This window comes from Cycloclasticus zancles 78-ME (assembly GCF_000442595.1).
Lineage (GTDB): Bacteria > Pseudomonadota > Gammaproteobacteria > Methylococcales > Cycloclasticaceae > Cycloclasticus > Cycloclasticus pugetii.
In genome coordinates this window covers 173,015-403,700 of the sequence record NC_021917.1, presented here as the reverse complement: position 1 = coordinate 403,700, position 230,686 = coordinate 173,015, and the positions used below count along the sequence as shown (strand labels likewise).

Below are 230,686 nucleotides of genomic sequence, written 5' to 3'. Positions count from 1 at the left end.
CGGTGAAAAAACAGTCTCCTTAAACGCATTGGATAAAACCTATACTGGCTCCGCTTTTTTTGTTCAAGTAGAACACAGCTTTGATAGTAGAACAGCCAACTCAGTTATTCCTAAAGCAAAACATTGGTTTTGGGATGTTATCTTTAAGTCTTGGCCAATTTATAGTGAGGCGCTAGCCGCTTCGTTACTCATCAACTTATTCGCCCTAGCCTCTCCACTGTTCATTATGAACGTATACGACCGTGTCGTACCTAATCATGCACTTGAAACATTATGGGTACTTGCAATTGGGGTTATTATTGTTTTTACCTTTGACTTTATCATGAAAGCGCTTCGAGGCTATTTCATTGACGTTGCAGGCAAACGATCAGACATTATTCTTTCAGCGACCATCTTCGAAAAGGTTATGGGCATTAAAATGGAAAACCGTCCTAAGTCTGTCGGTGCTTTTGCCAATAACCTTAGTGAATTCGAATCATTCAGAGATTTTTTAACTTCTGCCACATTGACCACTTTAATTGACCTCCCTTTTTTATTTATTTTTATTGCGGTTATTTATATGATCGGTGGTCACTTAGCGTTTGTGCCTCTAACTATTTTGCCACTGGCTATTTTGGGTGGTATAGCCGTGCAAAAACCACTTAAGAACACTATCAACGAGCTGTTTAAGCTCTCTGCTCAAAAAGGCGCCACATTGATCGAGTCGCTTAACAATCTAGACTCGATCAAAAGCTCTGGTGCTGAAGGTCAAATGCAAAGCAAATGGGAACAAAATATTGGGCAGATTTCTCGCCTAGGCCTTAAATCACGCTTTTATTCCTCAATTGCCGTTAACTTGACGACATTTTTAACCCAGATCGCCTCTGTATCGGTAGTTATATTTGGCGTGTATAAAATATCTGAAGGTGTGCTTACAACCGGTGGGTTAATTGCCTGCACCATCTTAACAGGCCGTGCACTGGCACCTATTGGGCAGGTTGCCTCGTTACTAACCCGTTACCACCAAGCTCGTACATCACTGGATACACTGACTAATATGATGTCGTTGCCGGTTGAGCGCGAACCGGGTAAAAAATACTTACACCGCCCAACGTTTAAGGGCGACATTGAGTTTAAAAACATCTCCTTTAGCTACCCCGAACAGCCGATTAAAGCACTGGATAATATTTCATTCAAAATTAAAGCTGGTGAACGAATCGCCTTTATCGGCCGTATTGGTTCTGGCAAAAGTACTATCGAAAAACTAATGCTCGGCATGTATGAACCTCAAGAAGGTTCTATTTTGATAGATGGAACAGATATTCGGCAAATTGACCCGTCTGACCTTCGTCGCCAAATTGGTTATGTGCCGCAAGATATCTCGTTGATGTTTGGTAGTGTTAAAGACAATATTACAATGGGTTCACGCTACGCTGACGACACTTCTATTTTACATGCTGCTGAAATCTCCGGTGTTACCCAGTTTGTCAATCGTCACCCAGAGGGGTTTGATATGCCCGTTGGCGAACGAGGCGCTTCTTTATCTGGCGGACAACGTCAAAGTGTAGCCGTGGCTCGGTCTTTGTTACTATCGCCACCTATTTTCATTATGGATGAACCCAGTAATTCTATGGATAATAGCACTGAGGCGCGCTTCAAAGAGAAACTATCAGAGCAATTAAGCAACCAAACCCTTATTTTAGTGACCCACCGAGCCTCTCTATTATCGCTGGCAGACAGACTTATCGTCTTAGATGGCGCTAAAATTATGGCCGATGGCCCTAAAGACCAAGTGCTAGAAGCATTGAAAAAAGGACAAATCAAGGTTTCAAACTAGTGATGTTCAATAAAGCCTCAGACATTAAAAAGAAATATAAACAACACGCCGAAAACCAGGCCTATGTAACCGACGTGAATGCAGCCAGCTTATATGGTGCATCCATTCAAAGTCACTTAATTTTATGGGTCAGTTTTAGTTTCATCATCATTGCTCTTATTTGGGCCAACTTTGCCGAATTGGATGAAGTAACACGTGGCTTGGGCAAAACAACCCCCTCAAGCCAGATTCAAATTATTCAAAACTTAGAAGGCGGCATTCTAGCTGAGATCCTTGTGCGTGAAGGTGAAACTGTCGAAAAAGGCCAAGCACTGTTACAACTCGATGCTGTTAGGTTTGCATCCTCCTTAAATGAAACGAAACTCAAATATCATGAATTATTGGCGGCAACAGCTCGACTAACTGCTGAAGTCAACAATACAGATCTGATTATTCCTGCCGATGTGTTAGAAAACGCACCTGATATTGCTAAAAATGCTGTGCAACTCTTTAAGTCTCGTCGTAATGAGTTAAACGCTACAACCCAAACAATTAAAGAACAAATAAACCAATATTCCCGAGGCTATGCTTTACTACAAGAAGAATTAGAAATGTCTGCTCCATTAGTTAATGAGGGTGCAATGTCCAAAGTAGAACTTTTACAAATCAAACGAGAGGCCAACAATATACGGGGCCAATTAACAGAAGCCAAAAACAAACTACATGAAACTAAGGTACGCTTCCAAACCAAAGCTCTTGAAGAGTTAAACCAGACTAAAGCTGAGCTAGATAGAACCAGTGAGTCGACATTTGCGCTAGAAGACCGGGTAACACGAACGCGTGTTGTTTCACCAGTTAACGGTGTTATTAAGCAATTAAAAGTGACCACAATTGGTGGTGTCATTCAACCCGGAATGGACTTAGTTGAAATTGTCCCACTTGATGACCAGCTATTAATTGAAGCGCAAATTAGGCCTGCCGACATTGCTTTTCTTCATCCTGGACAAAAAGCTATGGTGAAGCTAACTGCATATGATTTTTCTATTTATGGCGGACTTGAAGCAGAGCTCGAGCATATTAGCGCCGACAGCATTACCAATGAAGAAGATGGCGAAAATTACTACATCATTCGATTACGTACGAAAAAGAACTACCTTGAAAAAAATGGTGTAAAACTAAGCATTATTGCAGGCATGACAGCAGATGTTGACATTTTGACTGGCAAAAAAACAGTGCTGGATTACTTGCTCAAGCCTATTCTAAAAGCGAAAGAGCGTGCGCTCAAGGAGCGCTAACATGTGGTTTCCAGACAATCATATTGACTTCAAGCGACTACCTCAGGCTGTCAATTATATAGAGGCGAACCAATGAACCGTATCGCTATTTATTCAGACGACCCAGTTATCGTTAAACACTTATCGGACGTTTTATCCAATCATTTCGACATATTCACAGTCACCAATACACAGGAATTAAGCAACATTTCATTTGCGCTTGTTGACTCACAAAAAGTCGATACTGACATTGATTTAATCACAACCATAGAGTCATCTTCAGCGCGCCTACTAATTGTTGGTGGGGACTGGTCAGAAAACCAACAAGTAAATGCCTTCGTCCATGGTGTAGCTGGTTATTGCTGCCAGTCTGACTCTCCTAAACTTATAGTCCACGCAGTAACCTGCCTATTACAAGGTGATACATGGATACAGCGCCACCTTGTACCACTTATTATCGAGGCCTTGATAAAAAAGAATTCTAAAAGCGAGAACAACCCTATTAATATAGAGCAGGTTAAATCGTCACCTTTACTGGCCACATTGTCTTCTAGAGAAAAAGAAGTTGCCAAGATGGTCAGTGAGGGCGAAAGCAATAAATTAATCGCAAACAACCTAAATATTTCCGAAAGAACTGTTAAAGCTCATTTGACGTCAATTTTTAAAAAACTACAAATTCCAGATAGGCTACACTTAGCCTTATTGATTAAAGAATTATGATTGACCTTATTCTGCTCGATACATTAGATTTCAATCATAGACGGTTAATTAACCGCGTTTTAAATACATAAAATTTCAAAGAGAAAAAAAATGAACGTAAAATTAAAAATCGCCATCAGTAGCATTCTCGCCTTAAGTTATAGTTCCGTATACTCAGAGACATTACAAAACGCAGTTCAACATACCATCAATGAAAACCCGCAAATTCAATCCGCCAAATCTGAGCGTTTAGCCGTTGAGCAAGAAATTAGCCAGGCAAAAGCTGGCTACTTTCCTACTGTGGATATTACCGTTGGTGCTGGTTGGGAACGCTCTTTTAACTCTTCAACAAAGGCAGATGGCTCTGAGTCCAAATCTCTTGGTAGAGATGAAGCCTCTATCCAAGTCAGACAGATGATCTACGACGGGTTTGCGACGGCTAGTGAGGTTAACCGCCAAACGGCTAGAACAAACTCTCGTGCTTATACAGTTTTTGGCCAAGCAGAAATTACTGCCCTCAACGCTATTGAAGCCTATATTAATGTTTTACGTCGCGAAGAACTATTGGCATTAGCTGAAGAAAACTTAGCGGTTCACCAAAGCACCAACGAGCAAATTTCCTCTCGGAGCAGTCGTGGCGTTGGTCGTAGGGCAGATGTGGAACAATCAACAGGCCGCTTATCGCTAGCGCAAAAAAATGTTTTATCCGAAGTAGGTAATTTAAAAGACGCCCAAACCGCTTATCTAAGGGTAGTAGGCCGCTTACCTTCCGAACTAGAACCCATCAATCCGCCTGAAAACGCCTTACCAGCCACCTTCGACCAAGCGGTTGATAGTGCCATTGCTAACCACCCAATTCTAAAATCAGCAAATTCGGATATTAAATCCGCTATTGCACAGCACGCAACAGCAAAAACGGCCTTTTTACCACGTATTGACCTTGAGCTCAGCGCCACTCACGACAAAAATATTGATGGTATTGAAGAGGTCAATGAAGATGCCGCTGCAATGCTACGTTTACGCTACAACCTTTTCAACGGTGGTAAAGATGCTGCTCGTCGTAAAGAAACCGCTCAACTGATCAACCAGGCAAAAAGCATCAGAGATAACACGTACCGTCAAGCCGTAGAAAGCATGCGATTATCATGGATTGCCCATCAAACGGTAAAAAACCAAATGGCATTTTTTGAAAGCCACCGTGACTCAAGCATTAAAAGCAGCGAAGCCTACCAAAAACAATTTAATATTGGCCGTCGTTCACTATTAGATTTATTAGACTCTGCTAACGAAATGTTTGTTGCTAAAAGCGCTTACACTAATGCTAAATACGACGAGCTATTCTCACAATTCAGAATCCTTGCCAGCGCAGGCGCACTGAATAATTACCTCAATATTGCATTACCCGAAGAGACTACCGTCTTACCCGAGGTTCAACCTTGGATTGGCGCCTCACAAAGAGGAAAAGTAACACCTACTTATTCAGCAACCCCTGAGTAGTTACTAACGTAAACAAACTAAAAAGCCATTAACTTTTGTTGATGGCTTTTTTTTGACTTACTTTTAAAACATATAATCCAAATTCCTATTAGAGAACTAGAATTTATTAACTCTCATTCTGCTTTTCAAACCTCCCCATTTATTTAAACGATCCGAACCTCCCAATTTCTTTCCGGTCCCTCGCGACTTTGCCAACCATAGACCCGAACCGTTAAAGCTATAGACAGGTAATAGGTCTCGCCGCATAGATGCCGGAGAAATAGCTGGTTTTAAATTATCTAACACCGCTGGAATACTGCCTGGTTTTTCAAAGTACGTCAGCACCATATGTGCTTGATCCAACTCAATGGCCTTCACATAGGTGATTCGCATCTTGCTGTCTGGGACACCCAACTCAATAAGCGTAAAATACTTAGCAATTGAGTAATCCTCACAATCCCCCGCCCCTTTAGATAAGGCTTCTAATGGTGTTGCCCAATAATCAACTAATCCCCATAACTCATCATCATCCACAAACTCAAGCTGTTGATTAAAGAAGTCATTAACCCGTTCCAGTTTTTCTTTTTCAGGTAGATTTTTTGCCGACTGAATCAGTCCTTGCCAGGCTAACACCCTGTTTGACGCATGCTTACCATATTTCATTTCCACCTTGGCGATAAGCTCTGAACTAAAATCTAGTCCCGCTGGAGAGACCACAACAACCACCAAGCAAAACAAAAAAACGATAAGCTGTAACCAAGCGCTGCACGGACGCTTAGAACCCCTGTTGGCAAACGCTTGTTGGCAGATCGTGTCCATATAGCAGATCAATCGTTTTATACGACTAACGACTAGCGCCTAAAACACCCATTTTTGTTAAACAGGCAATGTCTTCATCGGCCTGAATATTCTCTGCTAACACCTGAATATCTAATAACTCTCCTATTTCAAGCATTGTTTTTATAAACTCACGTTTCTCAACATCCTGCGCAATACCGTTACCAAGGTCTCGGGCCAGACGAATATAGTCAGGTTTTAACTCTTTAACTGCCTGGGGCAACATTGACTGCGTCTCGAATCGCTTAATAAGAACCTTGGCATTATGTTTACGTATAAAGTGAATAAATTCTTTATACACACCGATCTCTTTATTAACGGCATACGCCGACAAGCTAAAAACTAACTGACCTGCAACCGCCTGGTTTTGATTTAACAAAACTGTCAACCAGCCCCTAAAATCACTACTCTTTACCGTTCTGCTGGATAAGTTAATGGCTATTTGATTGGCAATATTATTCTCTTTGATATGATCAATGACTCGAGACACCACCCCTTTATCGAGGTCTACAATCTTTACAAACTTTTCGGCTATCGAAACAAAGGTGCCAATTGAAAGCACATCACCATTCTTATCAAGTGCTTCAGAAAAGGCATCTTGCATCAACACATCCGCCGTCTGGAGGTTCTCCGTTGTGCTGACATAGGAGACTTTAAAGTCATCATTATCAACAATATCAAACACCAACTCCTTCCATTCAGCCATATCCTTCGCTCGATCTTTACCTTTTCGAAGGTAGTAGCTATTAGCACCAATAAGCTGCGCTTGTTCATACGCTTCATTAGCAGCCAACAAAATATTGTTTTTCGGACTAAATGGGTCAAAGGCCGCAACGCCTATATGTGCGATATCTTTTTTATTATATTGCTCGCCCAATTCAGTAAATGAAGTGCTTAATGATCGAGCTAATCTTTCTGACTGATCAACTGTTGCACCGCGCATTAACAACACAAACTCTGAACCAAAAAAACGATATGCGTCGATATCCACCGAAGAGTCAACGCTCGTTTTTGATTTTAATATTTCAGCAAAATCCTTAATAAATTGATCTATCGTATCAGGGCCTAACTCTTTGACTAAACTTGTTAAAGCATCTATTTTTATCATAAAAACAAAAGCCTCTTCATGTGAGCTTTGCACTTCTTTCAGCCTCAGTTCAAAACTGCTTTTTTTACTTAACCCAGTCAACTCATCCAGTTGAAGTTTCTTACCAATGTTCTCCAGTTTTTTGTTCAGGTTTTGAATGACACGTTCTAACTTTTTAGACATTACATTCATCGACAAAGCCACCTTTCGAACCTCAGTTGTCCAAGGTAAGCGCTTAATCATATCGAAATGCCCTGTCGATATCGTTTCTGCCATGACGCCAATTCTTTTCAGCGAAGACAAGGTTATTTGCAACACCAACAACAACAAAACAATCGATGCAGCAAAAACCATAAGCGAGTAATAGAAACTCGTTTTCACTTGCTCATAAAGTTTAAAATACGCATAGCCAGGATTAATTGTTACCGAAATAGTGCCACTGATACTCCAACCAGAACTAATTTCACTGTCGGCACGAGCTGTTTGCATGGGCACAAAATCAATAAACCACTGAGGAACTGAAGCAAATGTTTTATCATTCCTCAGTGTTACCAAACTCTGCCCTGTCACATCAACCAGCTTAATTTCCTTGTAATAACCACGATCAAATATTGCTTTCATCATTGTTTCAAGTACGGGGTCTTGAGTGTCCACCATATAGGGGCTAAGTGATAAGCCCAATGAGGTCGCCGTATCTTGCGCATGAATTTGTGACTCCCCTTCCAAATAGCTTCTTATATTGTTTACACTCAATACAAAATTCACACTGAAAATAATCAGAAATAGCGCAGAGATAAGAATCAGTAATTGTTTAGATAACGACATGCTTATACACCTTCTCAAGTAGGTTTTTGATCGGCAATGACTCAATCGTTAACGCAAGTCAACGCATCACCGCCAGACGTTCTTAACTATAGCGCAAATCTGGCATTATTCCTTAAACGTTAAGCGCCAATTGTTTCTGTTATTCTAAACAAAAGTTCAGGCTAACCCGCATTACATAGCTTATTAATCACCACTGTTTTTCAAATATGCTGACGATATGATCATTCAGCATTTATAATGCGCCCTCTACAAATTATCTGGTGATATATGACCACTAAAAATGCTTTTTACGCTCAATCTGGCGGTGTCACCGCTGTTATCAATGCAAGCGCCTGCGGGCTCATTGAAACTGCACGTCAACATGGCGATAAAATAGGCAAGGTATACGCAGGCCGTAATGGCATTATTGGCGCCTTGACCGAAGACCTTATAGACACATCGTTAGAGTCTGATGAAGATATTGCCGCCTTACGTTATACCCCTTCAGGTGCATTTGGTTCATGTCGTTATAAATTAAAAAGCTTTGAAGAAAACCGCGCTGAATACGAACGTCTTATTGCTGTTTTCAAAGCTCATAATATTGGTTATTTCTTTTACAATGGCGGCGGTGATTCACAAGACACCACGCATAAACTCTCCCAATTAAGTCAATCATTAGGACATGACTTGCGTTGTATCGGCATTCCAAAAACTGTCGACAACGATTTACCGCTTACTGATAACTGCCCAGGATTTGGCTCCGTTGCCAAATATGTGGCAGTTTCAATACGTGAGGCTGGCTTTGACGTTGCCTCAATGGCACGCACATCAACCAAGGTATTTGTACTTGAAGTAATGGGCCGGCATGCGGGTTGGATTGCCGCAGCTGGTGGGTTGGCAGCTGAAAGAGAAGGTGAGTCACCACATATTATTTTGTTTCCTGAGATTACGTTTGACCAAGAAAAATTTCTAGCCAAAGTTGAGAGCACTGTTAAAAAACATGGCTTCTGCTGCATCGTTGTTTCTGAAGGAGTTAGGAATCCTGACGGAACGTTTTTAGCGGAGGCTGGCACCCGTGATGCCTTTGGTCATGCCCAACTAGGTGGTGTCGCTCCGGTAGTTGCTGACATGATTAAAACTGCCCATGGCTACAAATACCATTGGGCTGTGGCAGATTATTTACAACGTGCCGCACGCCATATCGCCTCTAAAACCGATGTAGACCAAGCCTATGCGATGGGCAAAGCCGCGGTTGAGCTTGCGCTTAACGGAAAAACCGCTGTCATGCCAACCATTGTTCGCACCAGCAATAATCCATACCAATGGGAAATAGGTGTTGGCGAATTAAAAGATGTTGCTAATGTTGAGCAAATGCTTCCTGCGCATTACATCAGTGAAGATGGTTTTGGCATTACCCCTGAATGTGAAGAATACTTGCGACCTTTAATTATGGGTGAAGACTCTCCTCCTTACGTTAATGGCCTCCCTCAATACGTTCGCTTGAAAAACTTACCGGTTGAAAAAATACTTAACGAGCCGTTTGACCTGTAACTAACGCTACAATACTTACCTTCTATTAGACGATGACGTTACCTGCCTATTTAAGCAAACTAATTATTTCTTATTAGGCAGAAAATCACTTAGTCCTCGATTCCCTGTGAGCACTATAAGCGCTTACAGCTAGCGACTGGCCGCTCATTAACCATGCGTAATCTTGGTTACAGGATGGCGAACCAGCCCGTCAATTGATGAAGGAGGCAGCTAAATTAAGCGATAGCCCTTTAATGCCCTTATCAACCGCCTTACTCTCTATTGCATAAACCACAGTCCACATACAAAATACTATCGAACCCACACTGCTATTGCCGCGTTTAATCCATAAATAGCTGTGTTATTTGCTGCTAAACACTTATCCTTAAGCCCATGAAACTACTTAACCTCATTTCTCGCGGCATGGCGCCATTAACGCTCATATGCGCTGTGATCGCATTTTATCAACCCGCTATTTTTTTAATTTTTAAAGATTATTTTCTCTGGTTTTTTGCCGCCTCTATGTTTGCCTTGGGCGTAGTGTTAAAACCTGATGAATTAAAAACAACAATAAAAACTCCCAAACCGATCTTAATTGGTATCTTAAGCCAATACAGTATTATGCCCCTACTCGGCGCGACCGCCGCTTGGTTGGCCGGTTTACCAGCAGAAATAGCTTTAGGCGTTATTATTGTCGGTTGCGCACCCGGCGCAATGGCCAGTAATGTTATCGTATTCTTGGCCGGCGGAGCCGTCGCTTTCTCTGTCACGCTCACCACCATAGCAACATTCTTATCGCCTGCCTTAACTCCATTATTAGTTGAATGGTTAGGCGGCACTTACCTGCCAATTCCCTTTTGGCCGATGATGAGAACCATCTTACTAACGGTTTTACTGCCACTCACCTTTGGCATGCTGATTAGAAAAACCCTAGGTCAACATGCAAGGCCGCTCATTGAGTTCGCCCCTTCTATGGCTTCACTGGCCATTATTATTATCTGCGCTTATGCAGTTGCTGCTAACCACGACCGTTTAAATAGCATTACCCCTCAGTTGTTTTTAGTTATTATTTCCGTCAATGCACTGGGTTATTTACTCGGTTGGAGCATTGCAAAGTTTTCTCACTTTAGCGCCCCTTATCGCTTAACACTCGCGATAGAAATCGGCATGCAGAATGCGGGCTTAGGCGTGGCACTTGCCCTTAAACACTTTTCCCCCGAAACAGCCTTACCCGGTGCGTTGTTTGCTGTTTGGTGCATCCTAACCGGTGCGGGTGCTAGCGCTTGGCTACGCCACAAACAACGGTTAAACGCGTTAACAGACGAGGCAGAAAGAACTTAGTTTATCAATGGGTCTATTTTACTGACCGAAATAAATTAAGGACTACCCATGATTAAATGTATTAACAAACTTCAATCTGTCTTAAATAGTACTCGCTCAGTGGATTTTTTGGCACCGTTGGCATTAAGGCTCTATCTTGCACCCATTTTTTGGCTCGCTGGCACCCAAAAATTAGCGGCTTTTGATAGCACTGTCGACTGGTTTGGCAATGCTGATTATGGCTTGGGCTTACCTTTCCCCTATTTTATGGCTGCTGCTGCAACTTGGGGAGAAATTATTGGCGCCGTTCTTTTACTTATTGGCTTTGCTGTTAGGTGGGTTTCTATTCCGTTAATGATCACCATGGCTGTTGCTGCTGTGACCGTGCATTTACCCAATGGTTGGTTAGCCATTGCTGAAGGCAGCGGCTTGTTTGCCAATGAGCGAACTCGTGGCGCTGTTGAACGTCTCAACGTTGCAAAAGAGATTCTTCATGAACACGGGAATTACAACTGGCTCACCGAGAATGGTAGTGTCGTTATCTTGAATAATGGTATTGAATTTGCGAGCACTTATTTCATCATGTTACTTGTACTATTTTTTATGGGTGCGGGAAAATACCTTAGTTTAGATTTTTGGATTGCTAAAAAATTTAAGGGATAATTAAATTATGGATAGTCTATTTTCAATGAATGTTGCACTTTATTTATCAAGATCCATTGAGTTCTTAAGTGCTGCCTTTGTCTTTGCGTTGACCGCATTCCTCATACTTTCGGTTATTCTTTACGTCAAAGACCGCACGCAAAAAAAATCAACTATTTTAAGAAACTACCCGCTTATAGGCCGCTTTAGGTTCTTGTTTGAAAAGGGAGGCGAGTTTTTTCGACAATATTTCTTTGCCATGGATCGTGAAGAACTGCCTTTTAACCGCGCTCAACGAAGTTGGGTTTATCGGGCTGCAAAAAATTTAGATGCCACTGTAGCTTTTGGTTCAACCAAAGACCTACGACAGCCCGGTGCTATTATTTTCGTTAATTGCCCCTTTCCAAAACTGGAACATGAAAACGCTGCCTTAGGCCCAATCATGATAGGCCCCTATTGCAACAAACCATATTCAACGTCATCGGTTTTTAATATTTCGGGAATGAGTTTTGGCGCTATTTCCAAGCCTGCAGTACAGGCGCTTTCACACGGCGCTAAAAAAGCCGGCTGTTGGTATAACACCGGCGAAGGTGGCCTGTCCCCTTACCATTTGGAAGGTGATTGTGACCTGGTTTTTCAAATTGGTACCGCTAAATATGGCGTTCGCGATCAGCACGGACAATTAAGTGATGAGAAACTCGAATCGATTGCCCGACACCATCAAGTTAAAATGTTTGAAATTAAGCTCAGCCAAGGGGCTAAACCAGGAAAGGGAGGCATTTTACCCGGTTTAAAAGTCAGCCAAGAAATTGCCGATATTCGTGGCATACCCGCCGGTATGGATTCAATCAGCCCAAACCGTCACGTTGATGTTAATTCAACCACTGAGCTTTTGGATTTAATTGAACATGTCCGCCATGTAACCGGCAAACCGGTTGGCTTTAAAACCGTTGTCAGTTCGTGGCAATGGCTTGAGGAGCTGTGTGAATTAATCTGTTCTCGTGGCGAAGAATCCGCTCCCGACTTTATTACTATTGATGGTGGCGATGGCGGAACCGGTGCAGCGCCTATGTCATTAATTGATAATGTCGGACTAACGCTTACTGAGTCATTACCAGCGGTTGAGAATACCCTTCTTAAATATGGCCTTCGTAAACGTATTCGTATTATCGCTTCCGGCAAACGTATTAACCCTGCTGAGGTCGCTTGGGCTTTGTGCGCAGGCGCCGACTTTATCACCTCAGCACGTGGTTTCATGTTTGCTCTCGGCTGCATACAAGCCCTGCAATGCAATAAAAACACCTGTCCAACGGGCATCACTACACACAACCGTGACCTACAACGTGGTCTCGATCCAGCGAATAAAGCAAATCGCGTTGCTAATTATCAAAAGAACTTAGTTAAAGAGGTGTCTACTATTGCTCATTCGTGCGGTGTTTCAGGGCCAAGACGCTTACACCGGCACCACGCTCGTATCGTCATGCCAGATGGCATGTCCGTTCCATTAAACGAGTTACAGCCTTACCCTGACACCGCTATTAAATTACATTAATTGGCGTAAGTAGCTTGCAACGACTTCACTTGCAGGGCCATAGATTTTTTCTTTAAACTCTGACTCAACTTGAGAGGGCTCAAGGTTAAGCTCTACTGTATGGGCTCCGGCTTGATTAGCCATTTCTACAAAACCTGCAGCAGGGTATACATTGCCCGATGTCCCTATTGACAGAAACAAGTCACATTCGATAATCGCTCTGTAAATCTCATCCATTTGATAGGGCATTTCGCCAAACCAAACGATATCTGGTCGCAGGGTCTTTTGTTGTCCGCAGCACTCACACACCGAGTCTTCATTTAAATTTTCATAAACTGTAAATCGTTTTTCGCTCTGCTTACAAAAACACTTCAATAACTCGCCGTGCATATGGATAATATTTTTTGTGCCTGCTCGCTCATGTAAATTATCTATATTCTGCGTTACCACTAATACAGACAGTTCATTGTTTTTTTCTAGCTCAGCGATTGCAAGATGCGCCTCATTTGGTTTCACCTCGCCACTTAATAACTGCTGCCGACGCATATTATAAAAACGGTGAACCAATGCCGGGTTTCTTGCAAAGCCTTCAGGCGTAGCCACCTCTTCTATTCTATGTTCTTCCCAAAGCCCATCACTAGCTCTAAAGGTTTTAATGCCTGACTCTGCCGATACCCCTGCACCGGTTAATATAACGATTGATTTAGCGTTCTTCATTCATTAAAGCCTCATACCCTTGTTTATAAGTCGCATACCTAAACTGGTAACCGGCCTCGGCTAATTGCCGACTATCTATTCGCTTATTATGACTAGCCGTTTTATCTAATATCTTTGCACTACAAGAGGCTAACCCTCGTTTTTTTGTGATATAGCTTGCCACATTCCATTTTTCGGCAGGATCTAGGTCAGAGGCCAAATAAATACGCTCTAAGCCTTCATCATTCAACTGTTTAGTTAGCAAAAATTCAAGTACGCCGATACAGTCTTCTCGATGAATTCGGTTTGTATAATATGGAGGGACTTTTTGAATCTCTATGCCTCTTTTAAGCTGATTTATAAAGTAGTTTGAACGCCCATAAATTCCAGAAAACCTAATCACTGTTGCATGCTCATTAAACGCTAAAAACTGATCTTCAGCTTGCAACAAAAGCCGCCCTCTTTCGTCCATTGTCTCTGTTACTGACTGTTCATTCACCCACTCCCCTTGTTGCTGAGCATATACCCTTGTGGATGATATAAAAAATATCGGTAGCGTCGGGTTTTGCTGTTTTAATGCACTTAGCACCTGCTCTACCCCTATTTTAAACACATCTTTGTATGCAGAAATGTCTCGCCCTGTAGGAGACAATATATAAACAAGGCCATCAACATTAAAGTCTAACGCACCCACCTGTTCAGCATTCGTCACATCTGCCTGAATAAAATGAATATCTGAGGACTGAGTCTGCAAGGTTCTTCTCACCCCAGTAACTTCATGCCCTGTCGCCGCCAGCCTTTCAGCTAACCCCATGCCTACATCACCACACCCCATCACCATGATTTTCGCCATAATTATTCTTTTCTTTTATTTTTTTCTTCTATCCAAAGAGACATGTATTTTGTGCTTTTCATTAAATGATGTTTCAGCATAGCACCTTGAAAGTTATGCTGACGATGGGCGGCTAACTGATCTTTCACCGATATAATCCTTTCTATTAGCGGCTGCATAAACCGTGTTGATGAATAACACTGTTGCAATATATCCATACCTTGCGATTGGCATGTTTGCCACATCGACTTATTTGCATACAACTTCACTGCTAAGTCTGCAAACGCCTGCGGCTCATCTTCAACAAAACCGTTCCATGGCAAATCTCCATGCATAGCCTCTGCCCCTACTGATGAGGTAACGCTCGGCGTACCGTTCTCCATCGCATCTAATAATTTGCCTTTCAAGCCCGCTCCAAAACGCAACGGCGCTAAACATACTCGCGCACGTTGCATCACGGTTTCCACATTATCTGCCCGTCCTTTTATATAGAAACCATCTTTTTCTTTATTCAGCTGAAACGCTTTGGGGGGTGGATAGGCACCATAAATGAATAACTCTGCTGCCGATAACTGCTGCCTAATACGCGGCCATATTTCTTGCTTTAAATACTGCACAGAGTCCCAATTTGGCGCGTGCTTAAAATTACCAATACAGATAAAGCCGTTTCGCTCTTCATAGCTAGGCCAATTGTTAGCCTTATTCTGGGCATCTTTAGTATCTACCATAAAGGGGTGGTAATGAATCAAGGACTCATCCACTTTAAATACCGAGCTCAATAACGTCATCTCATAGCTTGAGATAATTAATGTTAGGTCTGTACGCAAAATACTCGCAATCTCTCGATAAGCGACATCGTTCATTAAATCAGCCTGCTTAAACTCCCTAGCTTTTTTTACTGCTATCTCACGTGCACTGCGTAAACAGTGTAGGTCTGATGTTTCCAGCATCGACATCGCTGTTGGGCAATGCTTTTCTACCCGCCAAGAGAATTGTTCTTCCACCATAAAGCGGTCATACAGAACGATATCTGGCGATAAATTGCTGATAAATACATCAAATGTAGCATCATTAACCGCAATACTTTGTCGTTTAATATTGAGCGACTCAAGCGGGTAACAATGCTCAGACGCCATTGCTGTGCAAGCATAGGTGATGGACCAGCCTTGCGCGTGAAACTGCTTTAATAAATCCATCATTCGCCGGCCCGCTGCAGACGATGTAGGCTCTGGCCAAAGAGCGGCGACAATTAATACCTTCATACGTTTATTTTATAGTGTTGCATAAAAAAGGGCCGGTAAAAACCAGCCCTTTTATTATTTACCGCGTACTAACTTATTTATTAGCTTCACGCTCTTTGGCTTCTTTAATCACTTCTTCAGCCACGTTTTTAGGACAAGGCATATAGTGAACAAACTCCATAGAGAACTGACCACGGCCTGATGTCATCGTACGTAAGTCACCAATGTAACCAAACATTTCGCTAAGTGGTACTTCAGCCTTAATACGTACACCTGTTGCGCCCGCATCTTGAGACTTGATCATGCCACGGCGACGGTTAAGGTCACCAATAACGTCACCGACGTGATCGTCTGGTGTGAACACGTCCACTTTCATGATCGGCTCCATTAGCTGCGCGCCTGCTTTAGGCATAGATTGACGGTACGCACCATTCGCTGCTAATTCAAACGCAACGGCTGATGAATCCACTGCATGGAAACCACCATCCATCAAGGTTACTTTAACGTCTACACAAGGGTAGCCCGCTAACACACCTTTTGCCATTTGCTTTTCGAAGCCTTTTTCAACCGCAGGCCAGTATTCACGAGGAACATTACCACCGGTTACTTTTGATTCAAAACTAAAGCCTTCACCGGTTTCAGCTGGTTCTAGAACATAATCAATTTTACCAAATTGGCCTGAACCACCTGATTGTTTCTTATGTGTGTAGCTATCTTCTAAGCGCTTAGTAATGGTTTCACGGTATGCCACTTGTGGTTTACCCACGCTCACATCAACACCATGGGTACGCTTAAGAATATCGATTTTAATATCTAAGTGAAGTTCACCCATTCCTTTAAGAATAGTTTCACCACTGTCTTCGTCTGTTTCAACGCGGAAGGATGGGTCTTCTTTGATCATTTTACCGATCGCAATACCCATTTTTTCTGAGCCGCCTTTATCTTTAGGTGACACAGCAATAGAGATCACTGGATCAGGGAATACCATTGGTTCTAAGGTTGCTGGGTTTTTAGGGTCACATAATGTATGACCTGTTTGTACATCTTTCATGCCTACAACAGCCACAATATCACCAGCCACAGCGCCGTCTAGCTCAATACGCTCATCGGCGTGCATCTCAACTAGACGACCAATTCGTTCCGTTTTGCCCGTGAAGGTATTTAAAACAGTATCCCCTTTATTCATTACCCCTGAGTAGATACGGATAAATGTTAAGGCACCAAAACGGTCATCCATGATTTTAAATGCTAACGCACGTAATGGACCTTTTTCGTCAACGATCGCAAAATTACCTGTTTCTTTACCTTCGTCATCTGTTTCTGGTTGAGGTTTCACTTCTGTTGGATTCGGTAAGAAGTCTACAACTGCATCCAATACTAATTGAATACCTTTGTTTTTAAAGGCAGAACCACAATATGTTGGGAAGAAGTCAAGTGCGATTGTTCCTTTACGGATACAACGTTTGATGTCGTCCATAGAAGGTTCTTCACCTTCAAGGTATGCTTCCATCAAGTCATCGTCTTGCTCAACCGCCATTTCAATAAGCTTTTCACGGTACTCTTCAACCTTATCAGCCATGTCAGCTGGAGGCTCACTCACTGTGTAGTTTTCAGGCTGACCAGAATCATCCCAAACGTATGCTTTACGTGTTAACAAATCAACAACACCTGTGAAGTCATCTTCAATACCAATTGGTAACACCATGACTAATGGATTAGCATCCAGCACATTCTCAACTTGATCAACCACACGGTAGAAATCAGCACCCATACGATCTAGCTTATTCACAAAAATAACACGAGCTACTTCAGATTCATTCGCATAACGCCAGTTTGTTTCTGACTGAGGCTCAACACCACCAGAACCACAGAAAACACCCACACCACCATCAAGCACTTTTAAAGAACGATACACTTCGATTGTGAAATCAACGTGTCCCGGTGTGTCGATAATGTTCATGCGGTGACCGTTCCACTCACAAGATGTTGCTGCAGATTGAATCGTAATTCCACGCTCAGCTTCTTGCTCCATAAAATCAGTTGTCGCTTCACCATCGTGAACCTCACCCGTTTTATGAATTTTGCCGGTTAATTTTAAGATACGTTCTGTCGTGGTGGTTTTACCCGCATCCACGTGGGCGAAAATACCAATATTTCTGTATTTGGATAAGTCAGTCATAAGTCTACGAAGGTTAAGTTAATAAAATGTTATCCAAACATCGCTTCCACGCTTACACCGAAAGTTAAGTAGTTTGAATGAACTCACTATTGTAGCACCTAAGTTAAGTCTATGAATAGACCAGAATTTATTATTAATTCGCCGCCGTCTCTCTATCCACGACTCTACCGAGTGATGGCCTTGCGCTAATTCGGTCACGGTAAGCGTCTAACTCTTTAGAGCCGGTGGGCATATCAAACGCCTTTGCCCAAAGAAGCGTCTGCGCCACTAGAATATCAATTGCAGAAAACGACTCACCTAAGGCAAACGTTTTATTCTCTAAACGCTGCGCCAATACCTTACAAGCTTTTAAAAACTCCCAACGCGCAATCTCAAGAATTTCTGGTACACGCTTCTCTTCAGGAAAAACAAACGTATGCTTTCCAGTCGTCCATAATGGCTGCTCTAACTCTGTGAGCACAAAGAAACACCATTCGTCATATTTTGCCCTTTGCTTGCTATTTGGCATTGGCACTAAATTTGACGCAGGATACTTATCTCCCAAGTACGTCATAATAGCCGCTGATTCTGTTAGTACAAAACCGTCGTCATCAATCGCTGGCACCTTGCCATCTGCGTGAACCTTTAGATAATCCTCCGCCTGCCCAGCTCCTTTTAACAACTCTATTTTGATGTACTCATAATCGACACCTAACTCTTCCAGCATCCAAACTACACGCGTGCTTCTCGACCTTGGGTAACCATATAATTTAATCATCGTGCTCTCCTAATTTTTCTTATAGCGTGTCCAGACCTCGCATAAAAAACCCGGCTAAGCCGGGCTTTTTATCTCGCTTATTTTGTTTACAGGTTGTAACCCGTTTCCTCATGCGAAACAACATCCAGTCCTTGCTGCTCCGCTTCTTCATCCACTCGCAGACCGCCGGTTAAAGCACCAACAAGTTTCAAAATAATGTAGGTGGAGACAGCTGTAAACACGATGGTTGTTACTACACCAATTGCTTGAACAGATAACTGGCCTGCTATTGTTGTAATACCATCGGCAAAACCATAACCGCTAAAAACACCTAACTGGGTGGATGCAAACACAGCAACTACTAAGGACCCTAAAATCCCCCCAACACCATGCACGGGAAAAACGTCTAATGAATCATCAATCTTCAACACACGCTTAATGTACTGTGTGGCGCCAAAACAAACCATTCCCGCCAACAAACCAATGATAAGCGCACCACCTGGGCCCACAAAACCTGACGCAGGTGTAATCGTACCTAAACCTGCAACCATCCCGGTAACGGCACCCAAAGCACTGGGTTTGCCAAATCTTTTCCACTCAATAGCCATCCAGGTAAAGGCCCCCATAGAGGCGGAAATATGCGTCACAATGATGGCCATTGCTGCATCACCATTGGCAGCCAAGGCGCTACCACCATTAAAGCCAAACCAACCCACCCAGAGCATACCTGCACCAGCAATCGTCATTGTTAAATTATGAGGAGGCATTGCTGTTGCTGGGAAGCCTTTCCTAGGGCCAATAACAAGTGCTGCCACTAAGGCCGCAACACCGGCTGTGATATGCACAACAATACCACCGGCAAAGTCATAAACACCCAATGCGCTTAACCAACCACCACCCCAAACCCAATGGGTAACGGGCACATAGACAACCAACAGCCAGATAGCACTGAATAACAGCATCGCAGAAAATTTCATTCTTTCTGCGAAGGCGCCTAGGATCAATGCAGGAGTAATAACCGCAAAGGTCATCTGGAACATTGCAAATAATGCTTCTGGAATATCGCCCGACAACGTTTCACGGCTAATACCAGAAAACATCACCCTTGATAAATCACCAATCCACGCATTACCTTCGCCAAACGCAAGACTATAACCGACAATTAACCATAATACAGACGAGACACAGGTAATCATAAAGCACTGCATAAACACAGACAGTACATTCTTAGTACGTACCAGTCCCGCATAAAACATTGATAGGCCGGGGATGGTCATAAAAAGCACAAGTGCTGTAGACGTTAAAATCCATGCAGTATTGGCACCGTTTAATTCCTCAGCACTGGCTAAAGTCGGCAAAAACAACAGACTTAAAAAGAGACGGCTATCAATTCCCCTGATCTTCATTTACAAAGCCTCAACGCCTGTTTCTCCGGTACGAATTCGAATTGCTCTTTCTAGATTCGTTACAAAAATTTTGCCGTCGCCAATTTTCCCAGTATTCGCCGCATTAATAATTGCATCAATCGCGCTATCTAACTGCTCTGTCGAAACCGCAATCTCTAACTTTACCTTTGGCAAAAAATCAACGACGTATTCAGCCCCACGATATAATTCTGTATGACCGCGTTGACGGCCAAAACCCTTAACTTCTGTCACAGTAATTCCTTCAAAGCCCGCAGCAGATAGAGCCTCTCGCACATCTTCTAATTTAAACGGCTTGATAATGGCTGTTATTAATTTCATACAAAACCTTTTATTATTAATTTAATTTTTCGATTCTGCATCAAAGCCGAGCATTCATCAACCTATTTTGGTGCAAACTGTTGATAGCCGCCTCTTAGCAAAAGCGGCTATCAATTAAAAAGCGGCAACAAGGGTTGATTAAAAGTGGCGTGCAAACTCCAGTTGAATAACATCGTCCTGGCGAAAAGGTGCAAGTGCATCATTGCTAGCAGCGGATATGAATCGCGCCTCTACACTTAATACCCAACTAACACCAATACGCCGGCTTCCCTCAAGGCTATAGAACTGAGTATTTTGGTCAACATCAGCAATAACGCCAAATAATAGCTCGCTTGACGCCGCGTCATTCATTGCTAAACGAGCACCCACAAATATATCATTATCAAAAGCAACGTCTGCACCGCGATCATCGTACAAATATTCCGCTATCAGACCAACATCAGCAGCAGATTCCATAACACCCACGAAAGTATATTCAAAACCACCTGTAAACGCGTTAAATGTTTCACCCTGCCCACTACGGTGTATCAATTCAACCTTCCAAAGCCACTCATCGAGCGTTGCTTGTACGTCTAGGCCAGTTTGATTAATAAGGTCGTAAAAAGGAACCAACGCGATACCACCCGCGGTCGCTGTAGGAATAATTCTTGGCTCACGGCTCGTGCCATAAAAGTGGGAGACCCCAACATCCCAATCATCAAACGTTTGATTCCAGCGCACAGCATAATCCACATGCTTATCCTTAGAATCAGATTGATAAGCGGTATGATCGTCTATCGCCGGTGTTGGGCGAAAACGCCCCTCTTTGCCTGAAAAAGTTCGCTCTCTAAAACCCGGCAGTACAAACAAATCAACTGTTCCCCAGTCTTTAATAAGCGACAAGTTAAGCATGGTTTGTCCAAGCTTATCTTCACCATCAAAGTTTTCAACCATATCGGACTGATTAATAATATCCACTAAGTGCTGTGATTCGGTCACCCCCCAAAACACTTTGCCAACGCCTAAGCGCACCTCCCAGTCTCGCTCGGCATGAATCCACATCAGCTCACGCAAATCTATATGTGTGCGTTGAGGATCTTGCTCATCCCAACGAAAAAATGAGCTAAAGATAAAAGCATCATCGCCATCATTCCAACTGTGATAAAACTCCGGCGCGGCTGAAAACGATACGCTTGCGTCATTAAACTGCTGCTGATCTAGAGCTGACTGCGTGAAATAGCGATACTCCCCCGCTACATACCCAGACCACTCGCTTGCGAAACCGGACGATAAGAAGGCGACCCCGCCTACCAACAGGCCGCCTACCATTGCTTTTTTAAAGCTCATTGACTTGTACTCAGTTATTAGCGCGCTCGTTTTAAGCTGCTTTTATTAAAGTCACGATCAGACAAACCTTTTTGAAACTCGTAGTTTGAAAAATCCAAGCGCGTCTCTTTTTTTGTTTGATGGTTCACCGTGTTTAATGAATCAGGGCGCCAATATTTACCCATGTACTGCTGGTAGCCGGTTGCTGTCGTCGTTTTTAACAAGGTATTTTTACGGTCATAATATTCAATTTTTAACGGTTGATACTTTTCTTTACTAATCCAAGCAATTAAACGCGTATATCCTGAATACTTATAGTTAGGCTTAGATTCAACAACAAACACCTCTTCACCATTAATGACTTCATCGCGTAAGTACAAATAGCTGAACTTTGCCACCTCACGGGATGATAAATCCTCAAAGGCAAACTCACTGCCCATAAAAGGGCCTGATTTATTTTTAGATGAAATACGCTTTACTCGTTTTAAAGCGGGCAGATATAACCATTGATCATCTGCCTCTAAAATATGCGTGAAGGATAAAAAAGCCGTGCCTTTAATATCAGCTGGCTCATCAAAAATAGTTAAGCCCTTATCGCCGTCGCCTTCTACCTCAAGGTTTTTAGATCGCATTTTTCTAATACTGACATCACCATTTGCATTCTTAAGTGTCATCACCATATCTGACGTCATATCGCCAAAACCGGCATCCCTCTTATCACCTTCTACCGCTATTTCCATGCCTTTTTCTTCCGGCGTTTGCGCGCTGGCCATTAACGGCAACAAAAGCACCAATAAACTGACTAATTTTTTCATGTTTTTTCCTTATCTAGTTTGAGTAATAAAATAGGTAACAGTAATAAATCCACCACCAAAGCGATCATAATAATCCACGTAGTTAGGGTGGCCATGTCTGAATTAAGCGCAAAAGGTGACAACATTAAAACACCAAATCCTGCACTGAGGATCAGTGTACTTATGGTTAACGCTTTGCCAACGTGGGTAAACGCATAAGTAATCGACTCTTCAGTGCTATAACCCTTTTCACGCTTAGCACGTAAATACTTACTTAAAAAGTGCACAGTATCATCTACCACAATGCCCAAGGTCATGCTCACCACAGCGGCTAAAGCCATATTCACCTCAACATAAAATAGACCCCAAAGACCAAAACCAATAATCACTGGGACTAAATTCGGCACCAAACTTAAAACGCCGACCTTAATGGAACGAAGTGCAAAAACTAGAATCATCGAAATAAGCACCAACGCCAATATAGAACCGCTAAGCATACCTTTGATATTTTTGTCTGTCAGATGAGCAAATATTAAAATCGATCCTGAGCCTTTTGCTTGCATACTCGCTGGCAAATGATCCTGCATCCATTGTTGCACACGCTGTTCAAAATCTAACAGCTCAACATTACTCATTTCTTCAACACCCACCACCAAAAGAGTGGCTGATTTATCAATGTTCACCTGGTTATTTAAATCCAAGCCATAGGGCAATGACATTTCATATAGCAGCAGATATTGCGCAGCCATTTCTCTACTTTCTGGCAACTTATACCAAGCGGGGTCATCTCCATGCATATTTTTATTCAACCGCCTTAAGGTATCGCTTAAAACATACGTATTAATAATTTCTGGTTGTTCTTTAAGCCACTGGGCAAACAGCGCTAAATGCTCTAGATATTGCGGATCACTGATGCCGCCCTTACCTTCAGCTGGTAAAGAGAACGATATTTGAAATAGGCCACCAACGGATTGATTAGCAAAATCAGAATCACCTCTAAACTCTACAGACTCATCAAAATATTTAAGAAATTGCTCTTCTGGTTTATTTAACGTAGCTGCATAAGCTGCAATGAACACAACCACTGCTGACACTAACAAGATAATATTTTGATACCGAATAACAAATTTAGACAAAGATGCTAAACGTTCTACAGCAATATCTTCCCCCGCTTTCACACGGACTGGCAGATAACTCATCATCGCTGGTAAAAACGTTAGCGACAGGCAGAAGGACACAAACACACCTGCTGCCACTAAGTTACCTAGATCATTAAAAGGTGGAGATTCACTAAAGTTCAAGCATAAAAAGCCAATCATCGTGGTGGCGCTTGTTAAAAATATAGGTTGTAAATTAATCCGTATACTCTCAAGCAAAGCCTCTTGTTTTGGAACTTTATGCTGCAAGCCATACATAAAAGTAACTAATAAGTGAACACTATTGGCGACTGCTAATACCATAATCATTTGCGCCGATGAAATAGACGCAGGTGTTAATTTTACTCCTGCATAACCGCCCAAACCTAAGGCAATAACATCGGAAAAAATAACGATCAATGTAATGCCGAATACTGCACTAATGCTGCGCAATAAAACAAACATGATGATAACCATCAATAACAAACTTACCGGCACTAACAAGGATAAATCATTCTCCCCCGCTTCAACAAAGGCATTATTTAAAAACGCTATGCCGGTAATATAAAAATTAACATTAGGGTAAGCCTTCTCAAACTTAGCCACCATGTCACGTGTGCTAGACACAACATCTTTTAGCTCTTTATCCGCGTCAACTTTTGGGTATTCAATGGTAATATTCAGTGCCGTAACACGGCCATCGGCAGAGACTAGCCTCTTCAATAGTAACGGGTCTGACAAACCGACTTGCTTAACTGTTTCGATATCCGCAGCCAGTAAATCTTCAGCTTCCTCATACAAGCTCTCAACAACTAAATCATCGTCTTCTGCATAGGTATTTTGGAAGTTTTGCAGCGAATCCACACGCCTAGAATGTGGAGTTTGCCAAGCGGATGTTGTCAGCTCTTCGAGAAGCTTGAGCACCTCTGGCTGAAAAACATCGCCTGTTTTTGGCTCAATTAAAATGAAGACGTTATCTGACTTTGTATAGGTATTTTCAACCTTATCGTAAGCCAATAATTCAGGGTTATCATCGGTAAAAAAAGCACGGTAATCATTATCAAACCCTAAATATTGCAACCCATTGCCAGCCGCTAGCAACACTAACAGGCTAACAGCAATAATCCATCCACGGTACTTAATAACCCACTGACTAAAATAGCCTTCTAAACGTTCCATCTAACGGTTTCTCTCTAACATCTTTATTAACAAATCAAACACCCTCATTAGCGTCTTGCTGCAACACCTTCGCTTTGTTGTTATCAAACTTTAACAATAGACCCGGCAAGAATAAGAAGTTTGCGGCTAGGGCAGCGACAATAATCCATACCGTTAACAGCGCCATATCGGTGGTCATCGCAAAGTGCGATGCCATCAGCACACCAAAACCAGCTATTAAAACGAGCGTACTAATGCCTAATGCTTTGCCTACATGAGTAAAGGCGTATGTAATGGACTCTTCTGTCGAATAGCCTTTTTCGCGTTTGGCACGCAAATATTTACTTAAGAAATGCACCGAGTCATCCACCACAATGCCTAACGTCATACTGACCACTACCGATAAGCCCATATGAACTTCACCGCTGAGCACGCCCCAAAGCCCAAAACCAACCCCTGCGGGTAATATATTGGTCACCAAGCTTAACAGGCCCATTTTAACCGAGCGCAAGGCCACCATTAAAATACCTGAAATAAGAATCAGTGCCAGCACCGACCCAACGATCATGCTGGTGGTATTAGTATCAGCCAAATGCGAGAACATCATCAAGGTGCCGGTACCAATGGTCGTCATTGTGCTGGGAACATTTGCTTTTAGCCAAGCCTGTGCTCTTTCCTCAAGCGCCATCAGTTCGTTATTGGTCATATCCCTGACGGTCGCGACCATCCGCGTTGCTGACTTGTCCACATTAACCTGATTATTCAAATCCAAACCATAAGGTAATGACATCTCATACAGCAGCGTATACTGCGCAGCCAAATCACGACTTTCTGGTAATTTTTGCCAAGCAGGGTCATCCCCATGCATATTTTTATTCAACCGCAGCATGGTATCGGTAAAAACAAAGACATTGATCGTCTCTGGCTGTTCTCGATACCAATCTGCAAATGCTTTTAAATTCTTAAGATATTCTGGTTCACTCACTCCGCCCTTTTCGTTGGCGGGAAGGGAGTATGTCAGCTGAAACGTGCCCCCCATAATATCCAGAGTTGCATCCGAATCAACGCGAAACTGTACGCTATGGTCAAAATACGTAGTGAAATGCTCTTCCGATGTATTCAGCGGTATCGCTGCGGCTGACAAAATGGCCACCACACACATTAACAGTAATAATGGACGATGAAATTTAATAGAAAATCTTGAGAATTTCTCTAAATAGGGGACTGCCGCATCCTCCCCGGGCTTAATTCGTACGGGCAAAAAACTCATGATGGCTGGTAAAAAAGTCAGCGAAAAAACCATCGATGCAAAAACACCAACCGCTACCAAATTCCCTAAATCTCTATACGGTGCTGATTCATTAAAATTCATCCCCAAAAAGCCAATCATCGTGGTCACACTGGTCAAGAAAATGGGTACTAAATTAATCCGTAAGCTTTCTTTTAACGCCTCTGTTTTCGCCACATTATGTTGCAAATCAAAAATGAAGGTGACCAGCATATGCACACTATTAGCTACCGCCAACACCATAATCATTTGCCCAGACGCCACTGATGCGGGTGCCAACAGAACCCCAGCATAACCACCCAACCCAAAGGCTACGACGGTTGACATAAAAATAACCAAGGTCACCCCGAACACTGCACTAACACTGCGTAATAATATGGTTAGAAATAAAACCATCACCACAAAACTGATCGGGAAAAGTGTTTCCCCATCCCCTTGACCAGACTCAACGAAGGCATTATTCATAAATGCCATCCCTGTTATATAAAACTTTACTGTGGGGTATTTTTCTTGGTATTTTTTTACCAATTCACGTGCATGAGCCACTACTTCACGTAACTCTTCTTCAGGCTCAATATCGGGGAATTCAATCGTTACATTAACAGCTGTTGCACCACCATCTTTTGAGATAATCCGCTTATAAAGAAGTGGGTCACTTAGCGCCACCGATTTAACCCGCTGAATATCGTCCTGTTCTAATGAGCTGGCCTCTGCATACAAATCCTCTACAATAAGGTCATCATCTTCTGCATACGTATTTTGAAAATTCTGAATTGAATCAACCCTTAAAGAATAAGGTATTTGCCATGCCTCTTCCGTCAGGTTCTCAACGAGGGTTAATATTTCCTTTTCAAAAACATCGCCTGTTTCAGGCGCAATAAGAATAAACACATTATCCGATTTAGAATAGGTTGCTTCATTCTGATTAAACGCCATCAAATGTGGGCTATCGTCTCTAAAATAAACTCTATAATCCGGCGTAAACCCAAGGTATTGAACACCAAGCCCAGAGACAATGACGACTAACACGCTTAACACTATAATCGCTACACGGTAACGTATAACCCATTCACTAAAATTTGTTTCTAAACGATGCATGATTAGTCTCTTACTTTTAAACCTATAATAATTAAATTGAGCACACTGCTCAGGCGTTCTTCTAGCTGCTCTAATGTTTGATGATGCATAAAGGTGAGTGCACAAAAATTACCCAAGAAGCCGTAGTCACCAAGCCGCTTTCTATAAATTATCTATAGAGCAGCCATGCTGCTGTTAGTTTTTTAACAAAAAAAATGTGCAAATAGATAGTTCATCTTCCTTTTTATTAACAATTTCCATATTTTTCTCGCCTTAGGCCATAACCAAGGTATTAATAGCAAGGTGAGTCCCTAGCTGGTCAACTGTTAAAAGCAACAACTTCAATAATATTTGACGTACTTGAGACATAACCATATAAATTGGAAGCATACACCCCAAAGTCTTCCGTCATCCTCCCCGTTTTTTTAAACCCTAACATTAAAAAAAACGGAAAACCTAAAACTTACAAAGGGGCGAGCCCATTCCCACTGTATAGCTCTATCCCTCTAATCTATACCCAACCAGCTTTAATATTGGCTTCCTCAGCCAACTTTTTCTCAGCTTCATTAGCCATTTTTTCATCCCAAATAGCTAATTGAGGCTTAACTATTTTAGCTTCCCAAATAGGCGGCACAAATGCGCAAATAAAGCATAGCGCTATACTCGGTAGCTGTGGTGCTTCTGGGTATGGCTGCAAGTCCGTATAAAAACGCGTAGGTTTTAAGTGGTGCTCAGAGTGATTAGATATTTCGAATGAAAGCGCTCGGCTTAATGGCTTTAGTTGATTCCATGAATGTCGCGTTTCAATAGGCTCACCAATAACTCGGATCAGGCCATAATGCTGAGTATAGTTAAAGCCACCTAGCACTAGATAAAAAATAATCATAGTTAATATATACAATGGCAAGGCTTGAATACCTGCAATCGAAAACCAAATAATCAACCAAGTCGACATTAATATAACCGATTGAAAGAAACGGCTTTGAGGCGACCAAAAAGAAGTTTTAGTTTTTTTCAGACGGCCTTTTTCAATCTCAATCGAGTCTTTCATTTGTCCCCATAAAGACCTAAAGGCAAACGTATAAACCGACTCACCTCTGCGAGGTGTATCACTGTCTTCAGAAGTAGCGACCTTCAAATGGTGACCTTTAACATGCCCGAGATCATTCATCGGGAGTAAGAACACTGTGAGATACAAAGTACAGTAAAAGCGATCCAATGTACCATGACGATGCATCAGCTCATGAGCTGGAGGCAAACCACCCAGCGCAGTTAAAAAGGACAGTGAAAAAATACCACCCATAATCTCCAGCACACTACCACTCGACGTGCTCAACATATCGGCAAACATTAACCAGAGCATGACAATTAATGGTAACTGGCAATAAAGGACGAAATGCTGCAAGCCTGTCGCCCGAACATCATGCAACTGCTCATCACGAGGCAAACTTACATCCAACACAACAAGACAAATAAACGCCGCTGTGCCTAACCAAACCCAAAGGCCACCAAGATAAAACCCTAACACGCCCAACATTAACATTAACGACCCTGAAAAATAGCGTGGGGCAACCACTTTATTTTTTGTTTTTTCCATTTTCAGCTCTCCAACATCTAATGACTTATTAAAAATAGTATTTATATCATTTTTTTCTAATATATGCTCGTAACTAATACTATTGTTTACAAATATCTACTGTCTGGGGGCTCTATGCCGCAACAAGTTAAAGTCTATATAGATAACGAAGGTTTATTGGGGATGGGAGGCACCCTATAACACTAACTAAGTAGTATTTAGCCCCCTATTATGAGCGGATTATTTGACGAATTCTTATACAGGGTTAACCTAAGGCGCTGTGTTTCCAATCACTTTTTACGCCAGCTCTAACTGATTATTCAATCTTTTTTTAACTCAGCCTCTTCTTCAACGGGTTCATCCGAATCTTCCGTTGTATCAGGGCTACGCAACACCTCAACATGTCCGTCAAGCTGACCTATTTCAAGCTCTTCTTCAGCCTCTGGCTCAATGGTTGGTGTCGCCGTATTAACACTCTTTACATCTGACTCTGACTGTTCACCAGCATCATCGTCAGCACTATCTGAGTCTGCTAGCGCATCGAGATCAAGCGAGACTTCAATATCATCATTTACTTGAACCGATTCTTGTTCGCTACCAACTGTTGTCTGCACAGGTTGAACTGGCTGTACCACTGGAGCAACTGGAACTTGTGTTGATGAAAGAATCTCAGCATTTAATAACCCCACATCCAAGTGCTCTGCTGATAAGCCATAAACGGCTTCGGAAAAGGAAGCAATATCCTTCGAGTCTAAACTAAGTTGCGCTACCGCAAACTTTTTAACACAATTGGCTTCCGCACCCACCAAGCGGTCGGCGTTTTGCCCTGCTTGATCAGCTGCAATTCCCTGTGCTTTGAACGTGTTTTCTAGTGTTTCTTTTCTGCCTTGCGCTTCTTTATCGACCTTTTTAACCAGCCCTGTGATCTGACTCTGTAGGGCTTCCTTTTTCTTATAGACTTTAAACAAAAGCAAGCCAACAATCGCTGTTAAAACAAATACCAACTCAATTAATAAAATTAAAAACGACTCACTCATTTAAATACTCCGTTTATTCATCGCGTTAATATTACTCGCCGCCTGGTTTGTCACAAGCCGCCTTAAACCCCTAACGTTTTGCTCAACTGCTCATCCTTAACGGTCATTTTCTTCTTAAATAACTTAAAGCCAAAAAAACCAGCCACAGCTAACACTATATTAACAAGCAATACGACCCCGCTGGTTAAGGCCCAATTTGATGCTTCCTCTACTGACTCAACAACAGGTTCAAGCTCACCCTCTTCGCCCGCTACAATACTGGACAAATCTGGACATTGAAAAATCTGCTGCTCTGTGAGCCCCTCTTCAGGCAGCACAATACCGGCTTGCTCAAGTACTTTATCGAACACCGGGTTGATTTCCACATAATTAACTTTAGGCTTTTGTTTGACATAAAAAGACAGCGTTTCTATCCGCTCAAAGGTATTTCCAACAGCCCTAACTATTAGCTCATAAGGGCCGACCTTAAGGTTTTTTCCAATATCAACAAAAAAATACCCGCCGTTGATCATATCTAACTGCATTGGAAGCACTTCTTTGTCCCCTCGTTGATTTATAATCTCGACCGTCGCATCGATAACATCTAACAGATTGCTATTTTTCAGAAGCTTACCTTTGTCTGTCATGAGCATTCTAATGCGTGTATCGGAACCCGAAAAAATCTCTTTTGGCATGTTTTCAACAGCCATTTGCAAATTCGTGGTGATGAAGATTTCATTGTCTGGGTCAGCCGCTGCAATCAACCTCCACTCACCAGCCATTGGCTTAGTGACTGTCACAATGTCATATTTCTTTTCACGGTGCCAACTAACACCGCTTCTATTACTGCTACGTCCAAAATCCATACCCTCCGGGTCATCCAACTGGGTAGTACCAAAGCCTTTTTTTCTAAAAACAACTGCGGTGAATTGTCTTACGGTTTCATCAACTGTAAATGTATTCGCAATTAATGGGATACTATTTCTCTCAACCAAGCGTTTACTAACCCTCAGCAATGCTCGTTCTAGTTGTGCAGCTGTTTTGGCCACATCAAACCAACCGAGTGTTTCATTAGCCACTGTTTCTAAAAAATCAAGATCCGCATCATCAGAAAATCCAACCGTATGAACACTAACATCAACTTCCTTTAAACGCGCTACCTGGTAATTGAGTATTCGTTCTTTAGACGCCACATTATCTTTCATGAGTTTTCCTGACGTTACTTTTCCGTCGCTTAAAAGAACAATGTGCCGACGTGCATTCTTGTCTTTTTCTACCCAATCCAGCGAAGCCACCGCAAGCGCTTTTTCAATATCCCCTGTTTTATTAGATGATTGAATTTTTTCTACATTCTTAAGAGCCTGCGTTTTCCACGAAATACCGGATTTACCCGCTTTCATGATCTCTGTTGGCATCTCATCAAACATCCAAATACCAACGTTTGCATTATTCGGCAAGAGATTGATGAACAGTTTGAGCGCCGATATTCTATGGTTTTCTGGGTCACTTATTTTCATCCTCTCGGACACATCGACCAAGACGCGAACTTCGATGGCATTATTTTTATTAAAATCTACGGCCTGAACAGATGTGACCATCAAGGCAAAAAGTAATAAACACGTTAGGGAAAAATGCGTAATCTTTTTCATAAATTCAGTTAAGCGCTATTTAAGCAGCCGTGAAATTGGTTATGTAGGTAAAGTGTATATCGGCAAGCGTTCAAATAACTTAAATATAAACCGTGCAGCAAGAAATAGGCGCTCGCTAATGGCACCAAAATATAACAAGATTTTCTGAAATAACGTTGTTAAAGGCGCAACAACGCGCCAACAGCTCTGGTTTTAGGCGCTACGTTCAGCTAAAACTGATACCGCAGGCAAGGCCTTACCCTCTAAAAATTCCAAGAAAGCACCACCACCTGTTGATATATAAGAAACCTGATCGGCAATGTCGTACTTATCCACTGCCGCTAACGTGTCGCCGCCACCTGCAATTGAAAAACCATCACTGTCTGCAATTGCCTGTGATAATACCTTTGTTCCACCTGCAAATTGGTCAAACTCGAACACGCCCAAAGGTCCATTCCAAACAATTGTTCCGGCCGCTTTAACGATACCCGCATATTGGGCAGCTGTTTGAGGGCCAACATCTAGGATTAAGTCATCCTCTTCAACATCTTTGACTGATTTGACTGTCGCTTGTGCTGCTTCTGAAAATGTTTTACCGCAAACCACATCAACCGGAACCGGGATGCTCGCACCATTCTGCTCTGCTTTTAACATTAACGCTTTCGCCTCATCAATCAAGTCTGGCTCATACAACGACTTGCCAACCGAATAACCTTGAGCGGCAATAAAAGTATTCGCTATACCACCGCCAACAATTAGTTGATCAACCTTGTCTAACATCGAGTCCAGCACCGTCAATTTAGTCGACACTTTTGCACCACCTACTATCGCCAGCATCGGCTGAGCCGGTTCAAATAGTGCCTGACCTAAAGCATCTAATTCAGCTGATAATAACGGACCTGCGCATGCAATCGGTGCAAATTTGGCAACGCCATGTGTTGAGGCTTGTGCGCGGTGAGCCGTGCCGAACGCATCCATCACAAACACATCACATAGAGCGGCCATTTTTTTCGACAACACTTCGTCATCTGCTTTTTCACCAACATTGAAACGTACATTTTCACAAAGAATAATATCACCCGGCTGACCACTGACCCCATCCAACCAATCTTTTTCTAAGCGCACTGGTTTTCCCAACAAGGTAGACAAATGCTCTGCCACTGGTTTCAAACTAAAGGTCTCATCATACTGTCCTTCAATTGGGCGCCCGATATGTGACATTAACATCACCACCGCACCTGCATTGTGCGCCTGTTGGATGGTTGGCAGACTAGCCCTAATACGCGCATCACTGGTTACTTTCCCTGCCTTAATAGGCACATTCAAATCTTCTCTGATCAGTACGCGTTTGCCAGATAAATTTATATCTTGCATCTTTATAATCGTCATCTGAGTTCCTTTATGTTTCTTAATTCGTCATCATCGCTTGCGCGGTGTCCAGCATTCGATTTGAAAAGCCCCACTCATTATCAAACCAGCCAACGACCTTAACGAGCCGACCTGATGTCACCTTAGTTTGCGTAGCATCAAAAACACACGAAGCAGGATGAGCGCTAAAGTCTGTTGACACTGCATTTTCCTCACTATAACCAAGCGCCCCTTGCAGACTAGCACTGGCTGCCTGCCGCATTCGCTCATTAACCTCAGCGACTGTTGTCTGATTTTTACTGCTAAAGGTCACATCCAGCATCGCTACACTGATAGTAGATAAGCGAATAGAAAGCCCATCTATTTTTCCTTTCATGTGCGGCAACACTAGGCCAATAGAGTTTGGTGAATTTGTTTTAGTTGGAATCATGGGTATTTGCTCAACCATTGACTCATGCCTATCATCGTAAGCATGTAAAGTTGTGCTTAAACCGTACTCAACGCCCATCGCAGCATCTAAAACACTTACCATGTGGGCTAAACAATTTAATGTGCAAGAGCCATTTGAAACGACTTTATGTTCTGCTTTTAGATCTGCCTGGTTTACACCGTACACTATCGTGGCATCAACCTTATCATCTGATAGGGCAGAAATAAGGACTTTTTTAGCCCCTGCCAAAATATGCATATGGGCGGATTCTGCTTGAGTAAATTGCCCTGTACACTCAAGCACTACATCAATATTCAGCGATTTCCAAGGCAGTTTCACAGGGTTTGCCTGTGACGAATAATGCACATCCCTACCTGCCATCAGCAGGGTGTTCTTATCAGTAGACAGCTTTATGTTCAGCCCAGATAAATCATTTTTTACATGCTCGGCTACGGTGCTAAATGACTCAATGTCATTAATGGCTACCACCTGAATCTGCTCTTGACGGTTAGACGCATACAGTGCCTTGAGTACACTGCGCCCAATTCGACCAAACCCATTAATGGCTATACGAATACCCATGAGTTTAGAAACTTATATTAAGTTCTTTGCTGCTTCGACTAACTTTTCCGCTGTGATGCCAAAGTATTCAAACAATTCTTTAGCCGGAGCCGATTCACCAAAACGGTCTAAGCCAATCACCGCACCTTGCAAGCCCACGTATTTATACCAAAGGCTTGTTGATCCTGCTTCTATCGCTACCCTTGCTGTTACTGAGGCAGGCAATATAGATTCTTTATACGCCATATCTTGTCTATCAAAAAGGTCTGTACACGGCATAGATAGTACGCGAACCTTAACGCCTTCTGCTGCTAATACGTCAGCAGCGGTTGTCGCTAATTCAACTTCAGACCCCGTAGCCATTAAAATAACCTGCGGCTCACCTTCACAATCTTTAAGGATATAACCCCCTTTTGAAATAGCCGCCACTTGGTCAGCTGTGCGTGGCTGGTGCTGTACGTTTTGACGAGTAAAAATTAGCGCTGACGGCGTGCTTTCATTTTCAACCGCATACTTCCATGCAACAGCAGATTCAACCGCATCACACGGACGCCATACATCTAAGTTTGGAATTAACCGTAAACTTGAGACATGCTCAACCGATTGGTGTGTTGGTCCGTCTTCACCCAACCCTATCGAGTCATGCGTGAAAACAAAAATATTTCGTAATTTCATCAATGCAGCCATACGCACAGCATTACGAGCATAATCAGAAAATGTTAAAAACGTTGCACCATAAGGAATAAAGCCGCCATGTAATGCAATGCCATTTTGAATTGCGCTCATGCCAAATTCACGCACGCCGTAATGAAGATAGTTGCCGTTGGCATTCGTCCCATCAACATCTGTACACCCTGACCATTTAGTTAAATTAGAGCCAGTTAAATCAGCTGATCCCCCTAAAAGCTCGGGCAATAAAGGACCGTAACCATTAAGTGTGTTTAATGATGCTTTACGTGAGGCAATGGTTTCACCTGCCTGCTGCGCTGCCTGCACAAATGCCTCTGATTTTTCTGCCCAATCAGCACTTAACTCACCCGATAAACGACGCAATAGTTCATCAGCTAGGTCTGGGTATTCAGCCACATAAGCTTCTAATAACTCTTCCCATTGAGCTTCTGCTTGTTCACCTTTATCGTTTGCATCCCACGCATTCTTTACCTCAGCTGGAATTTCAAAGGCAGGCGCTGTCCAACCTAATGCTTTTCTGGTAGCGGCTATTTCTTCGGCACCCAATGGAGCGCCATGTACATGATGCGTCCCTTCTTTATTAGGCGCACCAGAGCCAATCACTGTTTTACAGCAAATTAACGTGGGTTTATTCGTTTCTTTTTGTGCTTGCTCAATCGCCTGCTTGATGTCATTAGCATTATGCCCATCTACATCACGAACTACTTGCCAACCATAGGCTTCAAAACGTGCTGGCGTATCATCGGTAAACCAACCCTCTACATCGCCATCAATCGAGATACCGTTATCATCCCAAAACGCTATTAATTTGCCTAAGCCAAGCGTACCCGCATAAGAACATGCTTCATGCGAAATGCCCTCCATCAAGCAACCATCCCCCATAAAGGTATACGTGTAATGATCAACCACCTTGAAGTTAGGTTGATTAAATTGTGCAGCTAATACCTTTTCAGCTAAAGCCATACCCACCGCGTTGCTAATACCTTGACCTAAAGGACCTGTCGTTGTTTCTACCCCTGGCGCATATCCGTATTCTGGGTGACCCGGTGTTTTAGAGTGCAGCTGACGAAAATTACGAATGTCTTCAATATCTAAATCGTAACCCGACAAATGCAATAACGAATATAACAACATCGAGCCATGACCGTTCGATAATACGAAGCGATCTCTATTCACCCAGTGTGGATTGGCTGGGTTATGCGACAAAAAGTCATTCCATAGTACTTCTGCAATATCTGCCATCCCCATCGGTGCACCGGGGTGTCCTGAGTTGGCTTGTTGGACAGCATCCATACTAAGGACACGAATAGCATTCGCTAGTGTTTGACGAGAAGGTCTTGGGCTCATGATCTTTGCTTATTGTTAATCGATTGATAATCAGCGCGTAACGCACTAATTTTGAAATGGTGAATTTTACACTGAAGCGTTAAGAAGATATAGCGTTAGTCAGTCTGTCTTATCTAACGTATTATCAAGTTTTTCCTTAACTTGCTGCTCATTCCATAGATCCAGTTGATTAAAGTAGTCCTCCCAAACGCACGGGCAACAGCTCCCTCCACCACAACAATCATCATTTTCTGGGCGTTTGGGTTTTAGTATTTTTTTTGGTATCACAGTCATCACCTTAATATTATGGCAGCTTAAATTAAGTTATCGATTACTCTTTTTAGAAAAAATGCCTTGGATCAATCTTTTTGCCCAACCTCATCGCTTTTACCAACCAAGCGTTAGACAAGCATTGAACGATAAATATATACTAGATGGATAGTTATTAATCATCCTTCTCAAATTCAACACATAAGGGGAACATTATGGGTAAAGTGGACGTTAGCCAACTGGTCGACAATACAACTGGTCGACAAAGTAGATCTATTTTTCATGAACAAGACATCTATGAGCAAGAACAAGAAAGAATCTTTGGCAAATGCTGGTTATTTTTAGCGCACGAAAGCCAAATTCCTGATCCAGGTGACTATTTTAGGACCTTTATGGGTGAAGATGAGGTCCTCGTTATTCGTCAAAAAGACCAATCGGTCAAAGCCTTCCTTAACACCTGCACCCATCGCGGCAACCGTGTTTGTAAGGCAGATAAAGGCAATGCCAAGCAGTTTACTTGTAGCTACCATGGGTGGAGCTTTGCCGCAGATGGCACGCTTCAATCTGTCCCGCTGGAAGAGGATGCTTATTACAATGAACTCGATAAATCCAAATTTGGCTTACACCCTGTTTGCAAGGTAGATAGCTATAAAGGGTTAATTTTTGGTAACTTTGATCCAGAATCACCGACTTTAGATGATTATTTGGGTGATATGAAATGGTACTTAGATGTTTGGCTCGACGCCATGCCAGAAGGCACCGAGTTAATCGGCTCAACGCAAAAAGTTGAATACCCTGTCAACTGGAAACTACCTGTCGAAAACGCCTGCGGCGATGGCTATCATATTGGCTGGGCTCATGCAGGTGTTATGACTGTTGCTACCTCAATGGACATTGAAAGCCTTTCTCTAGGCAATACTAAAGTAGATAGCTCAACTGCTATGGCTGGTGGTGGCATGAATGGTCACTCGATTATTTCATCTCTTGATGGGCAATCAGGTTATGCGTTCTACCCTGATCCAAGCCTACCTGTTAGCTACCTTGAAGAAAACCGAGAGACTGTTATTTCACGCCTTGGCGAAACGCGTGGTAAGCAATTTTGGGGCTCGCAAATCAACATGACTATTTTCCCCAATGTGCAAATGTTACCGGGGCTTAATTGGTTCCGTGTTTATCATCCAAAAGGTCCAGGAAAAATGGAAATGTGGACGTGGGCGATGGTTGATAAAGAGATGTCAGACGAGTTAAAACAAACTGTGCTCGACAATGTTTGCCGAACATTTGGCGCCGCCGGCATGTTTGATAACGATGATGGTGAAAACTTTGCCGCCTGTACTTCACAAAACAGAGGCCTACAAACCCGCCAAAAAGATGTATACACCAATATGGGCTTAGGCAAAGAGTACTCACACCCTGAAATGCCTGGCGTCGTTAGTGACGGCCTTGTTGGTGAACAAAACCAACGATATTTCTACCGTCGCTGGCAAGAAATGATGGCAGCAAAAGATTGGAGCGCCGTTCCAAACTACAACAGCCTAGAAGAAGCAAATGCAACAAGAGGACAAAACTAATGAGTCAACCATCTCCTTTTAAAAATGCTGTTGATGCGGACACCTACCAAACCTTCCAAACACTTCTGTATAAAGAAGCGCGTCTACTTGACCATGAAGAGTATGACCAATGGCTAGCGATGCTAACGGACGATATTTATTACTATATGCCCGTACCCGCTCGCTATTTACGTGAAGAAAAAAAGCAGGCCATCAAACCTCTCGACGCAAATATTTTTAATGACTATAAAAAACAATTAGAGCTACGTATTGCTCGCTTTGCGACAAATCTCGTTTGGTCTGAGAACCCTCAAAACATGATAAACCACGCAGTGTCTAATATAGAGGTGTTCCCTACAGAGGTTGAGGGTGAATGGAACGTTCTCTCTGTTGTTACCGTTCTTAGAAGCCGACTCGATGGCGTAGAAAAGCGCATGGTGGTATCGCGCGATGATATTTGGCGCCTTGAAGACAATAGCCTCAAACTGGCTAAAAGAAGCATGTTGTTTAATCACACTGTCGTCCCAGATAGTAACCTTAACTTCTTCTTCTAATTCACCTAAATAAAAAAACGCCTATTGTTATTTTAAAACAATAGGCGTTTCTTAGACCAGCTCATTAAGCACTGCAACCGAGCTATCTCCATTACATCATATGTGAACTCTTACTCTTTAATCCCAAGGGCCTTTCGAGTCTTTTGGAATAAAGCCCAATGCTTTAAGAAAAGGCACAAAATCGACTGCATCCCACTCTTCAATATTCAACCCATCTTTTATTCGCATAATATGAATAGCGTCTAGGTCAACATATTCATTCGTCGGTGCAACACCATTAAACTCGCCAACATGTTTCATGCGTAGTTTCATTCTGCTAACCACCTTGTCACCTTCAGCAATTTGATCATAAAAGTGTCGATCAAAATCTGTCATTAACTCTTGCAGCTTCATATTCATAATCATATGTGCATCTTTATCCAACGGTTCTTTTGCCATCGGCAAGTGGAACAAATGATCTGGGTGCAGTAAATCTCTCATATCATCAAAGCGTTTGCTGTCCATCGCTGCAAAAAACTCCCTAACAATTTTTTTATTAACCTCAGACATTCTCTCTCCTTATTTTCTTATTATTGATTCATTAGCATAAAGTAATAATAGCGTTGGGAGGGGTTATTTATTTAATAAGTCTGCCAGCCCTGCAAAGGGGTGTTGCCTTAACTCTTCTTTAGTTTTATCTTCAGTTAATGAGCCATATTGATGATCAAGTTGCCTTGAATGCTCATTGTCATGGCAGTAAACGCATAACAACTCCCAATTACTCCCGTCCTCAGGGTTATTATCATGATCGTGATCTCGATGGTGTACCGTCAACTCATGCAGCGTCTGTTGAGAAAACTCTCTTGCGCAACGACCACAAATCCAAGGGTACATTTTTAACGCTTTCGCACGGTAACCAGTATCTCGTTGCTCACGATCTTTTCGAGCATTACTAACAACCTGATCCACTGTTTTACTCAACTTATCTGTTGGCATTTATGCCTCCTCAAAAGTTCTCAACAACCGATACCAACACTGTCTTATTGAAAATACTGTTATCACTTTAATTGGTGCTTGAGTATCAGCAAACTCACCGAGGCATTCTCGCCCAAATCCAGCCTTCTTTTTCTGCTAATGCTCGTTCCTGCTTGGTTCGCGGCCCCTCACTTTCAGCACGAATAAAGTGATAACCTGCTAGCACACAAACCACTGCATCCAAAATATCATCATCGACGATAACTAATTCTTTATCCATTTCTGATACGTTCATTAACTGACTAAGACCATCAAAAATCCAGCTTCGTTCTTTGCTGATTTCTTTCTTATAACTTGTTGCCGGAAGAAGCTGGCAAGATTTCAGAGTTACCGCAGGGTAAACCTCTATCGCACTAATAGGGTCAACTAGTTCAGCGGACCAAGCCAAAGGGATTGTCGTCCCTAACTGATCCGTTAACTCATCTATTAACATCAAGGCAGCATGCGCTGTTCTAGCAATACGGTCAGCACCCACATCTAAAGATTGCTTCCCTGCTTTTTCTTTTATAAAAAAGTCTGTTCTGCGGCGAAACATCTGGTGGGCATCGGTACTCAGCGAAGCCCCCGCCATATGGCCGATTAACTCTTCGCCCAGTTTTACTGGCCAGCCTAAGGGGGAATCAAGTGCTATTAAGGTCTTAACATTGCCTTGTTCTTTTATCCAATTGGACACGACATTAGCAGCAGATTCGTTTTTAGCTACCTTTCTAGCCTTCTCTATGCTTAATATGCCGTTCGAAACAGAGCCTAACGCAAGACCCACTTTATTTGATTGCGTCGCGCAATCTATACCAATGATTGATACAGAATTATTAGTAGCCGCTAAATGCTCAGAACCTCTCGTCACTAAAACCTCTTTTCGCCAACTTAAGCGCCTTGAGTGAAAATAACGTGAAAGTTTAGTCTAATGCGTTAAACAGTAATATTCCACCCAGCACACCCAAAACCCAAGTAGTTAACGGCGCATCACCCAGCATTAACGGCGAAAAACCATCTAAGCCTAAAATAACCGCAGCTGAAATCAGTAAACTCCCACCACAAATTGCCATAATACTCTTACGGTGATTTTTAGCCATTTGCTGCTTTATTTCTTCTAGTTGCGCTGATCTCCACTTAACCTCAAGCTCACCTTTTGAAGCATCACTGAGTACTTGGTACATCATCTCTGGCAACTCTGGTAATTTTTCCCCCATCATCGGCAGGTGTTCTTTTAACTTATTGAAGGTCGCTTTTGGCCCTACTTTGTTTTTATACCATTCCTCTAAATACGGTTTAGCGGTTTGCCATAAATCCAAATCTGGATAAAGTTGTCGACCTAAGCCTTCAATATTCAATAAAGTTTTTTGTAACAAGACTAGTTGTGGCTGCACTTCCATATCGAAACGACGCGCCGTTTGAAAAAGGCGTAAGAGCAAATGACCGTACGAAATTTCTTTTAACGGCTTTTCGAATATCGGCTCACACACTGCACGAATCGCGCTTTCAAACTCATCAACACGGGTTTCTTTAGGCACCCAGCCCGATTCAATATGCAATTGCGCCACACGGAGGTAGTCACGCTGAAAAAAGGCCAGAAAATTTTCTGCTAAATAGCGCTGGTCTTCAAGCGTCACGCTTCCCATAATACCGAAATCCACCGCAAGGTATTTTGCATCATCAGAGGCGAAAATATTACCCGGATGCATATCGGCATGAAAAAAATTATCCCGAAATACTTGTGCGAAAAATATTTCCACGCCCCGTTCGGCAAGTAACTTTAAGTCAACACCTTTTTCACGCAATTGATCTATTTTGCCTATTGGTGTGCCATAGATTCGCTCCATCACCATCACATTTTGGCGCGTATAATCCCAGTACACATCGGGCACATAAAGGTGCTCTGAATGCTCAAAGTTTCGTCGTAACTGCGAGGCATTCGCGGCTTCTCGAACAAGATCCAACTCATCATGAATGGTATGGTCAAACTCTTTAACCACATCTAAGGGTTTTAACCGTTTGGCCTCACCCCAGTATTTATTAGCAAGTTCCGCCAGGGTATATAACAGACCCACATCTGAATTAATAATTTTTTCAATTCCCGGACGAAGCACTTTGACAACAACATCTTCGCCCGTATGCAATGTTGCTGTATGCACTTGCGCCACAGAGGCTGATGCCAAGGGACTAGGTGAGAAAGTCGAAAACACCTCTTCTATCGGAACCTCTAACGAGCTTTCGATAATCTGGCGCGCTAAATCATCAGCAAAGGGTGGAACATTATCTTGTAAGCGCGACAGCTCTTCGCCAATATCAGGCGGCAATAAGTCTTGCCGTGTTGATAAAATTTGGCCAAACTTCACAAAAATAGGCCCCAAATCTTCTAGTGCCTTACGAAGACGTTCACCACGCGAACCCTTTCGTTTACCTAAAAAATAGCTAGGGGATAAATAGGTTAAATAACGTAACGGCCTAAATAAATGTAAATTAAATACAAACTCATCGAGACCATAACGCAACAACACACGCTGAATTCGAATGAGCCGAAAGGCCGTTGTTGGGTTTATCACGTTACTTCCTTTTTGAGTCGTTTTCTAGGTTAAGCTTCGCCGCCATCAAGCGTTGGACTTTTGCCTCTAGCCGCTCAACAGATAATCTTAAGTCATCCACACCCGCTTTAAATTTATTCACTTCAAATTTAGAGGGCAATATATTTTGTTCTTCTCGAACATACTCTGATGCATTAATGGCGGTTGTCTTCGTTGTTTCTCGAACCCAACCCGATACATCACGAACGAGGTTTCCAAATTGATGAGCCAATACATCACCTGTTATCTTCGATAATGGCTCTTCCCAGTCAACCTCTATCGCCTTAAGAAATGTTTGGAATTGAGCAGCCAACTCAGTATCGCCCTCTATCACCACATCGCCCGACAATAAGCTAGAGGTTGATGACTGTATATTCATCATCGCCAATGCTAATGGTGTGCCTGAAATAGTGGCATCAGCTTTGCCCTCAAATACCTCTCGAATATCAAGCCCATCTGCGCTGATAATCATATAAAGGCTTAACTCTAGTTGCTGAAAATGTAATTCAATAACTCGACCTTCCATCCTAGCTAGCTGCTTAGGAACCTCTGGGTCGTAATCCAAATAACGGTTCACCGCTATTTGCAATGGTTTCAAAAAAGGGCTGACCAATGACACAACAGCTACAGCTTATATCCCGTATGAACTGCCACAATACCACCCGTTAAGTTGTTCACTTGGCAACGCTCAAAGCCGGCTTCTTCCATCATACCTTTCAACGTGGATTGATCTGGGTGCATACGAATTGATTCAGCGAGGTACTGGTAGCTATCACCATCTTTCGCAACTAATTCACCAATTTTAGGCAATAATTTGAATGAATACGCGTCGTAAATCTTGTCTAAAAGTGGGTTGGTTGGTTTTGAAAACTCTAAAATCAATAAGCGACCACCCGGTTTAAGTACATCAAACATCGAACGCAATGCGGCCTCTTTATCTGTAACATTTCTTAGTCCAAAACCGATACAAACCCGATCAAACTGATTAGAGGCATAGGGCAAACACTCAGCATTTGCCAAATTGTAGGTAATGTTTGAAATATGACCTTTATCGATCATTCGATCACGGCCTACCCGTAGCATTGCTTCATTTATATCTGCTAAAACAACTTTGCCGGTTTTTCCAACTCGTTTAGCAAACAGTGCTGACAGGTCTCCTGTTCCTCCGGCCAGATCAAGCACCACATGCCCCGGCTTTACGTTCGCGATCTCTACGGTGAAGCGTTTCCACAACCGGTGAACACCCATCGACATTAAATCATTCATAATGTCGTACGACGGTGCAACCGAGTCAAAAACTTCTCGAACCTTAGTTACTTTTTCTGCAACGGGAACATCTTTAAAACCAAAATGAGTTGTCGTTTTATCTACCATAGTAAAACCCTTATAACCGCGCTGATTTATGATGTCTGACGTTGATGGCCGGCTGCTTCAAGCCTGTTCAAATAATCCTGCCAGTTTTCTTCTTTATTCTCTGCCAATTCAATAAGAAATGGCCATGAATACAAGCCTGTATCATGCTCATCACTGAACACAAGGCGAACGGCATAATTACCCACTGGTTCTATCGCAACAATATTGACCGATTCTTTGCCAACTTGTAACACTTCTTGCCCAGGGCCATGCCCACGTACTTCTGCTGAGGGTGAAAATACGCGTAAGTATTCGCAACTCAATTTTATTGTTCTACCATCATCAAAACTCAATGACAGTTCCCTGTTTTTTTGGTCTAGCACCAAATCTGTTATCGCTACCATGTTTTACCTACAAAATATAACGCGAAAGATCTTCATCTGAAGCAAGCTCACCTAAGTGCTCGTCCACATACGCCGCGTCGATCACTTCATCTATCGGTGAGCCTGCCGGTGCGCGGAATGAAATCTCATCCAATAAACGCTCCAAAATTGTATGCAGACGACGAGCACCGATATTTTCAGTGCCTTCATTCACTTGCCAGGCCATTTCTGCAATCCGTGCCACCCCATCTTCTGTGAACTGCAAATTAACTTCTTCAGTTGCCAATAGGGCTGAATATTGCTCTGTTAACGAAGCATTTGGTTCTGTCAAAATACGCACAAAATCCGCTGCTACCAACGCATCTAGCTCAACTCGAATAGGGAATCGGCCTTGTAACTCGGGAATAAGATCTGAAGGCTTCGACACGTGAAACGCACCTGAGGCAATAAATAAAATGTGGTCTGTTTTAACAGGGCCATACTTAGTCGTAACGGTACTCCCTTCAACTAAGGGTAACAAATCACGCTGAACGCCATCACGAGAAACATCGGCACCGCCACTATCACCTCGTTTACACACTTTATCCAGCTCATCTAAAAATACAATCCCCGTTTGCTCTAGGTTTTCTATTGCCTTGTGCTTTAGCTCATCGTCATTAACCAGTTTTGCCGCTTCTTCCTCGACCATCGCCACCAAAGCATGCTTAATGGACATTTTACGTTTCTTCTTTTTATCACCCGACATGTTTTGAAACATCCCTTGCAACTGGTTGGTCATTTCTTCCATACCAGGAGGTGCCATAATTTCCACACCCACGCTAGGCGCACTTATCTCGACTTCAATTTCCTTATCGTCTAATTCACCTTCACGCAGCTTTTTACGAAATTTTTGTCGTGTTGCATCACCCGTTGTATCGCTTGTATCTGCGCTTTCAGCACGCGGCAATAAAAGGTCTAGCACTCTGTCCTCGGCTGCATCTTCCGCTCTACGTTTGACTTTTCCCATCTCGACTTCACGGGTCATTTTAACGGCAATGTCAGCAAGATCACGTATAATAGAATCAACATCTCTACCGACATAACCCACCTCGGTAAATTTAGTTGCTTCAATTTTTATAAATGGCGCTTTGGCTAAGGTTGCTAAACGCCGCGCTATTTCTGTTTTACCAACGCCTGTTGGGCCAATCATTAAAATGTTCTTGGGCGTAATTTCACTGCGTAGATTCTCGGGTACTTGTGAGCGTCTCCACCGGTTTCTTAAGGCAATAGCTACGGCTCGTTTTGCCGCATTCTGCCCTACAATATGCTTATCAAGTTCATGCACAATTTCTTTTGGTGTCATTTGGCTCATATTACTTCTTTCCCTCGGACGTTAATTCTTCTATCGTTTGGTTATGATTAGTATAAATGCAGATATCGCCGGCAATATTGAGTGATTTTTCTACAATCTCACGGGCACTCAGTTCTGTATTTTCTAATAACGCTTTGGCTGCTGATTGTGCAAAGGGGCCACCTGAACCGATGGCAATAAGATCTTGCTCCGGTTGAATCACATCACCATTACCCGAAATAATCAGCGAGTCTTTACTGTCTGCAATTGCCAGTAGCGCTTCCAACTTACGCAGCATCCGGTCTGTTCGCCAATCTTTAGCCATTTCAACCGCCGCGCGGGTTAAATTACCATGATGCTTTTCAAGCATGCCTTCAAAACGCTCAAACAAGGTGAATGCATCGGCTGTTGCACCCGCGAAGCCAGCAATAACATCCCCACTTGCAAGTTTACGAACTTTTCGAGCATTTCCTTTCATAATCGTATTGCCCAAGGTGACTTGCCCATCACCACCTATTACGACACTATCACCTCGTCGCACAGAGACGATTGTTGTTCCTCTAAAATCCACGATAATCTCTCATTTAAACTATTGACCCTTTATTTTACACAATAATCATGCCTTAGCGTGCATCCCTATTTGTTTAGCTAGTATTCATAGTTCTTATGATATTCTTACCCAATGTGTAAAACAGGGAGTGATTATTGTGGATGAATTAAACCAAATTTCTCAAACACTGGCCTTGAGCATGGGCGCAGCGTGGGGGAGCGGTATCAATTTATACGCTACACTCTTAACCCTTGGTTACTTAGCGCATACTGGTCATATTGATTTGCCGCCTGATTTATTGATTGTAGCGGACCCGCTAGTAATGACCGCTGCTGGATTAATGTATGCAGTTGAGTTTTTTGCCGATAAGGTGCCCGGCGTAGATACCGGCTGGGATACCATCCATACTTTCGTGAGAATTCCTGCTGGCGCTCTGCTAGCTGCTGGTGCTATTGGTGACATTGGCCCTGCCGCTGAAATTGCAGCAGCCATCGTTGGTGGAAGCTTAGCTGGTGCGACGCATGCTACAAAAACAGGTAGCCGTGCGTTAATAAACACATCACCCGAACCGTTCACCAACTGGACCGCCTCTATTATGGAAGATATCGCCGTTTTTGCAGGTGTTTGGGCATCCATCCAACATCCGACCTTTTTTATGGTCGGTTTAGTTTTATTTATCCTCTTGATGATTTGGGCACTACCAAAATTATGGCGCGCAATAAAACGCGTATTTACATTTTTAGGCAAGCTATTTGGCCCCTCTAACAATGATATCTTAGAGACACCCTCGGATGGTAAATTGCCAAAGCCAGACTAAACCAAAACTTATTTCTTTTTCGGCTTAGCTCTTGGGTGCGCTTTATCGTAAACCGACGCTAGGTGTTGAAAATCTAAGTGGGTGTATACTTGCGTGGTACTAATATTACTGTGACCTAATAATTCTTGCACCGCTCGAAGGTCTTGGCTTGACTCCAACATATGACTCGCAAATGAGTGTCGTAACATATGTGGGTGCAAGCGCCCTTGCAAGCCTTGGCGTTTTCGCCATCGCTCTAAACGCGACTGAATACTTCTTGTGGTTAAGCGTAAACCTGTCTTTCCGACAAACAACGCCATTTCACCCGTTTTAACCTTATCCATCCGCACTGCTAACCATTTACGAATAGCGTTGACAGCCTTCCGGCCCAACGGTAATAAGCGGGACTTACCTCCTTTTCCGTTGACAACATGAACCGTTCGGCTACTTAAGTCCAAGTCCATTAAATCTATATTCGCTAATTCACTGACCCGTAGACCCGACGAGTAAAGCAGTTCCCACATCGCTACATCACGAATTTCCAGGTCATCATTGGGGACCGCCTCTAACAGACTATTAATCTGGTCGACATCCAACACCTTAGGTAAGGTTTTCGCTGATTTCGGCGCTCGAATACCAGACGCAGGGTTATTCAACAGTACATTGGTTTTAATGAGATAACTAAAAAAGCTCCGACAGGCCGATAATTCGCGCTGCAAACTTCGAGCACTCAAGCCTTTTCGGTGTCGCTGTGCGACAAAACGCCGAACATGGTGTGGATCAAGTTGCGACCATGAAACGAGCTCATTCTCATCACAATAATTAACTAATTGAGATAAGTCACGCGCGTAGGCTTGTAACGTATTTAAAGAGAATCTACGCTCAACGTTTAATGCATCTAAAAACTGCTGACGTGCCTCAACAGCCGCTGGTTCCATCGTTACTCTTTTATCTCTTGCAGTGAGTTAAGCCGTTTGGCAACCAGCTCCCCAAGGTGCTCTAAAAACAAGGTACCCATGGTTGTGTGAAAACGGTCTGAATCCTTACTGCCTATGGCCAATATGCCATCTTGTTGGGCGACCTTGAGTGGAATCAGCGCAGCAGACTTAACCTCATCCGCTTGTTGATTAAATAATGCCTTCGCCTGTGCGTGTGTCGGCAAGCCACACTTAATCTTCTGTGACTCAAGCAAGCGTTTAAAATGCTCTAACTGAGGATTATCTTTTTGCCAGAGAACATCACTGATGGGGAAGACACTGTCGCTATTTTCGTCTACTAAGCGAATAGCAAAAAACTCTGCACCGAAACATTCTCGCAGGGTGTCATCAAGTGTTGCGAATACATCTTCCACACAACGAGCATCAATTAATGTGGTTGTTAACTGCTGCATTCGCCCGAATAAGGCATCATTTTCACGCGCAATCGCTAATAGGCCTTCAAGTTGCTTTTGAGACTTTTCGTTTTTATCTCGTAAAATTGCTAGTTGACGCATCGTAAGAGAAACCACGCCACCGTGCTGCTCTACCACTTGAATATCGTCGAGTAACTCTGGATATTGATTAAAAAAATCTGGTGTGGCTAACAAGTATTCACGTACTTGTTCAGCCGTTAACCCTTCTGTTGTTGCAGTTGCTTGTGTACTCATATATCAATCATACCATCAAAAACAAATGTCGCCGGCCCGCTCATCATTACCGGAGCCCCTTCACCTTGCCAATCAATCGTTAATTCGCCACCGGTTAGGGCAACCGTTGTTGGCGTGGTTACTTTACCCAATCGAACTGCGGCAACAACCGCCGCACAAGCACCGCTTCCACAAGCCAAGGTTTCACCGGCGCCGCGCTCATAAACACGTAATGCGAGGCTATCCGGCCCCGTTATTTCACTAAAACCAATATTCGCCCGCTCTGGGAAAAGGCTATGACTTTCCAGCGCGGCACCCACTGCCTCGACCTCTGCTGTCGCGACATTTTCAACTTGAAGTACTGCATGAGGATTACCCATTGATAACGCTGAAAACGCTACGGTCCTATCCAATACATCAACGCTGTATTGTAATTGTTGTTGCTTCGCTATTAATGGAACATTTGCCGGATCGAGTTTTGGAACCCCCATATCAACCGTTACCAACTGTTCCTCATTAACCGTTAAAACCAACTCACCGGCGTCTGTTTCCACTCGAATTGAGCGTTTATTGGTTAAGCCTTTTTGTGTCACGAATAGCGCAAAACAACGTGCGCCATTACCACACTGAGAAACCTCACTACCATCTGCGTTATAAATAACATAACGAAAGTCCGCACCCATTCTTGCCGGTTCCACTAAGAGTAGTTGGTCAAAGCCAATACCGTAGTGGCGATCGGCTAAGGCTTTAATTTGCTCGGCCGTTAGCTGAACCGTTTGGTTTATGGCATCAATAACAACAAAGTCATTACCTAAGCCATGCATTTTACTAAAGTTAATTAACAACCTGCGTCCTCAGTTTCATTCGGTAATAGTGCTTCGTTTTGCCATAAGCTTTCTAACCGTTGTCGTGCGCCAATTAAGTGGATCTGCTCTCCATCCACCATAACCTCAGCAGCACTTGGTCTTGAATTGTAATTCGAGCTCATTGTGAACCCATAAGCGCCCGCAGAACGGACCGCTAATAAATCGCCTTCTTCAATAGCCAGCTCACGGTCTTTTCCTAAAAAATCACCTGTTTCACAAACTGGACCAACAATATCATAACAAGCTGTTTTAGCTGTTGACGTTAAATTAACAGGCACAATATTTTGCCACGCTTGATATAGTGCAGGGCGCATCAAGTCATTCATCGCTGCATCTACAATAGCAAACCGCTTACCTTCTACCGGTTTAATATATTCAACCTTAGTCACTAAAATACCTGCATTTCCGGCAATTGCACGGCCTGGTTCTAATAATATTTCATAGGGCAGATCGCCTAGCTTTTGGTACAAGGCTTTTACATAGTCGGCAGGCAATGGTGGTTGCTCGTCTCGATAACAAATACCAAGACCTCCACCTAAATCCAAATGATCAATACGAATACCCACACCTTGTAACCGATCCAATAAACTTAATACCCGATCCAGCGCATCCACAAACGGCGCAACATCCGTTAACTGCGAGCCTATATGGCAATCTAAGCCCGTAATATTCAAATGCGGCAACGCATTCGCGCGTTGATACTCCATAAAGGCTGTTTCAATATCTAAGCCAAATTTATTTTCTTTTAACCCCGTAGAAATATAAGGGTGCGTTTGCGCATCTACATCGGGGTTAACGCGAATAGAAATATTCGCAATATGACCTAACTCACCCGCAATTTCATTGATACGGTCTAACTCTGCAGAGACTTCCACATTAAAACAACGAATACCAACGTCTAACGCCCTGCGTATTTCATCATGCCGTTTACCAACCCCTGAGAAAACAATTTTTTCAGGCTGCCCACCCGCTGTTAACACACGTTCTAACTCACCGATAGACACAATATCAAACCCTGAACCTAAGCGTGCTAGTACATTTAGCACCGCAATGTTCGAGTTCGCTTTAACCGCATAACATATTAAGTGCGGACGTCCTTCAAAGGCTTGATCAAATGCCTTCCAGTGGCGTTCCAATGTCGCCCGGGAATAAATATAGGTGGGGCTAGAGAATTGCTCTACGATTGATTGAACCGAAACATTTTCCGCAAAAAGTTGCTTATCTTGGTACTGAAAATAATCCATTACAAACCTAATTCTTGTGCGATTTGATTACTCGGCATATACAGCGGCCCTTTCTGTCCACAAGCAGCTAGCATGGCCAGTAACCCACAAATTAGCATCATTTTTAATAAACGCGACATTTTGTACCCTTTAATTATTTCAGTAATCGACAGTATAAACGTTTGGCATTTTTTGGCATACTCTAACCCTTTCTAGAAACCAATTGAACCTATCGCCATGCTAGCTACCCGACTTCCTGCCATTATCTCAAACCCAAACACACCTATTCGTTGTTCCGTTATTTGGCTACATGGCCTAGGCGCTAATGGCAATGATTTTGCACCCATCGTATCTGAGCTAGGTATTCAAGATGAACTAGGCATACGATTCGTCTTTCCTCATGCCCCTTCCATCGCGGTAACTATCAACGGCGGCGCTGTCATGCCCGCTTGGTATGACATTACCGAAATGGACTTAATGGAACGTGCCGACAATGCTGGCATTGTATCGTCAAGCAAAACCATTACTGACATGATCAATGACGAAATCGCGACAGGCATTGAGCCTTCAAAAATTGTTATTGCTGGCTTTTCTCAAGGTGGGGTCATCGCTTTTGACGCAGGCCTACGCTTTCCTGAAACGCTTGCAGGCATTATGGCTCTTTCAACCTATATTCCTATGCAAGATACATTGCCAACCGCTGAACAAAGCGGTCACGCTAAGATTCCAATTTTCTATGGGCACGGTGACTTTGATCCTGTGATACCAATTGAACAAGCAGACTCATCACGCCGCTTTCTTGAAGCGTCAGGCTATTGTGTTGACTGGCATGCTTACCCGATGGAACACTCCGTTTGCCCACAAGAAATTCATCACATTAAAGATTGGTTAACAACCGTGCTGTCTTGACAAGCACTGACTTTTTATCAAAAAAAAATTTCCTTCGATAACAGCACAAGCCCAATAAAGACGGAGACCCTCATTCACCCATTTCATTTGGACATCGCCACACTTTCAAACAAAACCCTAATATGATTTCCCCGTTTAAGGCTTCCTTAATATTACGTCACTACAATGCAAACCATGCATCTACTGATATAGGAACCTTATGTCATCAAACTTTAGTTGGAAATCGTTAGGCAAGCTTTACCTGTATTTTTTTTATTTCTCTGGGTTAAGCCAAATCTTAATTTATGCTGCAGGCATGTCAAATACAGTTGGCATACGGCAAGCTTTATTTATATCGACTATTTGGCTGGTTCCCAATTTAATTTGGCCTCAATATACGCGCAAAATTTCAGCCTTTATTGGCCTATTAATTTGGCCTGCCTCTCTAGTTAGCCTCAGTTATTTTTACATCTACGGGCAAGATTTTTCTCAAAGCGTACTTTTCATCATTTTTGAATCAAATGTCTCAGAAAGTAAGGAATTTATAGAATCATACCTTGATTATAAAATCATTCTCTTGGCTATCACTCATGCTCTCACGGGTATCTACTTATGGCGCCAAATAACGCCCGTTTATCTACCTAGATTAAATAAGCTCATTACTATTTGTATTGTTTCACTGATCTTTGGAGGTGGTTTTTTAAAACCCCTCATCGTTTATGGCAAAAGCTGGGATTATTCTATTAAATCATTTCAAGATAAAATTGAGCCTGCGGCACCTTGGAATATGATTGCTGGTTATTTTAAATACACAAAAGTGTTAGACGCAATGAATGAACAGTTGGCGGAAAGCACTCAAATACCGCCTCTAAGTAACCTTGTTTATTCAAATAATAAGCAAACCATGGTGCTTGTCATAGGAGAGTCAACTAACTCACAAAGAATGAGTTTATATGGGTACTCTCGCCACACAACTCCTCTGTTAGATAATATGCAGCACGAATTACTGACATATACCGATGTGATTAGCCCAAGACCTTCTACAATTGAAGCTTTACAACAAGTGCTAACGTTCGCCGACCAGAAAAATCCTGATGTTTACTTAACCAAGCCAACTCTAATAAATATGATGCGTCAAGCTGGTTATAAATCGCTTTGGATTACAAACCAACAAACACAAACAAAGCGCAACACCTTATTACTCACCTTCTCCCAGCAAGCAGATGAGCAAGTATATTTAAACAACAACCGTGTTCAAAATTCTAGCCAGCTTGATGATGGCGTCCTAGAGCCTTTCAAAAAAGCCTTAAGCAATAGTGATGGCCCAACATTTATTGTCATACATTTACTTGGGACGCACCGTAAATACAATTATCGTTACCCAGAAAGTTTCAAACAATATACTGGTCGCGCTGGTATGCCAGAGTGGGTGCCAGATGAACACGCTGAGGAATACAATGATTATGATAACGCTATCTTATTCAATGACTACGTTGTCTCAAGCTTAATTAACATTCTAAAAGACACCTCAACAAACAGCTCTTTAGTGTATTTCTCAGATCATGGAGAAGAAGTTTTCGACACAAAAGGTGATTTATTTTGTGGCAGGAATGAAGGCAAACCAACACCCGCAATGTATACCGTCCCTTTTATTGCCTGGCTATCTCCTGAATGGAAAAAAATGCATCCAACCTCTTCAATTCAAAAAACCCTAAACCACCCTTATCAAACGTCTGACTTTATTTATAGTTGGGCTGACTTGGCAGGCATAGATTTCATAGGTAATGACCCGACTAGAAGTATCTTTAATAAACATTTTATTGCTAGGAAACGTATGATTGGTTCACCATTCACCCCAAAGAAAATGATTGATTTTGTTTCTATCTCTCACAAACAAGAACTTACGCTAAATTAACCGTCAAATACTAACTTTTCTTAGGAAACCACCTTGGCCGGACAAAACTTAAAGGGTATACAACGGCTAAAAGCAGCTTGGAGCAACTCGCTGGCAGGAGTAAAGGCATGTTGGGCACATGAAGAAGCCTTTAGACAGGAGGTAGTACTGACTGGACTAGCCACCCCCTTAGCCTTTTATATCACCGAGATACCTACTGAAAGAGCCCTGCTTATCGGTAGTTTGCTACTTCTCCTTATAATAGAATTAATAAATTCTGCAGTCGAAGCAACGGTAGATAGAATCGGGCTCGAGTACCACGAGTTATCTGGAAAAGCTAAAGATATAGCTTCAGCTGCCGTATTATTCGGCAGCTTATTAGTTGCTTTAACCTGGCTTTTAATTCTACTTTAAATACAATAATCTATTGTTAACTCTCTTCTTTCACTAAACATACAAACCATGAACCTTCGGGATTTAAAATACATTGTTGCTGTCGCAGAAACAAAAAGCTTTGTTAAGGCCGCCGAACAATGCTTTGTTAGCCAACCCACGTTGAGCATGCAAATTAAAAAGCTCGAAAATTCATTAAATATTAAAATTTTTGAACGTAACAACAAACATGTTTTAGTCACCGAGATAGGCAAGCAGGTTATTGAAACGGCAAAGCGTATCTTGCAAGATGCTGAACACATCAGCATTTTAGCAAAACATGAACAAGACCCTTTCGCCGGTGATTTTACATTAGGCGCATTTCCTACCATCGCCCCTTATATTCTTCCCAAACTAATTCCACTTATTAAAAAAAAGCTTCCTAACCTGCGTTTAATCTTAGTAGAAGAAAAAACTGACATCTTGCTCCATAAACTAAAAACGGGGCTCATCGATGCAGCACTACTAGCCGGCCCTATCCATGATGAAAGCTTGATCGCAGAAAAATTATTTGATGACGAATTTAAACTCGCTGTGGCAACACACCATCCGTTAGCCGAACAAACCATCATTAATCCAGATGAATTAACCAATCAACCCTTGCTCTTATTAGACGAAGGGCACTGTCTAAGAGATCAGGCCTTACAGTTTTGCCAGCTCAGCGGTATAGATGAAGAACAAAATGTAAGGGCCACCAGCCTTGAAACATTGAGACAAATGGTCATTGCTGACACAGGCATTACGTTTATGCCTACGATTGCGATTCAAAACAATGATGACAATATTCGCTACATACCTTTTGAAGAACCTAAACCGAAACGCACTATTTATTTAGTCAGCCGACAAACAAACCCACGCACTGAGCTTATAAAACAGCTCAAAAACCTTTGTGTTAACAACAATCAACTATAGATAATACCTATTAAATTAATAATAACAATTGATTTTACCTTATCAAGCATCAAGACTAAACTATCACTTGTAGCGATAAACCAACCATTTAAACCAATAGGAGATATCTATGACACAGTTAGTACCTCAGTGCACGTTCAAAACACGCGTAAGAGATACCAGCATTGAAGGTGACAACCCTTATCGCTGGCAAGACCTCACAACAGATGACATCTTTGCTGGTAAAAAAATTGTTCTTTTTGCATTACCCGGTGCCTTTACACCCACTTGTTCAAGTACCCACCTACCGGGCTTTGAAGCCAAGTATGCAGAGTTAAAAGCAAAAGGTGTTGACGAAGTTTACTGCTTAAGCGTGAATGACGCCTTTACCATGTACCAATGGAGTAAAAACCTTGGTATTAAAAACGTGAAAATGCTACCCGATGGTAATGGTGAGTTCACACGTTTAATGAACATGCTGGTTAAAAAAGAGAACTTGGGCTTCGGTGAGCGTTCTTGGCGCTACGCTATGATCGTTGATGATGGAAAGATCACTGCTTTATTCAGTGAACCAGGAAAAGAAGACAACTGCGCAGATGACCCTTTTACCTGCAGTGATGTTGATACTGTTCTTAAGCAACTTTAAATTAAGCCTTACAAACCCCCAGCCTTTTTAAAGGCTGGGGACTCATTTCTTTAGTCGTCGTTAATACCTTAAAGCCTTAAACGTTTAGCTTTTTCTCTATGCGTTGCTTGTAATTTAGATAATGAACCATTTGCAGCGCATCATCACTGCTTGCCCCGAGTTCATAATACGGAACATCGATATCAGTAATATATATTGGGTACTTTTCTGCAGATTTTCGTGCCTGCACGATAAACCGCGATACACTGCTATACAGTTGATCACCCTGCTCAAGGCTTGAGAACACCTGATCGTTGCAATAAATATATGTCCCTTTGGTCTGTTCATCATAAACCACCCGAACATTTATCATATCCGGTTCTATCTTATCGGACACGAACACTTGCTTATGCCCCCAATGTTGGCCAATTTTCTCCAGTTTATAACACATTATTTCCGCATCAAAAGCGGTACTACTTAATTGCTCAGCACCCAGTCCTCGGCGATGAAAAACACTATCAATTAATACCCGATACGATTGCAATAATGACGTTTCGTACACAAATGTCTGCTCGTCAAAAAACATCGAACCGTTCTCATCTAAAATATAAACTTGCGCCTTATTATCACCGAGTTGACTGTAATAAAGGTTTGTATGACCTGCCTTATGATGTCTATAAATAACAGGCAGTAAGCCTTTTGGGTCAATTTTATTATCAAAATATACTGGACTAAAAACTGGCTGAGGCCTTGCTAGCTCTTCAAACAAATGATTTTCCGCTACGCCGGTGGCTGTCATTTTGCCATCGTTAACCTGCATAATATAGAACGAGCGAGCCAGCTGAATAACAAAACGTGGTGACACACCATGCGCATATTGTCTAAAAACAATCGCCACTTCTTTAAACAACGCTTGTATTCGCTTAGCGACACTCATCGCTCTGGGCGAGTTATAACTAGCACTGACCAAACGTGGAAGCACTTGTGCAGGACCGAGTGTTTTATGGTCAAAAATATCACAAAAACAATTCATTAGACCGGTTGCTGACTCGTATTTACCAATAATAACTTCGTTCCAGGAATTGCGTAGCAGCATGTCTACCGTATACACCAAGTTCCGCCGCTGAGAGCCAAAACTTAAGGCATCTGACCGCTCACTGGTTAGGTTCACCCCTTTTTCAGTGAAACTACTCATTGAATCTAAACCTGAATTAATCACTAACAGGACATCTGTCACCACTGACTCATGACAATACGCCTTCAAGTGAACCGGTTTTTTTGGCAGCGCATCAAAAAACGACTGGATCGAATGCAGTGTCTGCGCGACTTCGCGTGAACTTATCTGGCTTGCCCCCGGGTTTAAGGCAACCTTTGTTCTGCTACCGACTACGCCATTATCAACACTCCACGCTAACAAGCCAATTAAGCTAGGGGCCTGTCGTATAAATTGCTCATCGCGCCCCTCTCCCAGCCTATTTAATAGCCAGCTTGTTTGCGTATTTTTCACTACCTGCGTTAATACAACTTTAGTTTCAGGCTGTAACAAGGTGTGTTTGATCGTAGAGCGCTCTAATTTACTAGGACGTTTTTCAAACGTCGCGTTAAGCTTTCTTCCTAATAGCAGGAATTCCTCATTATCACGCCTTGATTTTTCGACTCTCTGTTTTGCAAACTTCACCAACAAGCGATAACTGTATGTCAGCTCATGAGTTAAACGCTGTTTTTCTTGTTGTGCTTGGGAAATATTCCAGCCCTTATTGTCCAACGAATGTTTAATGTAATCAGGCAACGGCTGGCATTTAGCCAGCATGTCACTAAAAACACGTTGTCGCCAATCGGGCGTAGCCGCTATACGCGCATGCTCATTAAGCTTGCTGAAAAAACAATACCGCATTAAGTTCAAACGCTCAGGCTCGTCCCTTCCAATGAAGTACGCTTCAAGCACATCATACAAAATAAGGTAAGCATCGAGTTTATTAGCGTCTGACTCACCTGCATACACTCGTTCCTTCATTAATAATGCAGCCCAATGAGAACTGGGGTACTGGTCAACATACGATTCCATTAACATCAGCTTTAATAGCGACTTATAAGGCGAGTCGATCGCCTTGTATAAGTGCCAAAATGACGCCCCTAAAAACTCTTCGGCAGGAACCTTTTCAAGCCCTCCAAAATCAATGACATCATGCTGATCAATAAAGCGCTGCTTTAATAAATTATCAACAAACACTTGATAATTGTTTTCTTCTGTTGGTGGTACCAGCCACCACACTGGGTAACGACCAGCAACATACAAGGCAGTACGGTAAAACTCTTCTAATAATAAATGATGCTGCGTACTACCACTGCTTTCTGAGGACAATGGCGTTGCTTCACCTTGTTTAAATTTTTCCGCATTCATCAAAAAGAAATGCACTTCAAGGCCTAGCGTTGTTGCCCACTTTTCAATACTACTGGCTTTTTCTTGCAACAGCGCCAAGGCGCTCGTTGATAAAGTTGGCGCATAGCACAGCCATAAATCCATATCACTGTCTTTAACATATGCAATACTGCCAACACTCCCCATCAAAAAAATGGACTCAATGCCGAAAGCACGTTTGGCTCGTTTGCTATAAACAAAGCCTTTACCCAACTTTTTAGCTTTATCAATGGAAAGCTTATCTGGCGAATAATCAGCAATACCGGCAGGCGTTTCGCTGGACACATAACCGGGCAACACAGGGTGATTAACGTGAAATAACAACGGTAATAATTCTAAGAATATTTTCTGCCGATGGGTAACAGCATCTATAGCCCGTTGCATTTTTAACTTATGAAGGTTTAAAAATCGCTGCTTGACTACTTTTAAATCTTTCTTACTAATATCACCATTCGGGCCGACAAGGCTGATGCATTTTAAATGACGCCCCTGAACAGTTTTTTTTACTGAACCAACCATCCGCTACATGACTGCCGTCAGATCGATATCATCTCGTAGTGCTTGTAACATTGCTTGAGTCGTATCCCCTTTTGACCATTCGGTTAGCCCAACCGAAAAAGAAACTGGGCGGCCATCACCTTTGACAAACAAGGACAAATGCGGCTCTTCATTAAATTTTTTTAACAATGAAGCAGCAGATTGATAATTGGTCTCGGGCAGTATCACCAGAAAGGTATGAGGATCCAGCATGCCAATTTGATCGGCCCAGCGCAGCTGGTCTTTAAGAAAATAAGCAATGCGTTTGACGCAACGCGAGAATAGTTGGCTATCCATTTGATCTGGAAAAAAATAACTGATTCTTAATAACGATAACGGGTTATCGTAACGACGACTACGACTAATATGCCCATCCAGCATTTCAACAATCACATCATTACTCATCATCCCAGTTGTTGGGTCTTTTAAGTTTAAGCCTGACAAATCATCCTGTAGTCGTCTGCACTCATTACCAATAATGACTAAGTCCGTACAATCATGAAAAAAGTAGATATCGTACTCAGGCGTCTTGATATGTTCGCGTCTGAGCCACCGTTGCTGAGTTTGCTGCGGCGGCACAGGAAAGGGGTTACCGGCGCTCAGTAACAAAGAAGTCAACTCACTACTTTTGAACGTCGTACTATCTTGTATTTCTTCTTGTTGAAGCAAAGATAACAGGTAAGGGTTAAGCCATTGAACGCCCTGCTCATTCATTACCAACACACCAAAATCTGCAACGTCTAGTGCTTGCTGTCCCCACCCTCCTGACAATGAATCAAACATCTTTTAGCTAAAAGTTACTGTTATTAGTCGTACCCTAAGTATTGCTGATTTTTTCAAAAATACTGTTTTTTCTTAGCTTTTCTTCATTCTGCTAACAACGTCTTTGCATCCATTATTGCTTGGCGTACTTGATTTGGCGCTGTTCCACCCAAGTGGTTTCGCGCACACACAGAGCCCTCTAGGGTCAACACCTGAAAGACATCATCGCCGATGTCTTGTGAAAAGCCCTGCAACTCGTCAAGCGACAACTCCGATAAATCACGGCCCGTTTCAGTACCTAAGCGCACTGCCAACCCTACAATTTCGTGTGCATCTCTAAATGCAATGCCTTTACCTACCAAGTAATCTGCCAAATCTGTTGCTGTGGAAAAGCCTTGTTTAGCGGCCTTCAGCATCGATGCTTTTACTGGCTTAATATTCGGCACCATATCGGCAAACGCACGCAAAGACCCTAAAACCGTATCGACGGTATCAAACAACGGCTCTTTATCTTCTTGGTTATCTTTGTTGTAGGCTAAGGGTTGGGACTTCATCAGCGTTAACAACGACACCAAGTGACCGTTTACGCGCCCTGTTTTACCGCGCACCAATTCAGGCACATCGGGGTTTTTCTTTTGCGGCATGATCGATGAACCGGTACAAAACGCGTCTGGCAAATCAACAAAATTAAATTGCGCGCTCGTCCATAAAACAATTTCTTCTGAAAAGCGAGATAAGTGCGTCATCAACAAGGCAGAGGCCGCACAAAATTCTATTGCAAAATCACGGTCACTAACACCATCTAAAGAATTGGCTGACGGGCGAGAAAAACCCAACAATTCTGCCGTCATAAAGCGGTCAATCGGGTAACTCGTTCCGGCTAACGCGGCTGATCCCAGCGGCATAACATTAACCCGTTTTGCACAATCTGCAAACCGTTCGGCATCACGCTTTAGCATTTCAAACCACGCCATTAAGTGATGCCCAAAGGTGACCGGTTGCGCCACTTGTAGGTGTGTAAAGCCAGGCATAATCGTATCAGTATGCTGTTCGGCCAAACTGACCAGACCTTGTTGTAAACGCTTCAACTCTGATTGAATCATCCCTAGCTGGTCACGCAAAAACAAACGAATATCTGTCGCCACCTGATCATTACGTGAACGCCCTGTATGCAGCTTTTTACCTGCCATGCCGATACGTTCGGTTAACGCCGCCTCAATGTTCATGTGCACATCTTCCAATGCAACAGACCATTCAAACTCACCCGCTTGAATACAGCTTAAGATATCCGCTAAGCCTTCCTCTATCTGCTGACATTCTTGCTCAGTTAGAATCCCCACCTTGGTCAACATTTTGGCGTGAGCGACTGAGCCTTGAATATCATACGGTGCTAGACGTTGATCAAAATCAACGGAGGCTGTAAATGCCTGAACAAAGGCGTCGGTGCTTTCAGTGAAGCGGCCGCCCCACAATTTATTTTGTTTATCTAGTGACATGTCTTTAGCTATAAAAGTGAATTTTCACCTAGTATATCACTTAAGAATCGCTTACTTTAGAACGAATAGAACATAGGCTAGCACTTCCAGCATGGACAAAAGTTCTCTCACACAACAAGCTTATTTTTTGCCGGACATGTGTCTTGCTAAGAATGTCCTGTATCTCACGCTTATTTCTCAATTACTGGCCATTATTCTTGCCTTAAATACCAGCTTTATAAGTGGTGACTTTTGGGTAGCGCTTAGTTTAAATGCCTTGTTTATTTTATGGGTTGCCTTTACATGCGCTGCTATTTTTTGCGCTTTGAAAGAAAAAATAAACCGTTGTTCTTCAACCCAGATATGTCTTCTGATGTTTTTAACCATCAACCTTACAACCTTGTTCATTACCTGGGTCATCTCTTTTTTATTACCCCAGCTAGACCTATTTGCAAGTTCCCCAAATAGCTACCTTAGTATCTATTTAAGAAATACGGGTATCAGTATTATCTTTAGCCTTATTTTATTACGCTTTCTATACATTCAATTTCAATGGCGCAGACAAATAAAGGCAGAAGCCGATGCACAACTTGATGCATTACAGGCCCGTATTCGACCACATTTTTTATTTAATAGCCTAAATACCATTGCCAGCCTAACGCGAATAGACCCACCCTTGGCTGAGTCGCTGACAGAAGACTTAGCTGAATTATTTCGAGCTAATATGCAAACATCTAAACGACTGATTCCTTTTAGCCAAGAACTTGCTTTCATTCAACAATATTTAAATATCGAGCAAACCCGTTTAGGTGATCGGTTAACCATACGGTTAGATATTTCAAACATCCCAAGCGATGCCCTCATCCCGCCGTTAAGCATTCAACCTATCATTGAAAATGCCGTTTACCATGGTATTGAAACGGTCGGTGACGGCGGCGAGCTGAATATTTCTGGCAGTATGGAAAAAAGTATTATTCGTTTACTCGTCAAAAACCCTATTGGCAATGAACACGCATCAAAGGAACGTGGCGGAAACAAGATGGCCTTGCATAATATCCGCCTTCGAATGGAGCAATGCTTCCCAGGGCAAAGCCAGTTACTGGTCAGCTCAAGCGATTTAGAATTCCAGACCCAACTTAAATTTCCATACCAAAAGTCCCTCTTATGAAAATCTTAATTGCAGATGATGAACCACTGGCAAGGCAACGTTTAAAAAGACTAGTCGATGCAATTAGCAGCCACCACACTGTCTATGCCGATGCCAGTAATGGGGTTGACGCATTAAAGCAATGCATTGATATTCAACCTGAGCTGGCTTTACTGGATATTCGCATGCCAAAAATGGATGGTTTGCAAACCGCTACTGAAATAGCAAACGCTCAATTAAAAACACGGGTAGTCTTTGTCACCGCCTACGACGAATACGCTATTGAGGCTTTTGATAAAAATGCCATTGATTATTTGCTTAAGCCGGTTAAACAAGCTCGATTAGATCAAGCCATTGATAAAGCAGCGCAATACATGGCGCAGCCCATCGATATCAAACAAGCCGCGCCATTATTATCACGACCACGCCAACACCTTTGCGCTCATACACATCATGGCCTTAAAGTCCTAAACGTCAACGATATCTTATTCTTCAAAGCTGACCATAAATACGTTCTCGCGGCGACTGCAACAGAGTCGATATTAATCGAAGACTCGCTGAAATTACTGGAGGAAGAATTCGGCACACAATTCTTTCGCATTCATCGTAATGCCCTGGTTAATACAACTGCTATACACGCTATTACAAAATCTGCCTCGGGCCAATTCGAGCTGCAGCTTAAAGGCTATAAAGAAACCTTGAGCATCAGTCGACGACACCAAGCCGAATTAAACCGTTTTCTGCGACAGAAAGACTGAGTCTCCTTAAACATGTCGCCCCCGGCTGATATAATCCGCCTATCTCACAATCCTTTGTTACCGTCATGTCTCTGATTAAAATCGCAACTCGCAAAAGCCCATTAGCCCTTTGGCAAGCTGAACACGTCGCTAAATTGCTAAAAGCATCACACCCTTCACTTGAAATTGAGTTGGTTAAAATGGTCACACAAGGTGACAAAATTCTTGACACCCCCTTAGCAAAAATTGGTGGTAAAGGCCTTTTTATTAAAGAGCTTGAGCAGGGAATGCTAAATGGTGATGCAGACCTCGCCGTTCACTCGATGAAAGATGTACCCGCTCAAGTACCAGAGGGCTTTGAAATTGGCGCTATTTTGTCACGTGAAGACCCTCGGGATGCCTTTGTTTCCAACGCCTACTCAAGCATTAACGATTTACCCCTAGGCGCTGTTGTTGGCACCTCAAGTCTTAGGCGTCAGAGCCAGCTACTTAAAATGCGCCCTGACTTACACATCAAATCACTTCGAGGAAACGTAAATAGTCGCCTGCAAAAGCTAGATAACGGCGATTATGATGCCATTATTCTTGCTGCAGCGGGTCTGATTCGCCTTGGTTTTGAGAACAGAATAAAAATGGCCCTTCCGGTTAACACATTGTTGGCGGCTATTGGCCAAGGCGCTATCGGCATAGAATGTAGGCAGGGCGACACGGCAACACTAGCGCTCATTGAATGCTTACATGACAAGCCTACAGCTATTCGTGTGCAGGCCGAACGCGCCATGAATTTCACACTGGAAGGTGGGTGCCAAGCCCCCATCGCGGGGCACGCAAGAATTAAAGGTGATATTTTACGCCTACATGGTTTGGTCGCAGAACCTGATGGCAGTGTAATGATCACTGAACAACTAGAAGGCCCCCTTGAGGATGCAGAAAAGATTGGCGTTACCGTTGCTAACCGTCTCTTAGCTGCCGGTGCTAAAGAGATTCTAGACAAACTGTACGATCATGCAGAGTAATGAAAAAACTGTCTTAGTCACGCGGCCAGCCCATCAATCAGATCACCTATGTGGCCTGTTAACGGCAGCAGGCTTTACACCAATTCGCTACCCAACCATAGCGATTCAAGCTGTTGAAAATACAGCGCATATTAGCAACACTTTATACCAGCATAGTAACTACGATTACCTGATTTTTATCAGTGCAAATGCAGTTATACAGGCCGATCGCCTAATAGATCATCAATGGCAAAAAACACCTTCTGGCATGATTGCCATTGGGCCTAAAACAGCCGACACGCTGGACCAACTCGGTTTAAAACCTGCCATTACTGCCGCTAAACCCTTTAATTCTGAGCGCCTACTTACACAGCTTCCAAGCGACCTTAAGCAAAAAAAAGGGCTCATCATTAAAGGCAAAGGAGGCCGTACTTTATTGGCTGAACAACTACAAAAACGCGGCATGACCGTTGATACTCTTGACGTATACCAACGCACATTACCTAATAATTACAAGACAAGCCGCATCAAGAAACCCGCCTACATCACCATCACTAGTCAACTGGCCTTAGACAACCTATTTCTAATCCCGCCAAGGCCTATTGGTGAGCTTAAACAACAGTGTACTTTCGTGGTCTTTAGCGAACGACTTGCCCGCTACGCCAGCAGTCTTGACTGCCAACATCTGCTCATTAGTCATGGGGCTAGCGATAAAGGCTTAGTCTCTGCCATCAGCCAAGACAAAAAACGCTAACACATTTTTCAAGCATCGTAGCTGTTTCGGCGCTATACTGAAAAGGACCATAACTGACTTTACAACCATTAGGCTCTATGTATTGAAATGACCTAATCTTTATCACTCACGGATATCTGTCATGAATGACTCATCAAAACAGGAAGCGCACACTGAAGACAAACCTAACCCTAAGGCAAGCAGTAAGCAGCCTGAAAAGGTAGTGACAAAGACATCATCTACTAATCAGCCCAAACAAAAATCAAGAAGCGCGATTGCTTGGCTGGCCATTTTTTTAGTTATTCTGGCCACCATGGCTGGGTACCTCGCCTTTAAGCAACTCACTCAACACATTAGTCAGCTGTCGAGCAGCATCGACGCACTTAAAAACGACACGTCCGGAGCTTCAAACGAACTCCAATCTAAAACCCGTCAAGTTAGCAATCAGTTATCAGACCTTAACTCACACGTTGAGCAGCTCGAGCAGTCGGCAGATGAAAGGATCACTTTATTACAACAACAAGTCGGCAAAAATAGGCGTCAATGGCTTATTGCTGAAGCTGAGTATTTAGTGAGTGTGGCCAATACCCGCTTACAATTAGCCGGAGACGTTGATACCGCCATTGTTGCTCTACAGACCGCTGATCAACGACTTAAAGAAAATGGCGACCCCCTAACATTTGCCATTCGTCAACAAATAGCAAAAGAAATAAACCTTCTCAACAGTACCGTCTTACCAGATACGGTAGGTCTTTCGTCGCAACTTTTGGCCCTAGAAGACGCCGTTTCTAGCATGGGTATTAAAGCGCCTCATGCCGGTACCGCTCAAGCACCTGAAATTGGTAAAGGTGATGCCTCCCCTATTCCAGAAAATATTCAAGACACCCTTAACGATGCTTGGGAGAGCTTCAGTAAATTAATCGTCGTTCGGCGCAGCGATAAACCTTTAGCCGCGTTGATGACACCAGAGCGCATTGAACTGATTAGAAAAAATTTAGCCTTAAAGCTTGAATCAGCCAGGCTAGCCTTAATTAACCAGCAACAAGCCCTTTACACTGCGAACATCGCCATTGCTAAAACTTGGCTAGGTGATTACTTTGATAATAACAACCCTGCTGTAAAAACGGCCCTTAAGCAACTTGATAAGCTTGAAAATACAGTCATCAAAGCTGAGCTTCCCTCTATTGCCTTATCGTTAAAGATGCTGCGCGATTTGCCCCTATTAAGCATGTCAGCCGAAGACAGTACCGCCCCTTCAATCACTATTGCTACCCCTGCTTCCATAGAAAAAAAGGATCTCAGCTCACAGCCACCAGCTGAAGAACCAGCCCCCCTCGCAATAGACAATAACATGCCAACTTCGGCAGCTCCGGAACCTACTAAAGCAGAGCAATAGAGGCAAGCACTATGAAACTAATACTTCTTCTCATACTCGCTCTAGTCATCGCTAGTGGACTTGCTTATCAGGTACATCTGGAACCTGGATACGCCCTTTTAACTTATGGGCACGTATCCATTGAGACGTCTCTGGCAGTCCTGTTGTTTGTTACATTGATTATTTTCATTGGTTTTTATTTCTCTTTAAGAGCCCTGCTCACTCTTAAACGTAGTCCCAAAAGCATCAGCAGATGGAACCAAAAACGTAAAACGACCCGCTCACAAAAAGAAATTAATAAAGGCCTGATTAATTCTGCCGAAGGCAATTGGCAGCGCTCTGAAAAACTCTTAGTCAAGCATGCTGAACAAAGTGACACCCCTTTATTGAACTACCTTAGCGCCGCCCATGCCGCCCAGTCTCAAGGCGCTTATAATCGCCGAGATGAATATTTATTTAAGGCAGGCAAGACGTTGCCCGACCAAATACATGCCATTCAACTAACACGTGCTAAGTTACAACTCGCCGCTGGTCAATTTGAACAGGCGCTTGCCACACTGCAACAGCTAAGAACAGCAACACCTAACCACCCTATTGTTTTAACGTTGTTAATGAAAACACACCTACAGTTAAACGAGTGGGAAGCTCTTTATCATTTACTACCATCCATAAAAAACAACCGAAAAATTGCTTCACAAGAGTGGCTGCCGGTTGAAGAAAAAGTGTTAACACAGTTATTTTCAAACAACCTTGAGTCTGGCCAATTAACGCTTAGTATGATTTGGAAGGCACTCGACAAAAAACAGAAGCTAAACCCTCGTTACCTGATCGCTTACACTTCTCAACTGATTCGCACAGGCGATAATGCCAGCGCTGAAGAGCTATTGATTAAGGGCCTAAATGCACAAGCAAACCCTGACTTACTGGCTCGGTATATGCAATTAACTATTCCAGCAGAAAAAAAACAGCAGCAGCTAGAAAAATGGTTACGAAAACATGGGGCCAGCAGCGAATTTTTTAATGCACTGGCGCAACTTTGCATAGAGCAAGAGCATTGGAGCAAAGCTAAATCATACCTAGACGACAGCATTTCACTGCAACCGTCTAGCTTAGCCTATCTGCTATTAGGCCAAGTGCAAGAACAGTTAGGTGACCCTAATAACGAGGCAAGCGCCCACTATAAAACGGGGCTTGAGCTGAGCATAAACGCAAACAAACTAAACCTGGCTCCATCAACAAGCCAATCCAGCTAATCTAGCCCTAAGGTTGACCATAGTTCGTCAATCTTAAGCTTAACCGGTACGCTCATTTCAATCGGCTTACCCCATTCTCGCGTGGTTTCCCCTGGCCATTTGTTTGTCGCATCCAAACCCATTTTTGAACCTAAGCCAGAAACTGGCGACGCAAAATCTAAATAATCAATCGGCGTGTTTTCAATCAACGTCGTATCTCTGGATGGATCAACACGTGTGGTCATGGCCCAAATAACTGATTCCCAATCACGAATATCCACATCATCATCCGTCACAATAACAAACTTGGTATACATAAATTGCCGTAAAAATGACCAAATACCAAACATGATTCGTTTTGCATGCCCTGGGTATTGCTTTTTAATGCTGACTATCGCCATTCGATAAGAACAGCCTTCTGGTGGTAAGTAAAAGTCTTGAATTTCAGGAAATTGTTTTTTTAAAATCGGCACAAATACTTCATTCAACGAAACACCCAAAATAGCAGGCTCATCAGGTGGCTTGCCCGTATAGGTTGAATGATAGATAGGGTTTTTACGATGCGTTATTTTTTCAATCGTAAAAACAGGAAAACGTTCAACTTCATTGTAGTAGCCTGTATGGTCACCAAACGGCCCTTCATCTGCCATTTCATCAGGGTATAAATAGCCTTCCAGAACAATCTCAGCACTAGAAGGAACTTGTAGATCATGCGTTAAGCAATCTGCAATTTCTGTTTTAGAACCACGTAATAACCCTGCAAATGCATATTCTGATAACGCATCCGGCACAGGCGTTACCGCCGCCAAAATGGTGGCAGGGTCAGCGCCCAACACAACGGCTATTGGAAAGGGCTCCCCTGGGTGTTCTGCTTGCCATGCTTTAAAATCTAGCGCTCCGCCTCTATGCGCTAACCACCGCATAATGACTTTATTGCGCCCAATCACCTGTTGACGATAAATACCTAGGTTTTGCCGTTTTGCTAATGGCCCCTTAGTGATGACTAATGGCCACGTAATCAGTGGCCCCGCATCATCAGGCCAACATGTTTGAATCGGAAAATCAGCCAAATTAACAGCCTCTCCTTCAATAACAACCTGCTGGCACACGGGTTTTTTAACCACCTTTGGCGCCATATTAAGTACTTGCTTATAAACCGGTAATTTTGCCCAAGCATCCTTTACACCTTCTGGTGGCTCAGGTTCTTTAAGTGCTGCCAGCACTTCACCGACATCCCTTAATGCACTAACAGTATCTTGCCCCATCCCTAAAGCAACCCGTTTCGGCGTTCCGAATAAATTAGCTAAAACCGGTATCGAATAACCTTTAGGGTTTTCAAATAGTATTGCTGGTCCTTCCTGTTTCAACACCCGGTCACATATCTCTGTCATCTCAAGATGAGGGTCAACCTCTTGATTGACTCGCTTTAACTCACCTAACTGTTCAAGTTTTGAGATAAAATCACGTAAATCCTTATAATCCATACTTACTTTAGACTGTTCATTATGATGAGATTATAAAGTAACACCAATATAAAAACTAAGATATGAAATACGATATAACACTGGATGCGAAAGGCTTAAACTGCCCGCTACCGTTATTAAGACTCAAGCAACAGCTTCAAAAATCTAGCCCGGGCGACATTATTAAAATGTTAGCAACCGACCCTGCCTCTCATCTTGATGTTGGCGTGTTTATTGATAAATCAAACCATCAAATGTTAAGGCATGAACGCGATGATGATATTCAATGCTTTTACATTAAAGTGGCCGATTAATAGAACTACTGCTTACATCACCAAAATGCAACAAAGGCGCTAATCAAAGCGCCTTTGTTGTTGGAAATGCTTAAATTCTAAACCCACCATGCCGTTTCAGCTGACGGGCATCTTGAAATTTTATACCCAGATACACACCAATAAGCATACTAAGAACCAATAACAACAGACTTAGTCCTGTAAAAGAAAAGCTGACGGGCTCATTATCTGTTGGCGGCGGCACCGTTTTTGTCACATTGGCTACCAACGGGTGTTGCTCATTCTCTTGCTGTAGCTGTTGAATGGTCTTTTCCGCCTTAGCCAACGCCTCTTGTAGTTCTTCAGTGATACGTTGATCGTTCTTTTGCTCATTCGGCACAACCTCTTCAGTCGGCTGATTTAATTTCGTTAATGTCGCTTCTGCACGATCTAGCTTTTCTTGAAGCTGCCTGTATTTACTTTGAAGTGAAAGCAGCCTAACCTTTGCCGGCTTTTCTTCTGATAAAAACCGTTTTTCAACCCACCCCGTTTCACCACCCACCAACTGCACTTTTACAAAGCCCTTAGCCTCACCTATTAATTCAACAGGTGTGCCACTTGGGAGTAACTGTGTAGGTTGTTCACTATTATTAGGTTCAGCATACATGCCAGCTAATAATTTATCAGTTATATGTGCTGCATTCGCCATGGCTGGCAAAAACAACAGCAAAAAGAAAACGTGCTTTAACATCTTATGCTGCAATGCCTGAATGCTTCAAGAGAGCATCTATTGTTGGCTTTCTTCCTCTAAACGCTGTAAATAATTCAAGCGCATCATCGCTCCCTCCCTTTTCTAAAATGTTGTGTAAAAAAGAACGCCCTGTTTGCTCATCAAAGATTCCTTTTTCTTCAAACAACGAAAAAGCATCGCTAGATAGAACCTCCGCCCACTTATAACTGTAATAGCCTGCCGCATAACCTCCTGCAAAAATATGTGAAAAGCTATTCGGAAAACGATTAAATTCTGGTGTTTTAACAACACTAACATCCGCTCTAACTTGTTCCAACACATCATAAATTTGCGAATCGTTTGTTGCGTCATATTCCAAATGAATTCGAAAATCAAATATTGAAAATTCAATCTGCCTCACCATCTGCATACCCGACTGAAAGTTCTTCGCTGCCAACATTTTTTCAAATATTTCCTGTGGCAGTACCTCACCCGTTTTATAGTGACCAGAAATTAACGGCATTACCTCTGCTTGCCAGCACCAGTTTTCCATAAACTGGCTAGGTAACTCAACGGCATCCCATTCCACACCATGTATGCCGGACACACTTAAGTAATCAACTTGTGTCAGCATATGGTGCAAGCCATGTCCAAACTCATGAAAGAGCGTTTCTACTTCGCCATGAGTTAGCAACGATGGGTCTTCACCGATAGGTGGGGTGAAATTACACGTTAGATACGCAACCGGCGTTTGCACCCCGTCTTTCTTTTTAAAACGGGTCACGCACTCATCCATCCAAGCCCCTCCTCGCTTATGCGGACGAGCAAAAAGATCAATAAAGAACCGACCTCGGTGAACACCTTTTTCATCCGTAATGGAAAAAAGCTGCACATCTTTATGCCAGGTATTAACGTCTTTTACTTCTGAAATATTAAGCCCATACAGTTTCTCAACCACCTTAAACATCCCTGTTAATACACGATTTGCAGGAAAATATGGCTTCACTTCTTCTTGAGAAAACTGATACCTCTCTTGACGTAGCTTTTCTGAATAATAAGCGACATCCCACGATTCAACAGCACCTTTATGTCCTTGCTTAGCAGCGAAGTCACATAAGGTCGCATAATCTTTTTTAGCCATTGGCAAAGAGCTATCGGCCAATTGATTTAAAAATGTCAGTACATCCTCAGGCTTATCGGCCATTTTGGTGGCCAACGATAAATGAGCATAACTTTTGTAACCTAACAATTGTGCCTTTTCATGTCGCAAGCCCACGATGTCTTTCATCAACTGTGAATTATCCCAGCTTTCTTTGCCAGTTCCTCGATCAGATGCCCTTGTTACAAAAGCATGATGTATGGCATAGCGTAACTCACGGTTATCTGCATACGTCATAATTGCCATATAGCACGGGAACTCTAACGTCAGCATCCAACCGTCTTGGTCCTTTTGCTGCGCTGTTTGACGGAGTAGATCCATCGCCGATGCGGGCAAGCCTTGCAAATCAGCCTCATCTGTCACCAATTGACTCCAATCATTGGTGGCATCCATTAAATTTTCTTCAAATTGGTTCGTTAATGTCGACAATTGCTGCGATATATCCATATAACGTTGTTTTTTATCACTCGGCAAAGCCACCCCCGACAACTCAAAGTCGCGCAACGCATTATCAATAATCTTTTTTTGTGCCGTGCTCAATACCTTATACTCAGCCCCTTTTTTAATCGAAAGATAAGCAAGGTAGAGCTCTTTATTTTGGCCAATTTCTGTTGAGTATTCGCTGAGCTTAGGTAAACAATTAGAATACGCTTCACGCCACTCGTCATTGTTCATCACCGAGTTTAAGTGACTGACTGGCGACCACACTCGGTTTAAATAATCATCCATCAATTCAATCGGGTGCACCAGGTTTTCCCAGCTGTATTCTTTGCCCCCCTCAAGCAAAGAAGCTATTTCTCTTTTGTTTTTTGCTAGCACCTCATTAATAGCTGGCTCAATATCGGCTGCTGTTATTTCACTAAAGTGCGGAAGCTCAAATTCTTCTAATAAAGGGTTTGTCATATTTTTATACAGTTGAAAAATAAAGTATTTTCGCATGCTTCAGTGCAGCTTCCAAGCCTCAACACTTTGCATAACGAATACTTAAACTAAGAAGCCTAGCTGACTGCCAAAGAAAACCGACACTGGTCTTTAGAAAACTAGCCCATACGCACATTCATCATCCACAGCGCCACCCCACTTATGGCAAAAAACAAACACAGCGACACCCAAGATTTATATTGAAACCTCGCGGTAAGCACTGCCTCATTTTTTGTTGAAATTAAAAATGGTTTGCGGCTACTCATTGGTCTTTCAATTATATGCTCAACAGGTCCACGGTGCTGACGGGCTAACTCCTCTGCCAACTGGTGTTTTGCAATAAGAACAGCCTTTTCCCACTCCGCTGAATCAATGTGCCCATCGCGGTCTTCATCAAAACGGTTTAATAGCATCCGCGGGTTGCTTTTCCATTGCCTTAATATCGCCGCTAAAGACTCATCCTTTGTTGGCAACGCCAGTTCCTTAAACGACTTAAAGTCACCAAGAACATACAATTGATCACCTTCATGAATGCGTTTTTCGCTATAACGGTATCGCTTAGCAAGAGCAAACGCACTTGAACTAAAGCCTTTTGGACCTGCGGTTGGAAAAGGTGAACTGCCATACCAAGTATCAGAAACCGAATGGATTACTTCAGCATCATCTGGGTTAACAATTGCCCGCCCCGTTTTACCATGCAGAGAAAACATGCCGTCACTAATACCAGTTTCAAAAAGGCTCCAACTGGTACGGCTACGCCCCCGCACATAATGCGACTGTTTCTCTTCTACTTTATACCAATACCAAACACAGCTTTGCTTCGTTAAGGGCGCAATAATAGGCTCGCCAGGTAATAATCTAGCGATGCCAGCAAACTCGTTATAACCTTGTGATGCCGACCTGATCAGTGCCGTCGGCGTGTCCTGCATAATGCGATAACGCCACAAATAACGAAAATAAAAATATAGGCAGGCCAAGGAAATTAGGCATGTAGCAATAAAATATACCCAAAACTCATCAGCCGACAAGCGTTCAATGGCCTCTGCCCACTCATTCATTATTCAAATAATTTTTTAACATTAACATCGGCCGTTTGTGACGCTTCAAACTCTAATAAATCAAAATCATTAAAGTTAAAGAATTTTGCTATCAATACATCTGGAAATTGCTCAATACGGACATTATTTAAATTCACGCTTTCATTATAAAATTCACGTCGGTCCGCGATGTTATTCTCTAGCTGACTTATTCTATTTTGCAGCTCTTTAAACGACTCATTTGCTTTTAGTTCAGGGTAGGCTTCGGCAACGGCAAATAGGTTCATGAGACCTTGCCGCATCTGTGTTTCCGCCTTCCCTAATGCCGCCACATCTGACTCGCCTAGGGCATTTGAAACGCCCGAGCGCGCCAACATAACTTTTTCCAAGGTGTCTTGCTCATGTTTCATGTATTGCCGACACGTTTCAACCAATTTTGGTAACTCATCATGTCGCTGCTTAAGCAACACATCAATGTTTGACCACGCTTTTGATACGCTATGTTTCAAGCTCACTAAGCTGTTATACAACGCTATTCCATAGCCCACTAAGACAACAATAACGGCCAATGCCATAAATCCTGATACACTCATGTCTTTCTCCCTTTAACAAATACTCACTAAAGTATAGAACAGGAAATCGCACATGCACGTTAAATCTTTTGACTCTAAAACACCGCGAATTGAAGACTCTACCTTTATCCACGATACCGCCGTTGTTATTGGAGACGTTGAACTTGCTGCCGATGTGTCTATTTGGCCATTAGCCGTTGTTCGTGGCGACATTCATAGTATTAAAATTGGTCGTCGTTCTAATATTCAAGATGGTAGCGTTATACACGTTACCCATGCCAGTGACTTTAACCCGGGGGGCTACCCTGTTGTGATTGGAGAAGACGTAACCGTTGGGCATAAGGTGACACTGCATGGCTGCACCATTGGTAATCGTTGCCTGATTGGAATGGGCGCTATTGTGATGGATGGCGCTATCGTCAATGACCAAGTGATGATTGGTGCTGGGAGTCTTGTCCCTCCGGGAAAGGTATTAGAAAGTGGCTATTTATATATTGGCTCTCCAGTCAAAAAAGCTCGGCCCATTAATGAAAAAGAAGCCCAGTTTTTAACCTATTCACCGCAGAACTATGTTCGATTGAAAAATAAATACCTTAACGAGGCAACCTAATGCGTTTCTTCAACTAAACTGAAAGGTATCATTCATTAATTATCCTAAGGGCTACTGTCATGCGTCATTTCTCGTTTGCTCGACAACCCATACTAAACCGCTCCTTAGAACTTCACGCCTATGAATTTTTGTATCGCCCGATTGAAGATGAAAAGCAACAAGCACATTCTCTTACTGCTGAGGTTATCGCTTCTTCTGCCTTAGACTTAGGGTTACAAAAAGCAGCAAACAACCACTTTGTTTTTATCAATATATCGTATGAAGATTTATTTAGCCCTCTGATTGAAGCTCTGCCTTCTGAGCAAGTTATCTTAGAGTTATTAGAAGACATTCAACCTGACGCTAGTCTTATCGAAAGAGCTCAAGAGCTTTCAGAAAAGGGGTTTACTTTCGCTCTTGATGACTTCGTGTACAGCCCAAAATGGGACCCTTTAATCGAATTAGCCTCTATTATTAAGTTTGATTTAACCCTCACCTCCATCGAGGTCAACAAAGCCTTAATTGAAAAACTCCAACCCTGTGCTATACAATTTTTAGCTGAAAAAATAGAGACCTTCGACGACTTCAATGCCTATAAGCAAATAGGCTGCGAGCTATTTCAGGGATATTTTTTTTCAAGACCAGAGTTAATAAAAGGGCGTACTGTTAGCGCTAGCACGTTTGCTATCATCCAACTTCTAGCCCATGTTAACCAGGTGGACATTTCAATGTCTGAACTCGAAAGCACCATTGAAAAGGACCCTAATCTTACCCATATGCTTTTAAAGTATTTAAACTCTGCCAGCTTCTCGTTCAAAAACCCCATTGAACGAATTAAACAAGCCATTGTTATCTTAGGTATTGATGAAACAAAGAAGTGGGCGACATTAATTAGCTTGCGCAGCATCCCTTCTAAACCCTTAGAGCTTATAAAGCATGCCTTAGTACGTGCTAAATTGGCAGAAAACATTGCCGTAAAGAACGACAAAGCACACCCAAACAGCTATTTTCTAATGGGGCTGCTGTCTACATTGGATGCCTTATTAGACATGACAATGAAGGAGGCCGTTAAACCCCTACCCTTGAAAAGTGAGATTATAGACGCCTTAGTTGAACAAAAAGGTGAGATGGGTGAGGTCTTAAAAATAATCATTAAACATGAGCAGCAACTTAATTGGCCCATAGGTGATAACTATTCAAACGACTATTTAAAAGCATGCCAATGGGCTGATGATGCTAGCTCATCCATTTAACTTTATAAGCTCAACAGCATTTCAATGCGCTTTACTTTAGCCCCTTTAAGACGGCTGAAGTCTCAGGCATAACTCCACGCCAAAGATGAAACGCATGCGCTGCTTGCTCGACTAACATACCCCGACCATCCACTGATAAGCGGGCGCCTTCTTGCATACCCCAACACACAAATGCTGTCGGCTGCTCACTATACGCCAAATCATAGCAAACCCCGTTCGGCGACAATAAACCATTTGCTATCTCAGGCAAAGAACCACTTAAACTGGCCGATGTCGCATTAATGATCAAATCAAATTGCTTTCCTGCTAAGTCTTCATAACTTGAAGACTGAATTCGGCCCAATGAAGAAAATAAAACTTCCATTGCTTTTGCTTTTGAGACAGTTCTATTAGCCAAATAAAGTTGCCTAGGCTTTGCCTCGAGCAACGGCCCTAGTATTCCACGAGATGCTCCGCCAGCACCCAACACAAGGACTCGCTGATCATCTATCTCCACCCCTAAATTTGTGCAAAGGTCAGTTAACAGCCCTATACCATCGGTATTATCACCTAATAAAGAACCATCGTCTAAACGCTTAATCGTATTAACCGCCCCACTAAATTTAGCGCGCTGTGTTAATTGGTCTACTGCTTCATATGCGAGCTCTTTCAAAGGTACGGTGCAATTAACACCTTTTCCACCAGCCTTAAAAAAATCAGCAAGCGCTTCATTAAACACGTCGGGCTTCACTTCCTGCGCCTCATAGCTTAATTGCTGCCCAGTCTGATCAGCAAACTGTCGGTGAATAATAGGCGATAAGCTGTGCCCAATGGGAAACCCAAATACTGCGTAGCGATCCGTCATTATTTTTCTTCCGTTAGCCAGCGTGCCACATCTTTTGCAAAGTAAGTTAAAACACCCTGCGCACCTGCCCGTTTAAATGCCAGTAAAGACTCTAAAACAACAGCTCGCTCCCCAAGCCAAGCATTTTGTACCGCTGCCTTTATCATTGCGTACTCCCCACTCACCTGATAAGCAAATACGGGGGTGTCAAACGATTCAGCCACCCGACGAACAATATCTAGGTAGGGCATGCCTGGCTTGACCATTACCATGTCAGCACCTTCTTCAATATCTAAGCCGACTTCAATCAATGCCTCATCGGTATTTGCACAGTCCATTTGATAACTGTACTTATTGCCTGCTCCTAACTGAGCCGCTGAACCCACTGCATCCCTAAACGGGCCATAAAAACTGGATGCATATTTCGCCGAATAGGCCAAAATTTTAGTATTCGTATAGCCCTCTACCTCCAGTGCTTCGCGGATTGCACCCACACGGCCATCCATCATATCAGAGGGTGCCACCACATCAGCCCCCGCTTCTGCATGGGACAAGGCTTGTTTTACCAACACCTCCACCGTGTCATCGTTTAACACATAACCAGTATCGTCAATCAACCCATCCTGACCATGAGTTGTAAAAGGGTCTAAGGCGACATCGGTAATAACACCTAGCTCCGGCAATGCAGCCTTTAACGCCCGAACTGCTCTTTGCGCCAAACCTTGCGGGTTCCACGCTTCCTCTGCTGAACTTGTTTTAACACTCGCGGGCGTCACAGGAAATAAGGCAATCGCAGGCACCCCTAGTGTCACGAGTTCACGCGCTTCGTCCACCAACAAATCAATACTAAGTCGCTCAACACCCGGCATAGAATCGATTGTTTGACGTTGGCTCTCGCCCTCAATCACAAATACGGGGTAAATCAGATCATCCGTTGTTAACACTGTTTCACGCATTAAACGGCGACTAAACTGGCTTGATCGCATACGTCGTTGCCTTCTGACTAGAATCGAGTTTGTTTTATTGATCTTCATTTTACCCACCATTTCAAGCTATAATCATTTTTGACATTTTAACGACTTAGTCGACAAAACACTGTAGAAAAATTAAACTGATCGACTATACTTTTTACAAACACAGATCAAAGGCCGCTTAATTAAACACCTAATAAACTTTAATTAAGTATTGTATCTTGCCCGACAATGCCTACACTAGCGTCTTTTTACAACCCCTGCCACCAGAGAGGGGCAATGACGATAAATGAAGCTGCAATAGGACAAGAAAATAATCTATTCCAGGGGATAACCCGGCACTACAAAATAAGAACAGGATATAGACAATGAACAAACTAAAAGGTTTTTTAACCGTCGGGCTCTTCGCCTTTGCATTAACAATTAGCTCATTTGCAAGCGCTGAAGACTTAAACCCTCCTCAACAAGTCATCCAAGAAACATCTGACCTGTTACACGACATCCTTCAAAAGGATAAAAGCAAACTCGATGACCTTGATTATGTTTTTCAGTTGGTCAACGAAGTACTTGAACCTCGTGTTGATTTAAATAAAATTTCTAGACTTGTTTTAGGTAAACACTGGCGTAAAGCAAGCGAAGAGCAAAAAACCTCATTCCAAAAAGAGTTCAAGGGCTTATTGGTAAATACTTACGCAACTGCCTTTAAAGAATTTGATGAATGGACCATACATTTCATACCAATGACCTTCGACCCAACAGACACAAGGCTAATGGTTAAAACTGAAATTATTCAACCTTCTCGTCCACCCGTTGCTGTTAATTACCGAATGGCCCTTAACAAAGCTGGCGAATGGAAAGCGTATGATGTGATCATCGAAGGGATTAGCATGGTAACTAATTACAAAGCGAGCTTTTCTAAAACCATCAAAAGCGCCGGTGGACTCGATCAGGTTATTCAACAATTAGCCGAAAAAAACAAGTTATCAGAAACAGACAGCCAACTTGTTCGAGAAGAAACGAGCAACAAGTCTTAATAACAGCTCTGTTTAAGCAAGCCAATCTTTAGGCTGTAAAAAAACATCATACAGTTCGCTTTCAGCTGTCCCTGCTTCTGGGTGCCAGTTATAACGCCAGCTAACCTGTGGTGGCAATGACATTAAAATGGATTCCGTACGGCCACCTGTTTGCAACCCAAACAGGGTCCCTCTGTCATACACCAAGTTAAACTCTACATAGCGGCCTCTCCTATAGAGCTGAAAATCTCGTTCCTTGTCAGTATACGGCAAGCTTTTACGTCGCTCGACAATAGGCTGGTAGGCAGAAATATAGTGGTCACCCACGCTCTTCATCAGCTTGAAACAACGTTCGAACCCCCCTTCATTTAAATCATCAAAGAAAAGCCCTCCGATACCGCGCGGTTCATTACGATGTTTTAAAAAGAAATATTCATCACACCATTTTTTATAATCGTTATAAACATTATCACCAAAAGGTTCGCACGCTTTTTTTGCCTGCCGATGCCAATGCTTTGCATCATCTTCAAAGCCATAATAAGGCGTTAAATCAAAGCCGCCTCCAAACCACCAAATTGGTGCTTCACCGTCTTTTTCTGCGATAAAAAATCGCACATTAGCATGTGATGTCGGTACATAAGGATTACGAGGGTGTATCACCAATGAAACGCCCATTGCTTCAAAGTTTCGCCCTGCCAACTTGGGACGATTCTGTGTTGCTGATCCGGGTAAGGCGTCACCTCTTACATGCGAAAAATTAACCCCCGCCTGCTCAAACACCTTGCCATTCTCTATCAGCCTCGTACGCCCTCCGCCTGTATCGCCCCCTCTATCCCATAGGTCTTCTTTAAAACCACCCTCTTCCTCAAGGCCTTCAATACTGCTACAAATGTTGTTTTGCAAAGCCAACAGGTAGTCTTTAACACGCTGGGGATTGGGTGCAGACATCAATAAAATCTCTTAGGTTAACGTAATTGCTTATTTAAAAAGGGGTCGATGATTCGGCTGGGATTCAAAAAGCCACCTACTTGGCCACTTATTGTATAAACATTTTTCGACAAAAACTTTAGACGCGCTTGATACGCCGTTCTTACTGCCTCACAACCCGACATGTTAGCACTAGTAGACACAATCGCTGTACCAGCTAACTGGCACAGCTCTTTAGCTAGGCCATGCTGTGTCAAACGAACCGCTATATTACTCCGCCCACCTGTCAACCATGCTGGCACCGATGTTTTTGCAGGCAGTAACCAAGTTGTTGGCTCCGATACCTGGTCCTTTATTTTTGACATAAGGTCATCAGATAAAGGCTGCACATAAGGTTCAAGTTGACAAAAATCAGATGCGATAAGAATCAAGCCTTTACTAACCGATCGCCCTTTTAAATCTAACAGTCGATAAACTGCCCCTTCGTTCAATGGGTCGCAGCCTAACCCAAACACGGCCTCTGTTGGGTAGGCTACAAGACCACCGGCTTGAAGTTGAGCAACAAACCGTTTTTTTTGCCAAACCGATGGCACAACCGGATTACCCTTGTTGAAGCTTTTCTTGCAGGGCTTGGTTTTTCTTAATAACAGCTTCGCCTGACGCTTTTCTATCTGCACGTACTCGTTGTGCAACGCCCTCATCAAACAAGCCGATAATTTGAGCGGCAAGATAAGCCGCATTTTTTGCACCCGGCTTACCAATCGCTACACTAGCAACAGGGATACCTGCTGGCATTTGTACGGTCGACAATAATGCATCTTGCCCTTGTAAAGAACCCGCATCAAGCGGCACACCAATAACAGGCTTAACGGTATTAGCCGCCACTGCTCCTGCTAAATGAGCAGCCAGACCTGCTGCTGCAATAAAGACCGCGCAACCTCTCTTATCGGCATCGGTAACGTAGGCATGTGTTTCTACCGGCGTTCTATGTGCTGAGGTCACTCTCACCTCATACGGAATGTCTAATCCTTTTAATACATCCAGTGTTGCCTGCATAACAGGAAAGTCAGAGTCAGAGCCCATTAAAACGGCTACAAATGTTTTATTATCTTGCATCATTTACCTTTTAATTTATTAAGTTTTAGCCATTTCTTCGCATGGCGTTACGTATGAACATTCTTGTTGTGGACAGACTTTTTCAGTGCCACGTCTTTTAGTTGTTTTTAATGTCAAAATAGGCCAATTACAATTTGGGCATGGCTCATTAATCGGCTCATTCCATAATGCATATTTACACTTAGGATAATTAGAGCACGAGTAGAATATTTTACCCTTTCGAGATTTACGTTCAAGTATTGTTCCCTTTTTACAATCAGGACAAACAACATTCGTGTCTTTTGGTTTCTCCAAAGGTTCCATATGCTTACAATCTGGATAAGCACTACAACCTATAAATTTGCCATATCGACCGGTGCGAATAATTAAATTAGATTCACACTTTGGGCATTTTCTCCCTTCAACAACTTCAGGCTCTGCAGAAGCGGCATCATCATTCAAGTTACGCGTATAACTGCATTCGGGGTAATCCGTACAGCCAATAAACCGTCCATTTCTACCCAAGCGAATCGATAGCTGTTTACCGCACTCTGGACACTTTTCCTCCAACGCCTCTTGCGTAACATCGCTACGTTGAACACTGACTTCCTTATCATCAATCAGTGTTTTAAATGGCTGCCAAAACGTCTTCATTAATGGCAACCACTGCATTTCACCTCTTGAAACGGCATCCAGGCCATCTTCTAATTTAGCGGTGAAGTCATAATCCACATAATTCGTAAAATGCTGCGTTAAAAATTTATTTACAATTCGCCCAACATCAGTCGGATAAAAGCGTTTCGTTTCTAGCTCTACATAGTCGCGATTTTGTAATGTTGAAATAATCGATGCATAGGTCGATGGCCGGCCAATTCCATGCTCTTCAAGCGCTTTAACTAGGCTTGCCTCACCATAACGAGGGGGCGGTTCAGTAAAATGTTGGTTCGCTATCACCTCTTGCAAATCAACTAGCGCACCTTCTTCCAGAGGTGGCAACATTTTTTCCTTATTGTCATCATCCTCTTTACTGTCATCTTTACCTTCAAGATACACTGACATGAAACCGGGTTTATTTACCGTTGAACCTGTGGCCCGAAAAACATAGCCCTTGCCGCAGGTTAGGTCTGCACTCACCCCATCAATCAACGCATGAACCATTTGGCTGGCCACCACGCGCTTCCAGATCAATAAATAGAGTTTATATTGGTCATTCGACAACGACCCTCTAATTTCATCAGGAATCCTTGCTGCTGAGCTTGGACGAATAGCCTCATGGGCTTCTTGAGCATTTTTTGATTTGGTTTTGTAAACCGGCGCTTGTTTAGGTAGATTCTCTTTACCATAACGCGATTCAATCAATTGACGAATTTCATCAACCGCTTCAGCCGCTAAGTTCACCGAATCTGTTCGCATATACGTTATCAGACCAATTGATTCTGAACCGATGGTTACCCCTTCATAAAGCTGCTGAGCAATCTGCATGGTCTTTTTAGTTGTAAAACCTAACTTTCTAGATGCTTCTTGCTGAAGTGTGGAGGTTGTAAAGGGGGCGGCTGGGTTACGTTTACGCTGTTTTTTTTGTAGCTTTTTAACCAATAATTTATTGGCGGCAACAGCCACAATATCGTCTTTTATTTTATTCGCATCCGCCGCGTTTTCGACACTAAACTGGGTCAGCTTTTCGCCATCCACATGTGTTAGCTTGGCTTTAAAAGATTGGTTAGCCGCCTTAGTTGCCGCTTCAATACTCCAATATTCACGACTATTGAAAGCTTCTATTTCTAATTCACGTTCAACAATTAATCTTAACGCTGGGCTTTGAACCCGTCCAGCAGATAAGCCGCGTCTGATTTTTTTCCATAACAACGGCGACAAATTAAAACCAACCAAATAATCGAGTGCGCGTCTAGCTTGCTGCGCATCAACCATATCCATTGATAATTCACGCGGCTCCTGTATCGCTTTTTGAATTGATTTTTTAGTAATCTCATGAAAAACCACTCGATGTACCGGCTTATCTTTGAGCAGTTTTTTTTCCTTCAATAACTCAGAAACATGCCATGAAATGGCCTCACCCTCTCTATCCGGGTCGGTTGCAAGATAAAGCTCATCGGCTTTTTTCATCGCCTTTGTAATCGCCTGCACATGACGCTGATTCCTTTCGACCAAAGAATACTTCATCGCAAAATCATGGTCCGGGTCTACCGCGCCCTCCTTCGGAACCAAGTCCCTCACGTGGCCATATGACGCTAGAACAGTAAATCCTTTGCCTAAGTATTTTTCAATGGTTTTTGCTTTTGCTGGCGATTCAACAATGACAAGAGCTGACATAATAAGACCTAATGAAGTTCGAATGGAGTATCGCCGTAAACCAGCTCCTCCATTTGTGAATAATGACCTTCCATGCCAGATTGACTAAACAGCACCATTAACGCGACCCACTTCACATGATCTACAGAAAGAAGCGCATCACCCAAGGCCATCGCTCTATCAATGATCAGCTCACGGCGTGTTAAGTCGATAATCCCTGTCTGCTCTAAAAACAACAAGAAGCCTTGCGCATCAACATCAAAACGTAATCGTTCTTCGGCTGAATAAACCCGGATCGCACTTTGACCAACATAGTTTTCTATCACCTGCGATGGTTGAGTCGTTAACTCACCCATCCAATCAAAGGCTCGATCAACATAGTTTTCTGTAAATCCTGCTTCCAGCAATTCAGTTTTTAACTTGCCTTGCTCAAGGGCCTTTTCATCGCCCGCATCAATATAATGCTCGAACAAATACACAAGTACTTCAAAAATAGTTTCTTTCATTTATTTTAATTTTATCTCTATTTATTCGGCTGAACACCGATAGAAAAGGCCTCCAGGCGCAGATGACACTAAACCTTGAAGCTCCAATACCAGTAACATAGACGAAATCTCTTCGGCTGTAAAATTAGTTTCTGTTATTAGTTCATCTACGGAGGTGGGGTCAAACGCAATTTTTTCAAGTAAAACAGCATAATCACCCGTTATTGATGTCTTATTCAACCTAAGCTCTTCGTTCTGCCCATCATCTTCACTGAGAGCCGCCAACGATAAGTTACCTAACTCTTCAAGTACATCTTCAGCCGTTTCAACTAATTTAGCCCCTTGTCGGATCAAATGATGGCAGCCTTTTGCAAGCGGATTGTGAATCGACCCGGGGATTGCAAACACTTCCCGGCCTTGTTCCATTGCATGTTTTGCTGTTATCAAGGTTCCACTCTTTATCGCCGCCTCAACCACCAAAACACCCAAGCTTAAGCCGCTAATAATTCTATTCCTTCTCGGAAAATAGCCCGGTTTTGGTTGTGTGCCAATTGGAAATTCCGACACCAACGCACCAGATTTAATAATTTCTTCAGCCAACGGCTTGTGACCAGCGGGGTAAACCCTATCGAGCCCTGTAGCAGCGACAGCGATTGTTTTTCCGCCGGCCTCTAAAACACCTTCATGCGCCGCTTGATCAACGCCTAATGCTAAACCACTCGTTACTGTTAAGCCAAAGGTGGCAAAGCTTTTTGAAAATGCATGCGCTGTTTTCATGGCCATTGGTGAAGGGTTTCTTGTTCCTACCATGGCTATTTGCAAAGATCCTAACAAGCTACGATTACCACGAATAAATAAAATAGGCGGCGGGTCTGGAATTTCTTTAAGCAAAAGCGGGTAATCTTCATCGTACCAACACATAAGGTGACAATCTTCACGTTTGAGCCAGTTTAAATCTGGCTCAATTTCACGCTCATCCAGGTTTTTTATTTGCTGAATAACCGCTGAAGAAAGCCCAGCCTGCTTGAGCGATGCTGCGGAGGCGCCAAGAACATTTTCCGGCGTACCAAAGACCTCCAATAACGATAAATATGTTTTAGCACCAACGCCAGTAATTCGCCATAAAGCTAACCAAGGACGATAATCAGAAGCAAGAATGCTCGTTGAAGAAACTCGCCCGTCTTCCCCGTTGGAGCTATCCAATACTACGGGGTATGAACAACATCGTGGCGGTGTATCACGCGAGAGCTTTCCATCACGAGACCATAGCTGACTCGGTCAAACACCCTAAATACCATTAACACGCCGGCCTTTTCATCCGGTAACGTCACTTCTGCGCCACCACCAGCAATGATGTCTCTAACCGTTTCGCCTGCTCGATCAATTTGTAACACATGACCCACTTCAACGCCGTCTTGTTCGCCACGGTCAATCACCACCACATCATATTTTGCTACTTTCGACACACCATCAACGATTCCAACAATTTGCCCTCTAATATTGCTCTTTGGCGCATGAGGGAAGTAGTTTTGAACAATCGGTCCTTCGATAGCCGGTAACAAACGATCACCTTTTCGTACTTCACGCGTTGATTTAGACAACATCACAGTCGCTGGGTCTCCTTTCAGCTCTACCGTCGACTCTGCGATATAGACCGCCTCGAAACCCAATGACTCCCCAGTTTCTCCATCCAAATATTCTTCGCCCTGTCGCACAATAATGTAGCCATCGGCTATGCCGTCTTGAAATGAACGGACATACGCTTTGTAGCCCGGACTTCCGAGAATATGCTCATCATCAAATGCCACTACATAAGGCGCAGACTCATACTCCTCTTCCGTCATCACTCTTGGACTATTTAAAAAGGGTGCAATGGCATCAATCGGTATTGCAGGAATGGCATCCGCTAAACTAGAACGCCGAATTGAGGGCGATAATTTTCCATCACCTCTTTTTAAAGTCAACCTTGGCACGCCATCTACAAAAGACAACTCAATAATATCGCCGGGGTAAATTAAGTGTGGGTTCGCAATTTGATCATTCGCTTGCCATATATCTGGCCAACGCCATGGCGTTTGTAGAAAACGTGCAGAAATATCCCAAAGTGTATCTCCTTTTACAACCACGTAGCGATCCGGGTGTGATGGGTTCAGCTTAATATCGTTTGCCAGTACACTCCAACTCAACAACACTCCAACCACTAACACTAATAATTTTTTCATGGCCACGATCTTCCTTTTATTGGCGATTTAATAACACTCTAAGTCTAGCTTAAAATATTGACTATTCAAAGTTTAACCTAAATTCGTTAGAATTCACTCTAAACAATTGGCCACCGTCGCATATTTCACCCCCTTCCAATATGACAAAATTAAATATTCTGCATTTTCCTGACAAACGGCTACGAACAAAAGCCACCGATATCACCGTCTTTGATGACGAATTAAGGCAATTTATTCGCGATATGTTTGAAACCATGTACGCAGCGCCCGGTATTGGACTTGCCGCAACGCAGGTGAATTACCATAAACGCCTCATTGTCATTGACGTCTCTGAAGATAAAAACGAACAGCTTTGCCTCATTAACCCAGTTATCACTCATAAAGAAGGCATTGAAGTAATGCAAGAAGGCTGTCTATCGGTCCCTGGATTTTATGAAGACGTAGAAAGAGCAGAGTCAGTAACGATTAGCGCTCAAGATGAACATGGCAAGCCTTTCGAGCTAACAGCTGACGATTTATTGGCCGTATGCATTCAACATGAAATAGATCATTTAGACGGAAAATTATTTGTCGATTACCTATCTCCTTTAAAACGCAATCGCATTCGAAAGAAGCTAGTGCGAATGGATAAAGAACGAGCCGAACAAACAACTCAATCCAACTCGCTATAGCTGGCCTTTAAACATGAACATTATATTTGCAGGCACGCCTGATTTTTCAGTGCCAACGCTTCAAGCGCTTATGGCTAGTCAGCATCATGTCTGCGCTGTTTATACACAACCAGACCGACCGGCCGGCCGGGGACGAAAAGTTCAACTTAGCCCCGTCAAACAATGCGCATTGGACGCTAATATACCCATTGAACAGCCCGTTAACTTCAAATCAGCAGCATCGATAACAACGCTAGAACAGTATCAGGCAGACCTTATGATTGTTGTCGCCTACGGTATTATTTTGCCAGACCTTGTCTTGAATACACCCAAATTTGGCTGCATTAACATCCATGCCTCCTTATTGCCTCGCTGGCGCGGCGCCGCACCTATTCAACGTGCTATTTTATCGGGCGATAAAGAAACTGGCATTACCCTAATGCAAATGGATACCGGCCTCGACACCGGAGATATGTTGTCAAAAACTGTTCTCCCTATTCAGCCCGAGGACACTTCCAGCAGCCTCCACAATAAATTATCGACCTTAGGCGCCAACGCCTTAATAGATTTACTGCCCCTCGTTGACGCACAACAACTTAGCCCGAGCCGCCAAAACAACAATGAAGCGACCTATGCTCACAAACTCAGTAAGCAAGAAGCCCTGATAGATTGGAGCAAACCAGCTGCTGACGTTCAACGCAGTATTCAAGGTTACAACCCATGGCCGGTAGCCCACACGCTTCTCAACAACAAACCCTTACGCATTTGGCAGGCAACCGTCACCCAACTTCCCACTTCCGGGCAGCCAGGAGAGGTTAACACTGAGAAAAATAAATTATTTGTTGCCTGTGGCGATTACTTCATTGAAGTTAACGAGCTTCAACCTGCTAATAAACGGCGCATGTCCGCGTCCGATTATCTATCTGCACATCACATCAACGCATTAACATTAGGCTAAGATGAACGCAAAGAAAAACACTAGCCACTCTGCCCGGGAAACGGCTGTTCTTGTTATATGCGCCGTTATCCAACACGGCAAATCACTCACCGATGCCTTAAGTTTAAGTGAAAATTTAGAGCCTCGTGAAAAGGCATTCTGTCGAGAACTTTGCTACGGCACTCTTCGCTGGCACAGTCGTCTCGATGCCATTCTCCACCTTTTATTGAAGAAACCCTTTAAAGCTAAAGACTTGGATATTACTGTACTGGCCTTAATCGGCTTGTACCAAATCATTTATCTCAGCACACCTGACCACGCCGCCGTATCAGAGACTGTAAGCCAATGTAAACGTGGAAAAAAAAGCTGGGCGAACGGTGTGCTTAATGGCGTTTTACGCAACTTTTTACGCAACAGAGAATCACTTGAAAAAACCGTTGACGAACAACCTAACCAACGCTTCTCTCATCCAGATTGGCTCGTCAAAGAAATATCAAAAAGTTGGGGACAGCAAACTAAAAAAATTCTTGCCGCAAACAACCAGTACCCGCCCATGTCCATTCGGGTTAATCAAAAAATAGTCACGCGAGACCACTATCTACAGCAATTAAGCGACAACGCTATTCACGCAACAAAAAACCCTTTCAACACAGTAGGTTTAACACTGGAAAAACCGGTCAATGTTGATCAACTGCCTGACTTCTGGCAGGGTGCCTCTTCAGTACAAGACGGCGCAGCTCAACTGGCGGCTAAACTGTTAGACATTAAAGGCGGACAACGCATATTAGACGTCTGCGCAGCGCCAGGCGGTAAAGCAGCCCATATTTTAGAACAGGCCGCCGGCACCGTTTCTCTGCTAGCGCTTGATATTGATGAAAAGCGCAATCAACGTGTTCTAGAAAACCTTCAACGATTAAAGCTCAACGCTGAGGTCATGACCGTTGATGCACTAGAAGCCGACGAATGGTCTGATGAAAAACCTTTTCAACGCATTCTACTAGATGCACCCTGCTCCGCTACAGGCGTAATCAGACGCCACCCCGACATTAAAATATTACGTCAACCATCCGACATTCCTACTCTTATCGAACTACAAAGCAAGCTATTAAAAACCATCTGGCCCTTGCTCGATAAAAAGGGTGTGCTTTTATATGCAACCTGCTCTATATTATCAGCTGAAAACAGCCAACAAATATCTACTTTTCTGGCCGAACACCCTGATGCAAAAGAAATTAAAATAAATGCTGAATGGGGTCACACTTGTGAACATGGCCAGCAAATTTTACCGGGTGATAACAATATGGATGGTTTTTATTACGCATGTTTAACAAAAATCTAATGCCGGCGATTCGCTTTTATTGTCGGCTCTCCTTCTTCATGCTTTTTTTTGCTTGCCTGCTATTACCAGTAAACCTACTGGCCGATGAAAAACCCAATATCACCATAAAAACAGCCACACTAACGCAGCAAGACAGCACTTTTTTGCTCGACAGTCTTATAGTCTATAACCTCAGCGATGAAGCCATCGAAGCTTTGCACAACGGAGTCACTCTTACCTTCAACATTGACCTTTCAATCACTGAACCTAGAAAATGGCTTTGGAACAAACACCATACAAACCTCACCCTACCCTATCAACTGAGATACCATACTTTAGCTAAAATCTATCAAGTCTCTGATACCACCAATAATATACGACTTAACTTTTCCAGTCTTTCGGCAGCGCTTCACTCATTAGGCACACTGACTGACATCCCTATATACACATTAACAAACAGCCCTCACATTAATGCCAATGCTTCTTTAAACGCCTACCTAAATATTGAAGCATTACCACTTCCAATGCGCCCTTTAGCTTATATAACCCCTGGCTGGTACTTACGTAGCAATACCTTTCAATGGCCACTAGCCCAGTAAAAAAGAGAGCCTATTTTATTCCCGCAGGTGTGTTACTCAGCCTGCTATTTAGCCTGTACTTGATGAGCCATGCAACAGAGTCTAACTCTCAATTCAATGGCTTGTTTTCTGCACTTATTCTGATCAATATCGCAGGCACTATTTTCTTATTCGGACTGCTATTCTCAAACATTCGCTGGCTTTGGCAACAGTTTTCAACTCAAGCCGTTGGTTCACGTATTACGGTACACATTGTGCTGCTTTTTTTTGCCATTTCTGTGATCCCAACTGGCATTGTTTTTTACTTTTCTAGTCAGCTCCTACACCAAAGTATTGACAGTTGGTTTGATGCAAAAATAGACACCGCGATGGAAAGCTCATTAACACTGAGCCGCCGATCCCTAGATAACCGTACTCTTTCCTTAATGAAGGAGACTCGTCAATTAGCTAGTCAGCTAGAAAGCGAACCAGATATCTTTTTATCGCTAACCTTAGCCGGCCTACGCGCACAAACCAATGCCAATGAACTCACCGCCTTTTCAAGACAAGGGCAGATTATTGCCACAACTAACATTGATCCCAGCGTACTCATTCCCAATACGCCTGACAGTTCAACGCTTCTGCTCGCCAAACAAAACCGAGAATTTATTGGCTTCGAACCTAGCTCCGATAAAGGCTTAATTGTCCGCAGCATCGTGGAAATTAAAAACACCAATCCAAGGCGCTACCTACAAGCCATCTATGAGATACCCGAAGATATTAGTCAATTAGCCGACTCGGTAGAAGATGCTTATACGACCTATCAAGAATTCAGTTATTTACGAGACTCTTTAAAGTTTAGTTTCACCCTGACACTCTCTCTTGCTCTACTATTTAGCATTTTAGCTGCTAGCTGGGCAGCCTTTGTGTTTGCAAGAGAACTAGTCGCACCGATTCGCCAATTAGTTAAAGGCACTCAAGCTATTGCCGAAGGGAATTACGAAAAGAAACTAAAAACCAATCGAAAAGACGAACTTGGCTTCCTCATTAATTCTTTTAATGCCATGACATTGCGAATATCTAGCTCTCGACAAGCAGCCTATAACGCCCAACGAGACGCGGAGAACCAACATGCTCATTTAGAAACCATATTAAGCCACCTTTCTAATGGTGTTTTAGGCTTTGACCTTACGTTACGACTTAAAACAACCAATTATGGTGCCAACCAGATTCTCGAACACCCCTTATCGGCCTGTATTGAATACTCACTTGCCGACATTGCCGCTAAATTCCCAGAATTAGAAGCCTTTACCAGTTTACTGATTGATAATTTTTCCGCTAAAGAAAAAGAATGGCAACGAGAATTCATCTTCTATATTAACCATCAAAAGAAAACTCTACGTCTAAAAGGTACTCCCTTGTATGCCGCCGATAAAACATTATCTGGTTACGTGTTAATTTTTGATGATGTTACCCCCATTATCCAGTCACAAAGAAACGCGGCGTGGAGCGAAGTCGCTCAACGTCTAGCACATGAAATTAAAAACCCTTTAACCCCGATTCAATTATCTGCTGAACGGCTACAAAGAAAACTTCACTCACAGCTCAATGATGATGCCAATAAAGTACTGAAAAAATCGACAGAGACCATCGTACAACAGGTCAGCGCCTTAAAAAGCATGGTCAATGACTTTTCGAATTTCGCACGCCCACCACAGTCCAAACCCCAAGTGATATCAATAAGCCAGCTTATCGATGACATCGCTTCTTTGTATCAAGGCCAAGTTCAACACCTTATAGTAACTATTGATAACGATTTACCCAACGCCTATGCAGACCCAGTTCGATTACGACAAGTTTTCATTAACCTGATAAAAAATGCGCAAGAAGCCATTGCTGACGACGAATTTGGAGAAATCAACATATCGGCCAACTACAATAAAGCCAATGATTCAATCGAGATTTGTATTGCTGATAATGGCCCAGGCGTAGATAATTCCGATATTGAACGCATTTTCGAACCCTATGCGACGACCAAAGAGAAAGGTACTGGGCTTGGACTGGCTATTGTTAAAAAAATCATCGAGGAACATGGCGGCACGATCATTACCAAGCCGGTTACTCCACACGGGGCTAATTTCATTATTCAACTCCCTATTACGACTCCCTAAAAAAACCTAATCATTACGGATACACTTTATGAACAAACCTCATATTCTTGTTATTGACGACGAACCCGATATTCGCAGCCTAATTAGGGATATTCTCGAAGATGAAGACTATGAAGTATCTACTGCTGATAGCGCTGTAACCGCTCAGCAAGCACGTCATGAGTGTCGCCATGACTTAATTTTACTGGATATTTGGATGCCGAATACCGACGGCGTCACCTTATTAAAAGACTGGTCTACATCGGGAGATTTATCTTGCCCGGTCATTATGATGTCTGGGCACGGCACCGTTGAAACCGCTGTGGAAGCCACGCGTTTAGGCGCTTATGACTTTCTAGAAAAGCCATTATCCATTGCCAAACTATTACTGACCATTGAACGCGCACTGGAAGCTGAAAAACTTAAACAAGAGAATATCGACCTTAAACAATATTCAAATACCATTCAGGAGCCTCTTGGCAGCAGCCCACAAATTCAACAACTTCTTGAGCAGGCACGCCGACTCGGACAGCATGACACTCGCATATTATTAACGGGCGAACCTGGTAGCGGTAAAGAAACACTCGCACGATATATTCACGAACATAGCACCAGAAAACAAGGGCCTTTTATAGAGTTGAATACAGGCATTATCACTTCCCATAATGCCTTAGAAGAATTTTTTGGTCGTGAAGACGGCGACTCTATTCACTACGGTTTATTGGAAAAAGCAAACCACGGTACCTTGTTCATCGATGAAATTGGTGACATGGACAGTGAAACCCAACACCGCTTACTGAGTGCATTAGAATCTAAATCATTTCAACGCATTGGCGGCCACGAAGAGGTTAAAGCTGATGTAAGAGTTATCGCCTCGACCCGACGAGACCTGGAAGAAGCCATTCAAAATGGTCAATTTAGAAAAGACTTATACTATTTACTGAATGTCGCCTGCCTTCATTTGCCCTCGTTAAAAGATAGAAAAGAGGATATCCCTTTACTATTAGATTTCTATCTCCAGCACTACATAAAGCGAGAAAACTTACCAAAACGTAAATTCACCATTGCGGCGCAACAATTTTTAAGCGATTATACGTGGTTAGGGAATATACGCGAACTAAGGAATGTGGTTCAACGCCTCTTAATACTAGGCATTGGGGACGAGATCGGTCTAACTGAAGTCAAAACAACGCTCGGTGAATCTGCAAGATCCGTCATAACATCAAACGACATACCAATCTTTTATGATTTACCCCTTAAAGATGCTAGAGCACAATTTGAAAAAGCCTACCTTGATTACCACCTTGATCAGCACAAAGGCAGCGTTACTAAACTGGCTGAAACAACTGGCATGGAAAGAACTCACCTTTACCGCAAACTTCATGCCTTGGGCATTGAGTTTAAAGGAAAACGCTAACTCGCGCTATCGCTGTATCCTATGAGAATTATTATTTTAGGGGCCGGTCGAGTAGGCTCTACTGTTGCCAGCAACTTGTCTAGCGAAAATATCGATATCACACTGATTGATAAAGATCAAAAAGTAATAGACGCTGTCTGTGAAAGGCTTGATGTTTCAGCCATCTGCGGCAATGTCTCTCATCCAGATGTCTTAGAAAGCGCCGGCACCAAGTATGCCGATATCATCATCGCCGCAACAGACAGCGATGAAACAAATATGACCGCTTGCCAAGTCGCTCACTACTTATTTAAGGTCCCGAAAAAAATCGCGCGCGTAAGAGCAAGAACCTTCATTGACGTTCAAGAACAACTTTTTAACCCTAACGCCATCCCAATTGACGTTATTATCAACCCCGAAAATGAGATCGTACAATTTATAAAAAACCTCATTTTGCATCCCGGCTCACAGCAAGTTTTATCCTTCGCTAACGGCGTCCTCAGCCTTGTAGAAACAAAATGCAACCGAGATTGCGCATTAGTCGGAAAATCACTTGATGATTTGACCCGTTTATTACGTGGCGTTTACGCCAGAATAGCGCTCATTTATAGAGATAGCGAAATCATCATTCCCAACTATCACACCATTATTGAAGAACACGATCGCGTTTTCTTTATTGCGCCATCTAAGGATATTCAGCAAGTACTGAGCGTACTCTTCAATCAAGATAAAGCCTATAAACGATTAATTATTGCAGGTGGTGGCCGTATTGGTCTTGGTTTAGCTAAAGAGCTTGAGAACACCTTACAAGTTAAAATCATCACTAAAAGCAGCGAAAAAGCCTACGAGCTATCAGAACAGTTAGACCATAGTATCGTACTGTCCGGCGACACTACAGACGAAGCCTTTTTGCTGGATGAAAACATTGACAGAACCGATGTCTTTTGCACGCTGACAAGCGACGATGAAACGAATATTCTATGTTCCATGTTGGCCAAAAGCCTTGGCGCAAAGGTTGTCATGAGCTTAGTCGATAGAAATGCCTATATGAGCATGGTAGATAACGGGGCCATTGATAATGTCATTTACCCTCAGCACACCACCATTGGAAAAATATTATCGCATATCAGACAAGGCGCTATTGCGAGTGTCCATTCTTTATTGCGGGGCAAAGCCGAAGCATTTGAAGCGATTGTCTCAAGTAGGGGACAAAAGAATAACCTCGATGGTCAAGCCATACGGGATGTTAAGCTACCTAACGGCAGCATGATTATTGGTTTAGTAAGAGAGAATATTTCCATTCCAGCAAGACAGGATGTCATTATTAAAAGTGGTGACCACCTGATTATTTTTGTTGCAGATAAGTCTTTAATTCACCAGGTAGAGGCGCTTTTTCAGCCGCCAAAATCCTTCCTTCGCCGATTTATTAATTAAACATGCATTACAACGTTATTAGACGCGTATCAGGTCTATTATTAGGCCTATTTAGCATCACCATGCTACCACCCATTGCCGTGTCTTTTATTTACGACGAACAAAACCACCAACCGTTTTTGATCGGTTTTTTTACTATTTTCCTAACCGGCTTTGTGCTCTGGTTAAGCGCCAAAAATGCTAAAGGAGATTTAAGAACACGAGATGGCTTCGTTATTGCTACTCTTTTCTGGGTTAGCCTTGGACTGTCCGGAGCCATCCCACTATATTTCTCTAGTCTGCCTTCCTTGTCATTAACCGATTCTATATTTGAATCCATTTCAGGCTTAACCACTACTGGGGCAACAGTTATTACAGGGCTCGATACGCTGCCAAAGTCTATTCTTTTTTACCGTCAACAACTCCAGTGGTTTGGTGGCATGGGTATTGTCGTACTTGCCGTTGCCGTCTTACCTATGCTGGGCATCGGTGGAATGCAGCTTTATAAAACTGAGATGCCTGGGCCCGTTAAAGATGCAAAATTGACACCCCGTATCACCGAAACAGCCAAAGCACTATGGGAGATCTATCTTGGCTTAACCATCGCATGCACACTGGCCTATTGGATCGGCGGCATGACATTTTTTGACGCACTAACACATAGTTTTAGTACCGTTTCTATTGGAGGCTTTTCAACCCATGACCTGAGCTTTGCTTTTTTTGACAGTACCGCCTTAAATTATATTTGCATTGTATTTATGCTTGTTGCGGGTATAAATTTCGCACTTCACTTTAGAGCAGCCAAATCACTCAGCCTTAAAGTTTATACTCATAATAATGAGTTTCAAACCTATCTCAGCATTCTCGTTGTACACACTCTGTTGATATCGGGAGTCCTACTTTTTTTAGGTCATGTTGATATTATTGAACAAACCCTATTTCAAGTCGTCTCATTCGCCACAACGACAGGGTTTACTTCCTCCAACCACGCCAACTGGCCTTTATTCATCCCGGTGTTACTTCTTTTTATGAGTTTCTATGGTGGTTGCGGCGGATCTACAGCAGGCGGGATTAAGGTTATCCGCATTTTAATTTTGCTCAAACAGCTTGGCAAAGAGATAACACATTTGATCCATCCACATGCCGACATGCCAATAAAACTTGATCAACGTGTCGTTTCAAGGCCGGTTATCAATGCAGTTTGGAGTTTCTTTTCTGCCTATATTTTATCTTTTGGTCTGTTAATGATTTTAATGATGATGACAGGACTAGACCAAATCACCGCTTTTTCAGCCGTTGCAGCAACCCTTAACAATCTCGGACCGGGGCTAGGCGATATTAGTAGTAGCTACGCAACCCTTCCAGACACAAGCAAGTGGATTGCCTGCTTTTCCATGCTGCTTGGCCGACTAGAAATTTTCACCTTGCTGGTCTTATTTAGCCCTGTTTTTTGGCGCGATTAGTGTCGGATTTACAACACAAGTGGGACCGTATCTATAGTCAGCGAGAAGCAGCTGATCCTAAACCGGCTGCTATGTTATCTCAATATTCACACCTATTGCCCAAGCAAGGACGTGCCCTCGATCTAGCTTGTGGCGTGGGCGGCAATACGTTCTTTTTAGCTCAACGAGGACTAACTGTCGATGCTTGGGATATTTCACCGGTTGCTATCAGTCAGATCGATCAGCGCAAAGGGCCTGCAGACAATATACGCACCTCGGTTGTTAATATTAACGATGGTGTGTTTGCAAAAAATTACTACGATATTGTTACGGTCTCATACTTTCTAGACCGACAACACATTGACGACATCATCACCACACTAAAGCCACAAGGGCTGCTTTTTTATCAAACATTTACGCGTGAAAAAGCGCAACCGGGCGGGCCAAGCAACCCTGATTTTTTGCTGAAAAAAGGAGAGTTATTATCCCTTTTTTCTCAACTAACACCTATTATTTATCATGAGGAGGGCCTTATTGGCGACGCTAGTAAAGGCCTTCGAAATGAAGCCATTCTCATTGCTCAAAAGCCCGCAATGCTGAAACCCCCACTCAACTAGAAATATCATTGTATAATAAGCGGCTAACGTTAATTTAGGTCAATCCATGACTAGCATCAAAAGCACCTCGCCTACCCAGGCTTACGAAATTCTTAACAACGACTCTCATGCCGTATTGATCGACACCCGTACATTTATTGAATTTTCTTTTGTAGGCCACCCCATTGGCGCTATCCACGTACCGCTTAAAAGACCACCTAACTGGAAACCTTTACCCGATTTTGTTGAACAGGTTGAAAAGCACGTCCCTTCAAAGTCAACAACCATTGTTTTAATGTGCCGCAGTGGCGCACGCTCAATGGAAGCGGCTAAATTATTAGAAGAGGCTGGCTACCAGTCCTTATACAACATGAATGAAGGCTTTGAAGGCGATAAAGATAAAAACAACCATCGAGGCAAGCTAGGGGGCTGGCGCTATCATCAACTCCCTTGGGAACAAAGCTAACGTCGCTCTATACATAACTCATATTCATATCAACCGATACTCACCCAATCAAAGGAACCTAATTTCGTGAAACAGAACCTCCGTAATATCGCCATTATCGCCCACGTTGACCATGGCAAAACCACCCTCGTTGACAAATTACTAGAACAATCCGGCACATTAGACCGTAAAAACTCTGGTACAGAAAGAATCATGGATTCTAACGACCAAGAAAAAGAGCGCGGCATCACCATCCTCGCAAAAAACACAGCGATTGAGTGGCAAGGTCTTCATATTAATATTGTGGACACCCCGGGCCATGCCGATTTTGGTGGCGAAGTCGAGCGAGTTCTTTCAATGGTTGATTGTGTCCTATTATTGGTTGATGCAGTTGATGGCCCAATGCCACAAACACGCTTTGTAACCTCTAAAGCTTTTGAACAAGGCTTAAAGCCCATTGTTGTTATCAACAAAGTTGACAGGCCAGGCGCACGCCCTGACTGGGTTATTGACCAGGTTTTTGACCTGTTCGACAAACTTGGCGCCACCGATGAACAGCTCGATTTCCCTGTTATTTATGCCTCTGCCATTAATGGTATTGCTGGCCCAGAAGCAGATGAGCTAGCCGATGATATGACCCCATTATTTGAAATTATTAGAGACAACGTTCCCACGCCTGTTGTTGATGTAAACGCCCCATTCCAAATGCAAATTTCATCACTGGCCTACGATAGCTATGTGGGTGTTATTGGTGTTGGTCGCATTACTCGTGGCAGCTTAAAACCAGGGCAAACCGTTACTATTATTGATAGCAATGACAAACAGCGTAAAGGCAAAGTACTAAACGTAAAAGGTCATTTAGGCCTTGAACGTATAGACGTTGACGAAGCATTCGCTGGCGACATCGTTTGCATTAACGGCATCGACGGTCTTGGAATTTCTGACACACTCTGCGATCCTGATCATGTTGAAGCCATGCCTGCGCTGTCTGTAGACGAACCAACCGTTAGCATGACCTTTTCTGTTAACAACTCACCTTTTGCTGGACAAGATGGCAAGTTTGTCACTTCGCGCAATATTAAAGACCGTCTTAACCAAGAACTTATCCATAACGTTGCTCTGCGTGTTGAGCCCGGCGACTCACCTGACAAATTCATCGTATCTGGTCGAGGCGAATTGCACTTATCTGTGCTGATAGAAACCATGCGACGTGAAGGCTTTGAACTAGGTGTTGCTCGCCCTGAAGTCATCCAAAAAGAAATTGATGGCAAAATGCAGGAACCGTTCGAAATGGTTGTAATTGACATTGAAGAACAGCACCAAGGACCCATTATGGAAGAAATGGGTTTACGTAAAGCCGAGCTAACCAATATGGAGCCTGACGGTAAAGGACGCATACGACTTGAATTTATGAGCCCCTCGCGTGGTTTAATCGGCTTCCGCGGTCACTTCCTAACGCTGACGTCTGGCTCGGGTATCATGACCAGTGTCTTTGATCATTATGGTCAAGTGAAAGACGGCGAAATCACCTCTCGACAAAACGGCGTTTTAGTTTCTATGGTCAAAGGCAAAACATTGGCTTTCGGCTTATTCAACCTGCAAGAAAGAGGTAAATTATTCTTAGGTCATGCCGAAGAAGTCTACGAAGGACAAATCGTGGGGCTTCATTCACGCGGTAATGATTTAGTCGTCAACCCGACCAAAGGCAAACAGCTTACTAACGTGCGTGCATCGGGCACAGATGAAGCCTTAACACTCGTTCCTCCCGTCGTCATGACGCTAGAACAAGCGCTTGAGTTTATTGAAGATGACGAGTTAGTTGAAGTCACACCTCACCATATTCGTCTAAGAAAAAAATTACTAACCGAAAACGAACGTAAACGTGCCTCACGCGCACCAAAGTCTTAATATCAGGCACAAAAAAACCGGCGGAGTAAACTCCGCCGGTTAAGTGGTCGCATTGCTTGGTTGGCAAAAAATTTGATCCTTACCAGCATCCATACTGATTGTGTAATCCTTTACACTTCCCTAGCAAACAATCCTTGTTTGGTGAGATCCTTCTCATAAATTTTCTAGCGACGTTAAAAGTATAGACCTGACATCCCTAGTAAATAATCATCTACAACCTCAATCAGGGTAAGCATATCCTTACACCCTACAACGTTTATTTCATCAAAACATATTGTCTTTCATCCACATCAGACTTACTATACTAAACCAATTCTAATATATTCAGGGTGTAGATCATGAGCTGGACTAAAAAAGTATTACGCATAAATCTAACAAACAGGACATCTTCTGAAGAACCTCTCAATATGGAGTGGGCAGAACTTTATCTAGGCCAGAGAGGGCTAGCGACAAAGTACCTTACAGAAGAAGTGGACCCAACCGTCGAGCCTCTAGCGCCAGAAAACAAGCTGTATATGGTAACAGGCCCACTAACAGGCACCATGGCTTCAACGGGTGGTCGTTACTCTTGTGTCACTAAAAGCCCCTTAACCAATGCTCTGGCTTGCTCAAATTCAGGTGGTTTTTTTGGCAACGAAATGAAATGTGCTGGCTGGGATATGATTATCCTAGAAGGCAAAGCAAGCTCCCCAGTTTATATCAGCATCGTTGATGAAAAATGCGAGATCCTGCCGGCGGATGAAATTTGGGGCAAATCTGTTTGGGAAGCCGATGAATGGCTTCATAATAAACACCAAGACCCTCAACTAAGAATCGCTGCTATTGGCCTACCTGGTGAAAAGGGCAACCTATATTCTGCTATCGTTAATGACTTACATCGTGCTGCTGGGCGTTCCGGCGTAGGCGCTGTTATGGGTTCAAAAAATGTCAAAGCGGTGACCCTTAGAGGCAGCAAAGGTGTTGGCAATATAAAAGATCCAAAACGTTTCTTCGAAGCCACCAACAAAGCTAAAAAAATTATCGCTGACAGTGAAATGACTCAAGGTCTCAGCGCCTTAGGTACCAATGTCATGATGAACCATATGAACGAAGTGGGTGCTTTACCGGCTAGAAACTGGCAAGACAGCACCTTTGACAATGCACCTAAACTGTCAAGTGAAGCGATGGCTGTGCCAAGAGAAAGTGACGGCAAGCCAAATTTAACACGAAATGCCGGCTGCTTTGCCTGCACTATATCTTGCGGACGCATCTCAACAATCGACCCAGAGCATTTCAGCATTAAAAACCGTGATGACATCCACAAGCACTTTAAAGGCAACTCTGGTGGTAACGAATATGAAGCAGCATGGGCATTGGGTTGCGATACCGGCGTTGATGATTTAGACGCCGTGACCTATGCTAACTTTGTCTGTAATGAGCAAGCTCTTGACCCCATCTCAGCAGGCGCCACTATTGCTGCAGCCATGGAATTATATGAGCTAGGCATACTCACAAAAGAAGATACCGGCGGCATTGAAATGAACTTTGGCAATGCTGAAGCGATGGTGGAATGTATTGAACTGATTGCAAAACATGAAGGCTTTGGACAAGAACTCGCTCAAAGCTCACTTCGTTTTTGTGAAAAATACGGCCGTCCAGACCTCGCTATTGTTGTTAAAGGGCAAGAGTTTCCAGCCTATGATGCTCGCGCCGTAAAAGGCATGGGCCTTGGATATGCCACATCAAACCGCGGCGCCTGTCACGTACGTGGTTACACTAACGGCTCAGAAACAGCTGGGATACCTTTCAAAACAGATCCATTAGCCTATGAAGGAAAAGCAGAACTACTGATGGCATTCCAAGATACAACCAGTGTGTTTGATTCTGCCGGCATCTGCACCTTCTCATCCTTCGCACAAGGCATTGAAGAAGTGGCAGAACAAATTGATGCTGCCTGCGAAGGCGACTGGACAGCTGAAAGACTCGGCCAATTAGGCGAGCGCGTTTGGAACCTTGAGCGTGAGTTCAACAACAATGCTGGTTTCACAGCTGCCGATGACACGCTTCCACCTCGCTTATTAAGTGAGCCTGTCAAAGCAGGCCCTGCAAAAGGTGAAGTTTGTGAGCTAGATAGAATGTTGCCCGAATACTACGAAGTTCGTGGTTGGAATCAAGACGGCACACTTAAAGAAGCAACAAAACAACGCCTAAGTTTGTAAATTATCACTTTGTATCCGACAGAGCAGTCGTTGTGACTGCTCTGTCTTTACCATATAGAACATGCCTACAATCACCCTCAAACTTTTCGCCTCTTTAGCTAAAATAGCACCTGAAAATATAGGCGGAGAAATTAGAACGGTTCCTATTCAAGCAGGTGATACCATCACCAGCATTGCCGATCGTGAAAATTTATCGCATAAGACTCTCCATTTAGTTATTTTAAATGGCACTTATATCGACAAAGACAAACGTGACTCCACACTGCTTAAAGATGGCGACACGTTAAGTCTCTGGCCTCCGGTTGTTGGCGGCTAACAGATAAACGCCTATTTCCTGCTTGCTATCCTTTCTCGTTATTGGGAAAATGCCAGCTTACTCGCAACATAGCATATACTTTAAAAATGGATAGCAGAACAGCAACTGTTAATCGCGACACCCTAGAAACCCAAATCTCAGTTTCTATTAACTTAGACGGTAACGGTATAACAAACTTTTCTACGGGAATCCCCTTTCTCGAACATATGCTTGACCAGATTGCTCGTCACGGCATGATAGATTTGGACATTAATGCCAAGGGCGATTTGCATATCGACGCTCATCACACCGTTGAGGACCTAGGCATTACATTGGGCAAAGCTGTTACTGACGCGCTGGGCGACCGCAAAGGCATTTATCGTTATGGTCATGCCTACGTACCACTAGACGAAGCTTTATCTCGGGTTGTAATCGATTTTTCTGGCCGCCCGGGACTTGTTTACGATGTCGAATTCCCTCGCGCAAGAATTGGAGATTTTGACGTTGATTTATTTCGTGAATTTTTCCAAGGTTTCGTAAACCATGCCAACATCTCTTTACATATAGATAATTTAAAAGGCCTTAATGCACACCACGTTGCTGAAACTATCTTTAAAGCGTTTGGCCGGGCTCTTCGTTTTTCATTAGAAAGAGACCCCCGTATGGAAGGCATCGTCCCTTCAACAAAAGGTTGCTTGTAACACTAAACGAGATCTAAATTATGGCCACCGTTGCCGTTATTGACTATGGGATGGGGAACTTACACTCCATCGAAAAAGCACTAAAAACCGCTTCCCCAAACGCTACTGTTATTGTAACGGCCGATAAAAATATTATTTTATCTGCTGATCACGTTGTTTTCCCTGGCGTAGGCGCTATTCGTGACTGTATGGCTGCACTACAAAAAACAGGTTTAGATGACATCATTAAACAAGTCGCACAGAACAAACCTTTACTCGGTATTTGTCTTGGTATGCAAGCGTTATTGCAACATAGCGATGAGAACAATGGGGTTACATGCTTAGGCATTATCCCTGGAAATGTTATAAAGTTTCCATCAGGAACATATGATGAACAGGGAAATGCTATTAAAATTCCACACATGGGGTGGAATGAAGTTAATTACACAAATAAAAACCCACTTTTTAATAATATAGCTCAAAACGAACGATTTTATTTTGTTCATGGCTATCATGCTAGCGAAGTGGGCGAAGAACACACCTCTGCTACCACAAACTACCCAGACCCCTTTCCCTGTGCGCTTATGTGGAAAAATATAGTCGCTGTACAATTCCACCCTGAAAAAAGCCAACATGCAGGATTGCAGTTACTTAGAAACTTCTTAAAATGGGATGGTACAGCTGAATCAAATGGACATGCTTAACTATTTTTCCAATCAAACAGATACCCTTTAAACGCAACCCTTAACACCACCAGGAACAACTAACATGATTCTTATTCCCGCCATTGATCTTAAAGAAGGTAAGTGCGTTCGCTTACGCCAAGGCCGCATGGATGATGAAACTATTTTTTCAGACAACCCTGTAGAGGTTGCTTCACGCTGGGTAAATGAAGGCGCTAAGCGGCTACACCTCGTTGACTTGGACGGTGCTTTTGCTGGCAAGCCTGTAAACGCAGGTGTTGTTCACGATATTGCGCAGGCTCACCCCGATTTAATCATCCAAGTTGGCGGCGGTATCCGCGACGAAGATACTATTCAGACCTACCTTAATGCTGGCGTACAATACGTCATTATCGGCACAAAGGCAGTCAGCGCCCCCCACTTTGTTGGTGATGTCTGTGCAGAGTTCCCTGGCCATATTATCGTTGGCCTAGATGCAAAAGATGGCAAAGTCGCTATTGATGGTTGGTCAAAACTATCTAATCACGATGTTATCGACCTAGCACAGCATTTTGAAAATGACGGTGTTGAGTCTATTATTTATACAGATATCGGTCGAGATGGCATGATGAAAGGCGTCAATGTTGAAGCCACCGCCAAACTCGCCCGCTCTATTCGTATTCCAGTTATTGCCTCTGGCGGTATTACCAATATGGATGACATTTATGCCCTAGGTAAGGTGGCCGATGATGGCATCATGGGCGCCATAACCGGTAGGGCTATTTACGAAGGCACGCTTGATTTTGCTGAAGGTGAAAAACTAGCCGAGACGTTTGCTTAATATGGCACTGGCCAAACGTATTATTCCTTGCCTAGATGTAGACAATGGCCGTGTTGTTAAGGGCGTCAAATTCGTTGATATTCGAGATGCTGGCGACCCCGTTGAAGTTGCCAGACGTTATGACCAAGAAGGAGCGGATGAAATCACCTTTCTTGATATTACCGCCACCTCGGATAACCGCGAAACCATTGTGCACGTTATAGAACAAGTTGCCGATGAAGTCTTTATTCCCCTAACTGTCGGTGGAGGTATTCGCGAATTAGCCGATATTAGCCGCATGCTAAAAGCAGGGGCAGACAAAGTTGGCATTAATAGCGCAGCTATTTTTAACCCTAACTTTGTTAAGGAAGCCGCCGAGCGATTTGGTTCACAATGCATTGTTGTCGCTATTGACGCTAAATGCGTTAGCGCCAACGGCGAACCCAAACGCTGGGAAATATTCACCCATGGTGGCCGAAAAGAAACCGGTATCGATGCCATCGAATGGGCAAAAAAAATGGTTGCCTTAGGCGCCGGTGAAATTTTACTCACCAGTATGGACCGTGATGGTACTAAAATTGGGTTTGATCTTGAACTCACCCGCGCCATCAGCGAAGCGGTTGAAGTACCCGTTATTGCCTCTGGCGGTGTTGGCACCTTAGACCATTTAGTCGATGGCGTCACTAAAGGTAAAGCCGATGCAGTCCTTGCTGCTAGCATATTTCACTTTGCAGAGTTTAGTATTGGTGAAGCAAAACAGCACATGCAAGATAATGGTATAGAGGTTCGATTATGAGCACCTGGCTTGACGAAATAAAATGGGATGAAAAAGGCCTTCTCCCTGCTATAGCCCAAGACCACAAAACAGGCAAAATACTTATGTTTGCTTGGATGAACCAACAAGCTTTACAGCTTACCGTTGAACAAGGGCACGCTGTTTATTGGTCGCGTTCTCGCAATAAACTTTGGCATAAAGGTGAAGAATCTGGTCACCAACAAATCATCAACGATATTCGCTTAGACTGCGATGGAGATGTTATCCTACTGTCTGTTGAACAAAAAGGCGGTATTGCTTGTCATACTGGCCGGGAACGTTGCTTTTATCGGCAATTAGTCGATGAACAATGGCAAGACACAGACCCTGTTTTAAAAGACCTCAAAAATATTTATTCAAAATGAGTAACATACTGAAGCGACTTGAAACCATCTTGCAGCAGCGCAAGCAAGATGACCCCGCAGCATCCTATGTTGCCAGTTTATATGATAAAGGGCTTGATACCATTCTTAAGAAAATTGGCGAAGAGGCAACAGAAACGGTCATTGCCGCCAAGTCTGGCGATAAAACACAAATTATTTACGAAACGGCAGATCTGTGGTTTCATTCACTGGTCTTATTAGCACAACAAGACTTAAGTGCTGACGATGTGCTGAAGGAACTTGAGCGCCGCTTTGGGCTATCTGGGCTAGATGAAAAAGCCAATAGAACCAAGTAGAATGATTCTTACTACAACTTTCAATTAGAGGTTACCATGGGTGGCATCGGCATTTGGCAATTAATTATTATTCTCGTTATTGTGCTTTTATTATTTGGCACAAAACGCTTACGTAACCTTGGTGGCGACTTAGGTGGCGCAATCAAAGGCTTCAAAGGCGCGATGAAGGAAGGCGAAAAAGAAAAAGACACTGATCATCAAAAATCAGTTGCTAACGACGATACTAAAAAAGACGACTCGACGCAGTAATTAACGCTTTATTGGCGTTCATTGCTGATAACGTTTTACCTTATGTCAGACATTGACCCTAACGACCAAGAAACCAGCTTCGTTTCGCACTTAGTTGAATTGCGAACGCGTCTTATTCACGCGATCATTGGTCTGCTCGTCGTTTTTTTGCCACTGGCTCCTTTCGCGAATGACATCTACTCACTGGTCGCTCAACCGCTGCTAACCCATATGCCAGAAGGCACTAGCATGGTCGCAATTGAAGTGATTTCACCCTTCCTAACACCGTTAAAGCTGACCCTAATGTTGTCCGTTTTTATTAGCATTCCATGGGTTTTCTACCAAGTCTGGCTGTTTGTGTCTCCGGGTCTTTATCAACATGAACAGCGCATCGCCTTACCGTTAATTAGCGCTGCTACTTTCCTGTTTTATGGTGGTATGCTGTTCGCTTATTTTGTCGTCATGCCGCTGATCTTCAAGTTTCTGACAGCAACCGCGCCCGAAGGCGTTGCCGTGATGACTGATATCAGCAAATATTTAGATTTCATCCTAACGCTATTTTTTGCTTTCGGCATGGCATTTCAAGTGCCTATTGCAACGTTTTTGTTGGTTAAAACTGGCGTATCAACACCACAAAGCTTGGCTGAAAAGCGCCCTTATATCATCGTTGGCGCCTTTGTTATTGGCATGTTATTAACACCACCTGATATTATCTCTCAAACCTTATTAGCTTTACCCATGTGGTTACTTTTTGAAATAGGCCTTTTAATGTCAAAAAGGTTTGCTCGACCAACCGAACACCAAACAGCCCAATGAAAACACTATTTTTACTCCTAATTATTACTATGTGCTCACCAGCATACGCAAACATGCCTTCTTTAAAACCTTGCCCAGATAAACCCAATTGCGTCTCCAGTAAAGCAGATGACGAACATGCTATTGCACCCTTTAAATTAAAACAAAATCAGCCAGTTGATCAACAGCGATTGCTAGAGGTGCTTAACCAGCTCGACAACAATATCGCTGTTATCCATGATGAGAACCATATTCATGCAGAAATCACCAGTCGTGTTTTTGGTTTTGTTGATGATCTCGATTTAATCATAAATATAGAGCAACAAATTATTCATGTACGCTCGGCCTCCCGTACGGGTTATTACGATTTTGGTGTTAACCGACGTCGCGTTGAAAGACTTCGTTCATTATTAAAACAACATGGCATTATTCTGTGATCCCTACGGCTGAACCTTTATCCTCATACCCAAAATATTGGGCGGAGTGCTATGGCGTAGCACCCTTCTTACCGACAAGCCGCGCAGAAATGGATGCGCTAGGTTGGGATAGTTGCGATATTATCGTCGTCACCGGCGATGCCTATGTAGACCACCCAAGCTTTGGCATGGCCGTTATTGGCCGACTACTGGAAAAACAAGGCTTTCGTGTTGGCATTATCGACCAACCTGACTGGCAAAGTACCAAAGATTTTTCGGCACTAGGAAAACCAAACTTATTCTTTGGTATTGCTGCCGGCAATATGGACTCAATGATTAACCGCTATACTGCGGATAAACGCGCCCGCTCAGACGATGCATATACACCTGGTGATCAGGCAGGTCGTCGTCCAGATCGCGCCGTTATTGTGTATACACAGCGATGTAAAGAGGCCTTCCCTGATGTCCCCACAGTGCTCGGAAGCATTGAAGCGAGCCTACGAAGGATAGCCCACTACGATTACTGGGATGATGCTGTTAGGCGCTCCATTTTAATTGACTCTCAAGCCGATATTTTACTCTATGGTAATGCGGAGAGAGCTATTGCGGAGTTAGCACACCGACTATCCCAAAATGAAGCCATCGCCAATATTAAGGATATTCGCGGCACGGCGTTCGTCCGCGATACATTACCGGATGGTTGGACACTCATTGACTCCACTCGCATTGACCGGCCAGGTAAAATTGACCCACACAACAACCCTTATCAGTCAGATGAAGAATTAGCCGCAGCAACCGGCGGAAAATGTCAGGTCAACAATACAAATGATTCCGACGATGGCAGCCAAGTCGTCACACTCAGCTTTTTACCTAAACACAGCAAAACTGATCGCGCTAAAACGGTTATACGTTTACCTTCATACAAAAAGGTAAAAAGCGACCCTGTTTTATACGCCCATGCTTCACGGGTTTTACACTTAGAAACCAACCCCGGCAATGCGCGTGCATTAGTACAAAACCACGATGGCAAAGACGTTTGGTTAAATCCACCACCGATTCCTTTATCCACCGAAGAAATGGACGAGGTATTTGGCTTGCCCTTTCAACGCGTCCCTCACCCAAAATATGATGGGCAGCGTATTCCCGCTTATGAAATGATCCGTTTCTCCATCAACATCATGCGCGGTTGTTTTGGTGGCTGTACTTTTTGCTCCATTACCGAACACGAAGGGCGTATCATCCAAAATCGTTCAGAACAATCCATCTTGAACGAGATTGAAGATATTCGCGACAAAACACCAGGGTTTACCGGCACAATCTCTGATCTTGGCGGCCCAACAGCCAATATGTATCGTCTTGCTTGTAAAGACCCCAAGATTGAAGCTGCCTGTAGGCGACCTTCTTGCGTGTACCCTGGCATTTGCGACAACTTAAATACAGACCACGACCCGTTAATTAAGTTATATAAAAAAGCGCGAAAAATTAAAGGTGTGAAACGGATTTTAATCGCTTCCGGCCTGCGGTATGACCTTGCAGTAGAATCACCTGAATACGTTGAAGAACTGGTAACTCATCATGTCGGAGGTTATTTGAAAATTGCCCCCGAACATACTGAACAAGCGCCTTTATCGAAAATGATGAAACCAGGTATTGGCACTTACGATCGCTTTAAAACCATGTTCGAGAAATTCACCAAAAAAGCCGGGAAAAAACAGTATCTCATTCCGTACTTTATTGCCGCTCATCCGGGCACCGAAGACGAAGACATGGTCAACCTAGCTTTATGGCTGAAAAAAAATAAATTTCAAGCCGACCAAGTGCAAACCTTCTATCCATCTCCGATGGCCACCGCAACGGCGATGTATCACACTGGGAGAAATCCGCTTAAAGGCCTCAGCTATAAAAGCGAAAAAGTGAACACCGTCAGAAAGATTGAGCAGCGTCGTTTACACAAAGCATTGCTTCGTTATCATGACCCTGCTAACTGGAAGGTCATCAAAGATTTACTGTTAAAATCTGGCAAAAAACACCTCATTGGCGAAGCCCCCAACTGCTTAATACCTAGCAAACCTGTTGGCACAAAGAACTTTAAAAAGAAAGGTGTGCAGAAGTTTGTTACTAAGCACACTAAACAAGGTTACAAACCATTGACTACTAAAAAAGGAAAAAATAAGCTTTAACCCCTTTCCTTTGGCCAAGCATTGCCAAATCTATAAAACGTACTACACTGAAAACTAATACTTTCAAGAACCGTGTTCATGGAAAGAGTACGTTTTATTATATTTTGCCTTATTTGCCAACTATCGCCCCTTTCTCAGGCGGTTGAACTTATTGCGCACCCTAGCGTACCTGTTGATACGCTATCCGCTACAGCAGCCCGTAACATCTTTACCATGCGCACCCTATATTGGCCCAGCGGCCGCCCCATAAAAGTTTTTGTGTTGAGCGATGAAAACGCTCTTCATCAACAATTTTCAAAAACAAGCCTACATGTTTTCCCTTATAAACTTAGGCGCATATGGGATAGAAACATTTATTCAGGCACAGGGGAGGCCCCCATCACCGTCGACAGTGAAGAAGAAATGCTGAAAGCCATTTCTTCTTCTCCCGGTGCCATTGGCTACGCTAACAAAGGAAATGATAATGTGCGTATTATTAAAATCGATTAAACATCGTTGCTGGGCTTTACTGGTTATTAGTAGCCAACTGCTAACCGGTTTCAGCCCCGCTCATTCTTTTGAGCCGTTAGACGACTTTCAAATACATGGCTTTGCGAGTCAAGGTTATTTTTTAACTACTGCAAATAATATATATGGTCAAAGTAGTAAACACCTTGGAACCTTAGGCCTTACAGAAACTGGCATTAATGTTTCCTTTCGCCCCCTAGATAACATACGAGTAGCTGCACAAGGGATATATCGACATGCTGGTGATGTAAGCGAAGAAGCGGGGATCGATTTTGCCTTGATCGACTGGACGATTATAGATAATTACAGTCTGCGCATGGGTCTTCGCTTAGGGCGCATCAAAAACCCTTTTGGCTTTTATAATGAAACGCGTGACGTAGCCTTTACACGACCTTCAATAACCTTACCCGGCATAAACTACGAACGCTCTCGTAACCTACTTCTAAGCACCGATGGTGCTCAAATTTATGTCGATAAAACTCTAGATATTGGTTACTTTTCGTTTCAACTTAATGCTGGAGAATTAGGTGATGATTTAGACGAGCTTGAAATCGCTATTTTGACATTCGATGCCCCCGGCCACTTAGAAAATATGCCTAGCTACATCACTAAAATTGGCTATGAAAGTATCAGTGGCGCAACACGTTTAGCATTTAGTTATGCGAATGCTGATATGGAGTACAAACCCAGCGGGCTAGGCGACTTTTTTGACAATGGTGATTTAGATTTTGAACAGTTTATCTTGTCTGCCCAACAACGTTTTGGCGATATTACCTTAACTGGGGAATACCTTAGACAAGAAAATACTTTTAAAAACTTTGGCCCTTTCTACCCTGATGCATCGCCAGTAACTGAAAGTTACTACCTTCAAGGGGATTATTATTTCACCAACCGTGTGAAAGGCTATGCGCGTTATGATGCTTTATTCTTAGACAAAGATAACCGAAACGGTAGAACCAGCGTACCTAATTCACTTCGCAGTGCTGCTTTTACTAAAGATTATATGCTCGGCCTAGAGTGGAGCCCCTCAAGCCAATGGATGATTCAAGCAGAGTATCATCGCCTCAATGGCACCGCCATTTTGTCGTTTGCCGACAACCCAGACCGACTAGCCACAAAAAAGCATTGGAGCCTGTTTGCGCTGCAAGTCTCGTATCGCTTCTAATTTAATTAGCAAAACAGCCAAAATCTTATGCGTCGAAAAAATAACTTATTTTTTAGCATCAAATGGAAAGCTCTATTACTTTTCGGCCTGTTGCTTAGCATTACCCATGCCATCCAATATGGCACCAGTTATAAGCAAATTACTGAGCAGTTTGAACGCCAGCATCATCAGGAACAACAATACCAATTATCTATCGTTAAAGCACTCATCGGCCAATCTGCAAGGCTTATCGAACAAATAGCAGAATTGAACACCACACAGCGTAGCAACACTCCCACTCAGTTTGAAGAACAGGCTATTAAAGCTATCACTCAACAATGGGGGAGCCTACAAACCAACTGGGGCTTAGTGTCTATATCGTTTTACAACCAAGAAAGCCAACTAAAGGCACTCTGGGGGTCAAACGTGACGGCGGTCATACCCAATGAAGACTTAACGAACGTCCTGAGACTAGAAAAACCCAGTTATAAGCTATTTTGCCAAATCCAATGCTACCAAATTGTCTACATCCCTGTCCTTGCTGATTCAATAGGCGAGCAGAACGCTTTATTTGTCTTTGTTCGCTCGTTGGCCGACATTATCATTACATTTAAAGAAGCAACACGTACAGATATCGCCATCCTAAGCCGCTCCTCAACTACTGAGGACAATGAATACGGGCCGCTCAACATTGTGGCTAGTACTAACCCATATAAGCTTAAGCAACTTCTTACAAATTTTTATAAGGCCCACCCAGAGCAAAACCTTGCCGATACCAACGGCAGTCATTTAGATCTAGGGCAGCAGCAATTTAGCTTACGCCTGTTTAATTTAGTCGAGCCTTCTCATTCAAATAGCCCACAGCTTCTAATCGCTACCGACCTTTCTGAAGACTATCTCTTAATTGAGCAATCTAAAAAAGAAGCGCTTTATGCCATCTTACTGGCGCTAATCGCCTCTGTTGTGATTCTTTTACCTATTTTGCTAAAGGCTACTCATCGATTAATAACGGTCAGCAATGCATTGCCTGCTCTATCTAAAGGGAACTTCCATCAAGCAAGAGTCTATTTGCAACAAACGCGTAGGCATAAATATAAAACTCAAGACGAGTTAGTCACACTCGAGCAATCAGCCACTATGGTGATTGATCAATTAGAAAAAGGCAGTCAGTTAATTAGAGAAAAAGAACAAAACCTTGTTTGGCTCGCAGACCATGACTCTCTCACCAAGCTCTTTAATCGCCGCCGCTTCCAACTTGAGTTTGAGCAGCAATTAAAGATTTCTCAACGTTATAGAAGCAACGGCGCTATTCTTTATTTAGATCTCGATCAGTTTAAATACATTAATGACACCAGTGGCCATGGCGCCGGCGACCTTTTATTAAAACAAGTCGCTGAGACCATACAACAAACTATCCGCTCATCCGATATCTTAGCTCGCTTAGGGGGCGATGAATTTGCCTTACTGTTACCCAATATTGATGCTCATGGCGCCACTCAATTCGCTCAAAAAATTATAGAAAAACTGCGTTTAATGCGATTTGAATACAATGGCACGCAACATAATATTAGCGCCAGTATTGGTATCGCTATGTTCCCCGAATATGGTTTGACTGTTCAGAATTTTATGTCAAATGCCGATATCGCAATGTACCAAGCTAAAGAAAGCGGCCGTAGTAAGTCACACCTATACTCCCAAAAAGAACAAACCAAAGAATTACTAAAAACACGCATTTTATGGAAAGAAAAAATTGAAGCGGCTCTTGCAGATAAGCGGCTTTGCCTACATTTTCAACCAATTTTAGATATTAAAACTAATCAAATCTCTCATGCTGAAGCTCTCGTTCGAATGATCGATTTGGACGGTGAAATTATTATGCCTAACAGCTTCATCCCCATTGCCGAACAGTCTGGACTCATCAACCAAATTGACTTAGCTGTTTTACAGCTGGCCTTTGAAACATTACGTTTCTTACAGACACAAAACAACCCTTTAAAACTATCGATTAACCTGTCGGGCAAAGCTTTTAACAACACCCTCCTTATTAGCACCCTTAAAGAGGGGCTCAAGCAGCAAGATATTGACGCTAAAAAACTAATCATAGAAGTCACCGAAACCACCGCTGTGGCGAACATCAATACAGCCGTCAACCTAATGAACGATATCAAGGAAACCGGTGCTAAGTTTGCACTTGATGACTTCGGCGTTGGCTATGCGTCCTTCTTTTACCTACGCCAATTACCCGTTGATTATATAAAAATAGATGGCTCCTTCATTCAAACACTTGAAAAACATAAGGAGGATCAAGTGTTTGTTAAAGCAGTGTCTGAAATATCCCAACTATCTGGATTAAAAACCATTGCTGAGTTTGTTGAAAATCAAACCATTTTAGATTTGCTTGCATCGTATAATATTGATTATGCTCAAGGCTACCATATAGCAAAGCCCTCGGCGACGCTCCCTAATAACAAACTAATCCTCAGTCACTAATCAGCCTAATATCTATACATTGACCTCGCCCTTATCGTTAAAAACCTTAAGCTTAATCGCTGGCCCAATTCTATCTTGTGTGCTGTTTTTCAGCTTTCATGGAAAGCTGCCTGAGCCTCTTATCATTACAGCAGCTATCGCTGTTTGGTGTATTACTTGGTGGGTTTTTGAACCAGTGCCGATCCCCATCACGTCACTTTTACCAATTGCTATTTTTCCACTAACAGGCGTCTTAACAAGTGAGCAAGTAGCTGCCGCTTATGGCAATAAGCTTATCTTACTATTACTCGGCGGCTTCTTACTGTCTACGGCTATTTCTCATTGTGGCGCTCATCGCCGTATAGCACTTACCATGGTCCATTGGTTTGGTAACAACAACCCGAAACGATTAGTATTGGGGTTTATGGTCGCCTCGGCCACACTTAGCATGTGGATTTCCAATACAGCTGCAACGATCATGCTACTTCCCGTTGTGCTAGCCGTCGTTGATAGCACTGACAATAAAAAGCTAGCCATTCCTTTATTACTAGGCCTCGCTTATTCTGCCAGCATCGGCGGCATCGGCACACCCATTGGTACCCCTCCAAATTTAATTTTCATGCAGGTTTATGAAGAGAACACCGGCTTGCAAATTAGCTTTACCCAATGGATGAGCTGGGCGCTACCGTTAGTGATCACTTTTATTCCCATCGTCTGGCTTTGGCTCACCCGACACCTACAGGGTACAGGCGAATTTTCCTTACCTGCTGTGGGCGCATGGACAACACACGAACGACGAGTCACACTTGTCGTTGGGCTTACCGCGTTGCTATGGATCACTCGCCGAGAGCCTTTTGGTGGTTGGAGTGGTTGGCTAAATTTACCGCACGCTAATGATGCATCTATCGCATTACTGGCCGTTATCGTTTTATTTATTACCCCAAATGGCAACAAGCAAAAACTCTTAGACTGGAAAGCAGCTCAGCAAATACCTTGGGGTATTTTATTATTGTTTAGCGGAGGCATTTGTCTGGCCAAAGCTTTTGTTGCCTCGGGTCTAAGCAACCAACTAGGTGAACAACTATCCGCTGTCACCGCCTTTAGCCTTATAGTGATGATAGCCATTATTGCGTTAAGCGTGACCTTTATGACCGAAGCGACCAGCAATACCGCCACCACAGCCATGCTGATGCCCATACTCGCCGCCACCGCCATTAACGCTGACATTGACCCCTTATTATTAATGGTTCCCGCCGCATTCAGCGCCAGCTGCGCCTTTATACTCCCTGTTGCTACTGCCCCGAACACCATTGTGTTTAGTAGTGGATACATCCATGGTGATCAGATGGCAAAAGAAGGCTTTATATTAAACTTGCTTGGCACCCTTGTTATAACAGCCATCTGTTGGTTCGTTTTACTCTAAATTGCGCCTTGCTATATTGCAGGTTCCGCCATTAAAAGGTCTACCAAAATGATGAGAGAAACACTCCAGTGATGACACTCTCTTCATTCATTGCATCGCACCGCTTAATCCTCAATAATACAACACAATAAAAACACTTACCCTACAAAGGGTATACACACCAATCAATTCACACACGGTGTCATTAAAAATAACTTGGAGGGGTGTTATGTCGGCTAATACTGACCATTACTGGACGGATAATATTCGTCTCATTTTGAAGCTGCTATTTATTTGGTTTCTTGTCTCTTTTGTGTTCGGCATCATTTTAGTTGAACCACTTAATAGCATTGAATTTGCTGGCTTTAAGTTAGGCTTTTGGTTTTCTCAGCAAGGCTCCATTATTTCTTTTGTTTTTTTAATTTTTTATTACATTAAAAAAATGAGCGCACTAGATGCTAAATACGGCGTGGATGATTGATATGGAATTACAAACACTGATTTACTTAGTGGTTGGGGCCACATTCGCGCTGTATATCGGCATTGCTATTTGGGCCAATGCAAAAACAACAGGCGATTTTTATATTGCCGGCAAAGGTGTTCACCCTATCGTTAACGGCATGGCGACCGGAGCTGATTGGATGTCAGCGGCGTCGTTTATCTCAATGGCCGGTTTAATTTCATATTTAGGCTACGAAGCCGGTGTGTATTTAATGGGCTGGACAGGCGGCTATGTACTTCTTGCCATGTTACTAGCGCCATATTTACGTAAATTTGGTAAATTTACTGTGCCTGAATTTATTAGTGATCGCTATTATTCACGTGCCGCTCGTGTCATTGCTGTTCTGTGTTTAATTTTTATTTCTTTTACCTATGTCGCGGGGCAAATGCGCGGTGTTGGTATCGTCTTTTCGCGCTTTTTAGAATTACCTATAGATCAAGGTTTATACCTTGGCATGGGCATTGTGTTTATCTATTCGGTCATTGGTGGCATGAAAGGCATCACCTACACGCAAGTTGCACAGTATATTGTGTTGATGTTTGCCTATTCTGTACCGGCTATTTTTATGGCCATACAATTTACAGGCAACCCCATTCCACAAATTGCGTTTGGTAGTCAAATGTCAGATGGCTCTGGGTTTTTATTAGATGCCTTGGATAAAACACTGCTTGATTTAGGCTTTAATGCCTACACCGAGCCGTTTAACGATAAATCAATGATCGACGTTGCCGCCATTACCTTAGCCTTAATGGTCGGCACGGCTGGTTTACCGCATGTTATTGTGCGCTTCTTTACCGTTCCTAAAGTCTCTGATGCAAGAAAATCGGCTGGCTGGGCGCTTATTTTTATCGCCTTGTTATATACCACCGCGCCAGTTGTTGGCTCCTTAAGCCGTTTAAACATTATCAACAGTATTAATGGGCCTGATAACAGCGGCACCGCCTACACCGATATGCCCAGTTGGTTTCAAACATGGGAAAGCTCAGGCTTACTCGGCTGGTTTGATCATAACGGCGATGGTAAATTGCAATACGCTGCAGGTAAAGCATTTGCTGGTGAAGGAAAGCCCGTATTTGATGCTGAACAACGTGGTACTTTAGGTGAACGCATCATTACTAATCCGTCTGAAGGCAAGGTAGTGAATAACGCACCATTTGCTAATGAAATTTACGTTGATCGTGACATTATGGTACTGGCTAGCCCAGAAATCGCGCAATTACCCAATTGGGTTATTGCTTTAATCGCTGCCGGTGGTGTTGCCGCTGCTTTATCCACGGCTGCCGGTTTATTATTAGTTATTTCCGCCAGTATTTCGCACGATTTATTAAAAAGCACCTTTATGCACAAGATCAGCGAGAAAAATGAATTACGCGCTAGCCGAATCACCTCGGCCTTCGCGATTCTCGTTGCTGGTTATTTAGGCTTACACCCACCCGCGTTTGTCGCTCAAGTCGTTGCGTTTGCCTTTGGCTTAGCTGCATCGTCCTTGTTCCCAGTGCTGATTATGGGTATTTTTAGTAAGCGCATGAATAAATACGGCGCCATTTGCGGCATGCTCACCGGGCTGGTGTTCACGATGGGCTATATCATTTATTTTAAAGGCATTTTTATAGAGCCAATGGCCGCTAATACCGCTGAAAACTGGCTGTTTGGTATTTCACCGGAAGGCATTGGTGCGATTGGTATGTGCTTGAACTTCTCCGTCGCCTTTATTGTGTCCAGCCTAACGCCTGCACCGCCTCAAAGTGTACAGAATATGGTTGAACGAATTCGGCTGCCCAATGCAGCCGCTGCCGCTCACGATCACTAAGAAGCGATAATAACGATGCTTAACACTATTTGGGTAGATGCCGACGCCTGCCCTGTTGTCATAAAGGACATTTTATTTCGCGCCGCAGAGCGCACAAACACTCAAATGACCTTGGTGGCTAATCAGCCAATCCGGGTGCCGCCTTCTGCTTATATTTCTTTTTTACGCGTTAATCAGGGTTTTGATGAGGCCGATAATGAAATTGTTAAACGAATGCAAGCGGGAGACTTAGTGATTACTGGCGACATTCCGTTAGCGGCTGATGTCATAGAAAAAGGTGGCACGGCCTTAAACCCACGTGGTGAGCTATACACAAAAGAAAACATTAAAGACCGTCTTAATATGCGCGACTTTATGGAAACCATGCGTTCCAGTGGCTTAGAAATTGGTGGCGGCCCACCGCCTTTAAATAATACGGACCGACAGACATTTGCCAACCAACTCGATAGGCTGCTCACTCAAGCCAATCGTTAACGTTCTTTTATTGTTTTAGTTCAGACACTATTAAATAGACAGTAAATCCATAGAAAACAGCCCTACCTTCACTTATTCAATCGAGAAGTCCCTATTCATTTTTATAATGAATAGGGACTTATATTATTACTGTGCCACCGCTAGGGCTTGCTCAATATCGGCAATAATATCATCGATGTGTTCAATGCCCACCGACAGCCTTACCATCTCTTCACTAACACCTACTTTAGCCAACTCCTCTGCGCTTAATTGACGGTGTGTTGTTGAGGCAGGGTGGCAAGCCAATGATTTAGCATCCCCTATATTCACCAAGCGTAAAACCATTTGCAGTGCATCAATAAATTTGCCTCCTGCTTCCGCCCCCCCTTTAATACCAAAGCTAATGATGCCCGAGGCCTTACCTGCACATATTTTTTGGCATGTTTGATAATCTGGACTGCTTGTTAAGCCAGCATAATTAACCCATTCAACTTGCGCATGTTGCTTGAGGTATTCGGCTACTTTTTCTGCATTTTCACAATGGCGCTCCATTCTTAACGCCAATGTTTCAAGCCCCTGCATCAGCAAGAAGGCACTATGTGCAGCCAGTGCAGCGCCTGTGTTACGTAACGGCACAACTCGGCAACGCCCAATAAAAGCAGCAGAGCCTAACGCTTCTGTATACACAACACCATGATATGAGGGATCAGGTTCATTCAACATCGGAAAACGCTCTTTATTGGCAACCCAGTCAAACTGGCCCGAATCGACAATCATGCCACCAAGCGTTGTGCCATGCCCACCGATATATTTTGTTAATGAATGAATAACAATGTCTGCGCCGTGTTCGAATGGACGACATAAAATAGGTGAGGCCACTGTATTATCTACAATTAAAGGCACACCATGACGATGGGCAATCTCTGCGAGCTTGGCAAGGTCAACCACATTACCACCTGGGTTACCAATAGATTCACAAAACACAGCATTGGTGTTGTCATCAATCAACGCTTCAAGGCCAGCTAAGTCATCATATGAGGCAAAGCGCGTTTCAACGCCTTGTTGTGGTAGCGTATGGGCGAAAAAATTATAGGTTCCACCATACAGTTGGTTGGTGCTAACAATGTTTCTACCCACATGAGTAATACATTGAATAGCATAAGTTATAGCGGCCATTCCTGATGATAATGCCAAGCCTGCAATCCCACCTTCCATTTCAGCCACTCGCTGTTCCAACACCGCATTAGTGGGATTCATAATGCGTGAATAAATATTACCGGGGACCTTTAAGTTGAATAAATCTGCGCCATGCTGAGTGCTATCAAAAGCATACGATGTAGTTTGGTAAATAGGCGTCGTGGCCGCATGAGTGCTTGGGTCTATTTCATAGCCCGTATGAAGCGCAATTGTTTCTAATTTCATTGAGTCTCCTCGATTATTATTTATATAAATTTAACCTACTGCAGAAGTGCGGCGTTTTTATAACGGCTATTAAAACAATTCGCCGCCCTTTTTTTTCAAAATGGCTTCCATTCGCAGACTAATTTGCACAGCAAGTATTTATGAGTCTGAGCCAACAATATAAGCCTTAACAGCTCATATCCACTAGGCGAACTGTGACTTCTAACAACACCAATTGTCGAACTAATGGTTAAGATATGTCAACCAGCGCCGCCGCAGTGCTAAACAACAAAGCAAGGACTTAAGCCATCCATCTATAAAAAAACCACCTGATTATTTATAAAGAATAGGGCAAATATTTCAAGCGGCATCAAGCCTTGTCGTTTATTAAACTGCGCTAAAACAGCCTACACTATTATAAATACTGGTATAAGTGCAGAATCATCGCCCATACATCAATATCACCAAGGCCAGGAAGCAATGGAACATGAAAAATCGGATCTTTTTTATATTAATAAGCCTTATATCGCTAACTGCTTACGCAGCTAAACCGGCTATATTTTTACTTAAAAACTACCATCAAGATATTCCTGTGACGGGTTGGCTTATGAGCGAAAAACTCGATGGTGTCCGCGGCTATTGGGATGGCAACAAGCTCATTAGTCGAGGAGGAAAAATACTCAGCCCACCGGCATGGTTTACCCAGAACTACCCACCTTTCCCAATAGATGGCGAGCTATGGACCCAGCGAGCCGACTTTGAAAACATCAGCTCCATTGTTAACAGCCAAGAGGCTGGTGAACGATGGAAACAGATTACCCATCAAATATTCGATGTGCCCAATCAAACAGGTAATTTACATAAACGGCTACAGGTTTTACAAAACTATCTAGATAAGAACCCTACGCCGTACATTCAGATCATTCAGCAAACAACCGTTAACAATAAAAAACAATTACAGCGCTTTTTACACTCTATTACTGCTAACCAAGGTGAAGGCGTTGTGGTTAGAGACCCTAATCAAGCCTATCAAACAGGCCGCTTATCTTCAGCATTGAAACTAAAGCAATACACCGACACAGAATGTACCGTGCTAAAAGTCCTCCCCGGTAAAGGACAATATCAAGGCAAAATGGGCTCTATACTCTGCCTGACTTCACAGGGTAAACAGTTAACCATTGGCTCTGGTTTTTCAAATAAAGACAGAACTAACCCGCCCCTTATAGGCAGTGAAATAACATTTAAATATTATGGCCTAACCAAAAAAGGGCGCTATCGATTTCCTGTCTATTTAAGACCGTTTAACAAACCTTAGTCACCCGTAAATCAAACAAAAGAGTTTTCCATTGCGCTTTTCATGTTGGCGTATAATTACGCCTAATCAAACACATGGAAAACACATGCCTAAAGCCAGCGATTTAAAATGCGGAATGGTTGTTGAAGTCAATGACGAACCTTATGCGGTTAAAAGTATCGACGTACGCAACCCATCATCTCGTGGAGCCTCTACCCTTTATAAGGTTCGCTTTAATCACCTTAAAAGCAAGCAAAAACGTGATGAAACCTTAAAAGGTGATGACTTTCTGAAGGATCTTGATTGCGAAAAAGCCAATTTACAGTTTTCTTATCAAGATGGTAACGCCTATACCTTCATGAATTTAGACACCTATGATCAATACACATTAGACGCTGAAGACATTGAAGAACAAGTTAAATACCTAAGCGAGGGGCTCGATAGCCTAGTGGGTATTTTGCTAGAAGAAACTCTGGTTGCTATTGAGTTACCGGCCACCATTAGCTTACAAATAGTGGATACGGCGCCTGGTTTAAAAGGCGCCTCTGCCTCTGCACGAACCAAACCAGCTACGCTAAGCACTGGGTTAGAAGTTCAAGTACCGGAGTATATAGACAATGAAGAAGTCATTAAAATAAATACCAGCACCGGCAAATTTATGTCGCGCGGATAAATTATTACCTGACAACCGCACCTTTTAACACTAAGCCCATTTGACTGAGACACCAGCATGAACAACATCCAACAACTACGCGAAGCATTAGCCACATTACAGTTTAGCGACACCATGAACATTATTGATGCGCTGTATGATTTTACACCCAGCGCATTTAGTAACGGCGAAGTTAACAATAAGGCAAATGAAAACAATGGTTCTTGCAAGTTATTTGCCTTTGCCAAGCTAAATGAGTTTACCGAGCCACAAACCTTGGCATTATTTGGTGAGTACTACCGTGATGTACTGGCTACCCCAGATGGCGATGATCACCAAAATATTCGTCACTTTATGAAAACAGGCTGGGCAGGCATTCGCTTTGACAGCAACCCGCTAACAGCAAAAAAATAACCCCGATAAAACCTATGCCTGACACCCTCTTTTCATCTTTACCCATTACATCAGCTCAAGTTAAAAACTTGAGCTCACTCGGCTATAAAAATATGACGCCAGTGCAAGCGCAAAGCCTGCCGCATGTTTTAAAGGGCAAAGATATCCTCGCACAAGCTAAAACAGGGAGCGGTAAAACCGCAGCGTTCGGCATTGGCTTACTAGATAAAATTAACCCACGCTTTTTTGGTACGCAGGCACTGGTTTTGTGCCCAACCCGCGAACTGGCCGACCAAGTCGGTAAAGAAATTCGTAAGTTGGCTCGCAGTGTGCCTAATATAAAGCTGGTACTACTATGCGGTGGCAAACCCTTTGGACCACAAGTAGGCTCACTAGAGCATGGTGCACATATTGTGGTGGGTACGCCCGGGCGAATTCAAGATCACCTAAAAAAACGCACCCTGAAGCTCGATCAGCTAAAAACCCTCGTGTTAGATGAAGCGGACCGAATGTTGGATATGGGCTTTTCTGATGTGATGACTGACATCATTAAACGCACACCTGACTCCCGTCAAACCCTACTGTTTTCTGCCACCTACCCTGACGAAGTAAAAAAAATGTGTCGCTCTATTCAACGCGACCCTATCACCGTCACGGTTGAGTCTGATCATCAGCAAAGCGTGATCGAGCAGTTGTTTTACCAAGTCAAAAAACATGAGCGCAACAATACGCTACTGGCATTATTTGAGCATTATCAACCTAAAACGGCGATTGTTTTCTGCCATACCAAAGCGCAGTGCAGTGAGATGGCTGAGTTTTTACGCGAGCATAATATTGAATCATTAGCGATACACGGCGACCTTGACCAGCGTGAGCGTGACCAAGTGCTTGTTCGCTTTGCTAATAATAGTTGCTCCGTACTGGTTGCAACCGATGTGGCTGCTCGTGGGCTCGATATTAAATCCATCGGCATGGTCATCAATTACGAACTGCCTCGCGATCCTGAAATTTACGTTCATCGTATCGGAAGAACCGGGCGTGCCGGCGAAACTGGGCTCGCCATGAGCTTATTTGCTGAACATGAGCAAGTGCGTGTAAAAGCAATTGAAGAATATCAACACAAACCTTGTTTAATAGACAGCCCTTTATCGTTGGACCGCAATAATAGCTACAAGCTCTACCCGCCAATGGTTACCATTCAAATTGATGGCGGCCGTAAAGATAAAATTCGCCCCGGCGATATTTTAGGGGCACTAACCGGCGATGCTGGCTTAGAAGGCAAGCAAATCGGCAAAATAGATATTTTTGACCGCTCCAGTTATGTGGCGCTTGAACATGAGGCTGTGCGACAAGCACTGAACTACCTCGCCAATGGGAAAATTAAAGGCCGCCCGGCTAAAGCACGGAAGGTTCGCTAATTAAAACGGATGTCTACTCTTGTAGAGCGGTTAGTAGCATTAACCGCCTACATAACGTAAACGCTTTTTAGCTTTTAGTTTATGCATATCGGTCATGATCAGCCCATCTATACAGTGTCCAAAGTTCGCATCTACATTAAAATCAATGTAGCGAACACCGCCTTCATCACATAAATCGGCGTATTGCTTGTATAAGGTTGGTACGGTGACATTCATATGCGCTAAGTGTTCTTTCATGACTCTAAAGTCGTCACTTTGATTATTGCCAGTCAGCACATTTGCCACCTGCTTTTTTATTTCTGGCCTCATAATATAGGGCGTTCGAGAGGTGGCTAAGCAATCGGCATCAGGAAAGTAATGCTGATAGAACGTCACAATCAACGCTTTAGCTAGTTCAGGGTAAGCATCACTTAAGCTAACAGGGCCAAATAAGTAGCGTGTTGATGGGTACTTCCTAAGGTAGGCGCCAATGCCATACCATAAGTGGTCTAAGCTGCGTTTACCCCAATACTTAGGGCTGACAAAACTACGGCCAAGTTCTATACCCTGTTCAAAATAAGGAGCAACTTTCTGCATGTTATAGTCAAAAAGTTCTTGGCTATAAATGCCTCGACCCTTGTCTAAATCCATTAAGCGTTTTACTTCAGCAAGTCGGTAAGAGCCTACAATTTCAAGTTCTTGCTCATCCCACAAAATAATATGGCGATAATGCTTATCATACCGATCAAGATCTCGGCTTTTGCCTGTGCCTTCACCGACACGCCGAAAAGTCATTTCCCTTAAGCGCCCAATTTCATTCATGACCGCAGAGTCCGGTCGATAATCAAACAGGTATATTTTCTTTTCATCGGCTGTTTCGCCCAGTAACTCCGCCTCTTTTAGCTCATTTTTTAGGGCCTTTCGATCACGCGGGTGAATAATGGTCTGTTCTGTTTCCAACAGGCTCTTTTTTCCTTTACCTAGCAAGTAAGCATGGCGACGAACCAATCGCGCAATTTCTTTACGTTTTAATGGCAAACTATCTATAAAACGGTATGAGATAGGAGCACCCACCTTGAAGCTTATCGTTTTCGAGTTTTTATTAAAAACCTCATGCGCTAACAACATGCTTGATAAAGGCTTGTAGAACATTGAACTGCTATAAAAAAGAGATGAGTTCCGCGCCTTAACGTAAATTGGCAAAATAGGAGCTTGGGTTTTCTTAGCAAAACTTAAGAATCCGCTCGACCATTTTCCGTCACGTACTCCGTTCGGTCTCATTCTTGACACTTCGCCTGCAGGAAAAATAATAACGGCTTCTTCATTATTTAAACTCTGCAAAATACGCGAAATACTACTCTTTTGCGTTGATTTTCTTAAATTATCAACGGGTAATAATAGACTGTCTAGCGCCTTAAACTCCATTAACATGTCATTAACCACTATTTTTACATCGCGGCGCACCTCACCAACAAGCTTTAACAGCGATAATCCATCGAGCGCACCCAGTGGGTGATTAGCAACAATAATTACGCGGCCACTGGCGGGGATATTAGCCCTGTCACTGTGTGATGCTGAGTAACTAAAGTTAAAAAATGCAAATACTTGATCAATAAAATCAAACCCCTCGTCATCTTGATGATCTTCTAGGAATTGATTCACTTCATTTTCATGCATCAGTTTTTTTAAAAAACCAACCGTTGGTTTTTTTATCCATGATCCACGTTGCTCAAAACTGGGGATTTTTTGCTCTAAGGTTTGCTCAATATTCAGCATGCTATCCAATAGTTCTTTATGTTTTACTTAGCTCTTAAAGCCAGCTTTTAAAAAGATGGCTCAAGTAGGAAAAACCACCTATTTAGCTGGCTTTTAAATCGCTCTCTATACTTTTCCTAGCTTCAGTGCTTTGCAGCAACTTCATGACATCGTTGTTGTACGATATTGCTTCAGTCAAAAAGGCTTTGCTATCAAGTAGCATTTTCTCCATGCTACTGCTCGCATATCCAATCTGCTCCATCATAAATTCGTTGCAGCTAGCAGCATCTTTGATACCCCTTGCCGCTTCAACACGTTTTTCAGTTAATACTTTGTATTCCTTTGCCTTGGCGTACCCTGCCTCCACAGCCTTTTCCATTTTCATCCGATTTAATTCAGTTAACTGCTTAACGGGGGCCATCAGCTCTTCAAGCGTTTTCATGCGGCTATCTCCTAGTGAATATAACTACTCGTTGGTTAAATTTATCGACAGGCTAATCGTTGTTTATGAACTTTTTATAACAGCCGGATGAAGCTTTAATGAATGCTGCAAATGCACATATTCTGCTATACTGAAGCGACAACTTAACGCGATACGTTAAGCCTCCAATTAAATTGATATCATACTCATGTTCCAACTTCTTCTTTCTCGCTCTCAGAGCCTGAAAAGCGACCTGCTTTCTGGCCTTACCGTTGCACTAGCCCTTGTACCCGAAGCCGTTGCCTTTGCTTTTGTAGCAGGCGTTGAACCCTTGGTCGGTTTATATGCCGCCTTTATGGTTGGCTTAATTACCGCCGCTATTGGTGGTCGTCCGGGAATGATTTCTGGCGCAACCGGCGCACTGGCTGTTGTTATGGTGAGCTTGGTGGCAACTCATGGGGTTGAATATCTATTTGCAACCGTTGTCTTAATGGGTGTTTTACAAGTGCTGGCTGGAGTTTTTCGCTTAGGAAAATTCATTCGCTTAGTGCCACACCCTGTGATGTTAGGCTTTGTGAATGGTTTAGCGATTGTTATTTTTATGGCTCAGCTGCAACAATTTCAATTCCTTGATCCGGTCACCGGCGAGCTTGCTTGGCTACAAGGTGAGCAGATGACATTAATGTTAGGCATGGTGGCGCTGACCATGGCCATTATCTATTTCTTACCCAAATTAACGAAGGCCATTCCATCATCATTGGCTGCGATCTTAACCATCGTTGCCATTTCTATTGGCTTAGATATGGACTTACGTACCGTTCAAGATGTGCTTGTCGATATGACTGGCGATCCGGTGGCGACTATTGCTGGCGGCTTACCGCAATTCCATTTCCCTAGCGTGCCGCTAAATCTTGAAACGCTGAAAATTATTTTCCCTTATGCGCTGATTCTTGCTGCCATTGGTTTAATTGAGTCTTTATTAACCTTAACTCTGATTGATGAGATAACTGAGACACGTGGCCGTGGAAATAAAGAATGCATTGGTCAAGGCGTTGCCAATGTGGCTACCGGTTTTTTTGGTGGTATGGGTGGCTGCGCGATGATTGGTCAAAGCATGATCAATATTAATTCTGGCGGCCGTGGACGCGCCTCAGGCATTTCTGCTGCGCTATTCTTACTCGCCTTTATTTTAGTTGGCTCATCACTGATTGAAATGATCCCCGTTGCCGCGTTAGTCGGCGTGATGTTTATGGTGGTACTGGGTACATTTGAATGGGCCAGCTTCCGCTTATTGGGCCGCATCCCAACTTCCGATACGCTTGTGGGTATTACTGTTGCGGTTGTTACCGTGCTAACTGATTTAGCTATTGCGGTTGTCGTGGGAGTCTTAATGTCTACCTTAGTGTTTGCTTGGAAACATGCCAAAAACATGCACTTTGATATTGAAGAAAAAGATGGCGTTAAGATCTATAAGCCAACTGGACCACTCTTTTTCGCTTCAATCCACCACTTTCGTGATCAGTTTGACCCCATTAACGACCCACAAGAAGTGATTGTTGATTTTGCACGTTCACGCGTGTCTGACCATTCAGGCATTGAAGCCATTGACGCCTTGGCAGAGCGGTATATGAAGCAAGGCAAAACACTGCATTTACGTCATTTAAGCCCAGAGTGCATCAAATTATTACACAAGGCTAGAAAGCTAATTGAAGTTAACGTGATTGAAGACCCAAAATATTCAATTGCTGATGATGAACTAGGCTAACAATGTTAGCCTGCCTTACATAGAGGCTTGAACGCATTTAATAATGCCGTATTCATACTCTTCATCCAAGGCCTCATAGATAGGTTTAATGCGGCCTTTTGACTCATCTTCCAAAGACTCTATAGTCATGATGATTTCTTGATATTCACTGTCGTCTAAATCGAGTACCTCTTTGACATCCAGTAGCCCTACTTCAATTGCATCGGCTAAATGTCCATATACCGTGTTTTCTTTCATATCGCGCTGTGTTGCAATCGCCTTTATATCTAAACCCTCTTGATACAACATGAGCGTCTCATTAACCGTTGCGCTAAGCCGATTATTCAATAATTCTGCTAACGGGTACTTTGCAATTTCTGCCAAAAAAACCTGGCCATAACGCTTTATTTTTTGATCACCCACGCCACTGATATACCGCATATCGCCAATCTCAACCGGGCGCTTTTTAATCATTTCCATTAAGGTTGCATCATGAAAAATGACATAGGGCGGCACACCACTGTCTTCCGCTAGTTGCGTTCTCAAAGCTCGTAAAGCGTCCCATAACGGCTCGTCTTGTGGGCGAACAGGGCTTTTCTTCTTTTTTTCTGTTGTCAGCTTTTCTTCTTTTGTTTGCTTTCTTAGCGCCAGTTTTTGTTCACCGCGTAACACTGGTCGGCATTTTTCTGTCAGTGTTAGCGAGCCATGGCTTTCTGCTTCAACATTAATAAAGCCAAGCGCTATCAACTGCCTAAAAATAGTTCGCCATTCCATCGTTGAGAATTCTTTACCAATGCCAAAGGTACTTAACTGCTCGTGCTGGTTTTGCCGAATACGCTCATCGGCCTTACCCATTAAGACATCAATAATATAATTAACGCCAAAGCGTTGCCCTGTACGATAAATGCTCGATAAAATCTTTTGCGCCGCTTCAGAACCATCCCATTTTTCAGGCGGTGTTGTGCAATTATCACAGGCACCACATGGCTGTTCTAACCGCTCATCAAAGTAGCCTAGCAAGGCTTGCCGCCGACAAGCAATCAGCTCGCAAAGCCCCAGCATAGATTCTAATTTATTATGCTCAACACGTTTATGCGCCTCATCGGCATTGGAGTTTTGCATAAATTGTCGCAGCGTCAATACATCTTGCAAGCCATACGCCATCCAGGCATTTGCAGGCTCGCCATCACGGCCTGCACGACCGGTTTCTTGATAATACGCCTCAATACTTTTTGGTAAACGTAAGTGCGCTACAAAACGTACATCCGGCTTATCTATGCCCATACCAAAGGCGATTGTAGCGACAATAATCACCCCTTCATCGCGTAAAAAACGCTGTTGGTTTTTTTGCCTAAGCTCTTGCGATAAGCCCGCGTGATAAGGCAATGCGATACGCCCTTGTTCTGTTAACCATTCGGCAGTCGCTTCTACTTTCTTGCGTGATAGGCAATACACAATGCCTGCATCTTGCGCATGATTTTCCTGTATAAAGCGCCACAACCGTAATTTCGGGTTATTACCTTCAGAAATAGCATAGTGAATATTCGGCCGATCAAAACTATTGATGAATACCCGCGCCCCTTCAAGTTGTAATTGCGCAATAATTTCATCGCGCGTACGTTGATCAGCTGTGGCGGTTAATGCAATACGCGGCACTTGTGGAAAACGCTCATGCAGCACACGTAACTTTTGATATTCTGGCCTAAAGTCATGCCCCCATTGCGATACACAATGCGCCTCATCAATCGCAAACAAGGCAATATGGCAGCGCTCCAACAACGACAGCATAATAGGGTTCAACAACCTTTCTGGCGCTACATACAATAAATCTAAAGCGCCATTTAATAATTGCGCCTCCACTTCTCGCGCCTCAGCGACATCGAGTGTTGAGTTTAAATAGGCTGCTTTAATACCCAGTTGATTAAGCGCATCCACCTGATCCTGCATCAGCGCAATCAATGGCGATACAATAATCGCAGTGCCATCACGCAATAAGGCTGGAATTTGGTAGCACAGCGACTTACCGCCGCCAGTGGGCATCAGCACAAAGGCATCGCGCCCTTGCTCTAACTCATGAATAATCTCACCTTGTGGCTCACGAAAAGCGTCGTAACCAAACGTTGACTGTAAAATAGATTGCGCGCGATTCATCAATTCAAGGGCTAATAAAAAATATAATTATCGCATAAACAAGCCTATCCGCAGCTAAACGAATCGGCTCACATTCAATGACATTATCAATACCAGAAGCAAATTAGGCGGTGCTTACTTGTCGTTTAAGCAGCGCTCTCAGGCTTTAGGTATAATGCCATCTTTCCCATCTGTACGACCCAAAACATGTTGAAGTTAAGCAACGTATCGCTCCGCCGAGGAACTAAAGTATTATTCGAGAATGTTTCCTTTACCGTGCACGCAGGTCAGCGCGTTGGCATTAGCGGTGCCAATGGCTGTGGTAAGTCCAGTTTATTTGCGATGGTGTTAGATAGTCTCCAGCCCGATAGCGGTGATTTTTCTATTCAATCGGGTTTTGTGATTGCCCACGTTGCCCAAGAGTTGACCGCCACTGAGCAAGCGGCTATTGAATTTGTGATCGATGGCGATAAAGAACTCCGCGATATTCAGCAAAAAATAGCCCAAGCAGAAGAACAACACGACGGCCACCGTGCCGCCGAGCTGTATGCTGAACTAGAAACCATTCAAGGCTACACCGCCAACTCGCGGGCAGCTATTTTAATGAATGGACTGGGCTTTAAAGCCACCGATTTAAACAACCCTGTTACCAGCTTTTCGGGTGGCTGGCGCGTACGTTTAAACCTTGCAAAGGCGCTCATGTGCCGCTCCGATCTGCTATTGTTGGACGAGCCAACCAATCACTTAGACTTAGATGCCGTTATTTGGCTACAAGAGTGGTTACAAAGTTATGCTGGAACCCTGTTACTTATTTCGCACGATAGGGACTTTTTAGACGCCGTTGTCGGCAATATTCTACATATTGAGCAACAAAGTGCGATGCTTTATAGCGGCAATTATTCTCAATTTGAACGCGCTAGGGCTGAACGCTTGGCGCAGCAACAATCTAATTTTGAACGACAACAAAAAGAACGCGCACATATTCAAAGTTATGTTGATCGGTTTAAAGCGAAAGCTACCAAAGCCAAACAAGCACAAAGTCGCTTAAAAGCACTGGAGCGGATGGAATTGATTTCTGCCGCACACATTGACTCTCCTTTTCACTTTGCGTTTTTCAAGCCTGAACGAGTCTCAAACCCACTGATCAAAGTTGAAAAGACAACACTGGCCTACAGCGACAATGTCATTTTAAATAATGTGTCTCTGTCTATAAAACCCGGTGATCGCCTTGCATTATTAGGCCCAAACGGCGCCGGTAAATCGACATTAATTAAGCTTCTCGCAGAAGAAAACAAGCCAACAAGCGGCAGCATTGAATGTGCCGAAAGCCTTAAAGTTGGTTATTTCGCACAGCACCAGTTAGAGCAATTAGATCCTAATGCATCACCCTTATTGCATTTGCAGCGATTAGATAAAAAAACCACCGAACGTGATTTAAGAAACTTTCTTGGTGGTTTCGGCTTTCATGGTGACAAAACTCTAGAAGCCATCGCGCCCTTTTCTGGAGGCGAAAAAGCAAGGCTAGCCCTCGCACTTCTGGTTTATCAAAAACCTAATTTATTATTACTTGATGAACCGACCAACCATTTAGATATAGAAATGCGCCATGCCTTAAGTGCCTCCTTACAAGAATTTAGTGGCGCAATGATTATTGTTTCCCATGATCGACACTTGCTTCGCACTATCACTGATCAGTTTTTACTCGTCTCTACCGGCAAAATAACACCCTTTGATGGCGACTTAGATGACTACGCCGACTGGGTAAAAAATCAAGCCAAAGAAAATGACAGCGCCCCCTCTAGCGATAAAAGCGTTAATGCTCGTAAAGAACAAAAACAACAACAGGCAAATAACAGGCAACAGCAAAAACCACTACGCGACGCCCTAAGAAAAGCAGAAAAACAACTCGATAAATTACAGGAGAAACAACAACAGCTTGAAGCCAAACTGGCTGATAGCGATTTATACCATCAAGATAAGAAGCAACAATTAGCTGACATTATTAATGAAAAGAACAGCATTGATGAGCAACTAGCCAAAACCGAAGAGGCTTGGCTGACGGCACAAGAAGCGCTCGAAGAGCTTATATAATCAGTTAAAGAGCCTAGCCCAGTTTGTGACCGAAAAAACAGTTAACTAACCATAATAAGCCTCAATTTTATATTGGGCACGCTTGATTAACGCTTACAAATGCGTAACATCAGCACCTATTACGTGAATGGACAACATTGGAATGAGCGAAAAAACTAACAAAGACCCTCTACACGGCCTTACACTTGAGGCGATTGTTACTAGCCTTGTTGAACATTATGGCTGGGAGAGTTTAGGCCAGCAAATAAACATTCGTTGTTTCATCAGTGATCCATCTGTTAAATCTAGCCTTAAGTTTCTTCGCAAAACACCTTGGGCTAGGAAAAAAGTGGAGACGCTTTACCTTGCAACACAAAATAGCGTTTGGAAAAAATAATTCCTATTAGATACTGCAAATAGCCGCCCATTCCAGCCTAATTGAAAGGTAGGCACCGCTGACACTATTCAAGTTTAAAAAAGGCTAAATTGACCCCTAAGAAAAAAGTTGAATTCCTGATTATTGGCCAAGGGCTAGCCGGTAGCTTGTTGGGCTGGCGACTTATTCAACAAGGTCACTCTGTTTTACTCCTTGACCCTTGCCTTACGCACACCGCATCGCGCACCGCGGCTGGCTTAATTAACCCGGTAACGGGCAAAAGGTTAGTTAAAACTGACCATGTCGAACAATACCTTACAGCAGCAAAGGAACTTTATGCAGAACTGGCTAATTTCTTTGGTCTCACCTTTCTGCATGAAAGGGAACAGGTTCGCCTATTCCAATCAGAGGCTGAGCTAAACCAGTGGAACAAGCGAAAAAATCAGGCTGAGTATGCACCTTTCTTGGCTGAACGTTTCAATGCAAAAGATAAAAAATACCTAAAAGAAACATCCTTGGGTGGTTTCAAGCAACAGCAATGTGCTTACCTTGATACTGTTGCTTTACTCGATCATTTGCGTGATTTTTTCCTGCATCAAGGCTGCTTCATCAAGGCACAAATTGACTTGAGTGAACTTAACATCAGTTCATCATCAGTTGAATGGCATGACCACACTGCCGATAAAATAATTTTTTGTGATGGCTATCACTTACAATATAACCCATGGTTTTCATGGCTTCCTTTGCAGCCTGTACAAGGTGATATTTTAACCCTGAAAACAGATCAGCCTTTGCCAAATGAAATTGTGCAGTTTGGCAAATGGTTACTGCCCCTTGCTAACGGGCAACTCAAATTGGGGGCCAGTTGGCAATGGCAACCACTGGATGAGAAACCTAACGAAAAAGCTGCTCTTGATTTACTCGATGCCTGTTACCCGTATTTTCCGCACTTAAGGCAAGCTCAACGACTAGAACACAACGTTGGTATTCGCCCTGGTACCCGCGACAAACAACCCTTTTTAGGCCAGCATCCTGAGCAGTCTAACTTACTCGTTTTTAACGGTTTCGGCTCCAAGGGCTCACTCCTCATTCCGTGGCATGCAGAACGCTTTTTACGTTACTTAACTCACGCTGAGCCGTTACCAACATCCGCTGATATTAATAGGTATACACATGACTATTTCACTCGTTAACCAAGCACATAACAATATTGCGAATTATCTTTCAGAGGGCGATATTGCCGTTGATGCCACAATGGGTAATGGCTTTGATACGCTCTTTTTAGCCAAGCAAATTGGTGAGGCAGGAAAAGTCTACTCGTTCGACTTACAAGCCGCCGCTTTGCACACAACAGAGCAACGGCTAAGCAAAGAAAAACTATTACACCGGGTTTGCCTGATACAAGATGATCACTCACAATTATCAGCTTACTTAACGAAGGACGATGTTCATTCGATTCGTTGTGCGATGTTTAATTTAGGCTATTTACCGGGTAGTGATAAATTACTGCAAACGACGCCAAACTCTACGCTTCAGGCATTAGAGTCAGCGATTGCCCTATTGGCACAGCCAGGTATTATTTCTATACTGGCTTACACAGGACATACTGGTGGTCGAGAGGAAACTGAGTCTGTAAAAAGTTGGGCGAAGACACTGCCAAAAAAACAATACGAGGTGACTATTCAAATACCTAGCGCAACAAAAAATAGCCCACCAGAACTTATTTTGATAGAGCACCTGTAATTAATCATGCCATAACGTTTAAGACACGCGTCGCCTTTCTACACGGTTCTTTTTATTATCTTTCAGTGGGTTTTAGTATTTTCCAAGCCTTATCTACTTTAGCCAAGCTATTATCCTTAGGGATTTCGCCCGCTTGGTTTCACCTTAAAAAAGCACCACCGAGTAACGATTAGCAAGGACAAACCGGCCCCTAAGATATCAGCAAACCAATCATACAAATCCGACTCACGCCCTGATATAAATGACTGATGCCATTCATCACTGGCCGCATAGAGCGCTGAAAAAATAAAGGCCACAATGAGCGCTCGTTGTTCGTTTTTGATTACTTGGGTGAAATAAGCTAACGCAAAGAAACCTAAAACAGCATAGGCAATTGCATGAAAAACCTTATCTTGATGTGCAAATAGCACTGGCGTTGGTAACGCTGACTGATGGGATAAGTAAAAAATAAGCCCACAATAGCCCACCAACAAAGCCAAGCAAACGCCTTTCACGTTAGGCGAATACCGTACTGGCTTCAAACACGGGGCCATCGACACAGACTCGTTTCATCGCCTCACCCTCTTTTGTCTTCACCTTAACAACACAACCGGCACAACCACCAACGGCGCATGCCATATATTCTTCAAGCGACACTTGGCATGAAATATTAAATTCTTTGGCCAATGCAGCCACTGCTTTTAACATCGGCGTGGGGCCACAGGAATATATCTCTACCTGTTGCCGCTGTGCTTCACTAAGGGCATTCAGCCAATCGCGTGCTAGGTCGGTAATGTAACCTTGATAAACACCATCATAATTTTGCAAACTGGCTAAACGGCTGGGAATCCCCCACTCTTCTAATAATGGTAAACCATCACTAACGCTTGCTTCAATACCATCAAGCGCCAATGCCGATGCCTTTCTTTGAAACGGAAAAGGAACTTCTGAGCCCATAAAAACAACCGGTGTTATCTCAGTTTGATTGTCTTTTATATACTCTGATAAACAAATCATGGGAGGAATACCGACGCCACCACCCAACAGCAAGGCCCTAGGTTTGTTGGTGTTTAACTCAAATGGTCGACCAATTGGCCCCATCACGTTAATTGTCTCACCCACTGCGCGTTTTGCGAGCAATTCTGTCCCAGCACCCACCGCCTTATATAAAAACTCAACCCAACCTTCTGAAGCGCAAGCACGCATAATTGATAATGGGCGACGCATTAAACGTTGGGGGTCACATTGAATGTGTGCAAACTGTCCTGGCTGTGCTGAGGCTGCACACTTAGGCGCCTTCACGCGTAAAACGTATTGCTCTTGTTCAAACGCCTGTTGCGCCAAAATTTCAGCATCTTCTAAAAAAATGGTGTTTCGTGTATTTTCTTGCATTATTCCTCGAAAACTAAGTGGCCATTAACCAGTGTATGCGTTACTTTGCCTTTCATTTGATGCCCAAGGTAAGGCGTGTTTATTCCTTGGCTAAACCAATGTTCCTCATCAACTAGCCAAGTTTTATCAGGGTCAACAATACACAGGTCTGCTGGAGCGCCTTCCGACAGACGCCCTGTTGCCAGCCCCAGTGTCACTGATGGCCCATCCGTTAAACGACTCACCATTTGAGATAAATCCAATATTCCCTCATCTACCAGTGTCAGCATTAATGGTAACACCGTTTCTAAACTTGAAATGCCTGGCTCAGTTGATGGGAAGGGGGCTTGTTTAGCTTCTGCCTCATGCGGTCGATGACCTGAGCTAACACTCAATATTCCTTTTGCAACACCCGCCACTAACGCATCTCTGTCTTCTACTGAACGCAGTGGTGGTGAAGTATGATAGTTTGCGTCAAACGTACCCACATCAAATTCAGTTAAGCTTAATTGGTATGCATGTACATCTGCCGAAATGGCATCATTAGTAGCCTGCGCTCTTGCAATCATCGTCACAGCCCTTGCTGAAGACACGCCCGTTAAATGAATTCTCGCACCCGTTTCTTCGGCTAATTCAATCATCTGTGCGATAGCTACTGTTTCTGCTGAAACAGGGATGCCCGATAAACCCAATTTAGAACTCACCGAGCCATCATGAATACAACCATCATCTTTAATCGATATATCTTCTGGTTTGAGTATCACCAGCAGGTCATGGGTACTGGCATACTGTAAAGCACGCCTTAATATTTGGTTATCAATCGTATTATTGGGTGCTTGGCTTACGGCAACACAACCTGCTTTTTTCAAGGCATACATTTCACTCAGCGCCTTACCTTGTAGCCCAACCGTTAAAGCGCCTAATGGCAGTACTTTTGCCGAACCAGCCAAGGCCGCTTTGTCCAAAATCAGTTGCACAACAGAAGGGGTATCTAATACTGGCTGGGTATCTGGCAAGCAACAAATTGAGGTATAGCCGGCCGATACAGCAGCTTTTGTTTCGCTCTGTATTGTTGCCTTATGTTCATAACCCGGCTCTCTTAGACTGGCATTTAAATCTACAAAGCCCGGTAACACCCATTTATTGCTGGCATCTATACTCTGTTGTGCAACAAAGCCCGCTGGCTTCTCACCCACCGATTGAATTTGACCGTTGGCAATATAGACATCCTTAACTGCATCACAGGCATTAGCTGGGTCAACGACTCGGCCATTTTTGATGTGTATATTCATCCCTTAACTACCTTATTTTGACCCAGCGTAAGTGTCATCACCGCCATGCGGATAGCAATGCCATTCGTCACTTGCTGCAAAATAACCGAATTGGCACCATCAGCAACGGCAGCTTCCATTTCCACGCCACGATTAATCGGCCCTGGGTGCATCACGGTGACATCCGGCTTGGCATACGCCAACTTTTCTTCCGTCAGGCCAAAACACTCAAAATACTCGTGCTCACTGGGTAAGAGTGCAGCGCCCATTCGTTCACGTTGCAAACGCAGCATGATCACCACATCTACATCATCAAGCCCTGTACGTAAATCGCCATACACGTGCACACCTAATGAATTAACATCACTCGGTAACAACGTCTTCGGAGCAATAACTCGCACCTCTTTAACCTCTAGCGTATTAAGCGCATGAATTTGCGAGCGAGCAACTCGTGAATGCAAGATATCGCCAATAATGGCAACTTTCAAATGCTTAAACTCCTTCTTTACTCGACGAATAGTAAACATGTCGAGCATCGCCTGAGTGGGATGTGCGTGGCTTCCATCGCCAGCATTAATAACGCTGACATGTGGCTCTACATGTCGCGCGATAAAATGTGCCGCGCCACTATCGGAGTGCCTCACCACAAACATATCGGCCTGCATCGCTTCTAAATTACGAATCGTGTCGAGAATACTTTCGCCTTTAGAGGTTGCAGACGTTGCTATATTTAAATTAATCACATCCGCAGATAAGCGTTTTGCAGCTAAATCAAACGTCGTACGTGTTCGCGTGCTGTTTTCAAAAAACAAATTAACAATCGTTTTTCCACGCAGTACGGGGACTTTTTTTACCGCCTGATGACCTACGCTCGAGAATGACTCGGCGACATCCATAATCTCTATCAGGGTTTCTTTAGAAAGACCCTCGGTGGTTAGAAAGTGGCGGAGTTGTCCCTGTTCATCAAGTTGTAAACGGGAACTATCGGGTGCTTTGAAGGACGTACTAGCAGGTTGCTTGCTAGAGCTCATATCAGTCAATTCCGGTTAGTTTCTAGCGCTAAAGGCGCCGGGCCGATCAATTTTACCTGCTTTTCAGGTAACAAATCCAGTTTCACACCGACTATATCTGCATGAAGCGGCAATTCTCTAGCCCCACGGTCTACTAAAACCGCCAACGTAACACTATCAGGGCGACCGTAATCAAAAATTTCATTTAATGCTGCACGGATCGTTCGACCTGTATAGAGCACATCATCCACCAAGATAATGTGCTCGTTTTCAACCTTAGCAGGGATATTACTTGGCTTAACCTGTGGATTTAAGCCTATGCGTGAAAAGTCATCCCGGTAGAATGAAATATCAATTTCACCAAGCGGTTTATTCAACCCTAGTTTCTGATGTAACTTTTCTGCCACCCATAACCCGCCGGTATGCACCCCTATCATCAGTGGCTCAACTATTTGCTTGCGCTCCATCATTTGTGCCAACTCATCTGCCATTGTGTTTATGATGGCATCAATATCAATAGCTTTTAACTCTGTATCCATACTTATTGCTTGTGTTGTTGTGTGTTTAACCAGCTTTGTAAAATCAACTGCGCAGCGACTTGGTCTTGAACTTCCCATAACTTATCGGCACTCACCTGAACCTCATCAAACAATATTTGTTTTGCTTCAAATGTTGTCAGCGCCTCATCAAATAATTCAACGGGGCATTGATACCGCCCTTCTAACTGTCTAGAAAACCGCTCCATTTTTGGCGTAACTGTATTATCACTACCATCTTCTTGGCGAGAAATACCAACTATCATTTTTGTTGGCTGCCAGGTCTCAATAATTTTTGTTAACTCGTCCCAGCCGGTCTTTTGTCTCACTGCTTTAACCGTTGTTAAGGCATTGGCAATGTGTGTCTGTGTATCACCCACAGCAACACCTATTTTTTTTACACCATAATCAAAACCTAGGCATACCGCCATTAGCAATGGCCCACATCAGAACTCATCAAACTAATATCAACACCTATTCTATGCGCCGCCAATTCCCAGCGTTGCGGGAGAGGCTCATCAAAAATAATATGTGGTTCAGCTTGGCCATGTAACCAAGAATTCCGCTGAATTTCCTGCTCCAATTGCCCTGCAGCCCAGCCCGCATAACCCAGCGCAACCATCCATTTCTCGGGCCCTTTACCTTCGGCAATTGCTTCTAAAATATCTTTTGAGCTGGTCAGCGCAAACTCATCATTCACCGTTAACGTAGAATCCCACTTGCCTACCGGCGTATGCAACACAAACCCTCGCTCAGGTTGAACAGGACCACCCATAAATAAAGGCGTTGCCGCTACTGCTGGGTTAACTGCAGTAATTGATAATTGATCAAAAATGGCTTTCATGGTCATCGTGTGTGGTTTATTAATCACGATACCCAGCGCCCCTTCTTCATCATGCTGACATAGGTAGGTAACCGATTTAGAAAAGTCATCACCTTCCATTCCTGGCATTGCAATTAGAAAATTATTAGTGAGATAGTTTTTTTTATTCATAAATAAAGTTTCATCGTTGTGGTCTTTAGCGTGTTAGCAAAGAGCCTTCATTTAAAAATTGCCAGGTCCTCGTGATGACCAAAATATCAATATCTTTTTGCAGATCAATAGGGAGCGGGGCAAATGGTGCCGATAGTTTAACAATATTGACTGCTGCATCATCAATAATTTTATGACCAGAACGGCGATTAATTATGATTTTCTTTAAATTACCATCGGCATATAATTCAACGCTCATTACTAATGTGCCCGACAAACGCTTACGCCTCACTTCCCCTGGATAATTCAAATTGCCCACTCGCTCAATTTTGCGTTGCCAAGCCGCTTCGTAACTGGCCGCTTTGTATTTATGCGCATTAATTGAGTTGATGTGTAATTTTCGAGGCCGTCGTGAATTACTGGTAACCGCTTCATTAATTTCTGCCTGAAGTTTTGCAATTTCCTCACTTTGACGCAATAAATCAGCCGTCGTTAGTGCCTTGCTTTGCTTTGGCACTTTTTTATTGCTAGCCTCAATTGCCACATCCGCTTCAGTTTGCAAGAGCGCCTTTTGAGCCTGAGCCAGCGATTGCTGCTCTTTCGTATGCTCAGATTGTGCTGACTGCTTTTTCGGCTGCAACGCTGCTTGCTGTTGATTAACTGCCTTTTCTTCCGCTTCGCCACTACCAACTTGATCTTCTTGGGCTAAAAAATCAGCTTTTTCAGGCCGCTCTTTATCCGGCGATACCACCAACACAACCTCTAGTGCTTGACTAACGGAACGCGAGATATCAACATCAAAACTAATACCCAAAATAACCAAGGCATGAATAATGCCCGCCATAAATAACGTTAAACCCAGCTTATCCGCTGATGATATGGCAGCTGGAGCAGCCACCTCTATGCTAGTTGCTCCTCAATGCAATCCATCAGTAAAGCACTTATGTTTAAACCAAATTGATTGTCCAACTCTTGTACACACGTTGGGCTTGTCACATTTATTTCCGTCACATAGTCACCAATCACATCTAAGCCAACAAAAAACAGCCCCTTTTTAACCAACGTAGGGCCAATTTGCTCACATAACCAACGGTCTCTATCGGTTAATGTTCGGCCCTCACCTGTCCCACCAGCGGCCAAGTTCCCTCGCGTTTCACCTTCGGCAGGAATACGGGCCAAGGCGTACGGTACGGGTTGACCATTAACAATTAAAATACGTTTATCGCCCTGCTTAATTTCAGGTAGATAGCGCTGAACCATTGTCAATTCTTTTCCATGATTAGTCATCGTTTCCAGCACAACGCCAAGGTTATGGTCCGCTTTTTTAAGTCGATAAATGGACGCGCCGCCCATCCCATCTAAAGGTTTAACAATAATATCTTCATGCTCAAGCAAAAAGTCTTTAATCCGTTGAGTTTGCGAAGTCACCAAGGTAGGCGAGCAACAGTCTGGAAACCATGCCGTAAATAACTTTTCATTGGCATCACGCAAAGACTGCGGTTTATTCACCACCAATACACCATCGGATTCGGCTTGTTCTAAAACATACGTCGTATAGACAAAGTTCATGTTAAAAGGCGGGTCAACACGCATTAAAATAGCATCCATTTGACTCATAACATCATCAATAGGCTCACCTAATGTAAACCAACTTTTTTCATCGCGCTGAACAGTTAATGGTTTATAGGTCGCCTTCGCCGTACCATTTATCAGGTACAGGTCTTGTTGTTCCATATAAAACAACTCCCAGCCCCTGCTTTGCGCTTCAAGCAACATAGCAAATGTGGTGTCTTTTTTGATATTGATTGACCCGATAGGGTCCATTACAACGCCTAAACGCATGGGTCTCTCCGCTTGTAAGTGTTTTCTCTAATATTATAACGTGTCATGTACATATAGATTTGTTATGAATTTCTTCTGTTAAGTTACTAATTGCATTTCGAAACTCAAGTAGTCCGCTCAATTCAATTCTAATACGGTCATTTTCAATTTTATAGCTGTCAGGATGGCTAATAGCTACTCGCTTCAAAGCATCTTTGTGTTTAGATAAAGGCACTCTACCAGCTATATGTAACAAAGCATTTCTAACTTCTTGAGCATTGATTATTATTGAATACGTAGAATTATCTCCCAGCTCCCCCAATATATCTTTAATATAAGATTTGAATTTTTTTATCCCATAACCTCCGTCTTGTTGAACCGAACGAGGGTTTTTATCTCTCCATAATAAATACAACATTTCTTCTAGATGACCAAACATTAACAGAAAAGATGTTTCACGAAGCTTTTCAGGGAAGTGTTTTTCTAGGTTAATCCTCAAATAAGCTTTATCTACACCAGATGAGTCCGCGTCTTCATCTATTAAAGTTGCTCTTAAAGCATCATCGATATAGTCATGAAACCTTGCTATACAACCAAGGTTTTGCCTAAGCATCAATTTAAAAATAGCATTCCCCATATCATTCTTACAATTCAAATAACAACCTCAAAACATAGTAAATTATCGTTGTCATTTAAACACAACCAGATTTCTTCATCTGTTTCGCCTTGAAAGGCGAGTGACTCTTTTGTCAGTAGCAACAAAAGAGTAACCAGAAAAATGCCACCCACTGCTCTCACCCTGAAGGGTGCCTTCAAAACTAATCATTAAAATAGCTACTGTGGAACTCGCCTAAAAAAAGGCTCGAACAACCACAGTAGAAAGCTCTATTTTATTGATTAGTTTTTCAGTGAGAGCAAGAGGGTTTAAAATCAAAATCACTCACTTTTGACTTTGGTACCCTTTTATCGCGCTAGGAATTATTTCTTTTCGGATAAGAGAGCGCGTTGTCTGAGCATAGCGAGTTTAGCGCGAACCCGAAAATAATTCATTACTGCGATTTGGGCGACCTTTTCTTTGGTTCTGTTTCTTTTTGTCGCAAAAAGAAATGAACACCCTAGCGGCAGCAAAAATGCAAACCTACCCCATATCTCCCCAGAGAACTTGCATCGCTGCAATGGAAGCAATCGCTGCTGTTTCGTTACGGACAACCCTTGGCCCAAAACCCAAGGCCGAAAAATTTACCTCTTGCGCATCCAACACTTCTTGTTCTGAAAAACCGCCTTCTGGCCCAATCAGCACGGCTACCGCATCATTTGGTTTTGGATAATCTCTTAACGTATCTGCCTTACCCGGCTCAAATATAATACGGCTTGCCGCCAACTCTGTATTTAGCCACTGCGCTAAGTCCATCGTTACATTTAAGATCGGTGGCTTATTTCGACCACACTGCTCACAAGCCCGATAGACAATGTTTTGCCAATGTTGATGGCGCTGCAAACGACGTTCTTCGGTGAGTTTAACAACACAGTGTTGCGTAATAACGGGGGTAATAACCGCCACGCCCAGTTCTGTCGCTTTTTGAATTGCCACATCCATCCGTTCACCACGGGAAACACTCAGGCCCAATTCAATCTGAAGCGGCGACTCTAATTCTACATTTCGCCAAGCACCCAGTTCTAGCACCACCGCTTTACGATGGACCTCTTGAACCGTGGCGGCATATTCGCCGCCCTGGCCATTAAACACTGTTAACTGAAAGCCTTTCTTTAAACGCAATACATTGCGTAAATAATGCGCCGCATCTGCTTCGAGTGTTACAGCGGCTCCTTCGACTAAATCTTGCTCAACAAAAAGGCGTGAAATACGCATCGCTAGCCGTGCAAACTATCCGGTAATGTTATGGTATCGATCGGGTCTTCATTTTTAGGCGGCATTTGCAAGTGAAAACCCTGCGTTTCAAGGTTCTTCATCACGACCAATACATCTTCTCGTGCTAATGAACGCTCCGCAGATAATTCTAAATCAAACACATGCTCAGGCACTGGAAATTGCTGCATCACTTCAACAGGAACATCTGAAAAATCATCCTGCTCTTTGACATATAAATATAAACCATCACGCTTAGCCGTTTTGTAAATGGCACAGGATATTTCTTTTACACGACTCATTTCGCGCTGATCCCTAAATTGCGGCAAATAGCCAAACTCGCTTCTGCCTGATTCATGCTGTAAAAATGCAGTCCCGGGCAACCATAGTCAAGCAATGTTTGACTTAACTCACTGACCACATCTGTTCCAAATGCTTTAATCGATTCGCGGTCATCGGCAAAGCCTTCTAGGCGTTTACGTATCCAACGGGGGATTTCAGCACCGCACATATCAGAAAATCTCGCCAACTGTGAATAGTTTGTTATTGGCATAATGCCCGGCACAATCGGTACATTTATAGCCATTTTGTCGCAATCTTCAACAAACCGGACATACGCCTCAAAATTAAAAAAGTATTGTGTAATGGCACTATCTGCGCCTGCTTCTACTTTTTGTTTAAAGTTAGCTAAGTCTGTTTGAGCATTCGCAGCTTGCGGATGAACTTCGGGATAAGCGGCCACTTCAATATGGAAGTGGTCACCTGTTTCTTCACGAATAAAAGCCACTAGCTCATTGGCATAGCGAAATTCACCAATATCCAAGGTGCCTGATGGGATGTCCCCACGTAAGGCAACAATGCGGTCTACGCCGTTATCCTTATAATTTGATAAAATTTTACGGATGCTTGCTTTTGTAGACCCCACACAAGACAAATGTGGTGCCGCTGAGAAACCTTGCTTTTTAATATCCAGCACGGTATCAATGGTACCTTGTTGAGTACTACCTCCTGCGCCAAAGGTGACAGAAAAATATGCTGGGTCAAGTTGGCCCAACTCTTTACTGACGTTTAACAGCTTAACTCGCCCTTCTTCGGTTTTTGGTGGGAAGAATTCAAAGCTAATTTTTTGATATGACTCTAAACTCATAGTTAGTAACGGTAGTGATGTGGTTTATACGGTCCTTCAACAGGGACATTAATATAGTCAGCTTGCTCTTGCGTAAGCTCGGTTAAATTTACGCCAATTTTCTCTAGGTGCAAACGCGCTACTTTTTCATCTAAGGTTTTAGGTAACACATAGACTTCATTTTTGTAGTTATCTCCATTTGAGAAAAACTCAATTTGCGCCATGACTTGGTTGGTAAATGATGCCGACATCACAAAACTTGGATGTCCTGTTGCACAGCCAAGATTAACCAAACGGCCTTTTGCTAACAGCGTAATTCTCTTGCCATCGGGGAAAATGACGTGATCCACTTGTGGCTTTACTTCTTCCCACTCGTATTTTTCAAGCGACGCAATATCTATTTCAGAATCAAAGTGACCAATATTACAAACAATCGCTTCATTTTTCATCGCCAGCATATGGTCGTGATTAATTACACCCAAGTTACCCGTTGTTGTCACAAAGATATCACCTTGGTCGGCCACATCGTCCATTCGTACAACGCGATAACCTTCCATCGCTGCTTGTAATGCACAAATAGGGTCAACCTCGGTCACCCACACACTTGCACCCATGCCTTTGAAGGCTTGAGCACAGCCCTTACCGACATCACCATAACCAATAACAACCGCAATTTTGCCAGCTATCATGACGTCTGTTGCACGTTTAATCCCATCTAATAATGATTCACGACAACCATACAGGTTATCAAATTTACTTTTCGTCACAGAATCATTCACGTTCATTGCTGGAAAAAGCAACTCACCTGATTCTTGCATTTGGTATAAACGATGTACGCCCGTTGTCGTTTCTTCTGTCACACCTTTGATACTGCTGGCCATGTTTTGCCATCTAGTCGGTGCTACCGGCAAATTGCGACGTAAGACATCAAGAATGGCGATCCACTCTTCATTATCGCCCTCTTTTGCATCCGGTACAGCGCCTGCTTTTTCAAACTCAACGCCTTTATGCAGTAGCAAGGTCGCATCACCACCGTCATCAAGAATCATATTTGCTTCTTGCCCCTCTGGCCAAGTCATCATCTGTTCTGTGCACCACCAATATTCTTCAATCGTTTCGCCTTTCCAAGCAAACACTGGAATATTAAGATCGGCAATCGCCGCTGCTGCGTGATCTTGTGTAGAAAAAATATTACAAGAGCACCAACGAACCTCAGCCCCTAAAGCCACTAAGGTTTTGATCAGTACCGCCGTTTGTATGGTCATGTGTAAACTGCCTGCAACGCGCGCACCTGCTAATGGCTTACTCTCACCAAACTCTTCTTGTAAGGCCATTAAACCCGGCATTTCGCTTTCAGCAATGGCTATTTCTTTATGACCCCATTCAGCCAATGACATATCAGCTACTTTATAATCTGTAAAACTCATTTTTTTATCTCTCTAAATTGTTGTGTGTCGGTGCGCCTAACTATTTAGCCGCATCTCTTAATAGCTCGGCTTTATCTGTGCGCTCCCAAGTAAATTCGGGTAATTCACGGCCAAAGTGTCCATAGGCTGCGGTTGGACGATAAATCGGACGCAATAAGTCCAATTCTGCAATTAAGCCTTTCGGGCGCAAATCAAAATGTTCGCCGATCAGTACAGCTATTTTGTCGTTGTCGATAAGCCCAGTACCAAATGTTTCAACCGCAATGGATGTTGGCTTGGCGACCCCAATCGCATACGAAACTTGTATTTCACAACGTTTCGCCAAACCCGCTGCAACAATGTTTTTAGCAACATATCGACACATATAAGCAGCAGATCGGTCTACTTTACTAGGATCTTTTCCAGAAAATGCGCCGCCGCCATGGCGTGCCATGCCACCATAGGTATCTACAATAATTTTACGACCTGTTAAGCCGCAGTCCCCCACAGGGCCACCAATAATAAATTGGCCTGTCGGGTTAATATGAATATTTTCAGACAAACAACTGGCAAACCACGCATCTGGCAATACCGGTTTAATAATTTCTTCAATCACCGCTTCGCGTAAATTGGCCAAACTGATCTCGGGTGCATGCTGTGTCGATAACACGATCGCTTCTACACCCACTGGTTTATTGTTTTCATAACGCAGGGTCAGCTGGCTTTTCGCATCAGGGCGCAGCCACGGTAATACGCCATTCTTACGCACCTCTGCTTGGCGCTGTACCAATCGGTGAGAATAGGTGACCGGTGCCGGCATTAAAACATCAGTTTCATCACAGGCATAACCAAACATCAGCCCTTGGTCACCAGCGCCTTGCTCATGCTCTTCGCTTTCATCCACACCAATAGCAATATCGTGAGACTGCTTACCGATTGCATTTAGCACCGCACAACTTTGCCAATCAAAGCCTATTTCTGGTTTGTCGTAACCAATATCTTTAACGACTTGACGTACTAGCTCTTCGGTATCGACCCATGCATTTGTCGTTACTTCACCGGCTAAAATCACCATTCCGGTCTTAACCATTGTTTCAACGGCGACTCTCGATGAGGCATCTTGTTCTAATAAGGCATCTAACATCGCATCTGACACTTGGTCAGCTACTTTGTCTGGGTGTCCTTCAGATACCGACTCAGATGTAAAAATAAAATTCTTGCTCATAGTAAACTCGCCTCTTCGGTTTAAAAATAGGCACTAAAAGTTGGGCTATATGGATGTTGCCAGTTAGGCAGATGATAAAAACTCACCGTTTTATCTAGACACCATGCTCATTATTTCAGTTTCCTGTTAATAATGAACGCAGTTAAAATTTGACTGCTTGAATAAGCCTAGCAGGAAGATCCTGTCGCAGCGTTCCTTATTCAAGGTGAAGCTATTTTAGATCATATATTAAAAATTTCAAGGGCTTAGCTTAGCAATGCCCTTAAACCACCTTTGCTAATAAATTGTTGGCAGAATTCTCGCTGTTCTTTGCTGGTAATCTGTGTAAGACCGACCCAAGGTTCTAGCCAGATCTTTTTCTTCATAGTAAATCCCAATAAAAATGTAGGCTGACATGCCAATTGAGAACACGATATTCCCAATAGTCATCGTTGGTAAGGACCAAAATACTACTAACAAACCTAACATCATTGGGTGACGAACCCATTGATAAAATAAACGCTCTTTAAATTTAACCTGAGTGTATGTTTTATTAACAAAAAACAACCACGTTTGACGCAAGCCAAATAGATCAAAATGGTTGGTTAAAAATGTTGAAAGAAGAGCCACCACCCAACCCAAAGCAAACACCGACCACACTAGTGTTATGGCAGCTTTGTTTGTTATTTGCCAGACAATGCCATTCATTGGCTGCCAACAAATCATAAGCATCGCCAACACAAGGCTTGAAGCCAATACATAGGTGCTTCTCTCTACTTGATGCGGCACCATTGACGATATCATGTCTTTAAACCAGCCACGCGCCATAACACTGTGTTGCACTCCCCATATGAGTAGTAAGCCAATATTCACCACTAAGGCATAAGGGGAGTATTCTGTCGACTGTGTTGCGAGACTCTTCGAGACACCTAAGCCGCCAACAAACCCTATAAAATAGACAAAGACCGCACAAAATAGAGCATAACTAACCACCCCATATAGCATCACCCAAGATCTCATCAGCTTCTCCCATTTAAATTGAATTTTCTTGCTATATTACCTTTATGAGAAGTAAGAATACACGCCTACGATCGGCACCTACGCTAACTCCACCAAACAGCAACTCAACACACTATGACAACTAAATTACAACAAACACTGCAACGTATTGACCTCGCTAATGCTAACGACCCAACAAACGGCACAGAAGCGCTATATTCACAACGCATGCTAAAAACCCTTCAGGCTTTTGAACCAAACGCATCTGACGCTCTCACCTTAGCTTGCTATGCCCAGCATGTGTGTCGTTGGAAACTAGCTCGAAAAGATTACCCTGCCGGTTTAACGGGCTATTTAACGTGGCGCACAGAGCTGGCGAAATTACATGCAAAAATTTTAGTCGACGCGATGCAAGAAAGTGGCTATGACGACGCCGACATTGAACGAGCAAACAGTATTATTCAAAAAAAGAGGCTTAAATCTGACCCTGAGGCACAAACATTGGAAGACGTGTCTTGCTTGGTTTTTTTAAACCATTATTTCGATGCCTTTGCCAACAAACATAGTGAAGAAAAAATAATTGACATTGTGCAAAAAACTTGGGGGAAAATGTCGGATAAGGGCCGCCAAGCGGCGTTAGCCTTAACCTTACCGCCTCATTTAGAAAAATTAGTCGCTAAGGCATTGGCTTAATGCACAAACCTGCGCTTACCTCTTTTATTATCGGGCTTGGCTTTTTAACCCTACTGGCCGGTTGCGCCTTGCCAAAAAAAGAACTGGTGACAGTACCCGCTGACGCCTTTGAGGTGTGTTATGGCTATGGTTGCAAAACAGTTCAGACTGTAACACTCGACGACGCTCAATGGTTCACCATTGAGCAACTTTTTTCACCTAAAGCAGCATCAGCTAAAATAGAACGCCAGCAACTATCACTGGCCATTGCTCAAATGGAAACGTTTATTGGTGAGATAACACACACTCAAGACGACTTGCCGGGTACGTTCGCCGCTTTTTTTCAAGACCGTAGCCATCAAATGGACTGCGTTGATGAGGCCACAAACACAACTTTATACCTAAGACTCTTTCGTGAGCGCGGGCTAATGCGCTTTCATAAAGAAGGCTATCGTATTAACCGCGGTTTCTTCCTAAACGGTTGGCCGCATACATCTGCGGTCATCGAGCAGCTAGACTCTGGCAAACGGTTTGCTGTTGATTCGTGGTTCCATAAAAATGGTATCAAGCCTGAAATAATCCCTATTGACTTATGGTATTCTGGGTGGCATCCAACACCGGATGATGACTCATAAAACAAAAAATCTCGGAGACAATAAATGAACGTAGGCAACAAGATTTTTTTATTCTTCCTTTCTGCATTTCTTTTTAGCCAATCTTATGCAGGATCTACAGAAGACGTCTTTTCAAACATCACACTTAAAACAACGCATGTACGCGGTAATATTTATATGCTTGAAGGAGCTGGAGGCTTTGCCGGCGGTAATATTGGCGTATCGGCTGGCCCAGATGGCCTTTTATTGGTCGATGACCAACTGGGGCCAATGTCCAAAAAAATTGATGCCGCACTAAACGATATCAGCAAAGGTCAGCTGCGCTTTATTCTTAATACTCACTGGCACGGTGACCATTCTGGTAATAACGCTTATTTTTCAAAAGATGCGACCATTATTTCGCATACGAATACCAGGAAACGTTTAATGACTGACCAAGAAAACTTCTTTGGGAAGTCACCGGCCTCACCAAAAGAAGCGTGGCCCATCATCACCTTTGAACAAGCCATTAACATTCATTTTAATAATGAGGAAATTCAATTTATCCACCATGCACATGGTCACACTGATAGTGATGCTGTCGTCTATTTTCCAAAAAGCAATGTTGCTCACTTAGGTGATCATTTTTTTAATGGTTTTTTCCCTTTTGTAGACTTAGACACCGGAGGCAATGCCTTTACCTTGACACACAATATCGGCGAAATAATTGAGTCATTACCTGAAGATACGCTTGTTATCCCAGGCCATGGCGAACTATCGGATGTGAACGGGCTAAAAAACTATTACGCAATGCTAACCGATACAACACAGTTCGTTAAGCAGCAAGCCGCTTCAGGTAAAACACTTGATCAAATCCAACTGGCCGGATTACCTAGCAAATGGGCCGCTTGGGGTGGTGGTTTTATCAACGAAGAGAACTGGATTAAAATAATCTTTAAGAGCCTACCCAAACAGCAATAAACTACCCTCACAATACAAAAAAAGCGGCTGACCTTTTTTTCAGCTGCTTTTTTATTACCCAAATCATGACTATGAAAAAACTTCTTACCGTACTGACTTTATTCTGTACCCCGCTATTTGCTGCCGAAGACAATCCGATGACAACTTGCTTGTCCAATTTACTCAATACGGCAGAAAACACTATGACCGTGGGCGAACTGAAACAGCAATGCCAAGACACAATGGCTTCAGAGGAGGAGCATTTTTCTGCATTAAAGCGTCGCCAACTGCAAGAAAAAACTGCCAGTTGGAATGCTTTTTCTTTGCTGCCACATAAACCTAATTACATTATTGCCAGCTATAACACCAGCGATCCTAGCACAACACCATTTGAAGCCGCTTACCCAGACGTTAACCCAGATCTTCAGCACCTAGAAACAAAGTTTCAAATCAGCATGAAACTGCCCATCGCTCGAAACCTTATCTTTGGGCAAGGGGATTTATATGCCGCATACACCAACCGGTCTTTCTGGCAGCAGTTCAATAAAACTCACTCTTCCCCCTTTCGTGACACCAATCATGAAGCTGAAACATGGCTTTCGTTCGACACCGACTATACAATTTTAGGGTTCCGCAACTCTGCCATTTTGACGGGGTTCACCCATCAATCGAATGGCCAATCAGGCTTATTATCAAGAAGCTGGAACCGCCTCTATACAGACTTTATCCTAGAAAAGGGCGACATCTACCTGTCATTTAAACCCTGGTACCGTATTCCTGAAAGTGAATCACAAGATGACAACCATGATATTGACGACTTTTTAGGTCACTTTGAATTAAGGGGCGTGTATAAAAAACAACAACATAGCTTTTCACTTCTATTCAGAAATAACCTCAAAACAAGCAGCAATAAAGGTGCTATCGAACTAGGCTGGAGCTTCCCGATACATAATAATGTTCGCGGCTATGTGCAATGGTTCAATGGTTACGGCGAGAGCCTTCTCGACTATAACAACCACACCAATAGCCTAGGCTTTGGAATCCAACTGAATGATTGGTTATAAACCAGCACTTTTTTGTCAGGTATAATTTATTCATCAACATCAAAGGGTCAACGCATGCAAACAGACTGTGACAACGACTGGAAAGCTAAATTAACCGCAGAAGAATATAATATTTGCCGCCAAAAGGGCACCGAAGCTGCTTTTTCTGGCATTTATGTAGACACTAAAACCGAGGGCCTCTATCTCTGCAAGTGCTGTGACGCGCCTCTGTTTGAGTCCGACAGCAAATACAACTCGGGTAGTGGCTGGCCAAGCTTTTGGAAGCCCATCCAATCAAATGCTATTAAAGAAAACCGAGATGAAAGTCACGGTATGGTCCGTATTGAAGTGGTCTGCGCTCAATGTGAAAGCCACCTTGGACACGTCTTTCCAGATGGTCCGCAACCAACAGGCTTACGCTATTGTATTAATTCCGCATCACTCAATTTAGACCCCAAGAAATAACATGTTAACTGCCCAACAACACGCCCAAGCCTTACTGCAATATATCGATGCTAGCCCAAGCCCTTGGCACGCTGTTCACACGAGCAAAGAAATCCTAGATAACAAAGGTTTTAGTGAACTATTAGAGGGTGATACATGGGCATTACAACCGAATGGGCGTTATTACGTCAAACGAGACGACTCTAGCATCATCGCCTTTACCGTCGGTTCAAATAACCTTGCTCAAGAGGGGTTTAGGCTGATCGGCGCCCACACTGACTCACCAGGGTTACGGGTAAAACCTAAACCAGACCAGCAACAAAGCGGTATCAACCGTTTAGCTGTAGAGATTTATGGTAGCCCATTGCTAGCCACCTTTACCGACCGCGATTTAAGTCTAGCAGGGCGCGTACATATCAACCAAAACGGCACCTTACTCTCCAAATTAGTACATTTTAAAAAGCCTTTTCTACGCCTCCCGAACCTTGCTATACACATGAATCCGCAGGTTAATACCGATGGCTTAAAGCTTAATAAACAAACTGAGCTGCCCTTATTGCTGTCTCTTGATGATGAGCAACCGGCTCTTGTTGAGCTGTTAGCAACGGAGCTGGGCATCAATAGTGATACTATTTCTGCCTGGGAGTTACATGCTGTCGACACGCAGGCAGGCTCCCTCTACGGCTTGAATGATGAGTTTTACGCCAATAGTCAACTCGATAATTTAGCCTCCTGTCACGCTGGTCTCAGTGCGTTAATATCTGACGCCTCCCTGCATTCGCAACAATTTAATATTTGTGCATTTTTTGACCATGAAGAAATAGGTAGCAACAGCCATAAAGGGGCCGATGGCAGCTTCTTACCCGATGTACTCGAACGCATTGCAGGCTCACTAAGCCTATCTACCGAGGACTATAAACGCGCTTTATCTAATAGTTTTATGATTAGCGCCGATATGGCTCACGCTTATCAGCCTAATTTCCCTAATGCTTATGAACCTGAGCACAAGGTATTCGTTAATCAGGGTCCGGTTATCAAAGTAAATGCGAATATTCGCTATGCCTCAAACAGTGCCTCTCAATCTCGATTTATTCATTTGTGCGAACAGGCTAAAGTCGCTTATCAGCAATATTCCCACCGAACCGATCTGGGTTGTGGCAGCACTATTGGCCCCATGACATCGGCACAACTAGGCATCCAAACCGTTGATGTAGGTTGCCCAATGTGGGCAATGCATAGCATCCGCGAAAGCGCAGGGGTCGCCGACCATCACGACATCACTCATGTATTTACTCAATTCTTCAGTTAAAGCTTATGAAATTTAAATTTACCTTTTTAATCTTTGCCGTGGCCGCCGTGGCTATCTTTTTTATGCGCCAAGAAAACTTTGTACCACGTACAGCGTTGGATATTTATCAGCACTTTACTGATAACACTGAGGCGGATGCCATTCCCGGACTGACAACAGAAACGGCGCTAGAAATTCAAAAACACGTTGTCTATGCCTTATCGGAAAATTGGGGCGGCATCGCTGGGTACAAAGCGGCTATAACAAACCCGGACATTCAACAAAAAATGGGCATTGAGCAGCCGTTGCTAGGCATATTTTTAAATAAAATGTTGCTAGAAAGCCCGGCCGTAATCAACATAAGCGCCGCCACTCACCCGTTTGCAGAAGCTGACTTATTGGTACGAATCAAAGATTCCGCCATCAATAACGCAAAAACCGATCAAGAAATACTCGCCTCTATTGACCAAGTTATTCCCTTTATCGAGGTGCCCGATAGGCTTTTTTCAACAGATAAACCGTTAACAGCCGACATGCTGATGGCGATTAATACCGGCGCTCGTTATGGAGTAATGGGGGAACCAATTCCAATGGAATTGATTGAAAACCTAAACCTCTGTCAAGTTGGCATTGTCTACGAAGAGGACCGCAGCCATTTAAAAACTGGCGCCTGTTCCTCGCTGATGGGCAACCCAGTTAATGTTATTCGTTGGCTAAGAGATCGTCTATTGGCTTTAAATTACCCTCTAAAGCCAGGCGCTTACTTATCACTTGGTAGCCTTACTTCGCCAGTACCTATAAAAAAAGGTCGTTTAACTGCCATCTATACAGGACTTGGAAATCAACAGCACGTTAGTGTATCGGTGTTGTTTAAATAAAATCAAACAAATAAAAAAGGGCGGTTTCCCGCCCTTTTGATGTTTAGTCTATGCGCTGACCAAGCATTCTTTTCAAAGTACCATCTTTATCCATAAAGTGGTGCTTTAGTGCACCTGATACATGTAAAAGAAATGCTACAAACATTAACTTACCAGAAATTTCGTGTGTCTCGTGCGCCACCCCTGCAATAGGCCCGTTAATAGGGATCATTTTTCCAACCTCATCAGGATTTGGTGTTGCAGCCAAGAGCTCTAAGCCGAAAACAGAAAGCCCATGCCCGCCTAGACCCGACATTAACATTCCTGAAACAGGCATCACTACTGTCGCAATAATAAGCGTCCAATGTACCAGTTTAGACAGTGCATGCTCCCATGATTTATAGGTACTTGCGGGCTCCGGCCAACCTTGTTTCACGCGCCAGACCACACGTGCAAATATAAAGATAAAAACAATCATTCCTACCGACTTATGGATAGGATACAAGGCATACACCTTGTAATCGGTCATGTACACACCAACGGCTACCAACATAATTATTGAAATGCCGACAATCCAATGCAGCGCAACGGATACACACGACAGCTTAACTCTCGAATCACTCATTTAAACCCCCTCTTTTTTTAGTTACTTAAGCGTTAGATGATATATCATATCTTACCTAATTCAATAGTTATTTAAGGCTTATGTCCAACCCAATTTTTCCAACTATTTACATCCCTCATGGAGGCGGCCCTTGTTTTTTTATGGATTGGACGCGTGGCCCTGCAGATACGTGGGACACCATGAAAGGATGGTTACAAAATCTTCATAAAATTCTTCCGAGAAAACCAAAAGCCATTATTGTTATCTCTGCGCATTGGGAAGAAGACGTTATTAGGATCAACTCGCAGCCTCACCCGCCGCTATATTTTGATTACTACGGTTTTCCACCACATACTTACGAACTGACTTACCCTGCCCCAGGCTCGCCAGAGCTTGCTAAGCAAATACAAGCGCTTTTAAAAAATGCAGATATTGACTGTGCACTTGACCCCGATCATGGCTATGATCACGGCACCTTTGTGCCTTTAAAAGTGATGTTTCCAGATGCGGATATTCCTGTTGTTCAAGTGTCCTTACAACATAACTTAGACCCCGTTTACCATATTCAAGTTGGCGCTGCACTTCAGTCTTTAAGAGAACAAGATATTTTCATTCTCGGCAGTGGTATGAGCTTTCACAATATGGACACCTTAATGCAGGGGCAAGATATTGGTAATCATGCCGCTACATTTGATCATTGGCTAACAAACACCTGTGAGTCTAAACCCGACGAACGAAACAAGCGACTTGGCAACTGGCTCAACGCACCTTCCGCTCGACAAGCACACCCACGGGAAGAACACCTACTGCCGTTAATGGTCGTTGCTGGAGCGGGCGGAAACAACCAAGGCAAAAACATATTCCAAGACAATGTTATGGGCGTTAACGTTTCAGCCTATCAATTTGATTAAGCTAACTATTAGCGCACGTTTAATGCCGCTAAAACTCAAGCAAGACAATACAAGCGCTGTATTAGAATACTAAAAAGGGGTGCGCCATCAGCCCTTTTTTATTATCGACGTATTAAATTTACCAAGCCGTCCAACCACCATCATGCGCAATCACTTGCCCCGTCATAAAAGAAGCCGCATCGCTAGCTAGGTACACCAATAAACCAGCCAACTCCTCAGGGTCGCCTGTTCTATTCAACGGCGTTAACCCGTGCAGTTTCTCTACCATCGCAGCAATATCAGCCTCACTTAACGGCAATGCTTCACGGCCTAGCTGCGTACCCAAATGCCAGCCTGGCGCTATCGCATTACAACGAATACCCTCATTTCCATACTCCACAGCAATCTGTTTGCTCAACGTTGCTACCGCCCCTTTAGAAGCAGAGTAATTAGCAGCCACCGCAGATAAATCATTCGATACACCCGCTAAACCAGCCACCGAAGAAATATTAATAATAGAACCTTTCTTTTGTGCCATCATTTGTGGAAGCACTGCTTTAGTACACAGAAATACCCCCCGAGTATTAACCGCGTTCACACGGTCCCAGTCTTCTACTGGCATCTCATGTATTCGATCTGCTGGACTGGCGATACCTGCATTATTCACTAAAATATCTAGCCTGCCATATGCCTGAAGTACCGCCCTATTCATTGCCGCCACTGAATCAACATCACTGACATCAACCTCAACTGATAAAGCCTTACCACCCAACAGGCGAACTTCTTCAGCCGTTTGTTCCGCTGATGCCAAATTAATATCTGCCGACACGACCGTTGCGCCTGCTGAAGCCAAGGCGCGCGCAAATACATTACCTAACCCGCAGCCCGCGCCAGTAACCAGCGCGATCTGCCCATCTAGGCGAAATAAATCTAACGAGAAGGCTGGATATTGACTCATTGTGCCGTATACCCACCATCAATGGGGATAATCGCCCCAGTAATAAACTGTGATTCTTCACTTGAAAGAAACGCCACTAAATTGGCAATTTCTTCTGGCTCCGCCCCCCGACCTAACGGTGTCATACCAGAGGCTGCCTCTATAAACTCTGGACCAATTCTCTTAACCATAGAGGTTAACACAAGGCCGGGGCAAATAGCATTTGCTCTTATTTTATGCTTCGCATACGTGACGGCCCATGAACGAGTTAATGAGATAACCGCCCCTTTTGAAGCACAGTAAGAATGCAGGCCGCCGGGTGTACCTATCAGCCCACCAATAGAGGATGTTGTTGTGATCGAGCCGCCTTTACCACCCGCTATCATACTTTTAAGTGCATATTTAGCGGCCAAAAATACACCTCGTGTATTAATCGACTGCACTTTTTCCCAAGCATCAACGTCCAACTCATCGGTATTGCCATCACCGTCTTCAAAACCGGCATTATTAAATAAGATAGAGACCGAACCAAAAGCCGCTTCTGCCGAAGCGGTCATTTCTTTTACCAGTGTTTCATCTGACACGTCACAGTATTGTGCAATGGCACGCCCACCTTGTTGTTTAATTAATTCCAGCGTTTCGGCATTGCCTTCTGTATTAATATCTGCCAAACACACACTGGCCCCTTCTGAAGCTAAACGAAGTGCTGTTGCACGCCCCATTCCCGATGATGAACCTGTCACTATGGCATTATGCCCTTCCATTCGTGCTGTCATTATGACTCCTTAATTAATTAGTTTTATGCTTAGAAAAACATGTTTAAGTTTTTGTCGACGATCACCCGCGCAGGTAAAAACACCGTTCTTGCGACTAACTTCAGGCCATCACCAGTATCACGCAGCAAATCTTTACGTGTACCGGTATGGCTAATATGGTCTTTATCGCGTCTTGCACGCAATAAGGTAAATTTACTTCGTACATCGTAAACACTCGCCTCCTCGGTACAAAACGACTCAATATTTGTTACGGTACGAACATGGTGGGTCGCTGGGTCGTTTAGCCAAACCATGCCAGTATCTTCTCTGGCTGCTCGTTGCTTTAACTTTTCAAAGTTTTCATCGTAGATCATCGTTTCACAAATGGAACTTTTGCCTAGCCTGTTTCTTCGATAAGTATTCATTGGAATAGGCATTTTATAAGCAATGTTTTCATCCAACATGGTCAGCCAATCATCGTAACGTTCTTCATCCAAAACACGTGCTTCAGCTGCCAAAAACCGTTCTATTCGATAAGCTGTTTGCATATCTGTGTCTTTGCCCACTGGCGCTATTTTTTGTTTTCTAGCCATTGACAGACTCCTTCTGGATCGGTGCTTGCGGCAAAATATCGCTGGCTGATTCAGCCAACATAGTTCGTTGCCACTGCGCATAAAACTCTCGCTGACAAAGCTCATTAACAATACCCGGGGAGGCTTCCCCAGGCCCATCCCAATCCATTGTTCGCCCCTTAGCCATACCCAGCCAACCCTTCATTTGCCTAGTTGCATACCCATTGGGAGAGTGTGTGATCGCTTCGGTAAAATCACCATCATCACCTTCTAAAATACCCGCTGAGCCGAATGTCTGACCGACATGTTTGACAATAATATCTTTCACCTCATCAGGTGTGTTTTTATCTGCCATAGAATAAGTTGCCACCTCAAAAGCACCTGGGCCTTTCGGGTGAATAACCCGCAGCAGGTTTAAACCCTGAATAATTTGCAAGTTAGGGAAAACCCCCATATGCGTCTCTGAGCCTAGTAATTGTTTACCACGCACCTCACCTAAACGCTCCACAACACTTGGCCTCACTCGCTCAAGGTGCTCAATGCACGGCCCGGGATTATCATATAGTGCATAGCCTGACTGCCCATCGAGTGTGGATAAGATAGTATGTGGCGGTATTGCAATTTGTAATTGCCCTGAGTCATCAAAACCGGTGTTATCTTTGCCAATACCAAGAACCGATTCACTACGTCCTTGACCAATAGTGCCCACCACTCGCATAGCACCCGCATGTGCCCAAGCTACGTGATAGCCATCACCAATCGCATTTTCTACAGGTAGCTTCCAGTTGCCGGGTATTTCTACTCGGTATGGCGTGCCGATAAGCTCCATCCCTTCTGGTGAAGCATCGAGTACAACATCTAGGTAATAGGCCATGTCGCCTAAGTATTCCACTAGGTCCGGGCCTTCTTCGGCAAAGGTACCAAAGATCATTCCCTTGTAGTTTTGTACCCGAGCCACCGGTACCAAACCTAACTTACTACGATCCAAATTGTCATAGATTGATTCTTCTAGCGGCACGGCAGCCAGCTCACCCATATTGTCATACGCCCAACCATGATAGGAGCACGTAAAGGCTTTTGTTTTACCCCACTCTGCATGACACACTTTATTACCTCGGTGACTACAGGCATTCAAAAAGGCTCTTACCTCACCATCTTCACCACGCACGACGATAACATCGTCTTCGCCCATGTAAGTTCTTAAAAAGTCGCCTGCTTCAGGTAATTGGCTATCGTGTCCCAAAAAAAGCCAGCAGCGATTAAAGATCTGCTTTAGCTCTTCTTGATAAATCTCTGGTTCCCAAAAAATACTGCGTGATTGCAGCGCTGCTTCATTATCTATTAATTTATTGTAATCAAACTTACTCATCTCTTATCCTCCCTAAGCGCTATACCTTGGCTAAGCACTCGAATTGACTATTAACCAATTTGTTCTTTACCAGCCTCCATATCCGACATTACCGCTGGCGCTGCTTGCCAAGATGGTTTTTCACGCAAACGAGCTAACCAAGATAAAATGTTCGGGTAGGGTGATAAATCAAGACCAAGAAGAAAAGATAGCGAGGTAATCGCGCCAATAGCGATATCGGCAATGGAGTAATAACCACAGATATAGTCTTGCCCTGCTAATTGCTTATTTAGGATACCTAACGTGCTTAGGAAAGCTTCTTTGGTACTGGCAACAGTTGCTTCATCTGGCTCAGGCGCGGTCATGGCGAAAAAGAAGTTGAGTAAAGCCGGCGCAAAGGATGCTCCTTCCCACGCTACCCACTGTAGAACTTTGGCACGTTCTTTTAAATCTGTTGGTAATAAGCCAGATGACGGATTTGCATCGGCTAGATACTGAAGAATAGCGCCTGACTCCCAAAGAATAAAACCATTATCATCTATCGTGGGTGTGACACCATTTGGATTTATTTGTCGGTAAGGCGCATCGGTAGGTCGACAATCAGCCATCCGATCTAATGCATTGATTTCATAACCCACACCAATTTCTTCTAATGCAATAACGGCTTTACAACCGTTTCGTGAGCCACCGAAGGGATCCCCTTCAGCTTCTATATGATAAAGCTTAATCATGTTCATTCCTTATGTGATTGTTTAATTAAATAGCCGTGAGGCCACCATCGATACAAAAATTTTGCCCCGTCGCGAAGCGGGATTCTTCTGAGGCCAAATAGAGTGCGCAATAAGCAATATCTTCAGGCTGCCCTAATACATCCATCAGCTGTAGTTTCATAATGTCATCGATCATTTTCTTCAACAGCGCTTTATCTGGGAAAACAGCAAATGCGGGGGTTTCAATTAATCCTGGGGAAATACTATTAACGCGTATTTTGGCATCGGCAAACTCTGCCGCTAATGTTCGCGTCATCGCAATCACCCCGCCTTTTGTCATGGAATGTGCAAATTGATGGATATGACCTGCAAAAGTAGACCCAATAACACCCGCAGCAGACGCAGTATTGACAATACTGCCACCCCCTCGGCGCTTCATAATTGGAAAGGCATGTTTGATCGCGTAATACACCAAATCCAGCTCATTACGAACTAGCCAGTGCCAGTCTTCGGTTGAAAATTCATCAATCTTGCCATAACGTACGGCGGACGCATTGTTATATAAAATATCAAAATCACCGTAGCTTTCTACTGCAAAATCTATCCAGCTTTTTACTTGATCTTCGTCGCCTAAATCAACAACACGGCTGACCATTTCACCACCCGCATCAACAACCCGGCGAACTGTTTCCTCGTGCTCGCCTTCTTTTACGTCACAGCCAACAATTTTTGCGCCTTGTGCGGCAAACATTTCTGCCGCTGCACGGCCCTGACCACCTGCGGTACCTGTTATTAAAGCAACCTTTCCTGCTAGACGACCGCTCATAAGATAACCCTGTCGCTAAAGCCTGACTTTTTAACCATTCTCAACGTATCGATGCCGGTGTTTAAAATCGGTGCTTTCCATTTATACACCGCATTATCAACCTCACACATGGCAAGAGCTGCTCTTGATAGCTTAAGGTCCTCTTCTGATAAGTCAGCCAATTTAAATTGGTTTAAGTAATCAATGATCGCAGGCAGCTTTGGTAACATTGCATAATGGAATGAATTAATCTCATCCATTGTGCTATTCATTCGCTTTACCAGCCTATCTTCTGTGGTTGGAAGCGCCCATTTGTTTATTTCAGCCTCAATATCACTGGTATCTGGGCGTGCTATCGCGTTGCTCATTTTATTCTCCTGTTCCTTTCATTGCGCTCATAAGACGATGGTAATAAGCACGAATAGGGATTTCCTGCCTATTAATATGGATCTCTTTTATGATGCCTGCATTAAAGTTCATCTGAATGCCTTCAGCCGTGTACAAGTCTTCGGTTAATACATCCCTAATCTGAATACGACCTTGTTCAGAATTGAACAATTGGCCAAAGTTTTCTATTTCACCGGTGTGGAAGAAATCTACTTCCCAAAGACACTTATCGGGCGAAATAGGCAGCGTTCTTTGAACTAGAATTTGGCCTTTCTGGATAAATAAAACGACGTTAGGAAATAATAAATAAGCATCAAAAATCCACAACGGATGATCATCATTTAAAACACCAGCGCCATCATCTGCGCTAAACTCATTTTCAGACTTTGTGTACAAAGAAGTGGCTCCGTGCTTGGCCGACAATAGAGCAACGTCTGTTTGTATACCCATCATTTCCTCCGGCCGGTATGCACAAACTCTTGCCGGCACGCCAATACTGTCTGGATAAACATCAGCTGGCGCATAAGTACCCGGGATAGCACCCGCGATGGTATTACGGTGTGTCTGATCAACGTGGTAGCCTTCGATTTGTGCATCCACCAATAATTTCCAGTTGGCATTAAATGTAGAGCGCCAGCCATAGCTCCACGTCCAATCTTTATTGCCTAGGTACTTGTCAAAAGACTCATTAAGCGGCTGTAGATATTCTTTCAGAGGAACACTTGGCTTGGGGTCAAGGTTAATAAAAACAAACCCACCCCATACATCAACAGATACTGGCTTAAGGCCCAATTTACTTTTATCAAAGTCACCAAAAAGATCTTCACCCGGCACGTCTGCTAACTGACCTTCAGCGTCAAAGACCCAGCCATGAAAGCCACAGGTCATAAATTTTGCTTTACCGCATGGCTCAGTCAAAACATGCGCCCCTCGGTGTGTACACGCATTATAAAAAGCGTTCACTTGCCCATGCTTATCTCGAGTGATGATGATGGAGACTTCTAAGGCATCAATAAAATAAGTAATATAATCGCCATGCTCGGCAACATCACTTTCTCTGCCTACCATCAACCATGTTTTCTTAAATATGTTTTCCTTTTCCTGCTCAAAAAAGGCTTGCGACGAATAATGATCGGACGGAATAGCTTCCGTACCAAGTTCATGTGAGCCCAGTGGCGGTATCGCCATAACACTTGCATTTCCCATTCTCTTTCTCCGAAGTTTCTCCGACCTATGAAGGTGGGATTTATGTTTACCCGCAAAATTCTAACGAACGTTAATTAGTAAATCATAATGCTTCGTGGCTGTCTATGAAAATTTTCTATTGGCAAGCTATATTTTCAGTCATCTAATTTTTACCTATAACACCATGCTATTTCTGAGATTTTTAATCGTTCGACTGAAATAAATTTTGTAAACCCCCTCGCAAATTAGCTTCATCTAATATGAAAAAATTCACAGCTTCGTTAAGGGATGTTAGGGTAAATATCAACTCAATAATTTACGAGGACACCATGAGCAAACTACTTTATATTCAAGCATCACCACGCGGTGAACGCTCAAGTTCTACTGATGTTGCGAATACATACATTCGTGCCTTTAAATCAGTTTCAGCAGACAATACTGTTACCACATTAAATATTTGGGATATGAACTTGCCTGAGTTTGATGGCGATCGCCTGAATGCCAAATACAGTGTCTTACACGGCCAAAACCCCAATGAAGCTGAGGCCCTTGCATGGCAACAGATCGTTACGCTTATTGAGCAATTTAAAAACGCAGACTGCTACTTGCTTAGCGTTCCTATGTGGAATTTTTCCATCCCCTATAAGTTAAAACACTATATTGATATCATCACTCAACCTGGCCTTACTTTTAGCGTTAACCCCGAGACCGGCTTCTTTGGGTTAGTGACAGGAAAACCGGTTACCGCCATTTATTCTCGTGGTGGCGAATACAGCACTCCTGAGGCGAAGGGCATGGATTTTCAAAAAACTTACCTAGAAATGGCTTTAGGCTTTATTGGCTTTAGGGAAATAAATAGTGTCTTGATAGAACCCACTTTAGCCGACCCAAACTCAGTGAACAATGCCATTGCTATAGCGAAGGAAAAAGCAACAACACTCGGAGAAAACACATAATGGATTTACAAATTAAAGATAAAAAAGCCCTCGTTTCAGGCTCTAGCCAAGGCATTGGTTTTGCCATCGCCAAAACGCTCGCTGCAGAAGGCACACAGCTTATTATTAACGGCAGAAATGAAGCCAATTTGGTCGCGGCTAAAGAAAAAATCCTGCTTGAATATCCTCAAGCACAGGTTGAATATATAAGCGCTGACCTTTCAACCAGCAAAGGCTGTGATCAACTGACCGCCGAGCACCCTCACATAGATATTTTGGTCAATGCCTTAGGCATTTTCGAGCCAAAAGACTTTATGGATATTCCTGATGAAGACTGGGAACGTTTTTTTAACGTTAACGTTCTCAGCGGTGTCAGACTATCACGTGCTTATTTACCCTATATGCGAGAAAAAAACTGGGGGCGAATTATCTTTATTAGTAGTGAAAGCGCCATACAAATTCCGCAAGAAATGATTCATTACGGTACCACCAAAACAGCCCAGCTGGCAGTTTCACGCGGTATAGCAGAAACGTGTGCAGGTACCGGCATTACTGTGAATGCCGTGTTACCTGGCCCTACACGCTCGGAAGGTGTCGTTGAATTTGTCGATCAGGTCAGCGGCGGTCAAGAGTTTGAAGCATTCGAAAAAGAGTTTTTCCAATCTATGCGGCCTTCGTCACTGATCAAACGTTTTGCTGATACACAAGAAGTCGCCAACATGGTCACCTATTTATGCAGCCCGTTAGCCTCGGCAACCACCGGCGCTGCCGTACGCGTTGATGGTGGTGTTGTAAAATCTTGCGTCTAATTTAGCATTCTTAATCCATGATGCTCGCCGTCGCCACTTTATCGATGAGGTTGCCGTCGCCACTTTATCGATGAGGTTGCCGTTCTTGATTTTAACGATGGCTTGTGTGTTCCTAGGAGCCAGTATTGCGATCTCTAGCCAGCCAGACATTAGCATTCCCATTCTGTTGCTGGCACTAACCGGCGCTTTATTGGCCCACATCAGCGTCAACACCCTTAATGAATATTTTGATTTCAAAAGCGGGCTAGATTCAATCACGATAAAAACACCTTTTTCAGGTGGCAGTGGTGCCTTACCTCAACACCCTGACAATGCCAATATGGTCTTCTATATTGGCATTTTTTCTCTCCTTCTAACCACTTTGATCGGCTGTTTTTTCCTCTCGCACTGTGGCCTTCGATTATTGCCGATCGGGCTGATTGGAATAGGCTTAATACTGACATATACTCAATACATCAATAAACGACCCATCATTTGCCTCCTCACACCGGGGGTAGGCTTTGGCATTTTGATGGTCGTGGGCACCCAGTTTGTATTAACCGGCGAATATTTGGCTAAAAGCTTTGTCATTGGCGTAATTCCTTTTTTACTCGCTAATAACCTATTACTGCTTAATCAATACCCCGATATACAAGCCGATGCTCAAATAGGGCGCAACCACTTTCCAATTGCCTACGGCTTTAACCTAAGTAATTTTATTTACGGTTTATTCACACTTTTAACAATGTTAATAATTACTGCTAATGTTTTGATTGGTTATTTGCCCAGCCAAAGTTGGATTGCCTTAACGCCTATGCCACTGGCATGCGTTGCTTTATATGGTGCGATAAAACATAAAGAGTGCATTGGTAAACACCCACTTTATCTAGCAAGCAATGTTGCCGTTGTAGTATCGATACCCTTGTTGCTTAGCATCGCAATATTGCTCTAAACGATACACTATTGTTGATAAAGCCCTATTCAGCTGGTTTCGCAATAACAAATAATAAATAAACAATAAATAAGGCCATCACACTAAAAAAGGCCAATAAGGCTTCCGCCATCGTAATGCCAAACGCTATTTCAGGTGTATAACCACATGTCGTTTGTACTTTAAAAACAAACGGCAGCCATTCATCAAGCGCTAACCAAGCTGGCAAGCCTAAATCGAAACCACAGCTGCCAAAAATAAAGCCCCGCTCTGTGCCCAATAACATCCAAGAGCGCTCGATAGAAACACCACACACAGCTAACAAGGCCAATAAACTAACAAAGCGTGAAGACATATAAGCCCTTAATAACAGCCCTATTAACGAAATGACAATCATCGCAACAAGTAAAATTCGTATTTGAATACACACAACGCAAGGAGGGTAATCCAAAACATACTGATAAATTAACGCAACTGATTCCAAAAGAAGACTGAAGACAATAAGCATCAACCAAACTAGTTTTTTACTGGGCAATACCGCTGTACATGCTTTCATCATCTTGATATCTCAATTTTATATTCGTTACTAATCGTGCAGTTTAACGGCTGCTCTATATGCTTACTCAGTAAAATATCAAGAATAATACTTAGAATACCCATACTAAAGCTGACCATGCTTATTTCTTAGTCTAGCAAAAAAAGCCTTCAAGCTAAATAAGCCCAAAATCAACCGTCATGACGGCTATACAGCTTTAAAGAACTGTGATAAAACATCACTACATTAGCTATTTAAGTTTAATACTGGCTTCAGGGATTGTTCGAATGAATAGCGTGATTGCGTCAGGTAGTAGCAAAACTCAAAAAAACCAAGGTCGATGACATTGGTCGCTAATGCTCCCTCATCATTAGCTCACAGTGCCACCTTTGCTAAAAACTTGCGCGCAGATAACAAGCCTCAACCGATAAGCCATCACGGTGTATTTAATAGACCAAAGAAAAATAAAGTCAGGCATATAAGTCTAATAAGCTTAAACAATATGGATAAGGGTGCATTAATCGCGCTCTTCAGCTTACTTAGTATTTTCATATGTGCTGTAGCAAGCCATCTACTTATTTTCGACCTAATACTTAATCATCACTCGCTTTACCCCCCCTAAATGATCTGGAGATAACTTTATGAGCGCCCGTCGTAAAAAGGAAAAGTTCTATGTCGTTGATAACCGCCCGGAAATATTGGCTAAAAATTTCACCCAGAAAGAGTATATTCGAGCCATTTTTGAAAATGATATGGTTTGCGTGATGGGCCCCGCCGGTACAGGTAAAACATACATAGCGGCTACGCTAGCTTCACGTATGTATTTTGATGGCGAAATTAACAAAATTGTCTTAACACGGCCTAATGTATCTGCATCGGAGTCACTGGGGTTTTTCCCTGGCACGTTAACTGAAAAAATGGCGCCTTGGGTGGCCCCATTTACCGATGTTATTCGGCAGCAATTAGGCGACGGAACCTATGACACCATGCTTAAAAACGGCAACTTAGAAATAGCCCCTTTTGAAACCATGCGCGGACGATCGTTTAATGATGCATTTGTTATTTTAGATGAAGCACAAAATACTAGTCCGAAAGAAATGGAAATGTTTGTTACCCGTGTTGGCGACAATTCACGAGTCATCATCAATGGCGATATTATGCAATCTGACATCATGGGCTCCAATGGCTTACACAAAGTTCTACAACTGATCAACAAATTAAACTTACCGGTTCCTATTATAGAGTTTCAAGTTGAAGACATTGTTCGCTCACCACTATGCAAAATGTGGATAGAAGCCTTTATGGAAGACGCTCAATACAACTAAAACCGTCATACTTGCCGATAAATAGCTGATATGTATTTACTCATAGAGTACGTAGCCAGCTTTTTATCGGCTCTTTCATAAAAAAGCCTCTTCTCAGCGAAAACCAATATTAGCTCCAAACCCTTTGCGTTTTTGATCAATTGAAGCAGGCAACTTACCCACAACTATACGGTTCGGCAAGCTACCTGTGCTTAATTTTATTTGAAAGAACTGTGCGTTATAAATAAGCTTATATTGGCTGCAACGATTCTGCTCTCACCTATGCATCATTACCAAATAAATCCCTTGTATACACTTTGCACAGCACATCGTGTAAATCATTTGATAATCGATTGGCGACAATAAGATCCGCTTGGCTTTTAAAAGAATCCAAATTGCTCATGACCGGCGAATTAAAAAAACTCGTCTCCTCCAGCACTGGCTCATAAACAATCACCTCAATGCCTTTGGCTTTAATACGCTTCATAATACCCTGCACGGCTGAAGAACGAACGTTATCGGAGCCTTGCTTCATAATAAGTCTATATATACCCACTACCTTTGGCTGGGTTTTTATAATTTGCTCGGCAATAAAGTCCTTACGCGTATTGTTGGCATCAACAATGGCTTTAATTAAATTATTCGGCACTTGTTGATAATTTGATAATAATTGCTTGGTATCTTTAGGTAAGCAATAACCACCATAACCGAATGACGGGTTGTTGTAATGCTTACCAATCCTTGGGTCTAGACCAACGCCCTCAATCACCTGACGCGTATCTAATTGATGTAACTCGCAATAGCTATCGAGTTCATTAAAGTAGGCAACCCGCATTGCAAGGTACGTGTTTGAAAACAGCTTAACCCCTTCGGCCTCCGTTGAGTGTGTATATAATATCGGTATTTCATCAGCCGGCAGTTTTGCACCATCCACCAACAGCTTAGCAAACACTCTTGCTCGCTCTGATTTTTCACCAACAATAATGCGAGAAGGGTACAAATTGTCATGCAGTGCTTTTCCTTCGCGTAAAAACTCCGGCGAAAACAGTATGTTTTTTGTACCGTATTGCTCCCTTACTTTATAGGTATAGCCAACTGGAATCGTTGACTTAATAACCATCACAGCCTCAGGGTTAATGCTCAAAACATCGCCAACAACCGTTTCTATAGAAGAGGTATCAAAAGCATTGGTATCCACATTGTAATTGGTGGGCGTGGCAATAATGACATAATCAGCCTCGTTATACGCCTCATATTGATCGTTGGTAGCCACCAAGGAAAGACTATCATCCTTTAAAAACTGCTTAACGTCTGCATCGTCTATAGGCGATTTTTTCTGTTTTAATAAAGTAACTCTCTCTGCTGAAATATCAAAAATAACAACCTGATTACGTTGTGACAATAGCAGAGCTAACGATATGCCTACATAGCCTGCACCTGCTATCGCTATTTTCATTCGCTAGCCCACACGGCCATTTTTCTTTAGACTGCCCTGTAAATCTTCATCATACCAATCACTCATTTCATCATACATATCACCCTTTAATAAAAGGTACGGTGATTTGTAATAGATATAAATGTCGTGAAGCGGGTCTGTCATAATTTTACTACACCAGACCAAACCGGATTGAACGCCCATGATAAAAAACAAATGAATCGTTCTAAATAAAATAGCGCCAATACCAACAATCAACCAAAGAATTGAGGTGTTGTATAAATAATCATAGCTCGATGAGGCGTGTTCAAATAAGCCGAAAAAACTAGGGCTTATCAATAAAAATAGAGGCGACAGCAGCCAAACACTCAATAAAATTATTTTACGATGTAGGTTATAACCCACCTTCACTTTCTCTTTATATTCATGTGATGCGTTATTAACATCATCATAGGTTTTAGGTTCAAAAAAGAAGTGCCCTATCTGCCTTAACACCATTGCAATTAACCAACCAACCATAACCGCAACAACTGGGTCTTTAAACAAGTAGTAATAACTAAGTAGAAAACTCATTGCACTAAAAAGATGTAGCGCTTGGTTTACTCTATTATGATGATAGTAACGGTGATCATCCCAGCGCTGTTGACGTAGCTCTTCAAAAAAACCCATGGTGAAATTCCAATCATTAATTTACACCAGCTTGCCGTCTTTATATGACATTAGCATGTCACCCTTATGACCGTTTAGCGAACTGTAATAGCTTTTAATTACTATCGAAACGTAGCTTTATGTAACAGCGGCTCACCCATTTTTATACGCTGGCCTTGTCTAATGCCTTCGTTTATTACAAATTCGCTGGAGGCAAAAACTAAAATAGTTGAGCCATGTTCAAAATAACCCATCTCATCCCCTTTGTTATAAAGGGCTGAGCAAGGCAAGACATTAGGCCCTTTATAGCGAAGATTCAGGGGGGCTGCTAAACAGTGAAACTGCATGCTAGCCACCAAAATAGCTGCAACGGGCACCAGCACAAGACACTCATCTTTGTGCCCTGTTTTTAACTCTATAAACGCTCGCTCATTTTTACAAAATAAGTTCTTAATCCGGGTCAGGGCAATTGGGTTTACATTCCATGTGTCGCCCGAGATATATGTAACCTTATCTACCTCACAATCGATGGGTGCATGAAAACGATGATACATCGTTGAGGTTAGCCTTAACGTTACATAACAGCCGTTTTGTAGCCGTTTCTGCAGCGCCTTATCCGGAATTAAATCGGCAACGTGATAGGGAAAACCCTTCGCCTGGTAGACCACCCCATTATCGACCTTGCCATGACTACCAACAATGCCATCACAAGGGCTAACAACGCCTCCTTTGTACGTATCTATCGGCCTTACCCCTTCTTTTAGTTGGCGAATAAAACACTCATGCAATGAATTAAAGCTATGTTTTTTTGCTTCGGAAAAGTCCAAATCGGGTGAAAAAATACGCCAAATACTGATGGATAAGCTTGTTAGCGTTGGGCTTTGTATCTTGCTGTACCACCCCATTAGGTGAGTGAAAAGTTTACGGGGTATACGGTTTGTTAATAAGAAATTTAACCGTTCCATTCGCATTAGCCTAGAAATCATCTGTCTCAAGCCGCACTAACCTTCAACGACATTCACTTTTTTATTAATCGTTAAGGCCGAGGTTTGTCATAAATTCAGCCATTATTGGTTCCGCTTGATATTGCTGACATCTATTAAGGGCATTTTCTCGCATCGCCGCTTTATTAACATTGCTTGAAAAAAACTGCTCTATTTGCTCAACCATTTGCTGCTTATCTTCAACCAAAAATCCATTAATTCCATCTTCAATAATATCTTTGGGGCCTTTTGTATTGTATGCAATCACTGGCATGCCTTGGGTAAATGCTTCTAAAACAACATTTCCAAACGTATCAAAACGTGATGGGAACACTTTTAAATCAAGCCCTGCATAAGCAGCTGCCATTGTTTGCTTATCCACCCACCCAAGGAAATTTGCCTCTGGCATTTGAGCCTTTAATTCGTCTTCATCTGGCCCAGACCCGGCTATCACAAAGCGAATATCTGGCAGCCTTTTTTTCAGTTCTTGATAAATAAACGGCAAATCGAATATGCCCTTTTCTTTGCTTAAGCGGCTGGCAAAAAGCAGCACCGGTGTTTCACTGTTGGCATCGTTAAACAGCTCTTCTTTTCTCAATGGCATGACTTGCATATCATCAAATTTCCCGACGTGATGTGCAGTTAAGTGCACCCGACTTTCTTCTAATTGCATATGGTGCCCAGTGAGCCATGACTGATGCTCCGTGTTAAGCACAAAAACGCCTTCAAATTGCTTATAAAAGAAGCGAAGTGCACGCCTAACTCTATCTAATTCATGTTGCGTTAGGTCTGTGGTATTTTTAATAAACTCGACCCAGTCAGTGTGCATAAAAAAGAATGCCGGCACATTGAACATATGCTTAAGTACCAGTGCAACAATCGCCATAGGGCCTTCGGTTGAACAAATAATTCGATCATAACCCCCTTCATAAAACACCTTCGCCACTTCAAGAAAATCAGGCACTCTAAGTTCTTGCTCACCAAACTTCCCAACACTAAACGTTGTTATTGGCTCAACGACATATAAATGTGCCTCTTCTTCAATATCAGTACTACAAACAAGAAAATCAATTGGCAAGTCTGACTGCTGAATTTCCTTAAGTTTGGCTGACAATGAATTAGAAACACCGTTTTTATCTCTGAGCGTATCGGTTAAATAAAGCGCACGTTTAGGGTGTTGGTTACACCCTAAACGCTCTGAGAAGTCATTAAGGAATGATCTGTTTTGGTATAACAACCGTGTACTAGCAAATGTTGCACTAAAGAGAACCATACTCACCAACATAGGAAACGATAGATGGTCTAATAGCTCACCAATATTAATATTGCTGATGGAATCTTGCTGGGGTTTGTCTTTATAAAACAGCGCCGTTAACTGGCTGGGAATTTCAAACTTACTGGTCAGATCCGCGGTAGAAAAGCTGCTTAACTGCTTACCCGATCCAACCGATGACGTCTTTAGCCTCTGTACAATTAATAAACTTAGTTTTTTATAGAGTACCTGAACAGATGTATTAACTGTATTCACAAAAACATTCGGCGACCCGCCTTTACTATCTGCGATACGCGTTAAATGCTCGATACAAAACTTATAATCTTTTTTTACCTTCCAAGTCAGTAGTTTGCCTGGCTTTTTACCTTGGAGCGCCTTATGAATAAATTTAAAAAAACTCTGAGCGTTCTTGCTCTTTTTTAGCTCCAACAATAAGTTAGCAATAATAAAACAGGCCACTTTATCTGATGCTTCTCCTCGGTGAAAAAACAGTCTAAGTAAGCCTGGGTCTTCTATTTTAACGGCGGCTTGTACAAAGTAGTCCAACAAGGCGATATTCAGTTTTTGATTTTCTTCCACATAACCAAATGGCACGACACGGCCCTCAATTAACGCCTCTAAGGCTAACGCTGAAGGTTTTTCTGTTTTCAAGCGCTGCGCTAAATTTGGCACATAGAGGTACGACCCACATTCGCCTGCAAACACCCCCATATGATCATCCGAGCCACCCGTTAATACTTTGGGTTTGTCAGGGTCAACAGCAAAGTCACTGGGCGTTAAGCCGTGCTTTTCAGCATACAAATTGATTTTTTCAGGCGTTAACGTTTTTACCCAATTTAAGGTTAAAACACTTTGCCATAAATCTCGTTGACCATTGAGCACTTCATAACGCTGAAATATGACCGCTAATTTCTCGAATAAAGCCTGATCGATATTGTTATCACGTGTATACAAATAAAGCGGGTGAGGCAATATAACGGGTATATTTTGAGCAGCTGCGAATTTTAAAAATTGGTAAATATTTTCGCGTGTTTTATTAAGGTGTTTTTCTTGCTCTGCATTAAAACCATACGCTAACACATGAACAAATAAATTATATTCAGGAAAATAGCAGGTGAACTCAGTACCCACCAGCACATCCTTACCCTCAGCAATTAACTCCCAACATGACCGAGCATTATTATGATTGGTTATCGTCACAACGTCGCAATCATTTTTATGTAAACATTTAACCAAGTTATCCGTCTTAAGCCATGTTTCTGGTAAGCCAAGGATTCTTCCCCAAAGTTCATCGGGCACATCACTATTGTGATCATGACAGTGAAAATCAATCTTCAGACAGTTTTCGTAATCCAAGCCTTCTTGTGCTGTACGCAGATACTCCCCAAACTCATCTTTTAATGACTGGCGAAAATCACTAATAACCGCATTCGATGTAAAGTCAATCATCGCTTCGCCTCTTTCACTAACCTTTTTGCTGATACCGATTTCACCATATCCTTCAACATCCGCCTTTTTATCCATTTATTCGTTAATGCCGATTCCTGCCACCACCAACCATCTTTTTTCATCTTCACACCCGCCGAAACGAAGCGTTTAATCACCTCAGCAAATTCCTCATCAGTAAAGTTATGGCTCATAATCAGCCTTCCTGTTCCTATCCAACTGAGCAGGATGCCTTCATTCCTTAGGTAATACTGATACATCCAGTTATAGCGACTGGGCTGGGTATATAAAACAGTGAGAATAGAGCTGAGGTTGGCAAGCTTGACTGGCACACCAGCCTCATTTAATGCTTGGTTCATCTGCTGCACTCTATCGTTCCACACCTGCTCGAGCACTTGATATGAGCGTTGAATATCCTCTGCTTGAACCGCTTGTAAAAAAGCACCCATACTAGTCATAACGTACGGGTGTGAATTAAACGTGCCACGCGCAAAAGACACATTCGCCGGCCGATCTTCTTTAAAACGCTGCATTAAATGATGCCTGCCACATAAAACACCCACCGGTAAACCGCCACCTACGGTCTTACCATAAGTAACCAAATCGGCCTGCACAGCAAAAAAACCTTGCGCGCCTTTATGAGAGAGCCTAAACCCGGTAAATACCTCATCAAAAATTAATACAATGGAGCGCTCTTTACACACTTGCTGAAGTTTTTGTAACCACTCGCTATACGCTGTCTTATCAAAGGCCGCTTCTCTTTCGCTATTAACCAACATAGCGTCACTTGAGGCATCTGAATTTGGATGCAGCCCTTGCAACGGATTAACCAACACACAGGCAATGTCACGTCGTGTTCGTAAAATACTCAACGTACGTTCACTCATATCACGTAATGTATAAACATCATTAGTTTTACGTTGGTTGCCAATGCCTGGCTGAACCCCATCCCACCAGCCATGATAAGCACCACAGAATCTAACTAAATATCGCTTACCGGTATGATAACGAGCCAAGCGTACCGCTTGCATAACTGCTTCTGTACCAGACATATGAAACGACACCTCATCAAGACCAGATATTCGCTTCAATTCTTCAACATTATTTTTAATTATTGGGTGATAAGGCCCCAAGACAGGGCCCAGGTTTTGTGCGTTTTCGAACCCTTTTTTCAAGCAAGACTTATAAAAATCGTAGCCAAAAACATTCACCCCATAGGAACCGCTCAGGTCAACTCCACAGCGACCATCGAGATCCTTCAGCATAACACCTGAGGACTCAGTGACAATTGAGGCTGGTTTTATATGCTCACCAAGGTAGTTACGGTACGGATAGGGAACTCGATATAAATTAGTAAAGCGTACATCCGATACACTGTCTTCTAAGCTGGCATAAAACCCGGTAGATTTTGGCGAGTGGCAGGCTAAGCTTTCACTTAGCTGCTTAAAACCCTTTTTTCGTTGATTAACGACAGCTATTGGAGCTTCATCGCTACTAAAGAATGCCTCTTCATCGTAAGAAAAATAAGGAACCCATTTAGCAATTCGCCTAGCCCATTTTGAATGTCCTCGGACAGAGGGATGCTTAGCCCTAGAAAGCTTCAGTCGTGTTGAGACTTTTATTAAAAAGAAAAAGGATAATAGAGCAAGCGCAGTATAGAAGACATCAGTGTCAGGCATATGAGTAGTTATTCGCAATAAAATATATCGCAAACATTAACACTCAAAAATGACAGCCTTGTTTCAGTTAGCTGACAAGCTTCTTACCGAATAACTAATTGCAGATAACTGCTTGCAGGTATTTCCTAAGCTAAGTCCCATGGCACCGACAGACGACCATCTTTAAACATCGCTTGCATATCTTTTTTAAGCATTTTCCCCGTCAACCCTTTTGGCAACTCGTCTACTAGTACGATATGTTTGGGCACTTCAAACTTTGCCATTCTTGCTTTACTAAATGCAACCATTTCATCGCAATCAAACGCAGCTTTATCTTTGGCAATAATTAACGCGACCACCGCCTCATCCCATTCAGGGTGTGGCACACCAATAACACCTACTTCAGCAACATTAGGATGTTCATCTAAAACATTTTCAACCATGCTTGGAAAAACATTAGCCGAGCCAGTAATAATAAGGTTATTTTTACGATCCGTTAGGTAAAGAAAGCCCTCATCGTCTAGATAGCCTAAATCATTAGTTCTGAGCCAACCCTTGTTAAGCACTTCTTTGGTTTGCTCCTCTAAATCCAAGTAACCACTCATTAAGGTATCAGATTTTAACCAAATTTCACCGCTAGTATTTGGCTCTAAAGCGGCGCCATTATCATCACGAATTTCTATATCAAAATGTAATGCTGGCCGACCACATGAACGAAGAAGATGGTCCTCACCATTTAGACCTCTTTCAGTATCTTCTGGTCTCATAAAACAAATCCAACCACCTGTGGTTTCGGTAACACCATACATTTGCATTAAATCACAGTTGAAGGTCTCAGCAGCTTTACGGATTAACTGTGGCGTTGTTGGTGATGAACCATAGGTTATTAGTCGCACGGATGGGATTTTAATGTCCGTTTCTTCCATGATTTGAATCATCCGGCGCATCATCAATGGCACCATAATGGTTACCGTTACTTTCCGCTTATTAATATGTTCAAAGTATTGATCAACATCAAAGTCACCCTCTGGAAGCACTGATGTCATTCCATTAACCGTATTCATTGTTATGAGTACAAAGGTAATCCAAGCCGATGACGTGGGGGCATACCATACATCATCTGGCGTGAGCCCCATATTTAACACCGTATTTATCATCGCGTCTTTAAGCGCATGCTGGGATAAAAGCACGCCTTTTGGCGAGCCTGTGGTACCCGATGTATAACTGATGGCTGCCAAGTCATCGTTTTCAAGTACAGGAAGGTCGACCTTACCATCACTTTTTGCCAACAACTCTTGATAGTCATAAGGCAGGTTGTGATCTCCACCATAACCAATCAATAAAACACCTTCGGATATCAATTGCTCGGCAACATCGCCCATCAATGGCACACAGTTAGCTTGTACTAATACTACTTTCGCTTTTGAGTTCTGGATGACATACAACATTTCTTTAGGAGAATAGCGCCAGTTAACACCGACCCGTGGCGCACCTAATTTTAAGCAGGCATGAAAAGCCTCATAAACTTCAATGTGCTCGTGAGACAAAATAGCGACCACATCGCCCTTGCCAATATTTTTGGTTTGTAAGGCTTTTGCAAACCGACACGCCCGCTCATTTAGCGTAGCCCAATCGATAGACCTTTCTCCTTCATAAAAAGCTATTCTTTTTGGCATCGCTTTCGCTGCACGAACCAGGTAATCTCTAACTAATGTTGTCAATTAATGCTCCTCCCCATCTAATTTAAAATAAAGCAACTCGTTTTTTTTATCTATTTTTTTAAAGTGTGCTCTCACCGCTGTACCAACTTGATATGGCTGCCCATCACTCGCTACTATATGGCCCATAACTCGTGGACCTTCCGTTAATTCAACTAAGGCCACTGTATAAGGTATTTTGTCATCGTAATAGGGGTGAAAACTACGGTGAAAAACCACGTAACTATATATAACCCCCGTGCCCTTAGCCTCAAACCATTCGAGTTCATTGCCACCACACTCATCACACACTTTTTGTGCAGGTGGTAGACTGGTTTGGCAGGACGAACAATGCTGAATAAGTAACTTATGTTGCTGCATTGCCTCATAATAAGGTTTTGCAATATCAACTACCGTTGGCCAAATAATATCTTCTTTTGGATATTCCATCGTGCCTCCTATCGCCCCATAACTAACGCCGCATGGAACTGCATCCGTCCACCATAGCCAGTGACTAACATATTGTTGAGTGTATTTAATTGGCGACCTTCTGCACGGTTATGCAATTGCATGACAGCTTCTGAGACCGCTGTCGCGCCTTGCATATAATAGCCAGATAGATGCCCCCCGCCAGTATTAACGGGTAATTGCTCACCCGGACCGATACCTTCTTCTGCAATAAATTGTGCCGCCTTTCCTGGTTCGCAAAAACCGTACATTTCTAAATTTATTAAGGTGGAAATACTAAACGCATCATAAAATTCACAGGCATCAATATCATCTACCGTGACACCTGCCATCTTAAACGCTGTTTGTGCAGCCATTTTTGCACCCGTTTCTATTTCGGGCTGATAACCACGGCGATTGGTATTACCTTTATGACCTTGCCCCATTCCATAGATATAAGCGGGGTATTCTTTGGCCGCTTTTGCGGTTTCTACATCACTGACCACCACAGCAATTGCCCCATTGACAGGGTAAGCACAATCCAGCATCCGTAGTGGTTCAACGAGCCACGGTGATGCATGATGATCTGCCATCGTCATCGGTTTTTTTATTTTAGCTAGCGGATTAAGCCTTGCCCATTCTCGGTTTGCAATTGCTACTGCTGCAAGATCATCAGTTGTTCTGTTGTATAGCGCTAAATATCGTTGGGCAGCCATTGCATACGCGGCTATCGCGCTGTAAAAACCATTTGCGACCTCGGTTCCCAATTTACCCATCATCGGCATTGCGATTGCAAAGGATTCTGCGGCAGAACCACCTGGTTGCAAAGGGGTATCTGCAAACACACACACCACTTTTTTAGCCAAGCCAGATTGAATCGCCATCGTTGCTTGCTGTAGTGTCTGGATCATTGAGCTACCCTCTGCTTCAACAACATTCAGCAAACTTAAATCCCTAAGGCCAGCATAATCCTGAAGGTCCATCGGCATTGCCGATAAATCTTCAATGGGGCTTTTATTAATCAGCAATCCATCAATATCGTGATGCTTTAAGCCTGCATCGCTAATCGCCATACCAATTGCTTCAACGGCTAACTCCCATGAAGCCACCGTGTAATCGCGACGCAACTCAGTCATCCCAAGGCCGGTAACGGCTGATAAAGGCTTCCTGCTCATCAGTCTAAATTAAGAAAGACAGTGTTGGTATAGGTTCAAGCCCATTCACTAAATTAACTTTCTTTAAGTGTATTTGAAAGCTATCTCCTTTTCGGCTAAGGATATATGTATACCGACCAGACCATATCCTAAAACTATGTACCGATTGAATAGAATATTCTGGTAAATAGAAATTTGCCTCTACCCTAAACTTGTCATCATTGTCGTTAAAGAACTCGTAATTTGAGATGACACGACGCATACCGGAAATAGGTACTTGGCTAAATCGGTTACCGGTATTGAGTTGCTTAACCCTTGTTGTTAGCCTCGAATAGTTATCGTATAAATGTGATGCCTTTTTCGCTGGATCGTCACCATCTTTGCGCGGCACCCAATAAACGGCGTCCTCTGCCCATAATTCATACCATGCCTGGTATTGTCCCTCATCAGCATACTTCGCCTCTTGAATAATAAAGGCTTCAAGCTCTTTGGTTACCTCAAATGCCACCTGCTTCCCCATGCTACTTTTCTCCCAACATTACTGAGCGATAGTGGTGCCAAAAACCTCTGTTTGACGTTTCATCACTCATTCGCGACTCCTTAACTCCATCTTCTCTAACTGTTTCTCGATCCATTCCCCTACTTAGATCACACCAAGGTGTACCGGCTTGAAGCGCCTTTTGCGCGCGTTCAGCTATCGTTGCGTCATCTGCCAATAAAAAAGCAGCAGGGCCTAATGCGCCTTCGCTTTGTCTCAGTAACTTAAAGTTCAACTCTGGCACCCCCTTTAAAAACATCGGCGTGCTCCATTGCACACAAGAGTTAACACTGGTCGGCTGGAAAATAACTATATTCATTTCTGCTAAAAATAAATTAGGGAAAATACAAGCATGTGGCGGCCCATCAAACAACCGCTTGTTGCCTTCTTCTTCGCCATATGCCGCGTGCATTTTTTCAACATATGATTTGGACTTTTCAACCGTTGAGCCCAGCCAATCAAGTGTATTGACATAGCCTGCGGCAAAATCAATTTCCGTGTGGCCATTGCCCCAGTCTCTGATCACTCCTTGGTTGGTGTCTTCTCCGCCCACAAATTCGTTATATTGAGAAGGAATAACTTGAACAAATGATTGATGAACATAGTTTACATGGTAACCATCCGTATCATTCTCGGGCAGCATTTTCCAGTTTGCATCAAACTTTTGACGCACCCAACCACCTGTTAAATCTACCTCACCTTCTGGAGACAGGTTACAGGCCCGATCTATCAGCTGCTTACCATTTCCCAAGTAATCATCAAAACTTATCGTTGGTTCGTTAAAGCTTGCAAAAACAAACCCCCGATAACTATCTGTAATTAATGTCTGTAACCCATGGTCTTTTTTCTCTTTAGTAAAGCCATCAGGATAAGGTACGTCTAACAAGTCACCATTTAAGCCAAAAACCCAACCATGGTATAGGCAAGAAAAATTGCGTTTATTGCCTTCCATTTCATTACATAAGTTATTGCCTCGATGCGCACAGCGATTCACCATTACATTCACTGTAGAATCTTTATCCCTGACCATGATCAATGCTGAGCGGCCTATATCCCTTGCAATAAAGTCGCCTGCTTCCTTGACTTCACTTTCATGCCCGACATAAAACCAGCTATTTTGAAAAATCTTTTCCATTTCATCAGCATAGATATCTTCTGATGTATATAAAGACCCATGAACCTTGTCCGATTGAATCAGGTGATTGTAATCTATGTTATTTACCATATTGCTCTCCTATGTATGCCTTTGCACTGAAAAAGGCCGTTATTCCTTTCTTAATTTGTCGCTCTACTTCTCTGCTATAACCGCTCTATCAAGAAAACGCTCGGGCAAGGTATTAGGCAATGCATAAGGCACGATATCTGCTGTGTCATAAAACTCTTCAATAATTGGGTGCATAATTTTTCTCCATAAAGGAGGAAACATCGTTACAAATAAGATATTTAGGTAACCTAATGGTAAACGTGGTGCCTTATCCATCACCCTTAATATCTGATAAGGCCGCCCTACATTCGCGTGATGATCTGAATGCCGATCAATTTGGCACATAAAAAAGCTACTAATAATCATACTGTCATCCCAAGCATGTTCTGCCCTTACTTTTTCATAGCTACCGTCTTCAAGCTGTTTACGCATCAAACCATAGTGTTCTGCAAAGTCTGCTGTGGCTAATAGCAGCCTTGGGAAAAGATATTGCATAATAAATAACGGCAATGAAATCCAGCCAAAAAGATAAACAAGTAGTGAAAACCATGCGATTTGTGCAATAGTTATTTTTATCATTTTATTATCTAAACTTATCCAGCTTGAACCCTTTCGGCCAAGGCGTTCCGCTTCTACTTTCCATGCGGTAATTGACTTTAATACTGTACTTCTAAGTGCAAACCTCCAAAAATTTTCACCATATGGGGACGTTGCAGGATCTAGTGGGGTCGCTACATGAATATGATGATGGAAATTATGATAAACATAGAAATCAGCCATACTAATTGGCGTCATCAAGGCTTGACCCATAAAACGGTCAAACTGATTACCATGATGACACAGCTCATGCCCTGGAGTTGCACCTGTTGCCGTAACAAAGGCCAAAGAAAGGGCTAAGAAAACCATTTCTGCTGTGCTAAGTGGGTAGTAGCTTACACCTAACACGGTGAACATTTCCATCGGCGTATTTGTTATCAATGAATAACAAAACAAAGTAATTAGAAACTGTATCGGGACATAGACCCAAAGCATAAAGCGAAAAAAAGAACTTTCCTCTAATTCTTTTTCCATCTCTTCTGGTGCGTTAATAGGATCATCTCCTACAATTGGGTCAAGTATCATACAGATACCAAATACAGCAAGGGTTAACAAATACCAATACCCCCCACCTAAAAAATGAGCAATAACAGGTGTAGTAGAAAACAACAATATAGGGATTGTGGTATAGCGAGCGACTATACTAACTTTTCTTTTAATACTATCTGGGGCATTCATTTTGGGGAACATGTTCTCTCCTGGATCTCATTAATTTGCATTTATTTATACAATTGATTATAACCAGTTAAACAAACTGAACGCTAGTTAGAAATAATCATTTTTTAATGTAACAATTTTTCTTTAAACAACTTATTGCTCTTAAACTAGCGTTGTTAACTATCTTTAGAAACACTATAACTCCAAACTTTTAGAAATAAGGAATGCTATGCAAACATCAAACATCCAAACCGGTTCTTTTAATACGTTTTTAAATGAAGCAGGAACCGATAAGGACACCAGTATTTTATTGCTACATGGTTCTGGCCCTGGTGCTAACGCCATGTCAAACTGGCAATATGCACTGCCTTTTCTAGCTGAGAACTACCATTGCCTTGCACCAGATATTGCAGGTTTTGGCCTTAGCCAACATAACTGCCCACCCAATGGAACCAGCCACTGGATTGATATTTGGGTGCAGCAACAAATAGATTTATTAGATGCTAAAGGGATTGAGCAAACACATATTGTCGGCAATTCCATGGGCGGTGGCGTTACCCTTCATTTACTGAACAGGCACCCTGAACGCTTTAAAAAAGCAGTTCTTATGGGTCCAGTAGGTGCTCCATTTGCCCCTACCGAAGGCCTCACTAAAGGGTGGGAGTTTTATAAAGACCCTTCCAAAGAGGCTTTAGAATACTTAATTACTAAATTTCTTTTTGACCCGAGTTTACTTGGCAATGATATCGCTAGCATTGCTGCTCAACGCTTCGATAACGTTATGAAAGATGAAGTACGCCTTCAGTTTGAAGCCATGTTTAGCGGTGGTACAAAAAAAGGTATTGATGCGTTTGTTTTATCAGACGACGAGTTAAATAATATTTCCCACCAAATGCTGGTCACCCATGCCCGAGAAGATTTTTTTATTCCTCTGAATAATGCATATTATTTAATAGATAGAATCCCTAATGCGCAGTTGCATGTCTTTGACCATTGCGGCCACTGGGTTCAAATTGAAAAGAAAAAAGCATTTAATAATTTAACTAAACTATTCTTCGACGGCATGTTTGATGACTAACCCCCACTCTCATAACATCAATTAAACACACGTTTAATTAAACAATAAAGCCCAGACTTTCATCTGGGCTTTATTGTTTTAGAATTCATACCTCTTCATTTTATTCAATACTTAAAAGCCCATCATCTCTCGATACCCTTGCCACATTGAACGAATCATTCCTTCCGTGACTAGATGCTTTGCTCCTTCAGGCTCTTTACCATCCATCTCTATCACGCTAGTGTATTCCCCATCCCGAACTATCGCTTTTTGACATAGCTCTGTTGATTCACCATCTTCCATTGAGATAAGTCCAGCAGGTCCAATAAGGTTAGATTGCTTTAAACGAATATTTCTAAGCTCTTCAGTGTCGTCTTTATAACCAAAGTAAGTCCAGACTAACTCAAATTCATCCTTACCTTTCGGTAAGATCTGACGAAAAGCGAGGGTATTTTGAATTTGCTGCAGCACTAACGAAGGAAACATCGATAATATATCCAAGCTATGTCCGTCTTCAAACTCCTGCTGGCCTGCTAGTAAAGACTCATCTGCTAATGCATAATTTCCTTGCTGCATCGTTCTAAGGTTCTCTTTCTTAACATCGTCCAGAGCACTTTTCTTTTCCTCTGAACTCTTAACCCAAATTAAGCAGTGAACTTTATTATTAACGATTGATTCACCTTGTTGAGACGATCGATACAGCCCAAAAGTTGCATGAAAGAGATGCAATAAACTTGCATGATAAGGGTCTTTGGTGTTTTCAGCGTAGAACTTCCAGTTCCCTTTAATATACTGCCGAGTTGTACCGAGTATTTCTATCGGCTTATTTAAGAGTCGACGCATATGGTAGCTAACATCATCGCCCATATATTCTTCAATATCCGGCGTATCATCACTAAAGGTACCAAAAATCGCACCATGGTAATTAACCACACGGACCTTACGTAGACCGTGCTTTTTCTTATCAAAGTCTTTTGGCATGCCACCTTTGCCAGCGAGTCCACGCTGGAAGGGGACCCCATGAAGGTCACCCTTCGCATCATAAGCCCACTGGTGATATACGCAGGTGTATGCACCATCTTCAGACTTACCGTGACGCTCTCGACAAATCTCAGCGCCACGGTGAGCACAACGGTTAACCCAAGCATAGATTTCATCATCTTGCCCACGGGTAACCACAACAGGGGTATCACCAATATAGGTTGATTTGAAGCTACCTTTTTCTGGTAACTCTGCGTCAGCGGCTAAAAAGTTCCACGTTGGACCATTATAAATTTTCTCCTGCTCAAGGTCGTAAACTTCTTGATTATTAAACACCCAATAAGGCACCGCCGTACAACCTGCATCTGCAGGCCACTTTAAACGATCAAGCATACTTCTCATAAGAATACTCCTTTATTAAGCTATTGAAGAATAAGGCTTTAGAACCTTCTGCCGCTAGCATTTTTAGTTACTTTCTTGCACCGTTCCTTCTCTGTCTTTAAGCGGATAAATGAAACTTGCCAGCGCCGGAATAAGAATAATAGCGCCCAACATATTCACGAAGAACATATACGCTAACAAGATACCCATATCTGCCTGAAACTTAAGATCTGAGAAGTACCAAGTTGCCACACCAATCGTCATCGTCACTGATGTAAAGACAACTCCTGTTCCCACCTCTTTTAACGATTCATAATACGATTTCTGTAACGACTCTCCCATTGTCATGTGAGCCCTCATCCGTGCGAACAAATAGATGCCGTAATCAACCCCTACGCCAACACCCATTGCTAATACAGGCAAGGTAGATACTTTCAAACCTATCCCTAAATAAACCATGACAACGTTTGCTAAATAAGCAACTAGAGCCAAGGGTACAACAATACATATTGTTGCCCTAATAGACATAAATGTTACAAAGCAGAAAATACCCACTGCCGCAAACAAAATAAGTTCTATTCGAGCTTGCGCTTTAGCCACAATTTCATTTGTTGCCGCCATGATGCCTGCATTACCCATCGCAGGTACAAAGTCGACATGCTCATTTGTATTGAGCTCTCTGAAATTTTTGACTGCATCCATTACACGGTCTAATGTTTGCGCTCGATGGTCTGTAAGATAAATTGTTACCGGCATAATCGTACAATCATTTGAAAATAATGCCTGAGACATCTCTACTCTGTAGATATTAGCCGATATCATTTTCTCATTCCGTGGGATACCCAAAAACTTAGGGTTCGCTTCGTAGTTACCAATATTACGCTCACGAATCACTTGAGACAGTGCCTTAACAGACTGCACGCCTTCAACATTTTGCATCTGCCAAACAAAGTCATCGATCGTTTGCATAATACTGAAATTAACACACGAACCTTTTTGATCGGCTTTTGCTAAGATCACCAATTCATCCAAGCCGACAGAAAAATTTTCCTGTATCGCATTAGCATCCAAATTATATTGAGAATCTGGCCAGAACTCAGGTGCACCGGCTTCAACATCGCCAACAATCAGTTGATCTTGAACTGATAAAGTGTAAACACTCAGGCCAAAGGCAAACACCAATACAATTGTTGCATACCGTCTATCTGTTAACTTTGAGAGCATTGCCCAAAAAGAATGGTCAGCGCCTTTAATACTTCCTTCAGCCCTTTTTAATTCCTTATCAGTCAATTTAATATACGACAATAAAATAGGCAGCATGATTTTATTGGTTAACAGCATCACCGCTACCCCAATACTAGCGATTATTCCAAGCTCTCTAATGATAGGAATATCAATCAAGACAATAACGCCAAAACCTACTGCATCTGAAACTAGTGCTGTAGCACCCGGTATAAATAACTTATAAAAAGCATGACGTGCCGCACCGACCGAATCTTCGCCATTAACAACGCCAATCCGCCAAACATTGGTCATTTGAATTGCATGACTAACGCCGATAGCTAGAATTAAAAACGGAACCAGTATTGACATAGGGTCAACACCGTAACCTAATATTTTGACCAACCCCAGCTGCCAACTGACAGAAATCAATGCTGTCGCAATCACTGCCAGCGCCAGTTTCATTGAGCCTGCAAAAAAGTGTAGCAAAATAAAGGTAATGATTAATGTAATAACAAAAAAGCTAATTACGCCTTCTGCACCATCAATCACATCGCCTATGAATGGCGCAAAACCAATAATATGAATAGCGGTTTCTTCTGTTTCATAAGTCGCTCTGATTTTGTCTAATTTTTCAGCAAACAACTCATAGTCAATTTTTTCCTTTGTAATCGGATCAACTTCGACCAAATCGGCAATCACCAAAGCGCCCGATAGATCCTTCGCAACTGTTTTACCTATTTCAGAAGACTTAAAAAGATTACTTTTAACCTCTTCAATACGTTCAGGTGTTGCAATAAAGTCGGCGGCTACGATTCTTGAGCCCGTAAACCCTTCTTCACTAACGGCGACATAGTTAACGTTTGGAGTAAACAATGAGGTTACGGTCCGCGCGTCAATACCATCCATCACTAAGACTTCAGACGTGATGCCTTCCAACACGGTAAAAAACTCGGGCGTAAACATCTCACCATCTTTATTCTCTACAAAAATGGTAATACGGTTTGCGCCACCAAATTCATCACGGTAATTTGTGAAGGTTTTCATGTACGGGTGTGACAAGGGGATAGCCTTATCAAACCCTGGAGACAACTGTTGATTGAACCCTTGATAGGATAAAAATACTGTTACCAATAGACCAAGAGTTAAGAATAATAAACGATGCTTCAATAAAGCATCTGCCATAAAATCAGAAATATTATGCACTAAGGTTGATTCATGTTTAATACTCATTATTTACCACCCCTGTCTGATTTTGTTAATTCACTGATTGACATTTTTTCAATACCGCCCGACATTGATGATAAATAAACATTCTCACCGTGAATAGTTAGCGCGGTGTAGTCGGCCCGGCTCTTACTTTCTACTGTATTCACCAATTCACCTTGGTCATTAATCACCAAAATAATCCCACCACGTCCAACGACTAAAAGATTTTTAGCATCATCTGTTATCGCTGAGCCCAATAAAAACTGATCTGTTTTACTATTAATTTTTTTCCATTCTAAAGTCTCAGAATCAAGCAAATATAAGTTGCCACTCATGCCAAAAACCACAAAATCCTTTGCTAATTTATTAACACCAAAAAACGAGCCTTCATAAGGAGAAGGCACAACTTGCCAATTCGAAAATTTATCTTTTGAATAAAAAATTCCACCACGTTCAGAAACAACCAGCGATGTATCCGTAATTTGTTCGATGGCAAAGAGATGATTTTGATACCATTCTTCTACGGATAATAACGTCAATTTCCACGTTTCTCCCGCATCTTCGGTTATCCATAGCTCTCCATCTGTGCCTAATACATAACCCTGCTGAGGACTGACAAAGTTTACCGACATATAAAACCGTTCTTCTTCCGGTTTATAACGCTTTATAACCCAAGTTTCTCCGCCATCTGTTGTTTGCAAAATAGTCGATTCATGGCCAACAATCCAACCAGTTGTTTTTGAGGAAAATGATATCCCCGTTAACGTGACATCTACTGGCGACTTAATTTGTTTCCAAGATTTTCCGCTATCAGTCGAACTTAAAATAATGCCTCTTTCTCCGACGGCAAAAACTTTATCTTCATTAACATCTAAATCAAGGAAAATTGCTTTCGTTGATAATGGCATCTCCAATGCTGGTCTAGCAAGGGTTTCCGCCAACGCAGAACCACTCATCAACAGCATTAGACATAAAATAATTCTTAACATCATAATTATTACCTATAAAATTCAAAAAAAGACCGAAGCTAAACTGTCTAGCCTCGGTCTTAATCTAATCATTTAAAACAACGCTGCGCTTCTTATCTCCGGCCAAACTTTCTTAAGCCTTGCGGTGTAAAAATGTCAATGTTGAAGCCAATATCTTCTTCTTTTGATACCACTTTCTGACCACCAAAGCCCATTTCTTTACCTGCTTGGTACTGCCAGTATGGGAAGGTTGTGTATCGGCCATTAATCAAGTCCACTTGCATATCGCCTAATGGACCTGCGACATTTGGTCCAGGAATGAAGGCATTGTATTGCTCACCCACACGCCATAAACGATCTTTCGCATCATATGCTTCAAATGCGACACCTAACCAAGTATCTTCATCAAAATAAGCGGTATGACGTTTATAAAGATGACGCTGCCCTTCTTTTAATGTCGAATCAAGAACCCATACACGGTGCAACTCATATCGAACAACTTCTGGGTTGATATGCTCTTCTCCAAAAATTTCATCAAAAGGCAAGTCTTTATTACCTAGTTTGTAATTGTTGTATGCAACATATATTTCCTTTCTAACAGGTTTAGCATAATCAAAGCGGGTATGTTTACCACCAAAATAGTGCATCCAACGACTGGCTACTGTTCGCTGACCATCTGACGCAAATGATGGGCTATCATGGAAACCAATTTCCGGTGCTTTACGAACACGGCGTTGTCCTGGAACATATAAATAAGTTTGAAAATCAAAATCATTTACATAGTTACAGCCACCAAATACTAAGCCTGATGAACGCGGTGGTTTTTCAACCTGCCAAGAGTCACACAACATAGCGATGCCATCACGGTTGTACCATTTAACACTTCTGATTTCTGAATCTGCTGAAAACCAATAAGGAGAAATCGTCCGCTGCCGAATAATCACGTCGGTACGGTTTCCATTTGAATCGATTAAAGCACCATTAATCATTCGGTCATTTGCAAGCCCTTTGAAAGAAAAAAAGTGGTTATATGCTGCTTCTGCACCTGATTTAGGAATCGGAAACGGGATACCGCCACCAGCAATATTGTTCTTTAAGCAAACTTTTGATTCCGTTGCATATTCATCACACATTTCAACATTTTTTGCTTGCGCCATGGTTGCATCGTATACCCATTTATCGTACGCACCTGTACGGTGAGTAGGGTATACGTGCATTTTATAGCTGTCAGGATATTGCTTAAATAAACCAATTTGGCCAGCCGTTAATTTATCCATGTGCTCTGTGTAGTTTTGAGCGGTAATGGTAAATAATGGTTTTTCGTCTGCAAAGGGGTCTGCCAAACTATCAACAGTTCCTCCAGCAGGTATCGGCATCGGTTCACTATTCCATGCAGGAATTGTACCTTCAGCATTGCCGGCTCTCACCGCCCCCATTGGGGTTAACTCAGTATCATTAATGCCCAATTTCGCTTCTTCTTCGGCAGTTAACTTTGCCATAGCTATGCCGGGCAATAATGCCGCTGACAGCACAATGCCTATGGTTTTTTTAGTTCTTGATGTTAAAAATTTCATCCTATCTCCTTAAACTCTCTTAAACTCTCTTAAACTCTCTTAAACTCTCTTAAACTCTCTTAAACTCTCTTAAACTCTCTTAAATTATTTTAATTAACAATATTTAGAATGAGTAACTAATATTTGCTTGTATGAAATCACGATCCGTACGGCCGTTTAAGCGACTACCCGCTTGATTTAGCATGCCATTTCCGCCATCGAACATAGTCCAACTAACACCACCCGTCCATGTTCCCCCGCCGTATCCAAAGTTAGCACCAATTGTTAACGCTTTTCGGTCATCAACAAATAGGGGAACAATTTCATTGGAAACACCTTCAACATCGTATTTAAATGCGATAAAAGGAGAAACGGATGCGACATTAAACAATGCTGCTTCATAAGTAAGACTTTGCTTAATTTGGAAGCCCCAAAAGCTCTCAGTCACTTGAGGATTAAACACTGATCTAAAGGCACCACCAACAATCGGCTCATTTTTGGTTGGCAAATCATCAACCCAGCCATACGCAACTTCTAGTAAGGTGCTATTAGCATCTGCATCCATAAAGCCAACACCCCAAATACGTTGGAAGGTCATTTGCATTTGATGCCTATCAACGAAGTCATATCCAGTTACCTCGTCACCTACCGCACAAGTACCACATAGTCCTAAGCCTGCTGGAAATGGGCCTGCTGCTCCTAATCCTGATAGCACCCCACCAGTCATTTGTATCGGCGCATCTTTTCTTACGTGGTACTCACCGCCTATCGCCCAGCCAGAAATATTGGTATTAAATGACATACCAATACGCTCAATATTCTCTACGTATTCTAAAAAGAATTGACCGGTTCCGTAAAATGTTGAGATCATCGGTGTATGGTCATGAAGACTTTGGTAATACAACGCGAGCTCTGTTCCACCAAATACTTCTGGAAAGAATTTACGAATTGCCAAACCATATTGACCACCTTCAGCAAACTTATCACCCACTCTTACTAAAGAACCACCTACTAGACCGCAATCATCTAATTGATCAGGCGAAATACAGGCTCCAGAAGGCGCACCAAAAGGTAGGTTAGCTGCACCTGTGGCCACACCGCCGACAACACCATCACCTGCCGTATCAAAACCACCGCCTGCACCTACTGCATCGAGGGTAGTAAAGTATGAGCCTGCTGGATCTAATTGAACTTGGTCAAATTCAAAAAGGTAGAAAGATTCAATAGACCACTCGTCATCAATATTCCATGAAACATAAGCAGCATTTGTACCAATAAATGCATCCTTAAGTGCAAGCCCAGGCTGTCTTAGTTTGTTTACGTCAACAGTATTAATATCATTAATTGAGCCTTGAATAAAGGTATTCTCACCCCAGCTAATAACCTGCTTACCAACCCTTATGTTAACTTGATCATTATCACCAAAATAGCCATAAAACATTAAGTCAGTTAGTGACAAATCACGCGCTAATTTATCATGCGCTTGGTCAGCTAAATCTTCATTATCATACGCATAGTCATAAAAATAATTACCTCGCGCCAGCATGCCATAATCGCCATACTCTAAGCTTAATGTACTAGATCCACGGATAGAATTACTGAACACATCGCCAGCATCTTTAAAAATTCTATTACCATGCGCGCCGAAATTATCACTATCGGCATCTTCTGTACGCATTGAAATACCATACGTTACATCCGTATCAAAAGAACCTCTTAACTCACCTTTATGAAAACTAAAAGCGTGTGCTGTGCCTATTTGAGACAATAATAACGCCGAGCTTAGCGCAACACCTGCACTCGATTTTATAATCGATTTCTTCATGAAACTCCCCCTGTTTAATTTTTACTACACCTTTATATGTTGGTGTTGTAAAAAGCATACAGGCTTGAACGAGCAGCTGTTAGAAATTTTTCTCAAAAAATTGACGCTGATCAATTTTATTTTTTCTAACTACTGTTGGCGGACAATAAAGTTGTTAACAAATGACCTCCTAACCTATTGACTTTATTATAGTGGTTATTTTGTAAATAAAAATAAAGTTGTTAACTTTCAACGTTCTGTGATTTCCAAAAAAGAAAAGTATCACCAATAAAGTTGTTAACAAACTCTAAACTTATGCTCGAGCTCTTTGGCTTCTCTGCCGAATATCGAGCTTGAGCTTGCTTTCAGATTAAAGCTGTAGCACAGCCTTAATAATTTTTTTACTTGGAACTTATGATCTTTTTATTTTTACGCCTTGGTTTCTCTACAGGGGTGAAAGAATCACTAAGGTGACACCTGAACCAGCGCCGACGCTCAATGTTTTGAAATCCGTTCAATGCAAAGCGATAATCACAACGCCCCAATCTCAGGCCACAACTGCATGGGCAAGGCAATTTATTAGCTTCCCTCTTACGTTTGCCAAGAGCTCGCAAGGCACGTAAAACAGCTCGCTTTCCAGTAAGGCCGAGCATTTCTCCGTAATCATCGACCAAGCCTTGTTCACCGTGCGCGAGTTCGCCATAAGGGTGTAACCCTCCCAAATTTAGAACACATTTGAATAGAGTATTCTCAAGCTAATTGTTGTTCATACACCTTTGGTGGTAAATCATTAAACGACTCATGCGGTCGTTCAAAATTGTAATCAATCACCCAGTCATCGGTTATTTCTCTCACTTCACTGAGTGAATTAAACAAATAACAATCTAGTACCTCATTCCTATAAGTACGATTAAATCGTTCGATATAGGCATTTTGTGTGGGCGTTCAGTTAAGTACCTCTAGGTAATTTATACCGTACGCAAAATCCAATGAACAACTCTCTGCGCCCAAGGCTCTATGACCTCTGGTGGAAGATCTGTGGAATGCTTAGATTTCGGATGCGGTATCCCTTTGTATGTCTTTTCGCCTAATCGTTCTTTAAAGTAGTCACTTGGCCAGCCCAGAGACTTCTTCATAATTCGATACAGAATCGCTTTCTCGTTTGCTTTTGCCCACCCTAGCGAAGACGTAAGCAGTATGGTCGATAGTTTCGCTGCACCATCCGAGGTATCTACTTCCAATAAAGTATAAAACTGGTTGCTGAACTCCAACTCAACAATAGCCATACAACGAGGATTTTGCATGTCGGCTAACCAATGTTTCTTTCCGTCACCCACCTTCGGAAGTTTTGTTATCTCTTTTCTGACTAATATACAGCCATGTTTTGCAACTAGACTGTCGACCATTTTGAAGAATGACTGAAACTTTCCAATATACAGATGGGCATCGTCCGTTTGATCATCTAGGTTATTCCATGAGCCTCCAGGTAGATTACCGGACTCTTCTTTTTCATTTTGACTTAGGCATTTATCCAAAACTTCTTTGTCACCATCGCCAATAAAATGGTTTACAGCTTTAGTCTTACTCGCGATTCTGTTTGTGATATGAGGCGTTCTAAACGACACAGCTACTCGCTTTGACATAAGCACTATCGTAGCCTTATCCACATCCGAAAGCTCGTCATCATCCAGTTCGTACTGATCAGGAGCTTCCCCTTGCTTTCCATCGCCTTTGGTTGGTTTTCCACCAACTTTTCGCTCATAACCTGGGTGATAGAAATCAATCTCGCCTTTTATGTCCGAGGGCAAGCTGTAGAGTTTGGTTACTTCCCAAACAAAGAAGCTATTCGAGTTTCTGTCTCCCCATCCGCTAGCCCCAAGTTCCAAGTCCGACAGGGGCGGTGGTGTGAACTGGAAGCTCCAATGCAGATAATTTTTTTGCTGGTACTGGTTTTTTATTAGGTGAATACCGATACTTTCAAAGGAGGCTCTGGCCGCGCGATCAAGCAGCACCCAACTGAGAAAACGGCGGTTATCATCTCGGTTAAAGTAAGATACTGGATATTCAGCTCCTTCTCGAACGATAATCATGGGCTGACCGTCATCTCTTTTGCCGAGGATGAAGTCTTCAGCCAGAGCATTATGCTGAAGACTTAGGCGAGCAAGAAACGGGTCATGATAAAAAAGCGCGCGAGCCAACTCTAATTGCGGGATAAACACCCGAGTGCTTCCAACCTGCACAACAAAACAAAGTTGGTTGCCGTCTTTACCATGTCTATGTGCCTGATACGCAGGGCAATCAGACGCCTTGGCCACTTCCCACTTCTGGGCATTTTCAATTAAGAAATCAACTGGAAAGCCAGCAAATTCATGCTGTATCGTCGGGTTTAAAACACGCTTTCTGGCAAGTACTGGTATATTGCTGAATTGCATACTCTGCGAAGTCCCACCATTAAAGTCAACGTTGATCGCCCAAGTTTTTCTATCTTTGCCACGAAAAAGAGAACCGATGCCTAGTACTCTGGAATCATCATTAAGCTTTTTAAACCTTGCCTCATGTAGACTCACTCAACATCTCCTTTAAAAGCTCTGCAACAATGGCTGTCATTCGCTCATCACTTAAACCAGCTTGCCGAAGCAAAGACCAGCGCTTAATTTCCTGCCCACGCTCTTGCATCGAGAAATAAGCACGGGTAAGCCTTCGAGCCTGATACTCAGTGATACTCTCTGTGTAAATGGAAAGCAATGTTGAAGAACGAGGTAAACGATGAAGGTTTTTTTCGACTGTTGCTCGGTGTTCAAGCTGGTGAATCAGGAATGTTCTGCTTAGTCGGGGAGCGCTTAAGTCTTCAGATAGATTTTCATAAGCGTGGCGCAGCTCTTTAGTCACTTGTTTGTCTCGTTGTGGCCAGTCGACACGTTTGTTAACTGTTATATAATCTGCATGATATACACTGTCGATGTATATCAACCAGTCGTAGTGGTTTCGATAAAGCCGTGCATAGAGTGCTGAATTTTGCTGACGAGATGCCTTTGGTGGCATTTGTTCAAGGAGCTGTTTCCACTTGATTTGGTCTTGGCTCAATTGGTTTTCAGTAATTAGCTCCGGCTCTTTTTCTTGGATGACTTTTTCGCTGTTTATTACCATCCTTGATGCTTTATCAATGGCATCACCAATACTTATCGCGCCATTGGAAAGGGCAGATATAACCACAATATGCTCAGCAAAACTAAAGCTTTTCCTATGTTTTCTGAACAGACCCCTCAGCCAAGAAGTTTCCGTCTCTGATGGAAGAATACCGGCGTTTGCAAGCCAACGTTTGCCCCAGAATTGGATTACAGTTTCGTGAATCTTACTATGGTCAACCCTTCGCCCATAAAAACACCCTTGGCTCGACGCGAACCACTTATAAAATGCCGTCCATTGAGAAAAACTAATTCCTTCATTTTGCACCTGCAATAAGTTAGCTGTTTGATGGGAAAAAATGCTGTCAACAGCCGCAGCTTTAACTGGTTCCAATATTTCTGCCTCCTCAACAGGCAGATATGAGTGCCGATGCTCTCCGTCAAGCTCAACGCTTGTGGTATGCAATGGGCCGTGCGCTGGGCATACCTTTAGTAGGGGAACCTGCCAAAGTCTATTCCAAAAGCACTCCCCATATTTTTGTTTCTGGACTTTCAAGCACTCTAAGCAAACAAAAAGTCGTTGTTTAGCTTTCACTTTTGAGGCGGCTATACCACTGGCCAAATGTACAGCGCCTCGGGAGCTGCCACTCATCCATTTTTTTAACTTTTTATTTCGCTCGCGTGGCAGGAATGATGCATAAATGGGCCAGAGTGTATGACGAGATATTAGAGTTTTAGTAACTAATCCGAGTGCTAGAGGATACTGCTCAGCTAGGGCCAATACATGGTTAGGTAAATCCACTGTCGCAACTACTTTGCGATTATTGAATACCTTATCCAACAACTGCTTAGGCGATGTTTCGCCATCATGAACACCTGCTCTTGCTGTCGTACTATACAGCAGCTCCTCAGGATAAGGGGGCGGGTACCCGAGCATTAATAACCTTCAGCCCAACCATCTAGGTCGAACATCTGACCGTTTTGCTCAAGCTGCTCTACCAGTGAAAGTTTTTCTTCTTTGCAATAAGCGTATTGATACCTTAGATCTTTGACGTCTAAATCAAGCCAATTTTTTTCCTTAACTTTCGTTATGGACTTAACTTCCCTTATTTGACCTTCATTCGATTTGTACCACCTCACCAAAATGGGAATCATTTCATGAAGGCTATAGTCTGGATGCTCTTTGAAAACCCGTTCAACAAGTTTGGCTACGCCCTGCTCATCAAAGGTTTCCTCGATCTGCAATATCACATTGTATAATCGCAGAGCGTCCTGGTTACCACCAAACAACCTTTCCTCTTGCTTTTGAACGACATTCAAGATTTCCGCGCCCAGCTGAATAATCCGTTTATCTAGATCTACGACACGCATATCTGAGTACTTTGTAATTTTGTCGGCATCACCCGACCTTAATGCATCCAGCATAGGGTGAACGGGCTTAAGCTCCTGCTTGTATACCGACTGTAGAATGCCCACAGTAATTCGTTCTTTCTTATTTGCTATGGCACGAAGCTGAGCTAATACAAACAACTTTACAACAATATCTAGGACACCTTGGGATAAGTCATACCAACAATCTCTAATCTCATCAGTGAGAGGGTCATCTCCGTGTTTCAGCCACTGATACTTCCAGAGGCTGTCTGACAACCTAATCCAATTAAGGTTTGACTCCTTTCCGTAGCCTTTAGAAACATATTGTGGAATAGTCTCCCAATAAATGGAGCCAAGACCGGCACTTCGTCTCCCAGATTGTAATTCTAGTTCAAAAATTGGGCGAGCCTTTGGCGTACCCACTAACACGATCGGAATGCCTACTGTATTTACGAGTTCAACAAAAAATTCTAACATTTGTTCCTTGCCACCTGAACGCACCTGGCTTAATCGCTGTATCTCGTCGATGACCAAAATTCCTATCGCGCGATTATTTGCCGTTTGCCGCATCAAAGCCAGCATTTTTGGAACAGACAGGCGTTGTTTTGCATAACGGCGTTCGTAATCCGAACCCAGCACGCTATCAACAGCACTAAAGAAGTTAAGACACAGGCTTTCAAGGTCGCCATTACTCGGGCATTCGATCTTCAAGTAAGTCACCTGAAAGAAATTTTGCTGCTCGTGGTAGATCACTTGCGGATAAGTTTCCAGCACCCGTTCTAAAGAGCTGGTTTTGCCACTTCCTGAGATACCCACTAAAGACATGCTTCTCGCTGTGGTTTTTTCAACAGCGAAATTTGCTGTGACTTCCCCTCCAGACTTGATCAGCTCGTAGCCTTCTTGCAGCTTTCTGTTTAGTGAACCGTCACTGATGTTTCTGCCGACGTACCCCATGCGAAGCATCATGTCGATTTTCTCTTGCAACTGAACATGTTGCGAGAGAGGCTGAAAATAATCATCCAACAGCGAAACGACCATGTGCATTCTGGATTTAGGATCCGCCAGCCGATCAGAGGGATGAAAACCTACCTGCCCCTTGATGCTCTTGCCTGCTTGAGCAACGGACAAGATGGGAGGGAGTGCTTCAATAAAGGGGTTACCATCGTAACGTTTTATACCTGTTGACTGGTAAGACGCTGTAACAAAATGATTAGGCTGTTCCATTAATTGTCTCCATCATCAAACAATTCGTCTTCAAAATCCGGGTAGTCATCACTATCTTCAGGCGGAGTTAGATGAACTACCTTTGCAAGTTGCTCGCGCTCAGACCTTTTTGGTCGACGCTGACCCCGTTCTTTCGCAAGCTGTTCAGACCGTGCATGACTGACTCCTTTCATTCGCTCAACATTTGTAGCGCTTGTCTTCGGTGTTTGTTTAATTGCCGACGAAATGATGTCTTCAACACGATCTTCATGATGCTTGCGAAGTTTATCAGCTTGCAGATTATCTTGCGCACCTTGCACTTTGATCTGTCTCTGTTTACGCCAAACTTCCCAAAACGTTACACCCCTAAACTCCCTCGATAAATCAGTAATGCGGCATACCCAATGGGCTCGACTTCCTCCGGTATGAAATAAATAAATCTCATCGGCAAAATTTGGATCAAAAGCGACCTCAACTTTTTTAGGCCTATTTGATTTGTCCGAGCGATGCATCCAGCCAAGTTCGACAATTTCTGAGGCAGAGTAATAAACACCAAATAGACATATACCTTGTGCTGATACACTAGCTTGCTCTCTCGGCAGTAGCGCAATACGGATCGATTTTGCATTAGCTTTACGTAGGCGACCAGTTCGATTTTGAAGCCCCCAATTCCAAAGATGAATTGGTATTGATGGTAAATCTGCAGGCATGTCCTTCGCTCGGTCATACTTCGTCATTGGATCTACAAAATTCCTCATAACGATTGATGAAACTATGATTTCGGTAAACTCCGAGATAGTTAATTTGCCGTCAAGCCAATAGTTTTTACCGCCTCTCTTTCTTATGGTTGGGCCAACCACTTCTCCTGGAGTAAATTTCTTGAATTCTGCTTGGAGCGTCCGAAACCTTTGTTCGACGATTCCTTTCGCATCTCCTCGATAAGGGGGTGTATTTTCGATCCTAACTCTATAACTTGATTCTAAACCTTCAATCTGATGACCGATAAGCTCTCCTCGATCAGCAAGTATTGCTTCTGGCAAACCAGGATCAGGCCAAGAAAAACTATCAGTTTCAATCTCTAAATCTTTGAATAATTGGCTCTTGTCGTTTAACGCCAAATGAAGTGATTGTATTGCCGCAACATAAGACGGGTTTTCAAAACCGATGTACCAGCCAACAATTAGTCTCGAAAAAACATCTATTACAATATAAACAGTAGGTCGCCCGACAGGCTGATTTCGGTCATGGTCTGATACTAATATTACGTCGGCAATCGTGGCATCTATCTCATAACGCGACCCAGGCCCTAAAGCTTGAATAGTTGCGGTACTATGCAACGGGCGGACATCTTTTTTATAAATGATATCTGATACACCCGCCTTAATTTTATCCACATTCTTATATTCGCGGTCTAAGAAGTAACTTAGTTGGCGCTTCGTTGGTTTTTCTGATTCAGGCACACCAGGGAATATGTTGTCATAAAGCCCTTTGAATTTACGGTGCGCTCGTGCAATAGAGAATTGCTTCTTGAAAATGTATTTATCAATAATTATTCGGAATAGTTTTTCAGTTTGCTCATCTACTATCGCACCTGTTCCTTCCATGATTTTTCTTGGGCGGCCGAGTTTTTTGTCATTAGCAATCCGTTTCTGACCTTTCGCTCCTGAGTTTTTGTAATCAGGAAGCAAGGCATTTGGCACCTGTCCTCTTTGCCAATAACGACGAATCAACTTATAGACATATGGCCTTGAAACGTCACCAGCATCGAGAATATTCACGACATGTTTTGCTCGAATCTTTTTTATATAAAAATTAGCATCTTCGATTAGCGGCTTAATAATTTGATAGTTTCTATCTCGAATCATTGATTCTTTGGAGCCTGGCTCAGGCAGTAGGTTTATTACATACCCAAATGGATCATCAACGCGAATTACCTTTTCTTCTAATAAGAGGGATTCGAGTTGTGAAAGCTCAATAATATCTGGAAAGGCTTTTTGGTCATCGATAGAAATCCATACAACATGGATATTTGTCGTTACAAGCACTCTGTAAAGCTTATCTTCTAACTGGATCACCTCATTAACTTGAAACACACCAACTCTCCTGCAGAGCATCGAAAGTTTCAACTGTAATGTCGGAACATCGTAACTCTGTAAACGGTTTAGTTATGTCAAAATGACAATAGCGTTGCGCAAGCAATCTTTTAACTTGGTATAGAGCCTCACCTGGTGAGTTATCATATGAAGCGTCGAGTTTCATACATAATTCTTTAACCCTCAGATTTTCACTCGCTCGTATATGTTTACTAAAAATTTCAAATTGAACTAAGAGATCATCGTGATCGGTGTCATCGTCAATATGGTTATAAAGAAGGTTAATATTCTCAAATACAATTGGCGATATCTGATTCTCAGTGACCCAAAAAATTGGTACTCCTTTCTCACGCCAGTAAAGGCGTTCAATCTCAAGTTTTTCTATTGTCCTAGGGTTACTATAAGCTTCCGATGTTTTGACCTGAATAGTAAATCGCGGCCTATCTTTTTCTCGAGAATCAACAACAAAGTCACTGCTCATGTATTGGTCAACTCCGTGATGATTTGGATGTTCGATTCCTAATCGTTCACTTATCTCCCGCGTCACTTCACGATCTAGTGGGAATTGTTCTCGAATATCTGTGGTAGTGGAGCGCCATTGAAGCAGAAGAAATGTTGCAAGTTCGAGATCGGAGAGTAGGTGGTGAGTACGCTGACTTATGTGCCCAAAGACTCGATGTGAACGGCCTTCGGAAGCCACATCTCGAACAGTTAACCAAGGTTTATAGTTTGATCCTGTGCCTTGACCACGACCATCTTTGATCCAACGCCGGTTTTTGGCTTCTGAGTTCCAATATTGCTTCTTGCCCATAGTAAATTGCCACCTGAACTGACTTATTTCTAAAGTAGCTCAATATTTCTTCTGAAGAATGTCGTAAATAGTATAGTCAATAACCACGAACGTTTTAAACTTAACACAAAATAATCCATCTTTATAATCTCGTAAAAAACTTTATGTTAACTCTTTCCTTATATGAAGTTTCAGTCTTTGGAATAGGTCGCTCCTCCGACTGGACTCGAACCAGTGACCCAATATCAAATCATTAGTTCTTTTAACCGGTGGGCTAATTCGTAACACTCTGCTTTTGTCTGAATATTCGTAAAACTTAAAATTAAACTTGGATGAACAGGGCGTGTTGACCATTCCGATAGTGCTTGAGAGTAGAGGCCTGATTTCATCATTCTGTTCGATAGTGCAACATCATCGGCATTTTGGTTTTTAAGTTTTACGATCATATGCATGCCGCCAAGTTGGTGCTCAATTGAAACTTTGTCGCCTAAGACTTGAGTGAATACTTGAGCGACTAATTTTCGACGTTCCGTATAAAGCATCCTCATGCGTTGAATGTGCCTAGAAAAATGACCTTCTTGCATAAAGGTAAGGACTGAATTTTGGGTGAGCCCTGAAACATTACCCGCATTATGTGTGTTCACACTGTTTTAAAACTTAGGTGGTTAATGGTGTGACGTTTGGGTACTTCTTTCTTGCGGCATTTTTTGAAATTGCTGGCTGCTATGCCTTTTGGGCATGGTGGAAACTGGATAAAAGCCCGCTTTGGCTTGTTCCAGGAATCATTTCTCTGGTGGCCTTCGCCTGGGTTTTGGCACAAGTAGAAGCCTCTTACGCTGGTCGTGCCTATGCGGCCTATGGTGGTGTGTATATTGCTGCGTCACTATTATGGGGGGCTGCTGTGGAAAGACAGCTACCCAATGGCTACGATATACTAGGCGTCGCATTCTGTTTCGCGGGTGCGGCTTTCATTTTTTTCAGCGAGACGCTGAAGGCATAAACAAGCATTCCAGCTGGATGCACTGAGGAGTAGCGATGGCACAAACTATCAGCAAAGTGGCAAAAACACTGGCTATCAATGTTGAGACGATACGTTTCTATGAGCGTCGTGGATTAATAGAGCAGCCAGCAAAACCGGAGGTTGGGTACCGTCATTACCCCAATGATACGATTAACCGAATTCGCTTTATTAAGCGCTCCCAGGAGTTGGGGTTCACCCTGAATGAGATAGCCAATTTACTGAATCTGAATGATAGCCCCTGCGGCCAGGTTCAGGAATTGGCCGAGCACAAACTCGCCGCCGTCAAAGATAAAATGGTGGATTTGCGTCGCCTGGAAAAAGCGCTCAACGCACTCTTAGCCCAATGTCAAAGTAATGAGGATGATAGCCATTGTCCTATCATTGATTCCCTGCAACCTTAGCTAGCCTTAAAATCGCTTGACTCCGTACCTGGGTACGGCATTTATACTTTCCCCATCACTTAAATATATAGGAGAGTAAGGCGTGTCAGAGAAAGATTCCAATCTACCCATTATTGGTGGGATTATTGCCGCCGTAGGCGCGGGCCTGTGTTGTGCGGGGCCGTTCGTCCTATTGCTACTTGGCGTCAGCGGTTCCTGGATTGGTAACCTGACGCTGTTAGAGCCGTACAGGCCCATTTTTATCCTCGTGGTTATAGCCTTATTTGGCTTTGCAGGATTGAAAGTCTATCGCCCTATAGAGGACTGTGAGTCAGGCACGGTATGTGTCCTATCTCAAGTACGCAAACGTCGGCAGGTGGTTTTTTGGTTAACCGCGCTTACGGCACTGGTTTTAGTCACTAGTAATTACTGGATTGTCTGGTTTGCCTGATCGCCGAATTGAAAAATACACCTTAATCTTTTGGAGAAAATGATGAAAAAAATTGCTTTATTGACATTACTTGCACTGACAAGCCTGACCGCCTTTGCGAAACAGCAAACCGTGACCCTGGTAGTACCCACCATGAACTGTGTGACGTGTCCCTTTACCGTGAAGAAAGCCTTACAAAACGTCGAGGGCGTCAGTAAAGCCGAAGTGACCTTTGAGACCAAGCTTGCCGTGGTGACGTTTGACGACGAAAAAACCACCGTTAACACCCTGACTGAAGCAACCAAGAATGTAGGCTATCCGTCTACCATCAAATGAGGTAAACAGCATGACCAACCTATTCAATCTCTTGACCCGAATTGGCGATAAAGCCGGATCGTTAGGTGCGCTCGTATCGGCGATGGGCTGCGCTATGTGTTTTCCGGCCCTTGCCAGCCTTGGGGCCGCCGTTGGATTAGGCTTTCTCAGCCAGTGGGAAGGTCTGTTTATCAACACGCTGTTGCCGCTGTTTGCTTGGGTCGCTCTGGTGATCAATGGGCTTGGCTGGTTCAGCCACAAGCAATGGCATCGCAGTTTATTGGGGATGCTCGGCCCCGTGTTATTGCTGTTATCTCTTTACCCGTTTTTCCAATACGGTTGGAGTAGCTATGTTACCTATTTGGCGCTCGCCCTGATGGTTGTGGTGTCGTTATGGGATATTTTTTCACCGGCTAATAAACGCTGTGACGATGAAACCTGCGCCACATGAAGAACCCAAGGGTGGCAACGGAAAAGATGATGAACTCTCTAAGAGGATAAAATGACTAATCAAGAAAATAACGAACAATCATCCTGTTGTACCGGCAACAAGGAATCATTGCATGTTGCCATTGTTGGCAGTGGTTCTGGGGCGTTTGCCTGTGCCATCAAGGCAGCGGAAGGCGGTGCCAAGGTTACCATCATCGAAGGGGCTGACGTGATTGGCGGCTGCTGTGTCAATGTTGGTTGTGTGCCTTCTAAAATTTTAATCCGGGCGGCGCAATTGGCGCAGCAACAACGCCATAACCCCTTTGCCGGTCTGGCAAATCACACGCCCGAATTAAGTCGTGCTCTGCTGGCGCAACAACAAACGGCGCGTGTAGAAGAATTGCGGGCCGCCAAATACCAAAATATTCTCGATTCTAACCCGGCATTGAGTTTGGTCAAAGGTTATGCGAAATTTAAAGACGCAAATACCTTAATCGTCAGCAAGGCCGATGGTTCTGAACAAGATATTCACGCTGATAAGATTTTGATTGCCACCGGTTCAACACCGACTATTCCACCGATTGATGGTCTCGTGGATACTCCTTATTGGACATCCACCGAAGCGCTGTTTGCCAAGAACCTGCCACAACACCTGATGGTGATCGGTTCGTCTGTTGTCGCACTGGAAATTGCCCAGGCTTACCGTCGTTTGGGCAGTGAAGTGACGGTATTGGCACGTCACACCTTGCTCTATCGGGAAGACCCGCTACTCGGTGAAAAACTGGCTGAATGCTTTGAAAAAGAAGGGATGCGCATTCTCAGCGATACTCGAGCGTCCAGCGTTTCCTACGACGGTCAGCGGTTCACTCTTGAATCCAACGCAGGCACCTTGATTTGTGACCAATTGTTGATCAGCACCGGGCGTCATGCCAATACGGCCCAACTGAATCTGGATACGGTCGGTGTCAACACCGAGAAAAACGGTGAGATCATCGTCAATGAGCGCATGGAAACCAGCGTCCCCGGTATTTATGCGGCGGGTGATTGCTCTAATATGCCGCAATTTGTCTATGTCGCGGCAGCAGCGGGTAGTCGTGCCGGGGTCAATATGACGGGAGGGGATGCCAAACTGGATCTATCCACCATGCCAGCGGTGATCTTTACGGATCCTCAGGTGGCCACAGTCGGACTGACCGAAAAGCAGGCCAACGCGCAGGGTATTGACACCGACAGTCGCGTATTGGATATGGAAAACGTGCCGCGAGCGCTGGCCAACTTTGAAACTGACGGCTTTATCAAGCTCGTCGTTGAAATGGCAACCGGACGCTTGATCGGCGCGCAGATTTTGGCTCACGAAGGCGGTGAGCTCATTCAAAGCGCAGTCTTAGCGATCCGTAATCGCATGACTGTCATCGACCTGGGCGATCAACTGTTTCCCTACTTAACCATGGTGGAAGGTTTGAAACTCTGTGCACAAACTTTCAACAAGGATGTGAAAGAACTGTCCTGCTGCGCTGGATAAAAGGAGGCTTTCATGACTACTATACTGGATCAACTTACCCAAGATTTTTCTCGTTCCTTCCGTGAGGAGTCTGTAAGAGGAGAGCAGTATGCCGACCTATTTAAACCGATTCTGTCGCAACTGGCGCATGGTCGCCCTGTAACACCGAAAGAAATTGCAGAAGTCACTGGGCGGCCTCGCGAAAAAATTGCCGTGTTATTGCCCAAACTCCCAAATGTGGAATTAGACGATGCGGGAAATTTGGTCGGTCTGGGGTTAACGCTCAAACCAACTCCACACAGCTTTAAACTTGAAGAGCAGACGCTGTATACCTGGTGCGCCTTGGATGCGCTGATGTTCCCTAAGTTACTGGGGAAAACGGCTACGATTGAATCACCTTGTAAAGGTACTGACCAGCCAGTTAGGGTTGTTATCACGCCGGATGGTATAGAAAAAGTAGAGCCACCATCTGCTGTTGTATCTATTGTTACCTCTTCTAACAAGAACGATATTCGCAGTAGCTTTTGCTGTAACGTGCATTTTTTCCAATCCGATCGTTGTGCGTCTAATTGGTTAGCGCAACATCCTAACGCCAAGATTCTACCAATCTCCGAAGCATACGAGTTGGGAGCTTCATTGGCAGAAAATTTGTTCAACTAGATGGAGGATGGGCGACTCTGTATCGAAGGACCGGACATTTCGCCCGTTTAATCGCGTCATACGATGAAGGCGAGGGCGTGTTTCTTTTCACCAGTGAGTGCGAATGTGAGCGAATAGTGCTGAGAAGGAGTAGGAATATAACACCAGCAACACTTCCTTGAACAGTAGGGGTGTGATGTATGACCGGGCTTTTGATTGATCATACCCAATAAAGTCAACCAGGCTGAAATGCTATGGTTAGATGAAAACGCGATAGCACAAGGCATGAGGAAATTACCAATGACTAAAACAAATATTTCACCCAGCAAAGCTAAAGTTCGTAGACAACCCAGTTACTTTGATGTCATCCCCGACTTCTATAAGTTCATAGAGACTGACGATCAATTACTAACCTTTCCACTGAGTATTTCGCAGTTGGCTAAAACGGCACAAACCACTGTTCATACGGTAAGAAATTATGTCGCTGAGGGGCTACTTAACTGTAGCGAGAAAACTAAGAGTGGGTATGGTCTATACGACCAATGTGCGTTAACTCGACTGCGTTTAATTCGAGCCGCACGAGCCGCTGGCCTCTTGATCCTTGAGATCAAACCACTACTACAAGCAATTAATGCTGAAGACCGGAAGGCTTGTGATGAGGCCGTCCGACTCTTGCGCACAAAAATTGCAGAAAAGCAGACCTATCTGCACTCACTAGACAAACAGTTGTGTCACTTGGAGCAACTCGACAAACCCTTAACGAAAAAAAGGAGTGTTTAATGTCTTCGAATGGTAATCCCAAGATGGCATGGAAATCATGAGCAACAAACAGAACCAATTGACTTCGTATGATGTTGCGGAGTTTTTAATTTTACCCCATACACCTATTAGACGTAATATGAAGGATTTTCCATGAGTGATTGTTGCAGTTCAAAAAGACCACCTCGTAAAGCTGAGTGCCCTGATTGCCGTCAAGTGCAAAAAGCAACCACGCGTCAGACGCTCCTCCACCATGTTATCAGTCCTGTCAATCGATCTATTCCAGAAAGCCATTTTTATTTTTGCGCTAACGCTGATTGTGAGACCGTGTATTTCAGTGATTGTGGTTGCCTTTATCGCCAAGATCAAGTCAGGGGGGCTATTGGGCAAAAACAAACCTCAACTGAGCGGACAATTTGTTATTGTTTTGATGTGACGGAACGACATGTCTTGGATGAACTGGAACATACCGGACACAGTGCCAGTAAATCTTTTGTTACAGCACAAACCAAAGCAAAACTGTGCGCTTGTGAAACACAAAACCCCTCGGGCCAATGCTGTCTGGCAGACTTCTCATTGCTGCTAAAAAAAGCGATGAAGAATGGCATTTGAAGTAGTGGCCCAGTATTTTTTTGGAAGGAGACCAACAAATGAAATCACTTTTTGACGATGCCCTGTCACACTTAACTAAAGTCCTGGAACACATCAACTTATCCGATGATATCCTGCTGCGCATGCAACAACCCAAGCTGGCACTTACCGTCAGTATTCCGGTGCGCATGGACGACGGCGATCTGCGTGTTTTTACTGGTTATCGTGTACAGTTCGACGATACACGCGGGCCAACTAAAGGCGGTATTCGCTATCACCCGTCGGTCACTCTGGATGAAGTCACCTCTTTGAGTTTCTGGATGACGATCAAATGTGCCGTAATGGGATTACCGTTCGGTGGTGCCAAGGGCGGTATTGTGGTCAACCCAAAGGAACTTTCGCGTCTGGAACTGGAGCGCCTGTCGCGCGGTTATATCCGGGCAATCGCCGACGTCATTGGTCCGAAACGGGATATTCCAGCGCCCGATGTCTACACCAATGCCACTATCATGGGCTGGATGGCCAATGAGTATGCTCAGATCATGCGTGAGCAATTACCCGGTGTTATCACCGGTAAGCCCGTCCATCTTGGTGGCTCACTGGGACGTGAGGCCGCCACGGGTCAAGGGGCCTTGTATGCGTTGCAACAATGGGTGGCCCGTAACCAACTCGATCCAGGACAGACCACTGTCGCGGTACAGGGGTTTGGTAACGCTGGTTACCACTTTGCGCGTCTGGCCCATTTAGCCGGATTCCGTATCGTCGCCCTTTCGGATTCTCAAGGCGGCATCTATTCAGCTGCCGGGCTGGAACCGGAGCTGATCATGCAGCACAAGCGTACACGTCGCGAACTCAAGGCCATACTGTATTGCGATAGCTCGGTTTGCGAGGAAGCCCGTTATGACACCCTTTCAAATGCCGACCTGCTGGAGCTGGATGTGGACGTGCTGGTGCTTGCGGCGCTGGAAAACCAGATCACCGAACAAAACGCAGCTCAAATCCAGGCCCGTCAGCTGCTGGAGATTGCCAATGGCCCCGTCGATTCGCGTGCGGATGCAATACTCAGCGAGCGCGGCATCCCGGTGCTGCCCGATGTAATGGTGAATGCTGGCGGTGTGACAGTGAGTTACTTTGAGTGGGTACAGAACCGCGCTGGTTTTTACTGGGATGAAGACGAGGTGAACGGTCGATTGAAGACGATCATGGACCGCGAAGCCCGCTACATCTTCGAACTCGCAGACGATAAGCAGATCAACCTGCGCACCGCTGCCTATCTGCACGGTATTGAGCGGATTTCAGGGGCCATGATCGAACACGGTACACGCGAGTATTTCCAGCAACACACAGAAACTTGATAGCTCACAGGATGTTGAGCTTCTTACAATTAGATAACCGAAGCTAAATATTTCTTTTGAACAAAGCGCTAGCATATTTTTAGCAGCTTTTTTCGGGCTATGTCCAAGAGAGCTGTTGTGGAACTCTCCCAACCGCTTCAAGCAAACATAATTCAGGTGTAATCACTGATTGATAACGCTCCAGCAGCAACCGCCATCCTAAATAATGCCCTAAATATTTGGTCGCTACACCATGAAAGCGACGCATCCACGTTTTAAGGCGACTGCCGTAGGCATTCACATTTTGAACATGAAATACACCTCGAGCTCTTGGGCCTTTGGTATGGATAACTTCATGTGCTATTCCGGTGTTTTTAGCAAAGGCAGAATACACCGCCGCACCGTCTGTACAAAGCATGGCCTCTTTATCAATAAGCGGTTGAAGTGCTTGGCGAATGGTGACAGCATCGACACGCGTCAGAATAAAGTTGGCGGTGGCTTTATGACGGTCTCTGACAATCAGCACGGGTACCTGATCAGCTCCCGTACCGCGTGTTTTACCGACACCGCCTCGTTTTCGAGACGGCCTGTCTAGTTGCCTTTGGCCTTTAAAAGATTCTAAAAAGAACGTTTCATCCGCTTCGACAATCCCGTGTTCATGCGTGGCTTGATGCTGACTGATCATATGAAGAAAGCGATGTCGCCACAACAAGGCCGTATCTTTGTTGATCCCGCATTGTTGAGCGGCGGCCCTGAGAGAAAGCCCTTCTATCAGCGTATTAAGATAAGCCACCCAGTGCTCGCGCTTATGCAGTTTGGCTAACGGCGTTCCGGTGAGCGCGTTAAATGTTCTTGAACAATCTGTGCAACGATAACGGGGCAGCCCATGACTTGAACCCCAAGGATTGAAGTGATCGGTGTAACAATAAGGACAATGTTCAGGTGCTGCTTGAGTAGCCAATAAGTCAAAAGCGGTGATGTCATGTGCTTTTAAGTATCGATGAAGACGTTGATGCTGACTGGGAGATAGCTCGGGAAGCTGCTGTAATAATCCACTAAAATCATGTTCATTCATGACGGTAACCTCTCAATAACCATACTCATTTAATTTAGAGTCGTCGCTTTGCAGCAGGCTCATCGGACATAGCCATAAAAAACCCCAGCACCGCAAGGGTAGCTAAGGCTTTGATATATGGCTCCTCCGACTGAACTCGAACCAGTGACCCAATGATTAACAGCACCTTTGGCAGGCCAATATGACTTCCCTAAGCTGAAGAAAATAAAGGGATTTCCATTATGGGTTGAGCCAAAATTTTGGTTTCCGAACCTATTGCGAGCAATTCTACGATGGAAAATTTAACATATGTTTTCAATCGCTGGCCACTCTATGATTCTATGACAAGCTCCAAATAATCATGATTATTTGGAGTAATAATTAAAGAGTTTTCAGCGCCTTTGAGCCAATTGATTTGTATGCTTAATATGAAAATTAGTATCCGTGACGGGGGTTCTATTATGAATGATTAACAGTCCTAATATTTTCTATCCTAAACTACCTTCTAGTTATGATAGCTTCTTAACAATCAACTTCTGATAAATTTTGAGTCCGCAGTGAGTACACTCCCAAACAGGGCCGCCCATTCCTTCACAGCAACCTCCAAGCGAAACTCGTCCTTCTTCTATTTTTTGCTCGAGTACTGAATCCATGCCGACGTAACCATACAAAATGCTTGCTACGGGTGATGCACTACAGTTAGGGCATTTATTTGGTTTGCGTTCTTTTTCTATTCGCGCGCTCATTCGATTAGGCTTTTTATTCCATTCACGCTTTAACTTATTCATGTTCAGCTATCGCAACTTTATAGGTTTCAGATTACTTATCTTTGAACCTGTAACAAAATACTAATCAAAATTTAGATAGCAAATCTACGACTTTATTCGAAGGAAATACTCAAATGGCAAAATTAACAACATTATTGTTCAGTTAACAACTTTATTGTCTAGTTAACAACTTTATTGTTCGCCAACACGTACTAGTTAATAATGGCTGACACAGACAATACCGCCGTTACCGTTTCAATTGCACGCAAGGTAAAAAAAGGCGCAGAACAACAGTATGAAGACTGGCTACACCGGCTTTCTGAGGTGGCCACTAAATTTCCCGGGCACCAAGGTGTGCACATCCTAAAGCCATCTGCACAAACAGGCGGTGATTATGTGCTTATTGTTGGTTTTAATTCCTATGCACACCAAAAAAAATGGGAAGAGTCTGAACAAAGGCAGCGCTTTTTAGATGAACTTGATGAAAAAGGGCTTATTGAAGGCAGTACAAAAATAAAGAAAGTTTCTGGGTTAGAATTTTGGTTTACCTTGCCAGAAGTGCCCAGTAGCGCCGCACCTAACCGGCACAAAATGGCCCTAGTGCTAATGGTCGTGGTATTTTCTTTATTAGTAACCATTAACCAAGTATTTGCGCCTTGGTTGTCAACCTTAACGCCTATACTAAAACTTGCCATTATGGTGGTGGGACAAGTCTTACTGATGACTTACCTTGTTATGCCAGCAGTCACACGCTTGCTTAAAAACTGGTTATATCGCTAAGGAGGTTAACGCCCTAAACGAGCACTAAGACTCTTGATGTTGCTGCAAATCAGTACGAATCCACTCTGCCATTTTAGTAGCACGGACAAGCCAAATGTCTGCGTACTTCTTTGGCAAGTGCTCATATAAATTACGCGAGAATAACGCCACCCAATCATCAACCAGGCTTGGTGGAATTTTTAAATAGCGGTGTACGGCATGGGGGTTATAAATATCTTCACGATAACGCTTACCGCCTAAATCAATCCACCAAAAATGACCTATTCGTTGTTTAAGCTCGTCCCAATCTTTCACCTCAGAAAAATAACCACCAAGCGTTGGATGCACTTTGATAAGGTCATAAAAACTGCTAACCACCTGCTGAATGGTTTCTTTACCAAGCGTCAAATGCAACTCTCGATAAGCCCTATCAGCATTTATCTCCCCTGCTCGTTTATCAGACTCTTTATTTTCAGACGAATCATTCATAATCATTAGCCTTTTTCGTTAAAACATTACTCAAACAGTGCATTAAAAAATGCGGCGCAAGTTTTTAAAATTAGTTTCATTCTTTCAGCTCAGTTGATGTATGAAACGTTAAGCTCCTAACCCCCTAGCCCGCATGTATGCATACTCTGACACATCCGACCATTTAATCGCTTGCTGCTGAAAGCTACTATACGAGGCATAAACTTTTTGTGAGAACGCATCTCTATCTACAATGTCCTGTACCACTTCATTGGATAGCCAGTGAAGTTTTTTTAGCACATCATCCGGTAGGGCTTTAACACTGACTTGATGCTTATTTACTAAGGTGTCTAATGCTGCATTATTTTTTGCGCTAAATTCTGAAATCATGTCCATACTAGCGTCTTTACATGCGTGTTTTACAATGGCTTGCAAATCTTTCGGTAACGACTCAAAGGTCTGTTTATTAACAAATGTTTCTAGCGTTGAGCCAGGCTCATGCCAACCAGGGTAATAATAGTTTTTTGCTGCTTTATACAAACCAAAGGCCAAGTCGTTATAAGGCCCAATCCATTCGGTTGCATCAATAGCACCTGATTGCAGTGAGGTAAAGATTTCACCGCCTGGCATACTGACGGGCGTTCCACCTGCACGGCTTAACACTTCGCCACCTAGACCAGGAATACGCATTTTTAAACCTTGCAAGTCATCCACAGAGTTAATATCTTTACGAAACCAGCCGGCCATTTGAACACCCGTATTACCCGTTGCCATAGGCACTAGGTTAAATCGGTCGTACAGTTCCTCCCATAACGCAAGGCCGCCGCCGTAATACAACCAACCGTTAACTTCCTGTGCTGTCATTCCAAAAGGGATGGCGGAAAAGAATTGCGCCGTTTCACTCTTGCCTTTCCAATAATACGGCGCACCGTGACCCATTTCTACAGTGCCACGAGACACTGCGTCAAAGGCTTCAAAAGCAGGGACCAGTTCGTTGGCACCATACACTTTGATACGAATACGCCCCCCAGTCATTTCCTCTATGGTTTTTGCTAAATAATTAGCATTTGTGCCTAATACGGGAAAGTTTTTGGGCCATGTTGTTACCATTTTCCATTTAAATTCTGGCTTGGCAGCTAAGGCCTTTCCACCCACAGCGAGTGACGTGGCTGCGACCATACCGTTGCCAAATGATTTCAGTACATCACGACGTTTCATTTATATGTTCTCCATTGACTCTTTAATGCAGCTCGCGACTGCTTTTTATTGATTAACTGCCAAGATATTCATCTTAATAACAATAGCACCCTGTTTTGCCATCTATCATTTAACAAGCGTTTTCTTGAATATAAACACCAAATCTGCCCAGTGTACGATATTTTAGTGTAATGAGGCCTTGCTCGCTAAAAAACGCACAAAATAATGGCGCTTTTAACCCCCTAAAATTGAACCCACTAGCTATCTATATTACCGACAATACACCATAGAGAGAAGTGTTAAAAACTAGACTTAATCCATGTATACTAACTTTTTTATCACTGATCCCAATTCAATCTTATGCAGCGTATTGAACAACGCCTAGAAAAAATACTTTATGCCTCAAGGTGGCTACTCGCCCCTATCTACCTTGGTTTAAGCCTTGCTCTGATTTTATTATCTATCAAATTTTTTCAAGAAGCTTTTCACTTTTTCCCCATTATTTTATCCACTACAGAATCGGACATGGTGCTGGTGATTCTTTCGCTAGTTGATATGTCTTTGGTGGGTGGGCTAATTATTATGGTGATGCTCAGTGGTTACGAAAACTTTGTTTCGCGAATTGATATTGAAGAAGGTGCCGAAAAGCTGTCTTGGCTTGGCAAATTAGATTCTGGCTCGTTGAAACAAAAGGTAGCCGCCTCAATCGTCGCAATTTCTTCAATCCATTTACTTCAAAAGTTTATGAATGCCGAGCATATCGCCAACGATAAACTGATGTGGTACGTTATTCTGCATATTACTTTCGTCCTATCAGCCATTGGCATGGCTTGGGTCGATAAGATGAATAGACATTAAAAAACAGGACCTCACTATGCAATACAGACAACTGGGTAGAACCGATCTTAACGTTAGTTTAATTGGCCTTGGCACCATGACGTGGGGCCGTCAAAACACGCAAGAAGAAGGGTTTGAGCAAATGGATTATGCTCTCACTCAGGGCATCAATTTTTGGGTATACGGATTTAATGGTTGATGGGGCACCTTTACCCCACCAACCTGATACCATTATCAGATGGTTGATAGATCGACTCCGTAGTTGAGTTCCTCTGCGAAGTCCGGCAGTCCGTAACCGATGGTTTTCTTGTAGAAAGGAGAGACCTTCGCAGTCGGTGCCTTCTTCTTGTGCTTCGTGGTGTAGAGCATTCGTGCCCGCATCACCTCGAAGGAGTAACCGCGCCCTTCACGGTTCTTGTCCTTGGCCAGTCGGTTGATGGACTCCGTGTAAGCGTTGGTGACGGGCATGTCCGTCTCGAAGTAGGTCATGGTCTCTTCGCGCCAGTTTCCCACTGCCCTGACCAGATCGCTCCAGACTTCCTTTTGGCCCTTCGGGATGGTGGCTATCCACTCGTCCAGGGCGGCTTCTGCCTGGAGCCGTGTGGTGGCGTCCCAGATGCCGTAGAAGCGCTCCTTGTGCTCGTAGGCGGCCAGCAGTTGCGGGAACGCGCCTGTCCAGGTCTCCATGATGAGGCGCTCCCGGTCTGAGACTTCGTGAGCGCGTTTCAGCAGGATTTTCCGGTCTCCCTTGAGAGTCCGGCTCTGGGACGGTTTCAGCTCCTTTCTGAGGCCCTTGCGCACTCTCTCTAGGGCATCGTTGGCCATGCGCACCACATGGAACTTATCGACCACGATACGGGCCTGGGGCAGCACAGCCTTGACCGCTGCCCGGTAGGGGTTCCACATGTCCATGCTGACGATCTCGACCTTCTGCCGGTCTTTCAGCTTCATCAGGTAGTTGGTCACCACGTCCTGGCGGCGGGTGGCCAGCAGGTCGAGCAGGGTTCGCTCCTCAATGTTGGTCAGAATGCAGCGGTAGCGCTTGTTCAGGTATAGCTCGTCAATGCCCAGGATGCGGGGCGTCTCGAAGCGGTGCCAGCGCCCCAGGAACTCGGCGCGGGCGTTGAAGATGTCGCGCACCGTCTTCTCGTCCAGGCCGGTCTGTGCCGCCACAAAGGTGTAGGGGTGGTTGAAGGATTCCTTCTCCACGTACTCATGCAGCCGCAGTGTCATACGGAATCCGTCCACCATCTCCGGTAGCTGGGGCCTGAATGTTGTCTTGCAGGCCCGGCAGGTGTATCGGCGGCGGACCACCCAGAGAGTGACCCGCTTGCCGTGGATGGGCAGATCACGATAGGGAACGTCACGCTTGCCGAACCGCACGAACTCACCCTGCACGCCGCACCCCTCGCAGGCTACTGGTGTAGGTGCTTCAAGCCGAAAATGTATGTCTTCATTCTGCTCATCAGAATCCACCAACTGGTACCCAGGAAGGCTTAACGAATTAATCATCTCCCGCCTTGATCAGAAAAACAGGTAGGTGGCGTAACCGGCAATCATCGCCATAGCAAAAATGACTGCTAAAAACGCCGCTAAAAGCTTCAGCGTGAACAAAGAGCGCAACAGAATGAGCTCAGTCAGGCTGGCTCCGGCACTGCCGATGATCAACGCTAGCACCGTCCCGGCACCCACGCCTTTGGCCATCAGAGCCGCTGCCAGAGGTATGACGGCTTCAGCGCGAATATACAACGGCACGCCGATGACAGCGGCAACTGGAATGGCAAAGGGATTATCTGGGCCTGCATACTGCTCCAATAAGTCAGTGGGCATGAAACCATAGATCACGCTGCCAATCGCAATACCGATGAGCAGGTAAGGCAACACATCGATAAAGTCCGACCAAGCTTCCCGCCACACACCACTGTACTTCCCTTCTTTCTTAACCGTGACAGTGGGTTGACTGTCACAGCATTCGCTAGACGTAGAGACTGTTGTCTTCCTATCAGCCCCGCAAGAAGCCGTCTTCGGAGTGGTGTCGCAGCTGTTGGTGCCGCAACTCGATGCGGTCGATGTAGCACTGCACGGGCTTGCTGATGAACTACATCCACTGCTCTCTTGTGTCGCCGTCCGGCGCACATAACGCTCGAAGCCAAGCGTGTGAAGCAGCCATCCGGCACCTACCGCGACCACCAAAGCGGCGAGCACATAGATAGCAGTAAGTGTCCATCCAAACGTGGCAACCAGCAGGCCGACGACGATAGGATTCAGCAACGGAGATGAGAAAAGAAACACCATCATCGGCCCAAAACCGGCCCGTGCCCGAATCAACCCTTTCAACATGGGGATAGTCGAGCAACTACAGAAGGGCGTTATAGCTCCTAAACCAGCAGCAAGAAAATAGCCTCGCTTCCCACTGGAAGTCAGTAACGCTTCCACCTTGGATGGTGGGATGTGACGTTGAAGAACTCCGACCAGCAAGCTAATGCCAATGAATAAAACCGATAGCTCGATAGCGAGAAAGGCGAACATGCCTAGAGCGTCTTGGAGTTGAGATGACATTCAATATTACTCCTATATTTCTAGTATTGTCGAAATGATGTACGCAGCCTACTTGCGTTTATCCGACCTGTCAACTATAATTCTAGAAACATCGAATTATTGGGGCGTGCTATGGATCACGAAAAGGTTGCAGCCAGCTTAGCTGAGCTAGGGAATAGTCACCGACTGTCCGTGTTCCGCTTTCTGGTCAAAGCTGGCCATGATGGGGCTTCGGTCGGAGATATCCAGAAGGGGCTGGGTATTCCTGCTTCGACGCTATCACATCACCTTGCGCGCATGGCCAAGGTAGGGCTGATCCGGCAGGAGAAACATAGCCGCACGATTGTCTGTATACCCGAGTATGGGCACCTAGAGAATTTGATCGGTTTCTTACAAGAGGAATGTTGTGCAGGTGTCCGGATTGCGCATGAACCAGAACCGCTTTGACGCTTGCCCAGCTCTCGCTGTCCTCCCTAGTCAGCATCGCTATGAAGACTCAGGCGAAGGTGGAAACAGAAAATTGGCAGTAGAGTAGGCTGAAGAGGATCAATCAGATAATCCGCTGAGAAAGATTTTCTTCTTTACATCTTTGGCATTTTATCAACCAGAAATTCCGGATACCCCAATTTTTTTGATACCGCTGAAATGTATGCTGTTCCACCAACACCTGACACCTACGGCAAAACTGAAACTATTATTGGTAACTGGTTTGCCTCACGTAAAAATCGCGACAAGGTGATCCTTGCGTCAAAAATTGCCGGGCCAGGTATGGAGTGGGTACGTGAGGGCAACAACTTTATTGACCGTAAAAATATTCTATTAGCCGTTGAAGACAGTTTAAAACGTTTACAAACCGACTACATCGACCTTTATCAACTGCATTGGCCAAACCGCGGTTCTTACCACTTTGGTCAAATTTGGGACTACGCTCCTAACTTTGACAAACAAGCGGTTGAAGACAACTTCATTGAAGTTCTTGAAACAATGGATGAGCTTATTAAGGCAGGCAAAATTCGCCATGTGGGTCTATCAAATGAAACTGCTTGGGGCATCTCTAAATGGCTAGAGTTGTCTGAAAAACATCAGTTGCCACGTATGGTATCGATTCAAAATGAATACTCATTAATGGCTAGGCACTTTGAGCCAGACCTTAGTGAAATTAGTCTACATGAAGATTGCAGCTTACTCGCTTGGTCGCCTTTAACTCGTGGTTTAATCAGCGGGAAATACCTTAACGGCGCTATGCCTGAAGGCACCCGTTTGGCTATTGATTCGCGTGTTGAACATCGTGCTAACGCACAAACAGATGCCACTATTGAAGCCTATATCGCGCTAGCTAAAAAACATCAGCTTGATGTTTGCCAAATGGCGTTAGCCTTTGTTAATCAGCAACCTTTTGTTAGCTCTAATTTAATTGGCGCTACCAGTATGCAGCAATTAAAAAGCAATATTGCATCTATTGACCTAACGCTATCTGATGAAGTTAACGAGGGAATTAAAACCATTAGAAGACAATACCCTATGCCTTTTTAGGCCATATCTACGTCTCAAAACGACCTTTTATGCCAGTGCCCAACCAACGGATTATTGCCCAACTTCATGATAAGGGTGCTGGCTAACAAAGTGTTGAAGCACTAACTTCAGCTTAGCACTTTGCACAAGGTTACCGCACGCTTCAGCCTCATGGATATCGTCTAAGATAATCTCTTTAATTGCTGGAACGCCAGCTTCAGTTTCAAGCAAGTAATGCCCTAGCTCTAACGCTACAATGTTTGGCACATGTTCATGCTCTGCGATAGCCTCTATTTCTTCATTGGTGAGACCACTCAATTCGACACAATCTTCATATGTAAGCATGATTAACTCCTTTTTCTATATTCATTCCATACCCACTAATGTAGACAAATAATCCTAATTTTCTCTCAAGAAAAACACCCTTAAAGTGCTAACAATCATGTATTTCTTGATCTCAATCATATATTCCACATAAATCCCATCTATTGAGCATTGGGCGCGTCGTTCAACACACAAAAATAACGGTCTAGCTCTAGGTTTACGGGCAAGCCCTTGTTATGTCATGTATTCGTCAGCTTAATCTTAAGATTGTTCTTGCATAAGCACTAAGCCTTTGCGAGCATACAACCACATGAATATCGATTAGCTATCTTTTTCTCGAAATTCATTTGTAGTCATTGAAAAAAACATTCATAATTAAATGCTTATATAATAACAACGGAACACTATGAAAACCCAACTTATCATCAATAATGAGGCCGTAGACGCCTCAAATGGCGCAACATTTGAACGCCTAAATTCACTCACTGGCAACGTTGTTTCTCAAGGTGCTGCTGCAACCATTGACGATGCAAACAAAGCAGCTGAAACCGCTGCTATTGCTTTTAAAACTTGGTCAGAAACTGGCCCAACCGAGCGTCGCGCTTTATTACTCAAAGCAGCCGACATCCTAGAAAGCAAAACGAATGATATTATTCAAGCCATGGCTGCCGAAGTGGGCGCATCCGCCTTATGGTCTGGCTTTAACGTAATGATGGCAGCGGGTTTATTCCGTGAAGCCGCAGGCTTAACAACCCAAGTACAGGGTGAAACAATCCCAACGGATAAGCCTGACACTCTGTCTATGACATTCCGCCAACCCGTTGGTGTTGTGTTAAGTATGGCACCTTGGAATGGCCCTGTAGCGTTAGCAGCTAGAGCCATTGCCTACCCTATTGCATTTGGTAATACGGTTGTCTTTCGCGCTTCTGAAGTCAGCCCAAAAACGCATCTATTGGTTTGCGAAGCGCTGTTTGAGGCAGGTTTACCAGCAGGTGTTTTAAACGTTATCACACATGCTTCTGAAGACGCACCTCAAATCACTGAAGCATTGATTGCACACCCAGCCATCCGCCGCATTAACTTCACAGGCTCTACTCGTGTCGGCAGCATTATTGCCCAGCAAGCAGCAAAGCATTTAAAACGCTGTTTGCTTGAGTTAGGTGGAAAGTCTCCGCTAGTGATTCTAGACGATGCCAATATTGACGAAGCGGTTAGAGCGGCTGTGTTTGGTTGCTTCTTATATCAAGGTCAAATTTGCATGACAACAGGCCGTATCATCGTAGATGAAAAAGTGGCTGATGAATTTATAGAAAAATTTGCTGCCGCTACCGCACAACTGACCATGGGCAATCCAGCGGAACCCGGCAACGAAATGTGCATTGTTGGCCCACTGATTGACTCGTCCTCCGGTGAGCGCTTAAACAGTATTGTTAAAGATGCAGTAGACAAAGGCGCCAACGTAGTTTCTGGCGGAACAGCAGAGGGCGCATCGATGCCTGCCACTATTTTAGATAATGTTACTGCTGACATGCGCGCCTATCACGAGGAGTCTTTTGGTCCGGTTATTTCTATTATTCGCGTTAAAGACGATGAACAAGCACTGTTTGTTGCAAATGATACGGAATACGGTTTATCGGCCTCTGTCTTCAGCCGCGACTTCCCAAGAGCGATGAAAATGGCAAAACATATTGAATCGGGCATTTGTCACATTAACAGCGCAACTGTTAATGGCGAAGCTCAAGCGCCGTACGGCGGTACTAAAGCAACCGGTTATGGACGCTTCGATGGCCGTGCAGTGATTGATGAGTTTACCGAATTACGCTGGGTTACAGTTGCACCAAACCACGTGCACTACCCATTTTAAATTAATAGCTATTCCCCCAGCTTATTGAACATAAGCTGGGGCGTTTTAAGGCTAAACTTTATCTAATTTCGCATAGGCAAGCATTAGCCATTTACTACCCGCTGAAGAAAAATTAACCTGCACTCGCGCTTGCGCACCACTGCCTTCAATATTCAACACCACACCTTCGCCGAATTTTGCATGCACGACATGCTCGCCCATTTTAAAACCAACGGCTGATTCATCACTAAAACTAGCTTGTTGATTGCTTACTACGGGGCGTGTTACACGAGCGCCTAAACGAACCTCCTGCATTAACTCTGCAGGAATTTCCCTAATGAAACGAGACGGCATCGGATAGCTTTCTTGCCCATGTAAACGACGCGATTCTGCAGAGGTCAAATACAACTTCTCCTTTGCTCGTGTAATACCAACATAGGCTAGCCGTCGCTCTTCTTCTAGTTTCGCTGCATCATCAACCGAGCGCTGACTAGGAAACAAGCCTTCTTCCATACCAACCATAAAGACCAGTGGAAACTCCAAGCCTTTTGCCGAATGCAGGGTCATCAATTGAACGCAGTCTTCAAATTTATCACCTTGAGCTTCACCAGCCTCTAAAGCAGCATGGGCTAAAAATGAGTCTAACTCACTCAACTCTTCAGCTTCATCGGCCTCATAGGCAAATTGACGCGCTGCATTGCTAAGCTCTTCTAAGTTTTCTACTCGTGCTTCGCCCTTCTCGCCTTTTTCTTTTTTATGATGTTCAATCAAACCAGAACGGCTAATTACCTGTTCAACTTTTTCATGTAAGCTCATCGACGCCATATCAACAACCAGTTGACGAATCAAGGCTAAAAAGCCCGTCAATGCATTTAATGCTCGACCAGTTAACGCCGCTTCCTCACATAACTCATTTGCTGCCTGCCAAAGGCTTATGCTTTTCCCACGAGCTTGCTCACGAATAATATCTAGCGTACGCGTACCTAGCCCGCGTGTTGGCGTATTAACAATGCGCTCAAATGCCGCATCATTATCGTGATGAGTCGCCAGTTGCATATAGGCTAATGCATTTTTAATTTCTAACCGTTCGAAGAAACGATAACCACCATACACACGGTAAGGAATACCGGCAGCCATTAGATACTCTTCAAATAAGCGCGACTGAGCATTGGAGCGATATAAAATAGCGGCTTCTTCACGACTGTGCCCATTCGTCACCCAGTCTTTAATTCTATCAACAACAAAGCGCGCTTCATCCTGATCGTTATAGCCCGAATACAAAGAGATTAACTCACCTTCCTCACCATCGGTCCATAACTCTTTACCCATCCGCCCATCGTTATTAACAATAATGGCATTGGCTGCTTTTAGGATGGTACTGGTGGAACGGTAATTTTGCTCTAAACGCACCACCTTATGTTCAGCATAATCTTTTTGAAAACGATGAATATTCTCAATCTTTGCACCACGCCAACCATAAATAGATTGATCGTCATCACCCACTACATATAAGTTTTCAGATTCTTCTGTGAGTAGCCGTAACCAAGCATATTGAATGGTATTGGTATCTTGAAACTCATCGACTAACACATGTTTAAAACGCTGCTGATAATGTGCTCTTACCGCATCGTTATCACGTAATAACTCATGTGCTCTAAGTAATAATTCAGCAAAATCGACCAGCCCAGAGCGCTGACAAACTTGTTCATATTCTGCATAAATCTCTAACATTTTTTGCTCAAAATGATCACTCGACGGCGCAATATGTTTCGCTCGTTTACCTTCGTCTTTTTGTGCATTGATAAACCATTGGACTTGGCGAGGTGGCCAGCGTGAATCATCCACATTCATTGATTTAAGCAAACGCTTAATCATCCGAAATTGATCATCTGAATCTAGCACCTGAAACGCATCGGGTAAGCCCAGTTCTTGAGCATGCATTCTTAATAAACGATGGGCGATCCCATGAAAGGTGCCAATCCACATGCCACCAACCGGTGTTTTTAGCATCGATTGCACACGCTCACGCATTTCACCTGCCGCTTTATTAGTAAACGTTACCGCCAAAATACTATACGGCGAAACACCTTCAACCTGCATCAGCCAGGCAACTCGATGCACCAGCACACGCGTTTTACCACTGCCTGCCCCTGCTAAAATAAGTGCGGCCTTTTCTGGGCCACTCACTGCATCTCGCTGAGCATCGTTAAGCCCATCTAATATATGTGTAATATCCATGTGAATATTTTATACTGACCCGACACCAGTTTCATTGAAACAGACAAAAAATAACAACCTTTCATAAACCAACGCCCCGTTCGTTATTTAAGTTGCCTCGATTGACAAATGACAGCAAAAACTTTGGAATAAACAAATGGACGACATCAGCGCTAAAGAAACCACAACCATAAAGCATTATGAACATAATGCAGACGCTTTTTGGAGTGGCACAAAAGATCATGATGTTTCGCAAAACATTAAGGCCTTCTTAGCCGCTCTTCCAAAAGACAAAACCCTTAATATACTTGATTTTGGCTGTGGTCCCGGCAGAGATTTAAAACACTTTAAATCCTTAGGGCACGTTCCAATAGGCCTAGATGGCTCGCCAACCTTTTGCAAAATGGCCACACAGTACAGCGGCTGCCCAACACTTAATCAAACCTTTGCCACGATGACGTTGCCCTTTGAACATTTTGATGGAGTTTTCGCCAATGCATCAATGTTTCATGTGCCAAGCTCACAACTTTTAAATGTATTGAACAAGTTGCATCAGTGCTTACGCCCAAATGGCATTCTATTTACGTCTAATCCACGCGGTAACGCTGAAGGCTGGCAAGGTCAGCGTTACGGGCATTACCAAGAGCTAGAGGACAGTAAAGCTTTTTTGGAGCAAGCCGGGTTCGAGATATTAACGCACTACTATCGCCCCGAAGGGAAACCACAAGAACAACAACCTTGGCTGGCTATTGTTAGCCGACAAATCCCTCGCTAAGCCAAACAAGCACTTATTCAAATTACTTTTTAAGACTGCTTTCTCTTTGTTCATATAAGGCTGAATTAAAGGGTTGTTTTAACTGCCCAATAAATTGATCCCACCGCGTTTGATCAAATCTATCGCCTAAACCAAACCGTATCTTTTGAGGATCATCTCGCAAACAAAAGCTAGCAAAAACCCTATCCCAAATGGATAACACACTGGCGTAATTGGAATCTGTTTCGTTTTGCAAGTGCGAGTGGTGAACCCAATGAACATGAGGCGTAACAATAATGACACGTAATAATCTATCCAGCGTAGCTGGAACAGCAACATTACTATGATGAATTAAAATAATCGGTAACGCTATCAACTCATAAATTAGCAACTGCTCTACGCTTAAGCCAATGATTGGCAACACCAATAAACGCAGAGCGCTTGAAAATATTATCTCTACGCTATGAAACCGCAGCGCTGAACTGGCATCCATTGCCGCATCCGAATGGTGGACAGCATGAAATCGCCATAAAAAGGGAATTGCATGATTGAGTCTATGCCAGCAATATTGCCAGCAATCGAATAACAACAGAGCAATTAATAACTCAAGGTAGGGGTTTAATGTCAGCCAATTTAATAGGCCAAACGAATGGCCCACTGCCCATGTTGTGACTGACAACACCAAACCCGTGAACAAAACACTCGCTATAGCCGCATTTAAAACACCTAATAAAATATTAGCCGCATCATGCCTCAACCGTGGTTTGACAGCATCATAAAATCGAAACATCGGCGCTAGCATTTCTAGCATTACCAGCGTTGCTAATACCAGAGCAACAAGAACCGGCTTAGCAGCAAGATCCATTTCAGCCATGACTCAGCCTCAAGCGATTAATCAACTTACTCTGGTTAGGCCAGCTAATAACAACGCCAGCCTAAACATTTAGCTCCTTCAAAAAGCTAGCCGAATTTTGATTGCTCAGGATCTCTGCGCTATTATGAGAAGATGTTAAACCTTCTTATATAGCTCGGCACCTTTGCTTTTAAACTCGCCTGCTTTTTCAGCCATCCCTTCAGCCAACGCATCTTGAGCATCTATGCCTTTATTCGCTGCATAATCGCGCACATCTTGGCTAATTTTCATCGAACAAAAATGTGGCCCACACATGGAGCAGAAGTGGGCAACTTTGGCAGAGTCTTTAGGTAAGGTTTCGTCGTGATATTCACGTGCTCTGTCCGGGTCTAAACCAAGATTAAACTGATCTTCCCAACGAAATTCAAATCGCGCTTTTGATAAGGCATTATCTCGTATTTGTGCGCCGGGGTGACCTTTGGCTAAATCCGCCGCATGTGCAGCAATTTTATAGGTAATAATCCCCACTCGAACATCTTCTTTATTCGGTAAACCCAGATGCTCTTTAGGCGTAACATAACAGAGCATCGCACAACCAAACCAGCCAATCATCGCAGCACCAATGCCCGATGTAATATGGTCATAGCCCGGTGCAATATCGGTTGTTAAAGGGCCGAGGGTATAAAAAGGCGCCTCATCACAGCACTCTAGCTGCTTATCCATGTTTTCCTTGATCATATGCATAGGAACGTGACCAGGACCTTCGATCATTGTTTGCACATCGTGCTTCCAAGCTATTTTCGTCAGTTCACCTAACGTTTCTAGTTCACCAAACTGAGCTTCGTCGTTTGCATCGGCCAAGGAGCCAGGGCGCAACCCATCGCCCAATGAAAATGACACATCATACGCTTTCATAATTTCGCAGATATCTTCAAAATGCGTATATAAAAAGTTTTCTTTATGGTGTGCTAAACACCATTTCGCCATAATAGAACCACCGCGTGACACAATGCCGGTCGTCCGCTTAGCTGTCATCGGTACATAACGTAGTAAAACGCCTGCGTGGATTGTAAAGTAATCAACGCCTTGTTCTGCTTGTTCAATCAAAGTATCGCGGAAAATTTCCCACGTTAGATCTTCTGCTTTACCGTTTACTTTTTCAAGGGCTTGATAAATCGGCACCGTACCAATCGGCACAGGGGAATTACGCAAAATCCACTCACGTGTTTCATGTATATTTTTACCGGTTGATAAGTCCATGATGGTATCCGCGCCCCATCGAATGCCCCATACCATCTTATCAACTTCTTCTTCAATCGAAGAAGTCACCGCTGAATTACCTAAATTACCGTTAATTTTAACCAAGAAGTTACGGCCTATAATCATTGGCTCTACTTCAGGGTGGTTAATATTCGCTGGAATAATCGCTCTGCCACGTGCAACTTCGTCACGCACAAATTCTGCTGTGATCTGCTCAGGGATACTTGCGCCGAAGGATTCGCCGGGGTGTTGCTCTGCGTTAATTTCAGAACGCTTCATGTTTTCACGAATCGCTATGTATTCCATTTCAGGCGTGATAATGCCTTTTTTCGCATAATGCATTTGGCTAACGTTTGCGCCCGCTTTCGCTCGTCGAGGTGCTTGGATATGCTCAAAACGTAAGCTTGCTAACGCTGGATCGTTTTGCCGTTCTTGGCCAAAAGTTGAGCTGGGCCCTTCTAGCAGCTCGGTATCATTCCTATCTAAAATCCACGGTAAACGCACATTCGGCAACCCTTTACGCAAATCAATCGTTGCATCTGGATCTGTATAGACACCCGAACAATCATAAACATACACATCTGGGTTTTTTTCTGCGCCAAAACTAGACGCTGTATCCGCTAATGATATTTTACGCATCGGCACGTTGATATCATCACGCGAGCCTTTAATATAAACTTTTTCTGAATTTGGCAAAGGCGTTATAGCTGCCTGCTGCAATGCTTCGGTTTTCTTCTGGAATTCTTCTGGAATGGCGCTCATAACGACCTCTTTGATGCACGTGTATTGATATTAGGGTAGCCTTCATCTTATCACACACTGCTATAATTAATTTCCAATAAAAAAGGCTTTATTACCCATATGAAAAAAATTTCTGCTACTGAACTAAGCTCACTGCTTGAGCAACCTAATCACTCCTTATTTTTGCTTGATGTTAGAGAGCCTAACGAGTTTGAATATTGTCATCTACCAAACAGCCATTTAATACCAATGCAGAGCATCCCTAATCGTCTAGATGAACTGCCAAAAGACAGCCCTATTATTACTATCTGCCATCATGGAATGAGAAGCCAACAAGTAGCTCAGTTTTTGCTCCAAAATGGCTTTACCGATGTTATTAACTTGACCGGCGGTGTTAATGCTTGGGCCGCTCAGGTCGATAATTCTATGCCAACTTATTAAGCTAATGGAAACCTTGCCAGACCTACTTAGCGCCCCATTAGCCGCTTTGTCAGTTGGGTTAAACCCTTCTATTCCGTCTGTTAAGGCAGGGTTTTACTTTGCCAACCCCAGAAACCGATTTTGGAAAGCACTCAATCAGTGCGGTTTTTTTGATGAACATATCGAGGCCAGTTTTAAAGGCTGCCAATACCTACACACTAAATACCGAATTGGATTTACTGACCTAGTAAAGCGCCCAACCGCTGGCTGCGGCGACTTAAAAGCCTTTGACTACCGTAACGGTAGCTCCCGACTACAGCAACTCATCGACGATGCACAGCCCGACATAATTTGGTTCCACGGTAAATTAACCTGTCAAAAATACCTGCAATACAGCGAAGGCAAACAATCTGTCACCAGCTGGGGCCTGCAATCTTGGACGATTAACGCCAAACCCGTTTACGTATCACCCAATCCTAGCCCTGCAAATGCCGCTTTCTCACTAGCTGTTATTAGCGACAGCTATGCAGATTTTTTTAAACACTTATCATAACCTGCTCATGCTAACCGTTATTCAACGCGTCACTTATGCCAAGGTTACCGTTAATGATTGCCTCATTGGTGAAATTGGCCAAGGCATCGTCGCCCTTGTCGCCATTAAGGAAAACGATAGCGAAACCGAAGCAAAGCAATTGATTGATCGTATTTTATCGTATCGGATTTTTGCCGATAAAAACGGTAAAATGAACTTAAGCTTAAAAGATATTAACGGTGGTTTATTACTGATCCCACAGTTCACCTTAGCGGCCAATACCAAAAAAGGCGCTCGCCCCAGTTTTAGCTGCGTTGCAGCACCTCAACTATCAAAGCCGTTGTTCGAATTTACTACGCGTTATGCAAAACAACAATATGCCGCTGTTTCATGCGGTGAATTTGCTGCCGATATGCAAGTTACTTTATGCAATGACGGACCCGTCACATTTACATTAAAAACACGGAATGAAGATGGTTAAGAACCTGCCCAACATGCTAAAGTGTTGGCTGTTACTACTAGTCTCTTTACCAACATGATTTTTTTGAAAAAACTTCTTCCAAGTCTCGCTCTTTGTATTTTCCCTGTTTTAAGCATCGCCCAACCTATCGATTTGATGACGGCCTACAAACGTGCTCTTCAACATGATGCTGACATTCATGCTGCTTATAACCAGTTGCTATCCTCAAAAGAAGCAAGCCCACAGGCTTTAGCTGGGTTACTACCTAGCATTAACGCATCGGCGCTGTCTAATGATGTCCGCCAAGAAAGTGAAAGTAGTTTTTCGGGAACGGGGAAAAGCACAGACCAATTCCGTGATGAGGGCTTTGCAGTTTCCCTAAGACAGCCTCTTTTTAATTGGGCCAACTACACTCGCTACAAGCAAGCTAATAAGCAGGTTTCTAGAGCCGAAGTAGAGTATGAAATTGCGCAACAAGCACTAATTTTACGTTTAACCGAACGTTACCTTAACAGCCTTCAAGCCGAAGTAGCCTTGAACTTAGCAAACGACGATGTTAATGCTTTCACCCGTCAGCTTGAGCAAGCACAAGCTCGCTTTGAAGTTGGCCTTATCGCGATCACTGACGTACATAACGCCCAAGCTCGATATGATTTGTCTATTGCAACTCAAATTGCTGCACAAGATGACCTGTATTCTGCACAAGAGTCACTTCGAGAGATTATCCAAACCGACGAATTAGTACTGGCTCATTTAGCCTCTAGTTTCCCCTTATCTGCGCCTGAACCGAATGATATCAATCGCTGGGAAGAGTTTGCTGCCCTGCAAAACCTATCGCTGGAAGTAGCTAAATACGATGTCAACATTGCTAAAAAAGAAATAGAGCTACAGCGCGCAGGCCACTACCCTACTGTAGATCTAGTCGCTTCTCACCAATATGCTGAAACCGGCGGTGGCAGCTTTGGAACTGGCTTTAGAAATGAATCCGATAGCATTGGCGTAGAACTAAATGTGCCTTTATTTGCGGGCGGAAGAACCAGCTCACTAACAAGGCAAGCAGCGTTTAACCATCAACAATCGTTAGATATCTTACAATCATTACAACGCACCACTCTAAGAAAAACGCGTGACGCATTTAGGGGCGTTACGACCAACCTAAAACGCATCCATGCCTTAGAGCAGGCCATTGTTTCAAACAAAAGCTCTTTAGACGCAAATGAAGTTGGCTTAGAAGTAGGGACCCGTACCATCGTTGATGTGCTTGATGCGCAAAGTAACTTATCACGAGCAAAACTTGAACTAAGCATTGCGAAAAAAGACTATATTCTTAATATTTTAAACCTTAAAAACAATGCTGGAACCCTTTCTGAGGCCGACCTTGGCATAGTCAACAACTGGCTAGCACACTAGACACCGCTCATTATTAGCCGTAATAAAGAACACTAGCTACATAAGCATCATGGCGTTGCATTAAGTAACGCCATGTCTTTAATAGCCCATTTTTTGATCAGCCAAATAACAGCTGAACCGAACAAAACGCAGCCACTCGCCATAAATAATGAGGCATTATAATCACCCGTTGAGGCTGCTAAATAGCCTGCGATAGTGGGCGCTACAATCTGCGGAACACCATAACTCATCGTTAACATACCCATCAGCTTTGCCGGCTTTGTCGGGTAAAATCGGCCCGCCATTGTCAACACAATGCTTACGATACCCACGAAAGTAAAACCATACAAAGCAGCACTTAATAAAGCAAACAGCAATGTATCGCTCAACGCGGGAAGCACAATACCTACCGCATGTATCAAAAATGCAAATAGCAGCGCATTCAAAATACCCGTTTTTCTTGAAATTAAATCCCAGATAATGCACGCTGGCGCGGCACAGGCACCCAATACAAGAAATGCAATTTCACCTTGCCCCTTCAAAGCAGGCTGATTCTCGACTATTGCCACAATATACGTTGCGCTAATAACAAAGCCAAAACCTGCGCAAAAGTACACCAACAACATAAGCCCCAAGAACCGCTTACTGGGTGGTTTATCATCAAGAAGCTGCCCTTTTTCTGTTAGCTTGCTTGTAGCTGGAGGCGGTAACCATCGCCATGCAGGAATAGCTAACCCCATCCCAACAAAACCGAGCAACAACCATTGCGCTGACCAGCTGAGTGACTTCGAGTATTCAAGTAATAAAGCTACAAGTACTATTCCTAACCCTATCCCAGAAAAGTGAATACCCATCTCGCTTCGATGGTGATGCCTAATCAACCAATTTAACATTAGGCCTGCGCCAATTAACAACCCGGCGGCCGTACTAAAACCCGCAACAAAGCGCGAAACACCCCAAACCCAAGGGTTATCAGACAGCCCCATCATTATTGTTGTCATAATCGCAAGCAGTAAGCCTAGCCGGTAAATCCGGTCTTTAACAACGAGGTTTCCAACTAATGTCGCTGTTAACGCACCCAACATATAGCCCAGATAATTTATAGTCGCCAACCAACCCGCTAGCACCTTGGTTAATCCAGCCTGTTCAAACATGATAGGGATCATTGGCGTATAGGAAAAACGCGCGATACTCATTGTTAAGATCAGGCAAAAAATACCTGATGAAAGTACTTTAAAGCGGCTACTAACGAGACGCATTAACCATACTGACAATACGCTCTGCCACTTTATCCACCGCGCCTTTGTTTTGCTCAACAAAACGAAGGCCCTTCATTCCCATCTGATCTCGTTGCTCAGGGTGCTCGAGTAAGTCAACCACTTGTAATGCAAGTTCGTCCGCACCCATCACTTGAATCGCAGCGCCTTTTTTTAATAAGCACTCACTAATTTCGGTGAAGTTATGTACAAATGGACCAAAAAGAACCGGCACTGAATGAGCCGCCGCCTCAAGCATATTGTGCCCACCAGTTGGCACGAAACTACCACCAATAAATGCAACATCAACGGTTGCATAGTACAGTTTCAATTCACCCAAGGTATCCAGTAAAAACACGTCTGTTTTTACTGGCGATGATTTTTGCTCGCTTCGTCGCGTCACGGTATAACCACGTTTTTCACACAATTTTGCAACGGTGTTAAATCGCTCTGGGTGCCGAGGCACCAAAACTAACAAGCTATTCGGTAACTGTTTTTTAATTTGAGAAAAAGCATCCAATACTATTTCATCTTCGCCTTCATGCGTACTGGCAGCTATCCAACTAGGGCGCTGTTGAAACCAATCTCGCCTGATGACCTCTGCTTCTTCAAACAGATGGGCTGACATTTCTAGATCAAACTTAATATTACCTGGCACACTGATATTATTTTTATTTAAACCGAGATCAACGAACCGCTCTAAGGTCGCCTCAGTTTGCGCACAGACATGCGTAATATTCGCCAATGTTTGCACCATAAAAGCACCTAGTTTTGCATACCCCTTTGCAGACTTTTCAGAAAGTCGTGCGTTAACAATAATAGACGGCACAGCATTTTTCTGCGCTTGGTGAAGCATATTTGGCCAAATTTCTGTTTCTAGAATAATCGCTATGGCTGGTTTAAAACACCGATAAAAGCGCCACATCGCATCCGGCAAATCGTAAGGCAAATACACATGATGAACACGATAACCTAAAAATGCCTTTACTCGCGCAGAGCCCGTTGGCGTGGTTGTAGTAACCAAAATTGGCTTATCTGGATAAGCAGCTGCAATTTTATCAATCAGTGCAAAAGCTGCCTCTGCCTCACCGACAGACACGGTATGGAACCAAATAACCCCTTGCGGCTGACCTTTTTTATACCAACCAAAACGTTCTGCCCAACGGTTTAAGTATGCCGGTGCTTTGCGCCCACGGATTAACAGCCGTAAAATAAAAAACGGGGTCAGTAAGTACAATAAGACTGAGTACGCCAGTCGCATTAAACTAACCGGCGTTTAACCATTCCATGTAACACTTTACTCCTTCAGCCACGGTTTTGAATCTAACATCACAACCGGCCGCCCTTAACGCCGTTAAGTCTGCCTCTGTAAAGCTTTGATAATGTCCAATCAAATGGTCGGGAAAAGGAATGTAACTTAGGCTGCCTTTTTGGTGATAATCCAGTACGCCTTTCGCTACATCATTAAAAGGTTGGCTCTTACCCGTGCCACAATTATAAATTCCAGACACCGTTGGGTTATCCAAAAACCATAAATTCACGTCAACCACATCCGTCACATAAACAAAGTCACGTACTTGCTCACCATCTGCATAACCATCACAACCAGCGAAAAGTTTGATTTCACCTTTTTCAAGTAGTTGATTATTTAAGTGAAACGCTACACTCGCCATGCTGCCTTTATGCTGTTCACGGGGGCCATATACATTAAAATAACGCAGACCAACTACTTGACTTCTGGCCTCTTGCGGGCTTAATGCTTCTTGTGCTCTGACATATTGATCAAACAAGAATTTAGAATAACCATACACATTCAGTGGCGCTTCGTTGGATAAGTCTTCCTTAAAAACGCGCCCACCGCCATAAACCGAGGCACTGGATGCATAAATAAACGGCACCTTATTTTCTTGGCAAAAATGGTAAAGGGTTTTCGAGTATTCATAATTGTTTTCCATCATAAACTGACCATCCCACTCAGTTGTAGATGAGCAGGCGCCTTGATGGAAAAGCGCTTCAATCTTAACCCCGTCGAGGTCCCCGCCTAATACACTATCTAAGAAATCATCTTTATCCATATAGTCGGCAATCCGGCCATCCACGATGTTCTTAAATTTTGTGCCGTCTTTTAAGTCATCAACGACTAAGATGTCGCTAATACCTCTAGCGTTTAAACCTTGCACTATATTGCTGCCAATAAACCCTGCACCACCTGTTACGATTATCATCTTCGTTTACCTTTTATCGCTTGTATCGCGTATATTTTTTATCAAATTGGTCGTTGAACAACCATCCACATAATCCAACACATAGGTAGAACCACCTGCCTTGGCAACACAATCATGTCCTTCAATATCTTCAATTCGTTGATAGTCGCCACCTTTCACCAACACATCAGGCAAAATGCGACAAATATGCTCGCGTGGTGAATCTTCTGAAAAAGCGCAAACCCAATCTACACACGCTAATGCGGACAACATTTCTGCACGTGTTGCTAAATTATTAATCGGCCGCTCAGGGCCCTTTAAGCGAGACACCGAGGCATCATCATTCACTAAAATAATTAACCGATCACCCAACGCCTTTGCTTGCTGCAAATACCGCACATGTCCTGGGTGTAAAATATCAAAGCAACCGTTTGTTAGTACAATTTTTTCCCCATTCAAGCGCGCTGTTGAAATCGCTTCTGACAACTCATCTGCACTAACATAGCCGCGAGGCATGTCTTCTAAGGTGTGCAAAGTCGCCTGCAACTCTTGCTGAGTAATCGATGCCGTGCCTAATTTAGCCACCACTAAGCCGGCTGCTTGATTAGCCAATACGGTGGCTTCTGAAAAACTTGAGCCCGCGGCCAAGCATGCTGCTAATGTTGAAATAACCGTATCACCTGCGCCCGTCACATCAAACACTTCTTGCGCCTGCGTTGGTAAATGAATCGGCGGCTGTTGCGGCTGCAATAAGGTCATGCCTTTGTCACCACGGGTAACCAATAACGCCTCCAGCTCTAGCTCATTAAGCAAGGCAGCGCCACGAATGACGACATCCTCATCACTCTCACATTCACCTACCACGGCTTGAAACTCACTCCAATTTGGGGTAATTAACGTGGCCCCTCGGTATTTGCTAAAGTCTGTTCCTTTCGGGTCTATTAATACTTTTTTACCTGCTGCTTTTGCCGCAGCAATAAGTTGTGTTACAGACGCCAGCGTTCCTTTGCCATAATCTGACAAAATCACCACATCATGCGAGGCAAGTACCGCTGTATAGTGTTCTAGTAAGGCCTCTGCCGGCAAATCATGAAAACTGTCTTCAAAGTCCAAACGAATCAATTGCTGATGACGACTTAAAATGCGTAATTTGGTAATCGTTGGCTGATTAGCCAGTGTCATAAACTGACACACTACTTTTGCTTCTTCTAGCTGACTTTTTAACGATCTTGCTGCGTCATCATCACCGGTATAACCAAGAACTGACACTGCCGCATCCAAACCCGCAATATTTAACGCAACGTTTCCGGCACCGCCTGGGCGATCTTCTACATTTTTAACGTGCACAACAGGCACTGGCGCTTCTGGAGAAATACGCGAGGTATCGCCTTGCCAGTTTCTATCCAGCATCAAGTCTCCAACAACCAGTACTGACGCTTGGCTAAAATCAGGTAATTTCATCTTCGAATTCTTATTTAATAATCTACCGCCCATCATATCACGCAGCACACAAAGCAGAAAAAGCCTGCCCTAAATTAACAGATAATTTATAATTCAAGAAAACACGCATGAGGATACTCTGTTGAGCATTAAAATTTATCATAACCCACGTTGCAGCAAATCTCGCCAAACACTCCAACTACTTGAAGAAAAAGGCGTTCAACCAGACGTTATCGAGTACCTGAAGAAAGCACCTAGCCGAGCCGAACTAGAATCCATATTAAGCATGCTCAATATGGAGCCACGCGACTTAATGCGCAAAGGCGAAGCCATTTATAAAAAACAAAACCTAAAGGACAACAGCCTTAGCGATGAACAGTTAATCACAGCAATGCTGGAGAACCCTATTTTAATTGAACGGCCTATCGCCTTAGCGAATGGCAAAGCAGCAATTGGCCGCCCACCTGAAACCGTTCTGGAAATTTTATAAATGAACACCGAGGTCCTGGTTCTATTTTATAGTCGCCATGGCGCAACAGCTAACATGGCCAGTGTGATTGCTCGGGGCGTGGAAAGCATAGAAGGCGTACAAGCTAAAATTCGTACCGTGCCAGCCATTTCTAGCGTTTGTGAAGCAACTGAAGACAATATTCCAGCTGACGGTGCTTTATACGCCAGCTTAGACGACCTTAAAAACTGCCACGGGCTCATCTTGGGTAGCCCGACTCGATTTGGCAATATGGCTGCACCCTTAAAATACTTTCTTGATGGCACAAGCAACCTTTGGCTATCTGGCGCGCTGATTGGCAAGCCTGCTGCCGTTTTTACCTCAACCAGTAGTCTTCACGGGGGGCAGGAAACAACGCTCACATCAATGATGCTACCGTTGCTTCACCACGGCATGCTGCTGGCCGGGCTACCGTACTCTGAACCATCATTGTTAGAAACACAATCTGGTGGCACACCATACGGCGCCAGTCATCTAGCAGGCCCTGATAACTCGCGAAAACTAGATCAACACGAATCTGACTTATGCCTTGCTCTTGGCAAAAGAATCGCCCTACTCGCAAAAAACTTAATTCATAATGACATTACCCGGTAAAAAAGCAGCGTACTGGTTGCAACTACTCAGCTACCTTTGCTTAATTGGCTTCATAACCGCTTGGATCACCCTACTCGCGCCACCGCAAACTTTCCCAGTAGCCTTGGTGCTTATCACCTGTGTTATCCCATTATTATTACCATTAAGGGGAGTTCTACATGGTAAAGAAAAGCCCGTTAACTGGGCGGCTTACTTAAGCCTGCTGTACTTTATACATGGCACAACCGAAGCGTTTGCAAGCTCAACTACTCGACTGCTTGGCCTTCTTGAAATTGTCATCAGCTTAACGGTATTTTTTAGCGCCTCTCTATATATTCGTCACATTAGCAAACATTAATGCACCCCCAACTGCCTCTGCCTTTCAAGTTAAAAGAAGCGTTTAACTTTGAGAGCTTTATTGCCACTGAAAATCAACTGGTCATTAAGTCCCTAAAAGATGCCGATGAACCGTTTATTTTTCTTTGGGGCGACATAGGAACCGGTAAGTCTCATTTATTACAATCGGCTTGCCAACGCCAAAGCCAACTAGGTGGCACAGCCAGCTATTTGCCAGCAAAAGAGCTACTGGGCACCTCGGCAAAAATACTGGAGGGCTTGGCGAACCTCGACCTAATTTGTATAGATGATATCGACATCCTATGTGAAAAGGCTGATTGGGAAGAGGCCTTATTTAACCTGTTTAATCAAATTAAACAGCAAACTGGGCGTTTAATTGTAAGCGCCACGGTATCGCCACAACATCTTCAGATCAGCCTTAACGATTTGCAAAGCCGATTAAATAGCGGCCTTCCACTTAACTTGGCCCCTCTTAGCGACGAAAGCACCCTACAAGCCTTACAAGCACGTGCTCAAAAACTCGGCTTAGAACTTAACCGTGAAACCGCTAACTATTTAATGACGCACTTTCCTAGAAATCTGCATACGCTCTGGAACTTGCTTAACACATTAGACAAAGCAAGCCTAGCAGCCCAGCGAAAGCTGACCATTCCTTTTTTAAAGTCCACGTTATCAAAATCGATATAAGCCATTATTGATTAAGGCTGTGTTCAGTTCGGGGAAATATGATATCGTTTTTAAAAACAAGGAGACGTTTCCATGAACAATTGGCTAAAACAAACGACGTTTATCATCGCTTTATTAACAACACCTCTTGTCAACGCAGGGCTTTTTGATTTTATTAAAGACATCGATACCAGCAAGCTCAGCATTCCAACATCCAGCCAACTTCCCGCAAATTTAAGTCAGACTGATGTTATTGCAGGACTAAAAGAAGCCCTTAAAAAAGGCACGACCGTTGCTGTTAACAATTTAAGCCAAGAAGGTGGTTTCTTGAACCATGAGGATGTAAAGGTCCCCATTCCAAGCAGCTTACAACCCATTGCCTCTTCACTGGAAATGCTTGGCCAAGGTCGTTTAGTAGACAGCTTCCAAGCCACGCTCAACAAGGCCGCCGAACAAGCAGCCCCTGAAGCGGCTACTATTTTTGCAAACACCATTCAAAACATGAGTATTGATGATGCGGCACAGATTCTCAATGGATCAGATACCGCTGCAACTGACTATTTCAAACAACACAGCTCCGAGCAATTACTTAACAAGTTCCTACCCATTGTTAAACAGTCAACAGATAGTGCTGGTGTTACCGCCAGTTACAAGCAACTTATCGCTAACTCAGGCTCGATCGGCCAATTAGTTTCCTCACAAACACCGGATCTTGACACGTTTGTTGCACAAAAAGCGGTTGACGCTATGTTTTTACGAATTGCCGAGCAAGAAAAGCTCATCCGTGAAAACCCTGCAGCCCGAACAACCGATTTACTAAAAAAAGTCTTCACCCCCTAACCAAAAACTAACCGAGGTATAAAATGGAAAACGTATTATCCGAAGAAACCCTTCTTCAAGTTCAAGAGCTACTCACCGTATACGGGCTTAAAATCATCGCTGCACTCGCAATATTTATTATTGGTAAGATGATTGCTAAGTCGATTAAGTCCGGCGTCATTAAAGCAATGAAAAAAGGCGGCTCAGACCCGATCCTTATTTCATTCACTACTAACATTATTTATACCGCTCTACTGGCTTTCGTCATCATTGCCTCACTGGGGCAACTGGGCATACAAACCACTTCATTTATTGCCATCATTGGTGCTGCTGGTCTAGCGATTGGTTTAGCCCTTCAAGGCTCATTAGCAAACTTTGCCGCTGGCGTATTAATGATTATTTTTCGTCCCTTCAAAAAAGGCGATTTTATTGAAGGTGCTGGCGCTTCAGGTATCATCGAAGAGGTTCATATCTTCAATACCGTGATGCGTACTGGCGATAATAAAACCATTATCATTCCTAACGGCAGTTTAATGGGCGGAAATATTGTTAACTACTCAACCAAGCCAACACGACGTTTAGATTTAGTTATTGGCATTGGTTATGATGATGATATTAAGAAAGCAAAATCCGTATTAGACGAACTCATGCAAAATGAAACACGCATCTTAAAAGACCCCGCTCCAACCATTGGCCTACTCGAATTAGGCGATAGCAGCGTAAACTTCGCCGTACGCCCTTGGGTCAACTCTGCTGATTATTGGGGTGTGCATTTCGACTTACTCGAAAGCATCAAATTACGCTTTGATAGCGAAGGCATTAGCATTCCTTACCCACAACAAGACATCCACGTACACAATACAAGCGACGACAAGTAACGTCATTTAAAACGCTTACCAAAAGGGCTGGTTTACCAGCCCTTTTGCTTTTTGCAAAAAAATAACGGTAAGTCTCATTTAATATTGATTTATATCATAAACTTTACTATTGTGATGTACGTACTTTTTAACGCGCTTAGCGCATCACTTAACTACAAAGGCAATTATCATGGCACATGAATTACCCGCTCTTCCTTATGCAATTGACGCATTGGAACCTCATATCTCCCAAGAAACACTAGAGTTTCACCACGGCAAACATCACGCAACCTATGTTACTAAATTAAATGGTTTAATCCCTGGAACAGAGTTTGAGAACACAAGTCTTGAAGAGATTGTCAAAAACTCTTCTGGCCCTATTTTTAATAATGCAGCACAAATCTGGAACCACACATTTTATTGGAACTGTTTAACGCCAAACAGCACTGAGCCAACAGGTGATTTATTGGCTGCCATCAATGAAGCATACGGTTCTGTTGACGCATTTAAAGCAGAGTTTACAGACAAGTCTGTTAATTTATTTGGCGCTGGCTGGTGCTGGTTGGTTAAAAATGCTGATGGCAAACTTGAAATCGTCCAAACCAGCAATGCGGGCACACCGTTAACCGCTGGCCAAACACCATTATTAACTTGTGACGTATGGGAGCACGCTTACTACATCGACTGTCGTAACGCTCGCCCTGCCTACATGGATAAATTTTGGGCATTAGTGAACTGGGATTTTGTTGCACAAAACCTATAGTCACGAGACATAATTATAAAAAGGCACCGAATCGGTGCCTTTTTTTATGTTTGCTTGTATAACTCACTGCTTTTATATTGATCATTGACGTGTCTCAATAGTACAAATAAAACCGCCGCCACCGGCAAAGCCAATAAGACCCCGGTCACTCCAAAAAACTGACCACCAACCATCACCGAAAATATAACCGTTACCGGATGCAAACCGATCTTATCGCCGACCAACACAGGGGTTAACACG

The 230,686-nt window shown here is 43.3% G+C and carries 223 protein-coding genes, 2 pseudogenes and 1 riboswitch (2 of these 226 cut by a window edge); of the genes and pseudogenes, 106 read left to right on the top strand and 119 right to left on the bottom strand.

All coding sequences use genetic code 11. The features are described from left to right. The 4 genes from CYCME_RS01965 to CYCME_RS01950 all read left to right on the top strand — a co-directional run. Positions 1 to 1,816: the 3' portion of a type I secretion system permease/ATPase gene (locus CYCME_RS01965; protein ID WP_020931974.1), read on the top strand. Its footprint begins 347 nt before the window's first position; the window shows 1,816 of its 2,163 coding nt (coding positions 348–2,163); the start codon falls outside the window, past its left edge; it ends in the stop codon at positions 1,814 to 1,816. A gap of 2 nt (positions 1,817 to 1,818) precedes the next feature. After that, complete coding sequence (locus tag CYCME_RS01960) at positions 1,819 to 3,090, top strand: HlyD family type I secretion periplasmic adaptor subunit (RefSeq protein ID WP_020931973.1); 1,272 nt, start codon at positions 1,819 to 1,821, stop codon at positions 3,088 to 3,090. A gap of 72 nt (positions 3,091 to 3,162) precedes the next feature. After that, a complete protein-coding gene (locus tag CYCME_RS01955) occupies positions 3,163 to 3,789 on the top strand; it encodes a response regulator transcription factor (protein WP_020931972.1) in 627 nt (208 codons plus the stop codon). 90 nt (positions 3,790 to 3,879) lie between these two features. Then, the gene (locus CYCME_RS01950) at positions 3,880 to 5,265 is read left to right on the top strand and encodes a TolC family outer membrane protein (protein WP_020931971.1); all 1,386 of its coding nucleotides are present in this window, start codon (positions 3,880 to 3,882) and stop codon (positions 5,263 to 5,265) included. A gap of 96 nt (positions 5,266 to 5,361) precedes the next feature. Here CYCME_RS01950 and CYCME_RS01945 read toward each other — a convergent pair whose 3' ends face one another. Both CYCME_RS01945 and CYCME_RS01940 read right to left on the bottom strand, forming a co-directional pair. Beyond that, a complete protein-coding gene (locus CYCME_RS01945) occupies positions 5,362 to 6,063 on the bottom strand; it encodes a transglutaminase-like cysteine peptidase (RefSeq protein ID WP_020931970.1) in 702 nt (233 codons plus the stop codon). A 25-nt stretch (positions 6,064 to 6,088) separates the two neighbouring features. Beyond that, positions 6,089 to 7,993 (bottom strand): LapD/MoxY N-terminal periplasmic domain-containing protein, encoded by a 1,905-nt coding sequence (locus CYCME_RS01940; protein ID WP_020931969.1) that lies wholly within the window; start codon positions 7,991 to 7,993, stop codon positions 6,089 to 6,091. A gap of 267 nt (positions 7,994 to 8,260) precedes the next feature. Here CYCME_RS01940 and CYCME_RS01935 point away from each other — a divergent pair, with 267 nt between their 5' ends. The 4 genes from CYCME_RS01935 to CYCME_RS01920 all read left to right on the top strand — a co-directional run bounded on the left by CYCME_RS01935 (position 8,261) and on the right by CYCME_RS01920 (position 13,016). Continuing rightward, positions 8,261 to 9,523 (top strand): 6-phosphofructokinase, encoded by a 1,263-nt coding sequence (locus tag CYCME_RS01935; protein WP_015006835.1) that lies wholly within the window; start codon positions 8,261 to 8,263, stop codon positions 9,521 to 9,523. Positions 9,524 to 9,895: 372 nt separating this feature from the next. Then, positions 9,896 to 10,843 carry a bile acid:sodium symporter family protein gene (locus CYCME_RS01930; RefSeq protein ID WP_020931968.1) on the top strand — a complete coding sequence of 316 codons (948 nt, stop codon included), beginning with the start codon at positions 9,896 to 9,898 and terminating at the stop codon, positions 10,841 to 10,843. 48 nt (positions 10,844 to 10,891) lie between these two features. Beyond that, the gene (locus CYCME_RS01925) at positions 10,892 to 11,485 is read left to right on the top strand and encodes a DoxX family protein (RefSeq protein ID WP_020931967.1); all 594 of its coding nucleotides are present in this window, start codon (positions 10,892 to 10,894) and stop codon (positions 11,483 to 11,485) included. A gap of 7 nt (positions 11,486 to 11,492) precedes the next feature. Beyond that, positions 11,493 to 13,016, top strand: coding sequence for an FMN-binding glutamate synthase family protein (locus CYCME_RS01920; protein WP_015006838.1), 1,524 nt, complete (start codon positions 11,493 to 11,495; stop codon positions 13,014 to 13,016). On the opposite strand, the gene cobB is transcribed toward CYCME_RS01920, so the two are convergent. The 18 genes from cobB to CYCME_RS12865 form a co-directional block, all read right to left on the bottom strand. Further along, positions 13,008 to 13,712, bottom strand: a complete 705-nt coding sequence (cobB, locus tag CYCME_RS01915) for a Sir2 family NAD+-dependent deacetylase (RefSeq protein WP_015006839.1) — start codon at positions 13,710 to 13,712, stop codon at positions 13,008 to 13,010. The genes CYCME_RS01920 and cobB overlap by 9 nt on opposite strands. Beyond that, positions 13,699 to 14,544 (bottom strand): NAD-dependent epimerase/dehydratase family protein, encoded by an 846-nt coding sequence (locus CYCME_RS01910; protein WP_020931966.1) that lies wholly within the window; start codon positions 14,542 to 14,544, stop codon positions 13,699 to 13,701. The genes cobB and CYCME_RS01910 overlap by 14 nt, the downstream gene beginning before the upstream one ends. A gap of 2 nt (positions 14,545 to 14,546) precedes the next feature. Next, a complete protein-coding gene (locus CYCME_RS01905) occupies positions 14,547 to 15,785 on the bottom strand; it encodes a glycosyltransferase (RefSeq protein ID WP_020931965.1) in 1,239 nt (412 codons plus the stop codon). 73 nt (positions 15,786 to 15,858) lie between these two features. Continuing rightward, on the bottom strand, positions 15,859 to 17,943 hold the full coding sequence (gene fusA, locus CYCME_RS01900; RefSeq protein WP_015006842.1) for an elongation factor G: 2,085 nt from the start codon (positions 17,941 to 17,943) through the stop codon (positions 15,859 to 15,861). A 133-nt stretch (positions 17,944 to 18,076) separates the two neighbouring features. Beyond that, on the bottom strand, positions 18,077 to 18,700 hold the full coding sequence (locus CYCME_RS01895) for a glutathione S-transferase family protein (protein WP_020931964.1): 624 nt from the start codon (positions 18,698 to 18,700) through the stop codon (positions 18,077 to 18,079). A gap of 86 nt (positions 18,701 to 18,786) precedes the next feature. Further along, positions 18,787 to 20,085, bottom strand: coding sequence for an ammonium transporter (locus tag CYCME_RS01890; protein ID WP_020931963.1), 1,299 nt, complete (start codon positions 20,083 to 20,085; stop codon positions 18,787 to 18,789). After that, the gene (locus CYCME_RS01885; RefSeq protein ID WP_015006845.1) at positions 20,086 to 20,424 is read right to left on the bottom strand and encodes a P-II family nitrogen regulator; all 339 of its coding nucleotides are present in this window, start codon (positions 20,422 to 20,424) and stop codon (positions 20,086 to 20,088) included. 138 nt (positions 20,425 to 20,562) lie between these two features. Beyond that, a complete protein-coding gene (locus CYCME_RS01880) occupies positions 20,563 to 21,750 on the bottom strand; it encodes a hypothetical protein (protein WP_020931962.1) in 1,188 nt (395 codons plus the stop codon). A gap of 17 nt (positions 21,751 to 21,767) precedes the next feature. Beyond that, positions 21,768 to 22,544 (bottom strand): outer membrane lipoprotein-sorting protein, encoded by a 777-nt coding sequence (locus CYCME_RS01875; protein ID WP_015006847.1) that lies wholly within the window; start codon positions 22,542 to 22,544, stop codon positions 21,768 to 21,770. Further along, entirely contained in the window at positions 22,541 to 24,838 is a 2,298-nt protein-coding gene (locus CYCME_RS01870; protein WP_020931961.1) for an efflux RND transporter permease subunit, read from the bottom strand. The genes CYCME_RS01875 and CYCME_RS01870 overlap by 4 nt, the downstream gene beginning before the upstream one ends. A gap of 34 nt (positions 24,839 to 24,872) precedes the next feature. Beyond that, positions 24,873 to 27,203: an efflux RND transporter permease subunit gene (locus CYCME_RS01865; RefSeq protein ID WP_020931960.1), complete on the bottom strand. Its 2,331-nt coding sequence runs from the start codon at positions 27,201 to 27,203 to the stop codon at positions 24,873 to 24,875. A 490-nt stretch (positions 27,204 to 27,693) separates the two neighbouring features. Then, on the bottom strand, positions 27,694 to 28,779 hold the full coding sequence (locus CYCME_RS01860; protein WP_015006851.1) for an alkane 1-monooxygenase: 1,086 nt from the start codon (positions 28,777 to 28,779) through the stop codon (positions 27,694 to 27,696). Between the two features lie 299 nt (positions 28,780 to 29,078). Next, on the bottom strand, positions 29,079 to 29,795 hold the full coding sequence (locus tag CYCME_RS01855; protein WP_015006852.1) for a hypothetical protein: 717 nt from the start codon (positions 29,793 to 29,795) through the stop codon (positions 29,079 to 29,081). Positions 29,796 to 29,857: 62 nt separating this feature from the next. Then, positions 29,858 to 31,423, bottom strand: a complete 1,566-nt coding sequence (locus CYCME_RS01850; RefSeq protein WP_020931957.1) for a vWA domain-containing protein — start codon at positions 31,421 to 31,423, stop codon at positions 29,858 to 29,860. A gap of 192 nt (positions 31,424 to 31,615) precedes the next feature. After that, positions 31,616 to 32,791, bottom strand: a complete 1,176-nt coding sequence (locus tag CYCME_RS01845; protein WP_020931956.1) for a phosphoglycerate kinase — start codon at positions 32,789 to 32,791, stop codon at positions 31,616 to 31,618. Between the two features lie 19 nt (positions 32,792 to 32,810). Beyond that, the gene (locus tag CYCME_RS01840; protein ID WP_020931955.1) at positions 32,811 to 33,782 is read right to left on the bottom strand and encodes a type I glyceraldehyde-3-phosphate dehydrogenase; all 972 of its coding nucleotides are present in this window, start codon (positions 33,780 to 33,782) and stop codon (positions 32,811 to 32,813) included. 12 nt (positions 33,783 to 33,794) lie between these two features. Beyond that, on the bottom strand, positions 33,795 to 35,798 hold the full coding sequence (gene tkt, locus CYCME_RS01835; protein WP_020931954.1) for a transketolase: 2,004 nt from the start codon (positions 35,796 to 35,798) through the stop codon (positions 33,795 to 33,797). A gap of 99 nt (positions 35,799 to 35,897) precedes the next feature. Continuing rightward, entirely contained in the window at positions 35,898 to 36,071 is a 174-nt protein-coding gene (locus CYCME_RS12865) for an oxidoreductase-like domain-containing protein (RefSeq protein ID WP_020931953.1), read from the bottom strand. 191 nt (positions 36,072 to 36,262) lie between these two features. Here CYCME_RS12865 and CYCME_RS01830 point away from each other — a divergent pair, with 191 nt between their 5' ends. Further along, positions 36,263 to 37,618 (top strand): aromatic ring-hydroxylating dioxygenase subunit alpha, encoded by a 1,356-nt coding sequence (locus CYCME_RS01830; RefSeq protein WP_015006858.1) that lies wholly within the window; start codon positions 36,263 to 36,265, stop codon positions 37,616 to 37,618. Then, positions 37,618 to 38,151, top strand: coding sequence for an aromatic-ring-hydroxylating dioxygenase subunit beta (locus CYCME_RS01825; RefSeq protein ID WP_015006859.1), 534 nt, complete (start codon positions 37,618 to 37,620; stop codon positions 38,149 to 38,151). The genes CYCME_RS01830 and CYCME_RS01825 overlap by 1 nt, the downstream gene beginning before the upstream one ends. 117 nt (positions 38,152 to 38,268) lie before the next feature. Here the strand turns inward: CYCME_RS01825 and CYCME_RS01820 are convergent, their stop codons facing one another. The 9 genes from CYCME_RS01820 to hslV all read right to left on the bottom strand — a co-directional run bounded on the left by CYCME_RS01820 (position 38,269) and on the right by hslV (position 45,369). After that, complete coding sequence (locus tag CYCME_RS01820; RefSeq protein ID WP_020931952.1) at positions 38,269 to 38,700, bottom strand: ester cyclase; 432 nt, start codon at positions 38,698 to 38,700, stop codon at positions 38,269 to 38,271. A gap of 63 nt (positions 38,701 to 38,763) precedes the next feature. Further along, positions 38,764 to 39,126 (bottom strand): YajD family HNH nuclease, encoded by a 363-nt coding sequence (locus CYCME_RS01815; RefSeq protein WP_015006861.1) that lies wholly within the window; start codon positions 39,124 to 39,126, stop codon positions 38,764 to 38,766. A gap of 94 nt (positions 39,127 to 39,220) precedes the next feature. Then, on the bottom strand, positions 39,221 to 40,012 hold the full coding sequence (locus CYCME_RS01810) for a DUF429 domain-containing protein (protein WP_020931951.1): 792 nt from the start codon (positions 40,010 to 40,012) through the stop codon (positions 39,221 to 39,223). Positions 40,013 to 40,064: 52 nt separating this feature from the next. Then, entirely contained in the window at positions 40,065 to 41,711 is a 1,647-nt protein-coding gene (gene ubiB, locus CYCME_RS01805; RefSeq protein WP_016390881.1) for a ubiquinone biosynthesis regulatory protein kinase UbiB, read from the bottom strand. Between the two features lies 1 nt (position 41,712). Beyond that, positions 41,713 to 42,348, bottom strand: coding sequence for a ubiquinone biosynthesis accessory factor UbiJ (locus CYCME_RS01800; protein WP_041932861.1), 636 nt, complete (start codon positions 42,346 to 42,348; stop codon positions 41,713 to 41,715). Between the two features lie 5 nt (positions 42,349 to 42,353). After that, on the bottom strand, positions 42,354 to 43,103 hold the full coding sequence (gene ubiE / locus CYCME_RS01795; protein WP_015006865.1) for a bifunctional demethylmenaquinone methyltransferase/2-methoxy-6-polyprenyl-1,4-benzoquinol methylase UbiE: 750 nt from the start codon (positions 43,101 to 43,103) through the stop codon (positions 42,354 to 42,356). Positions 43,104 to 43,129: 26 nt separating this feature from the next. Beyond that, complete coding sequence (locus CYCME_RS01790) at positions 43,130 to 43,486, bottom strand: gamma-butyrobetaine hydroxylase-like domain-containing protein (RefSeq protein WP_015006866.1); 357 nt, start codon at positions 43,484 to 43,486, stop codon at positions 43,130 to 43,132. Between the two features lie 7 nt (positions 43,487 to 43,493). Then, positions 43,494 to 44,816, bottom strand: a complete 1,323-nt coding sequence (gene hslU / locus CYCME_RS01785; RefSeq protein ID WP_016390877.1) for an ATP-dependent protease ATPase subunit HslU — start codon at positions 44,814 to 44,816, stop codon at positions 43,494 to 43,496. A 1-nt stretch (position 44,817) separates the two neighbouring features. Then, a complete protein-coding gene (hslV, locus tag CYCME_RS01780; protein ID WP_035851044.1) occupies positions 44,818 to 45,369 on the bottom strand; it encodes an ATP-dependent protease subunit HslV in 552 nt (183 codons plus the stop codon). Between the two features lie 133 nt (positions 45,370 to 45,502). Here hslV and CYCME_RS01775 point away from each other — a divergent pair, with 133 nt between their 5' ends. Then, positions 45,503 to 46,162, top strand: a complete 660-nt coding sequence (locus CYCME_RS01775) for a DUF4126 domain-containing protein (protein WP_015006869.1) — start codon at positions 45,503 to 45,505, stop codon at positions 46,160 to 46,162. Positions 46,163 to 46,170: 8 nt separating this feature from the next. Here CYCME_RS01775 and xerC read toward each other — a convergent pair whose 3' ends face one another. The 5 genes from xerC to lptM are packed head-to-tail and all read right to left on the bottom strand — an operon-like array spanning position 46,171 to position 49,994. Next, a complete protein-coding gene (gene xerC / locus CYCME_RS01770; protein ID WP_016390875.1) occupies positions 46,171 to 47,079 on the bottom strand; it encodes a tyrosine recombinase XerC in 909 nt (302 codons plus the stop codon). Positions 47,080 to 47,081: 2 nt separating this feature from the next. Continuing rightward, positions 47,082 to 47,786: a DUF484 family protein gene (locus CYCME_RS01765; RefSeq protein ID WP_015006871.1), complete on the bottom strand. Its 705-nt coding sequence runs from the start codon at positions 47,784 to 47,786 to the stop codon at positions 47,082 to 47,084. Then, positions 47,783 to 48,610 carry a diaminopimelate epimerase gene (gene dapF, locus CYCME_RS01760; RefSeq protein WP_016390874.1) on the bottom strand — a complete coding sequence of 276 codons (828 nt, stop codon included), beginning with the start codon at positions 48,608 to 48,610 and terminating at the stop codon, positions 47,783 to 47,785. Before dapF ends, CYCME_RS01765 begins: the two co-directional genes overlap by 4 nt. Continuing rightward, complete coding sequence (gene lysA / locus CYCME_RS01755) at positions 48,604 to 49,875, bottom strand: diaminopimelate decarboxylase (RefSeq protein WP_016390873.1); 1,272 nt, start codon at positions 49,873 to 49,875, stop codon at positions 48,604 to 48,606. Before lysA ends, dapF begins: the two co-directional genes overlap by 7 nt. Continuing rightward, complete coding sequence (lptM, locus tag CYCME_RS12860) at positions 49,875 to 49,994, bottom strand: LPS translocon maturation chaperone LptM (protein WP_015006874.1); 120 nt, start codon at positions 49,992 to 49,994, stop codon at positions 49,875 to 49,877. The genes lysA and lptM overlap by 1 nt, the downstream gene beginning before the upstream one ends. 97 nt (positions 49,995 to 50,091) lie before the next feature. On the opposite strand from lptM, the gene CYCME_RS01750 reads away from it, so the two are divergent. From CYCME_RS01750 to CYCME_RS01730, 5 genes are all read left to right on the top strand, one after another. Continuing rightward, a complete protein-coding gene (locus tag CYCME_RS01750; RefSeq protein ID WP_020931947.1) occupies positions 50,092 to 50,763 on the top strand; it encodes an alpha/beta hydrolase in 672 nt (223 codons plus the stop codon). 199 nt (positions 50,764 to 50,962) lie between these two features. Continuing rightward, positions 50,963 to 52,657, top strand: coding sequence for a phosphoethanolamine transferase CptA (gene cptA / locus CYCME_RS01745; RefSeq protein ID WP_020931946.1), 1,695 nt, complete (start codon positions 50,963 to 50,965; stop codon positions 52,655 to 52,657). 33 nt (positions 52,658 to 52,690) lie between these two features. Continuing rightward, on the top strand, positions 52,691 to 53,050 hold the full coding sequence (locus CYCME_RS01740) for a diacylglycerol kinase (protein ID WP_020931945.1): 360 nt from the start codon (positions 52,691 to 52,693) through the stop codon (positions 53,048 to 53,050). Positions 53,051 to 53,098: 48 nt separating this feature from the next. Next, a complete protein-coding gene (locus CYCME_RS01735) occupies positions 53,099 to 53,980 on the top strand; it encodes a LysR substrate-binding domain-containing protein (protein ID WP_020931944.1) in 882 nt (293 codons plus the stop codon). A gap of 109 nt (positions 53,981 to 54,089) precedes the next feature. Further along, positions 54,090 to 54,605, top strand: a complete 516-nt coding sequence (locus CYCME_RS01730; protein WP_020931943.1) for a peroxiredoxin — start codon at positions 54,090 to 54,092, stop codon at positions 54,603 to 54,605. A 76-nt stretch (positions 54,606 to 54,681) separates the two neighbouring features. On the opposite strand, the gene CYCME_RS01725 is transcribed toward CYCME_RS01730, so the two are convergent. The 3 genes from CYCME_RS01725 to argH form a co-directional block, all read right to left on the bottom strand. Next, a complete protein-coding gene (locus tag CYCME_RS01725; protein ID WP_020931942.1) occupies positions 54,682 to 57,522 on the bottom strand; it encodes a class I adenylate cyclase in 2,841 nt (946 codons plus the stop codon). A gap of 3 nt (positions 57,523 to 57,525) precedes the next feature. Continuing rightward, positions 57,526 to 58,323 carry a GGDEF domain-containing protein gene (locus CYCME_RS01720; protein ID WP_020931941.1) on the bottom strand — a complete coding sequence of 266 codons (798 nt, stop codon included), beginning with the start codon at positions 58,321 to 58,323 and terminating at the stop codon, positions 57,526 to 57,528. An 83-nt stretch (positions 58,324 to 58,406) separates the two neighbouring features. Further along, on the bottom strand, positions 58,407 to 59,798 hold the full coding sequence (gene argH / locus CYCME_RS01715) for an argininosuccinate lyase (protein ID WP_015006882.1): 1,392 nt from the start codon (positions 59,796 to 59,798) through the stop codon (positions 58,407 to 58,409). Positions 59,799 to 59,889: 91 nt separating this feature from the next. Between argH and CYCME_RS01710 the strand changes: the two genes are divergently transcribed. The 6 genes from CYCME_RS01710 to CYCME_RS01685 all read left to right on the top strand — a co-directional run bounded on the left by CYCME_RS01710 (position 59,890) and on the right by CYCME_RS01685 (position 66,017). Continuing rightward, a complete protein-coding gene (locus CYCME_RS01710) occupies positions 59,890 to 60,945 on the top strand; it encodes a sensor histidine kinase (protein ID WP_020931940.1) in 1,056 nt (351 codons plus the stop codon). Next, on the top strand, positions 60,942 to 61,682 hold the full coding sequence (locus CYCME_RS01705; protein ID WP_020931939.1) for a LytR/AlgR family response regulator transcription factor: 741 nt from the start codon (positions 60,942 to 60,944) through the stop codon (positions 61,680 to 61,682). Before CYCME_RS01710 ends, CYCME_RS01705 begins: the two co-directional genes overlap by 4 nt. A 65-nt stretch (positions 61,683 to 61,747) precedes the next feature. Then, complete coding sequence (hemC, locus tag CYCME_RS01700; RefSeq protein ID WP_020931938.1) at positions 61,748 to 62,677, top strand: hydroxymethylbilane synthase; 930 nt, start codon at positions 61,748 to 61,750, stop codon at positions 62,675 to 62,677. Then, positions 62,667 to 63,410 carry a uroporphyrinogen-III synthase gene (locus CYCME_RS01695; RefSeq protein WP_020931937.1) on the top strand — a complete coding sequence of 248 codons (744 nt, stop codon included), beginning with the start codon at positions 62,667 to 62,669 and terminating at the stop codon, positions 63,408 to 63,410. Before hemC ends, CYCME_RS01695 begins: the two co-directional genes overlap by 11 nt. Before the next feature lie 121 nt (positions 63,411 to 63,531). Continuing rightward, complete coding sequence (locus tag CYCME_RS01690; RefSeq protein ID WP_020931936.1) at positions 63,532 to 64,785, top strand: uroporphyrinogen-III C-methyltransferase; 1,254 nt, start codon at positions 63,532 to 63,534, stop codon at positions 64,783 to 64,785. 11 nt (positions 64,786 to 64,796) lie between these two features. After that, positions 64,797 to 66,017, top strand: a complete 1,221-nt coding sequence (locus CYCME_RS01685; RefSeq protein ID WP_020931935.1) for a heme biosynthesis HemY N-terminal domain-containing protein — start codon at positions 64,797 to 64,799, stop codon at positions 66,015 to 66,017. On the opposite strand, the gene ubiD is transcribed toward CYCME_RS01685, so the two are convergent. Beyond that, entirely contained in the window at positions 66,014 to 67,480 is a 1,467-nt protein-coding gene (ubiD, locus tag CYCME_RS01680; RefSeq protein ID WP_015006889.1) for a 4-hydroxy-3-polyprenylbenzoate decarboxylase, read from the bottom strand. The genes CYCME_RS01685 and ubiD overlap by 4 nt on opposite strands. A 62-nt stretch (positions 67,481 to 67,542) precedes the next feature. Here ubiD and CYCME_RS01675 point away from each other — a divergent pair, with 62 nt between their 5' ends. Next, on the top strand, positions 67,543 to 67,773 hold the full coding sequence (locus tag CYCME_RS01675; protein WP_015006890.1) for a sulfurtransferase TusA family protein: 231 nt from the start codon (positions 67,543 to 67,545) through the stop codon (positions 67,771 to 67,773). Positions 67,774 to 67,843: 70 nt separating this feature from the next. On the opposite strand, the gene CYCME_RS01670 is transcribed toward CYCME_RS01675, so the two are convergent. The 4 genes from CYCME_RS01670 to CYCME_RS01655 form a co-directional block, all read right to left on the bottom strand. After that, positions 67,844 to 68,482 (bottom strand): TIGR04211 family SH3 domain-containing protein, encoded by a 639-nt coding sequence (locus CYCME_RS01670; RefSeq protein ID WP_015006891.1) that lies wholly within the window; start codon positions 68,480 to 68,482, stop codon positions 67,844 to 67,846. A gap of 1 nt (position 68,483) precedes the next feature. Continuing rightward, a complete protein-coding gene (gene prlC / locus CYCME_RS01665) occupies positions 68,484 to 70,559 on the bottom strand; it encodes an oligopeptidase A (protein WP_015006892.1) in 2,076 nt (691 codons plus the stop codon). A gap of 101 nt (positions 70,560 to 70,660) precedes the next feature. Further along, the gene (locus tag CYCME_RS01660) at positions 70,661 to 71,599 is read right to left on the bottom strand and encodes a hypothetical protein (protein ID WP_015006893.1); all 939 of its coding nucleotides are present in this window, start codon (positions 71,597 to 71,599) and stop codon (positions 70,661 to 70,663) included. Beyond that, a complete protein-coding gene (locus CYCME_RS01655; protein WP_015006894.1) occupies positions 71,599 to 72,171 on the bottom strand; it encodes a LemA family protein in 573 nt (190 codons plus the stop codon). The genes CYCME_RS01660 and CYCME_RS01655 overlap by 1 nt, the downstream gene beginning before the upstream one ends. A gap of 52 nt (positions 72,172 to 72,223) precedes the next feature. Here CYCME_RS01655 and CYCME_RS01650 point away from each other — a divergent pair, with 52 nt between their 5' ends. Both CYCME_RS01650 and CYCME_RS01645 read left to right on the top strand, forming a co-directional pair. Further along, on the top strand, positions 72,224 to 72,760 hold the full coding sequence (locus CYCME_RS01650) for a gamma carbonic anhydrase family protein (protein ID WP_020931933.1): 537 nt from the start codon (positions 72,224 to 72,226) through the stop codon (positions 72,758 to 72,760). Positions 72,761 to 72,819: 59 nt separating this feature from the next. Further along, positions 72,820 to 73,992 carry an EAL and HDOD domain-containing protein gene (locus CYCME_RS01645; RefSeq protein ID WP_020931932.1) on the top strand — a complete coding sequence of 391 codons (1,173 nt, stop codon included), beginning with the start codon at positions 72,820 to 72,822 and terminating at the stop codon, positions 73,990 to 73,992. Between the two features lie 31 nt (positions 73,993 to 74,023). Here the strand turns inward: CYCME_RS01645 and aroE are convergent, their stop codons facing one another. Together aroE and hemB are read right to left on the bottom strand one after the other, a co-directional pair. Beyond that, positions 74,024 to 74,836: a shikimate dehydrogenase gene (gene aroE / locus CYCME_RS01640; RefSeq protein WP_020162716.1), complete on the bottom strand. Its 813-nt coding sequence runs from the start codon at positions 74,834 to 74,836 to the stop codon at positions 74,024 to 74,026. Continuing rightward, on the bottom strand, positions 74,836 to 75,849 hold the full coding sequence (hemB, locus tag CYCME_RS01635) for a porphobilinogen synthase (RefSeq protein ID WP_073023235.1): 1,014 nt from the start codon (positions 75,847 to 75,849) through the stop codon (positions 74,836 to 74,838). Before hemB ends, aroE begins: the two co-directional genes overlap by 1 nt. Before the next feature lie 305 nt (positions 75,850 to 76,154). On the opposite strand from hemB, the gene CYCME_RS01630 reads away from it, so the two are divergent. Next, on the top strand, positions 76,155 to 76,820 hold the full coding sequence (locus CYCME_RS01630; protein WP_016390855.1) for an MlaC/ttg2D family ABC transporter substrate-binding protein: 666 nt from the start codon (positions 76,155 to 76,157) through the stop codon (positions 76,818 to 76,820). A gap of 12 nt (positions 76,821 to 76,832) precedes the next feature. Here the strand turns inward: CYCME_RS01630 and hemF are convergent, their stop codons facing one another. The 7 genes from hemF to CYCME_RS01595 are packed head-to-tail and all read right to left on the bottom strand — an operon-like array spanning position 76,833 to position 83,838. Then, complete coding sequence (gene hemF, locus CYCME_RS01625; protein WP_015006900.1) at positions 76,833 to 77,747, bottom strand: oxygen-dependent coproporphyrinogen oxidase; 915 nt, start codon at positions 77,745 to 77,747, stop codon at positions 76,833 to 76,835. Positions 77,748 to 77,764: 17 nt separating this feature from the next. Beyond that, a complete protein-coding gene (locus CYCME_RS01620; RefSeq protein WP_015006901.1) occupies positions 77,765 to 78,319 on the bottom strand; it encodes an L-threonylcarbamoyladenylate synthase in 555 nt (184 codons plus the stop codon). 7 nt (positions 78,320 to 78,326) lie between these two features. Next, positions 78,327 to 78,842 (bottom strand): 5-(carboxyamino)imidazole ribonucleotide mutase, encoded by a 516-nt coding sequence (gene purE, locus CYCME_RS01615; RefSeq protein WP_015006902.1) that lies wholly within the window; start codon positions 78,840 to 78,842, stop codon positions 78,327 to 78,329. Positions 78,843 to 78,860: 18 nt separating this feature from the next. Beyond that, positions 78,861 to 81,152, bottom strand: coding sequence for a type I DNA topoisomerase (topA, locus tag CYCME_RS01610; protein WP_015006903.1), 2,292 nt, complete (start codon positions 81,150 to 81,152; stop codon positions 78,861 to 78,863). Positions 81,153 to 81,160: 8 nt separating this feature from the next. Continuing rightward, on the bottom strand, positions 81,161 to 81,637 hold the full coding sequence (locus CYCME_RS01605; protein ID WP_015006904.1) for a DUF494 family protein: 477 nt from the start codon (positions 81,635 to 81,637) through the stop codon (positions 81,161 to 81,163). Positions 81,638 to 81,658: 21 nt separating this feature from the next. Beyond that, positions 81,659 to 82,819 carry a DNA-processing protein DprA gene (dprA, locus tag CYCME_RS01600; RefSeq protein WP_015006905.1) on the bottom strand — a complete coding sequence of 387 codons (1,161 nt, stop codon included), beginning with the start codon at positions 82,817 to 82,819 and terminating at the stop codon, positions 81,659 to 81,661. 2 nt (positions 82,820 to 82,821) lie between these two features. Then, entirely contained in the window at positions 82,822 to 83,838 is a 1,017-nt protein-coding gene (locus CYCME_RS01595) for a LysM peptidoglycan-binding domain-containing protein (RefSeq protein ID WP_016390850.1), read from the bottom strand. A gap of 140 nt (positions 83,839 to 83,978) precedes the next feature. On the opposite strand from CYCME_RS01595, the gene def reads away from it, so the two are divergent. From def to CYCME_RS01445, 30 genes are all read left to right on the top strand, one after another. Continuing rightward, a complete protein-coding gene (def, locus tag CYCME_RS01590; RefSeq protein WP_015006907.1) occupies positions 83,979 to 84,509 on the top strand; it encodes a peptide deformylase in 531 nt (176 codons plus the stop codon). 13 nt (positions 84,510 to 84,522) lie between these two features. Next, a complete protein-coding gene (gene fmt / locus CYCME_RS01585; protein ID WP_015006908.1) occupies positions 84,523 to 85,446 on the top strand; it encodes a methionyl-tRNA formyltransferase in 924 nt (307 codons plus the stop codon). A 1-nt stretch (position 85,447) separates the two neighbouring features. Next, positions 85,448 to 86,764 (top strand): 16S rRNA (cytosine(967)-C(5))-methyltransferase RsmB, encoded by a 1,317-nt coding sequence (rsmB, locus tag CYCME_RS01580; protein ID WP_020931930.1) that lies wholly within the window; start codon positions 85,448 to 85,450, stop codon positions 86,762 to 86,764. Further along, positions 86,746 to 87,342, top strand: a complete 597-nt coding sequence (locus tag CYCME_RS01575) for a DUF4390 domain-containing protein (protein WP_041932859.1) — start codon at positions 86,746 to 86,748, stop codon at positions 87,340 to 87,342. Before rsmB ends, CYCME_RS01575 begins: the two co-directional genes overlap by 19 nt. Continuing rightward, the gene (locus tag CYCME_RS01570; protein WP_015006911.1) at positions 87,324 to 89,471 is read left to right on the top strand and encodes an ATP-binding protein; all 2,148 of its coding nucleotides are present in this window, start codon (positions 87,324 to 87,326) and stop codon (positions 89,469 to 89,471) included. Before CYCME_RS01575 ends, CYCME_RS01570 begins: the two co-directional genes overlap by 19 nt. A 28-nt stretch (positions 89,472 to 89,499) precedes the next feature. Then, a complete protein-coding gene (locus tag CYCME_RS01565) occupies positions 89,500 to 90,867 on the top strand; it encodes a sigma-54-dependent transcriptional regulator (RefSeq protein ID WP_015006912.1) in 1,368 nt (455 codons plus the stop codon). 21 nt (positions 90,868 to 90,888) lie between these two features. Continuing rightward, positions 90,889 to 92,280 carry a Trk system potassium transporter TrkA gene (trkA, locus tag CYCME_RS01560; RefSeq protein WP_016390845.1) on the top strand — a complete coding sequence of 464 codons (1,392 nt, stop codon included), beginning with the start codon at positions 90,889 to 90,891 and terminating at the stop codon, positions 92,278 to 92,280. Between the two features lie 2 nt (positions 92,281 to 92,282). Beyond that, positions 92,283 to 93,722, top strand: a complete 1,440-nt coding sequence (locus CYCME_RS01555) for a TrkH family potassium uptake protein (protein WP_015006914.1) — start codon at positions 92,283 to 92,285, stop codon at positions 93,720 to 93,722. Further along, positions 93,722 to 94,318 (top strand): class I SAM-dependent methyltransferase, encoded by a 597-nt coding sequence (locus CYCME_RS01550; protein ID WP_015006915.1) that lies wholly within the window; start codon positions 93,722 to 93,724, stop codon positions 94,316 to 94,318. The genes CYCME_RS01555 and CYCME_RS01550 overlap by 1 nt, the downstream gene beginning before the upstream one ends. A gap of 46 nt (positions 94,319 to 94,364) precedes the next feature. Beyond that, a complete protein-coding gene (locus CYCME_RS01545; protein WP_016390842.1) occupies positions 94,365 to 94,763 on the top strand; it encodes a rhodanese-like domain-containing protein in 399 nt (132 codons plus the stop codon). A 66-nt stretch (positions 94,764 to 94,829) separates the two neighbouring features. Then, positions 94,830 to 96,650 carry a translational GTPase TypA gene (gene typA, locus CYCME_RS01540; protein WP_015006917.1) on the top strand — a complete coding sequence of 607 codons (1,821 nt, stop codon included), beginning with the start codon at positions 94,830 to 94,832 and terminating at the stop codon, positions 96,648 to 96,650. A gap of 338 nt (positions 96,651 to 96,988) precedes the next feature. Beyond that, positions 96,989 to 98,848: an aldehyde ferredoxin oxidoreductase family protein gene (locus CYCME_RS01535; RefSeq protein WP_015006918.1), complete on the top strand. Its 1,860-nt coding sequence runs from the start codon at positions 96,989 to 96,991 to the stop codon at positions 98,846 to 98,848. A gap of 61 nt (positions 98,849 to 98,909) precedes the next feature. Beyond that, positions 98,910 to 99,164: a MoaD/ThiS family protein gene (locus CYCME_RS01530; protein ID WP_015006919.1), complete on the top strand. Its 255-nt coding sequence runs from the start codon at positions 98,910 to 98,912 to the stop codon at positions 99,162 to 99,164. Positions 99,165 to 99,250: 86 nt separating this feature from the next. Then, a complete protein-coding gene (hisB, locus tag CYCME_RS01525; RefSeq protein WP_020931927.1) occupies positions 99,251 to 99,844 on the top strand; it encodes an imidazoleglycerol-phosphate dehydratase HisB in 594 nt (197 codons plus the stop codon). Between the two features lie 20 nt (positions 99,845 to 99,864). Further along, positions 99,865 to 100,527 carry an imidazole glycerol phosphate synthase subunit HisH gene (gene hisH, locus CYCME_RS01520; RefSeq protein WP_020931926.1) on the top strand — a complete coding sequence of 221 codons (663 nt, stop codon included), beginning with the start codon at positions 99,865 to 99,867 and terminating at the stop codon, positions 100,525 to 100,527. 64 nt (positions 100,528 to 100,591) lie between these two features. Next, the gene (gene hisA / locus CYCME_RS01515) at positions 100,592 to 101,326 is read left to right on the top strand and encodes a 1-(5-phosphoribosyl)-5-[(5-phosphoribosylamino)methylideneamino]imidazole-4-carboxamide isomerase (RefSeq protein ID WP_015006922.1); all 735 of its coding nucleotides are present in this window, start codon (positions 100,592 to 100,594) and stop codon (positions 101,324 to 101,326) included. 1 nt (position 101,327) lies between these two features. Then, on the top strand, positions 101,328 to 102,101 hold the full coding sequence (hisF, locus tag CYCME_RS01510) for an imidazole glycerol phosphate synthase subunit HisF (RefSeq protein WP_015006923.1): 774 nt from the start codon (positions 101,328 to 101,330) through the stop codon (positions 102,099 to 102,101). Next, a complete protein-coding gene (gene hisI / locus CYCME_RS01505) occupies positions 102,098 to 102,484 on the top strand; it encodes a phosphoribosyl-AMP cyclohydrolase (RefSeq protein ID WP_020931925.1) in 387 nt (128 codons plus the stop codon). The genes hisF and hisI overlap by 4 nt, the downstream gene beginning before the upstream one ends. Continuing rightward, complete coding sequence (locus CYCME_RS01500; protein ID WP_020931924.1) at positions 102,481 to 102,798, top strand: phosphoribosyl-ATP diphosphatase; 318 nt, start codon at positions 102,481 to 102,483, stop codon at positions 102,796 to 102,798. The genes hisI and CYCME_RS01500 overlap by 4 nt, the downstream gene beginning before the upstream one ends. A 36-nt stretch (positions 102,799 to 102,834) precedes the next feature. Further along, a complete protein-coding gene (tatA, locus tag CYCME_RS01495) occupies positions 102,835 to 103,047 on the top strand; it encodes a Sec-independent protein translocase subunit TatA (protein ID WP_015006926.1) in 213 nt (70 codons plus the stop codon). A 42-nt stretch (positions 103,048 to 103,089) separates the two neighbouring features. Further along, a complete protein-coding gene (gene tatC / locus CYCME_RS01490; RefSeq protein WP_015006927.1) occupies positions 103,090 to 103,842 on the top strand; it encodes a twin-arginine translocase subunit TatC in 753 nt (250 codons plus the stop codon). Between the two features lie 53 nt (positions 103,843 to 103,895). Beyond that, positions 103,896 to 104,258 carry a DUF1499 domain-containing protein gene (locus CYCME_RS01485; RefSeq protein WP_015006928.1) on the top strand — a complete coding sequence of 121 codons (363 nt, stop codon included), beginning with the start codon at positions 103,896 to 103,898 and terminating at the stop codon, positions 104,256 to 104,258. Then, positions 104,258 to 106,417, top strand: coding sequence for a YgiQ family radical SAM protein (locus CYCME_RS01480; RefSeq protein WP_096910809.1), 2,160 nt, complete (start codon positions 104,258 to 104,260; stop codon positions 106,415 to 106,417). Before CYCME_RS01485 ends, CYCME_RS01480 begins: the two co-directional genes overlap by 1 nt. 78 nt (positions 106,418 to 106,495) lie before the next feature. Continuing rightward, entirely contained in the window at positions 106,496 to 106,906 is a 411-nt protein-coding gene (locus CYCME_RS01475; protein WP_015006930.1) for a hypothetical protein, read from the top strand. Next, on the top strand, positions 106,881 to 108,089 hold the full coding sequence (locus CYCME_RS01470; protein WP_020931922.1) for a hypothetical protein: 1,209 nt from the start codon (positions 106,881 to 106,883) through the stop codon (positions 108,087 to 108,089). The genes CYCME_RS01475 and CYCME_RS01470 overlap by 26 nt, the downstream gene beginning before the upstream one ends. A gap of 27 nt (positions 108,090 to 108,116) precedes the next feature. After that, complete coding sequence (locus CYCME_RS01465) at positions 108,117 to 110,558, top strand: EAL domain-containing protein (protein ID WP_020931921.1); 2,442 nt, start codon at positions 108,117 to 108,119, stop codon at positions 110,556 to 110,558. A gap of 19 nt (positions 110,559 to 110,577) precedes the next feature. After that, positions 110,578 to 111,960, top strand: coding sequence for an SLC13 family permease (locus CYCME_RS01460; protein WP_020931920.1), 1,383 nt, complete (start codon positions 110,578 to 110,580; stop codon positions 111,958 to 111,960). Between the two features lie 208 nt (positions 111,961 to 112,168). Further along, entirely contained in the window at positions 112,169 to 112,420 is a 252-nt protein-coding gene (locus tag CYCME_RS01455; RefSeq protein WP_015006934.1) for a DUF4212 domain-containing protein, read from the top strand. Continuing rightward, positions 112,395 to 114,251, top strand: coding sequence for a sodium:solute symporter family protein (locus tag CYCME_RS01450; RefSeq protein WP_020931919.1), 1,857 nt, complete (start codon positions 112,395 to 112,397; stop codon positions 114,249 to 114,251). Before CYCME_RS01455 ends, CYCME_RS01450 begins: the two co-directional genes overlap by 26 nt. Before the next feature lie 15 nt (positions 114,252 to 114,266). Then, complete coding sequence (locus tag CYCME_RS01445; protein WP_020931918.1) at positions 114,267 to 114,725, top strand: YaiI/YqxD family protein; 459 nt, start codon at positions 114,267 to 114,269, stop codon at positions 114,723 to 114,725. Between the two features lie 126 nt (positions 114,726 to 114,851). On the opposite strand, the gene CYCME_RS01440 is transcribed toward CYCME_RS01445, so the two are convergent. Continuing rightward, complete coding sequence (locus CYCME_RS01440) at positions 114,852 to 116,126, bottom strand: O-acetylhomoserine aminocarboxypropyltransferase/cysteine synthase family protein (protein ID WP_020931917.1); 1,275 nt, start codon at positions 116,124 to 116,126, stop codon at positions 114,852 to 114,854. 466 nt (positions 116,127 to 116,592) lie between these two features. On the opposite strand from CYCME_RS01440, the gene CYCME_RS01435 reads away from it, so the two are divergent. From CYCME_RS01435 to dbpA, 4 genes are all read left to right on the top strand, one after another. Further along, complete coding sequence (locus CYCME_RS01435; RefSeq protein ID WP_020931916.1) at positions 116,593 to 117,420, top strand: DNA ligase; 828 nt, start codon at positions 116,593 to 116,595, stop codon at positions 117,418 to 117,420. An 85-nt stretch (positions 117,421 to 117,505) separates the two neighbouring features. Beyond that, positions 117,506 to 118,072 carry an elongation factor P-like protein YeiP gene (gene yeiP / locus CYCME_RS01430; protein ID WP_020931915.1) on the top strand — a complete coding sequence of 189 codons (567 nt, stop codon included), beginning with the start codon at positions 117,506 to 117,508 and terminating at the stop codon, positions 118,070 to 118,072. A gap of 57 nt (positions 118,073 to 118,129) precedes the next feature. Further along, complete coding sequence (locus CYCME_RS01425; protein ID WP_020931914.1) at positions 118,130 to 118,465, top strand: HopJ type III effector protein; 336 nt, start codon at positions 118,130 to 118,132, stop codon at positions 118,463 to 118,465. A gap of 14 nt (positions 118,466 to 118,479) precedes the next feature. After that, positions 118,480 to 119,862: an ATP-dependent RNA helicase DbpA gene (dbpA, locus tag CYCME_RS01420; protein ID WP_020931913.1), complete on the top strand. Its 1,383-nt coding sequence runs from the start codon at positions 118,480 to 118,482 to the stop codon at positions 119,860 to 119,862. Positions 119,863 to 119,901: 39 nt separating this feature from the next. Here the strand turns inward: dbpA and CYCME_RS01415 are convergent, their stop codons facing one another. Together CYCME_RS01415 and CYCME_RS01410 are read right to left on the bottom strand one after the other, a co-directional pair. Beyond that, complete coding sequence (locus CYCME_RS01415; RefSeq protein WP_020931912.1) at positions 119,902 to 121,617, bottom strand: GNAT family N-acyltransferase; 1,716 nt, start codon at positions 121,615 to 121,617, stop codon at positions 119,902 to 119,904. Between the two features lie 82 nt (positions 121,618 to 121,699). Beyond that, positions 121,700 to 122,038 (bottom strand): hypothetical protein, encoded by a 339-nt coding sequence (locus CYCME_RS01410; RefSeq protein WP_020931911.1) that lies wholly within the window; start codon positions 122,036 to 122,038, stop codon positions 121,700 to 121,702. A 187-nt stretch (positions 122,039 to 122,225) separates the two neighbouring features. Between CYCME_RS01410 and CYCME_RS01405 the strand changes: the two genes are divergently transcribed. After that, entirely contained in the window at positions 122,226 to 123,782 is a 1,557-nt protein-coding gene (locus CYCME_RS01405) for a SulP family inorganic anion transporter (protein ID WP_020931910.1), read from the top strand. A gap of 15 nt (positions 123,783 to 123,797) precedes the next feature. On the opposite strand, the gene recQ is transcribed toward CYCME_RS01405, so the two are convergent. Then, positions 123,798 to 125,912 carry a DNA helicase RecQ gene (recQ, locus tag CYCME_RS01400; RefSeq protein ID WP_020931909.1) on the bottom strand — a complete coding sequence of 705 codons (2,115 nt, stop codon included), beginning with the start codon at positions 125,910 to 125,912 and terminating at the stop codon, positions 123,798 to 123,800. 186 nt (positions 125,913 to 126,098) lie between these two features. Here recQ and CYCME_RS01395 point away from each other — a divergent pair, with 186 nt between their 5' ends. The 4 genes from CYCME_RS01395 to CYCME_RS01380 all read left to right on the top strand — a co-directional run bounded on the left by CYCME_RS01395 (position 126,099) and on the right by CYCME_RS01380 (position 130,080). After that, complete coding sequence (locus CYCME_RS01395; RefSeq protein WP_020931908.1) at positions 126,099 to 127,982, top strand: ATP-binding cassette domain-containing protein; 1,884 nt, start codon at positions 126,099 to 126,101, stop codon at positions 127,980 to 127,982. A 142-nt stretch (positions 127,983 to 128,124) separates the two neighbouring features. Beyond that, positions 128,125 to 128,358 carry a VF530 family DNA-binding protein gene (locus CYCME_RS01390; RefSeq protein WP_016390824.1) on the top strand — a complete coding sequence of 78 codons (234 nt, stop codon included), beginning with the start codon at positions 128,125 to 128,127 and terminating at the stop codon, positions 128,356 to 128,358. Between the two features lie 89 nt (positions 128,359 to 128,447). Further along, entirely contained in the window at positions 128,448 to 129,530 is a 1,083-nt protein-coding gene (locus CYCME_RS01385) for an NAD(P)/FAD-dependent oxidoreductase (protein ID WP_020931906.1), read from the top strand. Further along, positions 129,511 to 130,080 (top strand): tRNA (mnm(5)s(2)U34)-methyltransferase, encoded by a 570-nt coding sequence (locus tag CYCME_RS01380; RefSeq protein ID WP_015006947.1) that lies wholly within the window; start codon positions 129,511 to 129,513, stop codon positions 130,078 to 130,080. Before CYCME_RS01385 ends, CYCME_RS01380 begins: the two co-directional genes overlap by 20 nt. 116 nt (positions 130,081 to 130,196) lie before the next feature. Here CYCME_RS01380 and CYCME_RS01375 read toward each other — a convergent pair whose 3' ends face one another. The 16 genes from CYCME_RS01375 to CYCME_RS01300 all read right to left on the bottom strand — a co-directional run bounded on the left by CYCME_RS01375 (position 130,197) and on the right by CYCME_RS01300 (position 143,664). After that, positions 130,197 to 130,601 carry a VanZ family protein gene (locus CYCME_RS01375; RefSeq protein ID WP_223253211.1) on the bottom strand — a complete coding sequence of 135 codons (405 nt, stop codon included), beginning with the start codon at positions 130,599 to 130,601 and terminating at the stop codon, positions 130,197 to 130,199. Further along, positions 130,576 to 131,451 carry a dihydroorotate dehydrogenase electron transfer subunit gene (locus CYCME_RS01370; protein WP_015006949.1) on the bottom strand — a complete coding sequence of 292 codons (876 nt, stop codon included), beginning with the start codon at positions 131,449 to 131,451 and terminating at the stop codon, positions 130,576 to 130,578. Before CYCME_RS01370 ends, CYCME_RS01375 begins: the two co-directional genes overlap by 26 nt. Then, on the bottom strand, positions 131,451 to 132,722 hold the full coding sequence (locus tag CYCME_RS01365) for a dihydroorotase (RefSeq protein WP_016390819.1): 1,272 nt from the start codon (positions 132,720 to 132,722) through the stop codon (positions 131,451 to 131,453). Before CYCME_RS01365 ends, CYCME_RS01370 begins: the two co-directional genes overlap by 1 nt. After that, complete coding sequence (locus CYCME_RS01360; RefSeq protein WP_015006951.1) at positions 132,719 to 133,732, bottom strand: aspartate carbamoyltransferase catalytic subunit; 1,014 nt, start codon at positions 133,730 to 133,732, stop codon at positions 132,719 to 132,721. Before CYCME_RS01360 ends, CYCME_RS01365 begins: the two co-directional genes overlap by 4 nt. A gap of 5 nt (positions 133,733 to 133,737) precedes the next feature. Continuing rightward, the gene (gene pyrR, locus CYCME_RS01355; RefSeq protein WP_015006952.1) at positions 133,738 to 134,250 is read right to left on the bottom strand and encodes a bifunctional pyr operon transcriptional regulator/uracil phosphoribosyltransferase PyrR; all 513 of its coding nucleotides are present in this window, start codon (positions 134,248 to 134,250) and stop codon (positions 133,738 to 133,740) included. A 2-nt stretch (positions 134,251 to 134,252) separates the two neighbouring features. Continuing rightward, complete coding sequence (gene ruvX, locus CYCME_RS01350; protein WP_015006953.1) at positions 134,253 to 134,678, bottom strand: Holliday junction resolvase RuvX; 426 nt, start codon at positions 134,676 to 134,678, stop codon at positions 134,253 to 134,255. Then, the gene (locus CYCME_RS01345) at positions 134,678 to 135,241 is read right to left on the bottom strand and encodes a YqgE/AlgH family protein (RefSeq protein WP_041932856.1); all 564 of its coding nucleotides are present in this window, start codon (positions 135,239 to 135,241) and stop codon (positions 134,678 to 134,680) included. The genes ruvX and CYCME_RS01345 overlap by 1 nt, the downstream gene beginning before the upstream one ends. A gap of 25 nt (positions 135,242 to 135,266) precedes the next feature. After that, positions 135,267 to 136,118, bottom strand: a complete 852-nt coding sequence (locus CYCME_RS01340; RefSeq protein WP_041932855.1) for an energy transducer TonB — start codon at positions 136,116 to 136,118, stop codon at positions 135,267 to 135,269. A 2-nt stretch (positions 136,119 to 136,120) separates the two neighbouring features. Next, positions 136,121 to 137,062: a glutathione synthase gene (gene gshB / locus CYCME_RS01335; RefSeq protein ID WP_016390817.1), complete on the bottom strand. Its 942-nt coding sequence runs from the start codon at positions 137,060 to 137,062 to the stop codon at positions 136,121 to 136,123. Between the two features lie 43 nt (positions 137,063 to 137,105). Beyond that, positions 137,106 to 137,678, bottom strand: a complete 573-nt coding sequence (locus CYCME_RS01330) for a hypothetical protein (RefSeq protein WP_020931902.1) — start codon at positions 137,676 to 137,678, stop codon at positions 137,106 to 137,108. A 501-nt stretch (positions 137,679 to 138,179) separates the two neighbouring features. Next, positions 138,180 to 138,911 (bottom strand): 16S rRNA (uracil(1498)-N(3))-methyltransferase, encoded by a 732-nt coding sequence (locus tag CYCME_RS01325; RefSeq protein ID WP_020931900.1) that lies wholly within the window; start codon positions 138,909 to 138,911, stop codon positions 138,180 to 138,182. A gap of 2 nt (positions 138,912 to 138,913) precedes the next feature. Beyond that, a complete protein-coding gene (locus CYCME_RS01320; RefSeq protein WP_015006959.1) occupies positions 138,914 to 139,210 on the bottom strand; it encodes a YcgL domain-containing protein in 297 nt (98 codons plus the stop codon). Continuing rightward, positions 139,207 to 140,055, bottom strand: a complete 849-nt coding sequence (gene metF, locus CYCME_RS01315; protein WP_016390814.1) for a methylenetetrahydrofolate reductase [NAD(P)H] — start codon at positions 140,053 to 140,055, stop codon at positions 139,207 to 139,209. The genes CYCME_RS01320 and metF overlap by 4 nt, the downstream gene beginning before the upstream one ends. Before the next feature lie 2 nt (positions 140,056 to 140,057). After that, positions 140,058 to 141,461 (bottom strand): adenosylhomocysteinase, encoded by a 1,404-nt coding sequence (ahcY, locus tag CYCME_RS01310; protein ID WP_015006961.1) that lies wholly within the window; start codon positions 141,459 to 141,461, stop codon positions 140,058 to 140,060. A gap of 40 nt (positions 141,462 to 141,501) precedes the next feature. After that, the gene (metK, locus tag CYCME_RS01305) at positions 141,502 to 142,665 is read right to left on the bottom strand and encodes a methionine adenosyltransferase (protein WP_015006962.1); all 1,164 of its coding nucleotides are present in this window, start codon (positions 142,663 to 142,665) and stop codon (positions 141,502 to 141,504) included. Between the two features lie 127 nt (positions 142,666 to 142,792). Further along, positions 142,793 to 142,869: riboswitch (S-adenosyl-L-homocysteine riboswitch) on the bottom strand. Between the two features lie 72 nt (positions 142,870 to 142,941). Further along, positions 142,942 to 143,664 carry a methyltransferase family protein gene (locus CYCME_RS01300; RefSeq protein WP_015006963.1) on the bottom strand — a complete coding sequence of 241 codons (723 nt, stop codon included), beginning with the start codon at positions 143,662 to 143,664 and terminating at the stop codon, positions 142,942 to 142,944. 114 nt (positions 143,665 to 143,778) lie between these two features. Between CYCME_RS01300 and CYCME_RS01295 the strand changes: the two genes are divergently transcribed. The 7 genes from CYCME_RS01295 (at position 143,779) to CYCME_RS01265 (ending at position 149,521) form a co-directional block, all read left to right on the top strand. Further along, the gene (locus tag CYCME_RS01295) at positions 143,779 to 144,336 is read left to right on the top strand and encodes a DUF4202 domain-containing protein (RefSeq protein WP_015006964.1); all 558 of its coding nucleotides are present in this window, start codon (positions 143,779 to 143,781) and stop codon (positions 144,334 to 144,336) included. Next, positions 144,336 to 144,950, top strand: coding sequence for a hypothetical protein (locus tag CYCME_RS01290; RefSeq protein ID WP_015006965.1), 615 nt, complete (start codon positions 144,336 to 144,338; stop codon positions 144,948 to 144,950). Before CYCME_RS01295 ends, CYCME_RS01290 begins: the two co-directional genes overlap by 1 nt. A gap of 24 nt (positions 144,951 to 144,974) precedes the next feature. Then, positions 144,975 to 145,889, top strand: a complete 915-nt coding sequence (locus CYCME_RS01285) for an MBL fold metallo-hydrolase (protein WP_015006966.1) — start codon at positions 144,975 to 144,977, stop codon at positions 145,887 to 145,889. A 137-nt stretch (positions 145,890 to 146,026) separates the two neighbouring features. Next, positions 146,027 to 146,932, top strand: a complete 906-nt coding sequence (locus CYCME_RS01280) for a phospholipase A (protein WP_020162745.1) — start codon at positions 146,027 to 146,029, stop codon at positions 146,930 to 146,932. Between the two features lie 54 nt (positions 146,933 to 146,986). Next, positions 146,987 to 147,376 (top strand): peptide-methionine (R)-S-oxide reductase MsrB, encoded by a 390-nt coding sequence (gene msrB, locus CYCME_RS01275; protein WP_016390807.1) that lies wholly within the window; start codon positions 146,987 to 146,989, stop codon positions 147,374 to 147,376. Position 147,377: 1 nt separating this feature from the next. Continuing rightward, positions 147,378 to 148,664, top strand: a complete 1,287-nt coding sequence (locus tag CYCME_RS01270) for a M18 family aminopeptidase (RefSeq protein ID WP_020931899.1) — start codon at positions 147,378 to 147,380, stop codon at positions 148,662 to 148,664. A 5-nt stretch (positions 148,665 to 148,669) separates the two neighbouring features. Next, positions 148,670 to 149,521 (top strand): 2-keto-4-pentenoate hydratase, encoded by an 852-nt coding sequence (locus tag CYCME_RS01265; RefSeq protein ID WP_016390805.1) that lies wholly within the window; start codon positions 148,670 to 148,672, stop codon positions 149,519 to 149,521. A gap of 43 nt (positions 149,522 to 149,564) precedes the next feature. Here the strand turns inward: CYCME_RS01265 and CYCME_RS01260 are convergent, their stop codons facing one another. After that, entirely contained in the window at positions 149,565 to 150,125 is a 561-nt protein-coding gene (locus CYCME_RS01260) for a cytochrome b (RefSeq protein WP_020931898.1), read from the bottom strand. A gap of 80 nt (positions 150,126 to 150,205) precedes the next feature. Between CYCME_RS01260 and CYCME_RS01255 the strand changes: the two genes are divergently transcribed. Continuing rightward, a complete protein-coding gene (locus CYCME_RS01255) occupies positions 150,206 to 151,015 on the top strand; it encodes a DODA-type extradiol aromatic ring-opening family dioxygenase (protein WP_020931897.1) in 810 nt (269 codons plus the stop codon). Between the two features lie 118 nt (positions 151,016 to 151,133). Here CYCME_RS01255 and CYCME_RS01250 read toward each other — a convergent pair whose 3' ends face one another. The 8 genes from CYCME_RS01250 to CYCME_RS01215 are packed head-to-tail and all read right to left on the bottom strand — an operon-like array spanning position 151,134 to position 157,714. Further along, a complete protein-coding gene (locus CYCME_RS01250; protein ID WP_020931896.1) occupies positions 151,134 to 151,952 on the bottom strand; it encodes an SDR family NAD(P)-dependent oxidoreductase in 819 nt (272 codons plus the stop codon). Continuing rightward, positions 151,949 to 152,707, bottom strand: a complete 759-nt coding sequence (locus CYCME_RS01245; RefSeq protein ID WP_015006974.1) for an SDR family NAD(P)-dependent oxidoreductase — start codon at positions 152,705 to 152,707, stop codon at positions 151,949 to 151,951. The genes CYCME_RS01250 and CYCME_RS01245 overlap by 4 nt, the downstream gene beginning before the upstream one ends. A gap of 29 nt (positions 152,708 to 152,736) precedes the next feature. After that, complete coding sequence (locus CYCME_RS01240) at positions 152,737 to 153,279, bottom strand: 3-phenylpropionate/cinnamic acid dioxygenase subunit beta (RefSeq protein WP_016390801.1); 543 nt, start codon at positions 153,277 to 153,279, stop codon at positions 152,737 to 152,739. Continuing rightward, entirely contained in the window at positions 153,272 to 154,627 is a 1,356-nt protein-coding gene (locus CYCME_RS01235; RefSeq protein ID WP_016390800.1) for an aromatic ring-hydroxylating oxygenase subunit alpha, read from the bottom strand. The genes CYCME_RS01240 and CYCME_RS01235 overlap by 8 nt, the downstream gene beginning before the upstream one ends. Positions 154,628 to 154,677: 50 nt before the next feature. Then, entirely contained in the window at positions 154,678 to 155,337 is a 660-nt protein-coding gene (locus tag CYCME_RS01230) for a glutathione S-transferase family protein (protein ID WP_015006977.1), read from the bottom strand. 25 nt (positions 155,338 to 155,362) lie between these two features. Beyond that, on the bottom strand, positions 155,363 to 156,142 hold the full coding sequence (locus tag CYCME_RS01225; RefSeq protein WP_015006978.1) for an SDR family NAD(P)-dependent oxidoreductase: 780 nt from the start codon (positions 156,140 to 156,142) through the stop codon (positions 155,363 to 155,365). Next, positions 156,139 to 156,489, bottom strand: coding sequence for a hypothetical protein (locus CYCME_RS01220; protein ID WP_015006979.1), 351 nt, complete (start codon positions 156,487 to 156,489; stop codon positions 156,139 to 156,141). The genes CYCME_RS01225 and CYCME_RS01220 overlap by 4 nt, the downstream gene beginning before the upstream one ends. Before the next feature lies 1 nt (position 156,490). Next, a complete protein-coding gene (locus CYCME_RS01215; protein ID WP_020931894.1) occupies positions 156,491 to 157,714 on the bottom strand; it encodes an aromatic ring-hydroxylating oxygenase subunit alpha in 1,224 nt (407 codons plus the stop codon). A gap of 308 nt (positions 157,715 to 158,022) precedes the next feature. Here CYCME_RS01215 and CYCME_RS01210 point away from each other — a divergent pair, with 308 nt between their 5' ends. The 3 genes from CYCME_RS01210 to CYCME_RS01200 all read left to right on the top strand — a co-directional run bounded on the left by CYCME_RS01210 (position 158,023) and on the right by CYCME_RS01200 (position 160,368). Further along, the gene (locus CYCME_RS01210) at positions 158,023 to 158,649 is read left to right on the top strand and encodes an FMN-dependent NADH-azoreductase (RefSeq protein ID WP_015006981.1); all 627 of its coding nucleotides are present in this window, start codon (positions 158,023 to 158,025) and stop codon (positions 158,647 to 158,649) included. Continuing rightward, on the top strand, positions 158,649 to 159,437 hold the full coding sequence (locus CYCME_RS01205; RefSeq protein WP_020931893.1) for an SDR family NAD(P)-dependent oxidoreductase: 789 nt from the start codon (positions 158,649 to 158,651) through the stop codon (positions 159,435 to 159,437). Before CYCME_RS01210 ends, CYCME_RS01205 begins: the two co-directional genes overlap by 1 nt. Before the next feature lie 85 nt (positions 159,438 to 159,522). Beyond that, positions 159,523 to 160,368: a prenyltransferase gene (locus CYCME_RS01200; RefSeq protein ID WP_223253210.1), complete on the top strand. Its 846-nt coding sequence runs from the start codon at positions 159,523 to 159,525 to the stop codon at positions 160,366 to 160,368. A gap of 25 nt (positions 160,369 to 160,393) precedes the next feature. On the opposite strand, the gene CYCME_RS01195 is transcribed toward CYCME_RS01200, so the two are convergent. Then, on the bottom strand, positions 160,394 to 160,906 hold the full coding sequence (locus tag CYCME_RS01195) for a disulfide bond formation protein B (RefSeq protein ID WP_020931891.1): 513 nt from the start codon (positions 160,904 to 160,906) through the stop codon (positions 160,394 to 160,396). Between the two features lie 617 nt (positions 160,907 to 161,523). Here CYCME_RS01195 and CYCME_RS01190 point away from each other — a divergent pair. Then, entirely contained in the window at positions 161,524 to 162,207 is a 684-nt protein-coding gene (locus CYCME_RS01190; protein ID WP_015006985.1) for a PhoH family protein, read from the top strand. Positions 162,208 to 162,466: 259 nt separating this feature from the next. Here the strand turns inward: CYCME_RS01190 and CYCME_RS01185 are convergent, their stop codons facing one another. From CYCME_RS01185 to CYCME_RS01135, 11 genes are all read right to left on the bottom strand, one after another. Next, positions 162,467 to 163,642: a nucleotide sugar dehydrogenase gene (locus CYCME_RS01185; protein WP_020931889.1), complete on the bottom strand. Its 1,176-nt coding sequence runs from the start codon at positions 163,640 to 163,642 to the stop codon at positions 162,467 to 162,469. A 3-nt stretch (positions 163,643 to 163,645) separates the two neighbouring features. Further along, the gene (locus tag CYCME_RS01180; RefSeq protein ID WP_016390792.1) at positions 163,646 to 164,290 is read right to left on the bottom strand and encodes a hypothetical protein; all 645 of its coding nucleotides are present in this window, start codon (positions 164,288 to 164,290) and stop codon (positions 163,646 to 163,648) included. A gap of 101 nt (positions 164,291 to 164,391) precedes the next feature. Continuing rightward, a complete protein-coding gene (asd, locus tag CYCME_RS01175; RefSeq protein ID WP_051184131.1) occupies positions 164,392 to 165,234 on the bottom strand; it encodes an archaetidylserine decarboxylase in 843 nt (280 codons plus the stop codon). Between the two features lie 64 nt (positions 165,235 to 165,298). Further along, positions 165,299 to 168,049 carry a glycosyltransferase gene (locus tag CYCME_RS01170; RefSeq protein ID WP_223253209.1) on the bottom strand — a complete coding sequence of 917 codons (2,751 nt, stop codon included), beginning with the start codon at positions 168,047 to 168,049 and terminating at the stop codon, positions 165,299 to 165,301. Further along, positions 167,971 to 169,650, bottom strand: coding sequence for an aminotransferase class III-fold pyridoxal phosphate-dependent enzyme (locus tag CYCME_RS01165; RefSeq protein WP_020931886.1), 1,680 nt, complete (start codon positions 169,648 to 169,650; stop codon positions 167,971 to 167,973). Before CYCME_RS01165 ends, CYCME_RS01170 begins: the two co-directional genes overlap by 79 nt. A gap of 125 nt (positions 169,651 to 169,775) precedes the next feature. Continuing rightward, positions 169,776 to 171,350 carry a class I adenylate-forming enzyme family protein gene (locus CYCME_RS01160; RefSeq protein WP_020931885.1) on the bottom strand — a complete coding sequence of 525 codons (1,575 nt, stop codon included), beginning with the start codon at positions 171,348 to 171,350 and terminating at the stop codon, positions 169,776 to 169,778. Further along, the gene (locus CYCME_RS01155) at positions 171,351 to 171,776 is read right to left on the bottom strand and encodes a Zn-ribbon domain-containing OB-fold protein (RefSeq protein ID WP_015006992.1); all 426 of its coding nucleotides are present in this window, start codon (positions 171,774 to 171,776) and stop codon (positions 171,351 to 171,353) included. Between the two features lie 8 nt (positions 171,777 to 171,784). Next, positions 171,785 to 172,948, bottom strand: a complete 1,164-nt coding sequence (locus tag CYCME_RS01150) for a thiolase family protein (RefSeq protein WP_020931884.1) — start codon at positions 172,946 to 172,948, stop codon at positions 171,785 to 171,787. A gap of 4 nt (positions 172,949 to 172,952) precedes the next feature. Continuing rightward, a complete protein-coding gene (locus CYCME_RS01145) occupies positions 172,953 to 173,435 on the bottom strand; it encodes an aromatic-ring-hydroxylating dioxygenase subunit beta (RefSeq protein ID WP_223253208.1) in 483 nt (160 codons plus the stop codon). A gap of 13 nt (positions 173,436 to 173,448) precedes the next feature. Next, positions 173,449 to 174,690 carry an aromatic ring-hydroxylating oxygenase subunit alpha gene (locus tag CYCME_RS01140; RefSeq protein ID WP_020931883.1) on the bottom strand — a complete coding sequence of 414 codons (1,242 nt, stop codon included), beginning with the start codon at positions 174,688 to 174,690 and terminating at the stop codon, positions 173,449 to 173,451. Between the two features lie 63 nt (positions 174,691 to 174,753). Then, positions 174,754 to 175,956: an alkane 1-monooxygenase gene (locus CYCME_RS01135; RefSeq protein ID WP_020931882.1), complete on the bottom strand. Its 1,203-nt coding sequence runs from the start codon at positions 175,954 to 175,956 to the stop codon at positions 174,754 to 174,756. A gap of 196 nt (positions 175,957 to 176,152) precedes the next feature. Here CYCME_RS01135 and CYCME_RS01130 point away from each other — a divergent pair, with 196 nt between their 5' ends. Next, positions 176,153 to 177,001, top strand: a complete 849-nt coding sequence (locus tag CYCME_RS01130) for an alpha/beta fold hydrolase (RefSeq protein ID WP_020931881.1) — start codon at positions 176,153 to 176,155, stop codon at positions 176,999 to 177,001. A 111-nt stretch (positions 177,002 to 177,112) separates the two neighbouring features. On the opposite strand, the gene CYCME_RS01125 is transcribed toward CYCME_RS01130, so the two are convergent. From CYCME_RS01125 to CYCME_RS01075, 12 genes and pseudogenes are all read right to left on the bottom strand, one after another. Further along, on the bottom strand, positions 177,113 to 178,363 hold the full coding sequence (locus tag CYCME_RS01125; protein WP_015006998.1) for an aromatic ring-hydroxylating dioxygenase subunit alpha: 1,251 nt from the start codon (positions 178,361 to 178,363) through the stop codon (positions 177,113 to 177,115). Between the two features lie 63 nt (positions 178,364 to 178,426). Further along, positions 178,427 to 180,796 (bottom strand): efflux RND transporter permease subunit, encoded by a 2,370-nt coding sequence (locus CYCME_RS01120; RefSeq protein ID WP_015006999.1) that lies wholly within the window; start codon positions 180,794 to 180,796, stop codon positions 178,427 to 178,429. Next, positions 180,796 to 181,764: a WD40/YVTN/BNR-like repeat-containing protein gene (locus CYCME_RS01115; RefSeq protein WP_015007000.1), complete on the bottom strand. Its 969-nt coding sequence runs from the start codon at positions 181,762 to 181,764 to the stop codon at positions 180,796 to 180,798. The genes CYCME_RS01120 and CYCME_RS01115 overlap by 1 nt, the downstream gene beginning before the upstream one ends. Positions 181,765 to 181,853: 89 nt before the next feature. After that, positions 181,854 to 183,314, bottom strand: a complete 1,461-nt coding sequence (locus CYCME_RS01110) for a DUF1329 domain-containing protein (RefSeq protein ID WP_015007001.1) — start codon at positions 183,312 to 183,314, stop codon at positions 181,854 to 181,856. Positions 183,315 to 183,417: 103 nt separating this feature from the next. Next, a complete protein-coding gene (locus CYCME_RS01105) occupies positions 183,418 to 185,118 on the bottom strand; it encodes a DUF1302 domain-containing protein (protein ID WP_015007002.1) in 1,701 nt (566 codons plus the stop codon). 729 nt (positions 185,119 to 185,847) lie between these two features. Further along, positions 185,848 to 186,039 (bottom strand): annotated as a pseudogene (locus CYCME_RS12855) (integrase core domain-containing protein); the annotation flags it as partial. Between the two features lie 26 nt (positions 186,040 to 186,065). Further along, positions 186,066 to 187,664, bottom strand: a complete 1,599-nt coding sequence (locus CYCME_RS01100; protein WP_020931880.1) for a Tn7-like element transposition protein TnsE — start codon at positions 187,662 to 187,664, stop codon at positions 186,066 to 186,068. After that, positions 187,651 to 189,159 carry a TnsD family Tn7-like transposition protein gene (locus tag CYCME_RS01095; RefSeq protein ID WP_020931879.1) on the bottom strand — a complete coding sequence of 503 codons (1,509 nt, stop codon included), beginning with the start codon at positions 189,157 to 189,159 and terminating at the stop codon, positions 187,651 to 187,653. Before CYCME_RS01095 ends, CYCME_RS01100 begins: the two co-directional genes overlap by 14 nt. Next, positions 189,159 to 190,817, bottom strand: a complete 1,659-nt coding sequence (locus CYCME_RS01090) for an AAA family ATPase (RefSeq protein ID WP_020931878.1) — start codon at positions 190,815 to 190,817, stop codon at positions 189,159 to 189,161. Before CYCME_RS01090 ends, CYCME_RS01095 begins: the two co-directional genes overlap by 1 nt. Continuing rightward, complete coding sequence (locus tag CYCME_RS01085) at positions 190,817 to 192,889, bottom strand: Mu transposase C-terminal domain-containing protein (protein ID WP_020931877.1); 2,073 nt, start codon at positions 192,887 to 192,889, stop codon at positions 190,817 to 190,819. The genes CYCME_RS01090 and CYCME_RS01085 overlap by 1 nt, the downstream gene beginning before the upstream one ends. Continuing rightward, complete coding sequence (locus tag CYCME_RS01080; RefSeq protein ID WP_020931876.1) at positions 192,876 to 193,700, bottom strand: heteromeric transposase endonuclease subunit TnsA; 825 nt, start codon at positions 193,698 to 193,700, stop codon at positions 192,876 to 192,878. The genes CYCME_RS01085 and CYCME_RS01080 overlap by 14 nt, the downstream gene beginning before the upstream one ends. Before the next feature lie 224 nt (positions 193,701 to 193,924). Then, positions 193,925 to 194,323: a Transcriptional regulator with HTH domain and aminotransferase domain-containing protein (MocR family) gene (locus tag CYCME_RS01075; protein WP_020931875.1), complete on the bottom strand. Its 399-nt coding sequence runs from the start codon at positions 194,321 to 194,323 to the stop codon at positions 193,925 to 193,927. 29 nt (positions 194,324 to 194,352) lie between these two features. On the opposite strand from CYCME_RS01075, the gene CYCME_RS01070 reads away from it, so the two are divergent. The 10 genes from CYCME_RS01070 (at position 194,353) to CYCME_RS01025 (ending at position 201,099) form a co-directional block, all read left to right on the top strand. After that, a complete protein-coding gene (locus CYCME_RS01070) occupies positions 194,353 to 194,679 on the top strand; it encodes a YnfA family protein (RefSeq protein ID WP_020931874.1) in 327 nt (108 codons plus the stop codon). A gap of 35 nt (positions 194,680 to 194,714) precedes the next feature. Further along, entirely contained in the window at positions 194,715 to 195,101 is a 387-nt protein-coding gene (gene merR / locus CYCME_RS01065) for an Hg(II)-responsive transcriptional regulator (protein ID WP_020931873.1), read from the top strand. A gap of 82 nt (positions 195,102 to 195,183) precedes the next feature. Then, complete coding sequence (locus CYCME_RS01060) at positions 195,184 to 195,531, top strand: mercuric transporter MerT family protein (protein ID WP_020931872.1); 348 nt, start codon at positions 195,184 to 195,186, stop codon at positions 195,529 to 195,531. Between the two features lie 42 nt (positions 195,532 to 195,573). Continuing rightward, positions 195,574 to 195,846: a mercury resistance system periplasmic binding protein MerP gene (gene merP / locus CYCME_RS01055; protein WP_020931871.1), complete on the top strand. Its 273-nt coding sequence runs from the start codon at positions 195,574 to 195,576 to the stop codon at positions 195,844 to 195,846. Positions 195,847 to 195,856: 10 nt separating this feature from the next. After that, a complete protein-coding gene (gene merC / locus CYCME_RS01050; protein ID WP_020931870.1) occupies positions 195,857 to 196,276 on the top strand; it encodes an organomercurial transporter MerC in 420 nt (139 codons plus the stop codon). A 51-nt stretch (positions 196,277 to 196,327) separates the two neighbouring features. Beyond that, positions 196,328 to 197,776, top strand: coding sequence for a mercury(II) reductase (gene merA, locus CYCME_RS01045; protein ID WP_020931869.1), 1,449 nt, complete (start codon positions 196,328 to 196,330; stop codon positions 197,774 to 197,776). A 12-nt stretch (positions 197,777 to 197,788) separates the two neighbouring features. Further along, positions 197,789 to 198,415, top strand: a complete 627-nt coding sequence (merB, locus tag CYCME_RS01040; protein WP_020931868.1) for an organomercurial lyase MerB — start codon at positions 197,789 to 197,791, stop codon at positions 198,413 to 198,415. A gap of 279 nt (positions 198,416 to 198,694) precedes the next feature. Beyond that, positions 198,695 to 199,174, top strand: a complete 480-nt coding sequence (locus CYCME_RS01035; protein WP_020931866.1) for a MerR family transcriptional regulator — start codon at positions 198,695 to 198,697, stop codon at positions 199,172 to 199,174. Between the two features lie 132 nt (positions 199,175 to 199,306). Then, the gene (locus CYCME_RS01030) at positions 199,307 to 199,765 is read left to right on the top strand and encodes a putative iron-sulfur cluster-binding metallochaperone (protein WP_020931865.1); all 459 of its coding nucleotides are present in this window, start codon (positions 199,307 to 199,309) and stop codon (positions 199,763 to 199,765) included. A gap of 38 nt (positions 199,766 to 199,803) precedes the next feature. Continuing rightward, entirely contained in the window at positions 199,804 to 201,099 is a 1,296-nt protein-coding gene (locus tag CYCME_RS01025; RefSeq protein ID WP_020931864.1) for a Glu/Leu/Phe/Val family dehydrogenase, read from the top strand. Positions 201,100 to 201,196: 97 nt separating this feature from the next. Here CYCME_RS01025 and CYCME_RS01020 read toward each other — a convergent pair whose 3' ends face one another. Both CYCME_RS01020 and CYCME_RS01015 read right to left on the bottom strand, forming a co-directional pair. Continuing rightward, positions 201,197 to 202,153: an IS1595 family transposase gene (locus CYCME_RS01020; RefSeq protein WP_020931863.1), complete on the bottom strand. Its 957-nt coding sequence runs from the start codon at positions 202,151 to 202,153 to the stop codon at positions 201,197 to 201,199. 488 nt (positions 202,154 to 202,641) lie between these two features. After that, entirely contained in the window at positions 202,642 to 202,920 is a 279-nt protein-coding gene (locus CYCME_RS01015; RefSeq protein WP_020931862.1) for a hypothetical protein, read from the bottom strand. A gap of 201 nt (positions 202,921 to 203,121) precedes the next feature. Here CYCME_RS01015 and CYCME_RS01010 point away from each other — a divergent pair, with 201 nt between their 5' ends. Further along, entirely contained in the window at positions 203,122 to 203,679 is a 558-nt protein-coding gene (locus CYCME_RS01010; protein WP_016390386.1) for an antibiotic biosynthesis monooxygenase, read from the top strand. Positions 203,680 to 203,703: 24 nt separating this feature from the next. Here CYCME_RS01010 and CYCME_RS01005 read toward each other — a convergent pair whose 3' ends face one another. Together CYCME_RS01005 and CYCME_RS01000 are read right to left on the bottom strand one after the other, a co-directional pair. Then, positions 203,704 to 204,147, bottom strand: a complete 444-nt coding sequence (locus CYCME_RS01005; protein ID WP_015005002.1) for a group III truncated hemoglobin — start codon at positions 204,145 to 204,147, stop codon at positions 203,704 to 203,706. 108 nt (positions 204,148 to 204,255) lie between these two features. Continuing rightward, complete coding sequence (locus tag CYCME_RS01000) at positions 204,256 to 205,344, bottom strand: TRAP transporter substrate-binding protein (RefSeq protein ID WP_020931861.1); 1,089 nt, start codon at positions 205,342 to 205,344, stop codon at positions 204,256 to 204,258. Between the two features lie 348 nt (positions 205,345 to 205,692). On the opposite strand from CYCME_RS01000, the gene CYCME_RS00995 reads away from it, so the two are divergent. Both CYCME_RS00995 and CYCME_RS13015 read left to right on the top strand, forming a co-directional pair. Next, positions 205,693 to 206,181 (top strand): TIGR00645 family protein, encoded by a 489-nt coding sequence (locus CYCME_RS00995; protein ID WP_026362537.1) that lies wholly within the window; start codon positions 205,693 to 205,695, stop codon positions 206,179 to 206,181. A 16-nt stretch (positions 206,182 to 206,197) separates the two neighbouring features. Then, a pseudogene (locus tag CYCME_RS13015) lies at positions 206,198 to 206,338 on the top strand (aldo/keto reductase); the annotation flags it as partial. A gap of 56 nt (positions 206,339 to 206,394) precedes the next feature. Here the strand turns inward: CYCME_RS13015 and CYCME_RS00990 are convergent. After that, a complete protein-coding gene (locus CYCME_RS00990; protein ID WP_000610830.1) occupies positions 206,395 to 207,672 on the bottom strand; it encodes an ISL3 family transposase in 1,278 nt (425 codons plus the stop codon). A 12-nt stretch (positions 207,673 to 207,684) separates the two neighbouring features. Continuing rightward, positions 207,685 to 208,719, bottom strand: a complete 1,035-nt coding sequence (locus CYCME_RS00985; protein WP_000098298.1) for a permease — start codon at positions 208,717 to 208,719, stop codon at positions 207,685 to 207,687. Positions 208,720 to 208,830: 111 nt separating this feature from the next. Between CYCME_RS00985 and CYCME_RS00980 the strand changes: the two genes are divergently transcribed. Together CYCME_RS00980 and CYCME_RS00975 are read left to right on the top strand one after the other, a co-directional pair. Then, positions 208,831 to 209,145, top strand: coding sequence for an ArsR/SmtB family transcription factor (locus tag CYCME_RS00980; protein WP_000349485.1), 315 nt, complete (start codon positions 208,831 to 208,833; stop codon positions 209,143 to 209,145). A gap of 198 nt (positions 209,146 to 209,343) precedes the next feature. Continuing rightward, the gene (locus CYCME_RS00975; protein ID WP_020931859.1) at positions 209,344 to 210,231 is read left to right on the top strand and encodes an aldo/keto reductase; all 888 of its coding nucleotides are present in this window, start codon (positions 209,344 to 209,346) and stop codon (positions 210,229 to 210,231) included. A 51-nt stretch (positions 210,232 to 210,282) separates the two neighbouring features. On the opposite strand, the gene CYCME_RS00970 is transcribed toward CYCME_RS00975, so the two are convergent. Continuing rightward, positions 210,283 to 210,555 (bottom strand): hypothetical protein, encoded by a 273-nt coding sequence (locus CYCME_RS00970; protein WP_016390382.1) that lies wholly within the window; start codon positions 210,553 to 210,555, stop codon positions 210,283 to 210,285. 385 nt (positions 210,556 to 210,940) lie between these two features. Here CYCME_RS00970 and CYCME_RS00965 point away from each other — a divergent pair, with 385 nt between their 5' ends. Beyond that, positions 210,941 to 212,398 (top strand): aldehyde dehydrogenase, encoded by a 1,458-nt coding sequence (locus CYCME_RS00965; RefSeq protein WP_015004997.1) that lies wholly within the window; start codon positions 210,941 to 210,943, stop codon positions 212,396 to 212,398. 51 nt (positions 212,399 to 212,449) lie between these two features. Here the strand turns inward: CYCME_RS00965 and uvrD are convergent, their stop codons facing one another. Beyond that, positions 212,450 to 214,615 carry a DNA helicase II gene (gene uvrD, locus CYCME_RS00960; protein ID WP_020931858.1) on the bottom strand — a complete coding sequence of 722 codons (2,166 nt, stop codon included), beginning with the start codon at positions 214,613 to 214,615 and terminating at the stop codon, positions 212,450 to 212,452. A gap of 136 nt (positions 214,616 to 214,751) precedes the next feature. Here uvrD and CYCME_RS00955 point away from each other — a divergent pair, with 136 nt between their 5' ends. Continuing rightward, positions 214,752 to 215,369, top strand: coding sequence for a class I SAM-dependent methyltransferase (locus CYCME_RS00955; RefSeq protein ID WP_016390379.1), 618 nt, complete (start codon positions 214,752 to 214,754; stop codon positions 215,367 to 215,369). Between the two features lie 22 nt (positions 215,370 to 215,391). On the opposite strand, the gene CYCME_RS00950 is transcribed toward CYCME_RS00955, so the two are convergent. Beyond that, positions 215,392 to 216,222: a sterol desaturase family protein gene (locus CYCME_RS00950; RefSeq protein WP_016390378.1), complete on the bottom strand. Its 831-nt coding sequence runs from the start codon at positions 216,220 to 216,222 to the stop codon at positions 215,392 to 215,394. Positions 216,223 to 216,357: 135 nt separating this feature from the next. Continuing rightward, positions 216,358 to 218,223 (bottom strand): phosphomethylpyrimidine synthase ThiC, encoded by a 1,866-nt coding sequence (thiC, locus tag CYCME_RS00945; RefSeq protein WP_016390377.1) that lies wholly within the window; start codon positions 218,221 to 218,223, stop codon positions 216,358 to 216,360. 99 nt (positions 218,224 to 218,322) lie between these two features. On the opposite strand from thiC, the gene CYCME_RS00940 reads away from it, so the two are divergent. From CYCME_RS00940 to CYCME_RS00925, 4 genes are read left to right on the top strand one after another with little or no spacing between them, the layout of a single operon-like run. Next, positions 218,323 to 218,643, top strand: a complete 321-nt coding sequence (locus CYCME_RS00940; protein ID WP_015004992.1) for a rhodanese-like domain-containing protein — start codon at positions 218,323 to 218,325, stop codon at positions 218,641 to 218,643. Positions 218,644 to 218,647: 4 nt separating this feature from the next. Next, positions 218,648 to 219,175 (top strand): mismatch-specific DNA-glycosylase, encoded by a 528-nt coding sequence (locus CYCME_RS00935; RefSeq protein WP_020931857.1) that lies wholly within the window; start codon positions 218,648 to 218,650, stop codon positions 219,173 to 219,175. Positions 219,176 to 219,182: 7 nt separating this feature from the next. Beyond that, positions 219,183 to 219,635 carry a D-aminoacyl-tRNA deacylase gene (dtd, locus tag CYCME_RS00930; protein WP_020931856.1) on the top strand — a complete coding sequence of 151 codons (453 nt, stop codon included), beginning with the start codon at positions 219,183 to 219,185 and terminating at the stop codon, positions 219,633 to 219,635. Positions 219,636 to 219,689: 54 nt separating this feature from the next. Next, positions 219,690 to 221,024 (top strand): TolC family outer membrane protein, encoded by a 1,335-nt coding sequence (locus CYCME_RS00925; protein ID WP_020931855.1) that lies wholly within the window; start codon positions 219,690 to 219,692, stop codon positions 221,022 to 221,024. 47 nt (positions 221,025 to 221,071) lie between these two features. Here CYCME_RS00925 and CYCME_RS00920 read toward each other — a convergent pair whose 3' ends face one another. Genes CYCME_RS00920 through hldE form a run of 4 tightly spaced genes read right to left on the bottom strand, consistent with a single transcriptional unit; the run spans position 221,072 to position 225,924 of the window. Continuing rightward, positions 221,072 to 222,277: a YbfB/YjiJ family MFS transporter gene (locus CYCME_RS00920; protein WP_223253207.1), complete on the bottom strand. Its 1,206-nt coding sequence runs from the start codon at positions 222,275 to 222,277 to the stop codon at positions 221,072 to 221,074. Next, complete coding sequence (gene waaA, locus CYCME_RS00915; RefSeq protein ID WP_020931853.1) at positions 222,249 to 223,520, bottom strand: lipid IV(A) 3-deoxy-D-manno-octulosonic acid transferase; 1,272 nt, start codon at positions 223,518 to 223,520, stop codon at positions 222,249 to 222,251. The genes CYCME_RS00920 and waaA overlap by 29 nt, the downstream gene beginning before the upstream one ends. Positions 223,521 to 223,524: 4 nt before the next feature. Further along, a complete protein-coding gene (gene rfaD / locus CYCME_RS00910; RefSeq protein WP_020161677.1) occupies positions 223,525 to 224,484 on the bottom strand; it encodes an ADP-glyceromanno-heptose 6-epimerase in 960 nt (319 codons plus the stop codon). A 6-nt stretch (positions 224,485 to 224,490) separates the two neighbouring features. Then, positions 224,491 to 225,924 carry a bifunctional D-glycero-beta-D-manno-heptose-7-phosphate kinase/D-glycero-beta-D-manno-heptose 1-phosphate adenylyltransferase HldE gene (gene hldE / locus CYCME_RS00905; protein ID WP_015004985.1) on the bottom strand — a complete coding sequence of 478 codons (1,434 nt, stop codon included), beginning with the start codon at positions 225,922 to 225,924 and terminating at the stop codon, positions 224,491 to 224,493. A 121-nt stretch (positions 225,925 to 226,045) separates the two neighbouring features. Between hldE and arsC the strand changes: the two genes are divergently transcribed. The 7 genes from arsC (at position 226,046) to CYCME_RS00870 (ending at position 230,446) form a co-directional block, all read left to right on the top strand. Next, complete coding sequence (gene arsC, locus CYCME_RS00900; protein WP_020931852.1) at positions 226,046 to 226,393, top strand: arsenate reductase (glutaredoxin); 348 nt, start codon at positions 226,046 to 226,048, stop codon at positions 226,391 to 226,393. Next, positions 226,394 to 227,005 (top strand): NAD(P)H:quinone oxidoreductase, encoded by a 612-nt coding sequence (wrbA, locus tag CYCME_RS00895; protein ID WP_020931851.1) that lies wholly within the window; start codon positions 226,394 to 226,396, stop codon positions 227,003 to 227,005. Beyond that, positions 226,989 to 227,342: a DUF2069 domain-containing protein gene (locus CYCME_RS00890; protein ID WP_015004982.1), complete on the top strand. Its 354-nt coding sequence runs from the start codon at positions 226,989 to 226,991 to the stop codon at positions 227,340 to 227,342. Before wrbA ends, CYCME_RS00890 begins: the two co-directional genes overlap by 17 nt. Beyond that, complete coding sequence (hda, locus tag CYCME_RS00885; protein WP_015004981.1) at positions 227,342 to 228,028, top strand: DnaA regulatory inactivator Hda; 687 nt, start codon at positions 227,342 to 227,344, stop codon at positions 228,026 to 228,028. Before CYCME_RS00890 ends, hda begins: the two co-directional genes overlap by 1 nt. A gap of 72 nt (positions 228,029 to 228,100) precedes the next feature. Beyond that, positions 228,101 to 228,847: a DUF4197 domain-containing protein gene (locus CYCME_RS00880; RefSeq protein WP_015004980.1), complete on the top strand. Its 747-nt coding sequence runs from the start codon at positions 228,101 to 228,103 to the stop codon at positions 228,845 to 228,847. Positions 228,848 to 228,870: 23 nt separating this feature from the next. Next, positions 228,871 to 229,704, top strand: coding sequence for a mechanosensitive ion channel domain-containing protein (locus CYCME_RS00875; RefSeq protein ID WP_016390369.1), 834 nt, complete (start codon positions 228,871 to 228,873; stop codon positions 229,702 to 229,704). 169 nt (positions 229,705 to 229,873) lie between these two features. Continuing rightward, positions 229,874 to 230,446, top strand: a complete 573-nt coding sequence (locus CYCME_RS00870) for a superoxide dismutase (RefSeq protein ID WP_020931850.1) — start codon at positions 229,874 to 229,876, stop codon at positions 230,444 to 230,446. A gap of 44 nt (positions 230,447 to 230,490) precedes the next feature. Here CYCME_RS00870 and CYCME_RS00865 read toward each other — a convergent pair whose 3' ends face one another. Then, a protein-coding gene (locus CYCME_RS00865; RefSeq protein WP_020931849.1) for an AI-2E family transporter crosses the window boundary here: on the bottom strand, positions 230,491 to 230,686 show its 3' portion. Its footprint extends 854 nt past the window's final position; 196 of the gene's 1,050 nt are visible here — the last part of the coding sequence; the start codon falls outside the window, past its right edge — the gene reads right to left on this strand; its stop codon occupies positions 230,491 to 230,493.

Coding starts and splice junctions, on each gene's coding strand:
- hemF (WP_015006900.1), bottom strand. CDS start 77,747: ATGTCTGCACCCAATCCCCAGCGTGTTAAAGACTACCTGTTGGCTTTG.
- metF (WP_016390814.1), bottom strand. CDS start 140,055: ATGAGTTTAGAGTCATATCAAAAAATTAGCTTTGAATTCTTCCCACCA.
- CYCME_RS01670 (WP_015006891.1), bottom strand. CDS start 68,482: ATGTTAAAGCACGTTTTCTTTTTGCTGTTGTTTTTGCCAGCCATGGCG.
- hisB (WP_020931927.1), top strand. CDS start 99,251: ATGGATAGCAGAACAGCAACTGTTAATCGCGACACCCTAGAAACCCAA.
- tatA (WP_015006926.1), top strand. CDS start 102,835: ATGGGTGGCATCGGCATTTGGCAATTAATTATTATTCTCGTTATTGTG.
- CYCME_RS01690 (WP_020931936.1), top strand. CDS start 63,532: ATGAATGACTCATCAAAACAGGAAGCGCACACTGAAGACAAACCTAAC.
- CYCME_RS01860 (WP_015006851.1), bottom strand. CDS start 28,779: ATGGAAAAAACAAAAAATAAAGTGGTTGCCCCACGCTATTTTTCAGGG.
- fmt (WP_015006908.1), top strand. CDS start 84,523: ATGAACATTATATTTGCAGGCACGCCTGATTTTTCAGTGCCAACGCTT.
- dbpA (WP_020931913.1), top strand. CDS start 118,480: ATGCCTGACACCCTCTTTTCATCTTTACCCATTACATCAGCTCAAGTT.
- CYCME_RS01030 (WP_020931865.1), top strand. CDS start 199,307: ATGAGTGATTGTTGCAGTTCAAAAAGACCACCTCGTAAAGCTGAGTGC.
- CYCME_RS01650 (WP_020931933.1), top strand. CDS start 72,224: ATGCACGTTAAATCTTTTGACTCTAAAACACCGCGAATTGAAGACTCT.
- CYCME_RS01165 (WP_020931886.1), bottom strand. CDS start 169,650: ATGCCTGACACTGATGTCTTCTATACTGCGCTTGCTCTATTATCCTTT.
- aroE (WP_020162716.1), bottom strand. CDS start 74,836: ATGACGGATCGCTACGCAGTATTTGGGTTTCCCATTGGGCACAGCTTA.
- CYCME_RS01220 (WP_015006979.1), bottom strand. CDS start 156,489: ATGAGCAACGCGATAGCACGCCCAGATACCAGTGATATTGAGGCTGAA.
- CYCME_RS01345 (WP_041932856.1), bottom strand. CDS start 135,241: ATGAATAAAAAAAACTATCTCACTAATAATTTTCTAATTGCAATGCCA.
- CYCME_RS01150 (WP_020931884.1), bottom strand. CDS start 172,948: ATGAGCAGGAAGCCTTTATCAGCCGTTACCGGCCTTGGGATGACTGAG.
- tkt (WP_020931954.1), bottom strand. CDS start 35,798: ATGAGCCCAAGACCTTCTCGTCAAACACTAGCGAATGCTATTCGTGTC.
- CYCME_RS01290 (WP_015006965.1), top strand. CDS start 144,336: ATGCACAAACCTGCGCTTACCTCTTTTATTATCGGGCTTGGCTTTTTA.
- CYCME_RS01215 (WP_020931894.1), bottom strand. CDS start 157,714: ATGGGAAATGCAAGTGTTATGGCGATACCGCCACTGGGCTCACATGAA.
- CYCME_RS00975 (WP_020931859.1), top strand. CDS start 209,344: ATGTATGCTGTTCCACCAACACCTGACACCTACGGCAAAACTGAAACT.
- CYCME_RS01255 (WP_020931897.1), top strand. CDS start 150,206: ATGTCCAACCCAATTTTTCCAACTATTTACATCCCTCATGGAGGCGGC.
- CYCME_RS01545 (WP_016390842.1), top strand. CDS start 94,365: ATGACTAGCATCAAAAGCACCTCGCCTACCCAGGCTTACGAAATTCTT.
- CYCME_RS01230 (WP_015006977.1), bottom strand. CDS start 155,337: ATGATTAAGCTTTATCATATAGAAGCTGAAGGGGATCCCTTCGGTGGC.
- argH (WP_015006882.1), bottom strand. CDS start 59,798: ATGTCACTAGATAAACAAAATAAATTGTGGGGCGGCCGCTTCACTGAA.
- CYCME_RS01875 (WP_015006847.1), bottom strand. CDS start 22,544: ATGAAAAAATTAGTCAGTTTATTGGTGCTTTTGTTGCCGTTAATGGCC.
- hemB (WP_073023235.1), bottom strand. CDS start 75,849: ATGAAGATCAATAAAACAAACTCGATTCTAGTCAGAAGGCAACGACGT.
- ubiD (WP_015006889.1), bottom strand. CDS start 67,480: ATGGATTATAAGGATTTACGTGATTTTATCTCAAAACTTGAACAGTTA.
- CYCME_RS01170 (WP_223253209.1), bottom strand. CDS start 168,049: ATGGATAAAAAGGCGGATGTTGAAGGATATGGTGAAATCGGTATCAGC.
- CYCME_RS01285 (WP_015006966.1), top strand. CDS start 144,975: ATGAACGTAGGCAACAAGATTTTTTTATTCTTCCTTTCTGCATTTCTT.
- CYCME_RS01870 (WP_020931961.1), bottom strand. CDS start 24,838: ATGGAACGTTTAGAAGGCTATTTTAGTCAGTGGGTTATTAAGTACCGT.
- CYCME_RS01735 (WP_020931944.1), top strand. CDS start 53,099: ATGAACCTTCGGGATTTAAAATACATTGTTGCTGTCGCAGAAACAAAA.
- CYCME_RS01820 (WP_020931952.1), bottom strand. CDS start 38,700: ATGTCTGAGGTTAATAAAAAAATTGTTAGGGAGTTTTTTGCAGCGATG.
- recQ (WP_020931909.1), bottom strand. CDS start 125,912: ATGAATCGCGCGCAATCTATTTTACAGTCAACGTTTGGTTACGACGCT.
- CYCME_RS01110 (WP_015007001.1), bottom strand. CDS start 183,314: ATGAAATTTTTAACATCAAGAACTAAAAAAACCATAGGCATTGTGCTG.
- CYCME_RS01265 (WP_016390805.1), top strand. CDS start 148,670: ATGAAATTTAAATTTACCTTTTTAATCTTTGCCGTGGCCGCCGTGGCT.
- merP (WP_020931871.1), top strand. CDS start 195,574: ATGAAAAAAATTGCTTTATTGACATTACTTGCACTGACAAGCCTGACC.
- CYCME_RS01155 (WP_015006992.1), bottom strand. CDS start 171,776: ATGGAATATCCAAAAGAAGATATTATTTGGCCAACGGTAGTTGATATT.
- CYCME_RS01410 (WP_020931911.1), bottom strand. CDS start 122,038: ATGAAAACGCTTGAAGAGCTGATGGCCCCCGTTAAGCAGTTAACTGAA.
- lysA (WP_016390873.1), bottom strand. CDS start 49,875: ATGGATTATTTTCAGTACCAAGATAAGCAACTTTTTGCGGAAAATGTT.
- ahcY (WP_015006961.1), bottom strand. CDS start 141,461: ATGAGTTTTACAGATTATAAAGTAGCTGATATGTCATTGGCTGAATGG.
- CYCME_RS01415 (WP_020931912.1), bottom strand. CDS start 121,617: ATGCTGAATATTGAGCAAACCTTAGAGCAAAAAATCCCCAGTTTTGAG.
- CYCME_RS01105 (WP_015007002.1), bottom strand. CDS start 185,118: ATGAAGAAATCGATTATAAAATCGAGTGCAGGTGTTGCGCTAAGCTCG.
- CYCME_RS01180 (WP_016390792.1), bottom strand. CDS start 164,290: ATGGGTTTTTTTGAAGAGCTACGTCAACAGCGCTGGGATGATCACCGT.
- CYCME_RS01905 (WP_020931965.1), bottom strand. CDS start 15,785: ATGAAGGTATTAATTGTCGCCGCTCTTTGGCCAGAGCCTACATCGTCT.
- CYCME_RS00950 (WP_016390378.1), bottom strand. CDS start 216,222: ATGGCTGAAATGGATCTTGCTGCTAAGCCGGTTCTTGTTGCTCTGGTA.
- CYCME_RS01930 (WP_020931968.1), top strand. CDS start 9,896: ATGAAACTACTTAACCTCATTTCTCGCGGCATGGCGCCATTAACGCTC.
- CYCME_RS01880 (WP_020931962.1), bottom strand. CDS start 21,750: ATGAGCTTTAAAAAAGCAATGGTAGGCGGCCTGTTGGTAGGCGGGGTC.
- CYCME_RS01815 (WP_015006861.1), bottom strand. CDS start 39,126: ATGCCAACAGATAAGTTGAGTAAAACAGTGGATCAGGTTGTTAGTAAT.
- CYCME_RS00970 (WP_016390382.1), bottom strand. CDS start 210,555: ATGCTTACATATGAAGATTGTGTCGAATTGAGTGGTCTCACCAATGAA.
- CYCME_RS01295 (WP_015006964.1), top strand. CDS start 143,779: ATGACAACTAAATTACAACAAACACTGCAACGTATTGACCTCGCTAAT.
- CYCME_RS01570 (WP_015006911.1), top strand. CDS start 87,324: ATGGCCACTAGCCCAGTAAAAAAGAGAGCCTATTTTATTCCCGCAGGT.
- msrB (WP_016390807.1), top strand. CDS start 146,987: ATGCAAACAGACTGTGACAACGACTGGAAAGCTAAATTAACCGCAGAA.
- lptM (WP_015006874.1), bottom strand. CDS start 49,994: ATGTCGCGTTTATTAAAAATGATGCTAATTTGTGGGTTACTGGCCATG.
- CYCME_RS12865 (WP_020931953.1), bottom strand. CDS start 36,071: ATGACTGTGATACCAAAAAAAATACTAAAACCCAAACGCCCAGAAAAT.
- topA (WP_015006903.1), bottom strand. CDS start 81,152: ATGTCAGCTCTTGTCATTGTTGAATCGCCAGCAAAAGCAAAAACCATT.
- CYCME_RS01120 (WP_015006999.1), bottom strand. CDS start 180,796: ATGAGTATTAAACATGAATCAACCTTAGTGCATAATATTTCTGATTTT.
- CYCME_RS01025 (WP_020931864.1), top strand. CDS start 199,804: ATGAAATCACTTTTTGACGATGCCCTGTCACACTTAACTAAAGTCCTG.
- CYCME_RS01245 (WP_015006974.1), bottom strand. CDS start 152,707: ATGACAGCACGAATGGAAGGGCATAATGCCATAGTGACAGGTTCATCA.
- CYCME_RS01955 (WP_020931972.1), top strand. CDS start 3,163: ATGAACCGTATCGCTATTTATTCAGACGACCCAGTTATCGTTAAACAC.
- CYCME_RS01425 (WP_020931914.1), top strand. CDS start 118,130: ATGAACAACATCCAACAACTACGCGAAGCATTAGCCACATTACAGTTT.
- CYCME_RS00990 (WP_000610830.1), bottom strand. CDS start 207,672: ATGATTAATTCGTTAAGCCTTCCTGGGTACCAGTTGGTGGATTCTGAT.
- CYCME_RS01470 (WP_020931922.1), top strand. CDS start 106,881: ATGTGCGTATTATTAAAATCGATTAAACATCGTTGCTGGGCTTTACTG.
- CYCME_RS01235 (WP_016390800.1), bottom strand. CDS start 154,627: ATGAGTAAGTTTGATTACAATAAATTAATAGATAATGAAGCAGCGCTG.
- CYCME_RS01405 (WP_020931910.1), top strand. CDS start 122,226: ATGTTCCAACTTCTTCTTTCTCGCTCTCAGAGCCTGAAAAGCGACCTG.
- CYCME_RS01370 (WP_015006949.1), bottom strand. CDS start 131,451: ATGCAAGAAAATACACGAAACACCATTTTTTTAGAAGATGCTGAAATT.
- CYCME_RS01485 (WP_015006928.1), top strand. CDS start 103,896: ATGCCTTCTTTAAAACCTTGCCCAGATAAACCCAATTGCGTCTCCAGT.
- xerC (WP_016390875.1), bottom strand. CDS start 47,079: ATGGAACCAGCGGCTGTTGAGGCACGTCAGCAGTTTTTAGATGCATTA.
- CYCME_RS01840 (WP_020931955.1), bottom strand. CDS start 33,782: ATGGGTATTCGTATAGCCATTAATGGGTTTGGTCGAATTGGGCGCAGT.
- CYCME_RS01125 (WP_015006998.1), bottom strand. CDS start 178,363: ATGAGAAGTATGCTTGATCGTTTAAAGTGGCCTGCAGATGCAGGTTGT.
- CYCME_RS01500 (WP_020931924.1), top strand. CDS start 102,481: ATGAGTAACATACTGAAGCGACTTGAAACCATCTTGCAGCAGCGCAAG.
- merA (WP_020931869.1), top strand. CDS start 196,328: ATGACTAATCAAGAAAATAACGAACAATCATCCTGTTGTACCGGCAAC.
- CYCME_RS01280 (WP_020162745.1), top strand. CDS start 146,027: ATGACAACTTGCTTGTCCAATTTACTCAATACGGCAGAAAACACTATG.
- CYCME_RS01005 (WP_015005002.1), bottom strand. CDS start 204,147: ATGAATGATTCGTCTGAAAATAAAGAGTCTGATAAACGAGCAGGGGAG.
- def (WP_015006907.1), top strand. CDS start 83,979: ATGACAAAATTAAATATTCTGCATTTTCCTGACAAACGGCTACGAACA.
- CYCME_RS01855 (WP_015006852.1), bottom strand. CDS start 29,795: ATGAGTGAGTCGTTTTTAATTTTATTAATTGAGTTGGTATTTGTTTTA.
- CYCME_RS01645 (WP_020931932.1), top strand. CDS start 72,820: ATGCGTCATTTCTCGTTTGCTCGACAACCCATACTAAACCGCTCCTTA.
- CYCME_RS00980 (WP_000349485.1), top strand. CDS start 208,831: ATGGATCACGAAAAGGTTGCAGCCAGCTTAGCTGAGCTAGGGAATAGT.
- CYCME_RS01865 (WP_020931960.1), bottom strand. CDS start 27,203: ATGCATCGTTTAGAAACAAATTTTAGTGAATGGGTTATACGTTACCGT.
- CYCME_RS01595 (WP_016390850.1), bottom strand. CDS start 83,838: ATGAAAAAATTATTAGTGTTAGTGGTTGGAGTGTTGTTGAGTTGGAGT.
- cobB (WP_015006839.1), bottom strand. CDS start 13,712: ATGAAGAACGCTAAATCAATCGTTATATTAACCGGTGCAGGGGTATCG.
- CYCME_RS01950 (WP_020931971.1), top strand. CDS start 3,880: ATGAACGTAAAATTAAAAATCGCCATCAGTAGCATTCTCGCCTTAAGT.
- CYCME_RS01390 (WP_016390824.1), top strand. CDS start 128,125: ATGAGCGAAAAAACTAACAAAGACCCTCTACACGGCCTTACACTTGAG.
- CYCME_RS01765 (WP_015006871.1), bottom strand. CDS start 47,786: ATGAGTACACAAGCAACTGCAACAACAGAAGGGTTAACGGCTGAACAA.
- merB (WP_020931868.1), top strand. CDS start 197,789: ATGACTACTATACTGGATCAACTTACCCAAGATTTTTCTCGTTCCTTC.
- CYCME_RS01790 (WP_015006866.1), bottom strand. CDS start 43,486: ATGGTAGCGATAACAGATTTGGTGCTAGACCAAAAAAACAGGGAACTG.
- cptA (WP_020931946.1), top strand. CDS start 50,963: ATGTCATCAAACTTTAGTTGGAAATCGTTAGGCAAGCTTTACCTGTAT.
- CYCME_RS01825 (WP_015006859.1), top strand. CDS start 37,618: ATGAGTCAACCATCTCCTTTTAAAAATGCTGTTGATGCGGACACCTAC.
- hisI (WP_020931925.1), top strand. CDS start 102,098: ATGAGCACCTGGCTTGACGAAATAAAATGGGATGAAAAAGGCCTTCTC.
- wrbA (WP_020931851.1), top strand. CDS start 226,394: ATGAACACCGAGGTCCTGGTTCTATTTTATAGTCGCCATGGCGCAACA.
- CYCME_RS01830 (WP_015006858.1), top strand. CDS start 36,263: ATGGGTAAAGTGGACGTTAGCCAACTGGTCGACAATACAACTGGTCGA.
- CYCME_RS01450 (WP_020931919.1), top strand. CDS start 112,395: ATGCTAAATACGGCGTGGATGATTGATATGGAATTACAAACACTGATT.
- CYCME_RS01115 (WP_015007000.1), bottom strand. CDS start 181,764: ATGATGTTAAGAATTATTTTATGTCTAATGCTGTTGATGAGTGGTTCT.
- purE (WP_015006902.1), bottom strand. CDS start 78,842: ATGCAAGATAATAAAACATTTGTAGCCGTTTTAATGGGCTCTGACTCT.
- CYCME_RS01250 (WP_020931896.1), bottom strand. CDS start 151,952: ATGAGTCAATATCCAGCCTTCTCGTTAGATTTATTTCGCCTAGATGGG.
- CYCME_RS01185 (WP_020931889.1), bottom strand. CDS start 163,642: ATGAAAATAGCGATAGCAGGTGCAGGCTATGTAGGCATATCGTTAGCT.
- CYCME_RS01710 (WP_020931940.1), top strand. CDS start 59,890: ATGGACAAAAGTTCTCTCACACAACAAGCTTATTTTTTGCCGGACATG.
- CYCME_RS00925 (WP_020931855.1), top strand. CDS start 219,690: ATGATTTTTTTGAAAAAACTTCTTCCAAGTCTCGCTCTTTGTATTTTC.
- rfaD (WP_020161677.1), bottom strand. CDS start 224,484: ATGATAATCGTAACAGGTGGTGCAGGGTTTATTGGCAGCAATATAGTG.
- CYCME_RS00880 (WP_015004980.1), top strand. CDS start 228,101: ATGAACAATTGGCTAAAACAAACGACGTTTATCATCGCTTTATTAACA.
- hisF (WP_015006923.1), top strand. CDS start 101,328: ATGGCACTGGCCAAACGTATTATTCCTTGCCTAGATGTAGACAATGGC.
- CYCME_RS01035 (WP_020931866.1), top strand. CDS start 198,695: ATGACTAAAACAAATATTTCACCCAGCAAAGCTAAAGTTCGTAGACAA.
- CYCME_RS01090 (WP_020931878.1), bottom strand. CDS start 190,817: ATGGAACAGCCTAATCATTTTGTTACAGCGTCTTACCAGTCAACAGGT.
- CYCME_RS01655 (WP_015006894.1), bottom strand. CDS start 72,171: ATGAGTGTATCAGGATTTATGGCATTGGCCGTTATTGTTGTCTTAGTG.
- CYCME_RS01240 (WP_016390801.1), bottom strand. CDS start 153,279: ATGGCTAGAAAACAAAAAATAGCGCCAGTGGGCAAAGACACAGATATG.
- CYCME_RS00940 (WP_015004992.1), top strand. CDS start 218,323: ATGAAAAAAATTTCTGCTACTGAACTAAGCTCACTGCTTGAGCAACCT.
- CYCME_RS01660 (WP_015006893.1), bottom strand. CDS start 71,599: ATGAATGAGTGGGCAGAGGCCATTGAACGCTTGTCGGCTGATGAGTTT.
- dtd (WP_020931856.1), top strand. CDS start 219,183: ATGCTAACCGTTATTCAACGCGTCACTTATGCCAAGGTTACCGTTAAT.
- CYCME_RS01440 (WP_020931917.1), bottom strand. CDS start 116,126: ATGAAATTAGAAACAATTGCGCTTCATACGGGCTATGAAATAGACCCA.
- asd (WP_051184131.1), bottom strand. CDS start 165,234: ATGGAACGGTTAAATTTCTTATTAACAAACCGTATACCCCGTAAACTT.
- prlC (WP_015006892.1), bottom strand. CDS start 70,559: ATGCGAAAATACTTTATTTTTCAACTGTATAAAAATATGACAAACCCT.
- CYCME_RS01360 (WP_015006951.1), bottom strand. CDS start 133,732: ATGAGCTCTAGCAAGCAACCTGCTAGTACGTCCTTCAAAGCACCCGAT.
- CYCME_RS01015 (WP_020931862.1), bottom strand. CDS start 202,920: ATGAATAAGTTAAAGCGTGAATGGAATAAAAAGCCTAATCGAATGAGC.
- CYCME_RS01225 (WP_015006978.1), bottom strand. CDS start 156,142: ATGAGCGGTCGTCTAGCAGGAAAGGTTGCTTTAATAACAGGTACCGCA.
- CYCME_RS01750 (WP_020931947.1), top strand. CDS start 50,092: ATGCTAGCTACCCGACTTCCTGCCATTATCTCAAACCCAAACACACCT.
- CYCME_RS01010 (WP_016390386.1), top strand. CDS start 203,122: ATGGCTGACACAGACAATACCGCCGTTACCGTTTCAATTGCACGCAAG.
- CYCME_RS01705 (WP_020931939.1), top strand. CDS start 60,942: ATGAAAATCTTAATTGCAGATGATGAACCACTGGCAAGGCAACGTTTA.
- rsmB (WP_020931930.1), top strand. CDS start 85,448: ATGAACGCAAAGAAAAACACTAGCCACTCTGCCCGGGAAACGGCTGTT.
- CYCME_RS01720 (WP_020931941.1), bottom strand. CDS start 58,323: ATGTTTGATTCATTGTCAGGAGGGTGGGGACAGCAAGCACTAGACGTT.
- CYCME_RS00955 (WP_016390379.1), top strand. CDS start 214,752: ATGGACGACATCAGCGCTAAAGAAACCACAACCATAAAGCATTATGAA.
- CYCME_RS01020 (WP_020931863.1), bottom strand. CDS start 202,153: ATGAATGAACATGATTTTAGTGGATTATTACAGCAGCTTCCCGAGCTA.
- CYCME_RS01210 (WP_015006981.1), top strand. CDS start 158,023: ATGAGCAAACTACTTTATATTCAAGCATCACCACGCGGTGAACGCTCA.
- CYCME_RS01300 (WP_015006963.1), bottom strand. CDS start 143,664: ATGAGATCTTGGGTGATGCTATATGGGGTGGTTAGTTATGCTCTATTT.
- CYCME_RS01845 (WP_020931956.1), bottom strand. CDS start 32,791: ATGACGATTATAAAGATGCAAGATATAAATTTATCTGGCAAACGCGTA.
- CYCME_RS01465 (WP_020931921.1), top strand. CDS start 108,117: ATGCGTCGAAAAAATAACTTATTTTTTAGCATCAAATGGAAAGCTCTA.
- CYCME_RS01885 (WP_015006845.1), bottom strand. CDS start 20,424: ATGAAATTAATAACAGCCATTATCAAGCCGTTTAAATTAGAAGATGTG.
- CYCME_RS01685 (WP_020931935.1), top strand. CDS start 64,797: ATGAAACTAATACTTCTTCTCATACTCGCTCTAGTCATCGCTAGTGGA.
- CYCME_RS01725 (WP_020931942.1), bottom strand. CDS start 57,522: ATGGTTGGTTCAGTAAAAAAAACTGTTCAGGGGCGTCATTTAAAATGC.
- CYCME_RS01455 (WP_015006934.1), top strand. CDS start 112,169: ATGTCGGCTAATACTGACCATTACTGGACGGATAATATTCGTCTCATT.
- CYCME_RS01475 (WP_015006930.1), top strand. CDS start 106,496: ATGGAAAGAGTACGTTTTATTATATTTTGCCTTATTTGCCAACTATCG.
- CYCME_RS01095 (WP_020931879.1), bottom strand. CDS start 189,159: ATGCTCGGGTACCCGCCCCCTTATCCTGAGGAGCTGCTGTATAGTACG.
- metK (WP_015006962.1), bottom strand. CDS start 142,665: ATGAGCAAGAATTTTATTTTTACATCTGAGTCGGTATCTGAAGGACAC.
- CYCME_RS01365 (WP_016390819.1), bottom strand. CDS start 132,722: ATGAATATACACATCAAAAATGGCCGAGTCGTTGACCCAGCTAATGCC.
- CYCME_RS01330 (WP_020931902.1), bottom strand. CDS start 137,678: ATGGGGAATGCTATTTTTAAATTGATGCTTAGGCAAAACCTTGGTTGT.
- pyrR (WP_015006952.1), bottom strand. CDS start 134,250: ATGGATACAGAGTTAAAAGCTATTGATATTGATGCCATCATAAACACA.
- CYCME_RS01555 (WP_015006914.1), top strand. CDS start 92,283: ATGCATTACAACGTTATTAGACGCGTATCAGGTCTATTATTAGGCCTA.
- CYCME_RS01320 (WP_015006959.1), bottom strand. CDS start 139,210: ATGAGTCGTGTAAAAGAAATATCCTGTGCCATTTACAAAACGGCTAAG.
- yeiP (WP_020931915.1), top strand. CDS start 117,506: ATGCCTAAAGCCAGCGATTTAAAATGCGGAATGGTTGTTGAAGTCAAT.
- CYCME_RS01535 (WP_015006918.1), top strand. CDS start 96,989: ATGAGCTGGACTAAAAAAGTATTACGCATAAATCTAACAAACAGGACA.
- CYCME_RS00935 (WP_020931857.1), top strand. CDS start 218,648: ATGGAAACCTTGCCAGACCTACTTAGCGCCCCATTAGCCGCTTTGTCA.
- CYCME_RS00890 (WP_015004982.1), top strand. CDS start 226,989: ATGACATTACCCGGTAAAAAAGCAGCGTACTGGTTGCAACTACTCAGC.
- CYCME_RS01605 (WP_015006904.1), bottom strand. CDS start 81,637: ATGAAAGAAACTATTTTTGAAGTACTTGTGTATTTGTTCGAGCATTAT.
- CYCME_RS01940 (WP_020931969.1), bottom strand. CDS start 7,993: ATGTCGTTATCTAAACAATTACTGATTCTTATCTCTGCGCTATTTCTG.
- CYCME_RS01675 (WP_015006890.1), top strand. CDS start 67,543: ATGAAATACGATATAACACTGGATGCGAAAGGCTTAAACTGCCCGCTA.
- hldE (WP_015004985.1), bottom strand. CDS start 225,924: ATGAAATTACCTGATTTTAGCCAAGCGTCAGTACTGGTTGTTGGAGAC.
- CYCME_RS01445 (WP_020931918.1), top strand. CDS start 114,267: ATGCTTAACACTATTTGGGTAGATGCCGACGCCTGCCCTGTTGTCATA.
- CYCME_RS01395 (WP_020931908.1), top strand. CDS start 126,099: ATGTTGAAGTTAAGCAACGTATCGCTCCGCCGAGGAACTAAAGTATTA.
- CYCME_RS01530 (WP_015006919.1), top strand. CDS start 98,910: ATGCCTACAATCACCCTCAAACTTTTCGCCTCTTTAGCTAAAATAGCA.
- merR (WP_020931873.1), top strand. CDS start 194,715: ATGGCACAAACTATCAGCAAAGTGGCAAAAACACTGGCTATCAATGTT.
- CYCME_RS01140 (WP_020931883.1), bottom strand. CDS start 174,690: ATGGTAAATAACATAGATTACAATCACCTGATTCAATCGGACAAGGTT.
- CYCME_RS01575 (WP_041932859.1), top strand. CDS start 86,746: ATGTTTAACAAAAATCTAATGCCGGCGATTCGCTTTTATTGTCGGCTC.
- CYCME_RS00870 (WP_020931850.1), top strand. CDS start 229,874: ATGGCACATGAATTACCCGCTCTTCCTTATGCAATTGACGCATTGGAA.
- CYCME_RS01205 (WP_020931893.1), top strand. CDS start 158,649: ATGGATTTACAAATTAAAGATAAAAAAGCCCTCGTTTCAGGCTCTAGC.
- CYCME_RS01850 (WP_020931957.1), bottom strand. CDS start 31,423: ATGAAAAAGATTACGCATTTTTCCCTAACGTGTTTATTACTTTTTGCC.
- CYCME_RS01130 (WP_020931881.1), top strand. CDS start 176,153: ATGCAAACATCAAACATCCAAACCGGTTCTTTTAATACGTTTTTAAAT.
- CYCME_RS01920 (WP_015006838.1), top strand. CDS start 11,493: ATGGATAGTCTATTTTCAATGAATGTTGCACTTTATTTATCAAGATCC.
- waaA (WP_020931853.1), bottom strand. CDS start 223,520: ATGCGACTGGCGTACTCAGTCTTATTGTACTTACTGACCCCGTTTTTT.
- CYCME_RS01270 (WP_020931899.1), top strand. CDS start 147,378: ATGTTAACTGCCCAACAACACGCCCAAGCCTTACTGCAATATATCGAT.
- uvrD (WP_020931858.1), bottom strand. CDS start 214,615: ATGGATATTACACATATATTAGATGGGCTTAACGATGCTCAGCGAGAT.
- fusA (WP_015006842.1), bottom strand. CDS start 17,943: ATGACTGACTTATCCAAATACAGAAATATTGGTATTTTCGCCCACGTG.
- CYCME_RS01945 (WP_020931970.1), bottom strand. CDS start 6,063: ATGGACACGATCTGCCAACAAGCGTTTGCCAACAGGGGTTCTAAGCGT.
- hisA (WP_015006922.1), top strand. CDS start 100,592: ATGATTCTTATTCCCGCCATTGATCTTAAAGAAGGTAAGTGCGTTCGC.
- CYCME_RS01925 (WP_020931967.1), top strand. CDS start 10,892: ATGATTAAATGTATTAACAAACTTCAATCTGTCTTAAATAGTACTCGC.
- ruvX (WP_015006953.1), bottom strand. CDS start 134,678: ATGGCGGTATGCCTAGGTTTTGATTATGGTGTAAAAAAAATAGGTGTT.
- CYCME_RS01260 (WP_020931898.1), bottom strand. CDS start 150,125: ATGAGTGATTCGAGAGTTAAGCTGTCGTGTGTATCCGTTGCGCTGCAT.
- CYCME_RS00985 (WP_000098298.1), bottom strand. CDS start 208,719: ATGTCATCTCAACTCCAAGACGCTCTAGGCATGTTCGCCTTTCTCGCT.
- hslU (WP_016390877.1), bottom strand. CDS start 44,816: ATGAGCCAAATGACACCAAAAGAAATTGTGCATGAACTTGATAAGCAT.
- CYCME_RS01910 (WP_020931966.1), bottom strand. CDS start 14,544: ATGGCGAAAATCATGGTGATGGGGTGTGGTGATGTAGGCATGGGGTTA.
- CYCME_RS01080 (WP_020931876.1), bottom strand. CDS start 193,700: ATGGGCAAGAAGCAATATTGGAACTCAGAAGCCAAAAACCGGCGTTGG.
- CYCME_RS01195 (WP_020931891.1), bottom strand. CDS start 160,906: ATGATGAAAGCATGTACAGCGGTATTGCCCAGTAAAAAACTAGTTTGG.
- CYCME_RS01190 (WP_015006985.1), top strand. CDS start 161,524: ATGAGCGCCCGTCGTAAAAAGGAAAAGTTCTATGTCGTTGATAACCGC.
- hda (WP_015004981.1), top strand. CDS start 227,342: ATGCACCCCCAACTGCCTCTGCCTTTCAAGTTAAAAGAAGCGTTTAAC.
- CYCME_RS01380 (WP_015006947.1), top strand. CDS start 129,511: ATGACTATTTCACTCGTTAACCAAGCACATAACAATATTGCGAATTAT.
- CYCME_RS01960 (WP_020931973.1), top strand. CDS start 1,819: ATGTTCAATAAAGCCTCAGACATTAAAAAGAAATATAAACAACACGCC.
- CYCME_RS00875 (WP_016390369.1), top strand. CDS start 228,871: ATGGAAAACGTATTATCCGAAGAAACCCTTCTTCAAGTTCAAGAGCTA.
- CYCME_RS01935 (WP_015006835.1), top strand. CDS start 8,261: ATGACCACTAAAAATGCTTTTTACGCTCAATCTGGCGGTGTCACCGCT.
- trkA (WP_016390845.1), top strand. CDS start 90,889: ATGAGAATTATTATTTTAGGGGCCGGTCGAGTAGGCTCTACTGTTGCC.
- ubiE (WP_015006865.1), bottom strand. CDS start 43,103: ATGGTAGATAAAACGACAACTCATTTTGGTTTTAAAGATGTTCCCGTT.
- CYCME_RS01895 (WP_020931964.1), bottom strand. CDS start 18,700: ATGATTAAATTATATGGTTACCCAAGGTCGAGAAGCACGCGTGTAGTT.
- CYCME_RS01000 (WP_020931861.1), bottom strand. CDS start 205,344: ATGAAACGTCGTGATGTACTGAAATCATTTGGCAACGGTATGGTCGCA.
- CYCME_RS01565 (WP_015006912.1), top strand. CDS start 89,500: ATGAACAAACCTCATATTCTTGTTATTGACGACGAACCCGATATTCGC.
- tatC (WP_015006927.1), top strand. CDS start 103,090: ATGTCAGACATTGACCCTAACGACCAAGAAACCAGCTTCGTTTCGCAC.
- CYCME_RS01890 (WP_020931963.1), bottom strand. CDS start 20,085: ATGAAGATCAGGGGAATTGATAGCCGTCTCTTTTTAAGTCTGTTGTTT.
- hisH (WP_020931926.1), top strand. CDS start 99,865: ATGGCCACCGTTGCCGTTATTGACTATGGGATGGGGAACTTACACTCC.
- CYCME_RS01135 (WP_020931882.1), bottom strand. CDS start 175,956: ATGTTCCCCAAAATGAATGCCCCAGATAGTATTAAAAGAAAAGTTAGT.
- CYCME_RS01695 (WP_020931937.1), top strand. CDS start 62,667: ATGCAGAGTAATGAAAAAACTGTCTTAGTCACGCGGCCAGCCCATCAA.
- hemC (WP_020931938.1), top strand. CDS start 61,748: ATGTCTCTGATTAAAATCGCAACTCGCAAAAGCCCATTAGCCCTTTGG.
- CYCME_RS01435 (WP_020931916.1), top strand. CDS start 116,593: ATGAAAAATCGGATCTTTTTTATATTAATAAGCCTTATATCGCTAACT.
- CYCME_RS01730 (WP_020931943.1), top strand. CDS start 54,090: ATGACACAGTTAGTACCTCAGTGCACGTTCAAAACACGCGTAAGAGAT.
- gshB (WP_016390817.1), bottom strand. CDS start 137,062: ATGCGTTTAGGCGTTGTAATGGACCCTATCGGGTCAATCAATATCAAA.
- merC (WP_020931870.1), top strand. CDS start 195,857: ATGACCAACCTATTCAATCTCTTGACCCGAATTGGCGATAAAGCCGGA.
- thiC (WP_016390377.1), bottom strand. CDS start 218,223: ATGAGCGCCATTCCAGAAGAATTCCAGAAGAAAACCGAAGCATTGCAG.
- CYCME_RS01325 (WP_020931900.1), bottom strand. CDS start 138,911: ATGCGTATTTCACGCCTTTTTGTTGAGCAAGATTTAGTCGAAGGAGCC.
- CYCME_RS01630 (WP_016390855.1), top strand. CDS start 76,155: ATGAACAAACTAAAAGGTTTTTTAACCGTCGGGCTCTTCGCCTTTGCA.
- CYCME_RS00965 (WP_015004997.1), top strand. CDS start 210,941: ATGAAAACCCAACTTATCATCAATAATGAGGCCGTAGACGCCTCAAAT.